168 protein-coding genes and 1 riboswitch are annotated in these 202,580 nt (G+C 67.8%); of the genes, 96 read left to right on the forward strand and 72 right to left on the reverse strand.

The genetic code is table 11. From position 1 onward, the window contains the following. The 6 genes from ACQ3HB_RS13150 to ACQ3HB_RS13175 form a co-directional block, all read left to right on the forward strand. Positions 1–2,109, forward strand: a 2,109-nt coding sequence (locus ACQ3HB_RS13150; protein WP_430920515.1) for an ATP-binding protein, incomplete at its 5' end; no start/stop codon positions are given. An 88-nt stretch (positions 2,110–2,197) separates the two neighbouring features. Continuing rightward, entirely contained in the window at positions 2,198–2,881 is a 684-nt protein-coding gene (locus ACQ3HB_RS13155; protein ID WP_430920516.1) for a GAP family protein, read from the forward strand. A 45-nt stretch (positions 2,882–2,926) separates the two neighbouring features. Next, entirely contained in the window at positions 2,927–4,522 is a 1,596-nt protein-coding gene (locus tag ACQ3HB_RS13160) for a carboxylesterase/lipase family protein (RefSeq protein WP_430920517.1), read from the forward strand. Positions 4,523–4,662: 140 nt separating this feature from the next. Continuing rightward, a complete protein-coding gene (locus tag ACQ3HB_RS13165; RefSeq protein WP_430920518.1) occupies positions 4,663–4,845 on the forward strand; it encodes a hypothetical protein in 183 nt (60 codons plus the stop codon). 137 nt (positions 4,846–4,982) lie between these two features. Beyond that, the gene (locus tag ACQ3HB_RS13170; protein WP_430920519.1) at positions 4,983–5,570 is read left to right on the forward strand and encodes an isochorismatase family protein; all 588 of its coding nucleotides are present in this window, start codon (positions 4,983–4,985) and stop codon (positions 5,568–5,570) included. A 219-nt stretch (positions 5,571–5,789) separates the two neighbouring features. After that, complete coding sequence (locus ACQ3HB_RS13175; RefSeq protein ID WP_430920520.1) at positions 5,790–8,072, forward strand: MMPL family transporter; 2,283 nt, start codon at positions 5,790–5,792, stop codon at positions 8,070–8,072. A gap of 124 nt (positions 8,073–8,196) precedes the next feature. On the opposite strand, the gene ACQ3HB_RS13180 is transcribed toward ACQ3HB_RS13175, so the two are convergent. Continuing rightward, on the reverse strand, positions 8,197–9,054 hold the full coding sequence (locus tag ACQ3HB_RS13180) for an alpha/beta fold hydrolase (RefSeq protein WP_430920521.1): 858 nt from the start codon (positions 9,052–9,054) through the stop codon (positions 8,197–8,199). A gap of 43 nt (positions 9,055–9,097) precedes the next feature. Then, on the reverse strand, positions 9,098–9,502 hold the full coding sequence (locus tag ACQ3HB_RS13185; protein WP_430920522.1) for a hypothetical protein: 405 nt from the start codon (positions 9,500–9,502) through the stop codon (positions 9,098–9,100). 213 nt (positions 9,503–9,715) lie between these two features. Here ACQ3HB_RS13185 and ACQ3HB_RS13190 point away from each other — a divergent pair, with 213 nt between their 5' ends. Further along, positions 9,716–11,014, forward strand: a complete 1,299-nt coding sequence (locus ACQ3HB_RS13190) for a DUF4192 family protein (RefSeq protein WP_430920523.1) — start codon at positions 9,716–9,718, stop codon at positions 11,012–11,014. A gap of 5 nt (positions 11,015–11,019) precedes the next feature. Here the strand turns inward: ACQ3HB_RS13190 and ACQ3HB_RS13195 are convergent, their stop codons facing one another. Beyond that, positions 11,020–12,471 carry a helix-turn-helix domain-containing protein gene (locus tag ACQ3HB_RS13195; RefSeq protein WP_430920524.1) on the reverse strand — a complete coding sequence of 484 codons (1,452 nt, stop codon included), beginning with the start codon at positions 12,469–12,471 and terminating at the stop codon, positions 11,020–11,022. Between the two features lie 249 nt (positions 12,472–12,720). Between ACQ3HB_RS13195 and ACQ3HB_RS13200 the strand changes: the two genes are divergently transcribed. After that, on the forward strand, positions 12,721–14,511 hold the full coding sequence (locus ACQ3HB_RS13200) for a phosphoenolpyruvate carboxykinase (GTP) (RefSeq protein ID WP_430920679.1): 1,791 nt from the start codon (positions 12,721–12,723) through the stop codon (positions 14,509–14,511). A 161-nt stretch (positions 14,512–14,672) separates the two neighbouring features. On the opposite strand, the gene ACQ3HB_RS13205 is transcribed toward ACQ3HB_RS13200, so the two are convergent. The 8 genes from ACQ3HB_RS13205 to ACQ3HB_RS13240 form a co-directional block, all read right to left on the reverse strand. Beyond that, positions 14,673–16,625: an ABC transporter ATP-binding protein gene (locus ACQ3HB_RS13205; protein WP_430920525.1), complete on the reverse strand. Its 1,953-nt coding sequence runs from the start codon at positions 16,623–16,625 to the stop codon at positions 14,673–14,675. A 163-nt stretch (positions 16,626–16,788) separates the two neighbouring features. Further along, complete coding sequence (locus ACQ3HB_RS13210) at positions 16,789–17,004, reverse strand: hypothetical protein (RefSeq protein WP_430920526.1); 216 nt, start codon at positions 17,002–17,004, stop codon at positions 16,789–16,791. A 177-nt stretch (positions 17,005–17,181) separates the two neighbouring features. Further along, entirely contained in the window at positions 17,182–18,528 is a 1,347-nt protein-coding gene (locus tag ACQ3HB_RS13215; protein WP_430920527.1) for an MFS transporter, read from the reverse strand. A gap of 337 nt (positions 18,529–18,865) precedes the next feature. Further along, the gene (gene ribH, locus ACQ3HB_RS13220; RefSeq protein ID WP_430920528.1) at positions 18,866–19,336 is read right to left on the reverse strand and encodes a 6,7-dimethyl-8-ribityllumazine synthase; all 471 of its coding nucleotides are present in this window, start codon (positions 19,334–19,336) and stop codon (positions 18,866–18,868) included. Positions 19,337–19,616: 280 nt separating this feature from the next. Beyond that, positions 19,617–20,903, reverse strand: a complete 1,287-nt coding sequence (gene ribA / locus ACQ3HB_RS13225) for a GTP cyclohydrolase II (RefSeq protein ID WP_430920529.1) — start codon at positions 20,901–20,903, stop codon at positions 19,617–19,619. After that, positions 20,900–21,529 (reverse strand): riboflavin synthase, encoded by a 630-nt coding sequence (locus ACQ3HB_RS13230; protein WP_430920530.1) that lies wholly within the window; start codon positions 21,527–21,529, stop codon positions 20,900–20,902. Before ACQ3HB_RS13230 ends, ribA begins: the two co-directional genes overlap by 4 nt. After that, positions 21,529–22,584 (reverse strand): bifunctional diaminohydroxyphosphoribosylaminopyrimidine deaminase/5-amino-6-(5-phosphoribosylamino)uracil reductase RibD, encoded by a 1,056-nt coding sequence (gene ribD, locus ACQ3HB_RS13235; protein WP_430920680.1) that lies wholly within the window; start codon positions 22,582–22,584, stop codon positions 21,529–21,531. Before ribD ends, ACQ3HB_RS13230 begins: the two co-directional genes overlap by 1 nt. A gap of 172 nt (positions 22,585–22,756) precedes the next feature. Further along, positions 22,757–22,927: riboswitch (FMN riboswitch) on the reverse strand. A 60-nt stretch (positions 22,928–22,987) separates the two neighbouring features. Next, the gene (locus ACQ3HB_RS13240) at positions 22,988–24,037 is read right to left on the reverse strand and encodes a sugar-binding transcriptional regulator (RefSeq protein ID WP_430920531.1); all 1,050 of its coding nucleotides are present in this window, start codon (positions 24,035–24,037) and stop codon (positions 22,988–22,990) included. A 125-nt stretch (positions 24,038–24,162) separates the two neighbouring features. Here ACQ3HB_RS13240 and ACQ3HB_RS13245 point away from each other — a divergent pair, with 125 nt between their 5' ends. The 3 genes from ACQ3HB_RS13245 to glpK all read left to right on the forward strand — a co-directional run bounded on the left by ACQ3HB_RS13245 (position 24,163) and on the right by glpK (position 28,401). Continuing rightward, positions 24,163–25,899 (forward strand): glycerol-3-phosphate dehydrogenase/oxidase, encoded by a 1,737-nt coding sequence (locus ACQ3HB_RS13245; protein WP_430920532.1) that lies wholly within the window; start codon positions 24,163–24,165, stop codon positions 25,897–25,899. Between the two features lie 136 nt (positions 25,900–26,035). After that, complete coding sequence (locus ACQ3HB_RS13250) at positions 26,036–26,791, forward strand: MIP/aquaporin family protein (RefSeq protein WP_430920533.1); 756 nt, start codon at positions 26,036–26,038, stop codon at positions 26,789–26,791. A 95-nt stretch (positions 26,792–26,886) separates the two neighbouring features. Continuing rightward, positions 26,887–28,401, forward strand: a complete 1,515-nt coding sequence (gene glpK / locus ACQ3HB_RS13255; RefSeq protein WP_430920534.1) for a glycerol kinase GlpK — start codon at positions 26,887–26,889, stop codon at positions 28,399–28,401. Positions 28,402–28,863: 462 nt separating this feature from the next. Here glpK and ACQ3HB_RS13260 read toward each other — a convergent pair whose 3' ends face one another. After that, the gene (locus ACQ3HB_RS13260) at positions 28,864–29,625 is read right to left on the reverse strand and encodes an HAD family hydrolase (RefSeq protein ID WP_430920535.1); all 762 of its coding nucleotides are present in this window, start codon (positions 29,623–29,625) and stop codon (positions 28,864–28,866) included. Positions 29,626–29,864: 239 nt separating this feature from the next. On the opposite strand from ACQ3HB_RS13260, the gene ACQ3HB_RS13265 reads away from it, so the two are divergent. Continuing rightward, positions 29,865–30,737: a hypothetical protein gene (locus ACQ3HB_RS13265; protein ID WP_430920536.1), complete on the forward strand. Its 873-nt coding sequence runs from the start codon at positions 29,865–29,867 to the stop codon at positions 30,735–30,737. Positions 30,738–30,975: 238 nt separating this feature from the next. Here the strand turns inward: ACQ3HB_RS13265 and trpS are convergent, their stop codons facing one another. The 3 genes from trpS to ACQ3HB_RS13280 all read right to left on the reverse strand — a co-directional run bounded on the left by trpS (position 30,976) and on the right by ACQ3HB_RS13280 (position 34,175). Further along, positions 30,976–31,980: a tryptophan--tRNA ligase gene (trpS, locus tag ACQ3HB_RS13270; protein WP_430920537.1), complete on the reverse strand. Its 1,005-nt coding sequence runs from the start codon at positions 31,978–31,980 to the stop codon at positions 30,976–30,978. A gap of 89 nt (positions 31,981–32,069) precedes the next feature. Further along, a complete protein-coding gene (locus tag ACQ3HB_RS13275; protein ID WP_430920538.1) occupies positions 32,070–32,915 on the reverse strand; it encodes an exodeoxyribonuclease III in 846 nt (281 codons plus the stop codon). 9 nt (positions 32,916–32,924) lie between these two features. Then, entirely contained in the window at positions 32,925–34,175 is a 1,251-nt protein-coding gene (locus ACQ3HB_RS13280; protein ID WP_430920539.1) for a YihY/virulence factor BrkB family protein, read from the reverse strand. A 112-nt stretch (positions 34,176–34,287) separates the two neighbouring features. Between ACQ3HB_RS13280 and ptsP the strand changes: the two genes are divergently transcribed. Then, a complete protein-coding gene (ptsP, locus tag ACQ3HB_RS13285) occupies positions 34,288–35,952 on the forward strand; it encodes a phosphoenolpyruvate--protein phosphotransferase (RefSeq protein WP_430920540.1) in 1,665 nt (554 codons plus the stop codon). Positions 35,953–36,179: 227 nt separating this feature from the next. Here the strand turns inward: ptsP and ACQ3HB_RS13290 are convergent, their stop codons facing one another. From ACQ3HB_RS13290 to corA, 5 genes are all read right to left on the reverse strand, one after another. After that, complete coding sequence (locus tag ACQ3HB_RS13290; protein ID WP_430920541.1) at positions 36,180–36,941, reverse strand: succinate dehydrogenase iron-sulfur subunit; 762 nt, start codon at positions 36,939–36,941, stop codon at positions 36,180–36,182. Positions 36,942–36,943: 2 nt separating this feature from the next. Next, the gene (gene sdhA / locus ACQ3HB_RS13295; protein WP_430920542.1) at positions 36,944–38,761 is read right to left on the reverse strand and encodes a succinate dehydrogenase flavoprotein subunit; all 1,818 of its coding nucleotides are present in this window, start codon (positions 38,759–38,761) and stop codon (positions 36,944–36,946) included. A gap of 18 nt (positions 38,762–38,779) precedes the next feature. Then, complete coding sequence (locus tag ACQ3HB_RS13300; RefSeq protein ID WP_430920543.1) at positions 38,780–39,226, reverse strand: succinate dehydrogenase hydrophobic membrane anchor subunit; 447 nt, start codon at positions 39,224–39,226, stop codon at positions 38,780–38,782. Beyond that, on the reverse strand, positions 39,226–39,651 hold the full coding sequence (gene sdhC / locus ACQ3HB_RS13305; protein ID WP_430920544.1) for a succinate dehydrogenase, cytochrome b556 subunit: 426 nt from the start codon (positions 39,649–39,651) through the stop codon (positions 39,226–39,228). The genes ACQ3HB_RS13300 and sdhC overlap by 1 nt, the downstream gene beginning before the upstream one ends. A 143-nt stretch (positions 39,652–39,794) precedes the next feature. Then, complete coding sequence (gene corA, locus ACQ3HB_RS13310; RefSeq protein WP_430920545.1) at positions 39,795–40,922, reverse strand: magnesium/cobalt transporter CorA; 1,128 nt, start codon at positions 40,920–40,922, stop codon at positions 39,795–39,797. A 111-nt stretch (positions 40,923–41,033) separates the two neighbouring features. Between corA and ACQ3HB_RS13315 the strand changes: the two genes are divergently transcribed. Next, a complete protein-coding gene (locus tag ACQ3HB_RS13315) occupies positions 41,034–42,149 on the forward strand; it encodes a mannose-1-phosphate guanylyltransferase (protein WP_430920546.1) in 1,116 nt (371 codons plus the stop codon). A 118-nt stretch (positions 42,150–42,267) separates the two neighbouring features. Further along, complete coding sequence (locus ACQ3HB_RS13320; protein ID WP_430920547.1) at positions 42,268–42,786, forward strand: hypothetical protein; 519 nt, start codon at positions 42,268–42,270, stop codon at positions 42,784–42,786. A gap of 165 nt (positions 42,787–42,951) precedes the next feature. Here ACQ3HB_RS13320 and ACQ3HB_RS13325 read toward each other — a convergent pair whose 3' ends face one another. Then, entirely contained in the window at positions 42,952–43,959 is a 1,008-nt protein-coding gene (locus tag ACQ3HB_RS13325) for a hypothetical protein (protein WP_430920548.1), read from the reverse strand. Between the two features lie 229 nt (positions 43,960–44,188). On the opposite strand from ACQ3HB_RS13325, the gene ACQ3HB_RS13330 reads away from it, so the two are divergent. The 15 genes from ACQ3HB_RS13330 to ACQ3HB_RS13400 all read left to right on the forward strand — a co-directional run bounded on the left by ACQ3HB_RS13330 (position 44,189) and on the right by ACQ3HB_RS13400 (position 61,885). Beyond that, positions 44,189–45,475, forward strand: a complete 1,287-nt coding sequence (locus tag ACQ3HB_RS13330) for an ABC transporter substrate-binding protein (protein WP_430920549.1) — start codon at positions 44,189–44,191, stop codon at positions 45,473–45,475. Positions 45,476–45,501: 26 nt separating this feature from the next. Further along, positions 45,502–46,494, forward strand: coding sequence for a carbohydrate ABC transporter permease (locus ACQ3HB_RS13335; RefSeq protein ID WP_430920550.1), 993 nt, complete (start codon positions 45,502–45,504; stop codon positions 46,492–46,494). A gap of 11 nt (positions 46,495–46,505) precedes the next feature. Beyond that, on the forward strand, positions 46,506–47,399 hold the full coding sequence (locus ACQ3HB_RS13340) for a carbohydrate ABC transporter permease (protein WP_430920551.1): 894 nt from the start codon (positions 46,506–46,508) through the stop codon (positions 47,397–47,399). 58 nt (positions 47,400–47,457) lie between these two features. Continuing rightward, a complete protein-coding gene (locus tag ACQ3HB_RS13345; RefSeq protein WP_430920552.1) occupies positions 47,458–49,302 on the forward strand; it encodes a glycoside hydrolase family 9 protein in 1,845 nt (614 codons plus the stop codon). Positions 49,303–49,618: 316 nt separating this feature from the next. Then, a complete protein-coding gene (locus ACQ3HB_RS13350) occupies positions 49,619–51,460 on the forward strand; it encodes an ABC-F family ATP-binding cassette domain-containing protein (protein ID WP_430920553.1) in 1,842 nt (613 codons plus the stop codon). A 212-nt stretch (positions 51,461–51,672) separates the two neighbouring features. After that, positions 51,673–52,779 (forward strand): BMP family lipoprotein, encoded by a 1,107-nt coding sequence (locus tag ACQ3HB_RS13355; RefSeq protein ID WP_430920554.1) that lies wholly within the window; start codon positions 51,673–51,675, stop codon positions 52,777–52,779. 139 nt (positions 52,780–52,918) lie between these two features. After that, the gene (locus ACQ3HB_RS13360; RefSeq protein ID WP_430920555.1) at positions 52,919–54,433 is read left to right on the forward strand and encodes an ABC transporter ATP-binding protein; all 1,515 of its coding nucleotides are present in this window, start codon (positions 52,919–52,921) and stop codon (positions 54,431–54,433) included. Next, the gene (locus ACQ3HB_RS13365; protein WP_430920556.1) at positions 54,430–55,782 is read left to right on the forward strand and encodes an ABC transporter permease; all 1,353 of its coding nucleotides are present in this window, start codon (positions 54,430–54,432) and stop codon (positions 55,780–55,782) included. The genes ACQ3HB_RS13360 and ACQ3HB_RS13365 overlap by 4 nt, the downstream gene beginning before the upstream one ends. After that, on the forward strand, positions 55,779–57,065 hold the full coding sequence (locus tag ACQ3HB_RS13370; RefSeq protein WP_430920557.1) for an ABC transporter permease: 1,287 nt from the start codon (positions 55,779–55,781) through the stop codon (positions 57,063–57,065). Before ACQ3HB_RS13365 ends, ACQ3HB_RS13370 begins: the two co-directional genes overlap by 4 nt. A 2-nt stretch (positions 57,066–57,067) precedes the next feature. Beyond that, the gene (locus ACQ3HB_RS13375) at positions 57,068–57,472 is read left to right on the forward strand and encodes a cytidine deaminase (RefSeq protein WP_430920558.1); all 405 of its coding nucleotides are present in this window, start codon (positions 57,068–57,070) and stop codon (positions 57,470–57,472) included. After that, the gene (locus ACQ3HB_RS13380; RefSeq protein ID WP_430920559.1) at positions 57,469–58,758 is read left to right on the forward strand and encodes a thymidine phosphorylase; all 1,290 of its coding nucleotides are present in this window, start codon (positions 57,469–57,471) and stop codon (positions 58,756–58,758) included. Before ACQ3HB_RS13375 ends, ACQ3HB_RS13380 begins: the two co-directional genes overlap by 4 nt. A 139-nt stretch (positions 58,759–58,897) precedes the next feature. Next, entirely contained in the window at positions 58,898–59,797 is a 900-nt protein-coding gene (locus tag ACQ3HB_RS13385; protein ID WP_430920560.1) for a hypothetical protein, read from the forward strand. Between the two features lie 103 nt (positions 59,798–59,900). Further along, the gene (locus ACQ3HB_RS13390) at positions 59,901–61,049 is read left to right on the forward strand and encodes an adenosine deaminase (protein WP_430920561.1); all 1,149 of its coding nucleotides are present in this window, start codon (positions 59,901–59,903) and stop codon (positions 61,047–61,049) included. A 93-nt stretch (positions 61,050–61,142) separates the two neighbouring features. Further along, positions 61,143–61,616, forward strand: a complete 474-nt coding sequence (locus ACQ3HB_RS13395) for a PTS sugar transporter subunit IIA (RefSeq protein ID WP_430920562.1) — start codon at positions 61,143–61,145, stop codon at positions 61,614–61,616. Further along, on the forward strand, positions 61,613–61,885 hold the full coding sequence (locus ACQ3HB_RS13400) for a PTS sugar transporter subunit IIB (RefSeq protein WP_430920563.1): 273 nt from the start codon (positions 61,613–61,615) through the stop codon (positions 61,883–61,885). The genes ACQ3HB_RS13395 and ACQ3HB_RS13400 overlap by 4 nt, the downstream gene beginning before the upstream one ends. 146 nt (positions 61,886–62,031) lie before the next feature. Here the strand turns inward: ACQ3HB_RS13400 and ACQ3HB_RS13405 are convergent, their stop codons facing one another. Next, on the reverse strand, positions 62,032–63,726 hold the full coding sequence (locus ACQ3HB_RS13405) for a phospho-sugar mutase (protein WP_430920564.1): 1,695 nt from the start codon (positions 63,724–63,726) through the stop codon (positions 62,032–62,034). Further along, on the reverse strand, positions 63,723–64,556 hold the full coding sequence (locus ACQ3HB_RS13410; RefSeq protein WP_430920565.1) for a purine-nucleoside phosphorylase: 834 nt from the start codon (positions 64,554–64,556) through the stop codon (positions 63,723–63,725). Before ACQ3HB_RS13410 ends, ACQ3HB_RS13405 begins: the two co-directional genes overlap by 4 nt. A gap of 181 nt (positions 64,557–64,737) precedes the next feature. On the opposite strand from ACQ3HB_RS13410, the gene ACQ3HB_RS13415 reads away from it, so the two are divergent. Then, positions 64,738–66,174, forward strand: a complete 1,437-nt coding sequence (locus tag ACQ3HB_RS13415; protein WP_430920566.1) for an NAD(P)H-quinone dehydrogenase — start codon at positions 64,738–64,740, stop codon at positions 66,172–66,174. Between the two features lie 219 nt (positions 66,175–66,393). Continuing rightward, a complete protein-coding gene (locus tag ACQ3HB_RS13420) occupies positions 66,394–67,263 on the forward strand; it encodes a DUF559 domain-containing protein (RefSeq protein ID WP_430920567.1) in 870 nt (289 codons plus the stop codon). Between the two features lie 162 nt (positions 67,264–67,425). Here ACQ3HB_RS13420 and ACQ3HB_RS13425 read toward each other — a convergent pair whose 3' ends face one another. Continuing rightward, a complete protein-coding gene (locus tag ACQ3HB_RS13425) occupies positions 67,426–69,180 on the reverse strand; it encodes an acetyl-CoA carboxylase biotin carboxylase subunit (RefSeq protein ID WP_430920568.1) in 1,755 nt (584 codons plus the stop codon). Positions 69,181–69,331: 151 nt separating this feature from the next. Then, complete coding sequence (locus ACQ3HB_RS13430; protein WP_430920569.1) at positions 69,332–69,982, reverse strand: Maf family protein; 651 nt, start codon at positions 69,980–69,982, stop codon at positions 69,332–69,334. A 44-nt stretch (positions 69,983–70,026) separates the two neighbouring features. On the opposite strand from ACQ3HB_RS13430, the gene ACQ3HB_RS13435 reads away from it, so the two are divergent. The 4 genes from ACQ3HB_RS13435 to ACQ3HB_RS13450 all read left to right on the forward strand — a co-directional run bounded on the left by ACQ3HB_RS13435 (position 70,027) and on the right by ACQ3HB_RS13450 (position 74,404). Continuing rightward, positions 70,027–71,298, forward strand: coding sequence for a class I SAM-dependent RNA methyltransferase (locus tag ACQ3HB_RS13435; RefSeq protein ID WP_430920570.1), 1,272 nt, complete (start codon positions 70,027–70,029; stop codon positions 71,296–71,298). 127 nt (positions 71,299–71,425) lie between these two features. Beyond that, the gene (locus ACQ3HB_RS13440) at positions 71,426–72,091 is read left to right on the forward strand and encodes a response regulator (RefSeq protein WP_430920571.1); all 666 of its coding nucleotides are present in this window, start codon (positions 71,426–71,428) and stop codon (positions 72,089–72,091) included. A 67-nt stretch (positions 72,092–72,158) separates the two neighbouring features. Next, positions 72,159–73,331, forward strand: a complete 1,173-nt coding sequence (locus ACQ3HB_RS13445) for a sensor histidine kinase (RefSeq protein WP_430920572.1) — start codon at positions 72,159–72,161, stop codon at positions 73,329–73,331. Then, the gene (locus ACQ3HB_RS13450) at positions 73,328–74,404 is read left to right on the forward strand and encodes a hypothetical protein (RefSeq protein WP_430920573.1); all 1,077 of its coding nucleotides are present in this window, start codon (positions 73,328–73,330) and stop codon (positions 74,402–74,404) included. Before ACQ3HB_RS13445 ends, ACQ3HB_RS13450 begins: the two co-directional genes overlap by 4 nt. Before the next feature lie 506 nt (positions 74,405–74,910). On the opposite strand, the gene ACQ3HB_RS13455 is transcribed toward ACQ3HB_RS13450, so the two are convergent. Then, entirely contained in the window at positions 74,911–75,135 is a 225-nt protein-coding gene (locus ACQ3HB_RS13455) for an acyl-CoA carboxylase subunit epsilon (RefSeq protein WP_430920574.1), read from the reverse strand. Then, positions 75,132–76,703: an acyl-CoA carboxylase subunit beta gene (locus tag ACQ3HB_RS13460; protein ID WP_430920681.1), complete on the reverse strand. Its 1,572-nt coding sequence runs from the start codon at positions 76,701–76,703 to the stop codon at positions 75,132–75,134. Before ACQ3HB_RS13460 ends, ACQ3HB_RS13455 begins: the two co-directional genes overlap by 4 nt. A gap of 170 nt (positions 76,704–76,873) precedes the next feature. Between ACQ3HB_RS13460 and ACQ3HB_RS13465 the strand changes: the two genes are divergently transcribed. Then, positions 76,874–77,692, forward strand: coding sequence for a biotin--[acetyl-CoA-carboxylase] ligase (locus ACQ3HB_RS13465; protein WP_430920575.1), 819 nt, complete (start codon positions 76,874–76,876; stop codon positions 77,690–77,692). 317 nt (positions 77,693–78,009) lie between these two features. Next, positions 78,010–78,681, forward strand: a complete 672-nt coding sequence (locus ACQ3HB_RS13470) for a PH domain-containing protein (protein WP_430920576.1) — start codon at positions 78,010–78,012, stop codon at positions 78,679–78,681. A 62-nt stretch (positions 78,682–78,743) separates the two neighbouring features. Here the strand turns inward: ACQ3HB_RS13470 and ACQ3HB_RS13475 are convergent, their stop codons facing one another. Further along, complete coding sequence (locus ACQ3HB_RS13475) at positions 78,744–79,802, reverse strand: LacI family DNA-binding transcriptional regulator (protein ID WP_430920577.1); 1,059 nt, start codon at positions 79,800–79,802, stop codon at positions 78,744–78,746. A 139-nt stretch (positions 79,803–79,941) separates the two neighbouring features. On the opposite strand from ACQ3HB_RS13475, the gene ACQ3HB_RS13480 reads away from it, so the two are divergent. Further along, positions 79,942–85,746 (forward strand): GH92 family glycosyl hydrolase, encoded by a 5,805-nt coding sequence (locus tag ACQ3HB_RS13480; protein ID WP_430920578.1) that lies wholly within the window; start codon positions 79,942–79,944, stop codon positions 85,744–85,746. 245 nt (positions 85,747–85,991) lie between these two features. Here the strand turns inward: ACQ3HB_RS13480 and ACQ3HB_RS13485 are convergent, their stop codons facing one another. Next, complete coding sequence (locus tag ACQ3HB_RS13485; RefSeq protein ID WP_430920579.1) at positions 85,992–86,519, reverse strand: GtrA family protein; 528 nt, start codon at positions 86,517–86,519, stop codon at positions 85,992–85,994. A 123-nt stretch (positions 86,520–86,642) separates the two neighbouring features. Between ACQ3HB_RS13485 and ACQ3HB_RS13490 the strand changes: the two genes are divergently transcribed. Then, positions 86,643–87,788, forward strand: coding sequence for a 5-(carboxyamino)imidazole ribonucleotide synthase (locus tag ACQ3HB_RS13490; protein WP_430920580.1), 1,146 nt, complete (start codon positions 86,643–86,645; stop codon positions 87,786–87,788). Positions 87,789–87,986: 198 nt separating this feature from the next. On the opposite strand, the gene ACQ3HB_RS13495 is transcribed toward ACQ3HB_RS13490, so the two are convergent. Next, complete coding sequence (locus ACQ3HB_RS13495; RefSeq protein ID WP_430920581.1) at positions 87,987–89,096, reverse strand: VIT1/CCC1 transporter family protein; 1,110 nt, start codon at positions 89,094–89,096, stop codon at positions 87,987–87,989. Positions 89,097–89,389: 293 nt separating this feature from the next. Between ACQ3HB_RS13495 and purE the strand changes: the two genes are divergently transcribed. Together purE and ACQ3HB_RS13505 are read left to right on the forward strand one after the other, a co-directional pair. Next, entirely contained in the window at positions 89,390–89,908 is a 519-nt protein-coding gene (gene purE / locus ACQ3HB_RS13500; protein WP_430920582.1) for a 5-(carboxyamino)imidazole ribonucleotide mutase, read from the forward strand. After that, positions 89,905–91,272, forward strand: coding sequence for an LCP family protein (locus ACQ3HB_RS13505; protein WP_430920583.1), 1,368 nt, complete (start codon positions 89,905–89,907; stop codon positions 91,270–91,272). Before purE ends, ACQ3HB_RS13505 begins: the two co-directional genes overlap by 4 nt. 263 nt (positions 91,273–91,535) lie before the next feature. Here the strand turns inward: ACQ3HB_RS13505 and ACQ3HB_RS13510 are convergent, their stop codons facing one another. Then, the gene (locus tag ACQ3HB_RS13510; protein WP_430920584.1) at positions 91,536–92,672 is read right to left on the reverse strand and encodes a glycosyltransferase family 4 protein; all 1,137 of its coding nucleotides are present in this window, start codon (positions 92,670–92,672) and stop codon (positions 91,536–91,538) included. Continuing rightward, a complete protein-coding gene (rfbD, locus tag ACQ3HB_RS13515) occupies positions 92,669–93,568 on the reverse strand; it encodes a dTDP-4-dehydrorhamnose reductase (RefSeq protein WP_430920585.1) in 900 nt (299 codons plus the stop codon). The genes ACQ3HB_RS13510 and rfbD overlap by 4 nt, the downstream gene beginning before the upstream one ends. A 63-nt stretch (positions 93,569–93,631) precedes the next feature. Between rfbD and ACQ3HB_RS13520 the strand changes: the two genes are divergently transcribed. The 5 genes from ACQ3HB_RS13520 to ACQ3HB_RS13540 all read left to right on the forward strand — a co-directional run bounded on the left by ACQ3HB_RS13520 (position 93,632) and on the right by ACQ3HB_RS13540 (position 98,303). Continuing rightward, positions 93,632–94,585 carry a class I SAM-dependent methyltransferase gene (locus tag ACQ3HB_RS13520; protein WP_430920586.1) on the forward strand — a complete coding sequence of 318 codons (954 nt, stop codon included), beginning with the start codon at positions 93,632–93,634 and terminating at the stop codon, positions 94,583–94,585. A 62-nt stretch (positions 94,586–94,647) separates the two neighbouring features. After that, complete coding sequence (locus ACQ3HB_RS13525; RefSeq protein ID WP_430920587.1) at positions 94,648–95,253, forward strand: dTDP-4-dehydrorhamnose 3,5-epimerase family protein; 606 nt, start codon at positions 94,648–94,650, stop codon at positions 95,251–95,253. Between the two features lie 2 nt (positions 95,254–95,255). Further along, positions 95,256–96,125: a glucose-1-phosphate thymidylyltransferase RfbA gene (gene rfbA / locus ACQ3HB_RS13530; protein ID WP_430920588.1), complete on the forward strand. Its 870-nt coding sequence runs from the start codon at positions 95,256–95,258 to the stop codon at positions 96,123–96,125. A gap of 2 nt (positions 96,126–96,127) precedes the next feature. Next, complete coding sequence (locus ACQ3HB_RS13535; RefSeq protein WP_430920589.1) at positions 96,128–97,378, forward strand: rhamnosyltransferase WsaF family glycosyltransferase; 1,251 nt, start codon at positions 96,128–96,130, stop codon at positions 97,376–97,378. After that, positions 97,371–98,303, forward strand: a complete 933-nt coding sequence (locus ACQ3HB_RS13540; RefSeq protein WP_430920590.1) for an NAD-dependent epimerase/dehydratase family protein — start codon at positions 97,371–97,373, stop codon at positions 98,301–98,303. Before ACQ3HB_RS13535 ends, ACQ3HB_RS13540 begins: the two co-directional genes overlap by 8 nt. Before the next feature lie 10 nt (positions 98,304–98,313). Here ACQ3HB_RS13540 and ACQ3HB_RS13545 read toward each other — a convergent pair whose 3' ends face one another. Beyond that, the gene (locus ACQ3HB_RS13545; RefSeq protein ID WP_430920591.1) at positions 98,314–99,225 is read right to left on the reverse strand and encodes a hypothetical protein; all 912 of its coding nucleotides are present in this window, start codon (positions 99,223–99,225) and stop codon (positions 98,314–98,316) included. Positions 99,226–99,282: 57 nt separating this feature from the next. On the opposite strand from ACQ3HB_RS13545, the gene ACQ3HB_RS13550 reads away from it, so the two are divergent. Continuing rightward, a complete protein-coding gene (locus ACQ3HB_RS13550; protein WP_430920592.1) occupies positions 99,283–100,287 on the forward strand; it encodes a glycosyltransferase domain-containing protein in 1,005 nt (334 codons plus the stop codon). A gap of 4 nt (positions 100,288–100,291) precedes the next feature. After that, complete coding sequence (locus ACQ3HB_RS13555; protein WP_430920593.1) at positions 100,292–101,242, forward strand: NAD-dependent epimerase/dehydratase family protein; 951 nt, start codon at positions 100,292–100,294, stop codon at positions 101,240–101,242. A 34-nt stretch (positions 101,243–101,276) separates the two neighbouring features. Here ACQ3HB_RS13555 and ACQ3HB_RS13560 read toward each other — a convergent pair whose 3' ends face one another. Continuing rightward, positions 101,277–102,485 carry an ABC transporter ATP-binding protein gene (locus ACQ3HB_RS13560; protein WP_430920594.1) on the reverse strand — a complete coding sequence of 403 codons (1,209 nt, stop codon included), beginning with the start codon at positions 102,483–102,485 and terminating at the stop codon, positions 101,277–101,279. An 8-nt stretch (positions 102,486–102,493) separates the two neighbouring features. After that, positions 102,494–103,318: an ABC transporter permease gene (locus ACQ3HB_RS13565; RefSeq protein ID WP_430920595.1), complete on the reverse strand. Its 825-nt coding sequence runs from the start codon at positions 103,316–103,318 to the stop codon at positions 102,494–102,496. Positions 103,319–104,168: 850 nt separating this feature from the next. On the opposite strand from ACQ3HB_RS13565, the gene ACQ3HB_RS13570 reads away from it, so the two are divergent. Both ACQ3HB_RS13570 and ACQ3HB_RS13575 read left to right on the forward strand, forming a co-directional pair. After that, on the forward strand, positions 104,169–106,463 hold the full coding sequence (locus ACQ3HB_RS13570; protein WP_430920596.1) for a hypothetical protein: 2,295 nt from the start codon (positions 104,169–104,171) through the stop codon (positions 106,461–106,463). A gap of 169 nt (positions 106,464–106,632) precedes the next feature. Beyond that, the gene (locus ACQ3HB_RS13575; RefSeq protein ID WP_430920597.1) at positions 106,633–108,198 is read left to right on the forward strand and encodes a DUF2142 domain-containing protein; all 1,566 of its coding nucleotides are present in this window, start codon (positions 106,633–106,635) and stop codon (positions 108,196–108,198) included. A 41-nt stretch (positions 108,199–108,239) separates the two neighbouring features. On the opposite strand, the gene ACQ3HB_RS13580 is transcribed toward ACQ3HB_RS13575, so the two are convergent. The 4 genes from ACQ3HB_RS13580 to ACQ3HB_RS13595 are packed head-to-tail and all read right to left on the reverse strand — an operon-like array spanning position 108,240 to position 111,734. Continuing rightward, positions 108,240–109,202 (reverse strand): glycosyltransferase family 2 protein, encoded by a 963-nt coding sequence (locus tag ACQ3HB_RS13580; RefSeq protein ID WP_430920598.1) that lies wholly within the window; start codon positions 109,200–109,202, stop codon positions 108,240–108,242. Positions 109,203–109,204: 2 nt separating this feature from the next. Continuing rightward, positions 109,205–109,615 carry a GtrA family protein gene (locus ACQ3HB_RS13585; RefSeq protein WP_430920599.1) on the reverse strand — a complete coding sequence of 137 codons (411 nt, stop codon included), beginning with the start codon at positions 109,613–109,615 and terminating at the stop codon, positions 109,205–109,207. 47 nt (positions 109,616–109,662) lie between these two features. After that, positions 109,663–110,634, reverse strand: a complete 972-nt coding sequence (locus ACQ3HB_RS13590; protein ID WP_430920600.1) for a Gfo/Idh/MocA family protein — start codon at positions 110,632–110,634, stop codon at positions 109,663–109,665. Then, positions 110,631–111,734, reverse strand: coding sequence for a DegT/DnrJ/EryC1/StrS family aminotransferase (locus ACQ3HB_RS13595; RefSeq protein ID WP_430920601.1), 1,104 nt, complete (start codon positions 111,732–111,734; stop codon positions 110,631–110,633). The genes ACQ3HB_RS13590 and ACQ3HB_RS13595 overlap by 4 nt, the downstream gene beginning before the upstream one ends. Before the next feature lie 103 nt (positions 111,735–111,837). Between ACQ3HB_RS13595 and ACQ3HB_RS13600 the strand changes: the two genes are divergently transcribed. Next, entirely contained in the window at positions 111,838–112,458 is a 621-nt protein-coding gene (locus ACQ3HB_RS13600) for an acyl-ACP--UDP-N- acetylglucosamine O-acyltransferase (protein ID WP_430920602.1), read from the forward strand. A gap of 23 nt (positions 112,459–112,481) precedes the next feature. Here the strand turns inward: ACQ3HB_RS13600 and ACQ3HB_RS13605 are convergent, their stop codons facing one another. From ACQ3HB_RS13605 to ACQ3HB_RS13615, 3 genes are all read right to left on the reverse strand, one after another. Beyond that, positions 112,482–114,071 carry a DUF2142 domain-containing protein gene (locus ACQ3HB_RS13605; RefSeq protein WP_430920603.1) on the reverse strand — a complete coding sequence of 530 codons (1,590 nt, stop codon included), beginning with the start codon at positions 114,069–114,071 and terminating at the stop codon, positions 112,482–112,484. A 93-nt stretch (positions 114,072–114,164) separates the two neighbouring features. Then, positions 114,165–115,562: a hypothetical protein gene (locus ACQ3HB_RS13610; RefSeq protein ID WP_430920604.1), complete on the reverse strand. Its 1,398-nt coding sequence runs from the start codon at positions 115,560–115,562 to the stop codon at positions 114,165–114,167. Continuing rightward, a complete protein-coding gene (locus ACQ3HB_RS13615) occupies positions 115,559–116,647 on the reverse strand; it encodes a hypothetical protein (protein ID WP_430920605.1) in 1,089 nt (362 codons plus the stop codon). The genes ACQ3HB_RS13610 and ACQ3HB_RS13615 overlap by 4 nt, the downstream gene beginning before the upstream one ends. Before the next feature lie 150 nt (positions 116,648–116,797). Here ACQ3HB_RS13615 and ACQ3HB_RS13620 point away from each other — a divergent pair, with 150 nt between their 5' ends. Further along, positions 116,798–118,009, forward strand: a complete 1,212-nt coding sequence (locus tag ACQ3HB_RS13620; RefSeq protein ID WP_430920606.1) for an acyltransferase family protein — start codon at positions 116,798–116,800, stop codon at positions 118,007–118,009. On the opposite strand, the gene ACQ3HB_RS13625 is transcribed toward ACQ3HB_RS13620, so the two are convergent. Continuing rightward, on the reverse strand, positions 117,924–119,531 hold the full coding sequence (locus ACQ3HB_RS13625; RefSeq protein WP_430920607.1) for a DUF2142 domain-containing protein: 1,608 nt from the start codon (positions 119,529–119,531) through the stop codon (positions 117,924–117,926). The two genes, ACQ3HB_RS13620 and ACQ3HB_RS13625, sit on opposite strands and share 86 nt — an antisense overlap. A 154-nt stretch (positions 119,532–119,685) precedes the next feature. Between ACQ3HB_RS13625 and ACQ3HB_RS13630 the strand changes: the two genes are divergently transcribed. The 3 genes from ACQ3HB_RS13630 (at position 119,686) to ACQ3HB_RS13640 (ending at position 123,197) form a co-directional block, all read left to right on the forward strand. Next, positions 119,686–120,756: an NAD-dependent epimerase/dehydratase family protein gene (locus tag ACQ3HB_RS13630; RefSeq protein WP_430920608.1), complete on the forward strand. Its 1,071-nt coding sequence runs from the start codon at positions 119,686–119,688 to the stop codon at positions 120,754–120,756. Next, complete coding sequence (locus ACQ3HB_RS13635) at positions 120,740–122,050, forward strand: hypothetical protein (RefSeq protein ID WP_430920609.1); 1,311 nt, start codon at positions 120,740–120,742, stop codon at positions 122,048–122,050. Before ACQ3HB_RS13630 ends, ACQ3HB_RS13635 begins: the two co-directional genes overlap by 17 nt. An 85-nt stretch (positions 122,051–122,135) precedes the next feature. Continuing rightward, positions 122,136–123,197 (forward strand): acyltransferase family protein, encoded by a 1,062-nt coding sequence (locus tag ACQ3HB_RS13640; RefSeq protein ID WP_430920610.1) that lies wholly within the window; start codon positions 122,136–122,138, stop codon positions 123,195–123,197. Here ACQ3HB_RS13640 and ACQ3HB_RS13645 read toward each other — a convergent pair. The 4 genes from ACQ3HB_RS13645 to ACQ3HB_RS13660 all read right to left on the reverse strand — a co-directional run bounded on the left by ACQ3HB_RS13645 (position 123,127) and on the right by ACQ3HB_RS13660 (position 126,408). Then, positions 123,127–123,525 (reverse strand): DUF2304 domain-containing protein, encoded by a 399-nt coding sequence (locus ACQ3HB_RS13645; protein WP_430920611.1) that lies wholly within the window; start codon positions 123,523–123,525, stop codon positions 123,127–123,129. The two genes, ACQ3HB_RS13640 and ACQ3HB_RS13645, sit on opposite strands and share 71 nt — an antisense overlap. Continuing rightward, entirely contained in the window at positions 123,522–124,256 is a 735-nt protein-coding gene (locus tag ACQ3HB_RS13650; RefSeq protein ID WP_430920612.1) for a glycosyltransferase family 2 protein, read from the reverse strand. Before ACQ3HB_RS13650 ends, ACQ3HB_RS13645 begins: the two co-directional genes overlap by 4 nt. A gap of 69 nt (positions 124,257–124,325) precedes the next feature. Further along, positions 124,326–125,207, reverse strand: a complete 882-nt coding sequence (locus ACQ3HB_RS13655; protein WP_430920613.1) for a glycosyltransferase family 2 protein — start codon at positions 125,205–125,207, stop codon at positions 124,326–124,328. 112 nt (positions 125,208–125,319) lie between these two features. After that, positions 125,320–126,408, reverse strand: a complete 1,089-nt coding sequence (locus ACQ3HB_RS13660; RefSeq protein ID WP_430920614.1) for a glycosyltransferase family 4 protein — start codon at positions 126,406–126,408, stop codon at positions 125,320–125,322. Positions 126,409–126,799: 391 nt separating this feature from the next. On the opposite strand from ACQ3HB_RS13660, the gene ACQ3HB_RS13665 reads away from it, so the two are divergent. From ACQ3HB_RS13665 to ACQ3HB_RS13675, 3 genes are all read left to right on the forward strand, one after another. Beyond that, positions 126,800–127,441 (forward strand): hypothetical protein, encoded by a 642-nt coding sequence (locus ACQ3HB_RS13665; RefSeq protein ID WP_430920615.1) that lies wholly within the window; start codon positions 126,800–126,802, stop codon positions 127,439–127,441. A gap of 85 nt (positions 127,442–127,526) precedes the next feature. After that, on the forward strand, positions 127,527–128,594 hold the full coding sequence (locus ACQ3HB_RS13670; protein WP_430920616.1) for a glycosyltransferase family 2 protein: 1,068 nt from the start codon (positions 127,527–127,529) through the stop codon (positions 128,592–128,594). 60 nt (positions 128,595–128,654) lie between these two features. Next, positions 128,655–129,749 carry an acyltransferase family protein gene (locus tag ACQ3HB_RS13675; protein WP_430920617.1) on the forward strand — a complete coding sequence of 365 codons (1,095 nt, stop codon included), beginning with the start codon at positions 128,655–128,657 and terminating at the stop codon, positions 129,747–129,749. Between the two features lie 55 nt (positions 129,750–129,804). Here ACQ3HB_RS13675 and ACQ3HB_RS13680 read toward each other — a convergent pair whose 3' ends face one another. The 3 genes from ACQ3HB_RS13680 to ACQ3HB_RS13690 form a co-directional block, all read right to left on the reverse strand. Next, entirely contained in the window at positions 129,805–131,079 is a 1,275-nt protein-coding gene (locus ACQ3HB_RS13680; protein ID WP_430920618.1) for an O-antigen ligase family protein, read from the reverse strand. 7 nt (positions 131,080–131,086) lie between these two features. Then, positions 131,087–132,436, reverse strand: coding sequence for an O-antigen ligase family protein (locus ACQ3HB_RS13685; protein ID WP_430920619.1), 1,350 nt, complete (start codon positions 132,434–132,436; stop codon positions 131,087–131,089). Positions 132,437–132,680: 244 nt separating this feature from the next. Beyond that, a complete protein-coding gene (locus ACQ3HB_RS13690) occupies positions 132,681–133,859 on the reverse strand; it encodes an acyl-CoA dehydrogenase family protein (RefSeq protein ID WP_430920620.1) in 1,179 nt (392 codons plus the stop codon). A gap of 171 nt (positions 133,860–134,030) precedes the next feature. On the opposite strand from ACQ3HB_RS13690, the gene manA reads away from it, so the two are divergent. Next, positions 134,031–135,239 carry a mannose-6-phosphate isomerase, class I gene (gene manA, locus ACQ3HB_RS13695; RefSeq protein ID WP_430920621.1) on the forward strand — a complete coding sequence of 403 codons (1,209 nt, stop codon included), beginning with the start codon at positions 134,031–134,033 and terminating at the stop codon, positions 135,237–135,239. Between the two features lie 286 nt (positions 135,240–135,525). Here manA and ACQ3HB_RS13700 read toward each other — a convergent pair whose 3' ends face one another. Continuing rightward, positions 135,526–136,506, reverse strand: coding sequence for a GlxA family transcriptional regulator (locus ACQ3HB_RS13700; protein WP_430920622.1), 981 nt, complete (start codon positions 136,504–136,506; stop codon positions 135,526–135,528). Positions 136,507–136,705: 199 nt separating this feature from the next. Between ACQ3HB_RS13700 and galE the strand changes: the two genes are divergently transcribed. From galE to ACQ3HB_RS13720, 4 genes are all read left to right on the forward strand, one after another. Next, the gene (galE, locus tag ACQ3HB_RS13705) at positions 136,706–137,668 is read left to right on the forward strand and encodes a UDP-glucose 4-epimerase GalE (protein WP_430920623.1); all 963 of its coding nucleotides are present in this window, start codon (positions 136,706–136,708) and stop codon (positions 137,666–137,668) included. A gap of 197 nt (positions 137,669–137,865) precedes the next feature. Next, positions 137,866–138,186, forward strand: coding sequence for a WhiB family transcriptional regulator (locus ACQ3HB_RS13710; protein WP_430920624.1), 321 nt, complete (start codon positions 137,866–137,868; stop codon positions 138,184–138,186). A gap of 161 nt (positions 138,187–138,347) precedes the next feature. Beyond that, positions 138,348–141,869, forward strand: coding sequence for a glycosyltransferase (locus ACQ3HB_RS13715; protein WP_430920625.1), 3,522 nt, complete (start codon positions 138,348–138,350; stop codon positions 141,867–141,869). Next, positions 141,859–143,289: a DUF5719 family protein gene (locus tag ACQ3HB_RS13720; protein WP_430920626.1), complete on the forward strand. Its 1,431-nt coding sequence runs from the start codon at positions 141,859–141,861 to the stop codon at positions 143,287–143,289. The genes ACQ3HB_RS13715 and ACQ3HB_RS13720 overlap by 11 nt, the downstream gene beginning before the upstream one ends. 81 nt (positions 143,290–143,370) lie before the next feature. On the opposite strand, the gene ACQ3HB_RS13725 is transcribed toward ACQ3HB_RS13720, so the two are convergent. Next, the gene (locus ACQ3HB_RS13725; RefSeq protein ID WP_430920627.1) at positions 143,371–143,808 is read right to left on the reverse strand and encodes a metallopeptidase family protein; all 438 of its coding nucleotides are present in this window, start codon (positions 143,806–143,808) and stop codon (positions 143,371–143,373) included. A gap of 79 nt (positions 143,809–143,887) precedes the next feature. Between ACQ3HB_RS13725 and ACQ3HB_RS13730 the strand changes: the two genes are divergently transcribed. From ACQ3HB_RS13730 to ahcY, 3 genes are all read left to right on the forward strand, one after another. After that, on the forward strand, positions 143,888–144,097 hold the full coding sequence (locus ACQ3HB_RS13730) for a DUF3499 family protein (RefSeq protein ID WP_430920682.1): 210 nt from the start codon (positions 143,888–143,890) through the stop codon (positions 144,095–144,097). Continuing rightward, a complete protein-coding gene (locus ACQ3HB_RS13735; RefSeq protein ID WP_430920628.1) occupies positions 144,094–145,533 on the forward strand; it encodes a phosphomannomutase/phosphoglucomutase in 1,440 nt (479 codons plus the stop codon). Before ACQ3HB_RS13730 ends, ACQ3HB_RS13735 begins: the two co-directional genes overlap by 4 nt. Before the next feature lie 96 nt (positions 145,534–145,629). Then, positions 145,630–147,111, forward strand: coding sequence for an adenosylhomocysteinase (ahcY, locus tag ACQ3HB_RS13740; protein ID WP_430920629.1), 1,482 nt, complete (start codon positions 145,630–145,632; stop codon positions 147,109–147,111). A 196-nt stretch (positions 147,112–147,307) separates the two neighbouring features. Here ahcY and ACQ3HB_RS13745 read toward each other — a convergent pair whose 3' ends face one another. Then, a complete protein-coding gene (locus ACQ3HB_RS13745) occupies positions 147,308–148,162 on the reverse strand; it encodes an RDD family protein (protein WP_430920630.1) in 855 nt (284 codons plus the stop codon). 17 nt (positions 148,163–148,179) lie between these two features. Between ACQ3HB_RS13745 and ACQ3HB_RS13750 the strand changes: the two genes are divergently transcribed. Continuing rightward, the gene (locus ACQ3HB_RS13750) at positions 148,180–149,175 is read left to right on the forward strand and encodes a stage II sporulation protein M (protein ID WP_430920631.1); all 996 of its coding nucleotides are present in this window, start codon (positions 148,180–148,182) and stop codon (positions 149,173–149,175) included. Between the two features lie 65 nt (positions 149,176–149,240). Here the strand turns inward: ACQ3HB_RS13750 and ACQ3HB_RS13755 are convergent, their stop codons facing one another. Then, positions 149,241–149,642 (reverse strand): DUF5997 family protein, encoded by a 402-nt coding sequence (locus ACQ3HB_RS13755; protein ID WP_430920632.1) that lies wholly within the window; start codon positions 149,640–149,642, stop codon positions 149,241–149,243. Positions 149,643–149,734: 92 nt separating this feature from the next. Here ACQ3HB_RS13755 and ACQ3HB_RS13760 point away from each other — a divergent pair, with 92 nt between their 5' ends. Next, complete coding sequence (locus ACQ3HB_RS13760; protein ID WP_430920633.1) at positions 149,735–150,766, forward strand: LysR family substrate-binding domain-containing protein; 1,032 nt, start codon at positions 149,735–149,737, stop codon at positions 150,764–150,766. A gap of 146 nt (positions 150,767–150,912) precedes the next feature. On the opposite strand, the gene ACQ3HB_RS13765 is transcribed toward ACQ3HB_RS13760, so the two are convergent. Genes ACQ3HB_RS13765 through ACQ3HB_RS13785 form a run of 5 tightly spaced genes read right to left on the reverse strand, consistent with a single transcriptional unit; the run spans position 150,913 to position 156,573 of the window. Beyond that, complete coding sequence (locus tag ACQ3HB_RS13765; protein ID WP_430920634.1) at positions 150,913–152,220, reverse strand: DUF58 domain-containing protein; 1,308 nt, start codon at positions 152,218–152,220, stop codon at positions 150,913–150,915. Beyond that, positions 152,221–153,192, reverse strand: coding sequence for an AAA family ATPase (locus tag ACQ3HB_RS13770; RefSeq protein ID WP_430920635.1), 972 nt, complete (start codon positions 153,190–153,192; stop codon positions 152,221–152,223). After that, positions 153,189–154,484: a DUF4350 domain-containing protein gene (locus ACQ3HB_RS13775; protein ID WP_430920636.1), complete on the reverse strand. Its 1,296-nt coding sequence runs from the start codon at positions 154,482–154,484 to the stop codon at positions 153,189–153,191. Before ACQ3HB_RS13775 ends, ACQ3HB_RS13770 begins: the two co-directional genes overlap by 4 nt. Beyond that, positions 154,481–155,155: a DUF4129 domain-containing protein gene (locus ACQ3HB_RS13780; RefSeq protein ID WP_430920637.1), complete on the reverse strand. Its 675-nt coding sequence runs from the start codon at positions 155,153–155,155 to the stop codon at positions 154,481–154,483. The genes ACQ3HB_RS13775 and ACQ3HB_RS13780 overlap by 4 nt, the downstream gene beginning before the upstream one ends. Continuing rightward, on the reverse strand, positions 155,152–156,573 hold the full coding sequence (locus ACQ3HB_RS13785) for a DUF7847 domain-containing protein (RefSeq protein WP_430920638.1): 1,422 nt from the start codon (positions 156,571–156,573) through the stop codon (positions 155,152–155,154). The genes ACQ3HB_RS13780 and ACQ3HB_RS13785 overlap by 4 nt, the downstream gene beginning before the upstream one ends. 161 nt (positions 156,574–156,734) lie before the next feature. On the opposite strand from ACQ3HB_RS13785, the gene mtrA reads away from it, so the two are divergent. The 5 genes from mtrA to hpf all read left to right on the forward strand — a co-directional run bounded on the left by mtrA (position 156,735) and on the right by hpf (position 162,451). After that, positions 156,735–157,418 carry an MtrAB system response regulator MtrA gene (mtrA, locus tag ACQ3HB_RS13790; protein WP_430920639.1) on the forward strand — a complete coding sequence of 228 codons (684 nt, stop codon included), beginning with the start codon at positions 156,735–156,737 and terminating at the stop codon, positions 157,416–157,418. Positions 157,419–157,427: 9 nt separating this feature from the next. Further along, entirely contained in the window at positions 157,428–159,173 is a 1,746-nt protein-coding gene (gene mtrB, locus ACQ3HB_RS13795) for an MtrAB system histidine kinase MtrB (RefSeq protein ID WP_430920640.1), read from the forward strand. Further along, entirely contained in the window at positions 159,166–160,875 is a 1,710-nt protein-coding gene (locus tag ACQ3HB_RS13800; protein WP_430920641.1) for an LpqB family beta-propeller domain-containing protein, read from the forward strand. The genes mtrB and ACQ3HB_RS13800 overlap by 8 nt, the downstream gene beginning before the upstream one ends. Positions 160,876–161,005: 130 nt before the next feature. Continuing rightward, positions 161,006–161,692 carry a ComF family protein gene (locus ACQ3HB_RS13805; protein ID WP_430920642.1) on the forward strand — a complete coding sequence of 229 codons (687 nt, stop codon included), beginning with the start codon at positions 161,006–161,008 and terminating at the stop codon, positions 161,690–161,692. A gap of 105 nt (positions 161,693–161,797) precedes the next feature. Further along, positions 161,798–162,451: a ribosome hibernation-promoting factor, HPF/YfiA family gene (hpf, locus tag ACQ3HB_RS13810; protein WP_430920643.1), complete on the forward strand. Its 654-nt coding sequence runs from the start codon at positions 161,798–161,800 to the stop codon at positions 162,449–162,451. A gap of 18 nt (positions 162,452–162,469) precedes the next feature. On the opposite strand, the gene ACQ3HB_RS13815 is transcribed toward hpf, so the two are convergent. Further along, positions 162,470–163,102: a PadR family transcriptional regulator gene (locus ACQ3HB_RS13815; RefSeq protein ID WP_430920644.1), complete on the reverse strand. Its 633-nt coding sequence runs from the start codon at positions 163,100–163,102 to the stop codon at positions 162,470–162,472. Positions 163,103–163,396: 294 nt separating this feature from the next. On the opposite strand from ACQ3HB_RS13815, the gene secA reads away from it, so the two are divergent. Together secA and ACQ3HB_RS13825 are read left to right on the forward strand one after the other, a co-directional pair. Next, entirely contained in the window at positions 163,397–166,213 is a 2,817-nt protein-coding gene (secA, locus tag ACQ3HB_RS13820) for a preprotein translocase subunit SecA (RefSeq protein WP_430920645.1), read from the forward strand. A gap of 213 nt (positions 166,214–166,426) precedes the next feature. Continuing rightward, entirely contained in the window at positions 166,427–166,765 is a 339-nt protein-coding gene (locus ACQ3HB_RS13825; protein ID WP_430920646.1) for a histone-like nucleoid-structuring protein Lsr2, read from the forward strand. 186 nt (positions 166,766–166,951) lie between these two features. Here ACQ3HB_RS13825 and ACQ3HB_RS13830 read toward each other — a convergent pair whose 3' ends face one another. Continuing rightward, entirely contained in the window at positions 166,952–167,416 is a 465-nt protein-coding gene (locus ACQ3HB_RS13830; RefSeq protein ID WP_430920647.1) for an Rv3235 family protein, read from the reverse strand. Between the two features lie 143 nt (positions 167,417–167,559). Here ACQ3HB_RS13830 and ACQ3HB_RS13835 point away from each other — a divergent pair, with 143 nt between their 5' ends. Continuing rightward, on the forward strand, positions 167,560–168,165 hold the full coding sequence (locus ACQ3HB_RS13835; RefSeq protein WP_430920648.1) for a hypothetical protein: 606 nt from the start codon (positions 167,560–167,562) through the stop codon (positions 168,163–168,165). Between the two features lie 60 nt (positions 168,166–168,225). Here the strand turns inward: ACQ3HB_RS13835 and ACQ3HB_RS13840 are convergent, their stop codons facing one another. Then, positions 168,226–168,522 carry a helix-turn-helix domain-containing protein gene (locus tag ACQ3HB_RS13840; protein ID WP_430920649.1) on the reverse strand — a complete coding sequence of 99 codons (297 nt, stop codon included), beginning with the start codon at positions 168,520–168,522 and terminating at the stop codon, positions 168,226–168,228. Between the two features lie 132 nt (positions 168,523–168,654). On the opposite strand from ACQ3HB_RS13840, the gene ACQ3HB_RS13845 reads away from it, so the two are divergent. The 4 genes from ACQ3HB_RS13845 (at position 168,655) to ACQ3HB_RS13860 (ending at position 174,475) form a co-directional block, all read left to right on the forward strand. Then, positions 168,655–169,287: a hypothetical protein gene (locus ACQ3HB_RS13845; RefSeq protein ID WP_430920650.1), complete on the forward strand. Its 633-nt coding sequence runs from the start codon at positions 168,655–168,657 to the stop codon at positions 169,285–169,287. A 2-nt stretch (positions 169,288–169,289) separates the two neighbouring features. After that, positions 169,290–170,570, forward strand: a complete 1,281-nt coding sequence (locus ACQ3HB_RS13850) for a CpaE/TadZ family protein (RefSeq protein ID WP_430920651.1) — start codon at positions 169,290–169,292, stop codon at positions 170,568–170,570. Positions 170,571–170,880: 310 nt separating this feature from the next. Continuing rightward, a complete protein-coding gene (locus ACQ3HB_RS13855) occupies positions 170,881–172,749 on the forward strand; it encodes a C69 family dipeptidase (RefSeq protein WP_430920652.1) in 1,869 nt (622 codons plus the stop codon). 232 nt (positions 172,750–172,981) lie between these two features. After that, complete coding sequence (locus ACQ3HB_RS13860; protein WP_430920653.1) at positions 172,982–174,475, forward strand: sensor histidine kinase; 1,494 nt, start codon at positions 172,982–172,984, stop codon at positions 174,473–174,475. Positions 174,476–174,647: 172 nt separating this feature from the next. Here ACQ3HB_RS13860 and ACQ3HB_RS13865 read toward each other — a convergent pair whose 3' ends face one another. Further along, positions 174,648–174,896, reverse strand: a complete 249-nt coding sequence (locus ACQ3HB_RS13865) for a WhiB family transcriptional regulator (protein ID WP_430920654.1) — start codon at positions 174,894–174,896, stop codon at positions 174,648–174,650. 189 nt (positions 174,897–175,085) lie between these two features. On the opposite strand from ACQ3HB_RS13865, the gene ACQ3HB_RS13870 reads away from it, so the two are divergent. Further along, complete coding sequence (locus ACQ3HB_RS13870; RefSeq protein WP_430920655.1) at positions 175,086–175,517, forward strand: hypothetical protein; 432 nt, start codon at positions 175,086–175,088, stop codon at positions 175,515–175,517. Positions 175,518–175,742: 225 nt separating this feature from the next. Continuing rightward, positions 175,743–176,198 (forward strand): Hsp20/alpha crystallin family protein, encoded by a 456-nt coding sequence (locus tag ACQ3HB_RS13875; RefSeq protein WP_430920656.1) that lies wholly within the window; start codon positions 175,743–175,745, stop codon positions 176,196–176,198. Positions 176,199–176,460: 262 nt separating this feature from the next. Here ACQ3HB_RS13875 and bcp read toward each other — a convergent pair whose 3' ends face one another. From bcp to aroA, 3 genes are all read right to left on the reverse strand, one after another. After that, complete coding sequence (bcp, locus tag ACQ3HB_RS13880; protein ID WP_430920657.1) at positions 176,461–176,940, reverse strand: thioredoxin-dependent thiol peroxidase; 480 nt, start codon at positions 176,938–176,940, stop codon at positions 176,461–176,463. A 195-nt stretch (positions 176,941–177,135) separates the two neighbouring features. Continuing rightward, positions 177,136–178,194 (reverse strand): ribosome small subunit-dependent GTPase A, encoded by a 1,059-nt coding sequence (gene rsgA, locus ACQ3HB_RS13885; protein WP_430920658.1) that lies wholly within the window; start codon positions 178,192–178,194, stop codon positions 177,136–177,138. A 3-nt stretch (positions 178,195–178,197) separates the two neighbouring features. Beyond that, the gene (gene aroA, locus ACQ3HB_RS13890; RefSeq protein WP_430920659.1) at positions 178,198–179,550 is read right to left on the reverse strand and encodes a 3-phosphoshikimate 1-carboxyvinyltransferase; all 1,353 of its coding nucleotides are present in this window, start codon (positions 179,548–179,550) and stop codon (positions 178,198–178,200) included. Between the two features lie 109 nt (positions 179,551–179,659). Here aroA and ACQ3HB_RS13895 point away from each other — a divergent pair, with 109 nt between their 5' ends. Together ACQ3HB_RS13895 and ACQ3HB_RS13900 are read left to right on the forward strand one after the other, a co-directional pair. Further along, on the forward strand, positions 179,660–180,271 hold the full coding sequence (locus ACQ3HB_RS13895; protein ID WP_430920660.1) for a sigma-70 family RNA polymerase sigma factor: 612 nt from the start codon (positions 179,660–179,662) through the stop codon (positions 180,269–180,271). Then, positions 180,268–180,519, forward strand: coding sequence for a zf-HC2 domain-containing protein (locus ACQ3HB_RS13900; RefSeq protein ID WP_430920661.1), 252 nt, complete (start codon positions 180,268–180,270; stop codon positions 180,517–180,519). Before ACQ3HB_RS13895 ends, ACQ3HB_RS13900 begins: the two co-directional genes overlap by 4 nt. Before the next feature lie 227 nt (positions 180,520–180,746). On the opposite strand, the gene pip is transcribed toward ACQ3HB_RS13900, so the two are convergent. The 3 genes from pip to ACQ3HB_RS13915 form a co-directional block, all read right to left on the reverse strand. After that, the gene (gene pip / locus ACQ3HB_RS13905; RefSeq protein WP_430920662.1) at positions 180,747–181,685 is read right to left on the reverse strand and encodes a prolyl aminopeptidase; all 939 of its coding nucleotides are present in this window, start codon (positions 181,683–181,685) and stop codon (positions 180,747–180,749) included. 119 nt (positions 181,686–181,804) lie between these two features. Then, positions 181,805–183,535, reverse strand: coding sequence for a cation:proton antiporter (locus ACQ3HB_RS13910; protein ID WP_430920663.1), 1,731 nt, complete (start codon positions 183,533–183,535; stop codon positions 181,805–181,807). Positions 183,536–183,724: 189 nt separating this feature from the next. Next, positions 183,725–187,447: a multifunctional oxoglutarate decarboxylase/oxoglutarate dehydrogenase thiamine pyrophosphate-binding subunit/dihydrolipoyllysine-residue succinyltransferase subunit gene (locus tag ACQ3HB_RS13915; RefSeq protein WP_430920664.1), complete on the reverse strand. Its 3,723-nt coding sequence runs from the start codon at positions 187,445–187,447 to the stop codon at positions 183,725–183,727. A 134-nt stretch (positions 187,448–187,581) separates the two neighbouring features. On the opposite strand from ACQ3HB_RS13915, the gene guaB1 reads away from it, so the two are divergent. Together guaB1 and ACQ3HB_RS13925 are read left to right on the forward strand one after the other, a co-directional pair. Continuing rightward, positions 187,582–189,021, forward strand: coding sequence for a GMP reductase (gene guaB1 / locus ACQ3HB_RS13920; protein ID WP_430920665.1), 1,440 nt, complete (start codon positions 187,582–187,584; stop codon positions 189,019–189,021). Between the two features lie 174 nt (positions 189,022–189,195). Then, positions 189,196–189,504 carry a hypothetical protein gene (locus ACQ3HB_RS13925; RefSeq protein WP_430920666.1) on the forward strand — a complete coding sequence of 103 codons (309 nt, stop codon included), beginning with the start codon at positions 189,196–189,198 and terminating at the stop codon, positions 189,502–189,504. A 172-nt stretch (positions 189,505–189,676) separates the two neighbouring features. Here ACQ3HB_RS13925 and ACQ3HB_RS13930 read toward each other — a convergent pair whose 3' ends face one another. After that, positions 189,677–190,522, reverse strand: coding sequence for a LysR substrate-binding domain-containing protein (locus tag ACQ3HB_RS13930; protein WP_430920667.1), 846 nt, complete (start codon positions 190,520–190,522; stop codon positions 189,677–189,679). 189 nt (positions 190,523–190,711) lie between these two features. On the opposite strand from ACQ3HB_RS13930, the gene ACQ3HB_RS13935 reads away from it, so the two are divergent. The 3 genes from ACQ3HB_RS13935 (at position 190,712) to ACQ3HB_RS13945 (ending at position 194,587) form a co-directional block, all read left to right on the forward strand. Then, positions 190,712–192,061, forward strand: a complete 1,350-nt coding sequence (locus tag ACQ3HB_RS13935; protein WP_430920668.1) for an MFS transporter — start codon at positions 190,712–190,714, stop codon at positions 192,059–192,061. A 160-nt stretch (positions 192,062–192,221) separates the two neighbouring features. Further along, complete coding sequence (locus tag ACQ3HB_RS13940; protein ID WP_430920669.1) at positions 192,222–193,541, forward strand: hemolysin family protein; 1,320 nt, start codon at positions 192,222–192,224, stop codon at positions 193,539–193,541. Further along, the gene (locus tag ACQ3HB_RS13945; RefSeq protein WP_430920670.1) at positions 193,538–194,587 is read left to right on the forward strand and encodes a hemolysin family protein; all 1,050 of its coding nucleotides are present in this window, start codon (positions 193,538–193,540) and stop codon (positions 194,585–194,587) included. The genes ACQ3HB_RS13940 and ACQ3HB_RS13945 overlap by 4 nt, the downstream gene beginning before the upstream one ends. A gap of 297 nt (positions 194,588–194,884) precedes the next feature. Here ACQ3HB_RS13945 and ACQ3HB_RS13950 read toward each other — a convergent pair whose 3' ends face one another. Next, positions 194,885–195,973: an NADH:flavin oxidoreductase/NADH oxidase gene (locus ACQ3HB_RS13950; protein WP_430920671.1), complete on the reverse strand. Its 1,089-nt coding sequence runs from the start codon at positions 195,971–195,973 to the stop codon at positions 194,885–194,887. A 32-nt stretch (positions 195,974–196,005) separates the two neighbouring features. After that, positions 196,006–196,647 carry an HAD family hydrolase gene (locus tag ACQ3HB_RS13955; protein ID WP_430920672.1) on the reverse strand — a complete coding sequence of 214 codons (642 nt, stop codon included), beginning with the start codon at positions 196,645–196,647 and terminating at the stop codon, positions 196,006–196,008. Positions 196,648–196,749: 102 nt separating this feature from the next. On the opposite strand from ACQ3HB_RS13955, the gene ACQ3HB_RS13960 reads away from it, so the two are divergent. From ACQ3HB_RS13960 to ACQ3HB_RS13985, 6 genes are all read left to right on the forward strand, one after another. Then, positions 196,750–197,628: an ADP-dependent NAD(P)H-hydrate dehydratase gene (locus ACQ3HB_RS13960; protein ID WP_430920673.1), complete on the forward strand. Its 879-nt coding sequence runs from the start codon at positions 196,750–196,752 to the stop codon at positions 197,626–197,628. A 139-nt stretch (positions 197,629–197,767) separates the two neighbouring features. Further along, entirely contained in the window at positions 197,768–198,289 is a 522-nt protein-coding gene (locus ACQ3HB_RS13965) for an FMN-binding protein (RefSeq protein WP_430920674.1), read from the forward strand. Further along, the gene (locus tag ACQ3HB_RS13970) at positions 198,273–199,166 is read left to right on the forward strand and encodes an FAD:protein FMN transferase (protein WP_430920675.1); all 894 of its coding nucleotides are present in this window, start codon (positions 198,273–198,275) and stop codon (positions 199,164–199,166) included. The genes ACQ3HB_RS13965 and ACQ3HB_RS13970 overlap by 17 nt, the downstream gene beginning before the upstream one ends. After that, a complete protein-coding gene (locus ACQ3HB_RS13975) occupies positions 199,163–200,689 on the forward strand; it encodes an FAD-dependent oxidoreductase (protein WP_430920676.1) in 1,527 nt (508 codons plus the stop codon). The genes ACQ3HB_RS13970 and ACQ3HB_RS13975 overlap by 4 nt, the downstream gene beginning before the upstream one ends. Before the next feature lie 78 nt (positions 200,690–200,767). Then, complete coding sequence (locus ACQ3HB_RS13980; RefSeq protein WP_430920677.1) at positions 200,768–202,207, forward strand: glycosyltransferase 87 family protein; 1,440 nt, start codon at positions 200,768–200,770, stop codon at positions 202,205–202,207. A 4-nt stretch (positions 202,208–202,211) separates the two neighbouring features. Further along, positions 202,212–202,526 (forward strand): thiamine-binding protein, encoded by a 315-nt coding sequence (locus ACQ3HB_RS13985; protein WP_430920678.1) that lies wholly within the window; start codon positions 202,212–202,214, stop codon positions 202,524–202,526. Positions 202,527–202,580 lie beyond the last annotated feature (54 nt).

Genomic DNA, 202,580 nt, shown 5'->3' on the forward strand with positions numbered 1-202,580 from the left:
GCGCCGAGCGGGCCGCACGCGCCGAGCGGGCCGCACGGGCTGCGCGGTCCTGAGCGCCGCCGACCGTCGCTCCGCTCGACGGCCCGATCACATGACTCCACGGGCTCGATGAGCCTCGGGAAATCTGGCGGGGGCGCATCCGTGCTGCGTCGTCTCGGCGGCCGGGACGCCCTCACCGTCTGGTCGTGGCTCGTGACGGCGCCGTTCGTCGTCGCGATCCTCGGCGGTGAGGGCATCGACCGGTCACCGATCGAGGACGGGGGCCCGGGGACGTGGGCGGGTGTCGCGATCGTCGTGCAAGCGCACGTGCTGACGGGTGTGTTGATGCTGGCGATCCGGAGCGTGCTCGTCGCACTGCCTGCCGGGCGGGTCCGCGGCTGGACCGCACTCGGCGGCTTCGCCGTGATCGGCCTGACGAGGCCCGCGTTCATCGGCGCGGTCGCGGTGGCCAACGGGGTCGAGCCTCCCACCGGCGACCTGGGCATCCGGATCGCGGTGAACGTCGTGTGCAGCGTCGTCGGACTCGGCCTCATCGCAATCGTCGTGAGCGGACTCCGCGATGCGGCTCGCGCCCGGAGGCGACTTCGCGATGCACGGAACGCGATGCTCCAACGCACAGCCGCGGACGACGCCGCGCTCGTCGCCGTGAGGAGGGTGCACCTCGACGACCTCGAGCATCGGATCCTCGACGCGCTCGATCGGTCTCCGCTCCGACCGGAGGACCCGACCGCCACCGCCCGTCTCCTCCGAGGCCTGTCCGAGGACGTCGTGCGGCCCCTGAGTCATGAACTGCTGGAGCTCGCCGAAACCGCTGACGGCGACGATATCGTCGACGTCGCTGAGCGTGCGCAGTCCGAGCGTGTGCCTGCTGAGCGCGTGTCTGTCGATCGCCCATCGCCCGTGGCGTCCGAAACAGCCGCGCGGTCGGGCTCTGAGACATGGACGGACTCCTTCCGAGCCGTCGGCCCGGTGCTCCCACTGGCCGTGTTCGCCGCGCTCATCGCACCCAATCTGCTCAGCCGGTTCGGCGCTGTGGGAGCGCTCCTGCTCCTCGTCGGGGCGGCGACGTATCTCCTCGGGGCGACCGTCGTCACCCGCATCGCGGATCGGACGCGGTCCTTCTTCGCACGAGCTGCGGTGATCATCGGTGGATCGGTCGCGGTGGCGGGGGCCGGATCGATGTCGACGGCGAGCGTCCTGATGGTGGCGGGTGGCGAGGGCTGGATTCCGCGATCACCGCTCGTGATCTATCCGGCGATCGTGCTCGCGTTCGTCGTCCTCCGCGGGATCGCGCGCGAGTTGGAACGGGCTGAAGCGGAGTCGGCAGCGTCGCTCCGGGTGGAGGCGACTCGCGCGTCGCTAGCGCGGATTCGCCTCAGGGACACGCGGCTTCGCATCGCGCGCGCACTGCACGGGACGGCGCAGGGCGACCTCGTCGCGGCAGCGTTCTCGGTGGCGCTCGAGCGGGACCGGGAGCCGTCACGAGATCGTGCGCGAGCCCCGGCGGCCGCGAGTGCCGCCTCGGCGGACGATGCGGTGCGCGAAGCGATCCGCGCGATGCTGCATCACGTCCACACGGCGGTGGAATCGACCGCACTCGACGAAACATCCCATCCGAGCGTTCCCGCATCGGGCCCTCGCCTGGAGGAGTCCTTCGGCCGAATCCAAGCCGTGCTCGACGCCTGGAGCGCGGCGCTCGATCTCACCGTGGACATCGACGATGCCGCGCGGTCATGGCTCTCCACCGCCGGTGTCCTGCCCGGTCGCATCGTGGACGCGCGGATCGACATCGTCGTCGACGTGCTCACGGAAGGCTGCACCAATGCCGTCCGGCATGGGAACGGGCGCGGGGTGCTCGTGCGGATGCGCGGCGTCGTCGGCTCCGAATCGCGCGACGACCACACAGGCGTCGTCGACAGCACCGATGCCGTCGACAGCACCGATGCCGTCGACAGCACCGGCGCCGTCCTCGTGTCGATCACCTCGCGGGGGCGCCTCCGCGCGGACGCGACAGGAGGCCGGGGGATCGAACTGCTCCGGCGCATCGCGCCGGACGTCTCGCTCTCGCAGCAGGGCGAGACCGTGCGCCTCGAAGCCAGGGTCGTATAACCCGAACCCGAGACAGCCCCCGAACGTGGGGCGTCGTACCGTTCTGTCGCGGCACACGAGGTGCAGCACGAACGGCAGGAGCGACCCGATGGGCCCGACCATTGCAGAACTCCTCCCACTGGCGACCGGCATCCTCATCAGTCCGATCCCGATCGCGGCGATGATCGCCATCCTGCTCTCACCCAGGGCGAGGGCGAACGCGCTCGCGTTCACGGCGACGGCCTTCGCCGTCACCGCCGTCATCACGGGTCTCACCGCGCTGGGCTCCGGCGGGGCCGAGCAGGTCGCCGGGGGAGCCGCCTCAGGCATCGGGCTGGTCATCTCGATCGTCGTCACCGTGCTGTTCCTCGTGCTCGCCGTCCTCAGCTGGCGTGGCCGGCCGAAGCGCGGTGAGGAACCGGTCGCGCCGTCGTGGCTGCAGCGCATCGACACGTTGAACCCGGGAACGGCGGCCGTGCTGTGCATCCTCCTGACCGTCCCGAATGCGAAGAACCTGCCGTTGGCGCTGAAGGCCGGCTCGATCATCGGATCCGGTCATCACGGCGTGCTCGCCTCGGTCCTGTTGGTCGTCGCATTCGGCATCGCGTCGACGCTCGCCCTCATCGCGTTGAGCACCCTCGCCGCGTCGACCTCGGCACACGTGCGCGCAGCGCTCGACCGGGCGAAGGCCGAGATGATCGCGCACAATGCGGTCATCCTGACGGTCCTGTTCCTCGTCCTCGCCGCCGTGCAGGCGTCCCACGCGATCGTGGCCCTCACCTCCGGTCGGTAGACCGCACCGCTCGCCTCACATCCCGCCCCGTCGTTCGGAGGAATCATGCACGCAGTCCACACCACCGGTGAGGTCGTCCAGACCGTTCACGGCCCGGTCCGCGGGCTCCGCGGACGCGGAACGAGGCTCTGGCAGGGCATCCCGTACGCCGCACCGCCTGTCGGTGAGCTGCGCTTCCGCGACCCGCGACCGCCCGTCGCATGGGTGGAGGTGCTCGACGCCGTCGCATTCGGGGCGTGCGAACCGCAGAGCACGAACGCCGCCATCCCGCTCGGTCCCGATGTGCGGATGGACGAGGACTGCCTGACGCTCAACGTCTGGGCGCCGGAGGACGCTTCGAGCCCGAAACCGGTCATGGTCTGGATCCACGGCGGCGCCTACTTCCGCGGCGCTTCGAGTCAGCCGGTGTTCGATGCGACATCGCTCGTCGAGCACGGCGATGTCGTCGTCGTCACCTTCAACTACCGGCTGGGGGCCTTCGGCTTCCTCGACCTGTCCTCGTTCAGCACCGACGGGCAGGTGTTCGACGCGAACGTCGCGCTCAAGGACATGATCGCCGTGCTCGAGTGGGTGCAGACGAACATCGCGGCCTTCGGAGGCGATCCCGGCAGGGTGACGTTGTTCGGCGAATCCGCCGGCGGAGGCGCCGTGACGACTCTCATGACGGTGCCGGCGGCGGAAGGACTGTTCCATCGTGCGATCGCGGAGAGCTCACCGGCGACGTCCGTCTACGGCCCCGCCCGCGCGGCCGACGTGGCGGCGCAGTTCATCGCGCTCGCCGGGCTCGAACCGGGCGACGCCGAGGGAGTCCGCGCCCTGTCGACCGCCGGGCTGCTCAGCGCCTCGGACGCCCTGTTCGCGCAGGTGCCGCAGCGGTCGCCCGGCACGATCGCGTTCGCTCCCGTCGTCGATGGAACACTCGTGACCGACTATCCCGTGCGTGTCTTCCGCGAGGGGCATGCACATCGCGTGCCGCTCATCATCGGGACGAACAAGGACGAGTCATCGCTGTTCCGCCTCATGAAGTCGCCGCTCATGCCCATCGAACCGGCCACGATCCGCGCGATGTTCGCCGAGGTCGCGGCTGAACATCCGGAGCTGGAGCTTCCGGACGAGGCGCAGCTCGGTTCCGCATACACCGGCCTGGCCCCCGTGCAGACGAACCTCGGGATCACCCGCGACTTCGGCTTCCGGATGCCGACGGTGTGGATCGCCGAGGCGCACAGCCGACACGCGCCCTGTTGGGTGTACCGGTTCGACTACGCGCCGCCGATGCTGAAAGCTCTGCGGATCGGCGCGACGCACGCGACCGAGTTGCCCTACGTGTGGGGCAACCTCTCCCATGGAGCGCGCGACATCACCTACAAGCTCGGCGGACGACGCACCGCCGAGCGGGTCTCGGCGCGGATGCAGGCGCGATGGCTCGCGTTCGCGCAGGGATCTGATCCAGTCGTCTCCGGAGCCGTTGCGGGAACGATCGCCGGATCCGCCGTCGAGTCGGTCGCTCACGCCGCAGACTGGCCCCGTTACGCGCTCGAGGATCGCGCATCGCTCGTCATCGACACGGAGGAGTCGGTGGCGTTCGATCTGGACGGGCCGTTGCGGGAGGCATGGGGCGATCACGTCCTCGCATTCGTCTGAGGCGGGAGCTGCGGGGAGCCGCGAACCTCGTGACTGCCCGGCTGCGATGTTCTGCCTGCGCGACGAACGCCATGTCGCCCACTCGTGACGAACTGCCTGCCCGCGAACGGCCTTGCACCCGGACGCGTAGCATTGCACCCATGAAGTTCCTCGCGTTGTTCGCCACCGGCTCCGGCCTCATCATCGTCGGATTCGTCGTCGCGCTCATCAGCGGGGACATGGCATCGCTCCGTGTCGTCGGCCTCGCGGCGATCATCGTCGGAACGATCGTGCTCGGGGTCAACGTCGTGCTGCAGTTCCTGGAGCGGCGCCGCCAGAACTGACGCCGCGGCGCCGGGAGGATCGGCTGCCGGGCCGCCTCGTCGCTCGTGTGTCCACCCCTGTCTTCGGAATTCCGGCCGGACTACGCTCGATGGAGTGATATCCGCACGGACATCCGCTCGGACGAACAGGAGGCATCATGTCGAAAGCACTGCTCATCATCGACGTCCAGAACGACTTCACCGAGGGTGGATCCCTCGGCGTCGAGGGCGGTTCGGCCGTGGCGGCCGGCATCACCCGGCTGCTCGAGAACCACGGTGACGACTACGCCCACGTCATCGCCTCGCGCGACTGGCACGATGCCACGGGCGACAACGGCGGACACTTCGCCACTGGCGAGCCCGACTTCGTCACCACCTGGCCTGTGCACTGCGTGGCAGGCACTGAGGGTGCCGAGTACGACCCGGCCCTCGACACGAAACGCGTCGATGTCCATGTCTTCAAGGGGCAGGGCGAGATCGCGTACTCCGCGTTTGAAGGCACCACGGCTGAGGGGGATCGACTCGGTGCGGTCCTGACGGCCGCCGGTGTGACCGACGTCGACGTGGTCGGCATCGCCACCGACTACTGCGTGCGGGCGAGTGCGCTCCACGCCATCGAGCACGGCCAGCGCGTGCGCGTCTTCACCGATCTCGTCGCCGCCGTCGCGCCAGAATCCGGGGAGGCCGCGCTCGCCGAGCTGGCCCATGCCGGTGCGGAACTCCTCACGTCGCCCGTCGCCCTCTGACCGCGCGTCTCCCGCCCCGTCGCTCCCTCCCTCCGCCTCCGGCAAGTAGTCATCCGGGTTGCACAATTCCGGGAATTCCTGGGGCCCATGAGGCGATTTCGCCCGATTTCGGCCAGTTTCGTCACTCCTGTCACACGAATTCCGGAATTGTGCTCGCGACAGGGGATGCGCGGGATAGTAAGCTAGCTGCGTATTAACGGCGGCGACGGGATGAGCGACATGCGGACAGCGACAGAAGACGGCACGCGCCGGGCCGGCGGATCGATCGGCAAGGGCGCGCCCCGCTGGCTGCGGATCCTCATTCCCGCGCTCCTCATCATCGTGTGGCTCGTCGTCGGATCGATCGGTGGCCCGTACTTCGGCAAAGTGAGCGAAGTCTCCTCGAACGATCAGACGAGCTACCTGCCCGCGAGTGCCGACGCGACCAAGGTGCAGAAAGCGCTCGAGGACTTCCGCAGTGGCGACGACGTTCCGGCGCTCGTCCTGTTCGTCCGGAGCGATGGCCTTACAGCGGCCGACCGCACGGCGATCGATGACGAACTCACGAAGGTCGCCACGCTCGACGGCATCGCCGACGGGATCTCTCCCGGCATCCCATCCGAGGACGGCAAGGCGATCGAGGTGTTCGTGCCGATCGACGGCTCCGCGGACCTCGGCGACGTCGTCGAGGCGCTCCGTGCGCAACTGTCCGATGCCGTCCCGTCCGGGATGGACGTGTACGTCACGGGCCCCGCCGGATTCAGTGCGGACCTCGTAGACGCGTTCGCCGGCATCGACGGCATCCTGCTGCTCACCGCTCTCGCTGCCGTCTTCCTCATCCTCATCATCGTCTACCGGTCGCCCGTGCTGCCGTTCCTCGTGCTGGGCACCTCGGTCTTCGCACTCTGCACGGCTCTGCTCACCGTCTGGTGGCTCGCCAAGGCCGGGATCGTCCTGCTCAACGGGCAGGTGCAGGGCATCCTGTTCATCCTCGTCATCGGCGCCGCCACGGACTACTCGCTCCTGTACGTGTCGAGGTATCGCGAGGCGCTCCGCGACCATCCGAAACGATGGGATGCCACCTGGGCGGCGCTCAAGGGTGCGTTCGAGCCGATCCTCGCGTCGGGCGGCACCGTCATCGCGGGCCTGCTCTGCCTGTTGTTGAGCGACCTCAACTCGAACAAGGCCCTCGGACCGGTCGCATCGATCGGCATCGTGTTCTCGGTGCTGGCCGCGCTGACGCTCCTGCCGGCTCTGCTCCTCGCGTGCGGTCGCACCTCGTTCTGGCCCGTCCGGCCCACGTTCGGCAGCGCGCACCAGGTCGCAGCGCCGAGCGAGGGCGACGCCGCTGTGCCGACGAAGGGCCTCTGGGGCGCCATCACTCGACTCGTCGCGAAGCACTCGCGCATCGTCTGGATCGCGTGCACGCTGCTCCTCCTCGTCGCCAGCCTCGGTGTGTTCCAGCTGAAGGCCGACGGGGTGGCGCAGAGCGACCTCATCCTCGGGTCGTCGGAGGCTCGTGACGGGCAGACGGCGCTCGGGGAGCACTTCCCGGCCGGCTCCGCGAGCCCCGTCTACGTCCTCACGGAGGAGGCGGATGCCGCGAAGGTCATCGGCATCCTGCAGGACACCGACGGACTCGACGGCGTGCAGGTCATCTCCAAGGACGGATTCGGCGGGACGGCCGATGCGACGGTGGCCGATGGCGAAGCGGTCTTCACTGCACCAGTGGCAGGTCCGCCAGGGACTCCGCCGTCCAGCGCTGCCCCGACGGTCGCGGACGGTCGGATCGTCTTGCAGGCGACGCTCGCCGATGCTCCGGACTCGGTCAAGGCTGATGAGATCGTCCGCGGACTCCGCGCCACGCTCGACGCCGAGGTCGCAACGCAGACGCCGGTCGGCGGAGTGACGGCCACGGCGATCGATTCGAACGACGCGTCCATCCACGACCGCAATCTCATCATCCCGGTGGTGCTCGTCGTCATCCTGTTGATCCTGATGCTGCTGCTTCGATCGGTGCTCGCACCGGTGCTGCTCATCCTGAGCGTGGTGGTGTCGTTCGCGGCGGCTCTCGGTGTGTCCGCGTTCGTCTTCAACCACGTCTTCGGATTCCCGGGCGCGGATCCGGCCGTGCCGCTCTACGGCTTCGTCTTCCTCGTGGCCCTCGGAATCGACTACAACATCTTCCTCATGACGAGGGTGCGCGAGGAGTCGATGCACGTCGGGACGCGCGCGGGCATCCTGCGCGGTCTCGCGATCACGGGTGGCGTGATCACGTCCGCCGGTCTCGTGTTGGCGGCGACGTTCGCCGCGCTCGGCGTGATCCCGATCCTGTTCCTCGCGCAGATCGCGTTCATCGTGGCGTTCGGTGTGCTGCTCGACACGATCATCGTCCGGACGCTGCTCGTTCCGGCCCTCAGTTACGACATCGGGCCGGCGATCTGGTGGCCGTCGAAGCTGGCGAAGGGGCCGGTGCCGACGGACCCCGGTGGGCGACACGAGCACAAGCACGCCACGGTGTAGGCGCGGTGGCTCATGGCTGATTGCCGGGGTCGTTGGCTGCTGGATCGAGCGGGCAGTGGCGGCGGCGGCGGCGGGTGGCTCGCCGCAGCGATGTCCCGTGAGCAGCCGGTCAGTGAGCAGCCGGTCAGTGCGCGGCGAGGAAAGCGAGCACGGCGTCCTTGAAGCCGCGCGACGACACGGCGTTCACGTGGTTCCGACCGGGAAGCGACACGAACTCGGCTCCGGGCGTCGCTGCGGCCAGGCGTCGGCTTCCCTCGGCGATGGCGTCCTGGTCGCCGCTCACGAGGAGCGCCGGTACGGTCGGTGTCTCTTCGGTTGACGGTTGCGCTCCGCTCCGCATGCCTTCGACGAGAGCGATCAGCGCTTCGAGGTCGTTGCCGGGGACACCCTCGACCATCGACACATAGGACGCGGTGAGGGCGTCGTGGACCTCGCTCGACGTTGCAGCGTGAGCTCGGGCGGCGTCGAGGTCGAAGGTGCGGAGCGGGTCGCCTTCCGGCAACCCGCCGAGGCTCAACGTGTGCACTCGCGACGGGTGCTTGACGCCGATCCTCCAGCCGACCCTGGCGCCGAGCGAGTACCCGAGGTAGTGGACGACATCGAAACCATAGGCGTCGAGCACGGCGATGACGTCGTTCATGAGCGTGTCGACGCCGTAGGAGGCGGCGTCGTGCGGTTTGTCGCTCGCGCCGTGGCCGCGCTGGTCGATCGTGAGCAGCCGGTACCCGGCGCGAGTGAGTGCGCGGGTCCAGCCGGCGACGTCCCAGTTGAGTGCCGCGCTCGATGCGAATCCGTGGACCGCGACGACGAGCGGTGCCGTGTCGTGGAGTGCGTCGGCGGCGTTGCCGTCTGCAGCGGGCTCGGACGTCGATCGACCCTCGGCCGTGGGCCCCGCAGCACTGTGCAGGTAGGTGGCCAGGCGTACTCCGTCGTGCGTCATCACGTAGGTGGGCGGCAGTCCGTCCGGTTCGGTGAGGTTCATGGTGCGGACCTTTCGACGACGGATGCTTCCACGATACGCGTGGCTAGGAGTGACTCCCGACACGGCCGGGTTCGGTGGCGACAAGATCGACGCCGCCATCGACGCGACCGCCGACAGCGGTGCCGGCAGAGGCAGGTGGAACCGCAATCGCATCGGCCTCGATGACGGCACGCAGGTTCCGGGCGGACCGCAGCACTTCGGCGGCGCTCTGCCCGTCTGTGGAGAGGACAAGGGACTCGGCGGCGCCGAGCAGGGCTTCTGCGGAGACCGATTCCGTCGGTCGTCCGAGTCCGCGACGTGCTGCTGCCGCCTGTTCGTCGCTGTAGCGCCCGGTGGCTACGGCGCGAGCGATGGGGTGGGTGCTGGGATCTGGGTGGGCGCGCGAGGGGATTCGTCCGCGGGGTCTGAATCGGAACCGCACACGGAACCGGTGGAGTGGATGTCTCATGGCTACAGTCTCCCACGATAGAACATGTGTTCGAGAGAACGGCGCGCGAATTGTGCATAACCCGCTTCGCCGGACGGCCTGTGGAGGAGTCGTGTCGCGGGCCACTGCGTGCTCCCTCCAGCCGCTTCCTCCACAGGTCCACATGCTCGCTGAGTTGTCAACAGTTCGAGCAAGTCCATCCGTCGGGCTGTTCGGATGCCGATGCTGGAGGGCATGCAGACCATCGTTTCAGCCCCCAATCCGCCCGCCCTCCTCGCCGCCATCCCCGCGCTGTTCGGGTTCAGACCCGCCAACAGCGTGGTGATCCTCGCCCTCAAGGGGAATCGCTCCTGTGGCGGGGTCAGGTTCGACCTTCCGGACGGCATGCAGCCGGGCCTCGTCAAGCGCCTCGTCACGCAACAGCTCGGCACGCTGTGCAAGGTGCCAGACCTCGAAGGCATCGTCGCTGTCGTCTATACCGATGCCGCCTTCGGGGCTTCGAGCAGTGTGCCGTCGCGGGCGGTGATGAACGTCGTGCGTCGTCGCGCGGAGCAGATGGGGCTGCGCGTCACAGAAGCGCTGTGCGTGGCCTCGGACGGCTGGTCGTCCTATCTCGGGCCGCCCGTCCCTGTCGGCGGTCACCCGCTCGACGACATCGCACGCGCGGAACAGCAGTCACCTCTGCGGCATGTGGATCCGGCCACTGATCAGTACGGCGAACTCGAGCTTCCGAAGGTGGGCGTCGCTGAGACCGAACGCGTCGGGCGCGCGTATCAGTGGTTCAGGCGTCTGCTCGACATCACGAATGATCGAACGCGCCCGTGCGGTATCGGCGAGACCGAGGACACCGTCGCCGCGACGATGGAACGATGGGTGTGGGTCCAACTGATGCCTCTCGAGGTGCCCGTCGTCCTGTTCGAGCGCGCCATCCGGCTCGGCGTCGCAGGGCTCGACTCGGATGAGCTCGCGCTGCTGCTGATCGCTCTGCAGGCGCCGGCGGTCCGCGACGTCGCGTTGCTGCAGTGGGCGTTCGGCCAGGCCCTCGGCTGGGACGTGCTCGACGATCTCGACGGCGGTTCCACCTGCCCCATCTGCCGGCAGGAAGCCGCTCACGCACGAGCGAGAGATCGGTCTCGATACGCGGACGTGGGCGAGGGCGATTGCGAGGATCCGTACGAGGGCGGTGGCGATCCGTGCGGCGGTGCGGAGGATCTGCTCGATGCCGGACCGGAGTCCGCGAGGCGCCTGATGGGTCGCGGCCCGCGCCCGAAGCTGGAGCGAGTCGAAGCTGCCATGGCGATGCTGCTCGAACTCACCGCTCGAGCACCGCGCTCAGCCCGAGCCGCGCCGCTGACGATCCTCGCTTGGCTGAACTGGGCTGTTGGGAGGAACACCCGTGCCGAACTGTTCGTCCGTCGTGCTCTCGAGGTCGACCCGAACTACGGACTCGCATCGATCATGGTCACGATGCTCGACAACGGCTTCTTCCCGGACTGGCTCTTCGAGGTGTCCGGGGCAGGTGTGGATGCGTGAGCGGCTCAGCCGGCAGCGTGCCGCTCCAGGAAGTCGTACACCTCCCCGTCGTCGACGCCCGGAAACGTTCCGCTCGGCAGCGGAGACAGGATGTGCGTATGCAGGCGGGCGCTCGGCCACGCCTGCTCCCGCCACTTCTGCGCGAGCGACGACGACGGCTTCCGGCAGCACTGTGGATCCGGGCAGGTCGAGACGGCGCGCTGAGTGGTCTCACGGCCGCGGAACCACTTCGCGTCGTCCCACGGCACGCCGACCGAGATCGAGAACTCGCCCGCATCCGTCGAACCCGTCTGCGTCGCGCACCAGTAGGTCCCGGCGGGCGTATCCGTGTACTGGTACAGCTCCGTCGTCCGATTCGTCCGTTCGAACGCACTCCTCGCACTCCACTTCCGACAGACGATCTGCCCTTCGATGGCGCCCGTGACGTCCGAGGGGAGCGGCAGGCCGTCGTTCTCGTATGCCTTCGCGATCGCTCCGTCCTCCGATACCCGGAGGAAGTGGAGCCGCATGTCCAACTGGGAGGTCGCAAGGTTCGTGAGCCGAAGTGCGGCGGCCTCATGCGTCACGCCGAACGCATCACGGAAGTCCTCGACGGCGAGGTTCCGTTCCCGCTTCGCCTGCTGCAGGAACGCGACCGCGGCCGTTTGAGGCATGAGCGCGGCGGCGGCGAAGTAGTTGATCTCCAAGCGCTGCTTGAGGAACTCCGCGTAGCTCGTCGGGCGCTGATGCCCGAGCAAGCGGTGCGCCATCGCCTGCAACGCCATGGACCGCAGCCCATGGCCGCCCGGGATGGAAGCCGGCGGCAGGTAGATGCGGCCGTTCTCGAGATCGGTGACGCTCCGCGCGGAGTGCGGAAGATCGTTCACGTAGATCAGGTCGAAGCCGAGCTGCTCGGCCATGATGCTCACCGTGCGGTGGGTGATCGCCCCGGTCGTGTGTCCAGCCCGGCGCACCCGCTCCTCGGCGAGCGATTCGATGTCGGGCAGGTGGTTGTCGAGCCCGCGCATCCATTCGCGCAACTCGGTGTTCGCGCGTCTCGCCTCTTCAGGTGTTGCGATCGCCTCGGTCGCGTGGCGTTGCAGTTCGCGGTGGAGGCCCACGAGCGCCTGCAGGGCATCGTCCGTCATACCCTTCGACGGCTTCACCGCGGGCAGTGCCAGGCCGGTGTAGAGCGGACTTCGCTGCAGGCGTTCGAGCTCGATCTCGAGAGCCGCTCGCGGGTTCGGCGCCTGCTTCGCGAGGAGATCGGCCACCTCGACGCCGAGGGTCTGGGCGATGGCGTGCAGGACCGACAACTTCGGCTCACGTTTGCCGTTCTCGATGAGGGACAACTGGCTGGCGGCGATTCCCGCCTCGGCGCCGACGGCGTCGAGTGTGAGTGCGCGAGCGGTGCGGAAATGGCGGATGCGGTGGCCGAGCGTCACGAGGTCAGCGGCGGCTTGCGAGGAGGTCGTCATCGACATTCCTTAACGATAGCGAAAGAATCCCGATTCTTAACAGACGTTTCCTCTGAAACTCCCGCTCAACCGGCCGCAGGCTTGACGCAAGCAAGTTCTTTCCCGCCACGAACGACGGAGGATCCGATGTCCATCGCAGCACTGCAGATCACTCACCCCGACCAGACTGACCAGACTGAAGCCAGCAGGGCAGGGGAGCGGTACCCGCTGGAACGAGGCCTGCGCGCTGTCGAAGCCGACGCGGCACCGATGGGACTCGCTGAGCTGCACGCGTGGGTCGATGAGATCGCCGATCTCGTGCAGCCCAAGGCCATCCACTGGTGCGACGGCTCGGCGAGGGAGTCGGACCAGCTCACCCGCCAGCTCGTCGCCGAGGGCAAGCTCATCAAGCTCAACCCGGAGTGGCGCCCCAACAGCTTCCTCGCCCGGAGCGATCCGCGCGACGTCGCGCGGGTCGAGGACCGCACCTTCATCTGCTCCGAGGACGAGCAGGACGCCGGCCCCACCAACAACTGGCGCGACCCCGCTGAGATGCGTGCAGAACTTCGCGGCGTGTTCGCGGGCAGCATGCGTGGGCGAACGCTCTACGTCGTGCCTTTCTCGATGGGCGCCGTGGGCGGACCGCTCTCGCAGCTGGGCGTGCAGCTCACCGATTCGCCGTACGCCGTGCTGAGCATGGGGGTCATGACGCGCATGGGAGACCGGGTGCTCGACCTCATCGAAGCGGGCGAACCCTGGGTCGCGACCGTCCACAGCGTCGGCTCCCCGCTCGCGGACGGCGAAGCCGACGCGCTCTGGCCGTGCAACGACACCAAGTACATCGTCCAGTTCCCCGAGACGCGCGAGGTCTGGTCCTTCGGCTCCGGATACGGCGGAAACGCCCTTCTCGCGAAGAAGTGCTTCGCATTGCGCATCGCATCGGTGATCGGTAGGGACGAAGGATGGCTCGCGGAGCACATGCTGCTCATCCGGGTCACCTCGCCCGAGGGACGTGCGTTCCACGTCGCGGCCGCGTTCCCCTCGGCGTGCGGCAAGACCAACCTCGCGATGCTCCGCCCAACGATCCCCGGCTGGCGGGTCGAGACCATCGGCGACGACATCGCGTGGATCCGACCAGGGGAAGACGGGCGCCTGTGGGCGATCAACCCGGAGGCGGGCTTCTTCGGGGTCGCCCCAGGCACGGGGCAGTCGACCAATGTCACCGCCGTCGAGACCCTCTGGGGCAATACGATCTTCACCAACGTGGCGCTGCGAGACGACGGAGACGTCTGGTGGGAGGGCCTCACGGACGAGGCGCCCGCGCACCTCATCGACTGGGAGGGCAACGACTGGACGCCGGACGCCGGACGCCCGGCAGCGCACCCCAACTCCCGCTTCACCGTCTCTGCCGCGCAGTGCCCATCCATCGCCGACGACTGGGACGGAGCGGACGGCGTGCCGCTCGACGCGATCCTCTTCGGCGGCCGCCGGGCGACGAACGTGCCGCTCGTCGTGGAAGCCACAAACTGGCAGCACGGCGTCTTCATGGGCGCGACCATCTCCTCCGAGAAGACCGCGGCCGCCGAGGGCACCGTCGGCGAACTCCGTCGCGACCCCTTCGCGATGCTCCCCTTCTGCGGCTACAACATGGCCGACTACTGGGCGCACTGGCTGCAGGTCGGCGCGGCGCTCCCGAACGGCGGCGCCCCGAAGATCTTCCAGGTCAACTGGTTCCGCAAGGGCGCCGACGGCGACTTCCTGTGGCCGGGTTTCGGCGAGAATTCGCGCGTGATCGACTGGATCATCCGCCGGGTCGAAGGGTCCGTCCCCGCCGAGCGCTCCGACATCGGATTCGTACCGGCTGCAGGCGACCTGAACGTCAGTGGACTCGAACTCCCCGCCGCCGATCTGGACGCGCTCTTCGCCATCGACCGAGACTCCTGGCTCGCCGAATGCGACCTCACCGAGGAGTTCTTCGACACCTTCGGGAACCGGGTTCCGCAGGCGCTCCGCGCCGAACTGGCATCCCTCCGCTACCGCCTCCGCGCTGCGAACGAGTAGTCGCACGGAGCCGTCCTCGAAACGCGCGATGGGCGTCCGATCACCACCGGGTGAACGGACGCCCATCGGCATCAGGGATGCGGCGCTCGAAAGCGGTGAAGCCGCAGACGCGTCAGAAACGCACGGAGGCGTCCGGGCCCGAGCCACGCAGCCGCCCGGCACTACACGAGCAACTGGTGCTTCGCGAGGTTCCGGTACAGCGGTGTCGACTCCACGAGCTCGCTGTGCGTCCCGACCCCGACGACCTCGCCCTGATCCAGCACAACGATCTGATCGCTGTCGACCACGGTGGAGAGCCGGTGGGCGATCACGATGAGCGTCCGGTCCTCCGACACCGCATCGATGGCTTCCCGCATCATCTGCTCATTCACGCCGTCGAGGCTCGAGGTCGACTCGTCGAGCAGCAGGATCGGAGGAGCCGACAGGAGTGCACGGGCGATCGCGAGCCGCTGACGCTCACCACCGGAGAGCATGATGCCGTCCTCGCCCACAGCCGCGGAGAGTCCCAGTTCGTCACGATCCAGCACCGCGCCGAGGTTGACGGCGCGCAGCACTCGCTCGCACTCCTCGTCGCTCGCGTTCGGGCTCGCGAGCAGCAGGTTGTCGCGGATCGTGCCTGCGAGCACAGGAGCGTCCTGCTCCACGTACCCGATCTGCGATCGCAGTTCCGTGCGCGGCAGCATCCGGATGTCGACGCCGCCCAGACGGATCGCTCCGGCGGTCGGATCGTAGAATCGCTCGATCAGGCCGAGGATCGTGCTCTTGCCCGCCCCGGAAGGACCGACGAGCGCCGTCCGCTTGCCGTGCATCGCGGAGAAGGAGATGCCACGGAGGACCGGACGTCCGGCCGCGGCGACGGCCACGTCGGCTGCGGCATCAGCGGCGGCCGTCGGGCCATCGGTGCCGACGTCGACACCAGGACCTGCGCCGGCGGCCACAGCGGACGCGATCTGCGCGGCCTCGGCCTCCACGCGAACCGCCACGGCAGCATCGGGATAGCCGAATTCGACATGATCGAACTCGATCGCGGGAGCATCCGCGCTCCGCACACCGGGACGTGTGACGGTCGCCGCGATCGCCGCGTCCTCGTCGCCCTCGATCGGCAGGTCGAGGATCTCCTGGATGCGGCCGAGCGCCCCGAGCGCCTGGTTGACGCTCGTGATGGCGCCGAACGCCTGGCCGAGCGGCATGATCATCATGAACAGGAACAGGATGAACGCGACCAGGTTCGCGATCGTGATCGCACCGGAGGCGACCCGGAAACCGCCGACGCCGAGGACCACGAGGAACGACACCTGCATCGCGATGCCGGCCACGGGCACGACGAGCGAGGAGATCTTCGCGATGCGGACGCCCACGTCGTACGCTTCGCCGGCCACGGCGTTCACGCTGGCGATCTCACGGTCGGTCGCATTCGACGCGCGTACGGTGCGAATCGAGCTGATCGCCCGCTCGACGGCCGCCGCGAGTTCGCCGACCTTGCTCTGTTGCTGCCGGCTCGCGACACGGATCCGTCCGCTGAGCCCGACGACGACCACGACGGAGACGACGACCACGAGCAGTGTGAGGCCGAGGAGCACCGGATCGAGGATCGCCATCGCGATGAGCGCGCCGAGGAAGGTGATCGCGCCGCCGATCGCGTCGACGAATCCCTGGGTGAGGACGGCGTAGAGCATCGTCGTGTCGCTGCCGACGCGCGAGACGAGATCGCCCGTCCGACGAGTGTCGAACTGGCTGATCGGCAGGCGGAACAGCCGCGCGATCAGTTGGCGGCGCGACGAGTACACGACACCGGTCCCGGCCCGCTGCAGGAGGTAGTGCTGGTAGCCGCTGATGATTCCGGAGATGAGGACGAGTGCGACGAGCAGCCACGCGAGGCTGCCGAGTGATCCGCCCGCCTGCACGACGCCGATGACCTGACTCACGATGAGCGGTTGCGCGAGCGACGCGGCGGCGCCGAGCACGCTCAGGACGATCACGACGATGAGGATGCCACGGTGCTCGAAGATGTACGGGAGCAACTGCTTGAAGCTCGCGCGCGGTCCGTCGTCCTTCACCCGGCTGAACGGGTTGCGTCGCCGGTTGGTGCCCGTGGCCGGGGCTGAGTTGCTCATACTGCTCTTCCTGTTGCTGCCGGGCCGGTGGCCGAGGCTGGGGTGGCGGCTGTGCCGATGGGGGTTGGCGCGGGAACGACTCGTCGCAGCGTGCTCGCGGGTTCTGAGGTCCGGCGCTGGCCGGATGGACCCGCGGCCGCGCGGATCATCGGTGTGCGCTCGCTCAACTGCGACCGTACCGCTTGTGGACCGCTTGCTTCGAGACGCCGAGCGCGAGGGCGATCAACTGCCAGGGGGCGTTCGCGTTGCGAGCCCGACGGACGGCGAGCGCTTCTGCGCGATCGAGCTCCCGGCGGAGCTTCTCGATGGCGCGGAGCGCGACGATCGGGTCGTCGGAACCGGCATCGCCGGCGAGCGTGTGCATCGTTCCCGTATCCATGCCGTCCTTCCCGTTCGATCGAATCCGTCGTCAACTCTAGTTGACGCTTGTCGCCTCGTCAACCCAGGTTGACTCACCCTCCGTCCACAAGAAAGCCCGCGAGGTGTCGCAGACGCACAGTCGGAGCAGGTCCGGACTGTGCGTCTGCGACCCCTCGCGGGCTGCAGGCGGGCGGGTTTACGCGTCGATGTCGACGTCCTTCGTCTCCTTCGAGACGATGAGCGCGATGAGCGTCAGCACGGCCATCGACGACAGGTAGATGCCCACCCAGAACGGGCTGCCGCCTCCGGCCTGCCACAGCGCCACCGCGATGAACGGGGCGACGGCGGCACCGAGGATCGAGCTCACGTTGTAGGAGATGCCGGAACCCGTGTAGCGGACGTTCGTCGGGAACAGCTCGGGGAGCAGAGCGCCCATCGGTCCGAACGTCATGCCCATGAGGCTGAAGCCGACGATGAGCCAGATCATCACGCCGGCGAAACCGGCACCGAGCAGCGGAACCCAGATCAGCCCGAACACGATGATCCCGAGCGTCACCCAGATGAGCGTGCGACGACGGCCGAAGCGGTCGGCCCAGGGACCGGACGCGAGTGTGAAGATGCCGAAGAACACCACGCCGGCGATCAGCATGAGCACGAAGGTGTTGTAGCTGTACCCGAGTCCGGCGACGGCGCCGTCGGACGGTGCGCGGCCGTAGCTCAGGGAGAACGTCGTCATGAGGTAGAAGAGGACGTAGGTCGCCAGCATGAAGAACGTGCCGAGGATGAGCTGACGCCAGTAGTTCTTGAACACCGATGCGAGGGGCAGTTTCTGGACGGTTCCCTTGGCCTTCGCGTTGGTGAACGCGGTGCTCTCGACGAGGCGCAGACGCACCCACAGGCCGACGATGACCATCACGACGGAGAACAGGAACGGGATTCGCCAGCCCCATTCGAGGAACGCGGCGGACGGCATCGACGGGTCGTCGCTCGGCAGGATTGCGGCGATGATCAGGAACAAGCCGTTGGCGATGATGAAGCCGATGGGTGCACCCAGCTGCGGGAACGTCCCGTACCAGGCGCGTTTGCCCTTCGGCGCGTTCTCGGTGGCGACGAGCGCGGCGCCCGACCATTCGCCGCCGAGCGCGAAGCCTTGGCCGATGCGGAGGACGACGAGCAGGAACGGAGCCAGCCAGCCGACGAGCTGATAGGTGGGCAGGACGCCGATGAGGAACGTCGCGATGCCCATGGTCAGCAGAGCGCCGACGAGTGTTGCCTTACGGCCGCGTTTGTCGCCGAGGTGGCCGAAGATGACGGCGCCCACGGGTCGTGCGACCATCGCTGCGCCGAAGACGGCGAACGACGACAGGAGCGATGCCGTGGGGTCGTCGCTCGGGAAGAAGAGGTGGGGGAAGACGAGGACTGCGGCCGTCGCGTAGACGTAGAAGTCGTAGAACTCGATCGTGGTGCCGATGAGGCTGGCGAGGACCACACGTGATCGTGGGTTCACCGGTGCGTCAGCGACGGGGGTTGCTTCGAGGGACATTGCGTGCGCGTTTTCTGAGGAGGAGGCGATGGAGCCGTCGAGGCGTCAGTACCGGTCGCGCACACCCGCCGACGACAGCGGTATTGGTTTCGTATCCGCTTGTGGCGGACCATGACACCCTACGCCTGCTGAGAATCCCCTGCACATCCGCCGCGCCTCGACCGCCCTACATCCTGCCGTCCCATCGTGCCCCACCCCGTGTTCCACAATTCAGGAACATCTGCACAATTCAGGACGATCTCGGCCGACGCGCGGGCGGATCATCCTGAATCGTGCATCGAGTCCTGAATTGTGAAAGCAGGTAGGGGTGGAGGCGGCGGAACGAGGGCGCTGGATCCTAGGCGCGGAGAGCCCGCAGGAGCACTGCGGTGGCGACGGCCGCATCCGCAGCCTCGGCGCCCTTGTCCTCCTTGGAGCCGGGGAGTCCGGCGCGATCGATGCCCTGCGCTTCGTCGTCGAGGGTCAGCACGCCGAAGCCGACGGGCTTCCCGGTCTGAATGCTGACGTTCGTGAGGCCGCTCGTGGCGGCATCGGACACGTACTCGAAGTGCGGGGTCCCGCCGCGGATGATGACGCCGAGCGCCACGACCGCATCGGCGCCGGCTTCGAGGGCGGCCTTCGCGGCGACGGGCAATTCGAAGCTGCCTGGCACGCGGACGAGGCGGTGCGATGCGCCGGAAGCATCGAGCGCGCGCTGAGCCCCGGCGATGAGGCCGTCGGTGATGACCTCGTGCCAGGTGCCGGCGATGACGACGATGTCGAGGCCCGTGCCGTCGACGCTGATGGTGGGTGATCCTTCGCCACTCATGTGGACTCCTTCGGTTGGTGATGCTGTTCGATGCGGTCTCGAGGACTGCGGTGGAATGTGGTGCGACGCCATCGTGGTGCGATGCCGTCGTCCGATGCAGTGGTGCGATGCTCCGGTGCGGGATGTTCACAACTCAGGAGAGCTGCGGAGTGTCGGCCCCGATGGCCGGCGTGTCGCGGGCGACACGCCGGGACGCTCCTGAGTTGTGAACAGACCCGAGCAGCAGACGGGCCCGAACAGGAACCCAGGAACCCAGGAACCCAGGGGCCCCGCCCGCCCCCTACTGGTGCGCGTTCGGCTGCTGGGTCTCCAGGTCGAGCCCGATGCTGTGCCCCATCCGGTCGCGCTTGGTGGACAGGTACCCCTCGTTGAAGAGGCCGACGCCCACGACGAGCGGCACTCGCTCGGTCACGGTGACGCCGCGCTTGGTCAGCTGGCGTTCCTTCTCCGGGTTGTTCGTGAGGAGGCGGACCGATGTCATGCCGAGGTCTGCGAGGATCGCGGTCGCCGCCGTGTAGTCGCGTGCGTCGGCGGGGAGGCCGAGGGCGATGTTCGCGTCGAGGGTGTCGAGTCCGTCCTCCTGCAGGCGGTACGCGCGCAGCTTGTTGATGAGGCCGATGCCGCGTCCTTCGTGTCCGCGCAGGTAGATGACCACGCCGCCGTGTCGCTGGATGGTGTCGAGCGCGGCATCGAGCTGCGGCCCGCACTCGCACTTGAGCGACCCGAACGCTTCGCCCGTCAGGCACTCGGAGTGGACGCGCACGAGGGCGCCTTCCGCTGCGGGTGTGCCCGAGATGATGGCGACGTGGTCGGCACCCGTGCGGCGATCACGGTACGCGCGCATCCGGAACGTGCCGTGCGTCGTGGGGACGTTGGTCTCCACTTCGAAGGTCACGGTCGAGGACTCGGGGATGACGGCCTTCTCGACCTGGTCCTTCGTGCAGATCGATGCTGCGTCCGGGTTCGCTTCGAGGAAGGCGAGGAGGGCCGCGATCGTCGTCACGAGGACGCCTTCGCGCTCGCCGAGTTCGATGAGGCCGGGCAGTCGCATCATCTCTCCGTCGTCGGCGACGATCTCGGAGATTCCGGCGACGGGCACGAGGCCGGCGAGCTTCATGAGGTCGACGGCGGCTTCCGTGTGTCCGTCGCGTTCGCGGACGCCGCCTTCGACGGCGCGCAGCGGCACGATGTGACCGGGCCTGCTGAGGCTCCCCGGGGTCGATTCCGGGTTCGCGAGGACGCGCAGGGTGTGGGCGCGGTCGGCTGCGCTGATGCCGGTGCTGAGGCGGTCGGACGCGTCGACGGTGACCGTGTAGGCGGTCCCGCGGGCGTCTTCGTTGACCGCGACCATGGGCGGGAGGAGGAGTCGGTCGGCGATCTCGTTGGTCATCGGTGCGCAGATGAATCCGGATGAGTGCTTGACGGTCCAGGCCACCCATTCCTGGGTCGCGGTCTCTGCGGCGAGGATGACGTCGCCTTCGTTCTCGCGACCCTCATCGTCCGCGACGATGACGGGCTTGCCCTGTCTGAGGGCGTCGAGCGCTTCGGGGATGCTGGCGATGCTCATGCGTTGCTCCGTTCGGCTGTGCCGGTGAACGCGAGCATGCGCTCGACGTGCCTGGCCAGGATGTCGGTCTCGAGGTTGACGCGGTCGCCGATGTCACGGCTGCCGAGGGTCGTCGCTTCGAGCGTTTCGGGGATGAGGGACACTTCGAACCACTGGTCCGCGGCATCGGCGTCGCTCACGTCGCTGACGGTCAATGAGACGCCGTCGACGGTGATCGAGCCCTTGTTCGCGACGAGGGGTGCGAGGGACGCGGGGAGTGAGATGCGGACGACGCGCCACGCTTCGCCAGGTGTGACGGCGAGGATGCTGCCGGTGCCGTCGATGTGGCCTTGGACGATGTGTCCGCCGAGGCGGTCGCCGAGCTGCGCGGCCCGTTCGAGGTTGACGCGGCTGCCGGCGGCGAAGTCGTCGAGGGCGCTCATGGTGAGGGTCTGCGCCATGACGTCCGCCGTGAACGTGTCGTCCGTCTGGTCGACGACGGTGAGGCACACGCCGCTCACGGAGATCGAGTCGCCGTGTTTCGTGCCGGCGAGTGCGACCGGGCCGCGCACGGTGAGACGTGCCGACGCGTCGGAGCGGTCGACGGCGACGATCGTGCCGAGTTCTTCGATGATTCCGGTGAACATCAGTGCTGTCCGTTCTCGTGCAGGGTGGCGGCGGGGATGGGGTCTGGGGTGGATGCCGATTCCGCGGAGACGGCGGGTGCCGCGATCACGAGGAGATCGTCGCCGAGTCGTTCGACGGCCGTGGTTCGGAGCCGGATGGCGTCTTCGATGCCGGGGACGCCGAGATCGCCGATCGCGAGTCGGTCACCGCCGAGGAGGACGGGGGCGAGGTAGACGAGGATGCTGTCGGCGAGGCCGGCGCGGATGAATGCGCTCGCGACGGTCGGTCCGCCTTCGACGAACACGGTGCGGATGCCGTCGGCGTGCAGTTCTTGGAGGAGTGCCAGCGGGTCGTGGCCGCGGTGCACGATGGCGGCGCGCGGGTGGGAGAGGACCGCGGCGCCTGCCGGGACGGCGCGCTCGCCGAAGACGACGGGGACCGGCTGGTGGGGGAGGAGCGCGCCATCGGCGTCCCTGGCCGTGAGCGAGGGGTCGTCGGCGAGGACCGTGCCCGTTCCGACGAGGATGGCGTCGTGCTCGGAGCGCCGCCGGTGGACGTCGACGCGTGCTGCCGGTCCGGTGATCCATTGGCTGCTGCCGTCCGCCGCGGCGGCGCGTCCGTCGAGCGAGGACGCCCACTTCACCGTGACGAGCGGTCGACCGAGTCGTGCGGTGACGAGCCAGTCGCCGAGGAACGTTTCGGCCTCGTCGCGGAGGACCCCGGCGATGACGTCGACGCCTGCCGCGCGGAGTCGGTCCGCGCCGTGGCTCGACGCGACACCGGGGTCGTCGACGGCGTAGACGACGCGCGAGACGCCGGCTTCGATGAGCGCGACGGCGCACGGGCCGGTCCGCCCGGTGTGGTTGCAGGGTTCGAGGGTCACGACGGCGGTGGCTCCCGCGGCGGCGCCCGGCGCGAGCCGGGAGAGCGCGTCGACCTCTGCGTGTGCGGTGCCGGCTCCGCGGTGCCAGCCTTCGGCGAGGACGGTCCCGTCGGCGGCGAGGATGACGCAGCCGACCTGGGGGTTCACGCCGCGAGCGGGGCCGTTCGCCGCGAGGGCGAGCGCATGCCGCATCGTGCTCGCGAAGGCACCGCCGTCGACGGCTGCGCCCTCTGTGCCGGTGCCGCTGGATCCTGCAGTCATGTTCCCCGTCGTCTCGGTCGTTCAGACTCGGTCTCCGGGGAGGCGAACGCAGGGTTCGCAGGCGTCACCGGATGGCGACACCCGTGCTTCCTTCCATCCGGACTCGAACGCTGCCCCATCCGGACCCGCCATCGCTGACGGATTTCCCGATGCAGACACGTTCATAACCGTCGGTCCCGGAATTCCACCAGGTCAACCGCACACGCCTTACGTTGTGTGCGGGTCGCGGACTATAACCGCCGGTTCGGACTCTCACCGACCCCGGAGCACGTTTCTTGCTGTCGATTCTAGGTCAACGACCGCGGTGGGACATCTATTCCGCCGAGTATGACGCTCAGCGACCTGCGATCGACGAGCGAGACGGCGCGTGCACGGCGGCCGGGTGCGAGTGCGATGCCGCCCGCAGCGCATTGTGGGCGTCGAGGGTCGCGCGCGCCGCGCCCTCGTCGACGACGAGGTCGGAGATGAGTCCGCCGGCGAGGGCTCCGAGGAGGCTCGTGACCTTGGCGGAGCCGGACACGACGCAGATGCGGCGGGGCACGTTGCGGAGGACGTCGAGGTCGGGTCCGGACGCCCGGTCGTTGAAGGGGATGTCTCGCCACGTCCCGTCGGTGCGGAAGAACACGGTCGCGACGTCGCCGACGGCTCCCGCGCTCGCGAGGGCTTCGAAGTCGTCGTCGTCGAGGTAGCCGCCGACGTACACATGGCTGGGGACGCCGGAGAACTGGGAGCCGAGGCCGAAGAGGGCCACGTCCATCCGATTCTGGATCTCGAGGACCCGACGGATGCTGCGCTCACGCCAGAGGGCGAGCTTCGTCGCGGGGTCGTCGAAGAAGGCGGGCACGGCGAATTGCTGGGCGTACGCGCCGTAGGCGTCGGCGTAGCGCTGCAGGATCTCGCTCGCGTAGAGGATGCCGGTGGTCCGGGTGTTGGCCGCGCCGTTCAGCTGGACGATCTGCGAGTTGTGGGTCCGCTTCGGGGTGAGGTGTCTGGCGACGGCGCTGACGGTGGAGCCCCATGCCACCCCGAGCGTCATGTTGGAGTCGAAGACCGAGCCGAGAAAACGTGCAGCGGACAGGGCCACCCGTTCAAGCCGATCGATGTCGCTCGTGTGGTCGGGAACCGGGACGATGTGCGCTCCGACGCCGAATCGGTCGCGGAACTCGGCCTCCAGGCGGGACGGCATGTCGTGCGGCGACCGCACCTGGATGTCCACGAGCCCGCTCTCGCGTGCGTATCCGAGGAGTCTCGACACCGAGGATCGTGAGGTGTGCAGTTCCTGCGCGATGGCCTCCATCGTCAAGTCCTGCACGTAGTAGAGCTGGGCCGCGCGCAATGCTTCCGCGGTCTTGTCCGGCTGCCTGAGCGGATCGGGGAGTGTCATCGGGTGTCCTTGCACGTATGTTCAGCGGGGTTGCTCATTGTTGTGGATGCGTCACACTTATTGAGTCACATCCAACCGAACGACGCAATACCTCACGCGCCGCCCGAAGAAGCGAGGCAGTTCACATGTCGCAGTCGACATCCGGTACCCGTCCGTCAGTCCAGAGCATCACCGAGCGTCCGAGCGCCAAGGTGCTCGTCATCGGCGGTGGGATCAACGGCATCGCCACCTTCCGCGACCTCGCGCTGCAGGGCGTCGACGTCGTGCTCGTCGAGCGGAACGACTGGTGCTCCGGCGCCTCCTCCGCATCCAGCCACATGATCCACGGCGGCATCCGCTACCTCGAGAACGGCGAGTTCCGCCTCGTGCAGGAATCCGTGCAGGAGCGCAACGGCCTCATCAAGATCGCCCCGCACTACGTCAAGCCGCTCGAGACGACCGTGCCGATCTTCTCCACCTTCTCCGGCATCCTCTCCGCGCCCCTCCGCTTCCTCACCCACAAGCAGGGCAAGCCGAAGGAACGCGGCGCCCTCCTCATCAAAGTCGGCCTCACCGCCTACGACTCCTTCTCCCGAGACGGCGGCAGCGTCCCGCGTCACCGCTTCCACGGCAAGCGCAAGTCGCTCGAGGACCTGCCCCAGCTGAACAGCGATCTCAAGTACACGGCCACCTACTACGACGCCTCGATGCACGACCCGGAGCGCCTCGCGCTCGACGTGCTCATGGATGGCCTCGCAGCAGGCGACAACGCCCGTGCGTCCAACTACGTCGAAGCGATCGGCATGGGCCCGGACGGCGTCACCCTCCGCGACACCGTGACCGGCGAGACCTTCACCGTCGCGAGCGACGTCGTGGTCAACACCTCCGGCCCCTGGACCGACCTCACCAACGGCGACCTCGGCGAACCGACCCGGTACATGGGCGGCACGAAGGGCTCGCACATCGTCCTCGACAACGACGAGCTCCTCGCCGCCACCAAGGGCCGCGAGATCTTCTTCGAGCACAACGACGGCCGCATCGTCCTCATCTACCCGCTCAAGGGCAAGGTCATGGTCGGCACGACCGACATCGACGCGGACCCCTCGGAGCCGAGCGTGTGCACGGAGGCCGAGGTCGACTACTTCTTCGACCTCGTCCGTCACGTGTTCCCCAAGATCCGCGTCGACCGCGAGCAGATCGTCTACCGCTTCGCCGGCATCCGCCCGCTCCCGCGCCACGACGACGAGGCACCCGGCTTCGTGTCCCGCGACTACCGCATCGAGAAGCGTGCCGCCTCGAAGCGTCCCTCGACCACCGTGTTCAGCCTCGTCGGCGGCAAGTGGACCACGTTCCGCGCCCTCGCCGAGCACCTCAGCACCGAGGTCCTCGAAGTCATCGGCACGCCCCGCACGGTCTCCACGGTCGGACTCGCGATCGGCGGCGGCGCAGGATTCCCGCGCACCGACTCCGCGCTCCGGACCTGGGTCGCCGGACACGAGGACGGCCTCGGCCGTGAACGCGCCGAGCAGCTCCTGAACCGCTACGGCACGAACGCGGCCGGCTTCCTCGAGTACCTCGCGGAACACGGTGACGACCGCTTCGCCGGAGCAGCCGACTACAGCCGCCAGGAGATCGAGTACCTCGCACAGGGCGAACAGGTCGTGCGCCTCGCCGACGTCCTGCACCGCCGCACGAGCCTCGCCTTCACGGGATCGCTGACCGCGCCGCTCGTCGACGAGATCGCCGATGCGCTCGCGCACGCACTCGGGTGGACCGCCGATGAGCGGGCGGCGGAGATCGCAGCAGCCCTCGACCACCTCGCCACGGCGAACCAGGTCGATCTGCGCGAGCACAGCCAGACGAAGGCCACCGAATCCGCATAATGCACGAACGTGCAGGCGAGCCTCTTGTCCCGTGCAAGCAAGGCTGGTTACCTTACAGCTAACTGGTACGTGTAACCCTCTCTCCGGTGGCAGCGCTTGCCCCCAGGAGCACGATCCAAGAAAGGTCAATGAAGACATGAACCTCGGTATCATCTTCCTCTCCGAGGTCGTCGGAACGGCGATGCTGGTCCTCCTCGGAACCGGTGTCGTCGCAACGGCGATCCTCACGAAGTCGAAAGGTCTCGGCGGCGGTTGGCTCCTCATCAACTTCGGTTGGGGTCTCGCTGTCTTCGCCGGTGTCACCGTCTCCTACGCGTCGGGCGCCCACCTCAACCCAGCAGTCACCATCGGTCTGCTGACCGTCGGCAAGATCACCATCGGTCAAGCCCTCGTCTACTGGGCGGCTCAGCTCGTCGGTGCCTTCATCGGTGCCATCCTCACCTGGTTCGCTTTCAAGCAGCACTTCGACCTCGAAGAAGACCCGGGCAAGAAGCTCGGCGTGTTCTCGACCGGCCCTGAGATCCGCAGCTACGGCTGGAACCTCGTGACCGAGATCATCGGCACCTTCGTGCTCGTGTTCGTCGTGCTCTCGTTCGGCAAGGTCGGACCCGGCGTCGAAACCTCGACGACCGTCCCGGCCGGTCTCGCCGCACTCGGCGCCCTCCCGGTCGCCCTGCTCGTCGTCGGTATCGGTGCCTCCCTCGGTGGCCCGACCGGTTACGCCATCAACCCGGCACGTGACCTCGGTCCTCGCATCGCTCACGCCATCCTGCCCATCAAGGGCAAGGGCTCGAGCGACTGGTCGTACTCGTGGGTCCCGATCGTCGGTCCGCTCATCGGTGGTGTGCTCGCCGGCCTCGCGTCGTTCGTCCTGCTGCCCGTCCTCACGTAACCCGACGCTGCAGCGGAGCCTGAACGGGCCCCGCTGCAGCACCCCGGGGGCGGCGGGTGATCGTCGTCCCACATCGCAACGAAGGAGTACCTCCAATGGCGGACTACGTCATCGCTATCGACCAGGGAACCACCAGCTCCCGGGCCATCGTCTTCGACAAGAGCGGCTCGATCGTCTCGACCGGCCAGCTCGAGCACGAACAGATCTTCCCGAAGGCGGGATGGGTCGAACACAACCCGAACCAGATCTGGAACAACACTCGTGAAGTGATCGGCCAGGCACTCAGCAAGGCCAACATCACGCGCCACAACATCGCGGCCATCGGCATCACCAACCAGCGCGAGACCGCAGTGGTCTGGGACAGGACCACCGGTCAGCCCGTCTACAACGCGATCGTCTGGCAGGACACCCGCACGCAGGACATCGTCAACCGCCTCGCGGAGGACGGCGGCGTCGAGCGCTTCAAGAAGAAGGTCGGGCTCCCGCTCGCCACCTACTTCTCCGGCACGAAGATCGTGTGGATCCTCGAGAACGTCGAAGGGGCCCGCGAGAAGGCGGAAGCCGGCGACCTCCTCTTCGGCACGACCGATAGCTGGGTCCTCTGGAACCTGACCGGCGGCGTCAACGGCGGTGTGCACGTCACCGACGTGACCAACGCATCGCGCACGCTGTTCATGGACCTGGAGACGCTGCAGTGGGACGACGAGATCCTCGAGATCTTCGGTGTCCCGAAGTCCATGCTCCCCGAGATCAAGAGCTCCTCCGAGGTCTACGGCCACGCGTCCGACGACAGCCTGCTCCGCGAGACGCCCATCGCGGGCATCCTCGGCGACCAGCAGGCCGCCACCTTCGGCCAGGCCGCATTCCAGCAGGGTGAGGCGAAGAACACGTACGGCACCGGTAACTTCATCATCTTCAACACGGGTGAAGAGATCGTCCACTCGGAGAACGGCCTGCTCACGACGCTCGGCTACAAGCTGGGCGACGCCAAGCCGCACTACGCGCTCGAGGGCTCCATCGCCGTCACCGGTTCGCTCGTGCAGTGGTTGCGCGACAACCTCGGCATGTTCTCCTCCGCTCCAGAGGTCGAGGCGCTCGCCAAGACCGTCGAGGACAACGGTGGCGCGTACTTCGTGCCGGCGTTCTCTGGTCTGTTCGCGCCGTACTGGCGTCCGGACGCCCGTGGTGCGCTCGTGGGTCTCACTCGGTACGTCAACAAGGGCCACATCGCCCGCGCTGCTCTCGAGTCGACCGCGTACCAGACGGCTGAGGTCATCGACGCCGTCAACGCCGACTCCGGTGTGCCGCTCACGGAACTGAAGGTCGACGGCGGCATGACCGCCAACGACACGCTCATGCAGTTCCAGGCCGACATCCTCGGCGTGCCGGTCATCCGACCGGTCGTCGCGGAGACGACCGCCCTCGGCGCCGCGTACGCGGCCGGTCTCGCGGTGGGCTTCTGGTCCGACCTCGACGACCTCGCCAAGAACTGGCAGGAGGACAAGCGTTGGGAGCCGTCCATGGACAAGGACCAGCGCGACCGCCTCTACCGCAACTGGAAGAAGGCCGTCACGAAGACCTTCGACTGGGTGGACGACGACGTCGAGTAGCCACACGGTCGCCGGTCACTGAGCCAGCCTCCGGTCGCTGAGCCGGTCTCCGGTCACTGAGCTTGTCGAAGTGGGTTCACTGAGCCGGTGTCCGGTCGCTGAGCCGGTCTCCGGTCACTGAGCCGGTCTCCGGTCACTGAGCTTGTCGAAGTGCGAAGTGCCAAGCACGGCCCGCTCTCCTTCGGGAGGGCGGGCCGTTCTGCGTTTCCATCGCCGAGCATTCCGGACCGCCCCCGTCCGAGCCGCCGAACGACCGAGCGTAACTCCTTCAATCCGTACGTCGTCGATTCGCGATCCGCGGAATTCCGGGCGTCTCGATGAGCTTGTGTCTGAATCGAAGGAGTTGTGCTCGAACCGAGGGGGTGGAGGATGCCTCCGGAACGGAACGGAACGGAACGGAACGGAACGGCACGGCACGGCACGGCACGGGCACGGCACGGCACGGCCGATCGACGTCCGTCGTCAGTTCAGGTCGGCGGGCAGCTCGTCGAGGCTCGAGATCACGCGAACTCCGGCCTGCTCGGCCATGGCGAGCGGATCGGCGCTGTCGTCGTCGCCGTGTCCAATGGCACCGGGCGGCACATCGTCGCCGTTGCGGTTCAACCACACTCCTGTGAGTCCTGCGCGTGCTGCACCGATCGCATCGGTCAGCAGGCGGTCGCCCACGTACACGGCCTCGGACGGGTCGATGCCGTAGAGCGCGCAGGCGTGGTGGAAGATGCCGGCGGCGGGTTTCGCGATCCCGACCGCGCCGGATGCGACGATGTGCTCGAACCGTTCACCGAGCACGAGGCGTGCGATCTTCACACTCTGGAAGTCGGGGTCGCCGTTCGTGATGACGCCAGTGCGGGAGCCGGCCGCAGCCAGTCGGTCGAGGCAGGGGAGCGCGTCGGGGAAGAGCGTCCAGCTGTCCCGATACCGTTCGAAGTAGGCGTCGAACCACTCGTCGGCCTCGGCGTCGTCGAGGGTGACACCGTACGCATCGGCGAAGTCCATGGCGCGGGCACGGCGCTGTCCGGCGAAGTCGAGCTCGCCCGTCAGGTACCGGTGGTAGTGGCGTTCCTCGAGGGCGTGCCAGTACGCCTGGACCTTCTCGTCGCGGAAGCCGACGTACGGTTCCCCGAGCGATCCCACGTGTTGGAGGATGCCGGTGGCGACGGCTCCGCGGTGGTCGAGGAGCGTGTCGTCGAGGTCGAACAGGACGAGGGAAGCAGGGGAACTCACCCTCCCATCGTCCCACTCCATCGCCAATCCCCATCCCCCTGCAGACCGTCATAACTCCTTCGATCTGGACATCGCCGACTTCGTCTCCGCGCCATTCCGGGCTTTCCAGCGGAGCGACGTCGGAATCGAAGGAGTTACGACGATGACCGAAACTCCTCCACAGAGCGAGAGGAGCGCAGAATCATCCACAGCTGGGGCCATCCGCGTCGTTTCGACTGCGAGATGTTGACGATGGAGCGATGAGACGAGCCAACGGTCAGACCGTCCACATCCTTTCGAGATCCATGCTGCTCCGGCGCGGGATGTCGCCGCTCGGCATCACTCGCGCGGTGCGAGCCGGAGTGCTGTTCAGGATCAGGCGGGACCACTACACCGACGTCGAACCGCCCGAGGACATCCGGACGGCCGTGCGCGTCGGGGGCCGAGTAGCGTGCGTATCGGCGCTCGCGGCCGCCGGGGTGTTCGTGATGCAGGGGCCGGCCGTCGTGCACATCCAGATCGAGCCGCTGAGTTCTCGGTTGCGCGGTGCATCACAGACGGACCGGCGTCTCTGCGAGAGCGACCGGAGCACCTTCCGCCTGCATTGGAGCCCGCTGATCGATCCATCGCGGTCGACCACCCACACGGTGTCGATCATCGATGCACTAGTCCACGCAATCGCGTGTCAACCGCTTCGGATGGCGGTCGCGACCCTTGACAGCGCGGTGTACCTGGGACTCGTGACGGAGGCGGATCTGGACCGAGTGTTCGACGCGATTCCAGTGCGTCGCCGCGTGCTCCGGCGCTTGGTCGAAGGGCGATGCGAATCGGGCGCGGAGACGCTGCTCGCGCTTCTCCTCCGGCAACTCGGCTACCGGTTCGTCATCCAGCGATCGTTCACGGGAATCGGGCGTGTGGATTTCGTCGTCGAGGGGTGCCTCGTGATCGAGGTGGACAGTCGGGCGCACCACGAAGGCTGGCCGAACGCGGTGAGCGACCGCACACGGGACCTCAAGATCGGCGGACTCGGGCTGCCGACGCTGCGGCCGCTGTACCAGCACATCGTCTTCGAGCCGTCGCTCGTTCGCGATGCCATTCGTGGGATCGTCGGGCCAGTGCTCGCCGCCCGATAACGCTCGTTCAGCAGGTCTGGCGTGCCAGACGGTCATCCCGGATCAGCACTTGTCCGGCCTGTCCCGTTGCTCCGGAGTCGACCACCTCGTGCATAACTCCTTCGATTTCGACAGTGGCCCGTGCTGAGGCCCGGAATTCCGGGGACAACGCGCGGGCTATGCCCAAATCGAAGGAGTTATGCGAATCGAAGGAGTTCTGTGCAGGCGAGGGGAGCGGAGGAGCGCGACGGACGACGAGTCAGCTGCGACGCAGCAGACCGATGTGGTCGAAGACCGTGGCGAGCGTCGCCTCGGCGACCTCGGACGCCCGAGCGGCGTTGACCGCGAGCAGGCGATCGAGCTCCGCAGGGTCGTCGAGGAGCTCGAGTGCACGCGCACGGATGGGCTCGACCGTGCCGACCACGACCTCTGCGAGACCCTTCTTCAAGTCGCCGTACCCGCGACCCTCGTAGGAGGCGACCACGGAATCGATCGACTCACCGCTCAGCGCAGAGTAGATGCTGAGCAGGTTCGAGACGCCCGGCTTCTCCTGCGGGTCGTAGGCGACCACGCCGTCCGTGTCCGTCACGGCGCGCATGATCTTCTTCTGCGTGACCTTCGGGTCGTCGAGCAACCAGATGATCCCGGCGGGAGTCTCCGCCGACTTCGACATCTTCGATGTCGGGTTCTGGAGGTCGTAGATCCGGGCGGTCTCCTTCTGGATCTGCGCCTTGGGGATCGTGAACGTCTCGCCGAAGCGCGAGTTGAAGCGCTCGGCGAGGTCGCGAGTCAGTTCGACGTGCTGCCGCTGGTCGTCGCCCACCGGCACGACCTCCGTCTGGAAGAGGAGGATGTCCGCCGCCATGAGCACCGGATAGGCGAAGAGGCCGACCGATGCCGCATCGCGGCCGTGCTTGGCCGACTTGTCCTTGAACTGGGTCATCCGGCTCGCCTCGCCGAAGCCTGTGATCGTGTTCAGGATCCAGGCGAGCTGCGCGTGGGCGGGCACGTGCGACTGCACGTAGAGCGTGGACGCGGACGGGTCGATGCCGGCGGCGATGTACTGGGCGGCGGTGCGACGGGTCTTCTCGCGGAGTTCCGCGGGGTCCTGCGGCACGGTGATCGCGTGGAGGTCGACGACGCTGAAGAAGGCGTCGTGCTCCTGCTGCATCTGCTTCCACTGGAGGATCGCACCGACGTAGTTGCCGAGGTGGAGCGACTCCGCGGAGGGCTGCATACCGGAGTAGAGGCGGGGCTTGGTCATGTTGGTCTCACAAACGTTGGGGTGGCGCAAAGCGCCTGGCCGAAAAGGGTACGGCCGTCGTCAGAGCACGTGCTGAGCAGTGATCCGGCTCAGATGGCGTAGTCGACGACGACGGGAGCGTGATCGGACCATCGCTCTGCGTAGGACGCGGCGCGGTCGATCGTGTAGTTGCTCGCCTTGGCCGCCAGCTCGGGCGTGGCCAGGTGGTAGTCGATGCGCCAACCGGTGTCGTTGTCGAACGCCTGGCCACGCTGCGACCACCAGGTGTACGGTCCTTCGACCTCACCCGCGGAGCGGCGTCCGATGTCGACCCAGCCGAGGCCGGGCCCCTGCACGCCGTCGACACCCGTCACGGTCTCGCCGGCGGTGCCGAGGATGCGGTCGAAGTAGGAGCGTTCCTGTGGCAGGAAGCCGGCACGCTTGACGTTGCCCTTCCAGTTCTTGATGTCGAGCTCACGGTGGCCGACGTTGAGGTCGCCCACGATGAGCGAGAGCGGGTTGTGCGCCTGCAGCTGCGGGATGCGCTCGACGAAGGCCTCGAGGAACTTGTACTTCTCGACCTGCTTGGGGGTGTCCGCTTCGCCCGAGTTCACGTAGGTGCTCACGACGGTGACGATCGTGCCATCGATGTCGTAGTCGGCCTCCAACCAGCGGCCGGCGCTGTCGAAGTCGTCGGCGCCGAAGGAGACACGGTGGATCTCGGCGGAGCGGCGGCTGGCGAGCGCGACGCCCGCACGGCCCTTCGCGGTGGCGGCATCATGCAGGATGTTCCACTCGGGTCCGAGGAGGCCCTCGATGTCCTCCGTGGAGGCGCGCACCTCCTGGATGGCCAGGATGTCGACGTCCCGGGGAGCGAGCCACTCGCCCATGCCCTTCCGGAATGCTGCACGGATTCCGTTGACGTTGACACTGGCGATGCGGAGGGACGATGACATGGAACCAGCTTAGTCGCGGGCTCCGACACGATCCGCTTCCGCCTCGGCTTCACGCAGCCGTCGTTCCGCCAGCCACTTGCCCGGCCACGTCGCGCGGTCCACGGCGGCCTGCGCATCACGCAGTTTCACCCGGGCGAGGATCCGTTCCGCTTCGCGTTGCCTGGCCAGTTCCTCGGCAGGTGTGAGCTTGTGGACGCTGATCCCCTTGTCCTCGAGCCCCACGGCGATCCACGCAGCTGAGATGAGGATGACGCGGCTCACCAGGTTGAACCACAGCATCAGGCCGACGAACACGGCGAACGTGGCGAGCAGCGGGTTCCGGGACGCTCCCGCGATCACCGCACTGCTGACGATGCTCAGGACGGAGAGCGCGACGCTGCCGAGCAGTGCGCCGAACGCGAGGTCTCGCCAGGGGATCTTGATGCGGCTGAGCACCCGGAACATGCCGCTCAGGGTGACGAAGTTGATGAGGACGGCGCCGAGCAGACCGACGGCTCCCGCTGCGAGGGTGAACCAGAAGGAGTTGCTCAGGCCGAGCAGGCCGAGCAGCCAGCTGAGCGCCTGCGTGCTGAACGCGGAGAGCGCGGCCGAGGCGAACAGCAGGACGCCGAACGCGAGCGCGAGGAGGAGGTCGACGAGCTTCAGCATCACGAAGCTCGCCGTGACCTTCGGCAGGTCGAAGACCGCCCTGACGGCCTGGCGGGTGTAGTACAGCCAACCGATGGCCGTCCAGATGAGCCCGGCAGCGGCGATCGCACCCGTCCACCCGAACAGGTTCACGTTCGTGAGCGCCTCCGGGCTGATGATGCCTTCCTTGCCGATCAGCCCTGGAACGGCGCGGTTGATGATCTCGACGAGCGCGTTGAAGAGGTCTGGATTGCCGGTGAGCCAGATGCCGGCGATCGCGAATCCGACGTACACGGCGGCGAACACGGCGAACACCGATTGGAAGCTGATGCCGGCGGCGAGCAGATTGCCGTCCGAGTCCAGATACTGCTTGAGCACCCGGTACGGCTTCAGCTTGAGGACCCACGCCGTGACACGTTCGGCGAAGGTGAGCTGCGGGTCGAGCCGTTTGACGATCGCGTTGTCGCTCTCGCGGAGGGTCGAGAAGATCGCCGGCAGTTCGACATCGGGATCGCGGGGCTCGGTGTGCGGTGTCGCCTCGTGTCGATCACGTGGAGGGACGGGATGCGAGGGAGCCGAGGCCGCGCTGCGCTCGCTCGACGTGCCCCGCTTCGTGCCCCGTGCGCTCACCACGCGCCCAGCCTACAAGCGCACGGAACCTCGGGTGTGCCCCGGGCTCTGCGACGACGCGGAACCGCCGCGCCAGGGAACGTCCGCCGACGAGCGGCTGGACTATGGTCGAACCATGCACGAGGCCGCGACGGGGCAGCACCGCACCTTCGGTGGGGTCGGCGTCGGGCGCGGCGTCGTGGCCGGTCCCGTCCTCAGGATGCAGGATCCGCTGCCCGAGCCGGAGGACGTCCCATTCGAGGGCGACCTGCAGGCGGAGCAGTCGCGGGCGGCCATCGCCCTCGCCGAGACCCGCAGCGAACTCCGCGAACGGGCCGCTCGCGCGGGCGGCCACGCGCAGGACGTCCTTGAAGCGCAGGCGCTCATGGCCGACGACCCGGCACTGGCCGAGGACATCGCGAGCCGAATCGCCTCGGGCAAGACCGCGGAACGCGCCGTCTATGAAGCGCTCGTCACGGTGCAGCAGATGTTCATGAACCTCGGTGAGTACATGGCGGCGCGGTCGACGGACATCGGCGATGTCTCGCAGCGGGTCGTCGCGAGGCTCACGGGAGTGGCGCCTCCGGGGGCACCGGAGTCGGAGACGCCGTTCGTGCTCGTCGCCCAGGACCTCGCCCCTGCCGACACCGTGCTCCTCGATCTCTCGAAGGTGCTCGCGCTCGTTACGAGCGGCGGTTCGGCGACCTCGCACACGGCGATCCTCGCGCGCGAGAAGTCGCTCATCGCCGTCGTCGGGGTCGACGGGGCGGACGAGATCGCCGACGGAGAGCTCGTCCTGGTGGACGCCGATGCCGGAGTCGTGACGGTGGCCCCGGCGGCGCGGCAGGTGCGCACGGCGATGTCCCGCTCGGCACGCCGCATCCGCGTCTCGCCGAGCGGTCCGGGCGAACTCGCCGACGGCACGCTGGTCCCGCTGCTCGCGAACGTGGGGACGCCGTCGGACGCCATCGCCGCGATCGACTGCGGAGCCGAGGGCGTCGGTCTCTTCCGCACCGAATTCCTCTTCCTCGGCCGGCGCACGCCGCCGAGCGTCGCGGAACAGGTCGAGCACTACACGGAACTGCTCGCGGAGTTCCCGGGCAAACGTGTCATCGCCCGCGTGCTCGATGCCGGCGCGGACAAGCCGCTCGCATTCCTGCGCTCCCCGGCCGAGGCGAATCCCGCTCTCGGGCTGCGCGGCATCCGTGCATTGGAGGCCAACGAGTCGATCCTCCGCGACCAGCTGACGGCGCTGGCGGAGGCCGGTTCCGCGACCGAAGCCGAACTGCAGGTCATGGCGCCGATGGTCGCCGACGTCGAGGAGACCGAGTATTTCGTCACCCTCGCGCGTGAGCACGGGCTGCAGACGGCCGGGGTCATGATCGAGGTCCCGTCGAGCGCGGTCCTCGCAGGGCAGATCCTCGGGATCGCGGACTTCGTGAGCATCGGGACCAACGACCTCACCCAGTACACGCTCGCCGCCGATCGCCAGCACGGACGGCTCGCGCGCTTCCAGGATCCGTGGCATCCCGGCGTCCTCAGACTCGTGAAGCTCGTGGGCGACGCAGGTCTCGCCTCTGGTCGCCCCGTCGGCGTGTGCGGGGAGGCGGCGGCCGATCCGATGCTCGCGGTCGTCCTCGTCGGTCTCGGCGCATCGAGCCTCTCGATGTCGCCGGCCGCGATCGAGGACGTGCGGCACCAGCTCCGCCAGTTCACCCTCGAGTCTGCGCGTGCCCTCGCATCGGAGGTCCTCGGGGCTCCCTCCGCCGCGGCGGCTCGCACGATGGCGGCGCCCCGCTGACCGGCGCATCGCGCGCCCGCATCCGCGCAGCCCTGTTCACAACTCAGGAGCGCCGCGGCGTGTCGGGGCCGCGCCGCGGCGTGTCGCCGCCGACGCGCCGGGGCCGTCCTGAGTTGTGAACACCCCGGGACGACGAGAGCAGGATGACGAGCGCGCGGATTCAGACGCACGAACGCCCCGCCGGTCCGGAGACCAACGGGGCGTTCGAGACGCGAGCTGCGTGAGTGTTAGGCGCGACCGCGCATAACGGCCTGCTTGACCTCGGCGATCGCCTGCGTCACCTGGATGCCACGGGGGCACGCCTCGGTGCAGTTGAAGGTCGTGCGGCAGCGCCACACGCCTTCCTTGTCGTTGAGGATGTCGAGGCGGACGCCGGCGGCGTCGTCACGGGAGTCGAAGATGAAGCGGTGCGCATTCACGATGGCGGCCGGACCGAAGTACTGTCCGTCCGTCCAGAACACGGGGCACGACGAGGTGCACGCGGCGCAGAGGATGCACTTCGTGGTGTCGTCGAAGCGGGCGCGCTCGGCGACGGACTGCACGCGCTCCTTGCCCTTCTCCGGAGCCTTCCCGGGCATGAGGAAGGGCTGGACCTCGCGGAAGGAGGCGAAGAACGGCTCCATGTCGACGATGAGGTCCTTCTCCAGCGGCAGGCCCTTGATGGCCTCCACGTAGATGGGCTTCGAGATGTCGAGGTCCTTGATGAGCGTCTTGCACGCGAGGCGGTTGCGGCCGTTGATGCGCATGGCGTCGGAACCGCAGATGCCGTGGGCGCACGAACGACGGAACGTGAGCGAGCCGTCCTGCTCCCACTTGATCTTGTGGAGGGCGTCGAGGATGCGGTCGGTGGCGAACATCTCCACGTCGAAGTCCTGCCAGCGCGGCTCGTCGTCCACGTCCGGGTCGAAACGCCGGATGATGAGGGTGACGGTGAAGGACTGGATCTCGTCGGCTGCCGCCGGAGGAGTCTCGAGGGTTGCGGTGCTCATCGCTAGTACTTCCTCTCCATCGGCTGGTACCGGGTGATGACCACGGGTTTCCAGTCGAGCCGGATGTGATCGGCGGCATCGGACGAGTGCGGGTCGCCGGACAGGTACGCCATGGTGTGCTGCATGTAGTTCTCGTCGTCGCGCTTCGGGAAGTCGTCGCGCATGTGGCCGCCGCGGCTCTCCTTGCGGTTCCGGGCGGAGAAGACGACGACCTCGGCGAGGTCGAGCAGGAAGCCCAGCTCGATCGCTTCGAGGAGGTCGGTGTTGAAACGCTTGCCCTTGTCCTGCACGGCGATGTTGCGGTAGCGGTCGCGCAGGTTGTGGATGGTCGCCGTGACGCCTGCGAGGGATTCGTCGGTCCGGAACACCTGAGCGTTGCGGTCCATCTCCTCCTGCAGTTCGCGGCGGATCGTCGCGATGCGCTCGGTGCCGTTGGAGTTCCGCATCTGCTCGATGAGGCCCGTGACGAATGAGGCGGGGTTCTCGGGCAGCGGCGTGAACTCGACGCCCTGGACGTACTCGACGGCGTTGTTGCCGGCGCGCTTGCCGAAGACGTTGATGTCGAGCAGCGAGTTGGTGCCGAGACGGTTGGAACCGTGGACGGACACGCACGCGCACTCGCCGGCAGCGTAGAGGCCGGGGACGATCGTGTTGTTGTCGCTCAGGACCTCCGCCTTGACGTTGGTCGGGATGCCGCCCATGGCGTAGTGCGCGGTGGGCATGACCGGGACGGGCTCGGTCACCGGGTCGACGCCCAGGTAGGTGCGGGCGAACTCGGTGATGTCCGGGAGCTTGGTCTCGAGGACCTCGGCGCCCAGGTGGGTGCAGTCGAGGTACACGTAGTCCTTGTTGGGGCCTGCGCCGCGGCCCTCAGCGACCTCCTGGACCATGCAGCGCGCGACGATGTCTCGCGGCGCGAGGTCCTTGATGGTCGGGGCGTACCGCTCCATGAAGCGTTCACCGCTCGCGTTGCGGAGGATCGCGCCCTCGCCTCGCGCTCCCTCGGTGAGGAGGATGCCGAGTCCGGCGAGTCCGGTGGGGTGGAACTGGAAGAACTCCATGTCCTCGAGCGGGAGGCCCTTGCGCCAGATGATGCCGACGCCGTCGCCCGTGAGGGTGTGCGCGTTCGAGGTCGTCTTGTAGATCTTGCCGAACCCGCCGGTGGCGAAGATGATCGCCTTCGCCTGGAAGACGTGGATCTCGCCGGTGGACAGTTCGTACGCGACGATGCCGGACGGCTTCTGCGTGATCGTTCCGTCTTCGTTCTCGACGTCGCTCATGATGAGGTCGAGGGCGTAGTACTCGTTGAAGAAGTTGATGCCGAGGCGGACGCAGTTCTGGAACAGCGTCTGCAGGATCATGTGACCGGTGCGGTCGGCCGCGTAGCACGCACGACGCACGGGCGCCTTGCCGTGGTCGCGGGTGTGACCGCCGAACCGGCGCTGGTCGATCTTGCCCTCCGGCGTGCGGTTGAAGGGGAGGCCCATGTTCTCGAGGTCGATGACCGCGTCGATGGCCTCCTTCGCGAGGATCTCCGCCGCGTCCTGGTCGACGAGGTAGTCGCCGCCCTTGATCGTGTCGAAGGTGTGCCACTCCCACGAGTCCTCTTCGACGTTGGCGAGCGCAGCCGCCATGCCGCCCTGTGCGGCGCCCGTGTGGGAGCGCGTTGGGTAGAGCTTCGAGATGACGGCCGTCTTCGCGCCCGGTCCCGCCTCGATGGCGGCACGCATGCCGGCGCCGCCGGCGCCCACGATGACGATGTCGAACTGGTGGTAGTGCACGCCGTCGACGACGGTGGACTCGCTGGTTTCTGTAGTCACTCTTGGTCCGTTAGCTGATTAGTTCGCGGGGCAGAACGAGGGGAGCAGGTCTGCTGGACCGCCTGCGGGGCAGGGGTCGAAGGTGAAGACGACGAGGGTGCCGAGCACGATCAGGATGGCGACCGCTGCGAGGATGGCGACCTTCAGCACGCCTCGGACGGTGCGTCCGGTGGCGTAGTCGTTCACGAGGGTGCGCATGCCGTTGCCGCCGTGGATGAGCGCGAGCCACAGCATCGCGACGTCCCACCACTGCCAGAACGGGTTGGAGAGCTTGCCGCCGACGAACGCGAAGTCGACGGCCTTGATGCCCTCGCCGAGCATGAGGTTGACGAAGAGGTGGCCGAAGATCAGGACGATCAGCACGACGCCGGAGGCGCGCATGTAGATCCAGCCCCACTTCTCCCAGTTGACGCCCTTGCGGCGTGCGGGACGGGCGGGGGTACGGGGTGCGGCGATTGTCGACATCAGTGCCCCATCTCGCTGAAGACGTTGATCAGGTGGCGCGGCGTGAACGCGAGCATCGTGACGATCCAGACGCTGACCACGATCCAGAACATGGGCTTCTGGTACTTGGTGCCCTTCGACCAGAAGTCGATGAGGATGATCCGCAGCCCGTTGAACGCGTGGAAGGTGATGGCGGCGACGAGCGCGACCTCACCGATCCCCATGATCGGGTTCTTGTAGGTGCCGATGACCGCGTTGTAGGCCTCGGGGCTGACCCTCACGAGTGCCGTGTCGAGCACGTGCACCAGAAGGAAGAAGAAGATGGCGACGCCGGTGATCCGGTGGAGGACCCACGACCACATGCCTTCACGACCGCGGTACAGAGTACCCGCCGGGCGTTTGGATGTCGTGGCTCCGAGTGGCGTCCCAGTGGTGCTCGCTGTCACGAACGATCCTCCCTGACTTTTCGCGTATCGCGGCAGTGCGTTCTGCCGTGCGTCAATGCGGCGTAGTGGCTCCCAGTCTAAGCCGATCCTGAGGGTCGTGCTGCTAAGGGTCACCTAAGTGTCTCGATGTCGAGAGAGTTGGGTCAGAGCCAGTTCCGCCGCTTGAAGATCTTGTACAGGATGAAGCTCGTCGCGGCCATCATGCAGATGGCCATCGGGTACCCGAACCACCAGTTCAGTTCCGGCATGTCCCGGAAGTTCATGCCGTAGATGCCGGCGATGAGCGTCGGGCCGAAGAGGATCGCCGCCCAGGAGGAGATCTTCTTGACCTCGTCGCCCTGCTTGAGGCTCGCGGCGGTCATCTTCGCCATCTCCTCGTTCTGCCGCTGCGTGACGAGCGTGCCGTCCACCGTGAGGATGTCGCGCAGGAGTTCCCGATAGGCGTCGACCCGCTGGTTGACGCTCGTGAGGTGGTCGGCGACGTCGCGGAGGCTGCGGCGCAGCTCATCGGCGACCCCGTACTTCTCGCTGCCGTGGCCGAGGGCGTCGACGACATCGCTGAGCGGGTGCGTCGCGCGTTCGAACGCGATGACCTCGCGCAGGAGTTCGTAGATGCGGCGGGAGACGAAGGAGTCGCCGTCGAAGACCTGCGTCTCGATCTCGTCGATGTCGTTGGCGAGTCCCGCGACGACGGGGCCGTAATCGTCGACGACCGCATCGATGATCGCGTACAGGATGGCCTGTGGCCCGGATGCGAGCAGCTCCGGTTCCTGCTCCATGCGCGAGCGCACGTGGGCGAGGTCGGGGGACTCCGCGTGGCGGAGGGTGATGACGAAATTGGGGCCGACGAACACGTGCAGCTCGCCGAAGTCGACCGTCTCCGACTCGTCGATGTAGGTCGCAGCGCGGAGGACGACGAAGAGGACGTCGTCGTATCGTTCGATCTTGGGGCGCTGGTGCGCGGTGATCGCGTCCTCGACGGCGAGCGGGTGCAGGCCGAACTCGGCCGCGAGGGAGGCGAGCTCGGCCTCGTCCGGCCGGTACAGGCCGATCCAGGCGACGCCGCCCGGGGTCGCGTCGAGCGCGTCGTACGTGTCGGTGAGGCTCGTCAGGGTCGCCGTGCAGGCGCCTTGCGAGTAGACGCGGGCGTTGACGATGCTGTTGCGGCCGTCGACGTCGGGGACCTCCTGCGAGGGGCCGGCGGGGGCCGGTGGGCGCTGCCGCCCGCCGAATGACGGGATGGGGATCCCGAGGACGTTGCGTCCGGCCATGACGGCGCCTCCTTCAGACTCGCTGCACCCTTCGGGCATGCGCCGAAGGCCTTTATGGTAACCCCGGTCGGTGAACAGCATCCGCTCTGCCCGAACCGCTACTCTGGGGCCATGCTGAGCCCCCTCGAACGCTTCTACGCCGTCATCCCCGCCGGAGGCATCGGCAGCCGCCTGTGGCCGTTGTCCCGTGCGGATGCGCCGAAGTTCCTGCACGACCTCACGGGGTCAGGCAGCACGCTCCTCCGCGCCACCTGGGATCGTCTCGCCCCCATCGCGGGCGACCAGCGGATCATGGTCGTCACCGGGCGTGCGCACCGCGCGGCGGTCGAGCAGCAGCTCCCCGACCTCGCCGACCTCAACGTCGTGCTCGAGAGCGGCCCGCGCGACTCCTCCGCGGCCATCGGCCTCGCCGCCGCGATCCTCGAGAAGCGCGAGCCGGGCGTCATCATCGGCTCGTTCGCGGCCGACCACGTGATCCGCGGCGACCGCCTGTTCCGTGCCGCCGTCGCGCAGGCCGTCAATGCGGCCGACCAGGGCTACATCGTCACGATCGGCATCCAGCCCACCGAGCCGGCGATCGGGTTCGGCTACATCCGCAGCGCGGCGGACCTGGGCCTCGTCGGCGCGGAGAGCGCGATGCTCGTCGACTCCTTCGTGGAGAAGCCCGACCTCGCGACGGCGAAGCAGTACCTCGCGAGCGGCGAGTACCTCTGGAACGCCGGCATGTTCATCTCGCGGGCCGACGTGCTCCTCGAAGAACTCGGACGCCAGCAGCCAGAGCTCCTTGCCGGCCTGCTCGAACTCGCCGAGGTGTGGGACGACCCGGCTCTTCGCGGTCCCGTCGTCGACCGCGTGTGGCCGACGCTCACGAAGATCGCGATCGACTACTCCGTGGGCGAGCCCGCCGCCGCATCGGGTCGGATGGCCGTGATCCCCGCGCACTTCGACTGGGACGACGTCGGCGACTTCGCCTCGCTCGCCAAGCTCAACTCGGGCGGTCGCAAGTCGGATCTCGCGATCCTCGGCGAGAACGCGCGTGTGCTCGCCGACTCGTCGAGCGGCATCGTCGTGAGCCAGACGGGGCGCGTCATCAGCCTCATCGGCGTGCAGGACATCGTCGTCGTCGACACCCCCGACGCCCTCCTCGTGACCACGAGCGCGAACGCCCAGCGAGTGAAGAGCGTCGTCGACGCCCTCAAGCTGTCCGGGCGCGACGACGTCCTCTGAACACGGTGCAGGATGTCGATCTGCTCGGATGATGCGCTCGCAGGCGCTGCGGGCAGGGTCGTTCCTGCCGGTCAGCGCGTTCCCGCCGTCCCGGTGGTCTCGAGTGGGGTGATCCTCGATGCTCGTCGGCGCTGACGAGGCTGAGTTCGCGGCCAGACTGGGCACGCTGCTCTCCGGCGCCGCTGCGCGGTTGGCCGGTGCGGATGCTCGCGACGAGGTCATCGCGAACTACCGGCCCGCGGGGATGATCCCGTTCATCAAGCGGGCGCCCGTGCTCCTGCCGGTCGAGCGCGCATGGCGGCTCGGCGTCCTCCTCCTGGACCGGCAGGCGCGCCTGTTCGAGACGGGCGAGGTGACTCGCGCGATCGAGACGAAGTGGCCGAGCAACCGGTCGCTGGAGGTGGAGCGACGACGACAGGTGCAGGCTGCGGCGTTCCGTGGGCCGTTCGAGGCCGGCGACGTCATCAATGTCGACGCGACGCCCATCGACCTCGCTCCGGTAGCGCTCCGTGTCGGTTCCGGGCCGCTGTCGGTCCGCGACGGCGTGCTCGTGGTGCGCTGGGCGTCGACGCCGGGCGGCGGGACGACGCCGCTCGAGCCCTACCTCGCCGACCGCATCGCGCTCCTCGCCGACTGACCTCGCGTCTTCCGCCCGACCTCCGCGCGGATTTGCATAATTCAGGACGACTTGCATAATTCAGGAGATCCGGTGGCCGACGCGCCGCCCGATGGTCCTGAATTCTGCAACCGGTCCTGAATTGTGCACAGCTCGAATTGGGGCGAGAGTGAAAACCGAGGACTGCTAGGTGGCGGGGCCGAACCACTCGGTGTACAGCCGCCAGAAGTTGCGGTTGCCGTAGGCGCTGCAGTCGTCGCCCGTGCCGTAAAGGTTCGCGAGCGCGGCGGCGTTCGGCTGGTACGGGGTGTACAGGTACAGGTTGGCCGTCGCCTGGTTCTTGATGTCCACCATCGTCCCGCCGCACGCGGCGTCCGGGCTGTACTGGATGAAGACGGTGCCGATGTGGTATTCCCGCTGGTACGTTTCGCCGGGCACGTTCACGGGGTACAGCATGTACTGCCGGAACTGCCAGGCCGACTGGTAGACCTGGTTCTGGAAGCCGAAGTACTCGGCGTCGCAGTTCGCGGTGAAATCGGGACCGGTGTCGGGGCAGCCCCAGCCCATCGCCCGGGCGTAGCCGTACTCGCTCGGCGAGGAGATGAGCGACTGCTCCTTCTGCATGAGGACGAGCAGGACCTTGGGGTTGATGCCGCACGCGTGCGCGACCTTCCACACGATGCGGGCGGCGGACTCGTTCGTCGCGCCCCGGTAGGCCTCGCAGTGCCCAGGCTCCGCGGCGCGGATCGACTTCGTCGTCTTCCGGAAGTCTGCGAGGCACGGCACGCCGTCCTTCGGCGTGCAGCTCTGCGAGGCGAAGAACGACTGGATGCCCGCCTCGCTGAGGGCGTTGGCGTCGGTGAAGTTCTCGTCGCTGATGATCTCGCCCGGGTCGAACTCCGTTCCGGACAGGGGAGTGGGGGCTTGCGTGGGCGGGGGCGACGGGGTGGGGGTCGGCGTCGGCTTCACGGTGGGGGTGGCGTTCGGGGTCGCGCCGCGCGTGGGCGTCGGGGTGCTGCTCGAACCCGGGGTCGAGCCGGGGGTCGGCATCGTGGCGGCGTTCGCGGGCTGCCCGGTCGACCCGCCCGCGACGATCGCCCCGAGCAGCGCGGTGACCGCGAAAGCGCTGAGGAGCAGTGTGCGGAGACGGCGGGTCCCTGCGGTGCGCGGCTCTGGCGGGGTCGTCGACAGCATGCCCTCCAGCCTACCGATCGATGTCTGAGGGTCCCTGAGCACGCGTATACCTCCGAATCATTTCGGGCGGATTACGACAAGACAACTCACAAATTAAACGTGCACCAGTATTGACCACTCCAATACCAAGACATACCATTGCTGCAATCGGTGCCGACGAAGGCACCGGCACGACCCTGATCCACCTCAGACCGAGACCCAGACCGAACCCTCAGAAGGAACAGATCTCATGTTGAAATCTTTCACCAGAATCGGCGTCGCTGTGACCGCGGCCGCCGTCCTGACCCTCGTCACCGCCTGTAGCGGAGGTGGCGCGGGCGCGGGCGACGATGCCGACACGATCGTGCTGCAGACCAACTGGACGAGCGCCGGAACCGAGAGCAAGCCGCTGAAGGCCGCCATCGAGAAGTTCACCGAGGAGACCGGCATCACGGTCAAGACCCTCGAGAACGGCGACGACCTCAACCAGGTGTACGAGACGTCCCTGCTCGCCGGCGAAGAAGCCGATGTCCTGCTCGTCGGCCTCCTCGAGAAGCAGCTCGACTGGGTCAAGACCGGCGCCGTCGTCCCCGTCGACAAATACCTCACCGACTGGGGCATCGATAAGGCCCTCCCGAAGGACGCCGTCGCCGACTGGACCGACGCCGACGGCGCGCTCCGCGGCTTCCCGTACGCGGGCTTCACCTGGCCGTGGTGGTACAACACGGCGGTGTTCGAGCAGGCCGGCGTCGAGATCCCGAAGACGACAGACGAGCTCATCGCGGCGATGCCGGCCCTCAAGGCCGCCGGCTTCGGCGGGGTCGCGATCGGCGGCAACGACTGGTCAGGGCAGAAGATCTTCCTGCAGATCATCCAGAGCTACCTGAAGCCGGCGGAGACGGAGAAGCTCTTCCAGAAGGGCGGCTACTGCGACAACGCCGATGCGATGAAGGGCGTCGAGCTCTTCACGAAGCTGCGCGACGCCGGCGTCTTCGTCGACGGCGTCGAGGGCCTCAGCGCCGACCAGGCCACGGCGCTCTACCAGACCGGCAAGGCGGCGATCGCGCCCATGGGCTCGTGGAGCTACAACTCCACCGAGGAGGCCCTCGCGAACACGACGACGCTCGGCGGATTCCCCGCGGTCTCCGGCGGCACCTTCGAAGCGCCCACCGCGTACCACGGCTCCACGTCCGCAGGCTGGTGGATCAGCCCCAACGGCGAGAAGAAGATCGACAACGTCGAGAAGTTCGTGAAGTTCATGTACAGCCCGGAGACGGTCCAGTCCATGATCGAGGGCGGCATCGACATCGTGACGACCCAGAAGGTCGACGTCTCGAACGTGAAGTCGCCGCTCGTCGCCCAGGCGTTCTCGAAGCTCCCGGACGCCGTCGACTTCGCCGTGATGCCCGACCTCTTCATCCCCGCGGACGTGTCCAACCCGATGTACCGCGCGACGTCGATCGCCTACACGGCCGGAAACGACGCGAAGCTCATCTGCAAGACCGTGGACGACGTCTACGCCGTGGCAGCGAACTGACCTCGCGAACGATCGGGTGACCACGAATGACTGACACCACCCTCGAGGAACGCCGTTCGGTCCGGGAGACCGGGCCGAACGGCGGCGCCTCGGCGACTCCACCGCAGACGGAGCAGGAGGCTCGCAGCGCTCGTCGCGCGCGCAGCCGGAAGCACGGCAGGGCCGAAGCGGGCCGGCTGGTCTTCACCCTCCCCGCCCTCGTCTGGTTCCTGTTCTTCACGGGCGGTCCGCTCGTGGCGCTGTTCGCGTACTCCCTCACCGACTGGCGCGGCCTCATCGCGCCGCGCACCTTCGTCGGCTTCGGGAACTTCGAACGCCTCATGAGGGACCCCGTCTTCCACCAGGCGATCGGGAACACGGTCATCCAGCTCGTGGTGACGCTGCCGATCGTGGTGGTCGGCGCGTTCATGATCGCGTACTACCTGTACCTGCGACCGCGCGGGCATCGGATCATCCGGGCCCTGCTGTTCACGCCGATCCTCCTGTCCGCTCCGGCTCTGGCGATGGTCTTCCTCGGCGTCTTCGCGCCGAGCGGGCTCGTGAACGGTGCGCTGCAGGCGGTCGGTCTGCAGGACCTCGTCAGCCCGTGGCTGGCGCGGGCGGACTCGGCGTTCATCGCGATCCTCATCGTCATCGTCTGGTCGAGCATGTCGATCAGCGCGGTCATGCTGGCCTCGCGGATGAACTCGCTGCCGGCCGAGGTGTTCGAGGCGGCGCAGCTCGACGGCTGCAGCCACTGGCGCCGGATGTGGAGCATCGCCTGGCCGATGTGCCGTGAGTTCGTCGGTGTCATCACGATGCTCCAGTTCCTCTGGACGTTGTTCTCCTCGGCCGCCGTCGTCCTGCTGCTCACCCGCGGCGGGCCGGGCAACGCGACCGTCAACCTGTCCTTCCTCGTCTACGACTACGCGTTCAACCAGTCCAAGGTCGGCTACAGCCAGGCCATCGCGGTCGCCCTGTTCGCTGTCGGCATCCTCGGGCTCCTCGGCATCCGCCGGGCGTTCCGTCAGCAGTACTGAAAGGAGTCACGATGTCGATCACCGCTCCCCGCCGCAGCGCCGTCCGCAGCCGCCCGACCCGTCGCAACTCGTCCGTCCGCACCACCGGCCCGCTCGCGTGGCTGTCGCACCTCGGTGTGTGGACCTACGTGGTCCTCCTCGCGGTCCCGCTCTACTACCTCGTCATCTCGGCGTTCAAGTCGAACCTCGGGATCCTGTCCGCACCGTTCTCGCCGATCGCCGGTTTCGACCTCGGCAACTTCGGCAAGGCGATCAGCCAGGCGAACCTCATCCCCGCGCTCGGCAATCAGGCGTACATCACGATCGGCGCCAACGTCCTGACGCTCGCTCTGGCGCTGCCCGCCGCGTTCGCGCTCGCCAGGGCCAAGGGCAAGCTGGGCGTCGCGATCGAGCGGATCTTCGCGATGGGCTTCCTCATCCCGGGCTTCGCGGCGCTCGTGCCGACGGTCATGCTCGCGATCGGCATGGACCTCTTCCACACGCGCGAGTTCCTCATCCTGTTCCTCCCCGCCAGCGCGATGCCGATCAGCGTCATCCTGCTGACCCAGGCGATGCGGGCGGTGCCGGCGGAGCTCGAGGAGTCGGCGGTGCTCGACGGCGCCGGGCAGTTCCGCACGCTCCTGTCCGTCTACATGCCCTTGTGCGTGCCGACAGTGGTGGTGGTGACGATCCTCAACTTCCTGTCGTTCTGGAACGAGTACTTCTTCTCACTCGTCATCATCGGACCGGATCCAGCGCTTCGGACGGCCCAGGTCGCCCTGCCGACACTGTCGCTCGCGAACGCGTCCCAGTACGGCGTGCTCGCGGCCGGTATCCTCATCACGCTCGTGCCGGTGTACGTCCTGTACGCGTTCTTCTCGGACAAGATGGAAGGGGCGGTGCTCGCCGGTGCGGTCAAGGGTTGAATCGTCGTCGTCTTCGTCCTCCCGCGCGCCCTCCGGAGCGTCCACATCCTCCGGTGCCGTGGTCCTCGTCAGCCACCTCGGGTACGGCGTGGGTCGGAGGGGTGTGGTGCTCGCGCTGCCGACGGTCGATGCCGGGACCGCCGGGATCGCTGTGACCGCCGGGGCCGCTGTGACCGCCGACTCCGCGACGGTCACGGGCGGGCAGGAAGGCGCGCCCGCTGTCGCCGTCCCGCTGCTCGTCGGCCCGCTCGCACCGGTGCCGGGCTGGACGGGCGGCCAGTACGCCCGCATCGACCTCCCGGACGATCTCGGCACGGGCTCCTATCGAGTCGATGTCGTGCTGACCGACGGGACCACCGTCTCCTCTGAAGCGTTCGAGATCGCTCCCGACCTCATGCAGCGGCTCACGATGTCGGACATCCTGTCCTACTTCAAGGCCATGCGCTCGAGCGGGGAGATCGACCGGAAGGACCGCGCCGCGAAGCACTGGGGCGACCCCGACGGGCCGACCGTCGATGCGCGCGGCGGCTGGCTCGACGCATCCGGCGACACGAGCAAGTTCCTCAGCCATCTCACCTACACGACGCTCATGGCGCCGCAGCAGATCCCGTTGTGCGTGTGGTCGATGGCCGCGTCGCGTGATGCCGTTGCACGGTCGCACCCGGCACTCGATCGCTCCCTGTCGGCCAGACTCCGCGACGAAGCGCTGTGGGGAGCGGACTTCCTCGTACGATTCCGCTCGCCGGACGGCTTCTTCTACACGGGCATCTTCGACGCGCTGACGAAGCAGCTCGACGAGCGGGTGATCACGGCGCCGCTGCCCGACTGCGTGCGGACCGACCGCTACCAGGCTGCCTATCGGCAGGGCGGTGGTGTGGCGATCGCCGCGCTCGCGAGGGCGTCGCGATTCGACGATGACGGCGACTTCAGCCGCGAGATGTATCTGGAGACGGCGCTCGCCGCGTTCGAGCACCTCGAAGCGCACAACGCGGAGTACCTCGACGACGCGACTGAGAACGTGCAGGACGACTACTGCGCGCTGCTCGCCGCGACGGAACTCGCGGGTGCGCTCATCGAGCGGCACGAGCCGGCCGATGGTGGTGTCGGCGATCCTGTCGGCGACGCCGTCAGCGACGCCGTCGGGGGCGCTGCGGCCGTGGACGACCGGCTCGCCGGCATCGTCGCCGCGGCAGAATCGCGTGCCGCGTCACTCGCCGGCCGCTACACGGACGAGGGCTACGGCCCGGGCTGGTTCGTCGGCGATGCTGCGGGAAGGCCGTTCTTCCACGCGGTCGAGGCGGGCCTCCCGATCGTCGCGCTCCTGCGATTCGCGGAAGTGCTCCCGGCCTCGTCCGACGCCGCGAAGGCACGTGGCGTCGCAGTGCGTGCGATGCTCGACCACGTCGATCGCGCCGCCGCCGTCCACAATCCCTTCGGGTATCCGCGACAACGGGTGCAGCCGAAGGACGAGTCGCCGCGGGACGCGTTCTTCTTCCCGCACGCCAACGAGACCGGGTACTGGTGGCAGGGCGAGAACGCGACGATCTCGTCGCTTTCGGTCGCCGCATCGGAGGTCGGCCGACTCGCGGAGGCCTCCGAGCTGTCTCCGGAGGATCGCGACCGCCTCCGCGCCTACGCCGACGATCAGCTCGCCTGGGTGCTCGGGCGGAACCCCTTCGACGCATCGATGCTGCAGGGGAGGGGCCGCGGCAACGTCGACTACGCGTCGGACTTCCCCAACCTGCCCGGCGGTATCGTGAACGGCATCACGGCCGGTTGGACGGATGAACGCGACATCGCCTTCCTCCCCGCGGACGCCGACGAGGGCGACTCGTGGCGCTGGGCCGAGCAGTGGATCCCGCACACGGGCTGGTTCCTCCTCGCGGTCGCCTCCGCGCGCTGAGCGCAGCGCTCGTTCTCGCTCCGCCCGCCGCCACCACACCCCACCGCACGCCACCCCACCCCACCCTGAGACCTCCGTTTTCGTGCAATCCGCCCATATTCGTGGGCACTTTTTGCACGAAAACGGAGGTCTCGGGGTTGTGTCGGGCCGGGCGTGTCGGGTACCGTGGACGCACTGTGAAGATCTGAGCCTCGTCATCCCGTGCCTGCGGCCTCTGCGCGCCCGGCGGGAACTACCGAGGCATCGTCGCTCCTGAAACGGGCCGCATCAGTGATGCCCGTGAGCGCGTGCCGCTCCTTGAAAGGGCGGTCTCCACATGCGAGCAGCCATTCCCACGAACACCCTCAACACGACCGACGCTGCAGCGCAGGTGACCGATGCGGCCACGCCGCCCTGCACAGCGTCCACTGCGGCGCGGGGCACCGATGCGACGTCCGCAGCCGACAGGAGTGCGACCCACGGCCGGTCGACACCGAACCGCGCGGCGAACCTCTCGCACCTGCGGGCGGACGACGTCAGCCGGTCCTTCGGCGACCACCGCGTCCTCGACGGCGTGAGCCTCATCGTCTCGGAAGGCGACCGGCTCGGCCTCATCGGCGAGAACGGCTCCGGCAAGTCCACGCTCCTGCGGATCCTCGCCGGGATGGACGATCCCGACGGGGGCACCGTGACACGGCCGATGCGCACCGGCATCCTCTGGCAGGAGGTGCAGTTCGCGCCGGAGCAGACCGTCGAGGCGCTTCTGGAGGACGCTCTGGCGGAGGTCCGCGCGATCGAAGCCGACCTGGAGGCCGCGGCGTCGGCGCTCGGCGATCCTGCCCTCACGGCCTCGGAGGAAGCAGCGGGGGTCGCTGCGGAGCGGTACTCGGCGGCGCTGGACGCGGCGGAACGTGCCGATGTCTGGGGTGCAGCCGCCAGACGGGATGCGATCCTCGCGGGGCTCGGCGTCGCCGGTATCCCGCATTCGCGCCGACTCGACGAGGTGAGCGGCGGTCAACGGTCCCGGTTCGCCCTCGCCGCGCTGCTCGTCAGCCGTCCGACGGCGCTCCTCCTCGACGAGCCGACCAACCACCTCGACGACGAAGCCGTCGCCTTCCTGCACGAAGAACTCCTCACCTGGCGCGGCCCCGTGCTGTTCGCGAGCCATGATCGCGCGTTCCTCGACGAAGCGGCGACGGGACTCATCGACATCGATCCCTCTCGACGGACGGCGACGGGGGAGCGGTCCGGCGTCGTCGTCTTCGGCGGCGGGTTCAGCGAGTACCTCGGCGAGAAGGCCGCCGAGCGGTCCAGATGGGAGCGGCGGTACGCCGAGGAGCAGGACGAGCTGCGGCGGCTGGGAGTCACCGTCGCCGGGGTGACGACGACGATCAACCATGCGCGCGCCAGCACGGACAACAACAAGATGAGCTACGGGCGCCGAGGCGATCGGGTGCAGCAGCAGATCAGCCGACGGGTGCAGAACGCGCAGCTGCGTCTCGACCAGCTCGAGGACGCGCAGCTCCGGAAACCCCCGCGTCCGCTCGTGTTCGCGGGCATCCCGACCGGATCGAGCGTCCTCGCCGACACGGATCCGCTCGTCCGGCTCACCGGTGTGCGGGTGGACGGGCGTCTCGCGCTCGACGAGCTCGTGATCGAGCCGGACTCGCGGATCCTCGTCACGGGAGCGAACGGGGCCGGGAAGTCGACGCTGCTCACGGCCCTCGCCGGGACGCTCACGGTGGATGCCGGCGCGCTCACCCGGAGGAGGGGCCTGCGGACGGGGCTCCTCGAACAGGACGTCGTGTTCCCGGACCCCGGAGCGAGCCCGAGAGCCGTCTACGAACGGACGCTCGGCTCCGCGCGGGCCGAGCGGACACCGCTCGACGCGCTGGGCCTCATCGCCCCGCGCGATCTGGATCGGCCGCTCGGGACGCTGTCCGTCGGGCAGCAGCGCCGGCTCGCCCTCGCGCTCATCATCGCGAGGCCCCCGCACCTGTTCCTCCTCGACGAGCCCACCAACCACCTGTCCCTGGCGCTCGCAACGGATCTCGAAGAGGCTCTCGGAACGTATCCCGGCGCCGTCGTGATCGCGAGCCACGACCGCTGGTTGCGTCGGCGTTGGACCGGCCGAGTCGTCCACCTCGGGCGGGAGATGCCGGTTCTCAGCCACCGTTGATGCTCTCCCGGCGGCTCCACTGCTCATATGCGCACCGCAAGCGCAGGCTCATACGCATCCGAGCAGTCCCGTTTCCGGCTGATTTCATGGTCGATAGTGTTCTGTAACGCTTCGGTCGCGAACCCCGAATCGTACAAATGGCCCCGGTCACATTCGGTAACGTAAAGCGTTATACGCCTTGCGACCAGCAAAGCAACATCTTGGAGGCAATCTTGTCAATCACACTTCGGAAGGCCACGGCCGGCGCGTTCGCCGGCATCGGCCTCATGGCGCTCCTCGCAGGGTGCGCATCCGCTCCGTCCACGGACGGCGGCGGCTCGACCGGCGCAGCGTCCGACTTCCTGCCCTGCATGGTGTCCGACGCCGGTGGCTTCACCGACAAGTCGTTCAACCAGCTCGGCTTCGAGGGCCTGACCGCCGCAGCGAAGGAGCTCGGCGTCGAACCCATCACGGTCCAGTCCGACAAGGCGGACGACTACAAGCCCAACCTGCAGAGCCTTGCGGATCAGGGCTGCTCGCTCATCGTGAGTGTCGGCTTCGCCCTCTCGGCGGACACCGTCACGGCCGCGAAGGCGAACCCGGACATCAACTACGCGATCATCGACGACCCCGCGGACAACGACTTCGACGGCAAGGTCGACGCACCGAACATCAAGCCGATCCTGTTCGACACCGTCCAGGCCGCCTTCATGGCCGGCTATGCAGCAGCCGACTACTCGAAGACCGGCGTCGTCGGCACCTTCGGCGGCCAGAAGTTCCCGTCCGTCACCATCTTCATGGACGGCTTCGCCGAAGGCGTCGCCTACTACAACGAGCAGAAGGGCAAGAGCGTCCAGATCGTCGGTTGGGACGTCGCAGCCCAGACCGGTTCGTTCACCGGTGGCTTCGAAGCCAACGACACGGCCAAGCAGCTCGCTCGCACGCTCATCGACCAGAACGCTGACGTGCTCATGCCCGTCGGTGGCCCGATCTTCCTGAGCGCGATCGCCGAGATCAAGGAGACCGGCAAGGACGTCGCCATGGTGGGCGTCGACGCCGACCTCTACGAGACCAACCCCGAGAACAAGTCCATGTTCCTCACCTCCGTCCTCAAGGACATGAAGGCCGGCGTCTCCGACACGGTCATGGGTGCGAGCAAGGGCAAGTTCGACGCCACCCCGTACATCGGCACGCTCGACAACGGCGGCATCGGCATCGCACCGTTCCACGACTTCGAGTCCAAGGTGAACCCCGACCTCACCAAGGAACTCGACGCCATCAAGAAGGGCATCATCGACGGATCCATCACGGTCACGTCGGTCTCCTCGCCCAAGAAGTAGCGCACCCGCGCACCGAGTACCATCGAGAAGCCCCGGGGGGAGGCCGCATGGCGGCCTCCCCCCGGTGTTTCGCGGGCCGGCGCCGGTGATCCCGACGCAGCCCTCCTCCCCGCCACCCCTGTGACCTAGATTGGGACCCATGAAGCTCGAACTCCGTGGCATCACCAAACGGTTCGGCGCACTCACCGCCAACGACCACATCGACCTGACCGTTGAAGCGGGGGAGATCCACTGTCTCCTCGGCGAGAACGGTGCAGGCAAATCCACCCTCATGAACGTGCTCTACGGCCTCTACCAGGCCGACGAGGGTGAGATCCTCCTGGACGACGTCGTCCAGGCGTTCGCCGGACCGGGCGATGCCATGAAAGCCGGCATCGGCATGGTGCACCAGCACTTCATGCTCATCCCCGTGTTCACCGTCGCCGAGAACGTCATGCTCGGGCACGAGCAGACGAAGGGGGCCGGCCGACTCGACGTCGCCGCCGCCCGCAAACGCGTCCGCGAGATCTCCGAACGCTTCGGATTCGTCCTCGACCCGGACGCCATCGTCGGCGATCTGCCCGTCGGCGTCCAGCAGCGCGTCGAGATCGTCAAGGCCCTCTCCCGCAACGCCAACGTCCTCGTGTTCGACGAACCGACTGCCGTGCTCACGCCGCAGGAGACCGACGAGCTCATGACGATCATGCGCCAGCTCAAAGCCGAGGGCACCTCGATCGTCTTCATCACCCACAAGCTCCGCGAGGTCCGCGAAGTCGCCGACCGCATCACCGTCATCCGCCTCGGCAAGGTCGTCGGGGAGGCGTCGCCCACCGCGAGCAACGCCGAACTGGCCTCGCTCATGGTCGGCCGCCCCGTCGAACTGACCGTGCAGAAGGACGCGCCGAAGCTCGGCGACCCCACCTTCGTCGTCCGCGACCTGTCCGTCGTCGACCACCTCGGCCAGCTCGTCGTCAACGGCGTCGACTTCGAGGTGCGACAGGGCGAAGTCCTCGCCATCGCCGGCGTCCAGGGCAACGGCCAGACCGAGCTCACCGAAGCGATCATGGGCCTGCAGCCCCACACCAAGGGCAGCATCACCCTCGACGGCAAGGAACTCGTCGGCCTGAACCCGCGCAAGGTGCTCGACGCAGGCGTCGGCTTCGTGCCTGAGGACCGCTCGGAGGACGGCCTCGTGAAGCAGTTCAGCATCGCCGAGAACCTCATGCTCGACCGCTCGACGGGCGCACCGTTCGCCAAGCGCGGCAACGTGCAGCGCGCATTCCGCGACCGCTTCGCGCGCGAGAAGTCGAAGGAGTTCGACGTCCGCTCGCAGGGCATCGAATCGCCTGCCGGATCGCTCTCGGGCGGCAACCAGCAGAAGGTCGTCCTCGCCCGCGAGCTCTCCCGCGACCTCCGCCTGTTCGTCGCAGCCCAGCCCACGCGCGGCATCGACGTCGGCTCGATCGAGTTCGTGCACAAGCGCATCGTCGAGACGCGCGACGCCGGCATCCCCGTCATCGTCGTCTCCACCGAGCTCGACGAAGTCGTCGCCCTCGCCGACCGCATCGCCGTCATGTACCGCGGCGGCATCGTCGGCATCGTCCCCGCGGACACACCCCGCGACATCCTCGGCCTCATGATGGCCGGCGAACTTCCAGCAGGAGCAGCAGTATGACCGACCAGAGCCAGCCCACCCCGCCTGGCACCGAGCAGCCCGTCGCTCCCGGAACCGACCCGGTGGTCGAGAACCCGGTCGCCGAGACTCCCGCCACGACCGGTGCCGTGAAAGCGACCGGACCGGACACGACGCAGCCGCGTGCCAACAAGATCATCGGCGAGATCCTCAACTCGAGCGTCGTGATCTCGATCCTCGCGGTCGTCCTCGCGATGATCGTCGGCGCCATCCTCATCGCCCTCACGGACAAGAACGTCCAGACGGCCTCCGCGTACTTCTTCAGCAGACCCGGCGACACGTTCGCGGCCATCTGGAAGTCCGCGACGGGCGCCTACGGCGCACTGTTCCAGGGAGCGATCTACAACTTCAGGCGCCCCGACTTCCTCACCGGCATCCGTCCGCTCACCGAGACGCTGACGTTCGCGACGCCGCTCATCATGGCCGGCCTCGGCGTCGGTCTCGCGTTCCGCGTCGGCATGTTCAACATCGGTGGCCGTGGCCAGATGCTCATCGCCGCGGCGTGCGCAGGCTGGGTCGGATTCACCTTCAACCTCCCGCCCGTCGTGCACCTCATCCTGGCAGTCGTCGCCGGCATCGTCGGCGGCGCCGTCTGGGGCGGCATCGTCGGTCTCCTGAAGGCCCGCACCGGTGCCCACGAGGTGATCATCACGATCATGCTCAACTACGTCGCGTTCTACCTGATCTCCTGGATGCTCTCCACGCAGGGCCTCCTGCAGGCTCCGGGCGGCAACGTCCCGAAGAGCGCGCCGGTGCACGAGAACGCGATCCTGCCGAAGCTGCTGGGGGACCGCTACAACCTCCACGCGGGCTTCCTGCTGGCAATCCTCGCGACGATCTTCGTGTGGTGGCTGTTCAACCGATCGGCCGCCGGCTTCCGGTTCCGCGCCGTCGGTGAGAACCCCAACGCCGCGCGTGTCGCGGGCATCGACGTCAAGAACACCTACGTGTACGCGATGCTCATCTCCGGTGGCCTCGTCGGTCTCGCCGGCGTCTCCCAGGTGCTCGGCACCGTGACCTCCGGGTTCGACAGCGGCATCGACGCGGGCATCGGCTTCGACGCGATCACGGTCGCCCTCCTCGGCCGCAGCAGGCCGTGGGGCATCTTCATCGCCGGCATCCTCTTCGGCGCACTGAAAGCCGGCGGGTACTCGATGCAGGCCACCCAGGGCGTGAACGTGCCGATCGACATCGTGCTCGTCCTGCAATCCCTCATCGTGCTGTTCATCGCCGCACCACCCCTCGTCCGCACCATCTTCTTCCTTCCGAAACCCGACGGCACCCGTCGGAGACGGTCGACGAACGTCTCCAAGGAGGTGACGGTCAAGTGAGCCTCGCAACCGAGCACCACGAAGCCGACGCGCCCATCGTCCTCGAAAAGGTCGCCGTCCGCAGCTGGAAGGCGCCCATCGCCTTCGGCATCTTCACCGTCGTCGCGTTCCTCCTCTTCGTCGTCTGGCACCGCGACGGCGACAGCACGTTCCGCCTCTCGGGCGACGGCGACTTCATCCAGTTGCCGGTCGTCGTCCTGCCGTCCGCCGCAACGGGCATCATCATCACGATCCTGCTCGCCGGCATCACGGGGCTCAGCGCCTCCCTCGCGTCGAAAGCGCGCAAGGTGCCGCTGTGGCTCATCACCGTCTTCGGCATCCTCTTCATGGTGGCGTTCCTCTCGTGGGCGGCCGCAGGGAAGGCGATCCCGATCACGGGTCTCCTCCTCGGCTCCGTCGCACTGAGCGTTCCGCTCATCTTCGGTGCCCTCGGCGGCGTCATCACCGAACGCGTCGGCGTCGTCAACGTCGCGATCGAGGGCCAGCTGCTCGCCGGCGCCTTCGTGAGCGCATTCGTCGCCTCCGTCACCGGCAACGCGGTCCTCGGCCTCGTGTCCGCCGCCGTCGCCGGCATGCTCGTGAGCTTCGTGCTCGCCGCCTTCTCCATCAAGTACCTCGTCGACCAGGTCATCGTCGGCGTCGTGTTGAACGTGCTCGTCACGGGCCTCACGAGCTTCCTGTACTCGCAGGTGCTCACGAAGAACGAGGCGCTGTTCAACTCGCCGCCGAAGTTCCCGCGCATCAGCATCCCGATCCTCAGCGAGATCCCGCTCATCGGACCGGCGCTGTTCCGCCAGACGATCATCGTGTACCTCATGTACATCGCCGTCGTCGTCGTGTTCTTCTGCCTCTTCTACACGCGCTGGGGTCTCCGCCTCCGCGCCGTGGGCGAGCACCCGCAGGCGGCCGACACGGTGGGCATCAACGTCAACCGCACGCGCTTCTGGAACGTGTCCCTCGCAGGAGCGATCGTCGGCCTCGGCGGTGCGTACTTCACGCTCGGCTCCGGCCTCGCGTTCAACAAGGAGATGACGGCCGGCGCCGGGTACATCGCCCTCGCCGCCGTGATCTTCGGACGCTGGGACCCGCTGAAAGCCACCCTCGCGGCGCTGCTGTTCGGCTTCACGCAGAACCTGCAGTTCGCGTTGAGCGCGATCGGATCGCCCGTGCCGAGCGAGTTCATGCTCATGCTGCCCTACGTCGTCACGATCTTCGCCGTCGCAGGCCTCGTCGGCGTCTCGCGCGGACCAGCGGCATCCGGCAAACCGTACGTGAAGGGTTGACGATGAGCACCGACATCGATTGGGAGGTCCTCCACGCCTCGGCGAAGGAGGCCATGACCCACGCCTATGTCCCGTACAGCAAGTTCCCCGTGGGGGCAGCGGCGCTCGTCGACGACGGCCGCGTCATCTCCGGCTGCAACGTGGAGAACGCGAGCTACGGGCTCACGCTGTGCGCCGAGTGCGCGCTCGTCTCCTCGCTGCACATGACGGGCGGCGGGCGCCTCGTCGCCTTCGCGTGCGTCGACGGCAACGGGAACACCCTCATGCCCTGCGGTCGCTGCCGTCAGCTGCTGTACGAGCACTCCGCGGAAGGCATGCTCCTCGACACGCTCTCGGGGATCCGCACGATCGACGAGGTCCTCCCGGACGCGTTCGGACCACGGCAACTCGAGGAGTACCAGGCATGAGCACCGTTGAAGCATTCGACGCCGTCGACCTCATTCGGACGAAACGCGACCGCGGGCAGTTGTCCACGGCGGAGATCGACTGGCTGATCGACGCGTTCACCCGCGGCTACGTCGGCAACGAGCAGATGGCGGCGCTCGCGATGGCGATCCTCCTCAACGGGATGGACCGCCGTGAGATCCGCGACCTCACCCTCGCGATGATCGCGAGCGGCGAGCGGATGAGTTTCGCCTCGCTCGACAAGCCCACCTCGGACAAGCACTCGACCGGTGGCGTCGGCGACAAGATCACCCTGCCGCTCGCGCCGCTCGTCGCCTCGTTCGGAGTCGCCGTGCCGCAGCTGTCGGGTCGGGGGCTCGGTCACACGGGAGGCACGCTCGACAAGCTCGAGAGCATCCCGGGGTGGCGTGCGGCGATCAGCAACGACGAACTCATGGCGCAGCTCGCCGACGTCGGCGCCGTGATCTGCGCTGCGGGCTCCGGTCTCGCTCCAGCGGACAAACGGCTGTACGCGCTCCGCGACATCACGGGCACGGTCGAGGCGATCCCGCTCATCGCATCGAGCATCATGTCCAAGAAGATCGCCGAGGGGACGAGCGCGCTCGTCCTCGACGTGAAGTTCGGGTCCGGCGCGTTCATGCGCGACTACGACCGCGCCGAGGAACTCGCCCGCACGATGGTCGAACTCGGCACGGACGCCGGCGTCGCGACGACGGCTCTCCTCACGGACATGAACGTGCCGCTGGGGCTCGCCATCGGCAATGCGAACGAGGTCCGCGAGTCCGTCGAGGTCCTCGCGGGCGGCGGTCCTTCCGACGTCGTCGAGCTCACGCTCGCGCTCGCGCGGGAGATGCTGACGCACGCCGGTCAGCCGGATGCCGACGTCGAGGCGGCGCTGTCCGACGGCCGTGCGATGGACGTGTGGCGTCGGATGATCATCGCTCAGGACGGCGACCCGGATGCGGCTCTGCCCGTCGCTCGGGAGACCCACACGGTCACGGCCGACCGCGACGGCGTGCTCGTCCAGCAGGATGCGCTGCCGTTCGGTATCGCCGCGTGGCGTCTGGGGGCGGGCCGAGCACGTGCGCAGGATCCCGTGGTCCACGCCGCCGGCATCGATCTGCACGCGAAGCCGGGCGACACGGTCACGGCGGGGCAGCCGCTGTTCACGCTGTCCGCTGACGACGAGGCGCGCTTCCCGCGTGCCCTGGAAGCGCTCGAGGGTGCGTGGGCGATCGGCACGACGCCGCCCCCGTCTCGCCCTCTCATCGCCGCTCGCATCGGCTAACCTCCCCGTCTCCTCCTTCGTCGGCGGCCAGCTGCGGTCCAGGTGCTTCCTAGACCGCAGCTGGCCGCCGATGAACAGGCGGGATCGTGGGGTGTGGACAACTCGAGCGAGCGATGGCGCCGGCGGGCAGTGTTGAGGGATGCCGTTTCGCAAGGAACTCCCCGTCGATTTCACGACGGCGCGGGGTGTGCAGGAAGCACTTGAGCTCGGCGTGACCTCGGCGCAGTTGCGGAATCCCGAGTTGCACGCGCCGTTTCGAGGCGTACGCGTCATGGGCGAGCTGCGTCATGTCCACGAGCTCGCCGAGTCTTATCGAAGCCTGCTCCCGATGGACGGGGCGTTCAGCCACTCGACGGCGGCGAGACTCCACGGAATGCCGCTCCCATGGAGGGAGTCCGGGCTGCCAGTGCACGTGACGATCCCTCGGCCTGGGCGCGCCAGGCAAGGACGAGGCGTCATCGGACACAGCCGACAACTCTCCGCGCACGAGATCATCGTCTCGAGGGGACTGCCGTTGACGAGCGTCGAGCGCACCTGGTGCGACCTCGCTGCGATGCTCACGCTCCCCGAGCTCGTCGCTGCCGCAGACCACCTGTTGTGGTTTCGCGCGCCGAAGACGTCACCTGCCGCACTACAAGCAGCCGTCGAAGCGTTTCGTGGGAGGCGGGGGCTGCCCGCTCTGCGAGCCGCTCTTCCTCTGCTCAGCGACCGTTCGCAGTCGAGCCCGGAGACCATGCTCCGGCTCTCGATCCAGTTCAGCCACCTTCCGCCGGTCCGCGCGAACTTTGAACACCGGCTTTCGACGGGTCGTGTGGTCTTTCTGGACCTCGCGTTCGAAGTGTTCCAGGTGGGTCTCGAGTACGAGGGCGATCACCATCGGACTGACGTGGAGCAGTGGCGATCCGATGTGCGCAGAATCGAGGAACTCACAGCAGAGGGCTGGCGGATGATGCGCGTAACGGCGACCGATGTGCGAGACATGCCGCTGCTGATCTCCCGAATCGAAGCACGTCTTCGTCAAGCAGGATGGGATGGCTGAGGACCTGCTCGTCGGCGGTTTCATGTGGTTCACGCAGAGTGCAGAGAGCACCTGGGCGCCGACGAGCAGGGCGGGAGCGAGGCGGGCGCGATACAGTGAGGACGTGACTACAGCTGACGAGAACCCCCTGTCCGGTGTCGACCTCCGGGCCCTCCCGAAGATCTCCCTGCACGACCACCTCGACGGTGGCGTGCGCCCCTCGACGATCATCGAACTGGCCGAAGCGGTGGGCGTCGACGTCCCCGTGAGCGACGCCGAAGGCCTCGCCGACTGGTTCTACGCCCAGTGCAACGCAGGCTCGCTCGTCGAATACCTGAAGACGTTCGACCTGACGATCGCCGTCATGCAGACGAAGGAGGGCCTCGCCCGCGTCGCGCGCGAGTTCGTCCAGGACCTCGCGGCCGACGGCGTCATCTACGGGGAGGTCCGCTGGGCCCCGGAACAGCACCTGCAGCGTGGCCTGAGCCTCGACGAGGTCGTCGAAGCCGTCCAGGAAGGCATCGAGCAGGGCATCGAGGACGCCGCGGCGACCGGCGCCGACATCCAGATCGGCCAGCTCGTCACGGCCATGCGCCACGCCGACCGCAGCCTCGAGATCGCCGAACTCGCCGTCCGTCACCGCGACCGCGGCGTCGTCGGCTTCGACATCGCCGGAGCCGAATTCGGTTTCCCCGCGAGCAAGCACCGCGCGGCATTCGACTACCTCGCCGCCCAGTTCTTCCCCGTCACGGTCCACGCCGGCGAAGCGGACGGCGTCGAGTCGATCCGTAGCGCCATCTTCGACGGCCGCACCCTCCGCCTCGGCCACGGCGTGCGGATCGCCGAGGACATCACGGTCGAACGCGAACGCGACGACTCCATGTACGCGACCCTCGGCCCCGTCGCCGAATGGGTCCGCGACCGCGAGATCCCGCTCGAACTGTCCCCGCAGTCGAATCTCCAGACCGGCGCGATCACCGCGTGGGGCACGGAACTCGGCGATCACCCGTTCGACCTGCTCTACCAGCTGGGCTTCAATGTCACGGTGAACGTCGACAACCGCACCATGAGCCGGACGAGCCTCACGAAGGAGCTCGAACTCCTCGCAGCCGCCTTCGACTACGACCTCGCCGACCTCGAAGCGTTCCAGCTGAACGCGGCATCCGCCGTCTTCCAGCCGCTCGAAGTGCGCGAGGCCCTCGCCGATCGCATCTCGGACGGTTTCGAGGAAGCGTTCGTCGACGGTCTCGAGGACGACGACGAAGACGCCTGAGTCGCTCCGGTCCAAGCCGGTTGTCAGGGTGGACGGGATACGCTTGAAGCGGTCTGATCCGACCGTTCCACCCAACCACTGCGAGTGACCTCAATGCCTCTGCCAGAGCTGTCCGATTCAAGCGTGGTGCTGCGCGCCGATGCACCGGATTGGCGCGCGGCCGTGACCCTCGCCGGGGAAGCGCTCCGGGTGAGCGGTGCCACCGATGCGGCGTACACCGGGCGGATGATCGACGTGATCGACGATTTCGGCGCGTACGTCGTCATCGCCCCGGGACTCGCTCTGGCACACGCCAGGCCGGGCGCGGACGTCCTCCGGGATGCGCTCTCGGTCGTGACGCTCGAGAACGCGGTGCCGTTCGGTCACCCGCACAACGACCCGGTTTCCGTGGTGCTCGGCCTCGCCGTCACCACGAGCGAGGGCCATGTGGCCTGGGTGGCCGAGATCGCGAACGTGTTCAACGACCCCACCGCCATCCCGCGGCTCATCGCGGCCACCAGCATCACCGAGGTCCGCGCCGTCATCGGCGGCGGACACACCGACACCCCGCTGGAGGCGGCATCATGAAGATCGTGGCCATCTGCGGCGCCGGAGTGGGGACGTCCGCCATCCTGAAGCTGAACGCGGAACGTGCGCTCGAAGCACTCGACATCGAGGCCGATGTGACGGCATCCGATGTCGCGAGTGTCGCAGTAGCCGCGGCGGACGCGCAGGTCATCCTGACGTCGCCGGAGCTCGTGGACCGCATCGGTCCCACCTTCGCCGAGATCGTCGTCGTGCAGAACTACTTCGACGTCGACGAGCTCACCGAGAAGCTCGAGAAGGCGCTCGGCTAGCTGACGGCTGCAGGCCCGGCAGGAGCTGACAGCTGCGGGCCCGGCTACTGTCCGGGCATGAGCACGGCTACGGTGCGCGCGGCGCGTGAATAGCACGACGGCCGACCGGGATCCGGTCGGCCGTCGTGCCGTCGTCTGCTCTCCGCCTACGCGACGAGCGCTGAGAGGTCCACTCTGAGCGCCGCGAGCCGTGCGGCGACCGCGGCGGCGCGAGTGGTCGCATCGCCCTCGGTCGACTGCACGTCGACGTAGATCTTGAGCTTCGGTTCCGTGCCGCTCGGGCGGATCATCACACGGGTGCCGTCGTCGAGCCACAGGCGCAGCACATCGCTCGCCGGGAGGTCCTCGAAGCCGTCGATCAGGTCGTCGATGCTCGTGACCGAGGCGCCGGCGACCGAGGACGGCGGCGTTTCGCGCAACCGTGTCATGACCTCGCCGATGCGGGACAGCTCGGCATAGCGGATCGAGATCTGGTCGCTGCCGAACGAACCGAAACGCTCCGCGAAGTCAGCGAGCAGCTGTTCGACGCTCTCGCCGCGCTGGGCTGCCTCCGTCGCGAAGCCGAGGAACGCGATCGCGGCGGAGATGCCGTCCTTGTCGCGGACGGTCGTGGGGTTGACGAGGTACCCGAGGGCCTCCTCGAAGCCGAAGACCATCCCTGGAGCGCGCGAGATCCATTTGAAGCCAGTGAGTGTCTCGCGGAAGCCGAGCCCGTGGGCTTCAGCGACCGTGCGGAGTGCAGGTGAGGAGACGATGGAGCATGCCAGCACGCCCTCTGGTGCGCCGTCGCCCGTCGCGGCGGCGATCGTCTGCTGCGCGGCGCGCCAGCCGAGGAGCAGGCCGACCTCGTTGCCGGTGAGGCGACGGTAGCCGTCCTCCGTCGAGGCGTCGGGGATGGCGATCGCGAGGCGGTCGGCGTCCGGGTCGTTGGCGATGATCAGATCGGCGCCGGCCTCACGGGCGGCCACGAACGACAGGTCGAGCGCGCCCGGCTCCTCGGGGTTGGGGAAGCTGACGGTCCGGAACGTCGGGTCCGGCTGGATCTGGTCGGTCACGAGGGACGGCATCGGATACCCGGCGGACTGGAGGACGCGGTTCGCCGTCTCCCAACCCACGCCGTGCATGGCCGTGTAGACGACGCTCAGCTGCTTGCCGGCCGGGGCCGGGGCCACTGCGGCGGTGGCGGCGATGTACGCGTCGACGACCGTCTCCGGCGCCACCTCGTACGCGGTGCTCCGCGGGAGGTCCTGGACGAACTGCTCCTGCGCGACCCGTTCGATGTGCGCGGCGATCTCCGCATCGGCCGGTGACACGATCTGTGAACCGTGGTGCTCGCCGCCGAGATAGACCTTGTATCCGTTGTCCTGCGGCGGGTTGTGGCTGGCCGTCACCATGACGCCGGCGCTCGTGTCGAGCTCGCGAACGGCGAACGCCAGGACGGGAGTCGGCAGCAGCCGGGGGAGGATGATGGCGCGCACGCCAGCACCCGCCATGATCGCCGCCGTGTCCGTCGCGAACACCTGCGAGTTCTTCCGGCCGTCGTAGCCGATGACGACGCTCGGCTCCGTCCCGTGCTCCGCCGCCTGCTCCACGAGGTATGCGGCGAGGCCGGCGGCGGCCTGCGAGACGAGCACCCGGTTCATGCGGTTCGAACCCGCCTCGATGCGGCCGCGGAGACCAGCCGTGCCGAACTGCAGGCGTGCGTCGAAACGGTCGTGCAGCTCCGCTTCCGCAGCTGCATCGCCGTTCGTCGCCGCCTCGATGAGGCCCGAGAGCTCTGCGCGGGTCTCCTCGTCGGGGTCCTGGGCGAGCCAGGCCGCCGCCGTCTCGACGACCGTCACAGCGCTGCGACGATCTTCGCGAGGAGTTCGCCGATCACGGCCTCCGCGTTCTGACCGGCCTCGATGACCTCGGCGTGGCTGAGCGGCGTCTTCTGGATGCCGGCGGCGAGGTTCGTGATGAGCGACATGCCGAGGATCTCCATGCCGGCCTGGCGCGCAGCGATCGCTTCGAGCGCGGTCGACATGCCGACGATGTGGCCGCCGATCGCCTTCGCCATCTGCACCTCCGCCGGGGTCTCGTAGTGGGGACCGCGGAACTGCGTGTAGACGCCCTCGTCGAGCTCTGGGGCGATCGACTTCGCGACGTCCCGGAGGCGGCTCGCGTACAGGTCGGTCAGGTCGATGAACGTGGCGCCCTCGAGCGGCGAGTCCGCCGTGAGGTTGATGTGATCGCTGATCAGGACGGGCGTCCCCGGCTTCCAGTGCTCCTTGATGCCACCGGCGCCGTTCGTCAGGATCATGACCTTCGCCCCGGCGGCTGCGGCAGTGCGGACGCTGTGGACGACGCGGCGGACGCCGTGGTTCTCGTAGTAGTGGGTGCGGGCGCCGATGACGAGTGCGCGCTTGCCGTTCGGGAGGAGGATGGAGCGCAGCGTGCCGACGTGACCGTCGAGGGCCGGCTTCGAGAAGCCGACGATCTCGGTCGCGGAGATCGTTGCCGTCGTCTCACCGATGAGATCTGCGGCCTTCCCCCAACCGCTGCCGAGGGTGAGGGCGATGTCGTGGCGTTCGACCCCCGTCTTCTCGGCGATCTGGCCGGCCGCTTCACGCGCGATCTCGAACGGGTCGACACCGGGCTGGTCGAGTGGGTTCACGAAGGTTTCAGACATCCTCATACTCTAAGCATCAGGACGGGCCGAGCCCAACAGCTTGCGCCGCGTATCCCGTGCTCATCCGAGCAGGGCCCGGGTCTGGTCCGCGCGGGGTCCGGGTCCGATTCGTCGCTGATCACCTAGGGGATCCACGCATCGCCGGTTTGGCGCGGAATGCACTGTGCAGGACAATGGTGGTATGGCCAACGAGTTCGAACGCAAGCAGCGAGTCGCGATCCTCGGAGGCGGACCAGGCGGATACGAAGCCGCCCTCGCAGGCGCACAATTGGGTGCGGATGTCACCCTCATCGAACGCATCGGCGTCGGCGGATCCGCCGTCATCACGGACGTCGTCCCCTCGAAGAGCCTCATCGCCACGGCGGACGCAGTGGGTGCGATCGGTGAAGCCGCAGATCTCGGAGTCCAGTTCTTCGTCCGCTCGGAAGCGACCGGCAAGCCGATGCGGCCCGAGATCGCCGTGAACCTCGCCGCCGTCAACAAGCGACTGCTCGGCCTCGCCCGCCAGCAGTCCGAGGACATGCGCGCAGGCCTCATCCGCGCGGGCGTCCGCATCATCGCAGGCCAGGGGCGCCTCGACGGCCCGAACGCCGTCATCGTCTCCACCGACACCTCCGGCGGCACCGACTTCGACCGCATCGAAGCCGACACGATCGTCGTCTCCGTCGGCGCGAGCCCCCGCCAGCTGCCGTCCGCTCTGCCGGACGGGGAGCGCATCCTCACCTGGACGCAGCTCTACAACCTCACCTCCGTGCCTGAGCACCTCATCGTCGTCGGCTCCGGTGTGACCGGCGCCGAGTTCGCCTCCGCCTACACGGCGCTCGGCTCGAAGGTCACGCTCATCTCGAGCCGCGACCAGGTCCTCCCGGGCGAGGACGCCGACGCCGCCGCCGTCATCGAGAACGTCTTCAAGCGCAACGGCATGACGGTGCTCTCGAAGTCCCGCGCCGATTCCGTCGAGCGCACCGAGAACGGTGTCGTCGCGACGCTGTCCGACGGCCGCCGCATCGAGGGCACGCACTGCCTGATGGCGGTCGGCTCCATCCCCAACACGGCCGAGATCGGGCTCGAAGAGGCCGGCGTGCAGCTGACCGAGTCCGGCCACATCCGCGTGAATCGAGTGGCCCGCACGAGCGTCCCCAACATCTACGCGGCCGGCGACTGCACCACGTTCATGCCGCTCGCGTCCGTCGCATCGATGCAGGGCCGCACGGCGATGCTGCACGCGATGGGCGATGCCGTGAACCCGACCGAGATCCGCAACGTGGCTGCGAACATCTTCACGCAGCCGGAGATCGCGACCGTCGGGTGGACGCAGAAGCAGATCGAGGACGGCATCGCGCAGGGCGAGATCTACAAGCTGCCGCTCGCGCAGAACCCGCGGGCGAAGATGATGGGGATCAAGGACGGCTTCGTGAAGCTGTTCGCGCGCACCGGCAGCGGCACCGTCATCGGCGGCGTCATCGTGGCGCCCAAGGCGAGCGAGCTCATCTTCCCGCTCGCGCTGGCCGTGGAGCAGCGGTTGAACGTCGACCAGGTGGCACGTGCATTCACCGTCTACCCGTCGCTCACCGGTTCGATCACCGATGCCGCGCGGGCGATGCACATCGTCCAATAGCCCGCCGCCTCGTTACTTTCGTAATTCCGGAATTCGTGTGACCAATGAGACTATTTCGGCCGATATCGGCTGATTTCGTCACTCCTGTCACACCTTCTCCGGAATTGTGAAAACTGGGTGGGACGCTGAGGCTGCTCCACAGGGGCGCTCGACGGTGCAGTTGTCCACAGTTGGGTCAGCGAGAGATCTGGCAAGGGTCGCCTTCGTGAGGCTGGCTGGATGCTCACTCTCGCGGACCACATCATGCAACTCGGCGGCGTCGCGACACGACGACAGCTGCTGCATCGCGGCTTCACCGGGTATCAGATGACGGCAGCCGTCCGGACCGGTCTCATCATTCGGGTGCGGCAGGGGTACTACTGCACCGCAGAAACCGATGTCGCGAAGCGGGTGGCGGTCTTCATCGGGGGTTCGGTCGGCTGTGTGACCGCCGCCGCGAGCTACGGATTGTGGGCAGGGAACGATACGCGCGTCCATGTGACCGTGCCGGATGACGCGACGAGGCTCCGCCCGAAGAAGCCCGCCTTCCGCGCCGCGGATGAAGTTCCCCCCGGAATCGTGCTCCATTGGAGCCCGGAGCCCCGCCCCGCCGTGGGAGGCCGTGAGACCTGGCGCGTCTCGCCAGCGGAGTGCGTTCGGCAGGTCATGCGATGCGCGGATGCGGAGACCGCCATCGCTTCCTGGGCAACGGCCCTTCGAAGTGGCCTGCTCTCGGTCGACGAGCTCGCAGCGGTTGCCGTCCAGCTTCCTGCCGCGGCTCGACATCGAGCGAGCCAGGTCCGCGCCGGTGCAGATTCAGGGTTGGAAGCGATCGCCATGCATCGCGTGCGACTCCTCGGCCTTGACGTTCGTCAGCAAGTCGAGATCGGAGGGGTTGGGAGGGTCGACGCGCTCATCGAGGGTCGAGTCGTGCTCGAGATCGACGGCTACGCCTATCACTCCGCGCCGGACCGTTTCGAGAACGATCGCCGACGCGATGCACTCCTCACTGCGGCGGGATATGTCGTGATACGCCTGAGCTATCAGCAGGTCATGAACGACTGGGCGTTCTGCCGGGCGTGCATCCTCGGGGCGCTGGCCACCCACTGACTGGCGGGTGACCCTCACTGAGTACAGCTGTATTGAGCACAATTCCGGAATTCATGTAACAGGAGTGACGAAACCGGCCGAATTCGGCTGATTTCGTCACTCCTGTCACACGTTCTCCGGAATTGTGAAAAACCCAAAAGGGAAGGCGGGGGAGGGCGCGGGTCAGGCGATGGTGAGGAGCTGGTGACCGGAGGAGACCGTTGCACCGACCGTCGCATCGATCGAACCGACGACACCGTCCTTGTGCGCCGTGATCGGCTGCTCCATCTTCATCGCCTCGAGCACGATGACGAGGTCGCCCTTGACGACCTGCTCGCCCTCAGCGACGGCGATCTTCACGATCGTCGCCTGCATCGGCGCAGTGACCGAGTCGCCGGTGGTCGTGGAGACGGCGGCGCCGCTGTTGCGACGCTGCGGCACCGGGGCTGCTGCACGCTTGCCGGAACCGAGCTGGCCGCCGGGCAGGCTGACCTCGAGTCGCTTGCCGCCGACCTCGACGACGACCGTCGAACGCTCGGCAGCGGGACGCTGCTCCTCGATAGAACCGTTCCACGGCTCGATGTCGTTGACGAACTCCGTCTCGATCCACCGCGTGTAGACGCCGAACACGCCGTCCTCGGCGGTGAAGGCGGGATCGCGGACGATCTTGCGGTGGAAGGGGATGACGGTCGGCAGGCCAGCGACCTCGAACTCGTCGAGTGCACGGCGGCTGCGTTCGAGCGCCTCCGCGCGGTCGCGGCCCGTGACGATGATCTTGCCGAGCAGCGAGTCGAACGCGCCGGAGATCGTGTCGCCCGCGGTCACGCCGGAGTCGAGACGGACACCGGGGCCACCGAACGTCTTGAAGACGTGGATCGGGCCCGGCTGAGGGAGGAAGCCGCGACCCGGGTCCTCGCCGTTGATGCGGAACTCGAATGAGTGGCCGGTGGGCTTCGGGTCCTCGTAGTCGAGGACGCCGCCCTCTGCGAGACGGAACTGCTCGCGGACGAGGTCGATGCCGGTGACTTCTTCGGAGACCGGGTGCTCGACCTGCAGGCGCGTGTTCACCTCGAGGAAGGAGACGGTGCCGTCCTGGCCGATGAGGAACTCGCAGGTTCCCGCGCCGACGTAGCCGACCTCCTTGAGGATGGCTTTGGAAGCGCGGTAGAGCTCGGTGTTCTGCTCGTCGGTCAGGAACGGCGCGGGCGCCTCCTCGACGAGCTTCTGGTGGCGGCGCTGCAGCGAGCAGTCGCGCGTGGAGACGACGACGACGTTGCCGTGCGCGTCGGCGAGGCACTGGGTCTCGACGTGGCGCGGGCGGTCGAGGTACTTCTCGACGAAGCACTCGCCACGACCGAAGGCGGCGATCGCCTCGCGGGTCGCGGACTCGAAGAGCTCGGGCACCTCTTCGCGGGTGCGGGCGACCTTGAGACCGCGTCCGCCGCCGCCGAAGGCCGCCTTGATGGCGACGGGCAGGCCGTGGACGTCGACGAAGTCGAGGACTTCTTCGGCGCCGGAGACGGGGTTGATCGTGCCGGGGGCGAGCGGTGCGCCGACCTTCTCGGCCACGTGGCGCGCGGAGACCTTGTCGCCGAGGCGCTCGATCGCCTCCGGTGACGGACCGATCCAGATGAGTCCGGCTCCGATGACGGCGCGAGCGAAGTCCGCGTTCTCGGCGAGGAAGCCGTACCCGGGGTGCACGGCGTCAGCGCCGGACCGGCGGGCGACCGAGAGGATCTTGTCGATCACGAGGTAGGTGTCGGCACTCGTGGTGCCGTCGAGCGAGTAGGCCTCGTCGGCGAGGCGTGCGTGGAGTGCATCGCGATCCTGGTCGGCGTAGACGGCGACGGACGCGATCCCGCTGTCCCTGGCCGCACGGATGACACGGACAGCGATTTCGCCACGATTGGCGATCAGGACCTTGGAGATATGAGACACAGTTCCCTAGCCTATTGCCAGTTCCGTGCCCTCCTTTGGTTCACACCGACAAAAACCATGCGGGGAGTGCGTCGGTGTCCTACAAAGCCAGCAGCGAAAAGCGCCGATGCAGGTGAACACGGCTGCAACCGAATCCGATGCGATGACTCGCCTAGAGCGCTCCCGCCCGGTTGCGGAGCTGGTGCCAGTCGTGGCCGAGCGAGCGCACGAGACGGCGCAGTGTCGGAAGGGACATGCCGACGACCGTGCTCGGATCGCCGTCGATGCGCGTGATGAAAGCGGCTCCGAGGCTGTCGATCGTGAATGCACCGGCGACGAGCAGCGGTTCGCCGGAGGCGATGTAGGCGTCGATCTCGTCGTCGTCGATGTCGTCGGCGAAGGTGACGTCCGCGCTCGCGACGCTGCCGACGGCACGTGGTTCGTCGCCGGTGCAGTCGATGAGCCAGTGCCCGGAGAACAGGGTGCCCGTGCGCCCGCGCTGCGCGAGCCAGCGTTCCCGAGCCCGTTCGGCGGTGTGCGGCTTGCCGTTCACGACGCCGTCGAGCACGAACACGGAGTCGCCGCCGAGGATGAGATCGACGGACTCGCCGCGTTCCCGGACGACGGCGAGCGATGCCTCGGCCTTCGCCTGCGCGAGCAGCGCGACGATCGCACCCGGGTCGAGCGGTCCGCCCGCCGCCGCTTCGGCTTCCGCGACGACGCGGTCCTCGTCGACCGAGGACGGCACGATGACGGGTTCGATGCCGCTGGAGCGGAGGAGCGCGAGACGTGCGGGGGACGTCGAAGCGAGGGTGAGGCGCATGGCGGCCTTTCGCTGTGCGGCGCGCTGTGTGACATGCTCGACGGATGAGCACGCCATCGCCACGCACCGTTGAACTGGAGATCTCCAACGTAGCCCACGGTGGTGTTTTCGTCGCCCGGCTCGAGGGTCGGGTGGTCTTCGTCCCGGACACGCTGCCGGGGGAGCGCGTCCTCGCCCGCATCGTGGATGAGAACGAGAAGCGGTTCTGGCGGGCGGACACCCTCGAGGTGCTCGAGGCGTCGGAGCACCGCAAGCCGCACGTGTGGGCCGAGGCGTCGATCGAACGGGCTCCCGAGGATCGTCCGGGTGGTGCCGAGTTCGGTCACATCGAGCTCGCGCACCAGCGTGCGTTGAAGCACCGCGTCCTGGCGGAGGGCCTCGAGCGGTTCGCGGACTCGACGTTCGCGTTCGACGTCGCGCCCGTCGAGGACGAGACCGAGGACGGCACGCGCTGGCGCACTCGCGTCTCCCTCCACGTGGATGCGGACGGCAAGGTCGGTCCGTACGCCGCCCGTTCCCACCGTGTCATCCCCGTGACCGATCTGCCGCTCGCCACCGAGGGCGTCGCTGCGGCGGCCGCGATCCGTGAGCTGCCGTACAAGGCGACCTCGATCGACATCGTCGAACCGTCCTCCGGCGGCGTCCGCGTGCTCTCCCGCACGGATGACACGCAGCAGAAGCGCGGCAAGCGCCGTCCGGCCCGTCCGCCGGTCGATCCGATCCGCGAGCGCGTCGGCGACCGTGAGTTCCTCGTCGATGCCGCCGGGTTCTGGCAGGTGCATCGCAAGGCCGCCTCCACGCTCCAGAAGGCCGTGGTCGATGCGATCGACGACGCCGCGTTCGATCCTCGCGCGGCGAACCTCGACCTGTACGGCGGCGTCGGCCTCCTCGCCGCGGCCGTCGGAGACCGCTTCGGTTCGACGACGCGCATCGTCACGGTCGAGAGCGATGAACGCGCCACGGAGTTCGCGGGGGAGAACCTCGTCGACTGGGTCGGCGCACAGGCCGTCACCGCGAGGGTCGACTCGTTCCTCCGCCGCGAGATCGCTGGAGCCTCCGCGTCGGACCTCACGCGCTACGCCTCGGCGACCGTCGTGCTCGATCCGCCGCGTTCCGGCGCCGGTCGCGAGGTCGTCGCGAGCCTTGCCGAGCTGCGACCGGCGAGCATCGTGTACGTCGCGTGCGACCCCATCGCGCTCGCCCGCGACGTTGCGCTCCTGCGCGACGGCGGCTACGAACTGACCCGCCTGCAGGGCTACGACCTCTTCCCGAACACGCATCATCTGGAGTCCGTCGCGACGTTCACCCGGGTCTGAGCGGCCTGCGGGCGGACGTCGACACCTCGGCGATCCGCCGGCGATCCGCCCGCGACACGCCGCCTCGACGCGCCACGCACGACTCGCTACGCGACCGGAGCGCGACGCGGCCCGCCGCGCCACTACGATGGGATCCGTGGTGACTGTCGCGATCATTGATGACCATGAGTCCGTGAGACTCGGTATCGCAGCGGTGTGCGCGCACGCCGGCTACGAGGTGATTGCGAGTGCCCCGACTGCGGTGGAGTGCGTCACCGAGTTGAACGGTCGCGTTCCCGACGTGGTCGTCCTCGACCTGTCGCTCTCCGACGGCAGCACGCCGACGAGCAACATCCACACCGTGCAGGCCACCGGCGCGCACGTGCTGATCCACTCGATCGCCGACCGCGTCGCCCTCGTCCGCGAGGCGCTCGCCGCCGGAGCGGCCGGTGTGATCCCGAAGTCGTCGCCGACCGACACCGTCATCGACGCCATCGGCACCGTCGCTCGCGGTGAAGTCCTCAACAACCTCGAATGGGCGAGCGCGATCGACGCCGACAGCGACTTCGCCCGCGCGCAGCTGGGCCGTCGCGAGCGCGACGTCCTGCACCTTTACGCGTCCGGACTTCCGTTGAAGACGGTCGCCATGCAGCTCGGCATCGCCTACTCGACCGCGCGGGAGCACATCGACCGCATCCGCGTGAAGTACGTCGAGGTCGGCCGTCCCGCACCCACCAAGGTCGATCTGCTGCGTCGCGCAGTCGAAGACGGGATCCTCCCTGGCCTGGACCAGGGCGGGACGGATGTCTCCTAGCCTGCGGGGCCCAGACCGGCATCCCGCGATTCGCGACGGAGCGAAGGATCCTTCGGCGCAGCGCCGGATGCTGAACACCGCGAACTTCGAACGCCTCCTCGGTCGTTCGGTCGCGCTCATCGGCACCGTGTTCGGGCTGCAGACGGCGTTGACCGCTGCCGGACAGGGCATCCAGATCGACGGCTGGCTGGGCATTGTCTACGTCGTCGCCGTCTTCGGCACCCTGTTCATCGCGATCGTCTGCAGCTTCTTCCTCTGGCACCACCGCGGCGCATCGGCAGTGTTCGCCGGCGTCTTCGCCGTGGCGCTCGTGATCTGGCCGCTCGTGAGCGATGACGTGCCGCGCGACGTCAACCAGGAACCGTGGATCTGGTACCTGTGCTCGATCGCCGCCGCGTTCGCCGTGGTCGCGATCCCGCTCCGCGCGGCGATCCTGTACACGCTCCTCACCTCGCTCATCTACGGCATCAACCGGATCGTCGATGCCGACTTCGTTCAGCCGTCGTGGGAGATCGGTGCGCTCGACGCGTCGTACGCCATGATCATCAGCGGTCTGATCGTGGTGCTCGTGAGTCTCTTCCGAACCCTCGCGAGCCGGGTCGACGTCGCCCGCGCCGCAGCCCTCGCGACCTACGACGCCGCCGTCAAGCAGCACGCGACCGAGGTCGAGCGCGTCGAGGTCGACTCGATCGTGCACGACAGCGTCCTCGCATCGCTGCTCGCGGCCGACCGGGCGGCGAGCCCGGAGTCCGAAGCCCTCGCCGTGGGGATGGCGCGCGTCGCGATCGAACAGCTCGAGGGCATCGGCGCGCCCGTCACGAGTGAGGACGAGGTCACGGGCCTCGCCGATCTCATCGAACGCCTCCGTGTCGCCGTCTCGATGATCGCGGAGCCGTACACGGTGACGATCGAAGGGTCGTCTGGCCGCGTCCTGCCCGTCTCGGTCGCCAACGCGATCTACTGGGCGACGGTGCAGGCGATGGTGAACAGCGTCGAGCACGCCGGTGCCGGCGTGCTCCGCACCCTGCACATCGAGGGGATCGCCACGGGCGGCGTCCGCGTCGTCATCGCCGATGATGGAATCGGTTTCGACCCCTCGCAGGTCGCCGAGGAGCGCTTGGGACTCAAGGTCTCGATCGTCGAACGCGTCGCCGGTGTCGGCGGCCACACGACGGTCGACTCAGCGCCCGGCCGTGGCGCCGTCATCACGATCGAATGGTCCCCGGAGGTGCACGTATGACCCCGGCACCGAGGTACGCCCTCGTCATCCTCGCCGCCCTCTTCTCCGGCTACCACCTGCTCCGAGCGGCGCTCACGCTCGACACGCCCCGCAACGTCCTGCCCATCATCATCGCGATGGTCATCTATGCGGCGGCAAGCATCCTCAGCCTCTGGCCGAGCAAGAGCACCCGGCTCCCGCCGTGGTTGGCGAGCTTCAACCTCGCGACCGCGATCGTCGTCCCGTTGCTCGTCACGAGCCAGCTGAACCCCGCACTCAACAACGGCTATGCGTCCTGGCACGTCGCGTCGATCGGCACGCTCATGACGATCACGGTCGTCCGGCAGCGCGAACTCATCGCGTACATCGGCATCATCTTCCTCTCCGTCCAGTCGATCGTGTGGGCGGGGCCAGGCCTCGCCTTCGGCATGGGGCTGAGCGGCAGCATCATCTGGGTCGTGCTTGCGAGTGTCCTGACGAGATCGATCGCGGGTGCGCGGCACGATGCGGAGCGGCTCACGGAGGCGGAGCACGCTACCTCCGACTGGCAGGCCGCGCAGTACGCGCACGTGCACGAGCGCCGTCGTCGGCTCAGCCAGACGAGTCGTCTCGCGACGCCGATGCTCCGCACGATCATCGCGAACGACGGCCGACTGTCCGCCGCGGACCGCACGGAGTGCCGGACGCTCGAAGCGAGTCTGCGCGATGAGATCCGCGGGCGCCACCTCCTGAACGACGCCGTCCGCCAGGAGGTCCTCGCGGCACGTCGTCGCGGCGCGATCGTCAACATGCTCGATGAGGGCGGACTCGACGAGCTCGAACCGGACGAGCTCCAGACGATCCTCGACCGCCTCGCCGCCGCGCTCTCGTCCTCCCGCGCTTCGCGTCTCATCGTGCGCAGCGTCCCGGACGACGAGCGGGTGGCCGTGACGGTCGTCGGCCTGAAGCCGGCGCACCACGACCCAGCCACCGCATCGGACGACGACGATGACGATTCCGAGGAGCTCGAATTGTGGCTGGAGATCCCGCGCCACGGCTCCTCTGACGACGTTCCGCTGCGCGGCACGGGGCTCTCGGACGCAAGCGGCCGCTGAGACGGCTGGCGGAGGCCGGTGGACGGCGACGAACGCCGGCGGAGACGTGTGGACGGCGACAGCCGGTCGATTCAGCCGACAGCCGGCGGGGTTCTGCGTGCGACGAGCACTCGCATCGGCTGAACAGGCCATCAAGGCGCTGCAGCACGTTCGCGGGTCACGCAAACCCCCTGAAAACAGGGAAGAGGGCCGGCACCCGATGCCGGCCCTCTGTTGACGTTCGTGGGTCAGAGCAATAACCCGAATATTGCTCTGACCCGCCCCCCAAACTCCCGCTCGCTTGCCCTAGATGGAGCGAGAGCTGGTGGTGCGGCCCGATGAGACACACCTATCGCTATTGATACTGCCCCCTCAGGGCTCTCCCCAACAGTCGGCACTATGGAGGACATGGTCGGGCGTCTTGATTTTTTGCGCGCGACAGACCGAGTCGGCGCCGGGGCGCACGAAACCATGGTGCTCGAGCGACGCGTGGCGATCCCGGCGGGAATCACCGATCACCCGCCCGATCAGGCGTCGAAACCGCGCCAGCGTCCGGGACCGACGATGAGCGGCTTCCGCAGGGCGCGCTGGCTCCGCTGCCACGGGGTCTGCAGGGGCGCGTCCTCCGAGGAGTCGTCCTCCGCGGCGCCGTCGGCGATCGCCTGCGTGAGGACGGCCGTGAGCGCCGCGACCTCTTCGTCCGTGGGAGCGCCACGGACGATCCGGATGTCGATCTCGGCCGGCTCGGTCACAGCGGGATGTTCCCGTGCTTCTTCGCGGGCAGGCTCGCACGCTTCGTGCGGAGGGCGCGCAGGGCCTTGATGACGGCGACGCGCGTCGCAGCCGGCTCGATGACGCCGTCGAGCTCGCCGCGTTCTGCGGCGAGGAACGGGCTGGCCACGTTGTACGTGTACTCGTTCGCGAGCTTCGTGCGGACGGCCGCGACGTCCTCGCCGGCCTCCTCCGCGCGCTTGATCTCGCCGCGGTAGAGGATGTTGACCGCGCCCTGACCGCCCATGACGGCGATCTCGGCCGTCGGCCAGGCGAGGTTGATGTCGGCGCCCAGCTGCTTCGAGCCCATCACGATGTACGCGCCGCCGTAGGCCTTGCGCAGGATGACCGTCACAAGCGGCACGGTCGCCTCGGCGTACGCGTAGAGCAGCTTCGCGCCGCGGCGGATGACGCCCGTCCACTCCTGGTCGGTGCCCGGCAGGTATCCGGGGACGTCCACGAGGGTGAGGATCGGGATGCTGAACGCATCGCAGAACCGCACGAACCGGCTGGCCTTCTCGCCGGCCTCGATGTTGAGCGTGCCCGCCATCTGCGAGGGCTGGTTGGCGATGACGCCGACCGAGCGGCCTTCGACCCGGGCGAACCCGATGACGATGTTGGGCGCGAAGAGCGGCTGGACCTCCAGGAAGTCGCCGTCGTCGACGACGTGCTCGATGACCGTCTTGACGTCGTACGGCTGGTTCGCGGAGTCGGGGATGAGGGTGTTGAGCTTGCGGTCCTCATCGGTGGTCTCGAGTTCCACCTCGGTGGGGAAGACGGTCGCCTCGGACAGGTTGTTGTCCGGGAGGAAGCCGACGAGCGTGCGGGCGTAGTCGAGCGCGTCGCCCTCGTCGCTCGCGAGGTAGTGGGCCACACCGGAACGCGTGTTGTGGGTGAGCGCGCCGCCGAGCTCCTCCATGCCGACGTCCTCGCCCGTGACCGTCTTGATGACGTCGGGGCCGGTCACGAACATCTGGCTGGTCTTGTCGACCATGATGACGAAGTCGGTGAGGGCGGGGGAGTACACGGCACCGCCGGCGGCCGGTCCCATGATGATCGAGATCTGCGGGATGACCCCGGAGGCCTGCGTGTTGCGGCGGAAGATCTCGCCGTATTTGCCGAGGGCGACGACGCCCTCCTGGATCCGGGCTCCGCCGGAGTCGAGCATGCCGATGATGGGCACACCCGTCTTGAGAGCGAGGTCCATGACCTTGATGATCTTCTCGCCGGCGACCTCGCCGAGCGATCCGCCGAAGATCGTGAAGTCCTGCGAGTACACGGCCACCTGGCGGCCGTGGATGGTGCCGGTGCCCGTCACGACGGCATCGCCGTATGGCCTGGAGCGGTCCATGCCGAAGGCCGTGGTGCGGTGACGGACGAACTCGTCGAGCTCGACGAAGCTGCCGTGGTCGAGGAGCTGCTCGATGCGCTCCCTGGCCGTCATCTTGCCCTTGGCGTGCTGTTTGGCGATGGCCGTCTCGCCACTCGCCGTCACCGCCTCGTGGTAGCGCGCTTTCAGGTCGGCGAGCTTGCCAGCAGTCGTGTACATGTCTGGGCCGGGGGTGGTTTCGTCGGTCACCGTTTCACCTTACCGTCCGTCCCCTCCACCAGGCCGTTGACGACAAGGCACAATCCGGGGTCGGATCCGTTGTCGGGGGTCTCCAATGGGTGCCGGGTGATGGACCCGGCGTCCTCCGGGCCGCTCGTTAGGCTGAACGGATGGACCTGCCTCGCACCGCCGCCGTCGTCTCCCGACTCGAGATCCTCGCCTTCGCCGGCTCCACGAACGACGAGCTCGTGGCGCGCGCCACCGGGACGGACACTGCCGAGTGGCCGGACTTCTCCGTCGTGCTGACCGACGACCAGCGGGGCGGCCGTGGTCGCCTGGGGCGCCCGTGGGTGGTGCCGGCCGGCGCATCGGTCGCGGTCTCGTTGCTGCTGCGACCCGTCACCCCGTCGGGTGCACCGCTCGGGATCGCGGGATACGGCTGGATCCCGCTGCTCGCCGGGGTGGCGCTGCACCGCGCGCTGCACGGGCTCGGCATCGAGGCCGGCGTGAAGTGGCCGAACGATGTGCTCGTCGACGGCGCGAAGATCTCCGGCATCCTCTCGGAACTCCTCCCCGGCGCGACGGGGGCGATCGTCGGCACCGGCATCAACCTCCGTCAGACGCGAGAGGAACTGCCCACGGACTGGTCGACCTCGCTCGCGCTCGCGGGCGTCGCCGACCCGGATCCCGATGCCGTGGTCTCCGCCTACCTCGCCGCCTTCCGCGAGCTGTACGAGGCGTACGTCGCGGCCGACGGCGATGCGGTCGCGAGCGGCCTGCGGGACGCCGTCATCGCCTCGTGCGTCACCCTCGGGACGGCCGTCCGCGTGGAACTCCCCGGGAGCGTCTTCCTCACGGGGACCGCGGAGTCGATCGATGCACTCGGGCAGCTCATCGTGCGCGATGGGGCCGGCGTCCTCACGACGGTCTCGGCAGGGGACGTCACGCATGTGCGGCCCGCCGCCGACCCGCTCGCTCCTGGTCGCTGAGCCTGTCGAAGTGCATGGCCCTTCGACAGGCTCAGGGACCGGAGCGGACGGATCGACCCCGGTCGCTGAGCTTGTCGAAGCGCGTGACCCCTTCGACAGGCTCAGGGACCGGACACGTCGACCCCGGTCGCTGAGCTTGTCGAAGCGCGTGACCCCTTCGACAGGCTCAGGGACCGGAGCGGACGGATCGACCCCGGTCGCTGAGCCTGTCGAAGTGCGTGACCCCTTCGACAGGCTCAGGGACCGGACCGCACCGGATCACGGATCCTCGGGGTGGCTGAGGAGGAGTTCAGGCTCGGACTGGTAGAAAGGTGAACATGGCTGATCCCGGCGTGACGGGGCCGGACAGGCCGGCCCCTCCTGCGGCGGCGACCGAACGGGTCGTCGCACGCCTGCGTCCGCATGCCCGGATCCTGTTCTTCCCCGCCCTCCTGCTCATCGCGTCGGTGGGTGCGATCGCGTACTTCTTCGGATCGTTCCCGGAAGCGTGGCAGAACTGGGCGGTCCTCGGCGGCGGTGTGCTCGTCATCCTCCTCGGCTGTGTGCTGCCGTACGTGAACTGGATGTCGGTGCGCTACGTCATCACGACGCGTCGCCTCATCGTGCGTCGCGGCTTCTTCGTGCGCGTCCGCCAGGAGCTGTACCACGCTCGCGGATACGGCATCACGGTCCACCGCACCTGGCTGCAGAGTGCGTTCCGGAGCGGCAACGTGCGGGTGACCTCCGGCGGCGAACTGCCGGTGGTGCTGCGCGATGTCCCCTCAGCAGTCCTCGTGCAGAACGCGCTCCACGAGCTCGTGGCCGAGAACCAGAGCATCGTCGCCCCGTATCCGGGCGCTTCGTCGTCGATGCCGACCACCAACTTCGGCTCTGGCTTCGGCGGCGGTCAGACGGGTCAGGCTCCGCACCACGGCGGCCAGCACGGTTTCGGCGGGAACAGCGGCTACGGCGGCAACAACGGCTACGGCCCGACCGGCGGCATCGCCTGAGCCCACTCGGGCACACCCTGAGCGGACCCGGGCGGATCCGCGGCGGACCCGCGAGGATCGCTTCACGCTGAGGCGATGGGCGGAGTCCGCTCGCCCGATCCTCGCGCGACGAGGGTCGTGGGCAAGACGAAGGTGCGCGGTTCGACGGTGTGCGCCCCGAGGTGTTCGAGGGCGAGCAGACCGGCCCGCCGCCCCATCTCGACCGGATCGTTCGCGACGACCGTGATGCCGATGAATTCCGCGAGGTCGAAGTCGTCGAAGCCGATGAGGGCCGGACGGTCCGCCTCCGGCCGGTTGCCGAACGCCTGCAGCGCGCCGACCGTCGCCCGGTTGTTGCTCGCGAACACGGCGGTGGGCGGTTCGGCGAGGTCGAGGAGCTCGGTCGTCCGGTGGCACGCGGTCATCGCATCGTGGGCACCATCGCGGACGAGTTCCCGCCAGCTCTCGATTCCGGCCGCGTCCATCGCCTCCGCGAAGCCCGCGAGACGGTCCCGGTAGGTGGGCAGCCAGGCGTAGTCGCCGAGGAAGGCCGCGCGACGGTGTCCGAAGGAGAGGAGGTGCGCAGCCGCATCGCGACTGCCGCCGTGGTTGTCGAAGACCACGGAGTCCGCCGCGATGCCGGAGGCCGCGCGGTCGACGAAGACGACGGGGATGCCGCGATCCTGCAGGGAGCGGTACTCGGCGTGCTCGTCCATCGCGGACACGACGATGACTGCCTTCACCTGTCGTCTCGCGAGTTCGTCGACGAGCGCGCGTTCCGTCTCGGCGGATTCATCGGAGCTCGCGAGTGTGAGCTGGAGGCCTTTCCCGCGGATCTCGTCTTCGACGCCCTTCGCGAGCGCGGCGTAGAACGGGTTGGCGAGGTCGCCGGTGACGAGACCGACGGTGTTCGAGGTGATGCCGCGGGCGAGGAGACTCGCCATCGTGTTGAGCTGGAAGCCGAGCGCGGAGGCGGAGCCGAGGACGCGGTCGCGCGTCTCCTGGCGGACGTACTGTTCGCCGTTGACCGCTCGCGATGCCGTCTTGAGGCTCACGCCGGCGTGGTCGGCGACGTCCTGGAGGGTCACGGCGCCGCGCGGGCTCTGGACCCCGCGTGCGCTGCCGCTCGTGGCTTCGTCCACGCTGCTCCGTTCGGGTCGCTCAGGTGAATGTCCGACAAACGTCGGCTTGACAGGAGATTGGCACATCGCCAAGATACACACTATGACAGCGCTGTCACAGACGGCGCCGCGACCCCCACCTCTGAGATTTGGAGTCCCGTTGACATCGACGTCGACGACCGCCCGACCGCGGTCAGCCCCACGCCATCTGAAGCGCCCGAGGGCGCTCCTCGCCCTCGTCGTCGCAGCCTCCGCCGCGGCGTCAGGCCTCGTCATCGCCGCGCCGGCCAACGCCGCGTCGGACGCGACGTTCTGGTCGTCCTTCGAAAGCGCCGACCCCCAGCCGGCCGACAGCAAGCCGTTCGGCCAACAGACCAACGTCACCGGTTCGCGTTTCGCGGCCGGCAGCCTCCTCGGTTCCGTCGACCAGGTCACCTTCAGCGCCCAGAACACCCCGAACGAAGTCGCCGCGAACCTCGCCGACGGCAACGTCAACAGCAAGTGGCTCGCCTTCGCCTCGGCGGGCTGGGTCGCCTACCACCTGAAGACCCCGCAGGTCGTGCGCGGCTACTCGCTCACCTCCGCCGACGACGCGCCGGGCCGCGACCCGCGCAACTTCCAGATCGAGGGCTCCACGAACGGGACCGACTGGGTCGCGATCGACGCCCAGACCGACCAGAGCTTCTCCGATCGCAAGACCACCAAGAGCTACACGGCGGCGAACGAGACCGCGTACCCCTGGTACCGGCTCAACGTCCTCGCGATCGGCAGCGGGAACATCGTCCAGCTCGCCGACTGGGACATCAACGATGGAACGACGACCCCGCCGCCGGCATCGCCCATCGTCACCCAGGTCGGAGCCGGACCCACCTCCGGCTACAACATGAAGTCGGGCGCAGGATTCTCCGGCGCGAAGTCGCTTCGCTACGCCGGTTCGCACCTCGGTGACGGTGAAGCGATCGCGACGAACGAGCTGCTCTCCGTCGACGTCCCGATCACGGCCGGCCAAGAGCTCAGCTACAAGATCTTCCCCGAGCTGGGATCCGGGCTGCAGTACGCCGCGACGTACGCCGCGATCGACCTCGTCCTCGACGACGGCACGCGAACCTCTGCCAAGGGCCTCCTCGACGGCAACGGCTTCGGCTCCGACGCCAAGGCCCAGGGCACGCAGAAGGCCCTCTACGCCAACCAGTGGAACTCCGTCCACGTCGACCTCTCCGGCCTCGAAGGCCGCCGCGTCTCGAAGATCCTCCTCAGCTACGACAACCCGGGCGGCGCAGCCGGTACGAAGTTCGCCGGCTGGATCGACGATGTGAGCATCGCCCCGGCCGCCACGGTCGACGGCTCGAGCCTCGTCAACTACGTCGACACCCGCCGAGGGACGCTGTCCAGCGCGAGCTTCTCCCGCGGCAACAACATCCCGGCGACCGCGGTGCCGAACGGCTTCAACTTCTTCACGCCGATGACGAACGCGAACACCGACTCCTGGCTCTACAACTACGCGTCGGGCAACAACAGCAACAACCTGCCGACGCTGCAGGGCATCGGCATCTCGCACGAGCCGAGCCCGTGGATGGGCGACCGGAACCAGCTGGCGATTATGCCCGCGACGTCGGCGACCCCCAACGGCTCGCTCTCGAACCGTGCGCTCGAATTCAGCCACAACACGGAGATCGCTCGCCCCGACCTCTACAGCGTCAAGTTCACGAACGGCTTGATCACCGAGGTCACCCCGACCGACCACGGCGGCGTGTACCGCTTCCAGTTCCCCGGCAACGGCGGCAGCGTGCTGCTCGACCAGGTCGCAGGAACGGCATCGCTCACCGTCGCAGCCGACGGCACCGTGTCCGGGTATGTGGAAGGCGGCAGCGGACTCTCCGCAGGTCGCAGCCGCATGTTCGTCTCCGGCGCGTTCGACGCGACGCCGACCGGCGTCGGCAAGCCCTCGGGCGACCGCGCCAACGCGAAGTTCGCGAGCTTCGACCGGAAGAACGTGCAGCTCCGCATCGCCACGTCGTTCATCTCCCTCGACCAGGCGAAGAAGAACCTCGACCTCGAGGTCACGGGCCGCAGCTTCGACGACGTCAAGAACGCCGCGACGAAGCAGTGGAACGACCGGCTCGGCGTCATCGACGTGGAAGGCGCGACCGCAGCGCAGAACACGACGCTGTACTCGAACCTGTACCGGATGAACCTCTACCCCAACTCGCAGTTCGAGAACACCGGCACCGCAGAGGCGCCCGTGTACAAGTACGCGAGCCCCGTCGCCCCGCAGACCGGATCCGCGACGCCGACGGCCACGAACGCCAAGGTCGTCGACGGCAAGATCTACGTCAACAACGGCTTCTGGGACACCTACCGCACCGTGTGGCCCGCCTATTCCGCGCTCTACCCGGACCTCGAGCAGGAACTCGTCGACGGCTTCGTCCAGCAGTACCGCGACTCCGGTTGGGTCGCCCGCTGGTCCTCGCCCGGCTACGCCGACCTCATGACGGGCACGAGCTCCGACGTCGCCTTCGCCGACGCGTACCTGAACGGTGCGATCGACACGAAGACGGCGCTGGAAGCGTACGACGCGGCCGTCAAGAACGCGACCGTGCTCCCGACGTCCAACGCTGTCGGTCGGAAGGGCCTCGACCAGTCGATCTTCCTCGGCTACACGCCCGCCGCGACGCACGAAAGCGTCTCATGGGGTCTTGAAGGCCTGACGAACGACTACGGCATCGGCCGCATGGCGGCGAAGCTCGCGGAGGACCCGGCCGTTCCGGCAGAGCGGGTCGCGCAGCTCAAGGAGGAGTCCTCCTACTTCCTTGAACGGGCGACCACCTACGGCAACCTGTTCGACCCGTCCATCGGGTTCTTCCAGGCGCGGAACGCCGACGGCGGCTTCGAGGTCGGCGCAGACTCCTTCGACCCCGAGGACTGGGGCGGCGCCTTCACCGAGACGAACGGTTGGAACTTCGCGTTCCACGCACCGTTCGACATCGACGGCCTCGCAGCCCTCTACGGCGGCACCGACGGCCTGGTCGCGAAACTCGACCAGTTCTTCGGCACCCCCGAGACCGCGACGAAGCCGGGCGGCTACGGCGGCGTCATCCACGAGATGGTCGAAGCGCGCGACGTGCGCCTCGGACAGCTCGGCATGAGCAACCAGCCCTCCCACCACATCCCGTACCTCTACGCTGCAGCGGGCGCACCGAGCAAGACGCAGGCGATCACGCGTGAGATCCTGCAGCGCCTCTACGTCGGATCCGACATCGGCCAGGGCTACCCGGGCGACGAGGACAACGGCGAGATGAGCGCCTGGTACGTGTTCTCCGCCCTCGGCTTCTACCCCGAGGTCGTCGGATCCGGTGAGTACGTCATCGGTTCGCCGCTCTTCACGAAGGCGACCGTGCACCTGAAGGACGGCAAGGACCTCGTCATCAACGCCCCGAAGAACTCGCCGAAGAACGTGTACGTGCAGTCCGCGTCCTTCAACGGCAAGGCCCTCGACCAGGCGACGATCTCGACCGACATCATGCGCACGGGCGGCACGCTCGACTTCGACCTCGGCTCCAAGCCGTCGTCGTGGGGCGAGCGCACCTCGACCGAGGAGGCCCGCGTCCCGTACGTCGACGCGACGAAGCCGTCCTTCGGCACCGTCACCTCGAGCGACGGCACCGACGTCAAGGCGCTGACCGACGACAACTCGCGTTCGGTCGCGACCTTCACGACGGCCACACCGACCGTCCAGTGGACGTCGGCATCTGGTCCCGTCGCTGTCGCGTCCTACACGATCACCAACGGCCCCTCCGGCGCTGCACCGTCGGCGTGGACGCTCGAGGGCTCGGCCGACGGCCAGACCTGGCTGCCGATCGACGAACGCACCGCACAGACGTTCACCTGGGCCACCCAGACGCGTCCATTCGTGCTGAAGGACGCGCAGCCGTACAGCCACTACCGGCTCGCGATCACGGCGTCCTCCGACGGCTCCGCACCGCGGATCGCGGAGCTCGAACTGCTTGCAGACACCACGAAGCAGTCGGGCGACTTCGCCCTCACGGCGAGCCCGAACGTCACCGGCGCACCCGGCATCGAAGTGAGCGCACCGCTCGCGACGCTGTCCGGCGGGAAGTCGGACAAAGCGTCGGACTACGCGGCGACCGTCGACTACTTCGACGGCTCCGGTCCGCAGGCGGCAACGATCACGAAGTCGCCGCTCGGCGGCTGGGCGATCGCCGCACCGCACACCTTCGCGGCTGCCGGAACGTACAACGCACAGGTGACCGTCACCGAGGGCGTGGCGCAGGCCGCCGTCCTCGCGACGATCACGATCGCGAAGAACACGAGCCTCACGGCAGCGTTCGACAGCGTGTGCATCAGCGATCCGGGCCTCGTCGGGAACTGCGACCAGTTGAACTACGCGTTCGACCGTTCGAAGCTCGCATCGACAGGCTTCACCCAGGGCACCACGGTCGCCGTCCCCGGCACCTCGTTGACCTTCGACCTGCCGCAGATCGCACCCGGCCAGCCGGACAACGCGATGGGCAGCGGGCAGACGATCAGCGTCGACCTCGGCGAGGGGGCGACCCAGCTCTCCGTCATCGGAACGGGCACGGAGAAGCACCAGCAGTCGAAGGGCGTCCTCACGTTCTCCGACGGCACTACCCAGGAGATCGAGCTCAACTTCGGTGACTGGACCGGAGCGGCGGCGAACCCGCTGTTCGGGAACACCGTCGTCGGGAAGTCCGCCGGTCGCCTGTCCGGTGCCACGGGAAGCGATGGCGTGACCGCCGCGATCTACTCGACCGCCCCGATCACGCTCCCCGAGGGCAAGACGGTCGTCTCCCTCACCCTGCCGAAGCAGCCGGGCACACCGAAGAGCGACGGACGGATCCACGTGTTCGCCATCGCCTCCGACGGTGCACGCACCGCTCCGACGCCGTTCGCGGCAGAGGGCAGCGACGTCGCAACGCAGACGAGCGGGATCGAGTTCACGAGTGAACTCGCGACCGTCTCCGGCGGAGCGGGCGCCTACACGGCGACCGTCAATTGGGGCGACGGCACGGCGACCACCACGGGTGTCATCTCGGAGGCTGAAGCGGGCGCCGCCATCAGCGGAACCCACACCTACGCCAAGGCGGGCGCCTACACGGTGACCGTCACGGCGGACGACTCGGAGCGGAGCATCGCCACCACGACGACGATCACCGTGGACGATCCGATCACTTACACGCCGCAGATCGCGGTGGACGGTGCGACGGTCGCCCCGGGGGCCACGGTCACGATCACGGGCTCAGGCTTCGCAGCCGAGGAGACCGTCGACCTGAAGCTCAGCAGCACGCCGGAGGTCACCGGTCAGGCGACCACCGACGCGGACGGCGCCTTCACCCAGACGATCGTCGTCCCTGTCGGTGCTGCCGACGGCGAGTACCCGCTGACGGCGACGGGCGCGACCTCGGTCGTCGCCGCCACAGCATCGATCCGCGTGCTCACGCAGACGCCGCCCGAGCTCGACCCCACGGTCACGCTCTCGGCAGGCACGGCGCGTCCGGGTGACACGCTGTCCGTCAGCGGCACCGGCTACGCGGTCGGCGAGCAGGTCGAGGTGATCCTCCACTCGGAGCCCGTCACCCTCGGCACGTTCCAGGCGAACGGTGACGGCGTCTTCCAGGCGAACGTCGTCCTCCCCTCGGACGCACCGCTCGGCGAGCACACGATCGAGGTCCTCGGGCTCGGCTCCGGGGCGAGCGCGAGCGCACCGCTCACGCTCGTCGCGAAGCTGCCGGACCCGGGCACGGGAGGCGGCGGGACCACGCCCGTCCGTCCCGGCGACTACGACGGGATCCTCAAGACGACCGGTGCGCAGGGGGTCGAGGCCGGTGGCCTCATCGCCCTCGCCCTGATCGTGGTCGGCGGCGCCGCTGTCGGCGCCGGCTTCCTGATCCGTCGTCGCCGGAACCGCGAACAGCTGATCGGCTGACCGACCTGACCGGTGGCGGCTGAGGGGCCGCCGCCGGTCGAACGGAACGCCCCGTCGCCACGACTCCGGTCGTCGGTGGCGGGGCGTTCGTCGTGCATCCGCTGCCCACGTGGTGTTCACAACTCAGGACGGCCCTGGCGTGTCGCGGGTTGCAGCCGGCGTGGCGGCGGCGACACGCCGCATCGCTCCTGAGTTGTGAACGAGACGAGGAGCCGATGCGGGGCAAGGGCGATGCCGGAGGAGGGTCAGCGGGCGGTGGGCGCCTCCACGGCGGTCGACCCGGTGACCGGCGCGTCAGTCACGAGCACGCGGGCGGCGCGACGTGCGGGGGAGAAGACCCAGTAGCGGTAGAGCACGAAGCGGAAGATCGCGCCGAGAGCGAGACCGACGACGTTCGACGCGATGTTGTCCGCGAGCACCGACTTGTAGCCGAGGACGTAGTGCGAGATCCACAGGCAGCCGACGCCGATCGCCATCCCTGCGAAGCTCACTGCGAAGAACTCGACGCCCTCGCGGACGGTGCTCGACTGCCGGTCCTTCGAGAACGTCCAGTACCGGTTGCCGAGCCAGTTGGTGATGATCGCGAAGATCGTCGAGATCACCTTCGCGATGATCGGGCCGGAGTGCACGTGCTCGGGTGCGAGGACCGTGAGTCGCAACGCATTGAAGACGGTGAGGTCGACGAGGAGCCCAGCGGCACCGACTGCGCCGAACTGGGCGGCTTGAACGATGATGCGCCGAGTGCGCGAGCCTGCTGACAGGGGCCCCGACATGCGCGTCTCCATTCGATGGGCGAAGATAGAAGCGCGAAGGCGCCGAAGAAAAGTGTCCCGCTGGATCCTGGGAGTTCCCTCTCGAATCCGCATGCCGAGCCTGAATGAATCTGGAGAAGCCCAATGAGTATCCGTGTCGGCGTGATCGGTGGCGGTCAACTCGCTCGAATGATGATACCCGCAGCAGTCGACCTCGGTCTCGACATCCGCGTCCTCGCCGAGCAGGACGGCATGTCCGCCGCGCTCGCCGCGGTGCAGGTCGGCGACTACCGCGACGTCGACACCGTGCTGGACTTCGCGAAGACCGTCGACGTCATCACCTTCGACCACGAGCACGTCCCGCAGCACGTCCTGCACGCGCTCGTCGAAGCCGGCGTGCAGGTGCACCCGGGTCCGGACGCTCTCGCCGTGGCCCAGGACAAGCTCGTAATGCGCGAGCGGCTCACCGAACTCGGACTCCCCGTGCCGGACTGGGCGAAGGTGTCCGATGCCGCTGAGCTCCAGACCTTCCTCGACGCCCACGGCGGTCGTGGGGTCGTGAAGACGCCGCGTGGCGGATACGACGGCAAGGGCGTGCGCGTCGTCTCCGGCGCCGGAGAGGTCGAGGACTGGTTCACGGCACTCTCCGAAGACGCCAACGGTGGCGCGCTGCTCGTCGAGGAACTCGTGACCTTCCGTCGTGAACTGGCGCAGCTCGTCGCTCGTCGCCCGTCCGGTGAGGTCGTCCCCTGGCCTGTCGTCGAGACCGTGCAGCGGAACGGCGTCTGCAGCGAGGTCATCGCCCCCGCCCCGCACTCCGCGGGTCGCCTGGCCGACGTCGCGGGCGAGATCGCCACGACCATCGCGACCGAACTCGGCGTCACGGGCGTCCTCGCGGTCGAGCTCTTCGAGACGACCGACGACCGCCTCCTCATCAATGAACTCGCGATGCGTCCGCACAACAGCGGTCACTGGACGCAGAACGGCAGCGTCACGAGCCAGTTCGAGCAGCACCTGCGCGCCGTGCTCGACCTCCCGCTCGGCTGGACCGGCTGTCACCGCGAGTGGACCGTCATGGTCAACGTCCTCGGCGGTCCAGCCGAAGGCACGCTCGACGACCAGTACCGCGCCGTCATGTCGGAGCACCCGTCGGCGAAGGTCCACAACTACGGCAAGGACCCGCGTCCCGGCCGCAAGGTGGGGCATGTCAACGTCGCGTCCGACGACCTCGACGACGCCGCGTACACCGCGAGGGCCGCTGCGGCGCTGCTCGGCGCCGAGAACGCGTGACGCGGATCGCGCGCTGAGGCGTCCGAGCCGCCCGGTCCCTGGCCGGCCCGATCCCCGTGCCCGGTCCCTGAGCTTGTCGAAGGGCACTTCGACAGGCTCAGTGACCGGTGTTTGGGCACTTCGACAGGCTCAGTGACCGGTGGTTGGGCACTTCGACAGGCTCAGTGACCGGTGGTTGGGCTCAGCGACCGGAGGGGCCTACCCGACGTTGGCGCCGAAGAGCAGACCGAGCAGGTAGGTCGCGGCGGCCGCACCGTACCCGATGCCGAGCTGACGCAGCGCGCGACGCAGCGGCGGGCCGCCCGAGAGCAGGCCGACGACGGCACCCGTCGACAGCAGGGCGATGCCCACCAGGACGGCTGCGACGACGAGTGCCGCGAATCCCTGCAGCCCGAGCAGGTAGGGGAGGACCGGAATGATCGCGCCGGAAGCGAAGAAGCAGAAGCTCGAGAGCGCCGCTCCGAAGCCCGTGCCGATCGCCTCATGGTCGTCGGCGTCATCCGCGTCATCGCCATCGCCCTGGTATGTGCCGGCGGTGACACGCTTGAGGACGTCCGCGGCGTGGCCCTCCGCCTCCGCGGGCTCCATGCCTCGCGCCCGATAGACGAGTGCGAGTTCGTTCGCGTCGACGTCGAGGTGGGTGAGCGCGTCCTGCGCCGCGGGATTCGGGCTCGACGCCTCAAGTAGTTCGCGCTGTGATCGCACCGACACGTACTCGCCAGCGCCCATCGACAGGGCGCCGGCGAGGAGTCCCGCGAGGCCCGCTGCGAGGACGATGGCGTTCGAGACACCCGTCGCGCTCATGCCGATGACGAGGGCGAGGTTGCTCACGAGGCCGTCGTTCGCGCCGAACACGGCCGCGCGGAACGTTCCGGAGAGGCGGTTGCGACCGCGCGCCGCGAGACCGCGCACGACCTCCTCGTGGATCTGTTCGTCGGCCGCCATGCGTTCGGTGGCTGCGGCGTCGGTCGCGTAGGGCGAGCGGGACTCGGCGCGCTGGACGAGCGCGAGCACGAACACGCCGCCGAGTCGTCTGGCGAGGAATCCGAGCGCACGGGTGCGGAACTCGCCGCGGAGCGGCATCCCGACTTGATCACCCAGCAGGGTCAGCCAGTGGGTCTCGTGCCGCTTCTCGGCGGCGGCCAGGGCGAGCAGGATGTCGCGTTCCTCGCCGGTGCGGCGACTCGCGAGGTCGCGGTACACGGCGGCTTCCGCGCGTTCATCGGCGAGGTACTTCCGCCACCGGCGGATCTCCCTGGGGGATGGACTCGCAGGCGGGTGCTCTGGTGCCGTCTGGATGTCGGTCATGGGGGACTCCTGGTCTCGAACGACCGGAAGTCGGAAGACTCCGGCCGCACGCGTCGCGTGTGAACCGAAGGTCTCGTTCGCCCGGACCTGGATCCGGGTGACATGCCGGGTCCGATTGCGGACCAGTGTGTCGACATGCCTCTTCGTCCATCTGCATGGACCGCGGGAACTACTCCCCTTCGGAAGCCATTGTTCCAGAATTCCAGCCGGTTTGCACGAATCGGGTGCCATCCGTCCGAACCACACCTGTCGGCCGCGCGTCGTGAGGGGACGTACAGGCACCTGGACCTACCATGGTCATCATGCCTGATCTCTCTTCCTCGACGCCGCTCGTCGGCGTGGTCATGGGTTCGGATTCCGACTGGCCCGTCATGAGCGACGCCGCCCAGATCCTTCGCGACTTCGGCGTCCCGTACGAGGTCGAGGTGCTCTCTGCGCACCGGACCCCGGAGAAGATGATCGACTACGGCAAAGCTGCGCACGGTCGCGGCCTCAAAGTCATCATCGCGGGTGCGGGCGGCGCAGCCCATCTGCCAGGCATGTTGGCCTCTGTCACGACGCTCCCCGTCGTCGGCGTGCCCGTCCCGCTCTCCCGGCTCGACGGCCTCGACTCGCTCCTGTCGATCGTGCAGATGCCGGCGGGCGTGCCCGTCGCGACCGTCTCGATCGGTGGTGCCAAGAACGCCGGACTCATCGCCGTGAAGGTCCTCGCGACCGCGGACGAGTCCCTCACGGACAAGCTCGCCGACTATGCGACCGATCTCGCCGCGCAGGTCGAGGAGAAGAACAGGAACCTCAAGTCACAGCTATGAGCAGCGCAGCAGCTCCGTCGAAGCCGATTCGATACCCGGACACCCGCTCACGCGAGGTGATGACCAAGCGCGCCTGGTGGCTGGTCCTCCTCAACGTGCTGATCCCGGGATCGGCGCAGGTCCTCGCCGGCAACCGTCGGCTCGGACGCTTCGGCCTCGGCTGCACGCTCACCCTCTGGCTGCTCCTCATCGCCGCGGTCGTCGTCTTCTTCCTGTGGCCGACGGTCATCTACACGGTCGCCACGAACTGGTTCGCGCTCACGGCCGTGCAGGTGCTCCTCGCGCTCTACGCGGTGCTCTGGATCATCCTGACCCTCGACACGCTGCGACTCGTACGTCTCGTGAAGGCTTCGCCGAACGCACGCTTCGGCGTCGCCCTGTTCGCCACGGTCGCGCTCGTCGCGGTCGCGGGAACGGCGGGCTACGGCGCTGTGGTCGCCGGATCGGCTCGCGGCACGATCACCTCGATCTTCACGGCGCTGCCATCGAAGGAACCGGTCGACGGGTACTACAACTTCCTGCTGCTGGGTGGTGACGCAGGCCCCGACCGCGACGGCATGCGACCGGACAGCACTTCCGTGATCAGCGTCAACGTCGAGACGGGCAAAGCGACTGCGTTCGGTCTGCCGCGCGACCTCATCGACGTCCCGTTCCCCGCCGGTTCCGAGATGTCGACCCTCTACCCCGACGGGTACAACGACGACTGCAACGTCGACGTCTGCCAGCTCAACTCCATCTACACCGAGGTCGAGCTGAAGAACCCGGATCTCTTCCCGAACGCGGTGGCCCAGGGCAGCGAGCCGGGCATCGAAGCGATGCGCCAGGCCGCTGAAGGCATCACCGGGCTGAAGATCCAGTACTACGTGCTCGTGGACATGTACGGGTTCGCGCAGCTCATCGACGCGCTCGGCGGAATCGAGATCGATGCGAAGAGCCGTGTGCCGATGGATGGCGACGCCGATCTGAGCAACGTCACCGAGTGGATCGAGCCGGGCAAGCAGCACATGGACGGCTGGCACGCGCTCATGTACGCCCGTGCTCGCCACGGCTCCACCGACTACGACCGCATCGACCGCCAGCGCCAGGTGCAGCAGGCGATGCTCGCCCAGTTCTCCGTGACGAACGTGCTGACGCACTTCCAGGACATCGCCAAGGCCAGCCCGGACGTGGTGAAGACGGACGTGCCTCAGGGATCGCTCGGCTACTTCGTGAACCTCGCCTCGAAGACGAAGGACCAGGGGCTGTCGAGCGTGGAGTTCACGCCTCCGACGATCGACCCGGAAGAGCCCGACTACGCGCTCATGCAGCAGATGGTGCACGACACGCTCTGGCCGACGACGCCGTCACCGTCGCCCGTTGGCTGAGTCCGTTCGCGCCCTGATCGAGGTCTGATCAGGGTCGGAGCGGATGGCCGAGGACCGAAGGACGCTGAGCCTGCGTCGCGGCGCTGTGTTCACAACTCAGGAGACGCCCGGCGTGTCGGCCGCGACACGCCGTTCAGTGCGCGCGACACGCCGCATCGCTCCTGAGTTGTGAACGGGGCCCAGAGGTAGAGGTCGGCGTCGGGACGCGATGACGGGTCCGCGCTGATGAACGCGCGGCGCGGATCAGAGGTCCGTGGCGCGGATCAGAGGTCGGCGTGGAGCTGCCAGACGCGCTCGGCGGAGTCGCGCCAGCTGAACGCCTGCTCGCGGTCCATGCCGAGCACGCGCAGCTGGTGGCGGCGATCGGTGTCGCCGAGCACGGAGTCGATGGCCGCGACGAGCCGCTCCGGGTAGCCCTTGGCGCCGGTCTCGACGACGACGCCTGCGCCGCCGCCGACCTCCACGAGCGCGGGGGAGTCGGAATGGATGACGGGGGTGCCGAAGCGGAAGGCCTCGACGAGCGGCAGGCCGAAGCCCTCCGCCAGGCTCGGGTAGACGAACGCCGATGCGCGATCCAGGACGACCGCGAGATCGGCGTCGTCGAGGAAGCCGAGCGCGCGGACCCGGCCTTCGGGCAGGCCGGCTTCATCAGCGACCTCGGCGAGCGTGATGTCGCCCCAGGTATCCGGTCCCACGATGAGGAGCGGGAGGTCGGGTGCGCCGGGGCGGCCGAGCCCCGTGATGAGTTCGGTGACGCCGCGGCGCGGGTCGAGCGAGCCCATCGTGAGGAGGTACGAGTCCGGGAGATCGAGGGTGCGGGCGCGTCCGTCGCTGTCGGTCGGGAGCGTCAGCGCGCTTGCCGCAGCCCCGCCGATGACGCGGATGCGGTCGCCGAAGTCGACGATCGAGCGCAGCTCCTCAGCGACGGCGTGGGTGGGGACGACGATCGCGTCTGCGTGCTTGCGTGCGCGCTTGACCATGGCCTTCTGCCAGGCGACCGAGAAGGGCGTGAGCGATTCCGGGTGCGACCACGCGAGCGTGTCGTGCACGGTGACGACGATCTGATTGCCGTCGTTGACGCGGTCGTGGCGCGTGAGGGGTGCGAGCATGCCGGGTGCGTGGACCATTCCGGTCTGCAGGCCGGGCGTGACGATGCCGAGCTGCCAGGCGGCGCTGAGCTCGCGTCGGGGGAGCGTCGTGCGGTGGAGTCGTGCCAGGCCCGGCAGGGTCGCTTCGACGGCGTCGAGTTTCTCCTTGGGCAGCGCGGAGACGATGCCCTCCACCTCGCAGCCAGCGGGAGCCGAAGCGATGAGTTCCCGCGTGAGTTCTTCCGTATAGCGGCCGATGCCGCCGGGCACGGGAGCGGCGATCTGGTCGACGATGACGCGGAGGGTCGTCATCGCGCGGCCACGGCTCCGCGCTCCGCGGCCTCGGCGAGAGCCTCACGCCAGTCGCGCATGGGGCTCAGGCCCGCGTTCGCCCATGCGTCGTGGCCGAGGACCGAGTACGCGGGACGAGGAGCGGGACGCACGAAGGCACTGCTGTCCGTGGGGAGGACGCGTTCCGGGTCGACGCCGACCGCGCTGAACACGGCCTTGGCGAAGTCCTGCCAGGTCGCGACGCCCGAGTTCGTGCCGTGGTAGATCCCGGCCGGGGCGTCGGCGTCGAGGAGAGCGACAATCTGCCTCGCGAGGTCGACGGTCCACGTGGGCTGGCCGACTTGGTCGGTGACGACGCTCGGGGAGACGCCGTTCGCGGCGAGCTTCGCCATGGTCGCTGCGAAATTCGGGCCGTGCTCGCCGTAGAGCCATGCGGTACGGACGATGTAGCTGCCGGTGGGGTGCTCGGCGCGGACGGCGCGCTCGCCGTCGGCCTTCGTGCGGCCGTACGCACTGATCGGGTCGAGCGGTTCCGTCTCCTGGTATGGCGTCGTCGCCGAGCCGTCGAAGACGTAGTCCGTGGACACCTGGACGAGCTTCGCGCCGGCTTCTCGGGCGGCGATCGCGAGGTTCTCCGCACCGAGGGCGTTGACGGCGTGAGCGTCGTCCTCGTGCGTCTCCGCGTCGTCGACCTTCGTGTACGCGGCGGCATTGATGACGACATCGTGGCCGGCGACCGCGGCGCGGACGGCCTCCAGGTCGGTGACGTCCAGGTCGGCGCGGCCGAGGGCCGTGACGTCGCGCCCGGCGAGGGCTTCCTGCAGGTCGTGGCCGAGCATGCCGGATGCTCCGGTGATCAGGTAAGACAAGGGTGTGGTCCTCTCGGTGAGACTCTGCAATGGTACCGTCCACCCCATCCGGCAGAGCTCACTGCCGTCACAGTCGGGCGCCGGATCGCGGCGCGTGGGTATGCTGTGCCCATGTCGCTCAGAAGCAAGGTCGGGTCTGTTGTCACCGCGATCGCAGGGGAACCTCGACTCCAGCAACTCCGTCACACGGAGGAAAGCACGAGGCGCCGTCTGGCCACCTGGCTCGATCAGGGGCGGAGCGCGCCAGTGGAAGCGGAACACGTTCCTGGACCGGCAGCGGAACATCCCGCCGTTCGATTCACGCCTCCGCAGATGACGAGGCACCAATTCTTGGAGGGGCTGCACAGTCTCATTCAGCCGCGAACGTATCTCGAGATCGGAGTGAACGATGGCCGGAGTCTCGCACTGTCTCGGGCAAAATCGATTGGAATCGATCCGGAGTTCGGTATTCTGACCGAACTCGAGTGCGACCTGCAGCTCGCGCGCACGACGAGTGACGAGTTCTTTGCCCGGGCCGACCCGCTTCGTCATTTCGGGGGACTCCCGATCGACTTGGCATTCATTGATGGAATGCACCTCGCCGAGTTCGCCTATCGTGATTTCGTCAACGTGGAGCGACTCATGTCGCCCACCGGGGTCATTGTTCTCGATGACATGCTTCCAAGGTCGGTGGAGGAAGCGGCGCGTGACCGACAGACTTTTTACTGGGCCGGAGACGTATTCAAGGTGGCGGAAATCCTCCGTGAGGCACGCCCCGACCTCGTCATCGTCCCGGTGAACACTGCACCGACCGGAGTGCTGCTCGTGACTGCTCTCGATCCGTCGTCTCGAGATCTCGACGCGCAGTATGCGACGCGGCTCGAACAGTTGCAGTCGTCTGATCCTCAAAGGGTGTCGCGCGCCACCCTTGATCGCATCGACGCCGTGCAGGCGACGTCGGTGTTGCGGTCCCGAGCGTTGCCGAACCTTCTCGAGTTGCGTCACGACACCGTGTCGGTCGAACAGGTGCGGAACGCGGTTCGGGGGCTCCGCCAACTCCGGAAATTGGGCGAGCCAGCAGCTTGACGCTCGATCTGTCTCGCAGGCACTCCTCAGTCCCGATGTGCGCGGCTTGCTAGACTCCTCGGGTGCAGATCCGCGAACTGAATGTGCCAGACAGCTACGAGATCACCCCGAAGCAGTTCGGTGACGACCGAGGTGTCTTCCTCGAGTGGTACCGCTTCGACAAGCTCGAGGAGGCGACGGGACGATCCATCAAGCTCGCCCAGTCCAACACCTCCGTCTCGAAGCGCGGCTCGGTCAGGGGCATCCACTTCGCCGACATCCCCATCGGCCAGGCGAAGTACGTCACCGCCACGCGTGGTGCCGTGCTCGACTACGTCATCGACATCCGGGTCGGCTCACCGACCTTCGGCCAGTGGGACTCCGTCCTGCTCGACGACACGGACCGCCGTGCCATCTTCGTCTCGGAGGGCCTCGGCCACTGCTTCGTGGCGTTGACCGACGACGCGACCGTCAGCTACCTCGTCACGGACGTGTACCGCCCGGAGCGCGAGCACGGCATCAACCCGCTCGACACCGAGATCGGCCTCGTCTTTCCGCCGGAGGCGGGCGAGCCGCTGCTGTCGCCGAAGGACACCGAGGCCCCCGGCCTCTCTGAGGCCGCCGCGAGCGGACTGCTGCCCACCTGGGAGGCGTCACGCGCCTTCTACGAGACCCTGAAGGGGAACTGACCATGCGCGGCATCATTCTCGCCGGAGGATCTGGCACGCGGCTGTGGCCCATCACCAAGGGCATCTCCAAGCAGCTCATGCCCATCTACGACAAGCCGATGATCTACTACCCCTTGTCGACGCTCATGATGGCGGGGATCAAAGAGATCCTCATCATCACGACGCCCGAGTACAACGCGCAGTTCCGAGCGCTCCTCGGCGACGGCTCCGAGCTCGGCATCCGCCTGGAGTACGCCGTGCAGCCCTCCCCGGACGGCCTCGCGCAGGCGTTCATCATCGGCGAGGAGTTCATCGGCGACGAGAGCGTCGCACTCGTCCTCGGCGACAATATCTTCCACGGAACCGGCCTCGGTTCCGCGCTCCGCAGCCACAATGACATCGACGGCGCGCTCATCTTCGCCTACCAGGTGGCCGACCCGAAGGCGTACGGCGTCGTGGAGTTCGACGACAACTTCACCGCGCTCTCCATCGAGGAGAAGCCGGCGAACCCGAAGAGCAACTACGCGGTCCCCGGTCTGTACTTCTACGACAACTCGATCGTCGAGATCGCGAAGACGATCGAGCCGAGCGCTCGCGGCGAACTCGAGATCTCGACCGTCAACGAGCGGTACCTCCAGCAGGGTTCGCTTCAGGTCCAGGTGCTCGACCGCGGAACCGCCTGGCTCGACACCGGCACCTTCGAGTCGATGATGCAGGCGTCCGAGTACGTGCGCGTCATCGAAGACCGCCAGGGCTTCAAGGTCGGCTGCATCGAGGAGATCGCCTGGCGAGCCGGGTGGATCGACGACGCGCAGCTCGCCGTCATCGCCGCGCCGCTCGTGAAGAGCGGCTACGGCCGTTACCTGCAGACACTGCTCGGCGAGCAGGTCTAGAGATGGCCGTGAACCGTTTCCGTCAGCGCCTGGGGAGAGCTCGGAAGCTCTTGAAGGACGAGGGCCCGCGCAACTTCGCCGGGTACATCGCCCAGCGCACCGCCATCAAGCTCCTGACCCGCACGCCCGTCGGTACCATGCTCGTCGACTCGCTCGACGTTTCGGACGTCGACTGGACAGAGCCCGCTCCCTACCTCACCTCGCCCGTGACCGTCGACGACGGTCCGGTTCGCATCGCGTGGATCATGTCGCCTCCCGGCAAGGAGAGCGGGGGCCACCAGAACCTGTTCCGGTTCATCAACTTCGCCGAGCAGGCCGGCCATGAGTGCACCATCTACCTGTACGACAACGTGGGCGCCGGGCCGACCATCGCTGCGACCAAGACGATGCTGAAGCAGTCGTCCGCCTATCCGGATCTCAAAGCGGACATCGTGGAGTACGACCGCGTCGCCGGAGTGCACCCAGACACCCAGGCGCTCTTCGCCACCGGGTGGGAGACGGCGTACCCCGCCTACCGCGACACGTCGTCGGCTCGCAGGTTCTACTTCGTGCAGGACTTCGAACCGCTCTTCTACCCGCTCGGTTCGGAAGCGATCCTCGCCGAGAACACCTACAAGTTCGGCTTCCACGGCATCACCGCGGGCGGGTGGCTGAAGCACAAGCTCAGCACGGACTACGGCATGGCTTGCGATTCGTTCGACTTCGCGGTGGACAAGGCCCACTACAGCGTCACGAACCTCGAGCGCCGTCAGGAGATCTTCTTCTACGCTCGTCCGGTCACGCCTCGGCGCGCGTTCGAGCTCGGCATCCTCGCGCTCACGGAGTTCGCCGCGCTGAAGCCGGACGTGATGATCAACCTCGCCGGCTGGGACGTGTCGGAGTTCGACATCCCGTTCAAGCACAACAACCTCGCGAGTTTGGAGATCAACAAGCTCAATGAGGTCTACAACCGGTGCGGCGCCGGTCTCGTGCTGTCGCTCACGAACATGTCGTTGCTGCCGCTGGAACTCATGTCGAGCGGTGTCACACCGGTCGTGAACGACGGACTCAACAATCGTATGGTGTCGGACAATCCGAACATCGAGTACATCCAACCGTCTCCGCGCGCCATCGCAAGGAAACTGGCTGAGGTGCTGGACCGAGAAGATGGGGTCGAACGGTCCATAGCGATGTCAGCATCGGTCGCGAACGTCGACTGGGCCGACTCCGGCACACAGTTCGTGAACGCGTTCGAACGAGCGATGCGTGGCTAAGACGCTCGTCATCGGGGCCAACGGTTTCATCGGCTCCCACCTCGTCGAGGCGCTCGCGTCCGACGGGCATTCCGTGACGGCGTTTGACCGCTTCAGCGGCGGTACGACGACGTTCGATCCGGCGGCCGCGACCGTGGTTGCGGGGGAGTTCCTCAGCCGTTCGGACCTCGAAGAGGCCGTGGCCGGTCAGCAGGCCGTCTTTCACCTCCTGTCGACGACGACGCCGGCGACCGCTGAGAACGACCCGACGCTGGACATCCGCACGAACGTCGCCCAGACCGTCGAACTGCTGGAGGCATGCGTCCACGCGGGTGTGGAGCACTTCTACTTCGCGTCCACGGGCGGCGCGATCTACGGACCGCAGGACAAGACGACGTACTCGGAGACTGATCGTGCACTGCCGATCTCACCGTACGGCATCGGGAAGCTGGCGATCGAGCACTACCTGAGCTACTTCAGGACGCGTCACGGCCTCGCATCGACGTCCTTGCGCATCTCCAACCCGTACGGCACCAGGCAGCGGATCAACCGTCGTCAGGGGCTCATCCCGATCGCGCTCCGCCAGATCGCGCTCGGGCTCCCGGTCGTCCAGTTCGGCGACGGCAGCATGGTGCGCGACTACGTGTACGTCGAAGACCTCGTGCGCATGATCATCCCGTTCGTCGGTCGCGAGACGGAGCACAGCCTCTACAATCTCGGCAGTGGACTGGGCGAATCGATCACCGAGGTGTTCGAATCCCTGCGCCGCGTCACCGGGGTCGACTTCGACATCGAGCTGCGCGAGACGCCTGCGACGTTCGTCGACCGCGTGGTCCTCGACACGGCCCGGTACACGGGCGAGTTCGGGAAGACGGGGCTGACCTCACTCGACGACGGCGTTGCAGCGACGTACGCGGACATCCGCGCTCAGCTCGCGAAAGGCTAGGCGTTCGCGCTCAGCTCGTGAGGGCGCGCTTGAGCTCGAGGACGATCCGTTCCGGCGTCGTCCGATCGCGAATCTCAGCCATTCGAGCTAAGGCGTCCGCCCACACGGGGCCGCCGAACTGAGCGGCAGCGTCGTCGAGGGCGGCCAGGATGTCCTGCTCACGGGGGTCGGCTGGTAGCAGATAGGGGTAGTCCTCGCCGAGCCAGTGCACAGCCTCGGATTGCGATCGTTGGATGAGCACGTTCGCACTGCACCAGGCGGCGGTGAACCCTTTGAGGAAGGGCTTGTGGAGATCGAGCTCCCTCGTGTTGCGGACCGCATAGTGCAGAGCGTGTCCCGGTAACTTGGCAATCCAGGCAGTGCTCGCCGTTGACGTGTCCACCGGAACGACGTCCACCCGACCCGCGAGACGCGGTGACAGGACGGCATTGACCGTTTCGCCGAAGTAACCGACTCGGAACTGGGACGTGGGAGCGTCGATCCCGAGTGCCATGACTCTGGGGTCGACATGATGGTTGATGAGCACGACTTCGCTTTCAGGATGACGTCGCGCGAGATCGATGAAACCTGTCTGCGAGGACGCGACGATGGCATCCGGTTGGCCCTCGAGCAGCGGCGGCAACTCCTCATCGACGACATCGGCGTAGATTCGGTTCCCGGCGGCCCGCAATTGCTCGGCTCTGGCGACGGAGAGCTCCTTGACCGCGCCCTTCGTCAAGAACAGCGTTCTCCCGCGGAGAGACGCCTCGAGAGGAACGTAGTCGACGCTGAATCGGGAACCGAGGTGTTGTCGCGCGAGCTCGCTGAGCTGTCGCCCTCGCATGATGGTCGAACCGGACTCCGCGAACCGCTCGGCATAGACGAATGCGACATGATGTTTCCGCAGCACGATAGAGAACCCCGATCCCGTTTCATCAACCATACCGGGGTGCTCGCGGTGGATTGGAAGGGCCCTCTGGTAGGCTGTTAGGCATTTGCGATGCGGCCCCTGCCCGTCCCCGCATCGGGCGAGACGATGCCGTCCCGCCCCGATCCGTCTTCCCTAGAGGAGTTCTTCTTGCCTGCATCTCGCGTGGTCTACACCGCATTGTTCGGGGGATACGAACAGCTCGGGGAGCAGCCCATCGCCGCGGGGTCCGGAGTGCGGTTCATCTGCTTCACTGACGATCGTTCCGCCCAGAGTGACACGTGGGAGATCGTGTACACCGAGCCGCGCTTTCCGTTCGATCTCGTGCGCAGTCAGCGAGACATCAAGATCCGGGGACACGAGCTGCTCGCGTTCGCAGATGAGTCGTTGTACATCGACAACTCCGTTGAACTGCGGATGTCCCCCAATGACATACTGGATTCGTGGTTAGCGGGTGGCGATCTGGTGCTGTCCGATCACAGCAGCCGGGAAGCTGTCATCGATGAGTTCGACGAAGTCATCGCTCTGAATTATGACGATGTCGGCCGTGTCCATGAGCAGCTCCTGCACTATTCGACCCTGTACCCCGAGGTGCTGTCTGAGCGTCCGACCTGGAACGGCATGATCGCCCGCCGCCACACTGAAGCGGTCGCTCGCGCGATGACGACGTGGTTCGACCACGTGTTGCGCTACTCGAGAAGGGATCAGCTGTCGGCAAATGTCGCATTCCATGTATCCGGTGTCCGTGTCGTGCGCCTCGGCGAGGACAACAACGAATCGCCGACGCATGCCTGGCCTGTGGAGCGTGGACGCGACGCCGGACGCACACGTATCAGTACGAGCAAGACGGGCCCGTTGCTCGCCGAAGTCGCTCGACAGGATCGCGAGCTCCAACGACTGGCGGTAGAACTTGAGACGCGGACGACGGAGGCTGCCGCCACACAGGTCGTGCTGACTGGACATGTTGAGCAGTTGCAAGCATCGATCGAGCAGCTGCGCGAGTACTACGAGAACTCTGTTTCCTGGTCGGTCACCCGGCCGATCCGGTCCCTGCGCGCGATATTCAACAGGAAGTAGAAACGTGAAGTACTTGGTCACTGGAGCGGCGGGGTTCATCGGAACCGAGACCGTCCGCCAGCTCCTGCAACGCGGCGCCACCGTCAGAGGCGTCGACATGTTCTCCGACTACTATGATGTCTCGCTGAAGCGCGCGAACGTGGAGTCGAACACACATGATCGGTTCGAGATGATCGAAGGTGATCTCAACTCGCTCGACGTCTCGAATGCGTTGGACGGGGTGGACGTCGTTCTGCATCTTGCAGGTCAACCAGGGGTTCGGAAGTCATGGGGGGGCGACTTCGGCGTTTACACCAGGAACAACGTTGACGCGACGCAGCGACTCCTCGAGGCGGCACGGAAGACGGCGTCGCTCAAACGGTTCGTCTACGCGTCTTCATCCTCGGTCTATGGGCAGGCGGAGTCGTACCCGACTTCCGAAGACGCCCGACCGCAGCCGTTCAGCCCGTACGGCGTGACGAAACTCGCAGGTGAGCACCTCGCCGCGCTCTATCGGCAGAACTATGGAACGCCGGTGGTCGCGTTCCGGTTCTTCACCGTGTACGGGCCTCGGCAGCGTCCAGATATGGCATTCACGCGATTCCTCACCGCGGCCATACGCGATGAGGCGCTGACGGTCTACGGGACAGGAGAGCAGATCCGCGAGTTCACGTACGTCGGCGACATCGTCGACGCGCTCTTGCGGGCAGGCGACGCAGAGGGTGAACTCCCGGTGGTGATGAACCTCTCCGGGGGTTCGAGCGTGTCTGTCAACGAGGTGCTGGGCACCATCGAGACGCTCACAGGCCGTCGCCTCGATGTGCGGCGTACCACGGCCGCTCAGGGTGATGTCTTCCGAACCGGTGGAGCGAGCGGTTTGGCGGCCTCGTCGCTCGGTTGGCGGCCGCGCACTTCGCTCGTGGAGGGCCTCGCCCAGCAGCTGGACTGGATTCGCGCCGGACACGTCGGGCGGTAGCTTCGGCGAACTGGCAGGCGACCCCGGTCTCGGCCTAGTCGCGAACTCGAACCCGCGGGTCGAGACGAAGGAGTCCAGAACCCGCGCCGGGACGTTCGACTTCGAACGTGAGGGCGGGATTCAGCCGGTCCAGCGACACTCCATCGGCCTGTTCGAGACTGCCGCGGACGACGAACTGGCCGCCTCCGAGCGCGTTGTCGGGAAAGTCGAAGTCGACGACGTGCGATCCTGCGATGTGCGGGATCTCGATGCCGAGCATACGTGTGTTCAAACCGTAGACGGGCTGCCCGGTCGACGTTTCGAGCGCGAGGCCTGCTACAAGGGCAGGGTGGTCGTGTGCGAGGTCGTAGGCGAAGCTGAGGGTCAGATCCGCTCCGGCGGGAACGACGATCGGCGCATCTTCATGCGTCGGTGCACCGCCCGGAATCGAGATCCCGGTGATGTGTGCGGGGGGAACCGGCGCGGTCTCCACACCGAGTTCCTTCGCGATGTGCTCGAGTCGCTCCTGTTCGAAACCGAAGCGCAGGACACGGAGACCGTCTGCGGGCCCGCCGTCGAACTTGAGCTCCCCGTGATTCAAGACGACCACCCGATCACAGATCTGACCCACCTGATCGGCGGAGTGGCTGACTAGGACGATCGTCCGACCCTCTCGTTGGAACTCGGCGATCTTGTCCATGCACTTGCGTTGGAAGGGTTCGTCGCCGACCGCGAGAACTTCGTCGACGAGGAGGAGATCAGGGTCGACGTGCACCGCGACGGCGAACGCGAGTCGGACGTACATGCCCGAGCTGTAGAACTTCACCTGCGTGTCGATGAAGCTTTCGATCCCTGAAAAGTCGACGATCGCATCAAAATACCGGTCAGTCTCTTTTCGGGTGAGCCCGAGGATGGCGGCGTTCAAGTAGACATTCTCGCGACCTGTGAGGTCCGGGTGGAATCCCGCGCCGAGCTCGAGGAGCGCTGCCATACGGCCACGTCGGGAAACGTTCCCCGACGTTGGATCGATGATCCCACCGATGACCTTGAGAAGCGTGCTCTTGCCGGAGCCGTTGTGGCCGACGAGACCAACGGTCGTACCGGTCTGAATGTCGAGTGAGATGTCGCGGAGCGCCCAGAAGTCCTCGGTGAACTTGCGGGAACGGCCGAAATTGACGATCCGTTCTTTGAAGGACTTGTCCTTGTGCATGGTGAATCGTTTGGAAACCGAGTCGACCCGGATGATCGTGCTGCTGTTGTTCATGGCGTGGCCTACAGTTCCTGGGCGAAGTTGCCCTGCAAACGAGCGAAGATTCGCTGGGAGACCCACAAGAGCACAATCCCGACGAGAAGCGTGATGGACAGGCGAAGGACGAGGTCGTCCGGCCAGGACTGCTGGAATGCGCCGGTAGCCGTCGATCCAGCCGTCCACAGTGCCTTCTGCATCGCGATGATGCAGGTGGTCACCGGATTCAACAGATAGAGCTGCTCGAGCCAGTTGCCCTGCAGTGCCTTGTGGACGAACGTGAACGAATACACGACGGGTGATGCCCAGAACAGCACCATGATCGCCAACTCGACGAGATGCTGGGTGTCGCGGAGGTACACGTTGATCGCTGAGAGAGTGAGACCGATGGCTGTCGAGAAGACCACGAGCGTGAGGATCGCGAGTGGGGCCAGGAGGAGGTCGGGCGTCACATTGAAGTCCGACAGGATGATCGTCGCGGCGACGAGGACGAGCAATTGCACTGCGAAGTTGAAGAGTGCGGAACCGATGGCGCTCAGCGGGAAGATCTCCCGGGGGAGGTAGACCTTCTTGACCAAGCCCGCGTTGTTGAGTACAGCCGTCGTCGATTGAGTGACGATCTCGTTGAAGAGCCCCCACATCGTCAAGCCGATGAACACGAAGATTCCGAAGTCAGGGACGGTCCGCGCGGCGCCCAGGATCTGTCCGATCGCGAAGTAGTAGATCAGCAGCTGGATGATCGGTCGGAAGAGGCTCCAGACGAGCCCGAGAGAGCTGTCCTTGTATTTCGCGCGGACCTCGCGTTTGACGAGGAGCCAGAGGAGCTCGCGACGGTTCCAGATGTCCTTCAATGAGCTCGCAGCGCCAGTGAAAAAACCGGACTCCTGTCCGACTCGGTCCAGAGGGAGTGACGCCACTCGTTGTTCACGTGTCTCAGCGGAATAAGTCGTCATGGGCGCTCTGCGCGATCTCCTCGATCTCGGACGCTACTGCGTCGTATGTCGAAGTCGTGCGTGTTACGCAAGCCTCCGAGCGCCTCTACTCGAGCCGAGAGAACGCCGTAGACAGTGTACTTGGCGGAAGCTGAATGTCGTCACGGAGACACGGAGGGAGCACTGGAGTGTCATCCGGGCCCGGAATTCCAGAAGCTGAGATCGAAAGTTATCCCCGAACAGGGGACACGACCGCTAGCCTAGAGCCAGATTGTCGCGGCGCATGCCGTGGAGCCGGCGAGATTGGGAGTGACGTGCATCGTTCACATCGATTGTTGACGGCAGTCATCCTGACTGCCGTCGTGTTGACGGTGAGCGCGTGCACGATGCCAGGTGCGACTCCGTCGACGCAAATGCCGTCAACCCTGCAAGGCGGAGACACGACCGCGAAGGACCCGACTCCGTCGCCACAGCCGCCCGAGGCGGTCCTCGTGTTCGCGAGTGTCGACGTCGACGGCTTGAACACATCCGCCTCAGGCTACGTGTCCGGCCTCATCGAAGAGGGTGGTTCGTGTGAATACGTCTTCACGAACGGGGTCGATGAAGTCCGAGTTCCGAACGCGGGAGCGGCCGACCGAGCGCAGACCTCGTGCGGGACGATCCAAGTCCCCACGGCGAATCTCGCTCGTGGATCATGGACCGTGACTCTCGAATACACGTCTACAAAAACGACGAAGCTCGTTTCGTCACCGAGCACCGTGGAGATCCCATGAAACGCAGAATCTTCGCCATCGTTGCTGCGATCGCCGTCGTCGCTGTCGGCCTCGTTGCGTCGCCCACCGTGAGTGTCACGTCAGTGCAAGCGGCGGATGCGCGTGACTTCAACGCCGGCAACATCATCTCTGATCAGCTCTTCTTCGATGGAGGGGCGTTGTCTGCAGGTCAGATTCAGTCATTCCTGAATGTGCAGGTCCCGACCTGCCGAGCGGGCTACAAATGCCTGAAGGACTTCACGCAGTCGACGCCGAGTAGAGCAGCCGTATCGGGACGCTGCGATGCCTACAGCGGCGCGACCAACGAACGAGCTTCATCGATCATCGCCAAGGTGGGGGCTGCCTGCGGCATCAGCCAGAAAGTTCTCCTGGTGATGCTCGAGAAGGAGCAAAGCCTCGTCGGCGACACCTGGCCTTCCGACCAGCAATACCGGGCGGCAATGGGCTATGGGTGCCCTGACACCTCGGATTGCGACGCCAACTACTACGGATTCTTCAACCAGGTCTACGCCGCCGCGCTTCAGTTCAAGAACTATGCGGCCAACCCGGGCCGCTGGAACCACATTGCAGGACGAGTTAACACCGTGCGGTACAACCCCAACGCAGCGTGCGGGTCGAGCCAGGTGTTCATCCAGAATCAGGCGACCGCCGGCCTGTACAACTACACCCCTTACCAGCCCAATGCGTCTGCGCTCGCTAATCTGTACGGGTCGGGGGATGGATGCGGCGCCTACGGAAATCGCAATTTCTGGCGGCTCTACACCGACTGGTACGGGTCGACCACGGGTGCATCGAATCTGTTGCGCACGCTTGACAATGCGAGCGTGTATCTCGTGTCTGGTGACAAGAAGTACCCGGTAACGAGTATGGCCATGGTCTCCGCATTGGCGCCGCTCGGTCAGGTCGGCTATGTCTCCCAGTCCTATCTCGACCGGTACACCACGGCTCAGGCGGTGGGACGGATCATGCGGTCTCCCAACGGCACCATCTTCTTCTTCGACGCCGCGATCAAACTCCCGTTCGGATCCTGCGGGCTCGTGGTCGACTACGGCGGATCATGCGACTCGACGGGATACGTCCAACTCACGGACACACAGGTCGCGGCCTTCGTCACCGGGCCGGCAATGACTCGCGTGCTCGGTACGACTGAAGGCGGGCGCTACGCGATCACCGCGGGCACCAAGCGTGAGATTCTCGACACCCGATCGCAGAATGAGGCCGGGTACGCCGGCGGTTACAACGTTCTCACGGAGGCCGGTATCGCTCAGTTGCCGTTGGGAACTCCGATCGCGCGTGACTCCGCGTTCGTTCTGCAACGCGGTTCGAACAGTTTCTCGTTCTTGAGCGGGGGATCCCGGTTCGGCTCAGATGCAGGCACGTCGCAGGACCTCGGGTTGACCCCAGCGGGCGTCGGAACGCTGAGCGCGAATAGCCTCGCGAAGATCCCGGCGGCGCCGTCACCGTTCACAGGAGTCGTGCGCGCACCCGGAACGACGACAAGTCAGCTGCTGTCCTCCAGCGGACGCTATGAATGGCTGGGCGATCCGGATGGGTCGATTCTCCCCGCGGTCGCAGCAAGCCAAGAATTCGTGAACGGGTACTCCGTTCTCGGATCCGTCAACCAGGGTTCGTTTGTGAAGTCCGGCCAGACGTCCACGGTGTATGTCATTGCCGGGGCGTCAGTGCGTCCCGTCGGTTCTTGGGCCGCCCTCGTCGCGTTGTCGGGCGGCGGATCACCCTCGATCGCCACAGTTCCGCAAGCGGTGATCGGCAAATTCTCAACCGGCGGCACGGTTCTCGCTCCCACTTCGCTCGTACGCAGCCCGTCCAATGGGACCATCTACCTCGTCGACGGATTGTCGTCCAAGATCGCGATGTCGAGTTTCGATCCCGCGACGGAGCTCGGGGTGACCGGCTATTCGACAGTGAGTGATCAGTCGCTGGCCGCTTACGCGTCGGCCGCAGGCGTGCTGGGTTACGGCGTGACGTGTGGTGGACAGAACTTCGTGAGTGCCGGCGGGAAGATCCACGCGGTGAGCGCTGCGTTGGCGGCTGCCTATCCGATCTCCTACACCGCCCTGTCGGACGTGTCCTGCTCGATATTGGTGAAAGGGGCAGACGCGACGTCCTTCATTCGAACTGCCAATGGATCGATCTACAAGCTGGAGAATGGTGCGAAGCGCCCGATCTCGAGCATCGACACCTGGATCGCGATCGGAGGACCTGCTGAGGGCTATCTGGACGTCAGCCAGGGGTTCGCAGCCCAGTTCCCGACTGGCGCGCCGCTCTAATCGTCACGACGGTACTTGTGGTGTGCGGCTCACGAGCAGTGAAGGTTTCGGCGAGGCTGAGATGCGCAGGGAGGTTTGACAGGGCATCGGATTCGCTCACGATAGACTGACCTGGGCCGTTCGGCCGGTCGTTGAGGATGCATCGTTCTCGCAATTTGAGGGGGTAGGCGTGCGTCGTCTGTTGTCCTGGTCCACTGCTCGCGCATGGAGGGTCCTGCTCATCAGCTGGGCGGGGTTGTTCCTGCTCTCGGCGGTGTGGGCAATCTCGACTCCCATCGGAGCGAGTCCGGATGAACCTTCGCACATCATCAAGGCTGCGGCAGTCGTCCAGGGACAGCCGATCGGCGAGGCGACGGATCTCCCCGCCTGGACGAGTGTCCACGTTCCGCGAAGCATTGCGGATGCACAGTCGTGGCCGCAATGCTACGGGTTCCAGACGACCGTTCCCGCGTCGTGTTCGAACACCACCGGCAGTGGGCTGGAGTTGACCGATGCGAGAACTTCGGCCGGTCTCTACAATCCGATGTACTACGCATTGGTGGGGTGGCCGAGCCTCATCCTTCCCGAGGCGAAGCAGGTCGTGTTCGGCATGCGACTGGTGAGTGCCGCGCTGACGTCGGCTCTGCTCGCCATCGTTTTCACCGCACTGTTGACCTTCCGCAGGCCCGCTCTGACGACAATCGGCTTCCTCGCAGCGGCAACGCCAATGGTGTTCTTCCTGAGCGGCTCCGTGAACCCCAACTCCCTCGAGATCGCAGGTTCTGCCGCAGTGCTGGCTCTCTTGCTGAAGGTGACCCTCGGTCCAGAGCCTGATCGAGGTTTTGGCTGGTCGATGGCCGGGGTCGCCGTCGCGGGAGCCCTAACCGTCAACGCTCGAAGCATCTCGCCGGTCTGGTTGTTCCTGTTCATCCTGGTGGTCCTGGTGACGACACCTTGGCCACGGCTGCGCAGCGTCTTTTCGAGATGGCAGACGTGGACCGCGGTGGGAATCGTTGGACTCGCCACCGTCGCAGCAGCGGGATGGATCGCTGCGACGAACACGCTCGGACATCTCGGCACCTTCGCAGGAGCAGGTACAGTCGGCCCCGTCCGCGGCTTCTTCACGATGTTGCTCGATCGCTCATTCGATCCGGGAATCGTGGGCGTGTACGGCTGGCTTGACACTTGGAACCCCGCCTTCGTCTACGTCCTGTGGTCTGCGCTCGCAGTCGGACTCGCACTCGCCGCGGCCGCGACACTTCGAGGACGGCTCCTCGTCGGGTACCTCTTGATGCTCGCCATAGTCTTCCTGGGTCCCGCGCTCATTCAGGCGGCGTCCGTGACGAACTCCGGGTACATCTGGCAGGGGCGCTACACCTTGGTGGCATACTCCGCTGTGCTGGTGTTCACCGTTGTGGCGGTGAGTGTCAGACCAAAGCAGGATGACATCCGTGTCTCGCGGGCAGTGGTCGAGCGAACGTACTGGATCATCGGCGCGCTCGTGATCCTCGGTCATGTGGGTGGAGTGGCTTCAGCCATTCGACGGTACGCGACGGGCTCAACGGTCGACTGGATCGATATGATTCGATCGCCGCTGTGGCTGCCGCCACTCGGATTCTGGCCGTGGGTCATCCTCACGGTGCTCGCCTCCGGGCTACTCGTCGTGCTCGGCGCACCTCGACGGGGTCGCGGCGAACCGGAGGCGCCGGAGCCACACCCGACCCCGCTCCTGACGACGAGCCCTGCAACGGTCTGATCCGGCACGAGAGCTCTAGGGAACGGCGAGCCGTGCACGATCTATTTGGACGTGAACGGCTCTTCGTTCGGCGTCTGAGGGCTGGCTTGGATATCCAGTTGCAACGCGCTGATGAGCATCTGTGTGCCGATCATCAGCGGCAGCGCCGCAAGCATCACGGTCGCGGCAGTCGCAACGACTGACGCGGCTACCTGGAAGCACACCCACACCGCGACTCCCAGGCCGAAAGCGAACAACACGATGCCAAGCGATAGCAGCAGCGCGATGGGCGAGAACGACCAGAGGACGTATCGGTACCAGATGCGTCGCCAGAAGCCTCGTGTCAGGAGGTTCAGGAGCTCTGGGATCACGCGGCTGAGGCGAATGCTCGACACTTCATTCCCGTAGACGGCTGGGATGGGTACGTCGATCGCCGGAACCTGAAGGATGTTGAGATGGATCAGAAGATCGTTCTCGAAGCTGTAGCGGCGGGAAACCCGATGCAGGGGCAACCGCTCAAGGACGCTTGTACGAACAGCCGTGTAGCCGTTCTGAGGGTCGAAGAGGTGCCAATAGCCGGATGCGAGTTTGGTGAGAAATGAAAGCACGATGTTGCCGAAGACCCGGTAACCAGGCATACCTGCAAAGGACTCGGGGGAGAAGAATCGATTTGCCTTTGCGAACCCGTATCCTTCGGCCGTGACCTTGTTGAGCAAGGACGGCAGGTAGTCGGGATCCATTTGAGCGTCGCCGGCCATGATGACGTTGACGTCGGCGCCGAGCTCCATCGCTCGTTTGTGCCCCGTGATGATGGCCCCGCCGACACCTTGATTCACCTCATGGCGAATAAGGACGACGCGAGGATCAGAACTGCCCTCGACCACTTGACTGGTTCCGTCAGGACTGCAGTCATCGACGATGACGATGTGGTCGATGAAGTCTGGCATCGTGTCGATCACGGTCGAGATCATTCGTTCCTCACGATATGCGGGAACGACTGCGGCAATGGTGGCTCCGTTGTACACGGTTAATCCTCTCGGCCGGCGGAACCGGCGGCTGGGCGGAACCGAGGTGAGAACACCCAGAACCGATATGCGAAGTAATTCCACACCGTTGTTGCGACAGTTGCGACGATCTTGCCGCCGATCCATCCCGCGAACGTGGAATCGATAAGTGAGACGATCAGCGTCGTCGCGATGGTGTTGAATGCGACGAGGGCCGCATACCGGATGAGTGCGCCGCCTTGGGGGACGGCCGAACCGAAGGCGAAGACCCGCTGCGCGGTGTAGGTGTAGACGAAGCTGAGGAGGAAGGCCGCGGCTGTGGCAACCCAGAGCTCCCAGCCGAAGACTCGGTAGAACAGGGCGAGCATCCCGATGTCAACGAGGAATGCAGACGCTCCTACGAGCAGGTACCGGATGCCGCTATTCCAGAGCAAGCGCTTGATCCGAGAGGCGGTCGGGTTCTCAGGCTGTTGCGCAGAGGTCACTGTGCTGCCGCCGTAGAGAGAACGCGGTCCACCACCCGGTGGGACGGCAGGATGCTGCGGCGTTCCTGTGCGGCGTCGTCCGCGCCATCGATGATGCGGCAGAAATGCGCCAACTGAGCGGTGAGCGGTTCGACACTCGTCACGAGTTCTGGAATCTCAATGACGGTCTGTTGCCGGTATCCGCGGTTGGCGCCATCGACGAGATCCTCGGAGACATGGTGGTACACGGTCACGTCTCGTCGGAGGAGGTCGATTTCGATGAGGCGATCACGTTCGTGGACGGACATCGATCTGATCTTCCGCTGTCCCATCCGGCTCGCCGAGACGTGCGCGATCGCACCGCTGGGGAAGGTGAGCACTGTCTCCGCGACGTCTTCGGCCCCGGGGACGGACTTGTCGTGGAAGAACCCGAGTGAGGAGGAAACCTCGCTCGGTGATGTGCCGGCGAACATGATTGCGAGATCGACGTCGTGGACGAGGAGGTCCCACGCCACTCCGGTACGAATTCGAGGAGCGTAGGGGGAATGCCTGGTCCCAGTCACGTGCACGGGTGATTCAATGAAGGACCGTGCGGTGAGGACGGCTGGGTTGAACCGTTCGAGGAGTCCGCACATGAGTGGCAGGTCTCGATCGTCCGCGAGTTGCACGATCGCTTCGGATTCCGCGAGATTCGCCGCGACGGGTTTTTCCAACAGGAGCGGAACGTCCGCCTCGAGGATCTGGCGAGCGAGAGGCACATGTGCCTCCGTCGCCGCCGCGACGATGACGCCGTCGATTCCCTCCAGGGGCGGCAACTCCGGGTACCAGCGAGCCCCGTGCGCATCCGCCAGCGCACGACCGTTCTCTTCCCTGGGGTCGATGAGGGCGACGAGGTCGGCGTCTTCGAAGCGGGACACGACCCGTGCGTGGTTGCTGCCCATCACACCGGCACCGACGAGAGCGAGGCGTTTCCGAGGGTGCGCGCTCATCGGCCTGCAGCCACTTCTCGAACGGCATCTGCGATCGTCTCGAGCTCGGATCGGCTGAGATCGGTGTGAACGGGAAGCGACACAACTTCCGTCGCCACTCGGCGGGCGACGGGGGTCTCGTCGAGGATCACATCGGCTCGGTCACGGTATGCGTCGTAGTCCCCGAGGAGCTTCGGGTAGTAGACGCCGCAGCCGATGCCTCGGTCCGTCAGTGCAGTCACGAACTCGTCGCGAGAGACCGCCGCTTCAGCCGTTACTCGGATCGTGTACTGGTGCCAGACGTGACCTCGTCCGGGCAGGGAGGTCGGTACGACGACACCGTCGACGTCGGACAGGGCCTCACTAAGGAAAGCTGCATTCGCACGGCGGATGTTCACCGTTTGCTCGTAGCGCTCGAGTTGCGGAATGGCCAGGGCAGCTTGCAGATCCGTGAGTCGGTAGTTGTTTCCCGCGATGAGGTATTCGTATCGTGCCCGCATGCCCTGATTCCGGAGGATGCGCAGTCGCGCTGCGAGGTCGTCGTCGTTCGTTGTGATCATTCCGCCTTCGGCGGTGGTGATGTTCTTCGTCGCATAGAACGAGAACGTCCCGAGCCCGAAGCCGCCGGCGCGCGTGCTGCGGTAATCCGCGCCGTGGGACTGAGCAGCGTCTTCAACAATCGAGAGGCCCCGATCGGCAGCGAGCTCTGCAATGGGGGCCATGTCAGCCATCTGCCCGTAGAGGTGAACTGGGAGCAGTACTTTGGTGCGATCCGAGACGAGACCGGTCATCGATTGCGGATCCACGTTGAAGTCGTCGTCCCGGATATCAGCGAAGCGCGCGGTCGCTCCAGCTTGCAAGATGGCATTGAGCGTCGCGACGAAGGTAAACGGAGAGGTGATCACCTCGTCGCCCGGTTCGAGATCGAGAACTTGCAGAGCAGCGATCAGCGCGGTTGTCCCGTTGTTGACTGCGACAGCATGACGTGTGCCCTGTAGCTCCGCGAAACGAGATTCCAGTTCCGCCACGACTGGTCCTTGGGCGATCGAACCGGATCTGAGTACCTCGAGCACCCTTCGTTCCTCTGCCTCGCCGAATCGGACGGTGGTGATGGGGATCATGCTGCCTCACGTGCTCTGGTTCGACGGACCCCGTGGTCCGCCCCTCTACGATAGTCGGACAACATACCGGGCGGGGCGGGCTCGCCCCATAGCGGAGGAATCGATGAACGCAATCCATGCCACGGCCATCATCTCGGGTGAGGTCTCTCTCGGCCGTGACAACGTGATAGGGCCCTTCGTCGTCATCACCGGACCGGTCGTCATCGGAGACGGAAACTGGATCGGTTCCGGCGCGGTGATCGGCGCGCCTCCCGAGGTGCGCACGTTCAAGCATCCAACGATGGACGACGGCTCGGTCGGTGCAGGCGTCGAGATCGGCGACCGGAATGTGATCCGTGAAGCAGCACAGATTCATCAGGGCTGGAAAGAGCCGACCACGATCGGTAGCGACACATTCATCATGAACCAGGCCTACGTCGCACACGACAGTTCAGTCGAGGACGGTGCCACCCTATCTTCGAGCGTGCTGCTCGCCGGCCATGTTCGCGTGGGCATCGGAGCCACGCTGGGACTCGGTGCCGTCGTCCATCAGCGTCGTTCCATCGGGCAAGGGGCGATGGTGGGCATGTCTGCTGTAGTGACGCACGACATCCCGGCTTTCGCGAAGGCCTACGGCAGTCCGGCTCGTGTGCATGGGGCGAATGCTTTGGGAGCTGAACGCGCCGGCCTGTCGGCGGAAGATATCCGTAATCTGAGTAAAACGTTCGAAGCCATCGAAGATTAACTCACCCGCTGTATGGGTTCAGCTCAATAGACCAGACGCTCCGAGACAGTGCGCTCGGAGTGAGAAGTGCAGGTGGAGCGGGCGGCATCGACATCGCACGCGAGGATGAACGAGCGACGAGCCAGCCAGAAGCCGATCCCGACGGTCACGACGAAGAGCGCCGCGAGCGCCTTCCACCCGAGCGGGGGCTGCCAAGCGCCGTCGAAGACGAACTGTCCGATGTCGGCGTCGAGCCCAGCGACGTACCGCCAGAGCGCGGTCACGAACGCGAACACGTGCCCGATGGCGAGTAGCACGAACAGGGAAGTGACCAAACGAGTCCGCCCGACCGTGATGCCGATTCCCGCGTCGTCGAGTGCCACACCCGCAAGGATGAGCAGACAGAGGAGCATGGCGAGCATGTAACGGCCTTGCCAGACGTAGCCGTACTGGGCGTAGAGCGACAGCTGCGTGACGACGGGCACGAACAAGCAGACGGCGATCATCGCCCAGACGGTGGCACCGGTGCGACGTCGCCCCCAGACGAGGGCAACGACGATGAGCCCAAGGATCGCGGCCATCCAGACGGCGTTCGTCATGGACGGGGCCGGCGTGTCGACCCAGCCGAAGAGGCCGATCATTCCCGCGATGTAGTCGAACGAGTGCACGAGCGTCGCCAGGGCGGCGAAGGCGTAGCCGACGAGGGAAACGTTGGACGAGGAACCTCCGGCGAGGGCAGGCGGGTTGAGATACCAGACGACGGTCGCGATCGCGGCCAGGCCGGTGCCGCCGAGCAGGAGCCAACCCGCGGGCGACCGGAGGAGCGACAGCACGCGGTCCCGGTTACCGAGGAAGATCGCGAGCAGGGCGATGAGCAGCAGCCACAGCAACGAGATGCTCCGCGTGCTCATGAGCAGTACGGCACTCACGAGGGCCAGCGCGGCCTGTTCCAAGAGTCGCCGTCCAGTGAACGTGCCGCGAGACATCGCGAGCATCGTGACGAGAAGAGCGCCCGCTGATGCGACTTCGACACCGTTCGGATTCACGACGCCGCCGAGGTACAGCGCCATCGGGGTGATACCGACGATTGCCCCGACGAAGGCCCACCGTGAACGTCGCATGAGGCTCAGCTGCATCACGAGCACCGCGAAGGCGAACGCGGAGAGCACGGCACTCATGATGCGCATGCCGTAGTAGGCGGCGTCGCCTCCCAAGAACAGCGAGGGCAACCCGACCGCGGCGTAGTAAACGGGACTGTTCAGTCCTGCAGTGCCGCCCGTGATGACCAAATCGTCCGAAGTGTTTCGGGTCTCCGCCTGGCAGCTCGCATCGATGTCCGACTTGAACGCGAAGCAGGTGAGCCCGAGCGCATTCGCAATGTTTTCCGGTATCTCGGCCCGCGTGAGGGTTGGGCTGGAGTCCAACCGCTCCGACACGATCTGCCCCCGAGCGACCGCTGCTGCGCGGATGAGGTGAGACGCTTCGTCTGGAGCCGACGCGAGTGGAACCGCGAACGCCCACAGCACCATGGGCGCGAGGACCGCGAAGAAGGTGACGAGGAAGGTCAACCAGCGGCGTCGGTACCTCGCGTCGGCGGCAGTGGTTTCGAGGTCGCGGTTCTGGGCGGAGAGCATTCGGATGTCGGTCCAATCGGAGTAACGGAGAGCGGTCGGCCCGCGACGAGGTCAGTCTAGCCCGAGCCCTTCGGCCGTCTGTGGATCGTGGCTTCAGCGCACTGTGAGCAACGTCGCAGCGAGGACGAGCGCGTACAAGGCGATCCCGGCTCCGAGGAGGACCCGCCGTTGCGGTCTCCTTGACGCGGTGAGCGCGACGCACAACAGCAGGAGTGGAATGAGGTTCGCGCCGTAGCGGGCGCCGAGATCGGTGTACTCGCCGATCGATGCGGTGTACATGATCGCCAGGGCTGGCCCGGCGAGCACGGACGCCAGGAGGGCCGTCCACGCGGCCACCCGGCGCGCACCGCGCAGCCGGTCCAACCAGACCGAGCCGACGAGGCCGGCGACGCACAGCCAACCCAGCGCCGGGCCGTAGATCACCGCGCCGAGGAGGAGCCGATCGACGCCGCCGAGTTCGAACATGCCGGTCGAGAAGATCCCCGTCACGAACGTCCAGAGTTGCTTGACCACGTCGTACCAGAACATCGGGCGCCCCTCGCCGAGGTCGACGGGCGGGCCGACCGCGGAGGCCGCGACGAAACGGAGCCAGACGAGTTGCGCACCCAACGCTGCTGTCGTTCCGACGAGCGGACCGGTCACCATCGAGACCGGGCCACGTCCGCGAGCCGCGGCCCGCCAGACGGACTGCTCGCGCCACGAGTCGCGGGTGCCCGTATCGCCGACGAATCTGAGAACCGCGTAGATGAGGACGATGCCGATGGCGATGGCGTTCACCGACTTGAACAGGAGCGCCACGGTGAACAGGGGGATGAACCACCACGCGTTGGCGCGTCCGCGAGCGACCCGCTCGATGAGCAGCACGGCAAGGGCTCCGACGAGGACACCGGACACGTCCGTGGAGACGAACGTGTACGTCCACCAGGAAAAAGGAGACGCGATGAAGAGGAGACCGACGGCGATCGCGGCGGTCGCGGGTGTGCGGTACAAGCGGAGCACGGCCGCCAATGCGATGACGGTGCCGATGAGCCACAACGTTCCGGAGAACCGGGCTGCAGTCAGGATGTCCAGGCCGCTGACTGACTGAAGTCCGGCGGCGAAGAGCCAGGTCGGTGCGAAGTAGAGGGGCGTGTACAGCTGCGCGGACTGAATGCCGCCGTACGGGAACTCACCACGGTCGAACGGGGCATGGCCGCACGCATCGGCAGCGCTGGTCGGCCCGAACGCCTGCTGGCCGTGACATGCGAGCCAATTCATCGAGAAGTCGCCGACCGGCTCGCCGACGTGCAGGTAACCCTGCGTCGGCAGCTTCACGAGGTAGTCGAGGTACATCCACTCGTCGAACGGGGACAGTGCGAGGCTATGCCCTGCCGTCACCGCGACGCCAAACACGAGTGCGGCGAGGGCGAGGACGACGTAGGTGATTCGGTAGCCGTCTCGTGAGGCAAGAGTGCGCTCCGCCCAGTCGACGGGCGCCGCCAGCACGTTCATGTGGTCACCGACCAGATGAGCAACGCGCACAGGAGGGCTCCGCAGGCGGCCGTGATCGTCAGGTTCACGGCGCGGTTTCGTGCCACGCTGCCCGTGGCCAGGAGGAACATGGGCACGAGGGAAGCCGTCGCGAGGCCGTCGAGGTCGAACCCGGCGCCGGTCAATGCGGTGAGGACGACCACTGTCGATGTGCCTCCGACGACGGCCGTCACGACGACGGCAGAGGACAGGGCATTGGTCCGACGGTCGGAGAGTCCGACGATCGCGGCGGCGATCGCACCGCCGGTGACGATCCACCACAGTCCCACCGTGAGCGCGAAGTGGAAGGGATAGCTCGGGGCGATGCCGAAATCTGCCGTGGTCGCGACGATGCCCCCTTCGAACGGCATCCGGATCTGTTCTGCGATGTCGGGAAGCGTGAGCGGCCGGGCCTCCGTCGTGACGGCTCCGGTGAGCGGCGGTGCGAGCAGGCGGACCCCCGTCAGCGCGATGGCTCCGCCGCCGACGGCTGCCCCCAGGACGCTCAGGATCCTGAGCACGGAGGCCTGCGGCGGACGGAACCACGGTAGGAGTGCCAGCGTGCACGCGGCCAGGACGACGAGTGCCCCGAGCAGGTTGCTCGTGTTCGCGAGCACGGCGATCGCGACGGCTCCGCCCACCCACACGGGTGAACGTCGCCCGCCGAGCGTCTGCATGGTCGCCTGGAAGAGCGCGAGGCCCGAGAGGATGCTCAGCGCGAACGGCGAGCCGGGCCTGAACGCGTCCCACGCCAACGGGGAGACCACGAGGCACAGGGTGAGCGCGGCCGTGGCCAGCGGGCCGGCTCCACGGCGCAGGAGCAGCCACGCGAGAGCGAAGATCGAGCAGGCGCTCCACAACGCAGCGGTCGCCAGCGACGGGTTCAGCAGCGCGGCGAGCGAGGACGCGTCGGAGCCGACGTAATGCACCGAATCCCGCGAGTAGTCACCATTCCCGCCCAGACTGCGTGCGATGACGAGCAGGAGCGAGACGAGGGCGAGCGCAATCGGCAGACGGTACGGCAGCACTCGCGTCGACCACGGGGTTCGGCTCGGTGCGATCGTCATGGCAGCTTTCGGATGCGGGCGGTGGCGCCGGGGACGGTCCTCGCCGGAGCTGCACAATAGTACCTGGATGAGACCGCGTATCCGTTCCGAACCACCGGCCGGGTCGGGGTATCCTGTCCGACAGAACACGCTCCTCGACGAGAGACTCGAATGACGCGACGCAGCACGCCAGAGCGGCCAGCCTCATCTGGCGTCCCCGTCGGACGATTCCAGAGCCTCGACGCAGGACTCGCGGGACACCGCAACTCGCTCGGTGTGATCAGGCTCGTACTCGCGTCAGCCGTGATCTTCTCGCACGCGTTCCCGCTCGGCGGTTGGGGTGAGGACCCGTCGCTCACCCTCATGCGCGGTCAGGAGACCGTCGGCGGGTTCGCCGTCGTGGGATTCTTCGCCGTCAGTGGGTACCTCATCGCGAAGAGCGGTGTCAGAGCCGACCTGCTCCAGTTCCTGTGGCGTCGGGTCCTCAGGATCTTCCCCGCCTTCTGGACGGTCCTCCTCGCGGGTGCGCTCATCGTCGGTCCCATCATCTGGCTCATCACGACCGGAGGCATCCGGGGCTACGCGCTCCCGTTGAGCGGTGGTCCTGTCGGGTACATGTTCTGGAACGGCGACCTCACGATGCGTCAGTGGGGCATCCACGACATCTTCGCGACCACGACGCCGTACGGGCGCATCGCCGGGGCGAGTGTGCTCAACGGCTCGTTGTGGACACTCGCCTACGAGTGGTTCTGCTACCTGCTGATCGCCGTGCTGCTCGTGCTCGGAGCTCTCCGCCACGCACGCTTCGTCGTCCCGGTGCTGACCGCAGCGCTCGTCGCCATCGAGGTGCTCTCCCTCAACCGGCCTGACCTCATCGCGAGCTACCTGCCGTTCTTCGCTGACCGTTTTCACATCACGCTTACCCTCGCCTTCCTCTACGGCTCCTGTCTCGCGATGTACGCGAAACAGATCCCGCTCAGCAACTGGCTCGGCGTCCCAGCGGGTGTCATCGCATTCACGACGCTCTTCACGGGGAGCTGGGTCCTCGTCGGCTATCCCGCGTTCGCGTACTTCGTGTTCTGGCTCGCCGTTCGGCTGCCCGCGAGAGTGCAATGGATCGGTGCGAAGAACGACTACTCGTATGGTATGTACGTCTACGGCTTCCTCGTCCAACAGGTGACCGCGTTCTTCGGTTGGTACCGGCTCGGCTACCTGCCCTGGGTGCTCGTCACGATCGTCATCACCGCTGGGTGCGCCTGGCTCAGCTGGCACGGTGTCGAGAAACGCGCGATGGCGCTCAAAGACTGGGGGCCGGGACGCGGGATCCGCCACTGGGCGGATCGGCTTCGCCGTCGTGCTCCTGGAGCGCCGCTCGCGAGCTGATGGCCTCGACCGCATCTGTTGCCGGATCTGCGCGATCGATCAGACGGACGAAGGCCAACCACGCCGCCGCCATGACGGTCGTCAACGCCGCGACGAGGGTCGCCCAGTGGATGGGGGGTAGCCACTGCGGAGCGGCGATCAGATCAAGGGGCGTGCCAGTGGATCCGACCACGAACCGGACCATCGTCGTGAAGAACGCGAGGACCTGACCGACTCCGAGGAACGCAGCCGCCACCAGCACGAGTCGCCGCACGCCGGGGCGGAAGCCGATGCGACCGGAGCCATCGATGGCGAAGCCGGCCAGCACGATGGTGCAGAGGAACGGGGCGAGCAGGTACCTCCCCTGCCAGATGAAGCCGTACTCGGCGTACGCGGACGCCTGCACGATGGGTGGCACGGCCAGCATCACCAGGATCGCGCCGAACAGCATTCTCCTGGCGAACGGCGTCGCGACGAACACTGCTGTGGCGAGGACAGCGGCGACGACGGCCGCCCACACCGCGCCTGTGAAAGGCGGCATCGGCGTTTCGCCCCAACCGAAGACGCCGATGAGACCGGCGGCGTAATCGATCGACCTGATGAGCGTGACGCCGGCGATGAACAACCAGGTGATCGGGTCTGCAGCGCTCGCCGTCGGCTCGGCGGCGAACCGTGGCGGGTCGAGGAACCACACCATTGTCATCGCTCCGATCAGTGCCGAGGCGCCGACGGCCACCCATGCCGCGGGACGGACGAGGACCGACCGGAGGACGGACCGATCTGAGAGGATCAGCGCGGTCCCGACGACGAGGACAACCCAGAGCAGGCCGATGCTCCGCCCCGACACGAGGAACAGCGTGCTCACGACGACGAGCATCACCCGCCCCCAGAGCTGTGCCGGACTCGAACGCGAGCGGAACGTTGCGAGCAACGTCGCGAGCAGGGCTCCGGCAGCAGCTGCTTCGACGGAGTTCGGATTGATCGCCCCGCCCAGGAAGAGCAGCATCGGCGTGATCGCGGCGGCAGCACAGATGACGGCCCAACGATGCGCGGGCAGACTGCAGAGTTGCATGAACATCACTGCGAGGAGCGCGGCGCACAGGATTGAGTTGAGGACGCGCATCGCCGTGAAGGCGGCTTCGCCGTGGACGACGAGCGACGGAAGCCCGACGACCGCGTAGTACACGGGGCTATTGAGGCCCGCGGTCGTTCCCGTTGTGACGAGGCGGTCGGGATCCGTCGTCAGGGGGACCTGGCAGCCTGCGCTGATCTCCGGGTGGAATGCGAAGCACGGCAAGCTGTGCGCCGCGGCGATCGACGCCGGCACGACCGCCGCGCTCTGAGTGGGCTGCTCCACGAAGGGCGTCCGGCCGAGTTGGCCACGCACGACTGCGGCCGCGCGAATGGCGTGCGACGGTTCGTCTGGGACCGACATCAACGGTGACCCCACCGACCACACCAGCATGGGCGCGAGTGCCACGACGAACGAGATGAACAGTACTGTCCAGCGCGACGGGCCCGTGGAGGAGGAAGGATTCGACATGTGCCCTCTCGATCGGCCCGGCTGCTGCTCGTTCGCGCCGCCCGCATCGACATTCTATGGTCGTGCCCGACGGCGCTCCGGGGCACTCGCCGGTCGAGCCTCGGCGTCGCTTCTATACTCGGAAGGTACGTCTACCCCGAATAGAGGAGCCTCGATGACCGCACTGCCCGCTCTGGGGACCGTGCTCGTGACCGGAGGCGCCGGCTTCATCGGCTGCGCGCTCTCCCAGCAGTTGGCCGATCGAGCCGAGCGGTGGATCGTGATCGACAAGCTGCACCCGCAGGTCCACCCGACCGCCGATCGCCCCGCCGATCTCCATGAGGCGGCAGAGCTCATCGTCGGCGACGTGACCGACGCGGCCGTCTGGGACGCCGTGCTGGCGGATGCGAAGCCGGACGTCATCGTGCACCTCGCCGCCGAGACCGGGACCGCGCAGTCGTTGCACGAGGCTACGCGCCACGCCGAAGCGAACGTCGTCGGCACGACCGAGATGCTCGACGCCCTCGGCCGCGCGGGGCAGGTCCCTGCCCACTTCGTGCTCTCCTCGAGCCGTGCCGTCTACGGCGAAGGCCAGTGGAAGCGTTCCGACGGAACCGTGTACGAGCCCGGCCAGCGCTCGCACGCCCAGTTCGAACGCGGCGAGTGGGACTTCCCGGACTCGACGCCGCTCCCGAGTCGCGCTGCGGTGACGATGCCGGCGCCGACGAGCGTCTACGGAGCCACGAAGCTCGCTCAGGAGCACATCATCTCCGCCTGGACGGGCGCGCACGACGCCAAGCTCACGATTCTGCGCCTGCAGAACGTCTATGGCCCCGGCCAGTCGCTCATCAACTCCTACACGGGCATCGTGTCGCTCTTCTCGCAGCTCGCGATGGACGGCGGAACGATCCAGGTCTACGAGGACGGCCGTATCACGCGCGACTTCGTCTTCATCGAGGACATCGCCTCCGCCTTCACCGCGGTCATCACGGCGGGGCCCTCGGCGGACGTCTCGCGGTACGACATCGGTTCAGGCGTCGGCACGACGATCCACGAACTCGCGAACAGCATCGCCGCGTACCACGGCGCCCCCGCGCCGACGATCAACGGCGCGTACCGCGACGGCGACGTCCGTCATGCCGAGTGCAGCATCGAGGACTCGCTCGCCGCGCTCGACTGGAAGCCGGAATGGGACGTGACGCGCGGCGTCGCGGCTCTGCAGGAGTGGATTGCCGCCCAGCGGTAGCGACGTTCCGTCCGCGGCTCCGCGCCGCGGACCGAACGGCGCAGTCCTCATCCTCGCGGCCACGGCGATCGGCGGTGGGGCCGGCTACATCCTGCAGGCGTTCGCCGGGCCGACGCTCGGGACGGCGCTCTACGCGCCGTTCGCGGTGTTCTGGTCGGCTCTGTACCTGCTGATCAGTGCCCTCTCCGGCCTGCAGCAGGAGGTCACGAGGGCGACGACGCCCGTCGACTCCGAGCGGCCCGCGGCAGCCCCGGCCGGTCGTCGGCCGCGGTCGCTCCTGCGTGACTTCTCCCTCGTGACGATGCTCGTCGTCGCGGTGGTGGTGGCGGGGACCGCTTGGATCTGGGTGTCGACCGTGTTCCCGGAGGGCGGCTGGTCGTTCGTGCCGCCGCTCGTTCTCGGACTCGTCGGATACGTGGCCGTCGCGGCGATCTCCGGCGTCTTCTACGGCCTCTCCTTCTGGGTGCTCGCCGCTTCGATGACGATCGTCGACGGGCTCCTCCGACTTCTCATCGTCGGCGCACTGCTCTTCGTGACCGATGACGCCGCGGTGCTCGCCTGGGGAGTCGCCGCTCCGTTCGTGCTGACGCCCATCATCCTCTGGCTCGTGAGCAGGTCCTCGGTCGTCGGGCGGTTCGCACTCGACGTCGGGCCGAAGGCCCTCACCTGGAACGTGGCGCGCACGATCGTCGCCGCAACCGCGACTGGAATCATGGTGAGCGGTCTGCCGCTCATGATCCAGGCGACCGGGCCAACGGGCACCCCGGACGAGTTCGGGGCGTTATCATACGCCATCACGCTCACGCGAGCGCCCATCGTCATCGTGGTGCTCGCCCTGCAGAGCTATCTCGTGGTGGTGTTCCGAGCGCACGCCGATGCCGTCCTCGGCTGGGTGCTGCGGATCGCGGCGGTCGTGATCGCGGGTTCGCTCGCGCTCGCGGCTCTCGCTTGGTGGCTCGGCCCATGGATCCTCACCGTATTGTTCAAGCGCGACGATGTGCTCCCGGGCGAGACGCTCGGCCTCCTCGTCGCGACCGCGGGCCTCGTCGGTGTCCTGTGCGTGACCGGGGCTGCCACGCTCGCCCGCTCTCAGCACGGCGCGTTCACCGCGGGGTGGATCGTCGCCGCGGTCGTGACGATCGTCGTCCTGTCCCTGCCCCTCGGACTGCACGAGCGAACGCTGCTCGCCATGGCGGTCGGCCCGGTCGGCGGATTGCTCGTGCACGTGATTGCCCTCGTCCGCTCTGGTCGGGCGCCTCGAGATGCCGCGTCGGGATCGGAACCGATTTCCTGAGGGGCGGATTCTCGCCTAGGGTGGTCCGAATGTCCGCAACACGTGTCGGGAATCACTCGTCAGCCCGAGCACCGGAGGACCACTCATGACCGGGAACAACTTCGCGGCCCTGAGACTCGCAGCGGCGCTCGTCGTCCTCATCCGTCACTCGCTCATCATCCTCGACGACGACATCTCCCCGTTCGGTCCCATCACCTCCGACGACGTCCCCGCACTCGGCCTGTGGGTGTTCTTCGTCGTCTCCGGGTTCCTGCTCCCGGCCGCATGGGAGCGGCGGCCGCACCTCGGCAAGTACGTCTCTGCGCGCGTGCTGCGGATCTTCCCGAGCCTCGCCGTCAGCCTTGTGGTCATGGTGCTCGTCATCGGGATGATCGCGACGAACCTCGACCCGATCGGGTACCTCCGGCATCCGCAACTCCCACAGTTCATGGCCGACAATCTCACCCTGTTGCCGAACTACTTCCTCCCCGGCGTGTTCGACGACAACTCCTACCCCTCTGCGGTCAACGGCGCGTTGTGGTCCCTCGGCCCGTTGTTCGCGCTCTACTTGCTCGTCCCCGTCGTCGGCTTCATCCCGTGGCAACGGGCGAGAGCGGTCGTCTGGACGGGGCTTCTCGTCTTCAGCTTCGTCGCGCCGATGTGGGAAGCGGTCGACACTGGGACGATCGTGTGGGGCAACTACGTGCACGACACGTTGCGTGTCGCGGCGTTCTTCTGCGCAGGCGCCGCGATCCGGGAATGGAGGATCCCCCTGCGCGGATCAGCAGCCGTCATTGCCGGTTCGGTCCTCGCCATGGTCATGGTGCTCGTCCCGGAGGCGACCTGGCCGGTGGCTCACCTCGCGGTACCCTACGTCCTCGTGTACGTCGGCAGCCGTTCGACACCGGTGATTCGGTCGGCGGGTCGCTTCGGCGACCCCAGCTATGGGATCTTCCTCATCAGCTTCCCCGTGCAGCAGCTCCTGATCCACCTGAACCCGGAGCTCGACTGGATTCCGAGCATCCTCGTGACGATCGTCGTCTCGGTGGCCTTCGGCTACGCGCTCTGGTGGTTCGTCGAGCAGCCGATCGCCCGCCTCAAGCGTCGGCCTGGCCGCCTCGTGGTCCGTGCTCCTGAGACGCGCGAAGCGCCGCTTCCAGTTCGCTGATCCGGAGATCCTGCAGAGCGGCCTCCTCGGCGAGCGTGCGCGTGCGCTGCTCGAGGGTCGTGAGTTCCGAGCTGTGCTGGATGCTCACCAGGAAGAGGATGAAGAGGCTGACGAAGAACACGAGGTTCGTTGGGATCTCGATACCGATCGTCTGCGCAGCCCAAGCGAGGAGTCCTGGGAAGACTCCGACGAGCAGAGCAAGGATTCCAGCGACCATCCACCAGACGGCATGACGTTCCCGCAGTCGTCGACGGCGGAGCATCTCGATGACGACACCGAGGGTGATGAGTGCCCCCACGATGCCCAGGATGTACGAGCCGAGCGTCACGCGATGACCTCCGAGTGGAGCGCCACCGGGGGACGGATGAGCGCGAAGACGAGTGCGATTGCCGCACGGGCGAGGTAGGTGGCCGCTTTGAAAGGGTTGTGCGATGGCGTGCCGCCGGCGCGCGGCCGCATGGAAACGGGGACCTGTCGGATGATGCAACCGGAGCGAGCAGCGATCACGAGGGACTCGATCGTGTCACCCAGGTACTCGGCGGGGTAGTGCTCCGCAAAGAGCCGGACCGCGCGAGGCCCCGTCGCTCTGAACCCGCTCGTGGTGTCGGTGAGTCTCGTCCTCGCGACGCGGCTGAGGACGCCGGACAGGACGACCATCGCCCACTTCCGTGGCCCGCGGACTTCGTAGTCCCCTTCGCCGGCGAATCGCGCCCCGAGGACGAGGTCCGCGGTTTCCAGTTCTTCGACCAGCCGGATGACTCCGGCCGGATCGTGCTGGCCGTCCGAGTCGACTTGGACGACGTTCCGGAAGCCGTTGTCGAGTGCGTACCTGAAGCCGGTCCGCATCGCGCCGCCGACGCCGAGATTGAACGGCAGTTCGGCGACGATGGCACCTGCCGAGCGTGCTTCTTCCGTCGTGCGATCGCTCGAACCGTCATTGACCACGAGCACCGCGACGCCGGGTAGCTTGGCGTGCACCTCACGCACGACCGCCGCGACCGACGCCTCTTCGTTGAAAGCGGGCATGACGATCAGGGTTCCGAGGAGCGAGGGCGTCATAACTGGAATCCTAGCAATCGGAGCCGCCGCATCCATCGAAGCCCGCCGCACCGGTGAAGGACGACAGGATCACGCGAAGACGTGCCGAAGGAGCGCTTTCCGACCGTCGCTATTCCCGGCCTTGATCGCGGCGGGCAGCTCGCTGAGCGCGTTGGCCCTCGACGTCCAGTGGTTCCGGGCGGCGCGTGCGGCCTTGGGCCACCCCATCGCGCCGAAGTCACGCGTGGCCTCGTCGAACAGCGTGCGTTCCTGACGGAACTTCGAGCCGTCCGGCCCGGTGACCGCCGACACGCTCGACGAGTGGCGGCGATACGTGAAGCACTCCTCGTCGTCGAGGACGAGCGTCCCGCCGTCCTTGATGATCTCGAGTAGCATCGCAAGGTCCTGCACGACGTCGAGGTCGAGACGGAACTGGTGCTTGCGGAGCGCTTCGACGCGCCAGACGAGGGATGGGAAGTACGTCCAGTTGCCGCGGAGCAGGCTGATCGCGAGTCGTTCGCCGCCCCACTCGTGTGCGCCCTTGCCGCGCAGCCGGTACCAGGACTTCACCCGGTCCGCCAGGGGACGGGAGCGTTCGCCGTTCTCGTCGATGACCGCGACGCCCGGCTGGATGATCGACGCATCGGGGAACTGGCGGATGAGCTCGCCGACCCGCCGGACGTAGTTCGGCAGCATCACGTCGTCGCAGCCCATGATGACCGAGAACTCGCCGCTCATGAGGGTGACGCACTTGCGGTAGTTCTTGCTCGGGCGGAGGTTCACCTCGTTGCGGATGTAGGTGATGCGTTCGTCGCCGAGGGACTGCGCCCACTGACCTGGCGCGAGGTCGGGGTAGACGTCGTCGACGATCGTCAAGTGCCAGTCGGGGTCGTCCTGCGCGAGCACACTGTTCACCGCCGCCTGGAAATGGTCGAAGCGGCCGTAGAAGGGCATCATGATGTCGAGCGTCACCTGGACACGGTAGCAACGTTCTTGCGGCACGGCGGAATCGAGGGTCGGGAGTCGAGTGGCCTGAACCGCCCGGCCACGGCGCAATTCGGCTGCGCGGGTGTCGACCTCGTGGTCAGGCGAGGACGCGACGGAAGCTCTCGAGGGTGCGTTCGGCCGTGGCGGCCCAGGTGAACTCCGCCGCGCGGGCGTGCCCACGGACGTTCATCGTCGTGAGGAGACCGTCCTCGCTCATGAGGCGCGTGATGCCGTCGGCGATCGACCTCGTGTCATGCGGGTCGACGTAGACCGCGGCGTCGCCGCACACCTCGTGGTGGACGGGGATGTCGCTCACGAGCACCGGCAGACCGACCATCATCGCTTCGAGCGGGGGCAGGCTGAAGCCTTCCGCGAACGAGGGGACGGCGAGCGCCGTGGCGCGTGAGTAGACATCGCCCAGCTCTTCCGGGGTGAGCCACGGCCGCAGCTCGACCCACTGCTGCATGCCGACCTCCTCGACGACCGCGGCGAGCGGGTCATCGCCGTGGCTGCCGGCCATGACGAGGCGCGGGCGAATCCGTTCGGGGACGAGCGCGAGCGCGCGAATCAGGCCGTCGAAGTTCTTGTGGGGCCGTCGGTTGCCCGAGGCGAGGATGAATGGCCGCTGCGTGTCGGGGATTCGGGTCTCGACCATCGGTGCGGTGCCGGCGAGCGGGATGACGTCGACGTCGTCGGCTGCGACGCCGAGGTACTTCACGATCTCCCGCTTCGACACCTCGCTGATCGTGATGATGCGCGACGCGGCCGACGCGACGCGGCGCTCCATCCACTTCACCGGCGCCGTGAAGAGTGGGGTGCTCATGAGTTCCGGATGGCTCCAGTACAACATGTCGTGCATGGTGACGACGAGCGGGGTGCGTCCGGATGCAGGTCCGAGCGTCGCGGGGGAGTGGATGAGATCCGCACGTCGTTTGCGGGCTCGTCCGGCGATGCGCCACAGTTCGCCGATCGCCCACTCGACGCGCTTCTCGCCGCTGATCCCGGTCTCGACGATCTCGCCGGGGAACCAGGACAGGTCGAGGTTCGCGCCTTCTGCGCTGCCCAGGCCGACGAAGGTGAATTCGCTTCCCGCGGCTCCCATCGCCCGGTACACCTCGCGCGTGTACGTCTCCATGCCGCCTTTGGTTCCGGTGTACGAGAGCAGGTCGACGGCTACGAGAGGCATGCAGGCGAGCTTACCGAAGCGTCCGGAGGTCGGCCGGTCGAAGCGGACAACTTGCGTGAGGGCTGACGTGCCAAGTGTGACGACCGCCTTGTTTCCCGAGCAAGACTCCTGCATGCTGGAGCCCACATACATGACGAGGGACTGAGCGATGAACCGAACGAGCCGAATGAGCCGCCACCATGAACGACGTCGCCGAGGCCTGATCGTTCAGTCGGTCATCGCCTTGGTCGGTTCGACGCTCGTCTTCGGGCCGGGCCTGGCAGCGTCAGCCGTCGACGCCCCGTCCTCAGAGGACCAGCCGTCGGCATCGGTCGATGAATCTGGCGGAGTGCCGGCTGAAGACGCTATTGTTCCTCCGCCCGTGTTCACCTCTCCGATACCAGGGGGTCGAGTGACCGTCGACGACCCGACGGTGCGCGGGACCGGTGTCCCCGGGGCGACCATCTCGTTGACCGGGAGCTTGTTCGGTACGGTGTCCGTACTGCCGGATGGAACATGGTCCAGCAGGCTTCAGTATCCGGTGTTCGCCGGCGGAGGCGGGGCGCAGGCGGTCCAGACGATCGGCGACGTGTCATCTGACTCCGTCAGCATCGGCTTCTCGATCGTCTACTCGCCAGCGGTGGTGCAGTTTCCCATCGATGGCGCCAGTTATCCGAAGTCGGCCGCGCCGGACAAGGTGTCTGGTGTCGCGATCGATTCTGCTGTGGTCTTCCTCTCGGTCGACGGCGTTACCCAGGCCGCTGTGGCGCGCGACAGGGGCGCCGGCTGGGAAATTCCACTTGATGCGCCGCTGTCTACTGGAACACATGATCTTGTGGTGACTCGAGGGGTTGATGTCACTGAATCGGACCCGGTGCGCCTCACAGTGACGGTGGTCGATGACACTCCCGCCGCCGGCGCAGGCAAAGCGTCTCTTGCTGAGACCGGCATCGACCCTGCTCAGTCCGTCTTCATTTCTCTTGGACTCGTCATCCTCGGGATTGGAGTCTGGATGCTGGTTCGTGGTCGTCGTGAGTCCACCGGAGTGCGCTGAGTAAAGAGAGCGCGCACCGCGGATCTTCGCGCGCCCGTCGGCTACACTCGTCCAGAGTTCCGGCGAGGTCGAGAGGTGCGTGTCCATGGGTGGTGTCGGATCAGACTCGACCCAGGACGACGCCTCCGGAGAGGCGAGCAGTGCACCAGTCGATCCCCGTGTCTCCGTCGCCCTCTGCACCTACAACGGCGCCGCCTACCTGGGCGAGCAGCTCGCGAGCATCCTGGCGCAGACCGTGCTCCCCGGCGAAATCGTGGTGAGCGACGACGGATCGACCGACGGCACGATCGCGCTCGTCGAGCGCATCGCCGCCACCTCCTCGGTACCGATCAGGCTGCTCCGCAACGAGACGCCGCTCCGGGTCACCCTGAACTTCCAGTCCGCGCTCCTCGCGACGAGCGGTTCCCTCCTCGTCCTCTCCGACCAGGACGACCGGTGGCACCCTCACCGGCTCGAGCACGCCATCGCGCGCTTCGACGCCGACGAACAGCTCTCCCTGCTCTTCACCGATGCTCGGCTCGTCGACGCGGCCGGGGCCGATCTCGGCTTCGGACTCCTGCAGGCGCTCTCGGTGGGCGATGAGGAGCGCGCGGCGTTCGCCCAGACCCGTCCCGCCGACGGGCCGAGCGACTTCGACACCCTGCTCCGCCGCAACCTCGTCACGGGCGCGACCGTGATGCTGCGTCGCGCACTCCTCGACGACGCCGTCCCCTTCCCCTCGCCGTGGGTGCACGACGAATGGCTCGCGATCATCGCCTCCGCCGTCGGACGCGTCGGCCTCCTCGACGAGCAGCTCATCGACTACCGCCAGCACGGCGCGAACCAGATCGGGATCGTCGAACCGACCCTGCGGTACAAGATCACACGGCTCATGCTCCCGGGTCGCCAGCGGAACCGTGACATCGTGGCGCGCATCGAAGGGCTCGTCGCCCGCCTGGAGTCCTTCGGCGACCGCATCCCGGCAGCCGACCTCGATGCGGCACGACGGAAGCTCGACGTCGAACGGTTCCGCGCGAACCTGCCGCCGGCTCGTTGGCGGAGGATCCTCCCCGTGCTTCGTCGCGTTCCACGTGGCGAGTACCAGCGGTACACGAGCCAGGGCGTCCTCGACATCGCCCGCGATCTGCTGCAGCCGGAACTCCGCTCGTCGTGAGTAATCAGGGAGCAACACTGCTTTCGCTTCTCGATCGGCGCAATGCGATGATGGTCCATCGTGACCATCTTTGATCCTCGCCGCAACAGCATCGGCTTCATGCGTGTTGTCATGGCGACTGCCGTAATCGTCTCGCATGCGTGGCCTCTCGGCGGTTTCGGCCACGACCCTGGGCGGGAGAACAACAACTTGGGGTTCCTCGCGGTCGAAGGGTTCTTCGCGCTGTCGGGGTTCCTCATCACACGAAGTGGCGAGCACTTGTCGACTGGCCGGTTCCTCTGGCATCGCATTCTCCGGATCATGCCGGCATTTTGGGTCTGTCTGGTGATGATCACTCTCCTGTTCGCACCGATCGTGTGGCGGGCGTCACACGGCTTCACGGAGTACCCCAATGCGACGCCCAATCCATTCGGGTTCGTCCTCAACAACTTCCTCCTGGCGAACAACCAACAGCAGATCGGCGACACCCTCGCGGGCAATCCGTACCCGACGTTGTGGAATGGCCCGATGTATACGTTGCCCTACGAGTTCGCTTGCTACCTGATCGTGTGTGCGCTCGCAGCAATGCGGGTCCTCAACCGTCGAGTTGTGGGAGCTATTTTCATCGCTGCATGGCTGTGGCAGCAGGTCGTCCTCTCGAACGTCCTCGGTGCGAGCGACGGACGTCAAGCGACGCTCACCGCATGCTTCCTGTTCGGCTCCCTGATCTACCTCTGGCGCGACGTGGTCTTCGACCGCAACGTGTCGTGGTGGCTCTTCGGCGTGTGCTTGGTTGTCGCGACCTCCACCTACGTGAGCGTTGGCTTCCGACAGATCGGTGTCTTTGCATTCACGTACGTGATCATTTGGGCCGGCGCACGGTTACCCTTCACCCGGGTCGGAACCAAACGGGACTTCTCCTATGGCCTGTACATCTATGGTTGGCCCGTTCTGCAGGTGGCGTCGTTCTTCGGACTCAACGCTCTCGGCCTCCCGGCGTACCTTGCGATCGTGCTGCTCATCACTGGCGGTCTCGCCGCTTCGAGCTGGTATCTGGTCGAGTCGAGGGCGCTCAGGTTGAAAAACGTCTCCGTTCCCGGTTGGCTCCGCGGACGTGACGTTCCCAAAGCCGTTGAGCAGCTTCAGAGTGGGCGCGCTACCCGGGCTCAGCCCTGATGATCGGCCGGGCGGTGCACCCGCTGGCGGGAGATAACAGGTAACAAAATGGGTCTCAATCCGGGAGCTTCCGCCGCCAACTGAGCCCGTGCGCGGCCTGGACCGTGCAGATGACGAGCAGCAGCCAGCCGGAGTGCACGAGCAGCCGGCTCTCGGCCGCGGCGGAGGCCAGCAGCACCACGAGGACGAGCGGTGCCCACACGAACACGACGCTCCGGCGGTTCGAAGCGATGAGCCAGGCCCGTCCGAGCGCGAGCGTGCAGAGGACGACGAAGAGCACGAGCCCGATGAGCCCGACTTGCAGGTACACGTCGAGGTAGGCGTTCAGCCCGCTCGGGTTCTCGTGCCCCGTCATCATGTCGAACACCGAGTACGGCGGCTGATCGCTGATCCACGGGCCTGCCCAGCCCCACCCGTTCAACGCGTTGTCCGCCGTGCCGTTCAGCATCACCTGCCACAGCTCGTAGCGCTGCTCGATCTCACCGCCGACGCCGAGGAGGGCGAAGAGCTGCGCCCGGAACACGTACACGCCGAGTCCGAGCAGCACGACGACCACGAGCAGCACGAATTGCCACTTTCGCCGCGGTTCCGGCTGGAGTTGGCGCAGGACGTAGAGGACCCCCGTCGCCGCTGAGAGGGCGACGGCGACGAGCGCGATCGTGGGGGAGCGCGTGCCGAGGGCGAGTCCGGCGGCAAGCGCGAGCGAGCCGATCGTGACCCCCACCGTGACCGACCTCGTCCGCCATTCCACGACGAAGGTCACGATCGCGAGCAGAGCGACGAGACCGAGGGCGTTGCGCGATCCGAAGATCCCCTGCAGCGGCCCGCCGGAAGCGAGGTCCCCGTGGACGCCGAGGAATCTGATGGGCATGTCGATGAGCACACCGCTCAGGATCTCGATGGCCAGCGACAGCCCGAGGAGCGCGCGGAGGACGTTGCCCACGGCCCGCACGACCTGGATCGTGTCGCGGATGAGGGCCACCACGATCGCGAGGAACGCCCAGGAGAGCTGTTCCGCGACCGCCGGGACCGTGCCGAGCGGATAGACGCTCCAGGCGACCGAGGCGGCGCACCAGGCCAGGAACAGGAGCAGCGAGATCGGCAGGACGCCCCGCCACTCGATGATCGGGAGCCGCGCGACGAGGACGACGACGGCGATGACGACGAGCCCCGCGAGCATCGCGACGTATCCGGCCTCACCGATGAGGTTGATGATGAAGCGGTACGCGAACGCGACACCGAGGGTGATGGTGGTGAAGGCGGCGGCGAGCGGCGCGGAGGAGAAGAAGTCCTGCGCGCGGACGATCAGATCGTGGGTGGCCCCCTTCACCCCGCGCTCACGCCTTCGTGGTCCGGACGGGCCAGCCGGGCGACTGCTTCGTCCCGAGCGCCAGCAGGACGACGAGCACCCAGCCGGACTCGGTGAGGATGCGGCTCTCCGCGACGCTCTGGACGACGAGCACGGTCGCGATGAGCAGCGGTGCGAGCGACAGCGGCGTGTACGGGCGGCGGTCGTTGTGGTCGATGCGCGGACGATCGACGGCGAGGAACCACGTGCGGGTGAGGATCGAGAGGATCACGGCGGCGAAGAGCACGAGCCCGATGACGCCGAGCTGCAGCCACACGTCGAGCCACGCGTTGTGGGCCTGGAGCTGGACGACGCCTCGGCGGATCACGAGATCGTCGAACGGGGGCTGCCACGGCGTCCACGGGCTCGAGAAGCCCCAGCCGAAGACGGGGCGCTGCACGATGAGGCCCCAGACCGTGCTCCAGATGTCGAGTCGGCCCGTGAGGTCGGGGCTCTTGCCGAGGAGGGTGAGGAGCTGCGTGTGGAACACCGCTCCAGCAGCCACAGCGACGGCGATGACGCCGACGAACCCCAGGTAGACGGGGGTCCGGCTGGACGGGGTCGGCGCTCGCCGGATGAGGAGCGCGGCGACGAGCACGACCGCCGCGACGACGACGGCGAGGAGGATCGTCGTCGAGAAGCTCAGGAGGAACTCGACCACCGCGAGCGCGAGCCAGAAGATCGTCGCCTTCCGGCCGGCGGAACGCGCCGCGAGCTGGAGGGCGAAGACGATGATGGCGAACGCGGTGATGATCGCGAGCAGGTTCGCGTTCCCCTGGATGCCCTGGATGCGTCCGCCCTCGAGGAGGAGGTCACGCGACCAGTAGGCGAGGAGCGGCGGCTTCTTGTCGCCGAAGTCGACGAAGAACGGCAGGACCGGGTGGCGGACGACGAGGGAGACGATGAGCTCGAACAGGATCGAGAGCGCGAGCACCCACTTGAGTGCCGTGCTGATGATCCGGATGATCTCCGGCCAGCTGAAGCACGTGGCGATGAACACGCCGAGGACGGTGCAGAGCGCCGCCCCGACGAGTGTCGCGGCGCTGCCGAGCGGGTACGCGGACCAGGCGAGCGACAGGACGGCCAGGGCCCCGTACGCGATGAGCGACTTCGGCAGGCGGCTGCGCGTGATGGTGGGGCGGACGACGATCGTGCACGTCAGCGCGGCCGCACCGGTGAGGACGGCGACGACCGTGTAACCCCAGATCGTGAACAGGTTCATCCAGAACGTGCCCGCGAACGCGGCGAACATGCCGAAGGTGGCCACGCCGCGGAGCACGCGGGTGCGGGTCGACTGGTCGTCGGGTGCGACGGGAGGGCTGAGGTCCGGCGAGATCATGGTGCACACAGGCTATCGCGAGGGGTCGGTCGGGTGGGGTCGAGGCACTTCGACAGGCTCAGCGACCGGAGGTTGGCGTCCGGTCCCTGAGCTTGTCGAAGGGTGGGGTTTGGTGAGTGCACTTCGACAGGCTCAGCGACCGGAGGTTGGCGTCCGGAAGTGGGACTCCGGTCCCTGAGCTTGTCGAAGGGTGGGGCCTGGCGAGGGCACCCCGACAGGCTCAGCGACCGGCCGCCACCAGGGCTCAGACGAACGCCGCGGTGCCCGTGATCGCCCGACCGACGATGAGCGCGTTCATCTCGCGCGTGCCCTCGTAGCTGTAGAGCGCCTCGGCGTCGGCGAAGAACCGGGCGGCGTGGTAGTCGAGCACGATGCCGTTGCCGCCCATGATCTCCCTGGCCCACGCGACGGTCTCGCGCATCCGTGCCGTGCAGAACGCCTTCGCGAGGGCGGAGTGCTCGTCGCGCTGGGTGCCCTCGTCGAGCATCTGGGACACGCGCACGCACATCGCCATCGACGCCGTGATGTTGCCGAGGCATTTGGACAGGAGGTCCTGGATGAGCTGGTGCCCGGCGATCGGCTTCCCGAACTGCACACGCTCCTTGGCGTAGGCGACCGCGGCCTCGTACGCACCGACGGCGACGCCGACGCTCGACCAGGCGACACCGGCGCGCGTGAGGCGAAGCACCTTGGCGGTGTCGCGGAAGGAGTTCGCGTTCTGCAGGCGGAGACGCTCCGGGACGCGGACGCCCTCGAGCGTGATGTCGGCGTTCTGCACCATCCGCAGGCTGATCTTGCCCTCGATCTTCGTGGCCGTGTACCCGGCCGTGTCGGTCGGGACGATGAAGCCCTTGACCTGGCCGTCCTCGGTGTCCTTCGCCCAGATGATGGTGATGTCGCTGAACGTCGCGTTGCCGATCCAGCGCTTGGACCCGTTGAGAACCCATTCGTCGCCGTCGCGGGTCGCCGTCGTCCGGAGGCCCTGTGCGCTGTCGGAGCCGGAGAGCGGCTCGGTCAGGCCGAATGCGCCGAGCTTCTCGCCGGACGCGAGCAGCGGCAGCCATTCGTCCTTCTGCTCCTGCGAACCGCACACACTGATCGAGCCCATCGTGAGGCCGTCCTGCACCCCGACGAACGTCGACACCGAAGCGTCGATCCTGGACAGCTCCATCGAGGCGAGTCCGCGGAAGACCGCGCTGTTCTCGAACGGTTTGGTCTCGTCCCACGCCCACCGTGCGACGTCGAGTTCGAGGAGCGGCTTCACGAGCTGGTGCGGGAACTCCGCGCGCTCCCAGTAGTCGTTGACGATCGGCTTCGCCTCGGTCTCCGCCCAGGCGCGCAGGCGGCCGATGGCGTCCTGCTCCTCAGGGGTGAGGAGGGTCTCGAATCCGTAGAAGTCGCTGACGAGGGGCTCAAAGGTCATGATGTCGCTGCTCCATTGCTTCCGCGTGCGCCAGGCGGCGCTTCCGTCGCCAGCCTAGGCAGTGGTCGGATCGCCCGGCAACGACTTGGTAGTTTGGTGCAAGGCGTTCGACGACGTCACCCGCACGGTTGTAGGTGCGCGCCAAGAACGTCGGACGCGGAAAGGGTTCCTGTGTTCGTTCCGCTCACCGCCGTCCCCCGCGACTACGCCTGGGGGTCGCACACCGCGATCGCCGAGGTGCTCGGTTCCGCACCGTCAGGAGGGCCGGAAGCGGAGCTCTGGCTGGGCGCGCACCCCGGAGCACCGACACGCATCGTGAATGCGGCCTCGCTCGGCGGGTCGCAGGACCTCGCGGCCTGGATCGAACGCGATCCCGCTGCGGCGCTCGGCGGGCGCGACGGCCTCCCGTTCCTCTTGAAGGTGCTCGCGGCCGATCACCCACTGTCGCTCCAGGCCCACCCGGACCTGGCGCGCGCCGCTGCGGGGTTCGCCGAGGAGAACGAGCGGGGCGTGCCGCTCGACGCCCCGAACCGCAACTACAAGGACGCGCTGCACAAGCCTGAGCTCATCGTCGCCCTCCGCGACGGATTCCAGGCGCTGTGCGGCTTCCGCGACCTCTCAGCGACCGACGCGCTGCTCGCCGACCTCGCCGCTTCGGCGCCCGATGACGATGCACGCGCCGCCATCGAGGAGCTTCGTTCCAGCGTCGCAGCGACCGACGGCCTGCGCGACACCGTCGGCCGTCTGTTGAGCGACGCACCGGCGGAACCGATCGCCGCGGTCGTCGCGGCTGCGGGCGCCGCACCGGCCTCCGGCGACCGGTGGGGCGCAGAACGGGCTCTCGTCGCGACGCTCGCCGAGGAGTACCCGGGCGACCCCGGCATCGTCGTCTCCCTGCTCCTCAACCTCGTCACGCTGCGGGCGGGGGAGGCGCTCTACCTGCCCGCCGGCAACATCCACGCGTACCTCCGCGGCATCGGCATCGAGCTCATGGCGGCGAGCGACAACGTGCTCCGCGGCGGTCTGACGCCGAAGCACGTCGACGTGCCGGAGCTCCTCTCCGTGCTCGAGTTCGAGCCGAGGCCGGTGCCGTGGCTGCCCGCGACGAACGTGGGCGCCGGACTCGACCTGTTCGTGCCGGACGTTCCGGACTTCGAGCTGCTCCGCGCCGAGGTCACGACCGAGACGACCGTGTCCGGCGCCGAGTTCGAGCTGCCCGGCCCGGCCATCGCCATCGTGACGGCCGGCGAGGTGACGATCGCGGGCGCATCCTCGTCGACGACGCTCTCGCGCGGCGAGTACGCCTACGTGACGCCGGACGAGGCGTCCCTGCGCTTCTCCGGCACGGGCACGCTCTTCCTCGCGACCACGCAGTCCTGACGCTCCGCCGCTCGGCTCCGACTCTCGTCCCTGAGCTTTAACGCCCGGTCCCTGAGCCTGTCGAAGGGCATCGAGCACAACTCCTTCAATTCGACGACTCCGGCACCCTCGGCCCCCGGAATTCCGGGATGTCCGGTTCTGCGGAGCGCACATCGAAGGAGTTGTGCTCGATGGTTCGATTGTTGAGGAACTGCACTTCGACAGGCTCAGTGACCGGGGTCGGCCCAGTGACCGGGGTGGGCACTTCGACAGGCTCAGTGACCGGTGAGTTGGCTCGGCGACCGGGTCACGCGGTCGTGCGGAGCCCGAAGCTGCGGCGGTAGGCGACAGGCGTCGTCCCGAGCACCTTGTCGAAGTGGTGCCTGAGGACGGCGGCGGTCCCGAAACCCGACTCGGCCGCGATCTGATCGATGCCGCGCTCGGTCTGCTCGAGGAGTTCCTGCGCGCGGATGAGGCGCTGCCGGTTGAGCCACGCGGCCGGCGTGCTTCCGAGTTCGGCCCGGAACCGCCTCGCGAACGTGCGCTCGGACATGTGCGCCTGCCTGGCGAGCATCGTGACCGTGAGGTCGTCGGCGAGGTGGTCGAGCATCCAGTCGACGATCCCGGCGAGCGAGTCGCCCTGCTCCTGCGGCACGGGGGAGAGGATGTACTGCGCCTGACCACCCTCGCGCTGCGGCGGTACGACCATGCGCCTCGCGATGACGTTCGCGGCGGCAGCGCCGTGCTCGCGGCGCACGAGGTGCAGGCACGCGTCGATCCCCGCGGCCGTCCCCGCACCCGTGATGACCTTGCGATCCTCGATGAAGAGGACGTTCGGGTCCACCGTCGTCTGAGGGAAGAGCCGCTGCTGCTCGTCCGTGTACATCCAGTGGGTGGTGCTGCGCCGGCCGTCGAGGAGGCCGGCGTGCCCGAGCGCGAAGGAGCCGCTGCAGACGCTGAGGATCCAGGCGCCTCTCGCTTCGGCGGCGCGCAACACCTCGATGTAGGCGGGGTCGAGGATCGCGTCCCGTCCACCGCCGCGACCCGTGACGGCGACGAGGTCGGCTTCCGCCGCGAAGGACAGGTCGTTCTCGACGATCATGTCGAAGCCCCGGCTGCCGTCGCTGCTGAGGTTCATGCGCACGGGGCCCGGCGTCTTGGTGACGAGTCGGAGGTCGAACGTCGGTCCGCCGTGTTCGGACCGGTCGATGCCGAACACCTCGCACACGACGCTGAACTCGAACGGTTGCAGACCGGGTATGGCGAGCAGTGCCACTTTCTCGAGCACGGGTCCTCCTGGAAACGGATTGGCGGGATGCTGCGGTACAGATACATTCTGCCATGTCCCGTCAAGGGGGCGGCCGGCCGCTACTCTGGTGAACGTCGTCGTCTGTCGTCGACGCCCACGATCCCTTCGGATCAGATCGAGCCCATCGATCGGATCCCCTCGGATCCCCTCGACTCCCACCGACCCTGGAGGATGCACTGTGACCTGGCTAGTGACCGGAGGCGCCGGCTACATCGGCGCCCACGTGGTGCGTTCCTTCGTCGCGGAGGGCATCGGCGTCGTGGTGCTCGACGACCTGTCGACCGGCCAGGAGCGCTTCATCCCGGCCGGCGTCCCGCTCGTCCGCGGCAGCATCCTCGACGGCGCGCTCCTCGAGCGCACCTTCGCCGACCACGACATCACGGGCGTCGTCCACGTGGCCGGCTACAAGTACGCGGGCGTCTCCGTCCAGCGACCGCTCCACACCTACGCGCAGAACGTGACGGGAACGGCGATGCTGCTCGCAGCGATGCAGGAGGCGGGCGTCTCCCGCATCGTCTTCTCCTCGAGCGCCGCGGTCTACGGCACGACGGACGTCGACATCGTGACCGAGGACACCCCGAAGTCGCCGGAGTCCCCGTACGGGGAGTCCAAGCTCATCGGCGAGTGGCTCCTGCGCGACCAGGGTGTCGCCGCGGGCCTCGCGCACACCTCGCTCCGGTACTTCAACGTCGTCGGATCCGGCACGCCGGACGTGTACGACGTGAGCCCGCACAACCTCTTCCCCCTCGTCTTCGACGCGCTGCTCGCCGGTCGCACGCCTCGCATCAACGGCGACGACTACCCCACGCCCGACGGCACGTGCGTCCGCGACTACATCCACGTCGCCGATCTCGCCGAGGCGCACGTCGCGGCGGCCAAGCGGCTCGAGCGTGGTGAGGCGGTCGAGGCCGCGTACAACCTGGGCAGTGGCAACGGCTCCTCGGTTGGTGAGATCATGACGACCGTGGCCGAGGTCACGGGGATGGCGTTCACGCCGGAGATCATGCCGAGACGTGCCGGTGACCCGGCGCGCATCGTCGCTTCCGGGGCGCTCGCGGCACGCGATCTCGGGTGGGAGATGCGCCATGATCTGCGTCAGATGGTCGAGAGCGCCTGGGAAGCCAGGCAGACAGCCGACTGAGCGCCCGCTGATCGTGGCCTGATCGTCGGCTGACCGCCGCCTCCACCCACACCCAGTTCAGGTGACACCCGGCGCGTCGCGAACCCTCAATTCTTTCTTGAGGCTTTACGATATGCGACTTGACTCCGGGCTAATGACAACGGTGTAATTATGTATCGCGCCGCGTGGCGCGGGGTACGAATTGGTGGGGAGACGGTATGGCTATTCCTGAATATCGTTCTGGGGTACCTGAAGACTGGTTCGTCGATCCGGTCAAGCTGGGCGTCCCAGGCGTCAGACAGCCCGTCGACGAAGAGAACCAACTCGCCTGGCAGACCGATGCGTTGTGCGCCCAGACGGATCCGGAGGCCTTCTTTCCGGAGAAGGGCGGATCCACTCGGGATGCGAAGCGCATCTGCACGACCTGCGACGTCCGCGCACAATGCCTCGAGTACGCACTCCAGAATGACGAACGTTTCGGCATCTGGGGCGGACTCTCGGAGCGTGAACGACGCAAGCTGCGCAAGCGCGCAGTCTGAACCCGCAGCAGTCAGGCAGGTTCCTCCGACTTCGATGTCGATGATGTGAGCGGTCGTCGCCCGTGTGAACGGGCGATGCCCGCGATCATTCCACGTGACCAGTTCAGGGGCACGCCGCGTCGCTCCCGGCGTCTGCCGATGACCGACCTAGGCTGATTCCGATGTCTCCCCGAGTTACGGCGATCCTCGTGGTGCGCGACGGCACTGAGTCCGTCGCCCGCACGCTGGAAGCCCTCAGCGCCCAGACCCGTCCAGCGGACGGGATCGTCGCTGTCGCCTGCCGCAGCAGCGATTCGACGCTCGCGCTCCTGAAAGCGCACCCGTCCCTCAAGATCGTGCAGATCTCCGAGGAGCTCCCGTTCGGCCAGGCCGTCGCCGCAGGCGTGCGCGTGACAGAGCAGCCGAACGACCCCGGCCAGATGCTGTGGCTGCTGTCGGAGGACTCCGCCCCGGAGCCGGAGGCGCTCGCCGCCCTCCTCGGTGCGCTCGAGGTCTCTCCGTCCGTCGCCGTCGCCGGCCCGAAGGTCCTCGACTGGGACGACCCCACCTTCCTGCGCCGCTACGGCGAGACCATCACGACGCTCGGAGCCGCGGTCCCCTTCGTCGAGGACGAACTCGACCAGGCGCAGCACGACACCGTCAACGACGTCATGGCCGTCGGCCCCACGGGCATGCTCGTGCGCCACCAGGTCTGGGATCAGCTCGGCGGTTTCGATCCCGCACTGGTCGCCGATGACGCACTCGACTTCTGCATCCGTGCCCGGCTCGCCGGCTACCTCGTCACGGTCGTGCCCGGTGCGCGCGTGGCATCGGCCGGCACCGGCATCTCCGGCCCGTCGTGGTCGAACAAGATCGGTCCGCGTCGCCGGAGGCACCGTCAGGCGCGCGCGGCCCAGCTGCACCGACGCCTCGTCTACGCGCCAAGCATTCTCGTCGTCATCCACTGGCTGAGCCTCGTCCCGCTCGCGATCGCTCGGGTGATCGGGCACTTCGTCAAGAAGCAGCCGGAGCTCGTGCTCGGCGAACTCGGAGCCGCGTTCAGCGTCGCCTTCTCCGGCATGAAGGTGGGGAATGCGCGCCGACAGCTCGCCGCGCAGCGCCGTCTCGGCTGGTCGAGCATCTCCGGCCTCCGGATGAAACTCGACGAGGTGCGTCGTCAGCGTGCCCTCAAGCGAGAAGCGGCCCAGATCGGCGTCGTCGGTGAGGAGCGCGATCTGCGCTTCTTCTCCGGTGGCGGCGCGTGGGTCGTGCTCGGTGCGGCCGCAGTCGGTGCCGGCATCCTCGCGCCGCTCCTCGGCGCACAGTTCATCTCCGGCGGAGGACTCCTGCCCCTGTCGACCACCGTCGGCGAGCTCTGGCACCAGGTCGGGTTCGGCTGGCGCGACATCGGTCTCGGCTTCGTGGGCGCTGCCGACCCGTTCGCGGCGGTCCTCGCGGTCCTCGGCTCCATCACCTTCTGGGAGCCGTCGTTCAGTCTCGTGCTCCTCTTCCTCCTCGCTCTGCCGCTCTCGGCGCTCGGCGCCTGGTTCGCGGCGACGCGGATCACGGAGCGCAGCGGGCTGCGGGCGGTCGCGGCCATCCTCTGGACGCTCGCACCGACGCTCCTGAGCGCACTCGCTGACGGTCGTCCGGCCGGTGTCCTCGTGCACGTGCTGCTCCCGTGGCTCTTCTTCGCCGGGTTCTCCGCCGCGCGCTCCTGGGCGGCCGCTGGCGCGAGCGCCCTGCTGCTCGCCGCCATCGCAGCGAGCTCCCCATCGCTCATCCCAGCGCTCGTCCTGCTGTGGATCGTCGCCGCGGCGTTCGCCGGACGAGGCGTCGCCCGGGTCCTGCTCGTCCCGATCCCCGCCCTCGCCCTCTTCGCTCCGCTCATCTGGCAGCAGGGCATCCACCGCGGCAACTGGTTCGGCCTCCTCGCCGATCCGGGCGCGGTCGTGCCAGGCGTCGCCGCTTCCGGCTGGCAGCAGGCCCTCGGCTTCCCGCTCGGTCACCTCGGCGGCTGGAGCCAGATCGCCGCAGCGCTCGGCCTGCCCGGCCTGTCGCCCGTCATCGCCGTCCCCGCGCTCCTGGCCCCGATCGCGATCGTGGCACTGTTCGCCCTCTTCCGCCCCGGCACCGCCCGTGCGGTCTTCCTCCTCTTCGCGGCGTTCCTCGGCCTCGTGACCGCGGTCGCCGCGAGCCACCTCTACCTGGCCTCGACGGGCGGCCAGACGGCTCCCGTCTGGACCGGTGCGGCGATCAGCCTCTACTGGCTCGGCATCGTGGGCGCCGCCGTCCGCGGCCTCGACGGCATCAAGCGAGGCGCCGCCATCCCCGCGCTCGTCATCGTGCTCGCGACCGCCGTCGTCGCGGTTCCGCTCGCCATCGCGCAGCCGCTCGGCACCGCCGTCGTCGAGGAGAGCAACGGACGTCTGCTCCCCGCGTACGTCACGGCGGCGACCGAGTCCGATCCGCGACTCGGCACGCTCATCATCACTCCGCAGGACGACGGTTCGATCGCTGCGATCGTCGTGCGCGGTTCCGGTGAGACCCTCGAGGAGCAGTCGACGCTCGCGTCCACTGCGCGGGGCACCTCCGGCGACGACCGCATCATCGCGACGCTCGCCGGCAACCTCGCGTCCCAGAGCGGGCTCGACCCGACCAAGACGCTGCAGGCCCAGGGCATCGCCTTCGTCCTGCTGTCCCCGGTGAAGGAGAACGCGAACTCGACCACGGCCGCGGCGACCACGCTGCGGGCCGCGACGGCGCTCGACTCGAACCCGGCCCTCATCTCCGTTGGCGAGACGCAGACGGGGACGCTCTGGCGCGCCGTGGCCGATGTCGGCACCGGACCCGCGATCCCCAAGCAGACCGTCGTCGGCACCCTCGTCGCCGTCGGCCTCGGTGTGGTCTTCCTCATCGTCATCCTGCTGAGCGTGCCGACCGGGGCCTCCCGAGACGGCTACCGCGTCGGATCGCGCAAGCCGGTCAAAGCCAAGGGGCGCACGGGCAAGAAGACCGCAGTGGCCGCTTCCGGCGCCGATGCCGAGACCGATGTCGATGCCACCGACGATGCCGCCGCCGACGCGCCGACGGCCGCGGAGGACTCCGATGCGACAGGCGACGCCGAGACCGACGACGCCGTCTCGACGGCGACCGCTGCCGAGACGCCTGCGACGACGACTGCGACACCGGCCGCCAAGCCTCGCTGGTGGCGCCGTGGTGCGGCTGCCGGTGCAGGAGGCGCCGCGGCGGTGACCTCTGCGGCAGAGGCCGCGGACACGGCTGCCGCTGGCGAATCCTCGACCACCGAGGGTGCCGTGGAGACCGGCGATTCGACGATCTCGGACGCCGTGCGGACCGGTGACTCCGGCGCATCCGCTGAATCCATCGCGACGACCGGCGCAACGGCTGCCGGGGTCTCCGACGACGCCGCGGGGGCGACGGCTGAGTCGCCGTCGGGCTCGCCCCTCCCTGACGACTCCGCCGATGAAGCGCCTGTGCCCGATGCGACCGCAGTCGGCGCCGAACCGGCCGACGAACCCGTGCGCGCACCGCTCGTCGGCGAGCTCGAGGTCGAGCCGGAGGACGTCCAACCGGAGCACGACGGCGCGATCCCATCGGACGGCGCCGAACCGGAACCGGTCGACCAGACAGACCTCGACGACCAAGCGACCCCAGGAACGGAGGCACAGCGTGCCGACTAAGCGTGGCGTGGCCATGACCTCCGGCCGGATCATCGCCGGCATCGTCGGGATCGGTGTCGCCGCCGTGACGATCGCGGCCGCCGGCCGACTCGAGCTGCCGAACCTGACGATCGAACCGCAGAGCGTGCTCGTGACGCCCGTCGCGGGCGATCAGTCCGTCGTCTGCCCCGGCCCGCTCCTCGCGCTCGCGCAGAACGCGGATGCCGCAACGGCGCTCGGTTCGTTCGGCTCTGCCGCGGTCGAGTTCGCGGGCGGCGAGACCACCCCGACGACGACCGATCTGGCGGCGCCGGACAACACCTCCGGCACCGGCGACGGCGGTCCACTGCAGGTCTCCGTGCCCGGTGGCGGTCAGAAGCCCGTGCCATTGAGCGCCGCGCAGTCGCAGTCCGCAGCCCAGGCCGAGATCGCGGGCCTCACGGCAGCGGCCTGCACCCCCGCGTCCGGCGAGTCGTGGCTCGTCGGCGGGTCGAGCGATGTCGGCCGCACGACGCTCATCCTCCTCAGCAACCCCTCAGCCGTCGACGCGAACGTCACGCTCGACGTCTACGGCTCCACCGGTCTGCTCGAGGCGCCTGGCGCGAGCGGCATCGTCGTCCCGCCTGGAACGCAGAAGGTCGTGACGCTCACGGGCCTCGCGCCCAACGAGGTCACGCCCGTCGTGCACGTCACGAGCCGCGGCGGCCAGATCGTCGCCGCACTGCAGCAGAGCACCGTGCGCGTCCTCACCCCGGGCGGCGTCGAGACGATGGGACCCACCACGGCCCCGACCACCGCACTCACGATCCCCGGTCTCGTCGTCGGCTCCGCTCCGGCTCCCGTCCCCGGTTCCGACACGTCCTCGGTCGACGATCGCGCTACGGCGCTCCGCATCCTGGCCCCCGGAACGGACGGGGCCAAGGTGTCGATCACCGCGTACAAGGAGGATGGGACCGCGGCACTCGACGCCGTCGACGTGCAGCTGACCCCCGGTGTGCCAGGTGAGGTCGCCCTGCCGAACCTGCCCATCGGCACCTACACGCTGCAGGTGACCGCCGACCACCCCGTCGTCGCGGCCGCGCGCAGCAACGTGCGCGCCGACGCAGCGGAGGACTTCGCCTGGTTCACGGCATCGGCGCCGCTGAACGACACCTTTGCGTTCTCCGTGCCAGCGGGGCCGGCAGCGGTCCTGCACCTCTTCAACAGCGGGACGAGCGATGCCGAGGTCGAGCTGAAGCCGGACACGGGTGCGGTGGTCAAGGTCACGGTCAAGGCCGATTCGGCCGGCGTCGTCCCCGTCGCTGCCGGGCAGAGCTACCAGGTGACGACGAAGGCGGGGCTGTACGGCTCGGTCAGCATGTCGGCGCCGGGCGCACTGGCATCGTTCGCAGTCAACCCGCCGAACCCGCTCGCCGCCGCCATCGAGGTCTTCCCGAAGTAGACGGCGGGGCGCCTCGATGCGATCGGGGCGCAGTCATCAGGCGCGGGCCCCGCGGCCCGAGGGCGAGCTGGGCCGTGACCCTCAGAGGAAGCGGAACCGATCGGGGCCGAGGTCCCACGGGTCCTTGCCGAGCAGTTCGGCGACGGCGCGGAACACGCAGCTCTCCACCATCATGCGCTGGTGCAGTTCGTCGTTCTGGTGCAGTTTGCTGAGCCGTTGGATCGGCAGGCGGAACAGGACGATGCTGCGCCTCGCGCGGTCGACACGCCAGCGGTCCACGCCGTCGGTTCCCGTGTTGGCGATCGGCATGGCCGCGACCTCGAAGATGACGTCGGCGAGTTCGTCCGGCCAGGAGCCTCGCAGGTAGTCCGCGGTCGTCGCGACCGTGAGGTCGAACTGGTCGACGCGGGTGGTGAGCGGCGGGAGGTCCGGGCCCACGATGATCGATCGCCCGGCTCGACCGTGTCGGGAGCGTCGTCTGGACAGCGCTTCTCGGGTCTCTTCCTCGGCTCGGGCCATGACTTCATCCTAGTTCTCGCGGCGGGGGAGACGGCTCTCGGTCGGTGCCCGGGGGTACCCTGACCGCATGGTTGACAGGATGTGCTCAAAGGTCGGGTGTTCTCGTGAACCGGTCGCAACGCTGACGTACGACTACCAGGACTCCTTGGCCGTCCTCGGGCCGCTCAGCCTCGAGAAGACGCCGCACAGCTACGATCTGTGCTTCATCCACGCGGAACGCATGAGCGCTCCGAAGGGCTGGCAGGTGGTTCGGCACACCACAGGCGGTGAGGTAGGTTATCGAGCATGAGTGCTGACCTCCCACATGGCGCAGAGCGCCTCGGCCAGATCGTCAAGGCATACGATGTGAGAGGGCTCGTCGGCACACAGCTCACCGAGGATCTGGTCGCCGCTCTCGGCGCGGGATTCGTCGATGAGTTCGGCATCCGCGGCGACCTCGTCGTCGGCCACGACATGCGCGACTCGTCGCCCGGTTTCGCCGCCGCCTTCGCCCGCGGTGCGCAGGCACGAGGCGCGAACGTCGTCTCCATCGGCCTCTGCTCCACAGACGAGACCTATTTCGCGTCGGGCCACTACAACGCGCCGGCCGCCATGTTCACGGCGAGCCACAACCCGGCCACCTACAACGGCATCAAGTTCGCGAAGGCCGGCGCCCAGGGCGTGAGCCTCGATACGGGGCTCGCCGGCATCCGTGATCGCGCCGCAGCATTCCTCGAGGGAGGGCTCACCGAGGTCGCAGAGCCCGGAACGATCCGTGAACTCGACGTCCTCGCCGCGTACGCAGGCCACCTCCGCGGGCTCGTCGACCTGTCCGGCATCCGCCCGATCCGCGTCGTCGTCGACGCCGGCAACGGCATGGGCGGGCTCACGGTCCCGGCCGTCCTCGGGACGGCTGCGGGCCTCGCCGCGCTGCCGATCGAGATCATCCCGATGTACTTCGAGCTCGACGGCTCGTTCCCCAACCACGAGGCGAACCCGCTCGACCCGAAGAACCTCGTCGACCTGCAGCGCGCGGTCGTCGAGCACGGCGCAGACCTGGGCCTCGCCTTCGACGGCGACGCGGACCGCTGCTTCGTCGTCGACGAGCGCGGCGAACCCGTGTCCCCGTCCGCCGTGACGGCCATCGTCGCCCTCCGCGAGATCGCCCGCTGGCGCGAACTCGAGCCGGGCAAGGAGGTCGTGGTCCTCCACAACCTCATCACCTCACGCATCGTCCCGGAGACGATCGAAGCGGCCGGCGCCGTCGCCGTGCGCACCAAGGTGGGCCACTCGCTCATCAAGGACGTCATGGCGGAGACCGGGGCCGTGTTCGGCGGAGAGCACAGCGCGCACTACTACTTCAAGAACTTCTGGGGCGCCGACAACGGGATGCTCGCGGCCATGCACGTGCTCGCGGAGTTCGGCCACGCCGATGCCCCGCTGTCCGAGCTCGGACGCCGCTTCTCGCCGTACTCGCAGAGCGGTGAGATCAACTCGACCGTGGACGACGTGCCGAGCGCGTTCTTCCGCATCGTCGAGGCCTTCCAGCAGCGGTCGACGTTCGACGAGCTCGACGGCCTCACTGTCATCGGCACCGTCTCGCAGGACGAACCGTTCTGGTGGTTCAGCGTGCGGTCCTCCAACACGGAACCGTTGCTCCGCTTGAACGTCGAGGCGGCGGATCGCTCCACGATGGAGCGCATCCGCGACGAGGCCCTCGCGCTCATCCGCAGCACCGAGGACTGAACAGGCGGTGCGGGCAGAACGCGGCCTGCACGCGGAACGTGCCGATCGCTCCGTTAGCACGTCCGTCGTCGCCGACTGTTCTGAGATGATGGAGCAATGAGCTCTTCTGCCGCAACCACCGCCCTGCCGTTCAAGGTCAGGGACCTGTCCCTCGCCGAGGCCGGACGCCACCAGCTGCGTCTCGCCGAGAACGAGATGCCCGGCCTCATGGCCCTCCGCGAGGAGTTCGCCGACAGCCAGCCGCTCCGCGGCGCCCGCATCGCCGGATCCCTGCACATGACCGTGCAGACCGCCGTCCTCATCGAGACGCTCGTCGCCCTCGGCGCACAGGTACGCTGGGCGAGCTGCAACATCTTCTCCACGCAGGACGAAGCGGCCGCCGCCATCGCCGTCGGTCCCACGGGAACCGTCGACAGCCCCGCCGGCGCACCCGTCTTCGCCTGGAAAGGCGAGACGCTGGAGGAGTACTGGTGGTGCACGCAGCAGATCTTCGACTGGTCTGCAGAGGCCGAAGCCGCCGGCGCCGAGTGGACCGGCCCCAACCTCATCCTCGACGATGGAGGCGACGCGACGCTCCTCGTCCACCGCGGCCGTGACGCCGAGCTCGCGGGCGCAGCCCCGGAGAACTCGGACTCCGACAGCCACGAGTACCGCGTCGTCCTCGACGTCCTGCGCGAGTCCCTCGCGACGAGTCCCGACCGCTGGACGCGCATCGCCGCCGACCTCCTCGGTGTCACCGAGGAGACGACCACTGGCGTCCACCGCCTGTACGAGCTCTTCCGCGACGGAGAACTGCTCTTCCCGGCCATCAACGTCAACGACTCGGTCACGAAGAGCAAGTTCGACAACAAGTACGGCATCCGCCACTCGCTGCCTGACGGCCTCAACCGGGCGACCGACGTCCTCATCGGCGGCAAGATCGTCTTCGTCGCCGGGTACGGCGATGTCGGCAAGGGCGCGGCGGAGGCGCTGCGCGGTCAGGGCGCTCGTGTCATCGTGTCCGAGGTCGACCCGATCTGCGCGCTCCAGGCCGCGATGGACGGCTTCCAGGTCGCCACGCTCGAGAGCGTCGCCGACCAGGTCGACATCATCGTCACCTGCACGGGCAACTTCAACGTCGTCACGCTCGACCACATCCTCGCGCTCAAGCACCTCGCGATCGTCTCGAACGTCGGCCACTTCGACAACGAGATCGACATGGCCTCGCTCGAAGCGCTCGAGGGCGCAGTGAAGGTCGAGATCAAGCCGCAGGTCCACGAGTGGCGCCTGCCGAACGGCCGCAGCGTGCTCGTGCTGAGCGAGGGTCGTCTGATGAACCTCGGCAACGCGACCGGCCACCCGTCGTTCGTGATGAGCAACTCGTTCACGAACCAGGTCCTCGCGCAGATCGAGCTGTACACGCGTACGGCCGAGTACCCCGTCGGCGTCTACGTGCTCCCGAAGCACCTCGACGAGAAGGTCGCGCGCCTCCACCTCGACGCGCTCGGCGTGAAGCTGACCACGCTCTCGGAGGAGCAGGCCGCCTACATCGGCGTTCCCGTCGAGGGCCCGTTCAAGGTGGACCAGTACCGCTACTGATCCGCTGCGCCTCAGGCTCTGGGTCGGGCTCGCCCCGCGGCGCGCCCGCTCCTGAGCGCACTGTTCACAACTCAGGACGGCCTCGGCGTGTCGCCGGGCCGGTGCGGCGTGTCGCGCACGACACGCCGCACCGCTCCTGAGTTGTGAACAGTCAGGCAGGTGTCGGGGAGCGCGAGAAGGAGCGCGAGAAGGCGGCTCAGCGGTCCGGGAAGCCGTGCGGCTGCCCGCTCAGCACGGGCTGCAGCATCGCCAACCGGCGCTGCTCCAACTGCAGCGCCGTGTACTCGCGGTTGCGGCGGACGACCGAGACGCCCGCGAGGAACAGCTCCGGCGGCGCGATGGGCAGCGGAGAGACGTAGTGCGAGACCTCGGCGGCCAGTTCGGCGGCCAGGCGCGCACGTGTCTGCTGGGTGAGCGACGGCGCCTGTTTGAGGAACTGCGTGACCCGACGTCCCAGCGCATCCGGCAGCCGGCCCACATCGGCCGTCGTCGACCAGGCGGCCAGCTGCGGCGGGATCCCGAAGACGGGCTCCACGACCCTGGGCAGGCGCTCGCGCTGGCTGTAGGTGCCCGCCAGGAGGTCGCCGAGGCGTTTCGTGCGGCCGTTGAGGAGACCCGTGATCGCCGCAACACCGCCGAAGGTCATGTAGATCTCGAAGTACCCGGTGAGCGCGCGGATGAACGCGTGCCGGAACCCGGGCGCACCGCCATCGTCCCGGACGATGCGCGCACCGACGACGAGCTTCCCGAGCGAGCGACCACGTGTGGCGATCTCCACGGCCGCCGGCAGCACCACGAACGCGACGACCGTGAGCGCGAGGACGAGTGCGGTGAAGAGCGCCTGATCCGTCGCGACGTTCGCGAGCGCCCACGAGAACAGCATAAGGACGAGGCCGATGAAGACGATCATCGACAGGACGTAGTCGATGATCGCGCCGGTCGCGCGGAGGATGAACGACGTGGGGCGGACGTCGAGGGCCACCGCTTCACCGATGACGAGGGCCGAATCATCCTCGATCGGCTCGGGAGCTGGTACCTGGGCGACGGCCATGTCTATCATCTAATCAGATGGATCTCGACGCCTACAGTGCCGCCCACCGCGAAGAGTGGGACCGACTCGACCGATTGGGTCGCCAGCGGTTCTTCACCGGACCGCAGGCCGACGAGCTCATCGACCGCTACCAATCGGGTGCGACGCAGCTCTCCGCCATCAAGACGACGGCCGGATCGACGCTCGTCGGCGACCACCTGTCCGTCTCCTTGTCCCGTGCGCGCCTCCGGTTCACGGGTGCGAGCGCCAACGTGCTCTCACTCGTCCCGCGCTTCTTCGTGCTGTCCCTGCCCGCCGCGCTCTACCGCATCCGCTGGGTGACGGCCGGCGTCGCCCTCGCGACCGTCGTCATCGCCACGCTGTACGCCGTGTGGATCGCCAGCAACCCGCAGGTGGTGGCGAACCTCGGGACCGATGCGCAGATCCGCCAGTACGTGGAGCAGGACTTCGTCGCCTACTACTCGAACAACCCCGCCGCGAGCTTCGCCGGGCAGGTGTGGACGAACAACGCCTGGATAGCGGCCCAGTGCGTCGCCTTCGGGATCACGGGCCTCTGGGTGCCGTACGTGATCCTGCAGAACGCCCAGGGCATCGGCCAGGCGGCCGGGGTGATGTTCGCCTACGGCAAGGGCGACGTCTTCTTCGAGTACATCCTCCCGCACGGGATGCTCGAGCTCACGGCCGTGTTCGTCGCCGCCGCCGCGGGACTCCGCATCTTCTGGGCGTGGATCGCACCGGGTTCGAGAACCCGCGGGCAAGCGCTCGCCGAGGACGGCCGGGCGCTCTTCACCGTCGCGATCGGCCTTGTCTTCGTCCTGTTCGTCTCCGGCCTCGTCGAAGGCTTCGTGACGCCGGCGCCGTGGCCGTGGGCAGTGAAGATGGTCATCGGCGGGGGAGTGCTCGCCGCGTTCCTGCTCTACATGTGCTGGTGGGGCGGCAAGGTGTACCGAGCGGGGCACACCGGAGACCTCGACGAGTTCGAGGCTGGAGCGCGTCGGATCGTCGCGGGCTGAGCCCGGGTCGACGTCGTGCTGTCCGCCGAGCGGATCGGTGCTGCCTGATCCCGACCGGAGCGGCGTTACTCGGCGTCTGTCGCGCGGGCGCGTCGCTCGGCGTTGCGGGCGTTGACGCGCGCGTTCTCCGCCTGCACCTCCGCGTGCGTCGCGCGCTCCTGGACGAGCCAGGCGGGGAGCGTTTTCAGGAGTTCCTGGATCTGCTCCGTCGTGAGCGCCTCGGTGATCTCGGCGCGGGCGAGGCCGGAGACGGAGACGCCGAGCTTGCGGGCGACGACGTCGCGCGGGTGCGGTCCCGTGCGACGCAGTTCGGCCAGCCACTCCGGCGGCGTCGACTGGAGTTCGAGGAACACCGCACGGGTGATCGGCTCGGTCTGGAAGGACTCGGGAGCCGCCGGCAGGTAGATGCCGAGCTTCTTGGCTGCGGTCGCCGGCTTCATGATCTGCGTGTTCGTGTTGGAGCTCATCCGGAAAGCGTACCGCGCCGCGGCGGAGGCGGCCGAACCGACCCATGGTCACTGCAGTAGTCTGGCAGGGGCGACCAGCGGGAGGACGTGCAGTGGAGACCGACGCGGATCGCGAGATCGACGACCAGCAGGACGAGCAGCAGAGCGTGCCGACCGACGACCGGTTCGACGGTGCGGGCGGCCGCGATGCGGCGGACGGGCTCACTGCAGCGGACGCCGAACCCATCGACGACGCCGAACCCATCGACGACGCCGAACCCATCGACGACGCTGAACTCGCTGAGGCGTCCGAACCCGCTGAAGAAGACGAGGACGCTCGTCCGACATTCCCCGTGGCCTACGCCAGAGGGGTCAACCCGGGCAAATGGGCCAGGATCTGGTCCGATCGGCGGCCGGACACGGCGCTCGCCCTCGTGCGAACCGATCTTGACGACCAGCGCGCGGCGCTCTTCGACGGCCGAGCCGAGGTCGGCTTCGCGAGGCTTCCCATCGATCGCGACGGCCTGCACGCCATCCAGCTCTACGAGGAGCTCCCGGTCGTCGTGTTCTCGATCGAGCACGCGCTCATGAAGCAGGACGACGTCACCGTCGCGGATCTCGCCGACGAGCAGCTGATCATGCCTCCGCTCGTCCTCGGCTGGGACGAACGCGCCGCCGAGCTCGGGTTCGTGGAAGCGGCGACCCCGCTCGCGACCGATGCGGAAGCCGCCATCGAACTCGCTGCGTCCGAGGTCGGCGTTGTCGTGGTGCCTCAGTCCGTCGCTCGGTTGCATCATCGCAAGGACGTCGAATACCGGCCGATCACGGATCTCCCCGGGGTTCCCATCGTGCTCGTGTGGCCGGTTGGTCGCGAGAGCGCGGAGATCGACGACTTCATCGGCATCGTGCGCGGTCGTACTGCGAACAGCTCGCGTCGCGGCAGTGCGACCGAGGCCGCCGACGCGGAAGCGGCCGGAGCCGCACCCGCCGTGCAGCAGCCTCAGCCGCGGAAGAAGTCGAAGCCGAAGCAGGGCACGGCGAAGGGGACGCCGGCGGGGACCAGCCGCGGCAGTCAGCTCGCCGCGCGGAAGGCCAACGGTCGGACCGACAAGGCCAAGGCGAAGGCCAAGCGCAAACGTCACTGACCCGCGCGAGGCCCACACGGCGCCCCGCTCCCGACCTCACTCTCCGCACGCTTCGGTGAGCGCACCGCGCTCGCGTGAGCGCGGGTTCGGGCAGGGGCGCGCCCACGGCATGGCAACGCACTCGCGCGAGCGCGATGCGCTCGGGGTCACAGGCGACCGGCGGCCTTGAGCGCGATGTAGCGGTCGGCGAGGGCCGGCGGGAGGTCGGCTGGGGAGCCCGTGACGACCTCGGCGCCGAGTTGGCGCAGTGCAGCCGCTACCCGTTCGATGTCGAGGAGCGATCGCTCGGCTGCCGCCGCACGGTAGACGGCCTCGCGGCTGCCGCGCGCCGAGGTGGCGTCGATCGTCGCTGGATCGGTCACGCTCGCGACGATGACCGTGTGGCGCTGCGTGAGCTGGGGGAGCACCGAGAGGAGCGCACGGGCGGCCCCCGGCGCATCGATCGAGGTCTGCAGGACGACGAGGGCGTGCTGGCTCGTGATCTGCCGCACCTGTCCCGGGATCGCGCTCCAGTCCGTTTCGATGAGTTCCGGGTCGATGACCGACATCGTGTCGACGAGGCGCGAGAGCAGCTCTGCGCCGGTCGCTCCCTGGACACGGCCTCGGACGCGGCGGTCGTAGGCGAGGTAGTCGATGCGGTCGCCGGCACGCGTCGCGAGCGCCGAGAGGAGCAGAGCGGATTCGAACGCCGTGTCGATGCGCGGCTCGTCATCGATGCGCGCTGCGGACGTGCGTCCGGTGTCGGTCACGATGACGATGCGCCGGTCGCGTTCCGGCCGCCAGGTACGGATCATCACGTCGCCGCGTCTGGCGGTGGCGCGCCAGTCGATCGATCGCACGTCGTCGCCGCGCACGTACTCGCGGAGGGAGTCGAACTCGGTGCCCTGCCCGCGCACCATGACGCTCGTGGCGCCGTCGAGTTCACGGAGGCGGGCGATGCGGCTCGGCAGATGCTTCCGCGAGGTGAACGGCGGCAGGACGCGGAGTCGGCCGGGGCAGTCGAGCGTCGCCTGCCTCGCGAGCAGTCCGAGCGGCCCGCTGGAGCGGATCGTCACCTGTTCGACGCGTCGTTCGCCGCGACGGAACGGGGTGAGCACGAGGGTGATCGACCGTCGTTCGCCGGGGGCGATCGTCACCGCGGACCGCCCGCGGGGAGCACCGGCGGACGGCTGCCAGCCGTCGCGCACGAGGCCACGCACGGTCCGGCCGCCGCGGTTCGTCAGGTACAGGACGCTCGTCGCGGGCTCGCCGAGACGCACCCGACCCGGCAGCGTCCTCGCGAGCGCCATCTGCCGGGGCGAGCCGGCGAGGGCGAGATCGATGACGGCGAGCACGAGGCACAGGGCGAGCCAGCCGAGGAACGGTGTCACGGCATCGCCCGTGAGCACGCCGAACACGACGATCGGCACCACCCCGAAGGCGATGAGTGCGACGATCCTCCCCGTGAGGGCCATTTAGATGGGCACCTGGACCTGCTGCATGATCGAGCGCAGGATCGCGTCGACCGAAACGCCTTCGAGCTCCGCTTCTGGACGGAGCTGCATGCGGTGGCGCCAGACCGGGAGGACCATCGTCTGGACGTGGTCGGGGGTGATCGACTGGTAGCCGCTCAGCCACGCCCAGGCCTTCGCGGACGCGAGGAGCGCCGTGGTCCCGCGGGGACTCACGCCGAGGCGGACCGATGGGCTGCGCCGGGTCGCGCGGGCGAGGTCGACGATGTAGGACAGCACGTCCGCGCTCGCGCCGACCTTCCCGACCTCCGCCTGCGCTGCACGGATCTCAGCCGCGCTGATGACGGGGGTGACGCCCGCCGCGGTCAGATCGCGAGGGCTGAATCCTGCAGAGTGTCGGCGGAGCACCTCGACCTCGACGTCGCGTTCAGGGACGTCGAGCACGAGCTTCAGGAGGAAGCGGTCGAGCTGTGCTTCCGGGAGCGTGTAGGTGCCCTCGTACTCGATGGGGTTCTGGGTGGCTGCGACGATGAACGGGTCCGGCAGGTGCTTGGACAATCCGTCCACGCTCACCTGACGCTCCTCCATCGCTTCGAGCAGTGCGGACTGCGTCTTCGGCGGCGTCCGGTTGATCTCGTCGGCGAGCAGGATGTTCGTGAACACCGGCCCCTGCCGGAACTCGAACTCGCCTGCCTTCGCGTCGTAGATGAGCGAGCCCGTGACATCGCCCGGCATGAGGTCGGGGGTGAACTGGACGCGCTTCGTGTCGAGGCTGAGCGCCTGGCTCAGAGCCCGCACGAGCAGGGTCTTCGCGACGCCGGGCACACCCTCGAGGAGCACGTGGCCTTTCGCGAGGAGCGCGATGACGAGCCCGGTCACGGCCGCGTCCTGCCCGACGACGGCCTTGCCGACCTCGAGCCGCACCTGGGCGAGTGTGCGGCGGAGATCGTCGGGGTGGAGGGGGCTGTCGGTCATGGAGTGGTCCTCTCGGTGAGGTCGATGGCGCTTCTGGTGGCCGCTTCGAGGTCGAGCAGTTGGTCGGACAGGGAGACGAGTTCCGCGTCGGAGCGCGGGTGGGCGTCGAGGAGGACGGCACGGACGATGCGCGGGTCGCGGCCCGTGAGGCCGGCGACGGTGGCTGCGACCTCCGGGACGCTCGCGTGCCGGGAGAGGCCGACGGCCGTGGCGAGGCGGGAGACGGTGCCGATGCGCAGGGCGTCGAGCGCGCGGCCGCGGTTGGAGGAGCGTTGGTAGAGCCTCGCGCGGCCCTCCATCGTCTCGCTCGCGCGGACGGTGACGGGCAGGTTCTCGATGACCAGGGGGCCGAAGCGGCGACCGCGCCAGATCATCGCCGCGATGGCGGTGAGGACGAGGATCCCGGTCACGGGCGTGACCCAGCCGGGCGTCAGCTCCGTCAGGCTCGGGCCGGTCTCGGCGTCCACGTCCGCGAGGGTCGGCACGTACCAGACGAGGCGGTGCGTGCCGCCGAGGAGCCCGAGTCCGAGTGCGGCGTTGCCCTGCTCGGCGAGGAACCGGTTGGTGAGGGCGTCTGCGGATCCGACGATCGTGGTCCGGCCGTCGTCGATCGACACGACGCCGGCGTTACCGTTCTCACCGGTGAAGCAGCCCTCTGCGCCGGGGACGTCGTGCGTGTAGAGCGTCCAGCCGCCCGTGACGTCCCCTGCGCGTTCCGCCACGGGGAGGCTGCAGGATGCGGGGAGCACGTCCTCCTGGGCGGTCTCGCCGCCGAAGGAGACGCCTGGGGCGAGCGTGCGGAGGGCGTCGGAGCGCGGGGTCACGACGACGAGGGCGACACCGCTGTTCTGGAGGTCGCGAAGCTTCTCGGTCGTGAGGATCCCGGACGGGTCCATGAGCAGCACGGTCGTGTCCGACGCGTCGTCCGCGGCCGAGATCGTGTCCGCGAGCGTGCCGGATTCGACGATGTCGACGCCCTGGTCGCGGAGCACCTGGGCGAGAGCACGTCCGCCGTTCGGGGTGGAGTTGCCGGCGCTCAGGAGCGTGGCGTCGATCGATGCGCCGCGCGATGCGAACATGAGCACCACGACGATCACGAGCGCGAAGACGCCTGCGGCGATCCAGAAGACGGCTCGTCTCGCGCTCGTCCGGACGGTCGGGGTGGCGGTTCGGGCGATGTCGGACGCACCGGACGAGTCGGACGCACCGGACGCACCGGACGCACCGGTCGTTCCGGTCCGCTCGCCGGGAGCGTCCGGTCGGTGCGTCGTGTCGGGGCCGGTCGTGGTCATGCCGACACCGCCTCCGGCTCCTCGAACTGAGCGGGGGACGACGCGGCGAGCGACCGGTCGAGGGCGTCGAGGTCGAGGTACTGTGCTTCCGTGCCGACCGCGCCGAGGTAGCGGACGGCGTCGAACGCGTCCGCCGCCGTGTGGAGTCTGCCCTGCTCGGCGGGGAACGATGTCGACGCCCTCGTCGCGAAGCCGTGCGCCGTCGTGCCCGGCATGACCGTGACGATCGTCCGTTCGGAGAGCCCGCGCGCCGTCGCCCGGTACAGCTCTTCGATCGCGAGCGTCCAGTCGCCGTTCGCCGCGGCGGCTCTGGCGGCCCTGCGGAGTTCGTCGGAGGTCCGGCTGTCGTTCTCGCCGAAGAGCTCCGTCTGGAGGCGGCTGCGACGGTTCAGCCGTGGAACGCCCCAGATGAGGAACGCGATGACGACGGCCACGACCACGACGATCATCACGATGACCGGGAAGAGCGAGGAGAACGGGCCGCCGTCAGGTACCCGCAGCGAGTTGATCCAGTCCCAGAAGGCCTTCGAGATGATGTCCCAGAGCGACGGCTTCGAGGTCGCGTACTCGGGCTTGGCCAGCTCTCGCTGCACGAGGTCGCGCGCGTCCGGGGCGTCGGGAACGAGCGGCACGTCGAGACGCGCGAGGTGGAGGGCTGCGATGGGGCTCATGCGGTGGGAGTGGTCCAGCCCGCGTTCCAGCCGCCGGAGCGGTTCGTCGTCGTGCGCTCGTAGGGGCTCTCCGGCGTCGGCCGGCCTGCGGCGCGGTCCTCGACGAAGCGCGTGAGATCGATGTCGAGGCCTTCCTTGCGCATCCGCAGGTCGATGTAGATGACCGAGGCGACGGAGCCCGTGATGACGATCGTCACGGCGCCGATGACGACGCTCACGAGCATGGTCAGACCCTGGCCCACGATCGTCGCGATGATCATGACCTGTTCGTCGCCCGTCCCGATGAAGAAGAACGGGACGAAGCTCGAGAGGAGGCTCACCGGCAGGACGACGACCTGCGACACGACGGAGACGACCGATGCGACGAGGAACTGGATGCCGAAGGTGCGCCAGAAGAAGCGGTCGGTGAGCTGCCACGACCGTTTGAGCGCCGGGAACACGCCACTGCGTTCGAGCACGATGATGCTCGGCGCGAGCGAGATCTTCGTCCCGATCCAGACGTACGCGGCGATGAGGACGAGGACGCCCGCGATGCCGGTCAGGACGGCGAGCACGATGCCGGCGTCGCCGAGCGTCGTGAAGGCGAAGCCGATCCCGACGAACACGGCCGCGAAGACCACGAATGCGCCGATGATGAGGAAGGTGTAGCCGACGAGGGCTCCGAACCGGCCCTTCGTGAGCTTCCAGAGCGTTCCGAGGCGCAGCTTCTCGCCCAGGGTCGCGCGTGCGACCTCCTGCGCGATGATGCCCTGCAGGAACGCGCCGCCCACGATCGAGATGGCGAGCGGGATGAGGAACGACACGATGATCGCGGCGGTCGCTCCGGCGCCGACCTGGTCCTGGTCCTCCGGCGCGGCCTGGGAGATGCGGGAGACGGCGATCCAGGTCACGAGGCCGATGATGACGACGGAGATCACGGAGGCGATGCCCTGGATGAGGAGGGCGCTGCCGAACGTCGCCTTCGGGTTGCGGCGCAGCACCTGGAAGGGCGCGGAGAAGAGGTCGCTGAAGGCCAGCGGGCGCAGCGGGATGAGACCTGGCTTGGGTGGCGGCGCCCAGCCCTGCTGCTGCGGCCCGGGAGCGAAACCGGGCTGCGCGTACGGGTTGGCGTCGTAGGCGGCGGTCGGCGCCGACGTCGGCGGGCCGTACTGCGGAGCGGGCTGCGCGTACTGGGGTTGCCCGTACTGCGGAGCGGGTTGCCCGTACTGCTGGGGAGGTTGCCCGTACTGCTGGGGAGGTTGCCCGTACTGCGGAACCGGCGGCTGCTGGTACTGCGGCGGCTGCTGCGGATACCCCTGCTGCGGCTGAGGTGCCGGTGCGGCGGGCGGAACGGGTGGTGTCGGCGTCCGCTGCCCCTCTGCACGCGCCCCGTCGTCCCCGGATCCTCCCGGAGCGCTCCAGCCATCGCCTGTGCTCACAGGTCGAACCCCCTCGCCGTCGTCGAACGCCTCCATCGTGTCACATCGGGGCCTCTCGGAGCCATGAAGCAGGGAGGTCACGGACACTTCGACTACGCTGAGCCAAGACGCACGGACACCGATCGGCAGCGCAGCCGACCGGTCACGATCGAGACGGAGCTATGGACGCACGCATCCTCGTCGTCGACGACGACACCGCACTTGCCGAGATGATCGGCATCGTGCTGCGCACTGAAGGCTTCGAACCATCGTTCTGCGCGGACGGCGCCGGGGCGCTCGCCGCGTTCCGCGACACCAAGCCGGACCTCGTCCTGCTCGACCTCATGCTCCCCGGCATCGACGGCATCGAGGTGTGCCGCCTCATCCGCCAGGAGTCCGGTGTGCCGGTCATCATGCTGACGGCGAAGTCGGACACCGCCGATGTCGTCAAGGGGCTCGAGTCGGGCGCGGACGACTACATGGTGAAGCCGTTCAACCCGAAGGAGCTCGTCGCACGCATCCGCACGCGTCTGCGGGCGCCGGCTGCCGACGTGGGCGAGTCCCTCCGCATCGGAGACCTCACGGTCGACGTCGCTGGGCACGAGGTCCGCCGGGGCGACGCCATCATCGGCCTCACCCCGCTCGAGTTCGACCTCCTGCTCGCGCTCGCGAGCAAACCGCAGCAGGTCTTCACCCGCGAGATGCTGCTCGAACAGGTCTGGGGTTACCACTACAAGGCCGACACCCGCCTCGTGAACGTCCATGTCCAGCGCCTCCGCGCGAAGGTCGAAGAGGATCCGGACAACCCCAAGATCGTGATGACGGTGCGTGGTGTGGGGTACCGCGCAGGCGCCGTCACGGGATAGGCAGCCGTCGTGGCCTCCCGGCTCGCCGGTTGGGCGCCGGACTGGAGCGACTGGCGATCGTGGCCTGGCCGCATCGCCGGGCAGTGGCGGCGGTCCTTGCAGTTCCGCACGGTCGCGATCACGGTCGGCCTCTCCGGGCTCGCCATCCTGCTGACGGGCGCGTACCTGTCGTTCAGCATCGGCAACGACCTGTTCCAATCCCGGCTGCAGCAGGCGTTGAGCGACAGCGGGCGGGCGATGACGTCGGCCCAGGGCATCCTCGACGCCTCGGACGCGACGGAACGCGTCGCGTTGCAACAGCTCATGAGCGCCGTGCGCAGCGATCTCCAGGCCACCTCCGCGAGCCGTCTCATCGCCGCGTACCGTGCGCCCGGCCAGGACTACAGTGCGGTCGCCCCGCCCGGGTTCGAAGCTCCGGGTCTGGCGGGCGGCGTGGTCAGCGAATCGTTGCGCGATGCCGTGCAGAAGAAGCCGGACGACCAGTGGTGGCAGTCGGTCACCCTCACCGCCTCCGACGGGTCGACGTCGGCCGGCATCGTCGTCGGTTCCGAGGTGACGATGCCCTCCGCCGGCTCCTACCAGGTGTACCTCGGCTACGACCTGCGCGACTCCGAGCAGACGCTCGGCTTCGTGCAGCGCACCCTCTTCCTCGCGGGCGTCGGCCTCATGCTGCTCGTCGGCGGCGCCGCGTGGCTCGTCGTGCGGTTCCTCGCGACGCCCATCCGCTCGGCCGCCGAGACGAGCCAACGCCTCGCCGACGGCAATCTCGACGTCCGCATGCCGGAGAAGGGCGAGGACGAACTGGCGACGCTCGCGCGCTCGTTCAACGGCATGGCGGACAGCATGCAGACCCAGATCAAGGAGCTCGCCGAACTCTCGCTCGTGCAGCAGCGGTTCGTCTCCGATGTCTCCCATGAGCTCCGAACGCCGCTCACGACGATCCGCCTCGCCGGCGACGTCCTCTACGACCAGCGGGACACCTTCCCGCCGGCGACCGAGCGGACGGCGGAGCTCCTCCACGATCAGGTGGGCCGCTTCGAGATCCTGCTCGCCGACCTCCTCGAGATCAGCCGCTACGACGCGGGAAGCATCGAACTCGACCTCGAACAGATCAGCCTCGTCCATCTCGCCGAGGAGGTCATCGCCGAGCTCCAGCCGCTCGCGGACCCCACCGGTTCGGACATCCGGCTCGTCGCCCCCGGCGGTTATTCGACCGTCCCGATGGACCCCCGGCGCATTCGTCGCATCGTCCGCAACCTCATCGGCAATGCGATCGAGCACGGCGAGGGCCGGCCCATCGTGGTGTCCGTCGACAGCAACGAGAGCGCCGTTGCGCTCGCCGTGCGCGACTACGGGCTGGGCATGAGCGCGGAGGCGACGGAGCGCGTCTTCGACCGGTTCTGGCGCGCTGACCCGTCGCGGAAGCGGACGATCGGCGGGACGGGGCTGGGTCTCGCGATCTCGCTCGAGGACGCGTCGCTGCACCGCGGGCGGCTCGAGGTCTGGTCGGAGCTCGGGGCCGGTTCGTCCTTCCGTCTCACGCTGCCCCGCGAAGTCGGCGGGGGCATCGTCCGATCGCCGCTCAGTCTGCCGCCGGAGGACGCGCTCGAGTCCGTCGTCGACGAACTGCGGATCCCCGAGTCCGGATCGATCACGACGATCGGGATCGAGTTCGATGAGCACGACTCCTTCCTCGACCGGATGGACCGACCGGCGAGGACCCGTCCGAAGACCCGAGGAGACGCCGATGCGTAAGTGGCGGATCGCACACCTGCTCGCGCTGCCGCTCGCCGCGGCGGTGGTGCTCACGGGATGCGTCGGCATCCCGAGGTCCGGTTCCGTCGAGGCGGGAGGCACCGTCGATTCCGGTGGAGCCGACATCGACGTCAACTTCGTCGCGCAGGGCCCCGCGGCCGGGGCGACGCCGGAGCAGATCCTCCACGGCTTCGTCGACGCCGCCGCGAGCCCCCAGAACAACTACGAGATCGCCCGAGAGTTCCTCGACTCCTCGATCCGCTCCGACTGGAACCCGGACGCCGGTGTCACGATCGACCGGACGGGCGCACGGACCTATTCGATGACGGGTGACGCCTCTGCCCAGCTCTCCGTGACCCCCGTCGCCGCGGTCGACGAGCGGGGCGAATACCGCGAGTCGGAGAACTCCGCTCAGCTCAGCTGGTCGTTCGAGTTCAAGCAGGTCAAGGGGGAGTGGCGCATCTCGAAGGCGCCGTCCGGGATCGTGCTCGAGTCCTCCGCGTTCACGGACGTCTTCGCCGCGTACTCGTTGAGCTTCTTCGATCCGAGCTTCTCGCGGCTCGTGCCGGATCAGCGGTGGTTCCCGTCGCGCGCGTCGACGGCGACGAGGATCGTCAACGCGCTCCTCGACGGCCCGAGCGAATGGTTGAAGGGCGCCGTAGCGACCGCGTTCCCGGAGGGCAGCGCACTCACGAGCGATGCCGTTCCCGTCGACGTCGGTCAGGCGAAGGTCGATCTGACGAGGCCTGCCTTGCAGGCGAACGCCGTCACGCTCCAACGGATGCAGTTGCAGCTGACGAGCAGCCTCGTGCAGCTCTCGGGCAGTGTGAGCGGTGTGGCGGCCGTGTCGAGTGTTGCGATCACGATCGACGGCAACAGCACACAACCGGTCGCGGCGCTCAGCCTCGCGACGCCGCGCGTCGACTCCCGCGCGCTCGTCCTCCGCGGCGACGAGTTCGGGTTCGCGTCGGGGACCGCGCTCGAAGCCGTGCCGGGCATCTCAGGCCCCGTCGTGGCGGCGGGCCCGAGTTCCGCGGTCCTCTCCGCCGACCACCGGCAGGCGGCGGTGCTGTCGCCCGCGGGCGTCACGGTCATCGATTCGAGCGGCGACCAGCGGGTCGTCGATGCGCGCCCCGGACTCATCCCGCCCACGATGGACCCCTACGGTTTCACCTGGACCGTCCCGGAGAACGCCCCGGCGGCCCTGCAGGCGCACGACGAGACCGGAGCGACGGTGCAGGTGGCGACGAGCTGGCCGGAGGCCTCCTCCATCGAATCTCTGCAGGTGTCGCGTGAGGGCACGAGACTCGTGGCGCTCATCCGCAACGGCACCCAGGTGCGCCTCGTCGCGGCAGCGATCATCCGAGGCGATCGGAATTCTCCCGCGAAGCTGGGCGACGTCATCGACCTCCGCAGCATGACGGGTGATCCGATCAGCGTGACGTGGGTCGACGATCTGACGGTCGCCGCACTCGTCGCCGACGGGAACGGCGATACGACGATGGTCAGCCAACAGGTGGGTGGCAAGTCGACGCCCATCACGCCGTTGGACGACGTGGTCGGACTCGTGGGCGGCAACGGCGCGAACCAGTTGCGCGCCCTCACGGGCGACGGCAAGGTCATGCTGCCGCGCGGCTCAGCGTGGCAGGTCGCGGATCAGGGCGTGCGGTTCATCGCGACGCAACTCGGCTCGCCGGACTGAGCCCTCGGCCCGCTGGACGCGGCCGTCCGGCGCGAGTCGTCGGCTCCTCCACAGCTGGTCTCGGTGCGGGTGATCGTCCACAGGCGGCGTGAACCGCCCGGCGGGGAACCGCATCGTTCAGGCTGGATCGATGTCGCCCTCGAAGCACGCCGTGTTCGCCGCAACCCTCTCACGAGCGGTCCGCGATGCGTCCGCCCTCGTCCTCCCTGTCGCGTGCGCGGGGTGCGGCGAGACGGACACCCCGTTGTGCGGCGCGTGCACCACATCGTTCGGGCCGCTCGTGCGATGGTCGGCGCCGGACGGGATCCCGGCCAGCGCGGCGACCGCCTACGGGCCCGTCGTCAGCCGCGTCGTGCGGGCGTACAAGGACGAGGGTCGCCTCGATCTCGGTGCGTGGTTGTCGACCCTGCTGCTCGGCGCCGTCGCGGACGCGCTCGATCTCGCCGCCGACCGGTCCGCGCCGCCTCCCGGCATCGAGCTCGTCACCGTCCCCGCCTCGCGCACCGCTGCCGTCCGTCGCGGATTCCACCCCGTCGACCGCCTCCTCGACCGGGCCGGTCTGCGAGGGACGCGCCTGCTGCGATGGACCAGGCGCACGGCCGACCAGCGGGGCCTCGACCGGGCCGGCCGCCTCGAGAACCTCGACGGCGCGCTCGAGGCCCGTGGCGCGGCGGATCGCTCGGTGGTCCTCGTCGACGATGTGGTCACAACGGGTGCGACCACGTCAGAAGCGGTCCGCGCGCTCAGCGCCGCGGGGGCTTCGGTGATCGCCGTCGCGGCCCTCGCGAGGGCCGACTCGCCGCACGTTCAGCACTGAACCTCACAACTCTGATGACTTCCGCAGGCTGGGGCACTACGGTGGCAGGACAGGCGTGAAAGGACCGCCCCAGACCGGGCGGTCAGCCGGATCAGGAGGTCGAACGTGGACATCAACATCGTCGGACTGGGACTCGGAATCACGGATCGTTTCCGCGAGTACGCGAACGAGAAGTCAGAGAAGATCTCACACCTCGCCGAGCAGGCGCTGTCACTCGAGATCAAGGTCTCCCGCCACCACGACGCCCACGGGCGCAAGGGCGAAGACCGAGTCGAACTCACCCTCGTGGGACCAGGACCGCTCGTGCGGGCAGAGTCCACCGGATCGGACAAGTACGTTGCATTCGATCTTGCGCTCGCCCGGCTGCTCGAACGGCTGCGACGCTCGAAGGATCGCAAGAAGGTGCATCGCGGGAAGCAGCGCACGTCGCTCCACGCCGCGACCACCGACGGTTTCACGAACGTCGGTATCGTCGCCGCGGACCCCGAGCTCATCGAGCAGGTCTCCACGGGCAGCGTCGCGACGATCACGGACGAGCACGAGGAGGATGCGGCCTACACGCCGGTCGTCATCCGCACCAAGGAGTTCCCCGCCGAGTGGCTGTCCGTCGAGGACGCCGTCGACCGCATGGAGCTCGTCGGGCACGACTTCTTCCTCTTCATCGATTCCGGTTCGGAGCGCGCGAGCGTCGTCTACCGCCGCAAGGGCTGGGATTACGGCGTGATCAGCCTCGACGACGAACAGGTCGTCGGCTCCTAGGAGCCAGCACCCGCCCGCTCAGGGCATCGACGCGGTCGTCCGGTTCGCCGGGCGGCCGCGTCGTGGCGTGTCGGTCTCGAGCGGGAGACGGGCGGTGTCGGGCCCGGCGGCGTCGAGCATCGTCGCGACGTGATCGAGCCAGGTGAGTTCGGCTTCCGCGCGGAACCGTCGGGCGTCGGCGACGATGCGTGCGGCGATGCGCTCCCCGGGTGGTCGGAGTCCCTCGTCGCCGTGTGCCTCGAAGGCATCGAGTGCGGACGCGGAGATCGTGGCGCGGTCCACCCGGTCCGCTGCGGCGGCACGCTCTGCGGCGACGACCTCGACGACGTCGATGCCGGGGAGGGTCGCGGCGATGGCGATCTTCGCGGCGAGCTCGTCGCGGGTGGTGCGGACGGCGGAGTCCGCGGTCATGAGCCACCCGGATGCGACGGCGCGACCCGCATCGGTGATCCGGTAGAAGACGTGTCCCTCGGTGTTCGCGACGCCGCGTTCGACGAGTCCGTCGCGTTCGAGTCGATCGAGCGTGGCGTACGTCTGGCCGACGTTCAGGGAATCGACGACGCCCGTGCGGCGCTCGAACTCACCTCGGAGCTGGTAGCCGTAGCAGTCGCCTTGGGCGAGGATCGCGAGCAACCCGAGTCTGACGGACACCAGAGCCTCCAAAATGCATACCGTGTACTGATTCATGTCGACTCTACGCCGTGCCTCAGTCGAATCCGTGTCTGCCACGCATCGCGTCGTCGTCGGAATCGGTTTCGCGCGGTCGTCCGGATCGCCGCGGGAACCCCTGGTCGCGACTGTTCCCGGAGAGTTGTGGATACACAGCCTCCGTCCAAGCGACTCCCCGGTAACATGTGGGGAGGACTGCCCCGAGATCGGAGCAGGGAGTTCGTGCCGTCGGCCGGACGGGGCATCGCCCCAGGAACCCGTAATGGAGAGCAATTCGTGGCCTCACCACTAGAGAAGATCCTTCGTGTCGGCGAAGGTCGCATCCTCAGGAAGCTTCAGAACTACGCGAAGGCGGTCAACGCCCTCGAAGACGACTTCGCCTCGCTGAGCGACGACGAGTTGAAGAACGAGACGGTCGAGCTCCGCGAGCGGCACGAGAACGGCGAGAGCCTGAACGACCTCCTCCCCGAGGCGTTCGCGGCCGTCCGTGAGGCGGCTCGCCGCACGCTCGGGATGCGTCACTTCGACGTCCAGGTCATGGGCGGCGCGGCCCTGCACCTCGGCAACATCGCCGAGATGAAGACCGGTGAGGGCAAGACCCTCGTCGCGACGCTTCCCGCCTACCTCAACGCGATCGCGGGCAAGGGCGTCCACGTCGTCACCGTCAACGACTACCTGGCCACCTACCAGTCCGAGCTCATGGGCCGCGTCTTCCGCGCCCTCGGCATGACGACGGGCGTGATCCTCGAGGGCCAGACCCCCGAGCAGCGTCGCGAGCAGTACGAGGCGGACGTCACGTACGGCACCAACAACCAGTTCGGCTTCGACTACCTGCGCGACAACATGGCGTGGCAGGCCAAGGACATGGTCCAGCGCGGCCACTTCTTCGCCGTGGTCGACGAGGTCGACTCGATCCTCATCGACGAGGCGCGCACGCCGCTCATCATCTCCGGCCGCGCCTCCGGCGAGGCCAACCGCTGGTTCCAGGAGTTCGCCAGGCTGGCGCTCCGCCTGGACGAGGGCGAGGACTACGAGGTCGACGAGAAGAAGCGCACCGTCGGCGTGCTCGAGCCCGGCATCGAGAAGGTCGAGGACTACCTCGGCATCGACAACCTCTACGAGTCCGCGAACACGCCGCTCATCTCCTTCCTCAACAACGCCATCAAGGCGCGCGCCCTGTTCAAGAAGGACAAGGACTACGTCGTTATGAACGGCGAAGTGCTCATCGTCGACGAGCACACGGGCCGCATCCTCGTGGGCCGCCGCTACAACGAGGGCATCCACCAGGCGATCGAGGCCAAGGAGGGCGTCGCCGTCCAGGCCGAGAACCAGACGCTCGCCACCGTCACCCTGCAGAACTACTTCCGCCTCTACGAGACGCTCTCCGGCATGACCGGTACGGCCGAGACCGAGGCAGCGGAGTTCATGTCCACGTACAAGCTCGGCGTCGTCGCGATCCCCACGAACAAGCCGATGCAACGCATCGATCAGTCCGACCTCGTGTACAAGAACGAGGAGGCGAAGTTCGCGCAGGTGGTCGAGGACATCGTGCTCCGCCACAAGGCGGACCAGCCCGTCCTCGTCGGCACCACGAGCGTCGAGAAGAGCGAATACCTCTCGCGTCTCCTCGCGAAGAAGGGTGTCAAGCACGAGGTGCTGAACGCCAAGAATCACGCTCGCGAAGCCGCCATCATCGCGCAGGCGGGACGCCTCGGTTCCGTTACGGTCGCCACCAACATGGCCGGTCGTGGAACCGACATCATGCTCGGCGGCAACGCCGAGTTCCTCGCCGTCGCCGCCATGAACGCCAAGGGCCTGAGCCCCGCGGAGACGCCTGACGAGTACGAAGCGGCCTGGGATGACGTCTTCGCAGCCGTCAAGGCAGAGGTGCAGGAGGAAGCGGACAAGGTCGTCGAGGCCGGTGGGCTGTACGTCCTCGGCACCGAGCGCCACGAGTCGCGCCGCATCGACAACCAGCTGCGTGGTCGTGCCGGCCGTCAGGGCGACCCCGGTGAGAGCCGCTTCTACCTCTCGCTCACGGACGACCTCATGCGCCTCTTCAACGCGGGTGCCGCAGAGAGCCTCATGGGCCGCCAGAACGTGCCGGACGACCTCGCGATCGAATCGAAGATCGTCAGCCGCGCCATCCGGAGTGCGCAGTCGCAGGTCGAGGCTCGCAACGCCGAGATCCGCAAGAACGTCCTCAAGTACGACGACGTCCTCAACCGCCAGCGCGAAGCGATCTACTCGGACCGCCGCCACATCCTCGAGGGCGATGATCTGCACGACCGTGCTCAGCAGTTCCTCGAGAGCGTCATCGACGAGGTGCTCGACGAGCACACGGGCGAGGGCAACGGCGACGACTGGGACTTCGACGCCCTGTGGACCGAGCTCAAAACGCTGTACCCCGTTGGTCTCACGATCGACGAGGTCGTCCAGGAGGCGGGTGCCAAGGGGCGGATCAACCGCGACTTCATGCGCCGCGAGATCCTGTCCGACGCGAAGCTCGCCTACTCCAACCGTGAGGAGGCCCTCGGCGAGACCGCGATGCGTGAACTCGAGCGTCGCGTCGTGCTCCAGGTGATCGACCGCCGCTGGCGCGACCACCTGTACGAGATGGACTACCTCAAGGACGGCATCGGCCTCCGCGCCATGGCGCAGCGCGACCCGCTCGTCGAGTACCAGCGCGAGGGCTACGCGATGTTCCAGCAGATGATGGGGCAGATCCGTGAGGAGAGCGTCGGCTTCCTGTTCAACCTCGAAGTCGAAGTCAATGCCGTCGATGGCGCCGAGGCGCCCGCGATCAGCGCACGCGGACTCACCCAGGAGACGCCGGAGAACGAGAAGCTCAGCTACTCGGCTCCGAGCGAGCAAGGCGGCGTGGAAGTGCGCAACCAGCGTGGCCAGATTGAGAAGGCCGCCACGGAGCGCGCTCAGCGTCTGCAGCGCGAAGCCACGGTCGTGAACGAGTCCGGTGAAGCGGCGAAGGCTCCTGAAGCCCCTGCCGCTCGCGGTGCATTCGGTCAGAAGACCGAAGCTCCCGAGGCCGCTCCGGTGAACCGCGCAGAGCGTCGGGCCAAGGGCAAGAAGTAAGTCCCGTCGCCTCGCGACATTCCTCACCGCCGTCTCTCGAGCACTTCGCTCGGGAGGCGGCGGTGCTTCGTTTCTCGGACGAATTCAGTTGATATTCACGCTGTGATAAGCGATCGGGAATGAGCCGATATGAGACACGGCTGTCAATCATGAGCGAATGTGCGAGCGATTGGCTATGCTTTTCCCATCCCCCGAACAATGATGGAGTAACCAATGGCACAGAAAGTCATCACCACACTTGTCGACGATCTTGACGGAACGGCGATTGAGGACGGCAAAGGCGAGACGGTCAAGTTCGCGATCGACGGCTCCGAATACGAGATCGATCTGACGAGCGACAACGCGACGGTACTGCGCGAATCCCTCAAGCCGTTCATCGGTGCCGGCCGTCCGATCAAGCGTGGTCGCCGCACGTCCACCGTGAGCACGCGCAACAGTGCTGAGAACCTGTCGGCCATTCGTGAGTGGGCTGCACGCAACGGTCACGAGGTCTCCTCCCGCGGTCGTATTCCGCAGCGAGTGCAGGACGCATTCAAGGAAGCCAGTAAATAGAACTCAGGCGTACGCCTTATTTCCACGAGGGTCGGCGAATGCCGGCCCTCGTGGTCGTTTCCTTGGATGATCTACAGCTGTCGGTTATATCTGTCCCCAGAAATGCGGACATTCCACACATGGTGCATAAACTCGATTCGATGAATAGCCGGACGGTCAATATTCGCTCGTCCGAATGAGCCGAGTTCACAGCACGCTGATGGACGTCGCTCTCCAGCGGTGGTCGAGTCCTTCGAGTCGAATGGCGACGGCGCGCGAGCGAGCCTTTCCGTGCACCATGACAACGGCCTCGATGATGCCGTCCCGAGGTTCGGACACGGTGACGCTGCCCACCTGAATGATCGGGCGGACCGTGGGAAGTCCTTTCACTCGTCTGGCGCGCTCGGCGAGGATGACGCGTTTCACGAGCATTCCGTGGACTTCCTCGGTGATCCATCTCGCCAATTGGCTGAGTTCGCGCGCGCCGGCGATCACCTCGATGACGCTGCGCGTGAGATTGATGAGGAGCGGTTCCGGATTCGGGAGTTCATGGCTGCACGACGGCTGCTCGCCGAAGAAGTCGTCTGGCCGGAACCGGTTGGTGTGGGCCTGGGTGTTCGCGTGCGAGCTCGAATGCGGCTGCGGGGCGCCGTGCGGTGAAGCGAAACTCACAAGTGTCTCCCAACGTGTGCGGGTCGTCAGTGACCGACCATCTGGAATATCTAATCAATCATGGGAGTGGCTCGTTGTCCAGGAAATCCATTCCCTGTGGACAAGCGCCGACGCCCGTCCTCGATCCCCACTAGCGTCGGTGGATGCGATGGGACAGCCTGTTCGACGACCTCGAGGGGCAGCTCGACGACGAACTCGGGGCGGATGACGCGGAGGCCGGAATCGAGGAGGAGCGGCTGCGTCGCGGGCGACTGATGCTGCGGGACCGGCTCATCGCGCTGTCCGGTGCCGGATCACCGCCGCTCGCGCTCGGGTTCACGGACGGCTCGACGGCGCGCGTCATCGTGATGTCCTTCGGCAAGGACTGGCTCGTGGCGGCTCCGGAGCCGCAGGGCGGCGGCAGACGGCCGGAGATGGTCGTCCCGATCTGGGCGGTCGCCACGCTGCGACTCGCGCCGCAGGACGTCGAGCGCAGCCTCCAGCCCCGGCCGACGCCGGAACCGCGACTCACGGACCGCTTGACGCTGTCCTTCGTGCTGCGGGATCTGTGCCGCAGACGAGCGGCCGTGGCCGTGCGCCTCATCGGAGGGGACGGGGCGAGCACCGTCCGCGGAACGATCGACCGAGTGGGCCGTGACCACCTCGACCTCGCCGTCCACGAGGTGGGCCTGCCGCGACGCGCGGCGAACGTGAGCGAGATTCGAGTGGTGTCGTTCGCAGCGCTCGTCGCCGTCGAACACGCGGCTTGAGCCCATCGGCGCGGGGCGACGCGATGCGTGAGCGGAGCGGCGAGGCGAGGGGGAGCGGCGTCAGCCGCTGTGGCCGGTGAGGCGGATGACCTCGCCGCCGGTGAGTTCGGGAAGTTCCGGGAACTGGGCTTGTTCCCAGAGCCCGATGCGCCGGGCCTCCTCGTACTGGCCGTCGATGTAGCTCTCGAGGACGGGGCGTTCGATCCGCCAGGGTCCGCTGCGACCGACGCGAATGGCGGGCAGCTCACCCGACTGGATGAGTGCCATGACCGCAGCGGCCGAGACGTTGAGCACGTCTGCGGCGTCGGCGACGGTGAGGAACCGTCCGAGGCCGGTGTCGCGGTGCAGAAGGGTCATCCTTCGATTATCCGCGTTCGCCGCGCGAGCAGGCGGGGCTGTGGATAACTTCTTCGCGTTCGGCGGGAAGTCGTCACGATGGGTTCTGGCGCCGTGGTCGCGGTCGCGAATGACGAGGGACGGACGGTGGGCATGGCTGAGCTGACGACGAAGGGGAAGCGGCCGAGGGCGGTCTGGTTCGATCCTCGGTTCGCGATCGGGCTCTCGCTCGTGTTCGTCTCGGTGGCCGGCGTGTGGTGGCTCGTGTCGGCCACGGATCACACGGTCGCGGTCTACGCGGCACGCAGCACGCTCGTGGCTGGCGAGGCCGCGGCTGTATCGGAGCTCCGCCTCGTGCACGTCACGCTGGGTGGAGCGGAGCGTGCATACCTCGCGGCGGACGACGTGCCAGAGGGCGGCGTCGTGCTCACCCGGACGGTGCAGGAGGGCGAGCTCGTGCCGCGGTCCGCCGTCACGGAGTCCTCCGGCATCGGCGTCGCATCGGTCGTCGTCGACGTCGGGAGCGCGGTCCCGGCGTCGATCGGTGCCGGAAGCGTCGTGGACCTCTGGTCGGCGGCGCCGGGGCAATCCGGGGAGTTCGAGCCGCCCGCCGTGCTCGTCGCCGGCGTTTCCGTCGTCGGCACGATGGCCGACGACGGCCTGATCGTCCGCGGGGACGGAGTTCGCGTGGAGGTGTCCGTACCGCGCTCACAAGTCGCGGCCGTGCTGGCGGCGGTGGCGGCGGGACACCTCGTCTCGCTCGTGTCGGCCGAACCGGGGAGCTGAGCGTGCTCCGGGTCGCGCTCGCCCTCGATCATCGCGTCGAGGCCGACGTCCTCACCGGCATGCTCGAGCACGGGCACCGGGTCGCGCACCGGTGCATCGACGCGGAAGAACTCATCCGACGACTCTCCGAGCGGCAGGACGTGGACGTCGTGGTGGTCTCGGCGTCGCCGGCGTTGCTCACCGGTCAGCTCATCGATGCAGCCGATGCGACTGGTCTCCGTCTCGTCGCGGTGGCGGCGGACGAGACCGACCGCCGCCACGCCGCCTCCCTCGGCGTCGTGGACGTCGTCACGGCTCCCGTCGAGTGGGCCGACCTCGAACGCAGCCTGACGCAGGCAGATCCGGTCGTGGACGCGCGCGCACCGGATTCCCCGCGGGCGGCCGGACGGGTGACCGCTCTCTGGCGGGCGGGTGGATCACCCGGCTGCACAACCCTCGCGATCGGCATCGCCGCCGAACTCGCGGCGACGGGAGCCCGCGTCGTGCTGTGCGACGCGGACACGTACACCTCCGCCGTCGCGCCAACGCTCGGCCTGCTCGACGAAGCGCCCGGGTTCGCCGCGGCGTGCCGCCTGGCAGGCAGCGGCGCACTCGACGCGGAACAGCTCGATCGCGTCGCAGCGCTGCATGCGTCCCCCTCAGGCGACTTCCGGGTGCTCACCGGGATCGCGCGGGCCGCACGCTGGACCGAGCTCTCCGCGGAACGGGTCGCCGAGACCCTGGCCGTCTGCCGGACCTGGGCGGATCACGTCGTCGTCGATACGGCGTTCTGCATCGAGACCGACGAGGAGATCTCGAGCGACTTCTTCGCGCCGAGGCGGAACGGTGCTGCGCTCGCCGTGCTCGGCGCCGCCGATCGCATCGTCGAGGTGGGGGCGGGCGACCCAGTGGGACTCACGCGGCTGTTGCGTGGCCACTCCGAGCTCGTGGAACTCGTCGACCCCGATCACGTCTCGGTCGTGGTCAACCGGGTACGATCGGGCGCGATCGGCCTGGACGCGGCCGGACAGGTGGCATCCACCCTCGCACGGTTCGGCGGGGTCTCCGCAGCCGCGATGCTGCCGGACGACCCTCGCACGGCGGATGCGGCGGTGCTGGCACGACGAGCGGTGCGCGACCAGTCTCCGCGGTCGGCCCTCGCCGCCGGAATCCGTCGTTTCGTGGCATCGACGCTGCTCCCGCAGGCTGGCGAGACGGAGTCGAGACGAGCGCTCCGAGGTCGATCGGCGCGATCAGTGCGGTCGCGCCGAGCCGGGTCGCGCCGTCGCGAACGTCCGGCGTGAGTGCGGGGCGACGTGGCTCGGCGCCGCCGGGCGGAGGCATCGGGCGGCGACGTCGGACGGTTCCAGGGCCCGATCGCGCCTGGTTCTCGTCGGCCGATCCGCTCCATCGTGCGCGCGCGAGTAAGCCACAGTTGTTGATTTGGCAACGTGAGCGAGTGGCCGATAGAACGGAAGCGGCCCGCGAGCCAGCGGGACCACCACAACCGCATACGATCGCCGGGAGGCTCTCATCCTGCATCGACGACTGGCAACCGCCAGCATCGCCATCCTGTTCACCACCACGAGCGTCATCGCCGTCGGCCCATCCGCCATGGCGGAGCCCACCGGACAAACCGGAGCCAGAACCGGCACCAGCGCAGCGCTCGCATCCGCAGCTGCGACAGCACCGACCGCTTCGGCCGCGACCGCCGCGACCGCCGCCGGAGCACCACTCGGCCAGGCCGGCCCGACCGACGGCGAGCCGGACAAGAGCTTCGCGTTCTACGTCGGCAAGAACCGGTCCGCATCCGGTCACACCCTCCTCGGCGGATTCGGTCACGAACCGTCGAGCCACTGGGTCGAAGTCGTTCCGCGCCAGCAGCACGAACCGGGGTCGACCATCGTCGTCGGCGCCACTGAGGAGGCCGACATGCCCGGCGTCCTCACCGAGATTCCGCAGGCGCCGGAGACGGCTCGCTACATCACCTCGAACTACTCCGAATTCGCCGGCTTCCCGGCGCCGCTCACCAACGGCGGCCTCAACGAGCACGGCGTCGCGGCGCGCGACGTGTGGTCCAACTCGAGCGAGGCGTTGTGGGACCTGACCCCGCTCGACCAGACCGGTCCGAGCTACTCGGACCTCTCGCGGATCGCCATGGAGCGGGCGACGACGGCGCGCGAGGCTGTCGACATCGTCGGCTCGCTCATCAACGAGCACGGCTACACGACCTACGGCGGCAACTCCCACCTGTTCGCCGACGCGAACGAGGGCTGGGTGTTCGTCGAGTTCTCCGGCGGATCCGGGCTCTGGGCGGCTGCACGGTTGAGCGCGGACGACATCCGCGTCTCGTACCCCGGCTACATCCAGGACTTCCCGGTGGCGGCGCTCGACGGCACCGATCCGGACTTCGTCGGCTCTCCGAACCTCGTCGACGTCGCCGTCCAGCAGGGCTGGCGCGCCGCCGACGATCAGAGCGCCACGATCGACCTCCAGCAGGTCTACGGGCAGCCGTTCCCCACCGAGCCGTTCGACGTCGGCCAGGTCGCCGATCCGTCCGACACGGCGCCGTACCGCAACCCGGTGTCCCTGGAGGCCGAGCTGCAGGCGATGGACGAGCTCACCCTCCAGGACGCGATGCGCTACGTGCGTGACCCGCGATGGTCGGACGACCGCTCCGGGTACGGGCAGGTCGCCGAGCTCCGCGACGACCTCCCGGACCCCGGCCTGCAGACGCTCTGGGTCGCGGCGACGGCGGCAGTGACGGCCCCGTACATCCCTGTCATGATCGGTACGGAGGACGTCCCCGTCCAGTACGCGCAGCATCGCTATCTCACCGCCGGCGCCTCGGCGAGCTACCTGTCACCCGAGTTCGCCGAGCAGGAGGCGACCGAGTACGCGACGCAGACGTTCAAACGCCTCATGTACGCGACGTGCGCCAGGCCCGACGCCTACCTCGGCGACGTGACGCGGGCCCTCGAAGGCATGGAGGCGGATTCGATCGCCGAGCACGACCGGGTGATCGAGCGGGCGACGAAGGCCTACGCCTCCGGTGACGCGACCGGCGCCGAGCAGGCGCTGACCGCGTTGACCCACGAGCGGGCGCTCGACGGACTCGCGCTCGGCGGCTACCTGCTCGACGACATCCTCGAGCGCAGCACGAAGGACGGCGGCATCCACCTGCCCGACGTCGACGTGCCGGCCGGCACCACGGCCTCCGCGCGCAGTCTCAGCATGGAACTCGACGGCGCGACCTCGCGTGATCGCATGAACTGCGACGTCGGTGGCGGCTGGGCCGACGGGAGCACAGCAGACCGACAGGGTGCGTACGGCGACCCGGCCGACGTGCCCGACTACCGCGCGGCATCGGCCTCCGCCGACGTCTCCGGGCTCGGGTGGCTCTGGCTCGCCGTCACGGGCGTCGCAGGACTCGCGATCGGCGGAGCCGCGGTGTGGCTCATCGGACGCCGCCGGGCCGCGTAACGCAAGCTCGGAGAAGCACGCGCACAACTCCTTCAATCCGTCCGTCGCCGCATCGCCGGCCCTGATGTTCCGGGGTCCCGGCGCCGACGGTGTCCCGATTGAAGGAGTTGTGCGCGGACCGGACGGCTCGACGTGTTCCGAGCGGCAGTCGAGCGCTTGGCGGCCGGGCCCGAATCCGCAGCCCTGGCACGGCTCACAAGGAACCGTCGGTCGCCGACCCTAGACTGGTTCCGTGTCGACGCTCAGTGATCTCGTACTCGCCCAGGGGCGCTCCAGCGCCGAAGACGTCGAATGGTTGCACATGCTGCTGGCCGACAGCCAGCTGCTCGCAGACCTGGCCTTCGCCGACATCGTGATCTGGGTGCCGACCACCTCGGGGAGCTTCATCGCCGTCGCGCACTCGCGTCCCTCGAGCGCGGCCACACTGTTCTACCGCGACTTCGTCGGGCAGTCGATCAAGCAGGAGTGGCGCAAGCAGGTCACCGACTGCTTCGAGAGCGGCAGGATCATCGAATCCTCCGCACCGGACTGGTACGAGGAAACGCCCACGCGCGTCCGCGCTGTTCCCGTCGCCCGTCGGCTCTCTCCCACCGAGAAGGTCAACGCGGACGGCCCCATCGCCGTCATCACCCGCCACACCAACCTGGGTGAGGCGCGCACGCCGAGCCGCCAGGAGCTCACCTTCAACGACTGCGCGAGCGACCTCTTCGAGATGATCGCGGCGGGCGACTTCCCGGATCTGGGCGCACCCACCGGTCCGCGGCGCGGAGCCCCTCGAGCGAGTGATGGCCTCATGCGGCTCGACGTGGACGGAACCGTCACGTTCGCGAGCCCCAATGCCCTGTCCGCGTTCAACCGCATCGGCTTCGCGGAGGAGCTCGAGGGGGAGTCCCTCGCCGAGGTCACGACGCACCTGCTCTCCGGAACCGTCACGGTCGACGAATCGCTTCCCCTCGTCGTCACGGGCCGCGCGCCCTGGCGCACCGACATCGAGGACAAGGGCGTCACCATCTCGCTGCGTGCGATCCCGCTGCGCAGTCGCGGCGAACGCATCGGCGCGATCGTCCTCTGCCGCGACGTGAGCGAGCTCCGCCACCAGGAGCAGGAGCTCATCACCAAGGACGCGACGATCCGCGAGATCCACCACCGGGTGAAGAACAACCTGCAGACCGTCGCGTCGCTCCTCCGCATCCAGGCACGCCGGACGCACTCCGAGGAGGCGCGCGACGCGCTCAACCAGGCGATGCGCCGTGTCGCCGCCATCGCGGTGGTCCACGACACGCTCTCCGAAGGGCTCAACCAGAACGTGGACTTCGACGAGGTCTTCGAACGGGTGCTGCTGCTCGTCGCCGAGGTCGCGAGCTCGCACAACACGACCGTTCGTCCCACCTCGACGGGCACCTTCGGCAACCTGCCGAGCGAGTACGCGACGCCGCTCGCCCTCGCACTCACCGAGCTCGTCACGAACGCCGTGGAGCACGGGTTGAACGGCCGCGACGGAGACGTCGCCATCACCGCCGCTCGCACCGACGACACGCTCTCCGTGCAGGTGCGAGACAACGGCGCCGGGCTGCCGGAGGGGAAGGTCGGTTCAGGCCTCGGCACCCAGATCGTCCGCACGCTCATCCAGGGTGAGCTGGGCGGCACGATCGACTGGCACACGCTCATGGGGAGCGGTACCGAGGTCACGATCGAAGTGCCGCTGCGCTGGGTCGCCAAGGGCTGAGCGGCCCGGTTCGGCCCGAGTCGGCACACGGCCGCGCCCGGCCGATCGGCCCGCCCTGTTCGGACCCGATTCCGGACAGACGAAACCCCCTGCCGACCACCCGATTCGTCGGGTGGCGCGGTGCAGGGGGTTGTCGAACGGCGTCTGGTTCAGGCGGCGCCGGAGTCGAGTGTCAGGAAGCGCGGCGAGCTCGAGCTGCGCGACGCTTGAGTGCGCGACGCTCGTCCTCGCTGAGGCCGCCCCAGACGCCCGAGTCCTGACCGGTCTCGAGCGCGTACTGCAGGCAGACCTCGGTCACGCTGCAATTGGCGCACACCTGCTTGGCCTTGTCGATCTGATCGACCGCCGGTCCGGTGTTTCCCACCGGGAAGAACAGCTCGGGGTCGACGGTGAGGCAAGCAGCTTTGTCGCGCCAGTCCATAGGGGAACTCCTTTTATTGCAGGGTAGATTTCTTCAACCGACCAAATGGGTCGGGAAGCGAATGCCGATTCGCGAGGGGGATGATCGTCCAGATTGGGATCTGTCCACTTCCTCGTGGACGTCAAATCGGCCTCAATCATGGTTTCATATTGGTAGTAGCAAATCAATAGTCAAGTTTGGGATAACTCTGTGAGTACCGACCATCACGTCCACGGCGAACCGCAGCGCGACCAGGCGGGCCGACACCCGTACGTCCGCGCGCTGACCGTCCTCCTGGGCGCTGAGGCGCTCCTCATGCTGGGGCTGTCCGCGTGGTTCCTGTTCGAACTGTTGGCGGCCACGCCGTCGTCGTTCACGAGCGCGCTCGCGATCTTCGTGATCCTGCTGATCGCGACGGCGTTCGTCGTCGCACTCGCGGTCGGCCTCATTCGTCGCCAGACGTGGATCCGCGGTGGAGCGGTCACCTGGCAGCTCATCCAGATCGCCGTCGCGATCGGTGCGTTCCAGGGGATCTTCGCGCAGCCCGGCATCGGCTGGCTCCTCCTCATCCCGTCGATCGTCGTGCTCGTGCTCCTCTTCACGAAGCCCGTGATCGCCGTCACTCGGCGCGATCTGCACTGAGGGACGCGGTTCGCCGCGTTCGGTCGCCCTTCCTCGCTCTGCCCTTCCTCGCTTCGGTCCTCCTCGCTTCGGTCCTCGCTCTGCCCTTCCGTGTCGCTCGCTGTCCGCGAACAGGGGAAGGTCTCGTCGGTGAACCCGGTTACCGTTAGATAGTTGAGTCAAATGGGCTCAACTTTGAAACGACTAGCCGGGCCGCGAACACGCTCCCGACCAAGGAGGAACACCATGGCTCTCACCTTCGACCCCACCCGTGACCGCGAACGTATCGTCAACGGCCTCCAGAGCGCCGCTCAGGGCCCGCGCAAGATGCCGATGGATCTGTACCGCGACAGCGACGTCTACGTCCTCAGCGCTGATCTCCCCGGCATCGATCCGGGTTCCGTCGACATCGACGTGGACGGCCAGCTGCTCAGCATTCGTGCCGAGCGCACTCTCACGAGCGGTGACGGCGTCGCCTGGATCGCCCGCGAGCGACGCGCAGGCAGCTTCCTGCGCCAGTTCACGCTCGGCCAGGGCATCGACACCGAGCACATCGCCGCGAGCTACGTGAACGGCGTCCTGACGGTCACCGTCCCCGTTGCCGAGCGTGCCAAGCCGCGCAAGATCGAGGTCGTGACGGGTTCGCCCGCCGAAGCCCCGGCATCGGAGACGGCTCCCGAGACGGCAGACGCCGCCGCGTAGCCCCTCGCCTCCGAGACGAGGCTGCCTGAATGAGGCCCCGACACCAGGTGTCGGGGCCTCGCTCGTCCTCGCCCTCGTACTCGGGCTGTTCACAACTCAGGAGCGTTCCGGCGTGTCGGGGACGGACGTCGGCGTGTCGCGGCCGACACGCCGCACGTCTCCTGAGTTGTGAACGGGATCGAGGGGCGGCGATGCGATGTGCAGGCGGATCGCTCCGACGGAGCTCAGCCGGGAGCTTCGACGGGGAGGCCGAGCGGGGAGCTCAGGCGGGGAGGCCGAGCGCCTTCCGCAGGCTCTTGACGTGGCCAGTCGCCTTCACGTTGTACTTCGCGAGCGTGATCTTCCCATCGCCGTCGATCGCGAACGTCGACCGCAGGACGCCCGTCACGAGCTTGCCGTAGAGGTTCTTCTCGCCATAGGCGCCGTACGCGTTGTGCACCGCGAGGTCGGCATCGCTCAGCAGCGGGAAGTTGAGCCCCTCGGCCTCCTGGAACTCCTTGAGCGTGGCCGGCTCGTCCTTCGAGACGCCGAGCACCTGATAGCCGGAAGATGCGAGCGACGACAGGTTGTCGCGGAAGTCGCACGCTTCCGTGGTGCAGCCGGGCGTCATCGCGGCCGGATAGAAGTACAGGATGACCTGCTTGCCCGCGTAGTCCGCGAGCGAGACGGAGGCGCCGTCCTGGTCGGTCAGAGTGAATGCTGGAGCGGTGTCGCCGGCTGCGAGGCGGATCGGTTCGGTCATGCTGCCAGCCTACCGATCGCGCTGCATCGCCCTCCCGGGACGTTCACAACTCAGGAGCGTTTCGGCGTGTTGTGGCCGACACGCCGGGCGATGGGTGCGACACGCCGCAGGTCTCCTGAGTTGTGAACGCGGCGAGCTGACCGAGCGACCGATGCGAGCGGGACGGACGCGGCCGTCGTCAGCGGCGTGGTCGACTCAGTAGCTGTCGGCCTTGACCGCGGCGAACGTCGCGAGGAGCCGCTGCAGGGAGTCGAGACGGGCGAGCCCCGCTTCGCCGAGACGGCCGTCGGCCGCAGCCTCGTTCATCGCGCAGTCGGGGGCGTCCGGCAGATGCGTGCACCCGCGTGGGCAGTCCTCGGCGATCTCCGCCAGGTCGGTGAACGACTTCAGGATGTTGTCCGTGTTGACATGACCGAGGCCGAACGAGCGGACGCCGGGGGTGTCGATGACCCAGCCGGTGCCGGTCGGGGCGACGACGCGCAGCGAGACGGTCGACGAGGACGTGTGCCGTCCGCGACCAGTCACGACGTTGACATGCCCCGTCGCGCGATCGGCCGTCGGGACAACCGCGTTCACGAGCGTCGACTTGCCGACGCCGGAGTGCCCGACGAAGACCGTGTCGTGGCCGACGAGCGCCTCCGAGATCTCCTCCACAGGCATCGCGTCTTCACGACTGCGGAAGACGCGGAGACCGAGGCCTGCGAAGTTCGCGAGGAATTCGTCGGGGTCCTGCAGGTCCGTCTTCGTGATACAGAGCATGGGGGTGATGCCGGCGTCGAAGGCTGCGACGAGGTACCGGTCCACGAGGCGCGCCCGTGGCTCCGGATTCGCGGCGGCGACCACGATGAGCATCTGGTCGGCGTTCGCCACGACGACCCGCTCCATCGCATCGGTGTCGTCGCCACTGCGCCGCAGGAGCGTCTTCCGGGGCTGGATGCGGACGATGCGCGACAGCGTGCCCTCCGCGCCGCTCGTGTCGCCGACGACGTCGACGCGGTCGCCCGTGACGATCGCCTGCTTGCGCAACTCGCGGGCCCGCGTGGAGGTGAGCACACGCTCGTCGTCCGTGCCCTCGTCGAGCAGGACCGTGTACCGTCCACGGTCGACGCCGAGCACTCGTGCCGTCAGGGCGTCCCTGTGCTCCGGCCTCGTCTTCGTCCGCGGGCGGTTCGCCTTCGGGTTCGGCCGGGTGCGAATCGAGGATTCGTCGATCTCCGGCTCGTCGTCGTCATCGTCGTCGGTCCACCAACTCATCGATCAGGCCCCGAGCATCGTCTGCCACAGCGACGTGAACTGCGGCAGCGTCTTGGCGGTCGTCGCGACGTTCTCGATCGTGATCCCGGGGACGACCAGGCCGAGCATCGCACCCGTGGTGGCCATACGATGATCGTGGTAGCTGTGCCATTCGCCGCCGTGGAGCGGTTTCGGGTCGATGCGGAGGCCGTCCTCGAGTTCCGTGACCGAACCGCCGAGCTTGTTGATCTCGGTCGCGAGGGCTGCGAGGCGATCGGTCTCGTGATGGCGGATGTGGCCGATGCCGGTGATGGTGGACGGGCCGTCGGCGAGAGCCGCGAGCGCTGTGAGCGCCGGGGCGAGTTCGCCGCCGGTCGTCAGGTCGAGGTCGACGGCCGTGATGCGTTCGCCCGCCTTTACCGTCAGGCGGTCTCCGTCGAGCGTGACTGTCGCGCCGAACTGCGGGAGCAGATCGATGAGGTCGGCGCCGACCTGCGTGGTGTGCGCCGGCCAGCCGGTGAGCGTGACGCTGCCACCCGTGACGAGCGCGGCGGCCAGGAACGGAGCGGCGTTCGAGAGGTCCGGTTCGAGAGTGACGTCGAGTGCGGCGATGGGGCCGGGCGCGACGACCCATTCGCCGACCGCGGGGCTCTCGACCGTGACGCCGCGGGCCGCGAGGCGGGCGATCGTCATCTCGATGTGGGGGAGGCTCGGCAGGCGTTCGCCGTTGTGGACGAGGTGCAGGCCATCCTCGAACCGCGCGGCGGACAGGAGCAGGCCGGACACGAACTGGCTCGACGACGACGCGTCGATCGTGAGCGTGCCGCCGGCGACCCGACCCGTGCCGTGGACCGTGAAGGGGAGGGCGCGGCGACCGTCATCGCTGAGATCGACGCCGAGCTCCATGAGCGAGGTGATCATCGTGCCCATGGGGCGGTTCCTGGCCGACGGATCCGCATCGAACACGGTCGGTCCGAGAGCGAGCGCAGCGACGGGCGGCACGAAGCGCATGACCGTGCCGGCCAAGCCGCATTCGACGGTCGTGCTGCCCGTGAGTTCTTCAGCCGGAGTGACGAGCCAGTCGGCGCCGAATGCACCGGAGCCCTTCTGCTCCTCGATCGTCGTGCCGAGCGCGCGCAGCGCCTCGACCATGTTGGTGCTGTCCATCGAGTGCAGCGGTGCGTGGAGCAGCGACGGGCCGTCAGCCAGAGCGGCCAGGACGAGCTCGCGGTTGGTCAGCGACTTCGAGCCGGGGAGGGACACCGTGGCATCGATCGGACCGGCCGCCACGGGGGCAGGCCAAGCCTCGTCGGGGCGCTCGGGCTCGGCATCGCCGTACACGTCGAAATCTGGTGCGGAATACGGATTGGTCAACATTGGTTCCAACAGTAGTCGGAGCAACTGGAAGAAGGAGAAGCGGATGTCCACTGCTGTGCTGGAACGTGCGGAAAGTCCGTCGGTCGGGCTGCCCGTAGACTGGCAGGTGATGACTTCCGTCGACCCAGAACCACGCCCGGCGAAGCCGGACACCAGAACGCTGTTCGAAGAGCAGGCTTTGCCGTTCATCGACCAGCTGTACGGCGCTGCCATGCGCATGACGAAGAACCCAGCGGACGCGCAAGACCTCGTCCAGGAGACCTTCGTCAAGGCGTTCGCGGCGTTCGCACAATTCGAGCAGGGCACCAATCTGAAAGCCTGGCTCTACCGCATCCTCACGAATACGTACATCAACACGTATCGGAAGAAGCAGCGTGAGCCGTACCAGGGCACGATCGACGACCTCGAGGACTGGCAGATGGGCGGTGCTGAGTCGATCAGCGCCACGTCCAGTCGTTCCGCCGAGGCCGAAGCCATCGATCACCTCCCCGACAGCGATGTGAAGAACGCGCTCCAGGCGATTCCAGAGGACTTCCGTCTTGCTGTGTACCTGGCCGACGTCGAGGGCTTCGCCTACCAGGAGATCGCCGACATCATGAAAACACCCATCGGGACCGTGATGAGCCGTCTGCACCGTGGCAGACGCCTCCTCCGTGACCTGTTGGCCGATTATGCGGAAGAACGCGGGTTCGCCGTTCGGAAGCAAGGGAGCAAGAAATGAGTGACTGCGGCTGCGACAAAGCCAAAAAAGACCTCGAGGAGTACCTCCGTCACGAGGTGTGCAACACCGAAGCATCAGACATCCGTGAGCACCTCGAGAACTGTGAGGACTGCCGGAGTGAGGCGCTCGTCTCTCGAACGCTGACCGAGGCCGTGCAGCGTGCCTGCAAGGAGGCTGCACCCGAGGACCTGAAGAACCAGGTGCTCGCGAGCCTTCGCGCCGCTCAGGCGACGCACGAGCCCGCGTAACGAACCTCTTCGGGGCGAGCCTGCGTTCCGCCGGCTTGCTCGCCGGATCGTGGCGCTCGGTTCAGTCGGATTTCGCGGCGTTCGTGCGCGTCTGGCGATGGGTGCTGCTCGATGCGCTCGCGTGTCCGCGCCCCTGTGTCGTGAGCGCTACCCGCGTTCGGGCGCGCTCGCCGCAGGGACCCGCGCTCGCGCAGTGGTGCCGTGTGATTGAGGAGGGGCGGACCACGTCAGCGGGCGAAAGCAGCGAGAGCTGCAGCGAGCACGTCGATCATGGTCGTACCGCCGTGGCCGTCCTGCTCGATGACGTGCAGTTCGCTCGCCGGCCATGACCGATGCAGCCGCCACGCCGTCTCGAGCGGTGAGCTGACGTCGAGCCGGCCGTGGATCAGCACGCCGGGGATGGCGGCGATGCGCTCCACGCCGTCTTGGAGCTCGGTCGGGCCGAGGAACGCCCCGTGCCGCCAGTAGTGCGTGACGAGCGTCGCGAAGAGGAGCCTGAAGTCCGGATCCTGGTACCTGGGGCTCGGCCGGTGGTTCGGGTCGAGCGACACGTGGACGTCCTCCCACGCACACCAGGCGGCAGCCGCTGCGGAGCGGACCTCATCGTCTGGATCTGCGAGCAGGCGGGCGTAGGCATCGATGATTCGCTCGCCCTCGGTCGGGCCGGCAGCCGCGGCGAACGCATCCCACTCGCGCGGGAACACCCGTCCCATCTCCTCGGTGATCCATTCGACCTCGCGCGGTGTCGTGGTCGTGACTGCCGTCAGGACGAGCTCGGAGACCCGGTCCGGGTGCGCCTGCGCGTAGGCGAGAGCGAGCGTCGTCCCCCACGAGATGCCGGAGACCAGCCAGGACTCGATGCCGAGGTGCCCACGCAGTCGTTCGATGTCGTCGATCTGGCGATCGGTCCTGTTCGTCGACAGCTCCGCGGACGGGTCGATCGCGAGCGGGCGACTCCGCCCGCACCCCCGCTGGTCGAACGACACGATGCGATAGCGCTCGGGATCGTATTGACGGCGGTAGCCGTCGCTGTTCCCGGATCCCGGTCCGCCGTGCAGGTGCAGCGCCGGTTTCCCGTCGGCCGACCCGGACTGTTCCCAGTACACCCGGTTGCCGTCGGTCGTCGTCAGCCGTCCGGATTCGTACGGATCGATCGGCGGAAACATCCCTCCACCCTATCGACCGCTCGTTCCAGCCCGCCGAGGGGACGCACAGTGCGGGTGCTGGGGCCTCAGACCCGCACTTCGCGACCCCTCGGCAGGAGGAGGAGCAGGAGGGAGAAAGCTCAGGTGGCGTTGTCGATCTGGTCGAGACGGGACTCCTCGAGGTCCAGCATCTGCTGGGCGCGGGCGAGCGCGGCAGAGGTGTACGAGCCAGCAGCACGCGCGTCGAGGAGGGCGTCACGCTCCGCGTCCAGCACCCGCCGGCGCAACTGCCGGTACTGCTCGTGCGGCCCGACGTCGTCGTTCTCCGCGCGCTCCGTCTCCGTCGCGACCTTCACGAGACTGCTCGCTCGCACCCGCTTGACGACGCCGGGATCGAACGGCTTGCCCTCATCGGTCACGAGGTCCGGAGCGTCGAGCAGCGAGACGCCGACGGTCGACATCTCCTCGACGAGCTCCACGAGCTGCCTTTGCAGCGCCTCCTTGTCGTTGCCGCCGACACCGCTCAGCCGGATGACGAACGGCAGCGTTCCACCCTGAACGAGCAGCGTCACGATCGCGACGACGAATGCGATGAGGACAAGTTCGGCCTGGTACGGCGTCTCCTTCGGCAGGGATTGTGCGGCCGCGAGCGTCACCACGCCCCGCATCCCGGACCACGCGAGGACCGCGCCGCCACGCCAGCCGAGGCCCTCCCGCTCGAGGAAGTCGAGGTGGGCCTCCCAGCGACGGAAGGACTTCGAAGCCACCGCGCGACGTTGCACCACACGCGGATCCGTCGGTTCGGGGACCGCGGTGGTGCGTTCATCGAAGCGTTCCTTGTACTGCTCGAGCTTCGGGCGGTTCGCAAGCGCTTTCCGTTCATCGCGGCGAAGCGACCACACGAGGCCGCCGACGAACACGATCCGGATGGCGATGAGCACGACGGTCACGAGGAGCCCGAGCCCGACTGCGGGAATGATGCCGACGCGGTCGGTCTGCACCTTCTCGACGATCGTCTTGAGCTCCAAGCCCATGAGGAGGAAGACGCTGTTCTCGAGAAGGAATTGTGCGGTCCGCCAGTTGATCCGCTCACTGATGCGATCCTGCGCGGTGAACCACTTCGCGCTCTGATGGCCCGTCACGAGCCCCGCGACCACGACCGAGAGGACGCCGGACGCGTGGAAGTACTCGGCCGGGAGGTACGCGATGAACGGCACCGCGAAGGAGATGACGGTCGTGAGCACCGGGTCCTTGAGGAACGCGCGGACCCGCACCGTGACGAGGCCGACCAGGAGACCGACGACGATCGCGAGCGAGACGGCGAACAGGAAATCGGCCGCGACCGCCCACAAGGACACGGCCCCGGCCGTGGCGGCGATCGCGGACCGCAGGAGGACGAGCGCCGACGCGTCGTTCACGAGGCTCTCGCCCTCGAGCACGCTCACGAGACGTGAGGGCATGCCGAGCCGTTTGCCGATCGATGTCGCGGCGACGGCATCGGTCGGGCTGACGACGGCGCCGAGCGCGATGCCGGCGGCGAGACTCAGGTCGGGCAGGATCGACGACAGGATGAACCCGATCACGACCGAGGACACGACCACGAGCACGACGGACAGGCCGGAGATCGCCTTGAGGTTGCGGCGGAAATCGACGAGCGGCACGTTCACCGCAGCCGAATAGAGGATGGGCGGCAGGACGCCCATCAGGATCCACTCCGGTTTGATCTCCGGCACGTGGACGGTGGGGATGACGCTCACGCCGAGTCCGACCAGCACGAGCACGAGCGGCGCAGCCACCCGCAGCTTGCTCGCGAAGGCCGCGACCGCGACGATCGTGACGATGCCGATCACTGCGAGGAAGGCGTACTCCATCTGATCAGCCTATTGGGCGGGTGGGCGCACGAACCCCGAACCGGGTGCGGACGGCCCATGAGTTCGGCCAGAATCGCATCCGGCGGCGGCTCGGAAGGAGCCCGCACGCGCGAAACGGCCGCCCCGACGAATCGGGACGGCCGTTGCACGAGATCAGCCGCCGCTGACGAACGCGGCAGCGGACGCGAACTACAGCGTGAGCGCCTTCTGCAGCAGCTCCGCCTGCTCACCGGCGTGGCGCTTCGCCGAACCGGTGGCGGGCGATGCGGAAGCCGCACGCGACACGACGCTGATCGAGCGACCGCCGAGGTGCTTCGACGCTTCGACGTAGATGAACGGCCACGCACCCTGGTTCTCGGGTTCGTCCTGCACCCACACCAGTTCGGCGTTGGGGTAGGACTCGATGACGCTCTTCAGCTCGGCGCTCGGCACCGGGTAGTACTGCTCGACGCGCACGAGGGCGATCTGGTCGTTCGGCTTCTTGTCGAGCTCGCTCAGCAGGTCGTAGTGGATCTTGCCCGCGTGGAGCAGGACGCGCTTCACAGCGGCCTTGTCCGTGATGCGGGCGTCGTCGATGACCGGCTCGAACTTGCCGCTCGTGAAGTCCGAGACGGGGCTCGTCGCGCCACGCAGGCGCAGCATCGCCTTCGGGGTGAAGACGACGAGCGGACGACGCGGGCGAGCGTACGCCTGACGACGCAGCAGGTGGAAGTACGACGCCGGCGTGGACGGACGGGCGACCGTCATGTTGTCCTCGGCGCACAGCTGCAGGAAGCGCTCGATACGAGCCGACGAGTGGTCGGGTCCCTGGCCTTCGTAGCCGTGGGGGAGGAGCAGCGTGACGCTCGAGCGCTGTCCCCACTTCTGCTCCGCCGAGGAGATGAACTCGTCGATGATGGTCTGCGCGCCGTTCGTGAAGTCGCCGAACTGTGCTTCCCACAGGACGAGGGCATCGGCGCGTTCCACCGAGTAGCCGTACTCGAAGCCCATCACCGCGTACTCGCTGAGCAGCGAGTCATAGATCCAGAACCGTGCCTGGTTGTCGCTCAGATTGGCGAGCGGCAGCCATTCCTGCCCGTTGACCCGGTCGTGGAGGACTGCGTGGCGCTGCACGAAGGTGCCGCGGCGCGAGTCCTGACCGGACATGCGGACGGGCGTGCCCTCCGTGAGGAGCGAGCCGAGGGCGAGCAGTTCGCCGAAGCCCCAGTCGATGTTGCCGCTGCGGCTCATCTCGAGGCGCTTGGCGAGGAGCTGCTGCACCTTCGGGTGGACGGTGAAGCCGGCCGGCTTGTTGTTGAACGCATCGCCGATGAGCTGCACGACGGCATCGGACACGCCCGTCGTCTCGAGCTCGCCCGCGTACCCGTCCTCGTCGACCTGCTCGGTGACGATGGGGGTCGGCGAGGTCTGCGCGGCGTGCGTCTCCATGAACGCGCGCTCGAGGCGGTCCTGGAAGTCGCGGTGAGCGGCCTCGTACTCCTCCTCGGTGATGTCGCCGCGGCCGACGAGCGCTTCCGTGTACAGCTTGCGGACGGAGCGCTTTGCTTCGATGAGGCTGTACATGAGCGGCTGCGTCATCGACGGGTCATCGCCCTCGTTGTGACCGCGACGGCGGTAGCAGACGAGGTCGATGACGACGTCGCGCTTGAACTCCTGGCGGTACTCGAACGCGAGTTCCGCGACCCGGACGACGGCCTCGGGGTCGTCGCCGTTCACGTGGAAGATCGGCGCCTGGATGGTCTTCGCGACGTCCGTGTTGTAGATCGACGAACGACCTTCGCCCGGAGGCGTGGTGAAGCCGACCTGGTTGTTGATGACGACGTGGATCGTGCCACCCGTGCGGTACCCGCGCAGCTGCGAGAGCTGCATCGTCTCGAGGACGACGCCCTGCCCCGCCATCGCCGCATCGCCGTGGATGAGGATGGGGAGGGTGCCGAACGCGCCGATGGGGCCGCGGTCCTGCTTGGCCCGCACGATGCCCTCGAGGACACCGTTGACGGCCTCGAGGTGCGAGGGGTTCGCCGCGAGGTACACGGGGATGTCGGAACCGTTCTCGGCGCGGAACGTGCCCTCGGTACCGAGGTGGTACTTGACGTCGCCGGAGCCGTGGCTGTTCGGATCCTGGGTGCCCTCGAACTCACGGAAGATCTGACCGTAGGTCTTGCCGGCGATGTTCGTGAGGACGTTCAGACGGCCGCGGTGCGCCATGCCGATCGCGACCTCGTCGAGCTGGGCGACCGAAGCGCCCTGCAGGATCGTGTCGAGCAGCGCGATCGTGGACTCGCCGCCCTCGAGGCTGAAGCGCTTCTGACCGACGTACTTCGTCTGCAGGAAGGTCTCGAAGGCCTCCGCCTCGTTGAGCTTGCCGAGGATGCGCATCTGCTCGTCGTGCGACGGCTTCTCGTATTTGCGCTCGACCTTGCTCTGGATCCACTTGCGCTGGGCCGGGTCCTGGATGTGCATGTACTCGATGCCGGTGGTGCGGCAGTACGAGTCGCGCAGGACGCCGAGGATGTCGCGCAGCTTCGCCGTGCGGGCGGAACCGAACGCGCCGGTCACGAACTCGCGGTCGAGGTCCCAGAAGGTGAGGCCGTGGGTCGCGATGTCGAGGTCCGGGTGCGAACGCTGCACGTACTCGAGCGGGTCGATGTCGGCCATGAGGTGGCCGCGGACCCGGAACGCGTTGATGAGCTCCTGCACGCGGGCCGTCTTGTCGACGGCGTCCGCGAGGTCGACGCTGATGTCCGGAGCCCAGTGGATGGGGTCGTACGGGATGCGGAGGGCCGCGAAGATGTCCTCGTAGAAGTTGCGTCCGCCGATGAGCAGCTCGTGGACGACCTTCAGGAACTCACCGGAACCTGCACCCTGGATGACCCGGTGGTCGTAGGTGCTCGTGAGGGTGATCGTCTTGCCGATGGCGAGCTCGTTGAGCGTGCGCTCCGACGCTCCCTGGAACTCGGCCGGGTACTCGAGGGCGCCGGCGCCGATGATGCAGCCCTGGCCCTTCATGAGGCGCGGAACCGAGTGGACCGTTCCGATGCCGCCCGGGTTCGTGAGCGAGACCGTCACGCCCTGGAAGTCGGGAGCCGTCAGCTTGTTCTGACGAGCGCGGGTGACGAGGTCCTCGTACGCGGAGAGGTACTCGTTGAAGGTGAGGGTCTCGGCGCGCTTGATGCCGGGCACCATGAGGGCGCGCGAGCCGTCCGGCTTCGGGAGGTCGATCGCGATGCCCATGTTGATGTGGGCCGGTGCGACGACCGTCGGCTTGCCGTCGGTCTCCTCATAGAAGACGTTCTGGCTCGGGAAGTCCTTGAGCGCGCGGATGAGCGCCCAGCCGATGAGGTGCGTGAAGCTGACCTTGCCGCCACGGGCACGCTTCAGGTGGTTGTTGATGACGATGCGGTTGTCGATCATGAGCTTCGCCGGGATGGTCCGGACGCTCGTCGCGGTGGGGACCGTGAGGCTTGCGTCCATGTTGGTGGCGAGCGACTTGGCCATGCCCTTCAGGACGGTGACCTTGTCCTGCGGCTCGATCTCTTCCGGCTCGTCCGTCTTGGGCTTCTGCACCGTCTGCGGGCTCGTGACGGGGGCGTCGGCCGGGATCGGGGCCGGCTTCGCCTGCACCGATGTGGTGCGGGCGACGGGCTGCGAGCCGATGATCGGGATGGGGGCGGTCGGAGGGTTGGCCGACTGCGCTGCGGGTGCTGCTGCCGATGCCGAGGGGGCTGCACTGCCCGTCGGCGTCTGGTCCTTCACGGGGTGGTAGTGCTCCAGGATCGGCCACCAGGACTGGTCCACCGAATTCTTGTCGACGATGTACTGTTCGTACATTTCATCGACGAGCCATTCATTGGCTCCGAATTCGCTCGTTGCGCCGTCCTCTGCGCCCACACCGGTCATCTGGCTCGACACCGTCGATCGCCCACTCTCTCCGTTGAATTCTTGCTGTATGCGGGCAGCGAAGATGCCCGCAGGATCCAGTGTTCAAGCCTAAACCCATTCCCTGGGCGCTGCGCTCAGGCAACCCGGCGGGATACGTTGTTCCCATGAGGTTCATCGGTGAGATTCCCAGCCACGACCTGACCTACTCGGACGTCTTCCTCGTTCCGAGCCGGTCCGACATCGCGAGTCGCTTGGATGTCGACATCGCCCCGGACGATGGGACGGGCGCGACGATCCCCATCGTCTCGGCGAACATGAATTCCGTGACCGGCCCGCGACTGGCCGCGACGCTCGCCAGACGCGGCGGACTCGGGGTGCTCCCGCAGGACATGCCGCTGCAGGACCTCGATGCGGCGATCCGCTGGGTGAAGTCCCAGCCGGTCGCCTTCGACACGCCGCTCGTGATGTCTCCCGACGACACGGCTGCCGACGCGATGCGGAAGATCCCGCCCGTCGAGGGCCACGGCATCGTGCTCCACGACGACTCCGGGACTTACGCCGGCTGCATCACCGCGTCGCGACTCGCCACGGCCTTGCCCGATGCGCGCCTCGGCGACCTCGTGCACGGCGCGCTCGCGAGCATCGACGCGGACGACGTCACCGGTGGACGCGCCGCGTTCGACCTCATGATCGCCGCCGACCTCGAGTTCGCGCCCGTCCTGCACCACGGCGCGGTCGTCGGCACGCTCAGCCGCAAGAGCGCCCTCCGCGCCACGCTGTACCGGCCGGCGCTCGACGCCGATGGACGGTTGCGCGTCGCCGCGGCGCTCGGCATCAACGGCGACATCGCCTCCAAAGCACGCGCCCTCGCCGCCGCAGGAGTCGACGTCCTCGTGATCGACACCGCCCACGGCCACCAGGACGGGATGCTGCGCGCCATCGCCGCCGTCAAGGCCGCCGGGCTCGGCATCCCGATCGTCGCGGGCAACGTCGTGACCTCGGTCGCCGTGCGCGACCTCGTCGACGCCGGTGCCGACATCCTGAAGGTCGGCGTCGGGCCGGGCGCGATGTGCACGACCCGCATGATGACGGCCGTCGGACGCCCGCAGTTCTCCGCCGTGCTCGAAACTGCGGAGGCGGCGCGCGAAGTGGGTGCGGCCGTGTGGGCCGACGGCGGCGTACGGTACCCGCGGGACGTGGCGCTCGCCCTCGCCGCCGGAGCGTCGTCGGTCATGATCGGCTCCTGGTTCGCCGGGACGATCGAAGCGCCGGGCGAACTCGAGCACGGTCCGGACGGCGTCCTGTACAAGGAGAGCTGGGGGATGGCGTCGACGAAGGCCGTGCACGAGCGCTTCGGGCGTCTGGACCCCTATGAGCTGGCGCGGAAGACGCTCTTCGCCGAGGGGATCTCGTCCTCCCGCATCCTCCTCGACCCGTTACGGCCCTCCGTCGAGGACCTGCTCGACATGATCACCTCCGGCGTCCGGTCGTCCTTCACCTACGCCGGTGCGTCGACCATCCCGGGCTTCCACGAGCGTGCGCTCGTTGGCGTGCAGTCGGCCGCTGGCTACGAGGAGGGCAAGGCGCTCCCCGTCTCCTGGTGACGCCCAGCCCCCACCCCTGCTCCGCCTCCGCCCCCGCTCCTGCCACAGTCCGAACCTCCGTTTTCGTGCAAGAAGTGCCTCCGAAAATGGCCGGATTGCACGAAAACGGAGGTTTGGCGGGACGGTGCGACGAGCGGGCGTGGGGCGCGCAGGCTGGCATGGGACACTGGGCGCATGGCTTTTCGACGATCGGCACCTGAGCAGCACGGCTTCGGACTCGGCATGCAGGTCCTCGTCCAGACCGATCCCGATGCGGACGCATCGAGTGTCGAGTACGTCTCCGGCGTGATCGTGGCACCCGGGCGTTCGCGGTCGGCCGCGTTCGTGTCCGTGTGGACCGAGCAGCTGACGACCTGGATCATCGAGTTCGACGAGCCGTTCTTCGGTCCTGACGGCAGCGGCCCGCACGATTCCGCCGAGGTGCGCGAGACCTACCTGCTGCCTGCGCCGTTCGCCGAGGACCCGGCGACCGTCCCCGCCTGACCGGCAACCGTCCCCGCCTGACCCGCATCGCGTTGGTCGATGTCTGACCCGCCCGGATCTCCATCGAACTTCCACAATTCAGGGTCGATTGCACAATTCAGGATGATCTGACAGCGTTTCGCCCGGAATCTTCCTGAATTGTGCAGATGTTCCTGAATTGTGGAAACACAGGTCAGGCCAGGGAACGGTCCATGATCGCGGAGGTGAGCGCCGTGACGGGATCGGATGCCGTGGACGGATTCGCGAGCAGTGTGAAGTCGATCGAACCGAGCGTGGGCAGTCCGAAGCGGCCGCTCAGCATCACGAGGTCGGCGGGGATCAGGCTCCGTGGGAACACGGCGACGCCGAGGCCGGCACGAACCGCCGCGAGCACACCGTTGACCTCACGCGTGCTGCACGTGATCCGCCAGGTCCGGCCCGACTGCTCGAGCGCATCGATCGCCAGCTGACGGGACAGACTCGGATCCTGGTAGGCGATGAGCGGCACGGGCAGTCCCGGTTCGATCGTCGTCTTCTCCAAGCCGACCCACACCATCGAGTCGCTCCGCACGAGCGTGCCCTCGCCCTGCCCAGGGTTCATCTTGATGAAGATGAGGTCGAGCTGCCCCGCTTTGAGTCGTCGGTAGAGCGGCCCGCTCTGGTTCACCGTGAGCTCGAGGTTGACCTGCGGGTGCAGCTGCCGGAAGTGGCGCAGGATCCGGGGGAGCTGCGTCATCGCGAGGTCGTCCGCTGCGCCGAATCGCAACTTGCCGCGCATCGCGGACCCGCTGAAGTAGCTCTCGGCCGAGGCGTGGGCGGCGAGGATCGTGCGCGCGAAGCCTGCCATCGCATCGCCGTTGTCGGTGAGGCGGACGTCGCGGGTGTCGCGGACGACGAGCCATCGGCCAGCCGCATCCTCGAGGCGGCGGATCTGCTGGCTCACGGTCGGCTGGCTGAGCCCCAGCTGGGCGGCTGCACGCGTGAAACTGCGCGTCTCGGCGACGGCGAGGAAGGTGCGGAGGAGTGCTGGATCGAACACGTCGAGACCCTCTCATTCACAAATCGAATAGGACTTATAGGTGCAATTTCCTTCAGGAATGACTCTACGGCCAATAGCGTGGAGAGCGGATCCCACCCACTCGCACGACAGCACCACCCGCACGACCACCATCCGCACCACCCACCCATACGACACGCACCCTCGACATACGAAACGCTGGACCCCACTGTGACACCACCGACGGACACCGCCGTCCCCTTGTCCCCTCCGACCGCATCGATGCCCATCGTCGGCGTCCGCCCCGCCTGGCGCGACACCTTCACCTCGCTCCGCGTCCCGAACTTCCGCCTCTTCACGATCGGCCACATCGTCGCGACGACGGCGATCGGGATGCAGCGCATCGCCCAGGACTGGCTCGTCCTCGAGCTCTCCGGCAGCGTCGCGGCCGTCGGCGTCACGGTCGCGATGCAGTTCGCGCCCATGCTCGTCTTCGGCCTGCTCGGCGGCGTCCTCGCCGACCGGTACCCGAAGCGGATCCTCCTGACGATCACGCAGTCGCTCGCCGCTGCGCTCGCCGTCGTCCTGTCGGTCCTCGCGCTCACCGGCGCCGTGCAGGTGTGGCACATCTACGTCATCGCCTTCCTGCTCGGACTCGTGACGGTCGTGGACACCCCGGCCCGACAGTCGTTCGTGAGCGAGCTCGTCGGCCCGCACCGGCTGCCGAACGCGATCAGCATCAACTCGGCCGTGTTCCAGCTCGGTCAGCTCGTCGGTCCCGCAGTCGGCGGCCTCATGATCACCGCGATCGGCTCCGGCTGGTCGTTCGCGATCAACGCCGTCGCCTGCTGCGGCGTGGTGCTCACGCTCTCGCTCATGAACGTGAAGGCGCTCATGCCGACGAAGCCGATGCCGCGAGCGAAGGGCCAGATGGCCGAGGGCGTCCGGTACGCCGTGCGCAAACCGGCGATCCTCTGGACGGTCGTGATGCTCGCGTTCGTGTCGGTCTTCGCGCTCAACATGCCCGTGCTCCTCGCCGCCTACGCATCCCAGGTCTTCGATATCGGGCCCGGCGGGTACGGGCTCCTCAACGCGCTCGTCGCGGCGGGAGCGCTCACGGGCGCACTCGCATCGACCAGGCGGGGCCGGGTCGACCTCCCCATCGTCATCGGTACGGCCGCCGCGATCGGCGTCCTCCAAGCGACCACGGGCCTCATGCCGTCGCTGTTCCTCTTCTGCGCGCTCCTCGTGGGCGGCGGCGTCGCCACGCTCCTCTTCATCACCGCCGCGAACTCGCTCGTGCAGCTCTCCGCCAACGCGGGGATCCGCGGCCGGGTCATGGCGTTGTACGTGCTCGTGCTGCTCGGCGGGCAGGCGATCGGCGGGCCGCTCATGGGCTGGCTCGTCGAACACGCCGGGCCGCACGTCGGCATGGTCGTCTCCGGCGCCGTCCCCGCCCTCGCGGCCGGTGTGGTCACGCTCGTGCTGCTCGCGAAGCGGCGGCGGGCGCGGGCTGCGGTGGCGGCTTCGGCCGATACCGATGCAGGTGCAGATGCCGTCGTCGTGGAGCAGACGAGCTGACGCGACCGCTCGTCCGATCCGATACGCATCCGATCCGCCCCAAGCGAAAACACAGGTGCAACGAGCGTGTGCTCGGGTAGACTCATCCGCACAATGGACGACCCTCCCTCTGACAGTTCGCCCGACCATAGACCCCGCTTCGAGCGAGTAGGGGGCCACCATGTATGAATGGATCATGTTGGGTGTCGGGTTGATCCTGACGCTCGGCACCGGTTTGTTCGTGGCCTCCGAGTTCGCGCTCGTCAACCTCGACCGAGCAGACCTCGAAGCCCGACGCGACCGCGGCGAGACGCGGCTGACGATGACCATCGCAGCCCTCAAACTCACCTCGACGCATCTCTCGAGCGCACAGCTCGGCATCACCCTCACCACCCTCCTCACCGGGTACACGATGGAGCCGGCGATCGGTTCGCTCCTCAGCGGCCCGTTCGGCGCGATCGGCCTCCCGGAGGCCATCCTCCCGATCGTGGCGAGCATCACCGCCGTGATCATCGCCACCCTGCTGAGCATGATCATCGGCGAACTCGTGCCGAAGAACTTCGCGCTCGCGCTCCCGCGGCAGACCGCGAAGCTCGTGATCCCGTTCCAGACGGCGTTCACCTTCGTGTTCAAGCCGGCGGTCATCGTGCTGAACGGCAGCGCCAACGGTCTCATCCGCGCATTCGGCGTGGAGCCGAAGGAAGAGCTGTCCGGCGCTCGAACGGCCGAGGAACTCTCCTCGCTCGTCCGCCGATCCGCGATCGAGGGCACCCTCGAAGCCGACACGGCGACGCTCCTCAACCGCACGCTCCACTTCGCGGGGCACACGGCCTCCGACGTCATGACGCCGCGCCCGCGCATCGCGTCCATCCAGCGAGGCGAACCCGCACAGGCCGTCCTCGAGCTCGCCAGGACGACCGGGCACTCCCGGTTCCCCGTGACCGATGAGGACGTGGACGACGTCATCGGCGTCGTGCACGTGAAGCAGGCGATCGCCGTTCCGCGCGAACGCCGACTCGACGTGCCCGTGTCCGCCCTGCAGTCGCCGGCCCTCCGGGTCCCGGAGACGATGAAACTCGACGTCCTGCTCAGCCAGCTGCGCGGCCGCGGCTACCAGATGGCCGTCGTCGTGGACGAATACGGCGGCACCGCCGGCGTCGCGACGCTCGAAGACCTCGTCGAGGAACTCGTCGGCGAGGTCGCGGATGAACACGACCGCACCCGCGCGGGCGTCGTCCGCGGACGCGACTCCATCACCTTCCCCGGCAGCCTCCGCCCCGACGAACTGCTCGAACGAGCCGGCGTCGTGGTCCCGGAGGACGGCCCGTACGAGACCGTCGCGGGATACGTCATGAGCGTCCTCGGCCGCCTCGCGGTCGTCGGCGACGAGATCGACATCGACGCCGGCGTGCTCCGCGTCGAACGACTCGACGGCCGTCGCATCGACCGCATCCGCTTCACACCGAGACCGGAACCGATCGAGGACGGTGAGGCGTCATGAGCGACTGGGCAGGACTCGGGTGGCTCTTCGTGCTGCTCCTCGCCAACGCGTTCTTCGTCGGCGCCGAATTCGCCGTCATCTCCGCCCGCCGTTCGCAGATCGAACCGCTCGCCGAACAGGGCAAGCGGAGCGCGAAGACCGCGCTGTGGGCGATGGAGCATGCGACGCTCATGCTGGCGACGAGCCAGCTCGGCATCACCGTGTGCTCGCTGCTCATCCTGAACGTCTCCGAGCCGGCGATCCACCACCTGCTCGAAGTGCCGTTGCACCTCACCGGGCTGCCCGACGAGGCCATCGGGACGATCGCGTTCATCATCACGCTGCTGCTCGTCTCCTACCTCCACGTCGTGTTCGGCGAGATGGTCCCGAAGAACCTGTCGTTCTCGGTGCCGGACCGCGCAGTGCTCCTGCTCGCGCCGCCGCTCGTGTTCGTCGGCAAGGTGTTCAAGCCGATCATCGTGGCGCTCAACGCCGTCTCGAACGGCGTCGTCCGGCTCTTCGGCGTCGAGCCGAAGGATGAGGCGGCGAGTGCGTTCACGCTCGACGAGGTGGCGACGATCGTCAACCAGTCGACGCGCGAGGGCATCCTCGTCGACTCGACCGGAGCGCTCGTGGCAGCGTTCGAGTTCACCGAGAAGAAGGTCCGCGACGTGGCCCTGCCGCTCAGCGCGCTCATCACGCTCACGGAGCAGGCGACGCCGTCCGATGTGGAGCGGGCCGTCGCGAAGTACGGGTACTCGCGCTACGTGATCGTCGACGACGAGCAGGTGCCGATGGGCTACATCCACCTGAAGGACGTGCTGCGTTTCGACGACCTCGTCGACAACGGCGACGAGTCGAAGCCGGTGCCCGCGAAGCGGATCCGCCAACTCGTGTCGGTGTTCGAGGGATCGGACGTCGAGGACGCGCTCACGACGATGCGTCGCTCCGGCGCGCACGTCGCCCGCGTGTTCGACGAGGAGGGCAACACGACCGGCGTCCTGTTCCTCGAGGACATCATCGAGGAACTCGTCGGAGAAGTGCAGGACGCCACGAGGCGCCGCTAGGCCGCCAGGCGGCCAGGCCGGAACGCAGCAAGGCCCACTCCGAGGTTCGGGGTGGGCGTTGTCGCGTCAGGGCCCTTCGACAGGCTCAGGGACCGGGGCCCTTCGAGGGGCTCAGTGACCAGGGCCCTTCGACAGGCTCAGGGACCGGGGCCCTTCGACAGGCTCAGGGACCGGGGCCCTTCGACAGGCTCAGGGAACGGGTCCTTCGACGGGCTCAGGGAACGGGTCCTTCGACGGGCTCAGGGACCGGGGCCCTTCGATGGGCTGAGTGACCGGGGCCTGGGCTCAGGGACCGGGTCAGGAGCCGACGCGAACGGGCTTCGCTCGCTGGTACTGGCCCGGCCACAGGTCCACGTCCGCGCCGAGCACTTCCGCCGCATGCAGCGGGAAGTGCGGGTCGCGGAGCGCCTGGCGGGCGAGCAGGACGGCGTCCGCCTGCTCGTCGGCGATGATCGCGGCGGCCTGCTCGGGCGTCGTGATCTCGCCGACCGCGCTCGTCGGGACGCCGGAAGCACGAACCGATGCGGCGAGCGGCACCTGGTAACCGGGGCCGTAGGGGATGACGGCGTCGCCGACGATGCCCCCGGAGGAGATGTCGAAGAAATCGGCGCCGTGCTCGACGGCCCATCCGGCGACCGTCGCCGTCTGCTGCTCGTCCCAGCCGCCTTCGGCCCAGTCGGTGGCGGAGAAGCGGATGAAGAGCGCGAGGTCCTCAGGCAGCACCGAGCGCACGGCGTCGACGACGCGCAGGAGGAGCCGGGCGCGGTTCTCGAGGGAGCCGCCGTACTCGTCCGTCCGTACGTTGGACAGCGGGGAGAGGAACTGGTGCAGGAGGTACCCGTGGGCCGCGTGCAGCTCGATGACGCGGAAGCCCGCCTCCACGGCGCGGGCCGCAGCAGAACGGAAGTCCTCGACGACGCGATCGATCCCGGCAGCGTCGAGCGCGACCGGTTCTCCGTGCGCGATGAAGGGGACCGCCGACGGGCCGACGGTCGTCCAGCCGCCCTGATCGGCGGGGATCGTTCCCCGCTGCGTGGTGCCCCAGGGCGCGAAGGAGGAGGCTCGTCGGCCGGCGTGCGCGAGCTGGATGCCGGGCACCGCCCCGTGCGCGGAGAGGAACGCGGTGACGGGCTTCCAGGCGTCGCGCTGTTCGTCGGTCCAGATGCCGGTGTCCCGCGGTGAGATGCGCCCCTCGGGGTTCACCGCCGTCGCCTCGGTGAGGACGAGGCCGAAGCCGCCCGCCGCGAACTGGCCGAGGTGCACGAGCTGCCACGCCGTGGGGACGCCGTCCTCCTGCTCCACCGCGTACTGGCACATGGAGGCCACCCAGAGTCGATTGCGGATGTCGATGCCTCGGAGACGGTACGGGTCGAACAGCGTGGTCATCTGACTCCTTCGGTGGGTTGTGGATCGGCGACTCAGCTGGAACGCACTGCCGTCGTCGTTTCCGACAACTCCTCGAGGAAGGTGCGCATTCCCGCAGCGCCTGTGAAGTGGTGAGCGGTCGCTCCGAGGGCGACGGCGGCATCGACGTTCTCGATGCGGTTGTCGATGAAGATGAACTCGGCGGGGGAGACGCCGAGGGCTCGCATGGTCTCGAGGTAGATGGCGGGATCAGGCTTCACGAGGTCCATCTCCGCGCTCACGAAGACGCGCTCGAAGAAGCGGGAGAGCGGGCCGTGGCGGTAGAAGCCGCCGAAGTCGGTACCTGCGTTCGAGAGGATGGCGAGCCGGGTGCCTCCGGCGTGGAGCGCTGCGATGGCATCGAACACCTCTGTGTTGATGCTGAGCCAGCTGCGGAAGTCCGCGATCCACAGTCGTTGGATGGTGGCATCGGACCAGTCGGCACCGATCTCGTCGCGGATGGTGGTCCAGTAGTCGGTGACGCTCAGCGAGCCGAGGTCGAGCGCATCTCGCAAGCGCCAGTACGGCGGCCAGAACACCTCCGGATCGACCTCGGCGACGGCCAGGAGCGCGTCGCGATCGGCTTGGACCGGGGTGACGGAGATGACTTCGCCGTAGTCGAAGACCACCACTCGTCCGGGGATGCTGATCGGCATGGACCGTCCTTTCGATTTCGTCAACGCTAACCCACGGCGGCATCGGGAACCGGTTCTCCACAGGGCCCATATCGCGCTCACAGGGCCCGTATCGTAAGGAGCATGCCTGAACTCATCGAGTGGACGACGGAACTGCTGCGCGAGTGGATCGTGGAACCGAAGCCGGAGGACGACAAATACGCGCGGGGCGTCCTCGGCGTCGTGACGGGCTCCGATCGCTATCCCGGCGCGGCCGTGATCGGGGTCGAGGCGGCGAGCCGGACGGGGCTCGGGATGCTGCGCTACCTCGGTTCGGAGCGGGCGGCGTCGTTCGTCCTGCAGCGTCGCCCGGAGGTCGTCACTGCGGACGGCCGGGTGCAGGCGTGGCTCCTCGGGTCCGGCATGGACGCCGACGCGCTCACGACGCACGAGGGATCGCTCATCGATGCGGCGCTGCGGTCCAGCGAACCGGTCGCGGCCGACGCCGGCGCGCTCCGCCGGGTGACAGCGGGAGGACTGCATCGCGGATCCGGCACGGGTGCAGGGGCGGATGACGCATGGCGCGTCGTCGTCACCCCGCACGCCCGAGAACTCCTGACGATGCTGAGCGGGCTCGGCGTCACCGCCGACCTCGACGCCGTCCTCGCCGACCCGTCCCGGTTCGCGGCGCAGGTGGCCGAACGGCTCGGCGTGGTCGTGCTGCTGAAGGGGACCATCACGCACGTCCTCGCGCCCGACGGCACGGGGATCACCGTCACCGGCGGGCCTGCCTGGCTCGCGACGGCCGGGACGGGCGACGCGCTGGGCGGTATCCTCGGCGCCCTGCTCGCGACCAACGCGTCCCGCATCGCCGCCGACCACCGTGTGCTCGCACCCATCGCCGCATCGGCCGCCCTGCTGCACGCGCTCGCCGGCCAGGCCGCCGCGAAGGACGGGCCGCTCGTCGCGCTCGACGTCGCTGAGGCCGTGCGCGGGGTCGTCGCGGAACTGCTCAGGGACTGACGGCCGAAACGGGACCCGGTCCCGCGACTCCTGGTCCACAGCCGATCCGGCCGAACTTCCAGGACGCTCATAGCTTGCGCATAGGAAGCTTCAACACACTGTTCGACAGGCGCCCCAGCCGACGATGAGGAGACCACAGATGGACATGATCCCCGCCAACCGGAAGCCACGACTCTCGCGGACCGCGACGAAGACGACGTTCGCGGCGCTCGCAGGGCTCACCCTCGTCGGCACGCTCGCCGGTTGCTCGGCGGCGGCCGACGCGGAATCGGGTTCCGGGGCCGCGCCGCAGGGCACCTCGTCGAGTGCGGCTCCGAGCGCATCGAGCACGACCGACGCCTCCGCGTCCTCCGGCTCCGCGAGCTACAAGGACGGCTCCTACACGGCCAAGGGCAGCTATCAGTCGCCCGGCGGGGAGGAGGACCTCACGGTCACCGTCACCCTGACGAAGGACGTCGTGACGGCCCTCGACGTCGTCTCCGGCGCCAACAGCCCGAACGGCAAGCAGTTCCAGGCCAAGTTCATCTCCGGCATCCAGAGCGAGGTCGTCGGCAAGGACATCGACTCGCTCAAGGTCTCGAAGGTCGCCGGTTCCTCGCTCACGAGCGGCGGATTCAACGAGGCGATCGACGAGATCAAGGCGGATGCGGCCGCGAGCTGATCCGGTGATCCGCCAGGGGAGGCCGTTCGAGGCGATCGGGACGTCGTGGCAGATCGACACGGCCGAACCGCTCGGCGACGACCTCGCCGAAGCGTTGGCGGACCGCATCGAGCGTTTCGATGCGACGTACTCCCGCTTCCGTGACGACTCGCTCGTGGCCCGGTTCGCACGGGGGCCCGCGAGCGAACCCTTCCCCGAGGATGCGTCTGCGCTCTTCGCGCTGTACCGCGCACTGTTCGATGCGACGGGCGGCGCGGTGAGCCCGTTCGTCGGCGCATCGCTCGAACGCCTCGGCTACGATACCGCGTACTCGCTCGTCCAGGCGGGGCCGGCGATCGGTGCACCCGTCTGGGACGACATCGCCGCGTGGGACGCGGAGACGCGCACGCTCACCACGACGACCGCGGTCGTGATCGACGTCGGAGCTGCAGGCAAGGGCTACCTCGTCGACATCGTGGCGGACCTGCTGCACGATGCCGGGCACACGGCGTTCACGATCGACGCGTCCGGCGACCTCCTGCACCGTGGCGGCATCCCCTTGCGGGTCGCGCTCGAGCACCCGTACGACCCGCGGAAGGCGATCGGCGTCGCCACGATGACCGACGGCGCACTCTGCGCATCCGCCACCAACCGACGCGCGTGGGGATCCGGCCTCCACCACGTCATCGACGGTCGCACCGGACTCCCGACGAACGAGGTCGCGGCGACGTGGGCGACCGCACCGTCCGCGATGGTCGCCGACGGCATCGCCACAGCACTGTTCTTCACCGACCACGGCATCCTCGCACCGCGCTTCGACGGCGTCGAGAGTGTCAGGATGTTCACCACCGGCCTCGTCGACACCTCGGCCGGCTTTCCAGGGGAGTTGTTCACATGATCGGTGGAGGCCGTCTCGCCTACCTCTTCGACACCGTGCTCGGGCGGGTGACGATGTACCGGCTCGTGACGCTCTCGCTCGGCACCCTCGCGCTCTACGCCTTCATCCTGTCGCTCCTCGGGAAGGTGTTCTACACGCCGCTCGAGCTGCTCGCGACGGCGGCCGTGCTCATCGTCGTCGGCTATGGCGGCAACCGGCTCTTCGGCGCGCTCTTCCGGGTGCGACCGCACGGCGAGTCCGCCGTCATCACCTCGCTCCTGCTGTTCTTCATCCTGTGGCCGAGCACCGACCCGCTCGCGCTGCTCTGGATCGCACTGGCCTCCCTCATCGCTCAGGCGGGCAAGTACGTGCTCGTGTTCCGGAAGCGCCACATCGTGAACCCGACGGTCGTCGCGGCCGTCGTCATGAGCGTGAGCGGACTCTCGCCGTCTGTGTGGTGGGCGGCGAGCCCGTACCTGCTGCCGGCCGTCGTGGTCCTCGGCTTCCTCGTGCTCTATCGGACTCGGCGACTCGCGATGGCCGGGACGTTCATCGTCGTCGCGTGGGCGCTCGTCACGATCCGCCTCGCGGCTTCCGGCCAGGAACTCGGTGCCGCGGCTCTCGCGCCACTCACCTCGTACCCGATCGTCTTCCTCGCGGCGTTCATGCTGAGCGAACCGCTCACCCTCCCGCCGCGCCGCTGGCAGCAACTCGTCGAAGCCGTGCTCGTCGGCGTCGTGTTCGCCGTGCCGTACGCCTTCGGGCCCGTCTTCTCCACGCCGGAGCTCGCACTCCTCGTCGGCAACCTGTTCGCGTTCGCCGTGAGCCGCCGGTCCGGCATCCGACTGCGCCTCGATCGGACCACGCAGCTCACCCCGACGGCCGTGGAGTACAGCTTCACGGCGACACGACCGGTGTCGTTCGTGGCCGGACAGTACCTCGAACTGACCCTCCCGCACCGGAGGGCCGACGTGCGGGGGACGAGACGGACGTTCAGCATCGTGTCACCTCCGGAGGACGGCCACACGATCCGGGTCGCGATGCGGATGCCCGAGCGGGCGAGCAGTTTCAAACGTGCGCTCGCGACGCTGCCGGTCGGCGGTTCCGTCTCCGCCACCGGTGTGTGGGGCGACTTCGTCCTCCCCGCCGATGAGACGCGCCCGCTCCTCCTCATCGCCGCCGGCATCGGGATCACCCCCTTCGCCTCGCAGCTCGCGCAGCTCCACGTGCGGCGACAGCAGCGCGACATCGTGCTCGTGTACGTCGTCTCCGGGACCGAGGAACTCGCGTACGCGGCGGAACTGCAGGCGTGGGGCGTGCGGGTGTTCGTGGCCGCGCCGGTCGCTCCAGAGCCACTCCCGGCCGGCTGGACGTACCTGGGACCTGGGCGGATCGACCACGAACGGCTCGTCGACGCCGTTCCGGACCTCGCCGCGCGGGAAGTGCTCATCTCCGGCCCGCCCACGCTCATCGACGCCCTGAAGCCCGCCCTGCGCGGTGTCGGCGCGACGCGCGTGCGGACCGATGCGTTCAGCGGGTACTGAGTCGCCGGTCGTGATCGGCCGGGGCGCCTGTCACCCGATGTCCAGGTCTCCGGCCGCGGCCGCCCCTAGGATGATCACGTGACTCGGCGATGGCTCCTCTGGTCCGGCTTCGCCGTGGTCCACATCCTGCTGATCTGGCTGTGCCTGGCGGCCCCAGGACAGCCGATCGGCGATGTGACGGGCGTGTACCTCCCGTGGGTCCAGAACGCGACGAACGGCGGCCCGATCCCCGGCGTCGACGTGAGCTTCGTCTACCCGATCCTCGCGATCGTGCCGATGCTCCTCCCGCTCCTCGCAGGACCCGCCTGGTACGGCTTCGCGTGGCTCGTCCTCGTGTCGATCCTCAACGCGGTCGCCTTCGGCGTGCTCGTCGGCAACGGCGCCTCCAAGCACCGCTCCGCAGCGGCCTGGTGGTGGCTCGGCTTCCTCGTGCTGCTCGGCCCCATCGCCCTCGGCCGCATCGACTCCGTGACCGTGCCGATCGCGATCCTCGGCCTCCTCTGGGCCGCGGGGCGACCGCGCAGAGCGACGATCCTCCTGACGGTCGCCGCCTGGATGAAGATCTGGCCGGCCGCCCTCGTCGCCGCCCTCGTCATCGCGCTCCGCCGCCGGCTCGTCGTGCTGCTCACGGCCGTCGCGACGGCGCTCGCCGTGCTCGTCGTCGGCTTCGCGATCGGTGGATCGCACGTGCTCAGCTTCGTGACCGAGCAGACGGGGCGCGGACTGCAGGTCGAATCGCCCATCGGGAACGTGTACCTCTGGATGGCCGTCGCCGGCGTGCCGGGGAGCGGCGTCTATTACGACCACCAGATCCTCACCTTCCAGGTCTCCGGACCGGCCGAGGCCGCAGTCGCCTCGATCATGACGCCCATCCTCGCCGTCGCCGTGCTCGCCATCGTGCTCATCGGGGTCCTCGCCATGCGCGCCGGACGCCACGTCGTCCAGATCCTGCCAGCCCTCGCCCTCGCGTTCGTCCTCACCCTCATCGTCTTCAACAAGGTCGGTTCGCCGCAGTTCGTCACCTGGCTCGCAGCCCCCGTCATCCTCGGGATCGTCTACCGCGGGCGCCGGTTCGCGACGCCCGCCCTCATCGCCCTCGGCATCGCCGGTCTCACGCAGCTCTTCTACCCGTACCTGTACCTCTGGCTGCTCGGCGAGGACCCGGCGATGGTGACCGTCCTGACGCTCCGCAACCTCCTGTACTTCGCGCTCCTCGGCTGGGCCGTCTGGTCGCTCGTCGTGCCGCCGAGGGTCGAGCTCGTCGTCGATCCGGAACGGCTGGGAGGGCACGCCGCGCGGGCGCCTCGGGTCCGGCGTGGGGCGCGTTCGGAATCTGTGGCTCCCGGGTCGTCTGCGGTGCCTTCAGGGTCGACTTCCGCGCCTTCCGGGTCGTCGACGCCTCCGTCGTCCCTGGCCTCCTCGCCGTCTGCTGTGCCTTCCGCGCCTCCCGCGCCTTCCGTCCGCACCGCCCGCAACCCGATCGATCCGGCGCGTCCGGCCGATCAGAACCTGGAGTGATCCCATGCTCGTCGCCTTCTCCGTCGCACCCTCCGGCAGCGGCAACGCCGATGCGTCCGTCCACGATGCCGTCGCTGCAGCCGTCGCCGTCGTGCGTGACTCGGGTCTCCCGAACCACACGGACTCGATGTTCACCACGATCGAGGGCGACTGGGACGAGGTCTTCGACGTCGTGAAGCGTGCGACCGAGGCCGTCGGCGCGTTCGGCAGCCGTGTCTCGCTCGTGCTCAAGGCCGACATCCGTCCCGGGTACACGGGCGAGCTCGACGCGAAGGTCGAGCGCCTCGAGGCGGCGCTCGAGGAACGCGCGGGCGCGTAGGCCGGAGGACGCCCGGCCGCTGGGCGCCCTCGGCGTCGCCCGCGTGCACCGGCG

The organism is Plantibacter lichenum (assembly GCF_050587525.1).
In the GTDB taxonomy this organism is placed as follows: domain Bacteria; phylum Actinomycetota; class Actinomycetes; order Actinomycetales; family Microbacteriaceae; genus Plantibacter.

Coding starts and splice junctions, on each gene's coding strand:
- ACQ3HB_RS13155 (WP_430920516.1), top strand. CDS start 2,198: ATGGGCCCGACCATTGCAGAACTCCTCCCACTGGCGACCGGCATCCTC.
- ACQ3HB_RS13160 (WP_430920517.1), top strand. CDS start 2,927: ATGCACGCAGTCCACACCACCGGTGAGGTCGTCCAGACCGTTCACGGC.
- ACQ3HB_RS13165 (WP_430920518.1), top strand. CDS start 4,663: ATGAAGTTCCTCGCGTTGTTCGCCACCGGCTCCGGCCTCATCATCGTC.
- ACQ3HB_RS13170 (WP_430920519.1), top strand. CDS start 4,983: ATGTCGAAAGCACTGCTCATCATCGACGTCCAGAACGACTTCACCGAG.
- ACQ3HB_RS13175 (WP_430920520.1), top strand. CDS start 5,790: ATGCGGACAGCGACAGAAGACGGCACGCGCCGGGCCGGCGGATCGATC.
- ACQ3HB_RS13180 (WP_430920521.1), bottom strand. CDS start 9,054: ATGAACCTCACCGAACCGGACGGACTGCCGCCCACCTACGTGATGACG.
- ACQ3HB_RS13185 (WP_430920522.1), bottom strand. CDS start 9,502: ATGAGACATCCACTCCACCGGTTCCGTGTGCGGTTCCGATTCAGACCC.
- ACQ3HB_RS13190 (WP_430920523.1), top strand. CDS start 9,716: ATGCAGACCATCGTTTCAGCCCCCAATCCGCCCGCCCTCCTCGCCGCC.
- ACQ3HB_RS13195 (WP_430920524.1), bottom strand. CDS start 12,471: ATGACGACCTCCTCGCAAGCCGCCGCTGACCTCGTGACGCTCGGCCAC.
- ACQ3HB_RS13200 (WP_430920679.1), top strand. CDS start 12,721: ATGGGACTCGCTGAGCTGCACGCGTGGGTCGATGAGATCGCCGATCTC.
- ACQ3HB_RS13205 (WP_430920525.1), bottom strand. CDS start 16,625: ATGAGCAACTCAGCCCCGGCCACGGGCACCAACCGGCGACGCAACCCG.
- ACQ3HB_RS13210 (WP_430920526.1), bottom strand. CDS start 17,004: ATGGATACGGGAACGATGCACACGCTCGCCGGCGATGCCGGTTCCGAC.
- ACQ3HB_RS13215 (WP_430920527.1), bottom strand. CDS start 18,528: ATGTCCCTCGAAGCAACCCCCGTCGCTGACGCACCGGTGAACCCACGA.
- ribH (WP_430920528.1), bottom strand. CDS start 19,336: ATGAGTGGCGAAGGATCACCCACCATCAGCGTCGACGGCACGGGCCTC.
- ribA (WP_430920529.1), bottom strand. CDS start 20,903: ATGAGCATCGCCAGCATCCCCGAAGCGCTCGACGCCCTCAGACAGGGC.
- ACQ3HB_RS13230 (WP_430920530.1), bottom strand. CDS start 21,529: ATGTTCACCGGAATCATCGAAGAACTCGGCACGATCGTCGCCGTCGAC.
- ribD (WP_430920680.1), bottom strand. CDS start 22,584: ATGCGGCATGCGCTCGCCCTCGCGGCGAACGGCCCCGCTCGCGGCGTG.
- ACQ3HB_RS13240 (WP_430920531.1), bottom strand. CDS start 24,037: ATGACACTCCCCGATCCGCTCAGGCAGCCGGACAAGACCGCGGAAGCA.
- ACQ3HB_RS13245 (WP_430920532.1), top strand. CDS start 24,163: ATGTCGCAGTCGACATCCGGTACCCGTCCGTCAGTCCAGAGCATCACC.
- ACQ3HB_RS13250 (WP_430920533.1), top strand. CDS start 26,036: ATGAACCTCGGTATCATCTTCCTCTCCGAGGTCGTCGGAACGGCGATG.
- glpK (WP_430920534.1), top strand. CDS start 26,887: ATGGCGGACTACGTCATCGCTATCGACCAGGGAACCACCAGCTCCCGG.
- ACQ3HB_RS13265 (WP_430920536.1), top strand. CDS start 29,865: ATGAGACGAGCCAACGGTCAGACCGTCCACATCCTTTCGAGATCCATG.
- trpS (WP_430920537.1), bottom strand. CDS start 31,980: ATGACCAAGCCCCGCCTCTACTCCGGTATGCAGCCCTCCGCGGAGTCG.
- ACQ3HB_RS13275 (WP_430920538.1), bottom strand. CDS start 32,915: ATGTCATCGTCCCTCCGCATCGCCAGTGTCAACGTCAACGGAATCCGT.
- ptsP (WP_430920540.1), top strand. CDS start 34,288: ATGCACGAGGCCGCGACGGGGCAGCACCGCACCTTCGGTGGGGTCGGC.
- ACQ3HB_RS13290 (WP_430920541.1), bottom strand. CDS start 36,941: ATGAGCACCGCAACCCTCGAGACTCCTCCGGCGGCAGCCGACGAGATC.
- ACQ3HB_RS13300 (WP_430920543.1), bottom strand. CDS start 39,226: ATGTCGACAATCGCCGCACCCCGTACCCCCGCCCGTCCCGCACGCCGC.
- corA (WP_430920545.1), bottom strand. CDS start 40,922: ATGGCCGGACGCAACGTCCTCGGGATCCCCATCCCGTCATTCGGCGGG.
- ACQ3HB_RS13315 (WP_430920546.1), top strand. CDS start 41,034: ATGCTGAGCCCCCTCGAACGCTTCTACGCCGTCATCCCCGCCGGAGGC.
- ACQ3HB_RS13320 (WP_430920547.1), top strand. CDS start 42,268: ATGCTCGTCGGCGCTGACGAGGCTGAGTTCGCGGCCAGACTGGGCACG.
- ACQ3HB_RS13325 (WP_430920548.1), bottom strand. CDS start 43,959: ATGCTGTCGACGACCCCGCCAGAGCCGCGCACCGCAGGGACCCGCCGT.
- ACQ3HB_RS13330 (WP_430920549.1), top strand. CDS start 44,189: ATGTTGAAATCTTTCACCAGAATCGGCGTCGCTGTGACCGCGGCCGCC.
- ACQ3HB_RS13335 (WP_430920550.1), top strand. CDS start 45,502: ATGACTGACACCACCCTCGAGGAACGCCGTTCGGTCCGGGAGACCGGG.
- ACQ3HB_RS13340 (WP_430920551.1), top strand. CDS start 46,506: ATGTCGATCACCGCTCCCCGCCGCAGCGCCGTCCGCAGCCGCCCGACC.
- ACQ3HB_RS13350 (WP_430920553.1), top strand. CDS start 49,619: ATGCGAGCAGCCATTCCCACGAACACCCTCAACACGACCGACGCTGCA.
- ACQ3HB_RS13360 (WP_430920555.1), top strand. CDS start 52,919: ATGAAGCTCGAACTCCGTGGCATCACCAAACGGTTCGGCGCACTCACC.
- ACQ3HB_RS13365 (WP_430920556.1), top strand. CDS start 54,430: ATGACCGACCAGAGCCAGCCCACCCCGCCTGGCACCGAGCAGCCCGTC.
- ACQ3HB_RS13375 (WP_430920558.1), top strand. CDS start 57,068: ATGAGCACCGACATCGATTGGGAGGTCCTCCACGCCTCGGCGAAGGAG.
- ACQ3HB_RS13380 (WP_430920559.1), top strand. CDS start 57,469: ATGAGCACCGTTGAAGCATTCGACGCCGTCGACCTCATTCGGACGAAA.
- ACQ3HB_RS13385 (WP_430920560.1), top strand. CDS start 58,898: ATGCCGTTTCGCAAGGAACTCCCCGTCGATTTCACGACGGCGCGGGGT.
- ACQ3HB_RS13395 (WP_430920562.1), top strand. CDS start 61,143: ATGCCTCTGCCAGAGCTGTCCGATTCAAGCGTGGTGCTGCGCGCCGAT.
- ACQ3HB_RS13400 (WP_430920563.1), top strand. CDS start 61,613: ATGAAGATCGTGGCCATCTGCGGCGCCGGAGTGGGGACGTCCGCCATC.
- ACQ3HB_RS13410 (WP_430920565.1), bottom strand. CDS start 64,556: ATGTCTGAAACCTTCGTGAACCCACTCGACCAGCCCGGTGTCGACCCG.
- ACQ3HB_RS13415 (WP_430920566.1), top strand. CDS start 64,738: ATGGCCAACGAGTTCGAACGCAAGCAGCGAGTCGCGATCCTCGGAGGC.
- ACQ3HB_RS13420 (WP_430920567.1), top strand. CDS start 66,394: ATGCTCACTCTCGCGGACCACATCATGCAACTCGGCGGCGTCGCGACA.
- ACQ3HB_RS13430 (WP_430920569.1), bottom strand. CDS start 69,982: ATGCGCCTCACCCTCGCTTCGACGTCCCCCGCACGTCTCGCGCTCCTC.
- ACQ3HB_RS13435 (WP_430920570.1), top strand. CDS start 70,027: ATGAGCACGCCATCGCCACGCACCGTTGAACTGGAGATCTCCAACGTA.
- ACQ3HB_RS13440 (WP_430920571.1), top strand. CDS start 71,426: ATGGGATCCGTGGTGACTGTCGCGATCATTGATGACCATGAGTCCGTG.
- ACQ3HB_RS13445 (WP_430920572.1), top strand. CDS start 72,159: ATGCTGAACACCGCGAACTTCGAACGCCTCCTCGGTCGTTCGGTCGCG.
- ACQ3HB_RS13450 (WP_430920573.1), top strand. CDS start 73,328: ATGACCCCGGCACCGAGGTACGCCCTCGTCATCCTCGCCGCCCTCTTC.
- ACQ3HB_RS13460 (WP_430920681.1), bottom strand. CDS start 76,703: ATGTACACGACTGCTGGCAAGCTCGCCGACCTGAAAGCGCGCTACCAC.
- ACQ3HB_RS13465 (WP_430920575.1), top strand. CDS start 76,874: ATGGACCTGCCTCGCACCGCCGCCGTCGTCTCCCGACTCGAGATCCTC.
- ACQ3HB_RS13470 (WP_430920576.1), top strand. CDS start 78,010: ATGGCTGATCCCGGCGTGACGGGGCCGGACAGGCCGGCCCCTCCTGCG.
- ACQ3HB_RS13485 (WP_430920579.1), bottom strand. CDS start 86,519: ATGTCGGGGCCCCTGTCAGCAGGCTCGCGCACTCGGCGCATCATCGTT.
- ACQ3HB_RS13490 (WP_430920580.1), top strand. CDS start 86,643: ATGAGTATCCGTGTCGGCGTGATCGGTGGCGGTCAACTCGCTCGAATG.
- ACQ3HB_RS13495 (WP_430920581.1), bottom strand. CDS start 89,096: ATGACCGACATCCAGACGGCACCAGAGCACCCGCCTGCGAGTCCATCC.
- purE (WP_430920582.1), top strand. CDS start 89,390: ATGGTCATCATGCCTGATCTCTCTTCCTCGACGCCGCTCGTCGGCGTG.
- ACQ3HB_RS13505 (WP_430920583.1), top strand. CDS start 89,905: ATGAGCAGCGCAGCAGCTCCGTCGAAGCCGATTCGATACCCGGACACC.
- ACQ3HB_RS13510 (WP_430920584.1), bottom strand. CDS start 92,672: ATGACGACCCTCCGCGTCATCGTCGACCAGATCGCCGCTCCCGTGCCC.
- rfbD (WP_430920585.1), bottom strand. CDS start 93,568: ATGGGGTGGACGGTACCATTGCAGAGTCTCACCGAGAGGACCACACCC.
- ACQ3HB_RS13520 (WP_430920586.1), top strand. CDS start 93,632: ATGTCGCTCAGAAGCAAGGTCGGGTCTGTTGTCACCGCGATCGCAGGG.
- rfbA (WP_430920588.1), top strand. CDS start 95,256: ATGCGCGGCATCATTCTCGCCGGAGGATCTGGCACGCGGCTGTGGCCC.
- ACQ3HB_RS13535 (WP_430920589.1), top strand. CDS start 96,128: ATGGCCGTGAACCGTTTCCGTCAGCGCCTGGGGAGAGCTCGGAAGCTC.
- ACQ3HB_RS13545 (WP_430920591.1), bottom strand. CDS start 99,225: ATGGTTGATGAAACGGGATCGGGGTTCTCTATCGTGCTGCGGAAACAT.
- ACQ3HB_RS13550 (WP_430920592.1), top strand. CDS start 99,283: ATGCGGCCCCTGCCCGTCCCCGCATCGGGCGAGACGATGCCGTCCCGC.
- ACQ3HB_RS13560 (WP_430920594.1), bottom strand. CDS start 102,485: ATGAACAACAGCAGCACGATCATCCGGGTCGACTCGGTTTCCAAACGA.
- ACQ3HB_RS13570 (WP_430920596.1), top strand. CDS start 104,169: ATGAAACGCAGAATCTTCGCCATCGTTGCTGCGATCGCCGTCGTCGCT.
- ACQ3HB_RS13590 (WP_430920600.1), bottom strand. CDS start 110,634: ATGAGCGCGCACCCTCGGAAACGCCTCGCTCTCGTCGGTGCCGGTGTG.
- ACQ3HB_RS13595 (WP_430920601.1), bottom strand. CDS start 111,734: ATGATCCCCATCACCACCGTCCGATTCGGCGAGGCAGAGGAACGAAGG.
- ACQ3HB_RS13600 (WP_430920602.1), top strand. CDS start 111,838: ATGAACGCAATCCATGCCACGGCCATCATCTCGGGTGAGGTCTCTCTC.
- ACQ3HB_RS13605 (WP_430920603.1), bottom strand. CDS start 114,071: ATGCTCTCCGCCCAGAACCGCGACCTCGAAACCACTGCCGCCGACGCG.
- ACQ3HB_RS13610 (WP_430920604.1), bottom strand. CDS start 115,562: ATGAACGTGCTGGCGGCGCCCGTCGACTGGGCGGAGCGCACTCTTGCC.
- ACQ3HB_RS13615 (WP_430920605.1), bottom strand. CDS start 116,647: ATGACGATCGCACCGAGCCGAACCCCGTGGTCGACGCGAGTGCTGCCG.
- ACQ3HB_RS13620 (WP_430920606.1), top strand. CDS start 116,798: ATGACGCGACGCAGCACGCCAGAGCGGCCAGCCTCATCTGGCGTCCCC.
- ACQ3HB_RS13625 (WP_430920607.1), bottom strand. CDS start 119,531: ATGTCGAATCCTTCCTCCTCCACGGGCCCGTCGCGCTGGACAGTACTG.
- ACQ3HB_RS13630 (WP_430920608.1), top strand. CDS start 119,686: ATGACCGCACTGCCCGCTCTGGGGACCGTGCTCGTGACCGGAGGCGCC.
- ACQ3HB_RS13640 (WP_430920610.1), top strand. CDS start 122,136: ATGACCGGGAACAACTTCGCGGCCCTGAGACTCGCAGCGGCGCTCGTC.
- ACQ3HB_RS13650 (WP_430920612.1), bottom strand. CDS start 124,256: ATGACGCCCTCGCTCCTCGGAACCCTGATCGTCATGCCCGCTTTCAAC.
- ACQ3HB_RS13660 (WP_430920614.1), bottom strand. CDS start 126,408: ATGCCTCTCGTAGCCGTCGACCTGCTCTCGTACACCGGAACCAAAGGC.
- ACQ3HB_RS13670 (WP_430920616.1), top strand. CDS start 127,527: ATGGGTGGTGTCGGATCAGACTCGACCCAGGACGACGCCTCCGGAGAG.
- ACQ3HB_RS13685 (WP_430920619.1), bottom strand. CDS start 132,436: ATGATCTCGCCGGACCTCAGCCCTCCCGTCGCACCCGACGACCAGTCG.
- ACQ3HB_RS13690 (WP_430920620.1), bottom strand. CDS start 133,859: ATGACCTTTGAGCCCCTCGTCAGCGACTTCTACGGATTCGAGACCCTC.
- ACQ3HB_RS13710 (WP_430920624.1), top strand. CDS start 137,866: ATGGCTATTCCTGAATATCGTTCTGGGGTACCTGAAGACTGGTTCGTC.
- ACQ3HB_RS13715 (WP_430920625.1), top strand. CDS start 138,348: ATGTCTCCCCGAGTTACGGCGATCCTCGTGGTGCGCGACGGCACTGAG.
- ACQ3HB_RS13725 (WP_430920627.1), bottom strand. CDS start 143,808: ATGGCCCGAGCCGAGGAAGAGACCCGAGAAGCGCTGTCCAGACGACGC.
- ACQ3HB_RS13730 (WP_430920682.1), top strand. CDS start 143,888: ATGTGCTCAAAGGTCGGGTGTTCTCGTGAACCGGTCGCAACGCTGACG.
- ACQ3HB_RS13735 (WP_430920628.1), top strand. CDS start 144,094: ATGAGTGCTGACCTCCCACATGGCGCAGAGCGCCTCGGCCAGATCGTC.
- ahcY (WP_430920629.1), top strand. CDS start 145,630: ATGAGCTCTTCTGCCGCAACCACCGCCCTGCCGTTCAAGGTCAGGGAC.
- ACQ3HB_RS13745 (WP_430920630.1), bottom strand. CDS start 148,162: ATGGCCGTCGCCCAGGTACCAGCTCCCGAGCCGATCGAGGATGATTCG.
- ACQ3HB_RS13750 (WP_430920631.1), top strand. CDS start 148,180: ATGGATCTCGACGCCTACAGTGCCGCCCACCGCGAAGAGTGGGACCGA.
- ACQ3HB_RS13755 (WP_430920632.1), bottom strand. CDS start 149,642: ATGAGCTCCAACACGAACACGCAGATCATGAAGCCGGCGACCGCAGCC.
- ACQ3HB_RS13765 (WP_430920634.1), bottom strand. CDS start 152,220: ATGGCCCTCACGGGGAGGATCGTCGCACTCATCGCCTTCGGGGTGGTG.
- ACQ3HB_RS13770 (WP_430920635.1), bottom strand. CDS start 153,192: ATGACCGACAGCCCCCTCCACCCCGACGATCTCCGCCGCACACTCGCC.
- ACQ3HB_RS13775 (WP_430920636.1), bottom strand. CDS start 154,484: ATGACCACGACCGGCCCCGACACGACGCACCGACCGGACGCTCCCGGC.
- ACQ3HB_RS13780 (WP_430920637.1), bottom strand. CDS start 155,155: ATGAGCCCCATCGCAGCCCTCCACCTCGCGCGTCTCGACGTGCCGCTC.
- mtrA (WP_430920639.1), top strand. CDS start 156,735: ATGGACGCACGCATCCTCGTCGTCGACGACGACACCGCACTTGCCGAG.
- ACQ3HB_RS13800 (WP_430920641.1), top strand. CDS start 159,166: ATGCGTAAGTGGCGGATCGCACACCTGCTCGCGCTGCCGCTCGCCGCG.
- ACQ3HB_RS13805 (WP_430920642.1), top strand. CDS start 161,006: ATGTCGCCCTCGAAGCACGCCGTGTTCGCCGCAACCCTCTCACGAGCG.
- ACQ3HB_RS13825 (WP_430920646.1), top strand. CDS start 166,427: ATGGCACAGAAAGTCATCACCACACTTGTCGACGATCTTGACGGAACG.
- ACQ3HB_RS13835 (WP_430920648.1), top strand. CDS start 167,560: ATGCGATGGGACAGCCTGTTCGACGACCTCGAGGGGCAGCTCGACGAC.
- ACQ3HB_RS13840 (WP_430920649.1), bottom strand. CDS start 168,522: ATGACCCTTCTGCACCGCGACACCGGCCTCGGACGGTTCCTCACCGTC.
- ACQ3HB_RS13845 (WP_430920650.1), top strand. CDS start 168,655: ATGGCTGAGCTGACGACGAAGGGGAAGCGGCCGAGGGCGGTCTGGTTC.
- ACQ3HB_RS13855 (WP_430920652.1), top strand. CDS start 170,881: ATGGCGGAGCCCACCGGACAAACCGGAGCCAGAACCGGCACCAGCGCA.
- ACQ3HB_RS13865 (WP_430920654.1), bottom strand. CDS start 174,896: ATGGACTGGCGCGACAAAGCTGCTTGCCTCACCGTCGACCCCGAGCTG.
- ACQ3HB_RS13875 (WP_430920656.1), top strand. CDS start 175,743: ATGGCTCTCACCTTCGACCCCACCCGTGACCGCGAACGTATCGTCAAC.
- bcp (WP_430920657.1), bottom strand. CDS start 176,940: ATGACCGAACCGATCCGCCTCGCAGCCGGCGACACCGCTCCAGCATTC.
- rsgA (WP_430920658.1), bottom strand. CDS start 178,194: ATGAGTTGGTGGACCGACGACGATGACGACGACGAGCCGGAGATCGAC.
- aroA (WP_430920659.1), bottom strand. CDS start 179,550: ATGTTGACCAATCCGTATTCCGCACCAGATTTCGACGTGTACGGCGAT.
- ACQ3HB_RS13895 (WP_430920660.1), top strand. CDS start 179,660: ATGACTTCCGTCGACCCAGAACCACGCCCGGCGAAGCCGGACACCAGA.
- ACQ3HB_RS13900 (WP_430920661.1), top strand. CDS start 180,268: ATGAGTGACTGCGGCTGCGACAAAGCCAAAAAAGACCTCGAGGAGTAC.
- pip (WP_430920662.1), bottom strand. CDS start 181,685: ATGTTTCCGCCGATCGATCCGTACGAATCCGGACGGCTGACGACGACC.
- ACQ3HB_RS13910 (WP_430920663.1), bottom strand. CDS start 183,535: ATGGAGTACGCCTTCCTCGCAGTGATCGGCATCGTCACGATCGTCGCG.
- guaB1 (WP_430920665.1), top strand. CDS start 187,582: ATGAGGTTCATCGGTGAGATTCCCAGCCACGACCTGACCTACTCGGAC.
- ACQ3HB_RS13925 (WP_430920666.1), top strand. CDS start 189,196: ATGGCTTTTCGACGATCGGCACCTGAGCAGCACGGCTTCGGACTCGGC.
- ACQ3HB_RS13940 (WP_430920669.1), top strand. CDS start 192,222: ATGTATGAATGGATCATGTTGGGTGTCGGGTTGATCCTGACGCTCGGC.
- ACQ3HB_RS13945 (WP_430920670.1), top strand. CDS start 193,538: ATGAGCGACTGGGCAGGACTCGGGTGGCTCTTCGTGCTGCTCCTCGCC.
- ACQ3HB_RS13950 (WP_430920671.1), bottom strand. CDS start 195,973: ATGACCACGCTGTTCGACCCGTACCGTCTCCGAGGCATCGACATCCGC.
- ACQ3HB_RS13955 (WP_430920672.1), bottom strand. CDS start 196,647: ATGCCGATCAGCATCCCCGGACGAGTGGTGGTCTTCGACTACGGCGAA.
- ACQ3HB_RS13960 (WP_430920673.1), top strand. CDS start 196,750: ATGCCTGAACTCATCGAGTGGACGACGGAACTGCTGCGCGAGTGGATC.
- ACQ3HB_RS13965 (WP_430920674.1), top strand. CDS start 197,768: ATGGACATGATCCCCGCCAACCGGAAGCCACGACTCTCGCGGACCGCG.
- ACQ3HB_RS13970 (WP_430920675.1), top strand. CDS start 198,273: ATGCGGCCGCGAGCTGATCCGGTGATCCGCCAGGGGAGGCCGTTCGAG.
- ACQ3HB_RS13975 (WP_430920676.1), top strand. CDS start 199,163: ATGATCGGTGGAGGCCGTCTCGCCTACCTCTTCGACACCGTGCTCGGG.
- ACQ3HB_RS13985 (WP_430920678.1), top strand. CDS start 202,212: ATGCTCGTCGCCTTCTCCGTCGCACCCTCCGGCAGCGGCAACGCCGAT.